The organism is Pantoea sp. K16 (genome assembly GCF_048452805.1).
Lineage (GTDB): Bacteria > Pseudomonadota > Gammaproteobacteria > Enterobacterales > Enterobacteriaceae > Pantoea > Pantoea agglomerans.
In genome coordinates, this window is record NZ_JBLWNV010000001.1 from 118,570 (window position 1) to 346,570 (window position 228,001).

A 228,001-nucleotide genomic window follows, 5' to 3' on the forward strand; every position below is an offset into this window, starting at 1 on the left:
CATCACCACCATCACCACCATCACCACCATCACCACCATCACCACCATCACCACCGGATGAGTTGTTCCCGCTTCCTCCGTTGCCACCATCCCCTCCATCGGCTCCGTTAGTGCCGCCATTTCCGCCATCTCCGCCATTTGAGTTGGAGCCTGTACCAGCATTACCGCCGTTACCGCCATCCCCTCCGTTTTCGCCCGGACCACCGTCCCCGCCGTTTCCACCATCAGAAATCAGTGATAAGGAATCAGGAAAAGGAATCGGGGAGGCCGGAGAGGCATAACCGTAGTGTGTAAAAATCACCAGTATCAGAGTGGAGCACCTTAGTAGGGTACGGTATCGTTTACAGATGTTCTGACTGGTCATTGTTACCTCCATCACCGCCAGAACCTCCGGGCGCATTATCAGTTGAACCACCATCACCCCCGTTGCCACCATTGGCGCTACCCTGTCCATTTTTATGATGTTTGTGGTGTTTATGGTAGGGTTCAGTCGCGGCGCCTGCCCCATTTCCCCCATTTCCGCCGTTACCACCTGTAGCAGAACCGTTACCGCCGTTACCTCCGTTCAGACAGCCTGTACCGGGCACGCCGTCTTTACCACTTTCTCCATCAGGCGAACTGCCGTTCCCATCTTGTCCGTTCAGGCTCTCACAGGCAGACAGCTGAATAGTGTCCTGCGGGAGTGTCTGACTGAATACCGGCAGGGAAAGGAGCAGCCCTGCAGATAGTGGAAAAAAAATCAGCGTGTTGTGTAGCTTTGACATAGAAGTTTCATCCTTTAATTAATGGCCGCCTTCATGAGGCGACCATTTTTAGTTAGATTCTGCAGCCTGATTACGCACCGCCGCCATCACCACCACCACCATCGCCACCGCTATCACCACCATCACCGCCGCCGTCACCGTCTCCGGAACCATTACCGTTAGCGGAGCCGTTGCCAGTGCCGTTATCATTACCGCTGCCATTCCCGTTACCGCTGGCGCTGTTATTTCCTCCATCGCCGCCAGGGCCACCAGGAGAATTAGAACCAGAACCCCCGCTGCCGCCGTCACCTCCATTAGCATCGCCGACAAGTAAGAAGGTCTGTGGGGAGTGATTCGTAAACGGTTGGTTATGTAACGGTGCAGCGACTGCAAGTCGCGCTGCAGAGAGAACAAAAACAGCCAAAGCAAGCGTTAATTTTTTATGTCTCATAATCCATCCTTAAAGATAATAAATACATGAGATAATCGCTGGCCCACCCCATAGCTAATGAGCTATTTCATTAAAAGTAAATTATCTAAAAAATAAAAACTATGGAGTGTAATGAAACGTTTTTCGTTGTTTTAGAATGTTTTCGTTTAATTTTAAAAAAAATTTTCGGGGATGCTATTTTTTAACTAACTAGTTAATAGCTAATGACATTAAAGGCTAATAATTACCCTACTAACAATTTACTCTTTTCATGAAATAATACATATTGCATTTTTATTAAGGCACTTTTTTCATAAGCAGGGAATGACAATCCTGAACTCAAAAAAAAGCAAAAGCATATATCATTTTCTATAATTCATCTGACTTTTAAGAGGTATGGTAAGGGGACACTGTTTAACCACTCAGAATTAATTTTCCTGAACCTCAGAAATCCGTAATTTCAGGAAGCACTACCCTAACTGCTGCAGGCGGGACCTCGCGGGGCTGAATAAAGGTGAAACCCGTAACGCGCAGATGCATGCGATATTTATGCACCGGCTGGAAGAAATCAGGGCCCGAAATCCGGCAAATCAGAGCTGCATGTTGCGCAGTAAAGTAACTGCCCCGCTTCCCATTGATAAAGACCGCCTGTTTCGATGGTGTGCTGACATGCGGCGGAGCGGGCTAAAGCCGCCCCTGTAAACGCCTGTCGTCAGACATATCCCATCATTTTCAGCAGCGACTGCACCTGATTCATCGCTTCGCTGCGATGGGTGACGCCCAGCTTCTGATAGAGATTGCGGATATGGGTTTTGATGGTGGTGGAGGCCACCGCCAGCTCACCGGCGATTTGATCGTTGCTGTAGCCAGAATAGATTAATCCCAGCACCTGCCATTCACGCTGCGTCAGCGGACTGGTTCGGATCAGCTCCGGCACGTCAGGATGGTTAAGCAACCGGCTGACAAAGCCTTCATCGAAATGGGCGAATTTGTGACGGTGATATTTGTTGATCTCCAGCAGGATGCGCCGGGCACGGTGGCTGTCCAGTTCATTCAGGGTATTCAGCTGAATCAATTGCCGCAACTGCTGCGCCATCATCTCGCCTTCAATCACAAAATGGCTGATAAAACCGGTGCTGCGCGCCAGTTTCAGCGCCTCAATCAGGACACGCTGCGCCTCCGCTTTGCGGTCGGTCTGCCAGTAGATCTGATTCAGCAGCAACAGATTGCGGTTTAAATCGCTCATCAGGCGCAGGGCACGGGCATTCTCATTCAGCTCCTCCAGCACCACTTCCGCCTGGCTCACATCACCCAGCAGGATCTGCGCGCGGGCGATGTTCCGCCATTGTCCCTGCAGAAAATGGTTATTGGCAAAGGCAGGTTTAGGCGTCTGCCGCATCCAGTCACGGGCGTTCTGGCTGTCGCCGGTCAACTGCCAGTAAATGACCCGGACTTTGTCGGCATTGGCTATCCAGTCGCTGTGCCAGTTGCCATTGTTCAGCAGGTTTTCCAGCCGGTTCAGATAGCTGCGGGCGTTATCCAGATTGCCGCGTGCCAGTGAGCACTGCACCAGCAATCCCAGACACTGAATCTGCTGCTGCGGCTGGAAACCGTTCAATACTTTGATGCCTTCCCGGGCCGCCTGCTCCGCCTCTTCCAGCCGTCCCCAGGCCCACAGCAACTGAGCGCGAATGCGCAGCAGAAACTCATGCAGCGGGAACTGCGCCAGATGCTGTTCATCGACCAGCACAAAGGCGCGGCTCTGGATCTCATAGGCTGCCTGCAAAAAGCCCTGAGCAAACAGAATCTCGCTCTGCTGAATCAGGCTCCAGAGGGCGTAGTGCCACACTTCATCGCGCCGCGCCATCTGTTCGGTCTGCCGCATCAGTTTGAGTGAATCATCCAGCTCGCCTTTGCAGTGCATCACTTCACCATGCACTGAGGTTGCCACAATGCGGCTGTAGTGACGGCTGGCTGGCAGAGTGTCGAGCGCCACTTTCGCCAGCCGCTCCGCTTCGTCGGTATTGCCATCGTTAATCGCCACCTGGGCGCGCAACGCATTAAATTCACCACGCAGTGCTGCATCGATCTCGCAGCGGCTGGCCTGTTCAAAACGCGCCAGCAGACTGTCGACTTCGGAGAAGCGATGCTGACTCTGCATCAGCCACGCCTGCAGCAGCACCAGCATTGGATTTTCCAGCATCATCTCCCACGGCAGTGCTTTCAGAGAGTTCTCCAGCAGCGGCAACTCGCTCTGATTAAACAGCGTCCAGGCGTGCTTCAGCAGCACGTCCCGCAGCATAGTGGCGTCGCCAGAGGCGAGCGCATGATGAATCGCCTCGCCGGGAAAGCCCTGCGCCATCCAGCTCTCTGCCGCAGCCCGATGCAGCGCGGGCAGCTCCGCCGCCAGTTCCCACTGGCAGCGCTGACGCAGGAAGTTACCAAACAGCGGATGGTAGCTGAACCAGCAGCCGGAATCGTCCATGCGCTGCAGAAACAGACCCTGACGCTCAATCTCTTCCAGCCGCATCTGGCCGTTCTCTTCGCGGGTGACACAGGCGATCAGTTCATCGTTCATTGAACGCAGCAGCGCGGTTTTCAGTAAGAAATGACGGGTAGGCAGATCGACGTTATCCAGGACTTCTTCAACAAGATAATCGGAGAGGTGGCTGGCATTAATGCCAGAGAGACGCCGGGCGGAATGCTGAGCCGAACTGGCCCCCTGTCGCGCCGACAGTACGATCAGTTGCAGCGCCGTAGCCCAGCCCGCTACATCATCACAGAGTCGGCTGCTCTCTTCGCTTTCCAGCGGGGCCGCCAGTCTGCAGTCAAAAAACTGTCGCGCCTCCTGGTGGGTAAAAGCCAGCTGCTGGCTGCCCAGCTCAATCAGTTGCTCACGCACCCGCAGGTTGGCGATACCGAGTTGCGGCAGGTTACGTGACATCAAAATCAGCGTCAGATTTTCAGGCTGATGGCGCAGGAAAAAGCGCATCGCGTCGTGGATCACCGGATTGGTGATCAGATGGTAGTCATCAACGATCAGCCACAGCGGCTGCTGCCACTCCACCAGCTCGATAAAGAGCTGAGAAAACAGCGCATTGAGATTCACATACTGCCGCTTCTGCGCCAGCAGTTCACTGCGCGGACAGCCACCGTGGGTGGCCTGTTGCAGTGCAGCGATCAGGTAATCGGCAAAGCGCTCCGGCTGATTATCGCCCTCATCTAAAGAAACCCACCCCAGATCGCTTTTCCCTGCCGCCCACTGCGACACCAGTGTGGTTTTACCATAGCCCGCCGGACTGGTGACCAGCACCAGCCGATAGTTACCGGCAGCGGTGAGCTTTTGCAGCAATCTCTCCCGAATCACAGTGCCTTCAAGACGCACCGGGCGGCTGAGTTTAGCGGGTATTAACATGGGCGCGCGTTTCTCCATTTGTCGAGCGCATCATTATTTTACGCTTCGTAATTATTCCTTACACAGGTTCAGCATTTCGTCAGATGAATGCAAGCAAACCCATTAACTAATCTTTACAAAAGCGTGTGCTATCACACTCCTTCAACGATTTCGGATTAGCCTCATCCTCTCCACCCTCCCCATCCTCCTCCGCTAATTCTTTGCAGGAGGATGAGCGAGGGTTTCCGCGCGGGCAGACTGTCGCCACATTGATCCATTTTCCGTTTTACAGGACATCAACCATGACACAGCCCGATTTCAACCCGATTCAGTTCAATGCTGCCCTGACCCGTCAGTGGCAGCGTTTTGGCCTGCGCGATGCGCAGGAGATGACCACGACACAGTGGTGGCAGGCACTCAGCGGTGCGCTGGCCGATATGCTGGCCGCGCAGCCTGCTCCCCCGGCCCCGACAGAACTGCGCCATGTTAACTATCTGTCGATGGAGTTTTTGATCGGTCGCCTGACCGGCAACAACCTGCTGAACCTGGGCTGGTATGACGCGGTCAACGAGGCCCTGGCCGCCTGGGATATCTCACTCACTGACGTGCTGGAAACCGAAACAGATCCGGCGCTGGGTAATGGCGGCCTGGGTCGCCTGGCAGCCTGTTTCCTGGATTCCATGGCGAATGTGGGTCAGCCCGCTACGGGCTACGGTCTGAACTATCAGTACGGTCTGTTCCGCCAGCGCTTCGAACAGGGCGCGCAGATTGAAGGCCCGGATGACTGGCAGCGCGACCGCTATCCGTGGTTTAACCACAACGCCGCGCTTAACGTGCGGGTCGGGCTGGGCGGTAAAGTGGTGACGGTTGCGGGTCAGCCACAGTGGCAACCGGCGTTTGAACTGCTCGGCGAAGCCTGGGATCTGCCGGTGGTGGGTTATCAGAATGGTATCAGCCAGCCACTGCGTCTATGGCAGGCGAAACATGCCCAGCCGTTTAACCTTGATCGCTTCAACGACGGCGACTTTCTGCGCGCTGAACAACAGGGTATTGATGCTGAAAAACTGACTAAAGTGCTCTACCCCAATGACAATCATCAGAACGGTAAAAAACTGCGTCTGATGCAGCAATATTTTCAGTGCGCCTGTGCGCTGGCAGACATTCTGCGTCGCCATCATCGGGCCGGACGCAGCATCGAAACCCTGGCCGATCATGAAGTGATCCAGCTTAATGACACCCATCCGACGCTGGCCATCCCGGAGCTGATGCGTCTGCTGCTGGATGAGCATCAGCTGAGCTGGGATCGCGCCTGGCAGATCACACAGCACACTTTTGCCTACACCAATCACACCCTGATGCCGGAAGCGCTGGAGTGCTGGGATGTGCGTCTGGTGCGCAGCCTGCTGCCGCGCCATATGATGATCATCAATACCCTGAACGCGCAGCTAAAAACGGCTGTCACCGCGCGCTGGCCGGACGATGAAGCGAAGTGGGCCAGACTGGCGCTGGTCCATAATAACCAGCTGCGGATGGCAAACCTCTGCGTGACCAGCGGGTTCGCGGTCAACGGTGTGGCGGCGCTGCACTCGAAACTGGTGGTGCAGGATCTCTTCCCGGAATATCACCAGATGTGGCCGGAGAAATTCCACAACGTGACCAACGGCATTACGCCGCGCCGCTGGATCAATCAGTGCAACCCGGCACTGAGTGCCCTGATCACCCGAACATTGCAAAAACCCTGGCTGAACGATCTCGATGCCTTGCAGGGGCTGGAAGCCTTTGCGGATGACGCCGCCTTCTGCGCGGAATATCGCGCCATCAAGCAGCAGAACAAAGTCGCGCTGGCGCACTGGGTGAAACAGCGGACCGGCATTGAGATTGACCCCACCGCGCTGTTTGACGTACAGATCAAACGACTGCATGAGTACAAACGCCAGCATCTGAGCCTGCTGCACATCATTGCGCTGTGGCAGACGCTGGTCACCGATCCGCAGGCAAACCGGACGCCGCGCGTGGTGCTGTTTGGTGCCAAAGCCGCGCCCGGCTATACACTGGCGAAAAACATCATCTATGCCATCAACAAAGTGGCCGAGGTGATCAATCAGGATCCCCGCATCGGTGACCGTCTGAAAGTCGTGTTTATTCCCGATTACAACGTCTCCGTCGCCGAGCGGCTGATTCCCGCCGCCGACCTTTCCGAGCAGATCTCCACTGCCGGTAAAGAAGCGTCCGGCACCGGAAATATGAAACTGGCGCTGAATGGCGCACTGACCATCGGCACACTGGATGGAGCGAACGTCGAGATCGCTGAGCAGGTTGGCAGCGAGAACATCTTTATCTTCGGGCATACCGTGGAACAGGTGGTGGTTTTAAAAGCAGACGGTTATGCCCCGGCGCAGTGGCGCAAGAAAGATCCGCAGCTCAATCAGGTCTTACTGGCGCTGGAAGATGGCACCTTCAGCCAGGGCGACTGCCACGCCTTTGATGCGATGTTGCAGAGTCTCGGCCCGGAAGGCGGTGATCCCTATCTGGTACTGGCTGACTTCCAGCCCTACCTTGACGCACAGGCGCAGGTAGAAGCGCTGTGGAGCGATCAGGAGGCCTGGACACGTGCCACCATCCTCAATACCGCACGCTGTGGCATGTTCAGCTCCGATCGCGCTATCCGCGATTACCAGCAGCGCATCTGGCAAGCGAAACGCTAAGGAACGCCATGAAAACAGATCCGGTTATGGACGATTTCTCCCGGGCGGGCATCGCCGCTGAGTATATCAATGCACACGGCAAGCCACAGGCGATCCCGACCCTGACCCGCCAGCGTTTGCTGGCGGTGATGCAGCCTTCCCATCCGCTGAGCACGCCGCTGCCACCGGTGGTGATTTTTCGCAGCGGCGATCTTCTGAGCCTGTCGCCACAGCTCGCTGACGATGCCCACTGGCATCTCACCAGTGAAGCGGGTGAAATCAGCTCAGGTCGCTGCCAGCCCGCTCAGCCGCTGCATCTGCCGCCGCTTCCAGAAGGCTATCATCAGCTGACGCTGCAACAGGGCGCGCAGCAGTGGTCGTGCCGGATAATAATTGCCCCGGCCCGCTGTTATGAACCCCCGGCCCTGCTGGCAGGTGAGTCATTATGGGGCGCCTGCGTGCAGCTCTATACCCTGCGCTCGGCGGAGAACTGGGGAATCGGCGACTTTGGCGATCTGCGCCGGATGCTGCCGGAGGTAGCCGCACGCGGCGGCGCGTTTATCGGTCTTAACCCTATCCATGCGCTGTTTCCCTCCAGCCCGGAGAGTGCCAGCCCTTACAGCCCCTCGTCCCGGCGCTGGCTCAATGTGCTCTACATCGATGTGGGCGCAGTCGCTGATTTCCGGCAGAGCACTGCCGCTCAGGCCTGGTGGCAACGTCCGGAAACAGAACAGGCGCTGGAACAGGCTCGTGCAGCAGATTGGGTGGATTATGCGGCGGTGACCCGGCTGAAAATTGACGCGCTGAGACTGGCGTGGCCGCAGTTTACTCAGCGTGACGCCAGCGATCCCGAGGTGCAGGCGTTTAATAGATTTATACGTGAAGGAGGCGAGAGTCTTCAGCATCAGGCGCTGTTTGATGCGCTGCACGCCGATCAGATAGCACAGGATAGTGAGCGCTGGGGCTGGCCGGTGTGGCCGGAGGCGTTGCAGGATCCCGGCAGTCCGGCCGTGCAGGCCTTCCTGCAACAGCACGCCGATCAGGTGCGCTTCTGGCTCTGGCTGCAGTGGCTGGCCGCGAAGCAGTTTGCCGACTGCTGGGACATCTGCCAGCAGCAGCAGATGCCGATTGGACTTTACCGCGATCTGGCGGTGGGTGTTGCGCAGGGTGGCGCAGAGACCTGGAGCGAGCGCGATCTCTACTGCATGGAGGCCAGCATCGGTGCGCCGCCCGATATTCTCGGCCCGCGCGGCCAGGACTGGGGATTGCCGCCCATGGATCCGCAGGTGATGCGTCAGCGCGCCTGGGAGCCGTGGATCGCCCTGCTGCGTGCCAACATGCGCCACTGCGGCGCACTGCGCATTGATCATGTGATGGCGCTAATGCGGCTGTGGTGGATTCCGGCCGGTGATAGCGCGATGCACGGTGCCTATGTGCACTATCCCATCGACGATCTGCTGGCGATTCTGGCGCTGGAAAGTCAGCGTCATCGCTGCATGGTCATTGGCGAAGATCTCGGTACGGTGCCGGAAGCAATTGTCGATAAGCTGCGGGACGGCGGGGTCTACTCCTATAAGGTGCTCTATTTTGAGCAGGAGTCAGCCCACAGTTTTCGTCCGCCCGCCGAATGGCCACGGCAGGCAATGGCGGTCGCCACCACTCACGATCTTCCGACGCTGCGTGGCTGGTGGCAGAGCGATGATTTGACCACCGGCGCACAACTCGGCCTCTATCCCGACAAAGTGGTGCTGGCCGGGCTATATCAGGATCGGCTGCGAGCGAAGCAGGCGCTGCTGCAGAGTCTGCATCGCGTTGGTGCCCTGCCGAAACGTGCCGGACGCGATGCACCTCGCACCGGCATGAGCAAGGCATTAAACCGGGCGATGCAGCGCTATCTGGCTGACAGTCACAGCGCCCTGCTGGGACTGCAACCGGAGGACTGGCTGGATATGGCGGTGCCGGTCAATATTCCGGGCACCAGCGATGAATATCCGAACTGGCGACGCAAGCTCAGCGCCACGCTGGAAACGCTGTTCAGCGATCCTGCCACTGACACGCTGCTGCGTGATCTGACGGCACGCCGGAAGCGACTACTGCGCAATTGAAGGTTAACGCGCGACTCAGACTCGTGTCTGACGCAGCCTGTTTTACATCATTTTCAGTTATTACAGCGTGCGGGCCGGCAACGGCTCGCACTCTGCTACTGTAATCAGCGCCTCTCAACAGTGATAAGATCACCCTGAGCACGAGCGTCTGAAAAAAGCACACCGGATTCTGTTCAGGATTTAATGAACTTAAGAATTTATCTTCGCCCAATCCTGAGATTGCTTTAACAGCAATGCCCAGTCGTCAGATGGATAGCCGTTATGCAACATTCCTGAAAATACTTTATAGGCGTCACGCTTACTGCCATAAGCACATTTGATCTCAGCGTCATTCATCCATGCAAGGATGATGGTTTTATGTTGCTCGCTGAATCTAAAGAACAAACGATACTGCATCAAAAACTTTGCACGGAACCAATGCTTATTTTGTTCTCCCAGCGTATCGCCCTGGCGAAACTTTGCCTGATGTGGATCGGCGCAAATCTCACTATTGATAACTTTAAACACAGCGGCTAAAAGCTTCGTCGTCGCTTTTCGCTGGTAACTTTCAGGATATTTAGCCCTGAGTAACTCCACTTCATTGGTCAGCGCAATCAGTTGCGATTCAAAACAGGGATGAACATAAACGTGCCATCCATTTATAACCGTGCTGTCTTCCATACTTAATTACTCATCGTCCATGAGTGGAGCATCCAAATCAACGTCCATACCTTCGGTCAACGATGTAATGCGAGTTAATAATCCTCGATCCAGCATTTTAATATTTGCAGCCGTGTTGCGCCTGTCAGCAGGAAGAAAACTCAGAAAGCTCGCCTTCACTGGAGCATCATCAGCCACCGTTTCCTGACGGGTAATAAGGACTTTGCCGCCCGGCAGAACAGCGTATTCGATATTCTCACCAGGTTGCAGATTCATCGCATCACGAACTGCGGCAGGGATGGTGGTCTGTCCGCGGGCTGTCAGTTTTGATGAAGCACGCAGAGAGATGTTTGCCTGAGTCAGAGTTCCCATCGTGGATTCTCACTATTATTAACCAGGATAAGTCAGCAGTGATGCAGTAACATTGGTAATGCAAATGCATTGATCGCGATAAGAGCGAATGTTTTGTTACTAAGTCTTCATTAAAAGTTTCTGATTATGCTTTTCCGTATCGACTGAAAAATTGACACCCTGTTTTATTTCCTGCCAGACATCAAACTCTTCGCGACTGATAAGCACAGCAGCAGAACCGCCCCGCCGGGTGATAATCACAGGCTCACCCGCCATCACGATATCCATGATTTCAGCAAGAAATTTTCGGGCCTGGGTTGTCGTGTAACTTCGCATATAGCCTCCAGAAAAGTCATCCCTAAAACAGCTTAGTTAGCCTAAATTCATCAAACGCTATTGCCCACAGCATGACTTACGTAATGCGTAAAACCACGCAAAAAAATCATGCAATCAGGATCTCTGCAACAAAAAAAGGTGCGCCGCAGCGCACCAGATGGAACAACATCAGTATTGTCGGGGCAGCTTCACCCCTTGCCTTTAACACTACTGATAAAGGTCTGCCGTGCAGAGGTGGAACCCAGCCGCTCGGCTTCATCCAGCAGTTTCAGCGCCTTATCGATATTACCGCTGTTCACTGCCTGTCTGATCTTCTGGTTAAAGTAACTCTCGGTGTCGCTCATGATCGGTTCCGCACGGGCTTTTGGCGCGGGCGCTGCGGCGGGTGCAGGCGCCGGTGCTGCGCTGTACGCTGCCGCAGGTGCGGTATTGCCGACGGTCACCGCGCTCGGGCCGGATGAACCAAACAGCGGCCCGACCAGAATGGATGAGCCGGAACTGGTCTGCATCTTCAGCTTGATCGTGCCTTCCCGGCTGTGGCGGGCGACGGGATCGGGGATATCCGGTACCGCATGACCGGTGCCCTGGGCGTAGGCCTTGGCCGGGTCAAGCAGCGTGGTGGTTTGTGTCAGATCGCTGTCGGTGGTAAACACCAGCAGGTAGATTTTTTGCTGACCCAGCGCCGGGGTTAATTTCATCACCCCTTCCAGTCGATCTGCCGCCATCACGCCCGGCTTCTGATAGGTAAAGTAGCGGCTGGGGAACCAGGCCGCGGGACGCAGGTTTTCATCCAGCACCAGCACGTTCGGTGCGAAAACCTGACCGTTCGCCACTTCACTGCTCAGCGTCAGCGTCAGTTCGCCGATATTGGCGGGCAGACTGTAGGCCGCGACCGGACCGGCAATGTGTGGCGCATTCAGCGTCTGTCCGCTGTTAGCAAGTGTTGTGGTCTGTGTCTGAGAAGCAGCCAGCGGTTGCCAGCTCAGGCGTTGCAGTGTTTCGGGTGCCACGACCGGTGCGGACGAGAGATCCTGCGGCACCAGATTGACATCCGCCAGGGCGGGAAGCGCGTGTCCTGTCAGTAACGCCGCACCCAGGCAGAGTGCAGCCAGTTTTTTCATTTTCATTATGTCTACCTTATTGCAGGTCGCGGCGTGAACCAGGCAATGGCACACCGCGACCAAAGAGATCCATCAGGCGCAGGCGCGCCTGTCAGAAAAGGTGCTGGCTTACCACCAGATTTCCATCTGCGCGCCGAAGGTCACTTCATCGTCTTTACCACGGCTGTTAGTCAGGATGCCGTTGCCGCTGGTGTCCGCAGAGGCGAAGGTGGTGAGATCGCCTGAGTTATCTTTGTTGTAGCCCCATTTTTCATCCCATTTGGCGTAGGTCGCGAACAGACGCAGAGCCGGACGTGACCAGATGCTGTCGCCCGCCTGCCACTGCTGCGCCAGCGTCACTTTGTACTGGCCGTTGCGTTCGTTAGCCTGCTGCGATTTGACGTTGTCGTAGCCCAGTTCCAGCAACGTGCTCATAATCGGCGTCCATTTGTACATCGGGCGCACACCCACGGTGTACCACTCGGTGCCGCGGTTATTGTCCAGATCGATATTCTGGTACATGGCGACGTACATCAGATCCCAGCGTTCGGCCAGTGAGATCGCACCGTGGTCGAGGATGCGGTACATGTCACCATTGTTGTTGAGGCTGGTGCCCTGCGGCACGCCTTTGCCCTGAGAGGTCAGCGCATCGGTGGCATACTGCAGTACGAATTTGTTATAGCCCTTCAGCATGCTCTGGGTATGTTCAGCAGTGAACATCCAGCCATCTTTAGAGGCCCCCTCTTCCAGACGGTAGTCGTCACGGGCATTAGCGCGACCGTAGTCGACACCCAGCTCCAGCACGCCGTTGGTGTTGGTTTCCAGACCGGCCAGACGCACATCAAACACGTCGTTGGCAGTACTGGTGGCGAAGTCACGGATACGATCGCTGGAGAAGGTGTAAGAGCCGCCCGCTTCAGATGAACGAGTTGCGGCGAAAGAGAGTTTACCGAAGCCGAGATCGACATCTTCCAGACCGGCACCCGGACCGGAAATATCCCAGTAGTAGAAGTCGATCATATGGACGTCATGACGCTGATAGAAACGCTTACCGGCCCAGATGGTAGAGCCTGGCAGCGCGTCGATCAGGTTTTTACCTTTTACGTTGGCTTCACGGAAGGCGGGCGATGTGGCTTCCCAGTCATTCTGCTGTGCCACGGAGTAAGCCACGTTGGTGTCGAAATAGAAGCTTTTGTCGCCCTCTTTCCACACTTCCTGGCCTAATTTCAGTTCGGCGTAGGTTTCACATTCGTTGCCCAGACGGTATTTACTTTGGGCGCCGGTGGCCTGGAAACATTGCTGTTCACCACCGCTGCCGGTCCAGCCAATGCCGGAACGGGCGTAACCGGTAAAATCAACCGCTATCGTCGGGGCGGAGAGGGTTCCCACCGCGACGGCAACGGCGATGGGAAGTTTGCGCAGAGTTAACATTTTCTATCTCCTGAGGTCATTGCTTTTATTGTTTTTGGCAGGGCTATACACCCGGCTCCTGATACAGCCTGCGGCACGCGCTCCCGTCCTCGCGGAACAGGTGACAACGCTCGGGCGGCAGGCCAATACCGAGGATGGCGCCCTCTTTTACCAGCACGACGTCCTCCTGGCGGTAAACCAGGTTCTGACGGATAGCGGGAATCTCGATGTGGATCTGTGTTTCATGCCCCAGCTGTTCCACCACCTGCACTTCCCCTTCCAGGGTGACGTCGGCGATATCGCTGGAGAGCAGATGTTCCGGGCGAATACCCAGTGACATGTTGCTGCCGACCTGCACACCGGCGCTGTCAACCGGCAGCCAGACCAGCTGCTGATTCGGCAGCCGCACCTGAACCTGATCGATGGCGGTGGCGGTCACTTTGACCGGCAGGAAATTCATTTTTGGTGAGCCGATAAATCCGGCGACAAAACGGTTGGCGGGATAGTGGTACAGCTCAAGCGGCTTACCGACCTGCGCAATGCGTCCGGCGTCCAGCACCACGATTTTGTCGGCCAGCGTCATCGCTTCGATCTGATCGTGGGTTACGTAAATCATGGTGCGCTTCAGGCGCTTATGCAGACGGGAGATCTCAATCCGCATCTGAACGCGCAGCGCCGCGTCAAGGTTCGACAGTGGTTCATCCAGCAGGAAGACGCGCGGTTCCGCCACCAGCGTGCGGCCAATCGCCACGCGCTGACGCTGCCCGCCAGAGAGGGCTTTAGGACGGCGATCGAGCAGATGCGCCAGTTGCAGAATCTCCGCCACCTGATTAACCCGCTGCTGGATCTCCGCTTTTTTCACCCCGGCAAGTTTGAGGCCAAAAGACATGTTCTCCGCCACCGACAGATGGGGATAGAGCGCATAGGACTGAAACACCATGCCGATGCCGCGTTCGGCGGGTGGCACTTCATTCATGCGCCGGTCGCCGATTAACAGCTCGCCGCTGGTGATGGTCTCCAGTCCGGCAATCATGCGCAGCAGCGTCGATTTGCCACAGCCTGATGGGCCGACGAAAACAACAAATTCCCCTTCACGAATAGTGAGATCGATATCTTTCGACACCACCGTATCGCCCCAGGCTTTCGTGACATTGCGTAACACAACGCTCGCCATGATCCCTTCCCTCTTAGCTGCATAGTCGTGTCTGCCCAGCGGCAGACGGGTTCCGGGGCTCACTATGCGAGAGGAAACAGACGGTAACATCCTCCACCGCACTGCATTCCGCTGGGGGAGGAGGCGGGAGGAGGAGAAACGCGGGCTGACGCCGCGGCCCGCACGCTGCCGCGCTTTTTTGTGATCGCTCACGCAGACCCGCAGGAATTTTTGCCGCGTAAGCGCCCGCTTGAGGTGCTTTTTGCCAGCGCGATCACAGCGGCAGGCCGAGGGGCGTAGAGCAGAGGAGGATGAGAAGCCGTGGCGGATAAGCACAATGATGCCGGTACAGCATTCACCACTTCCGCTAACAGGATGGATTTATGACGATGAAAACCGGAGCAAGAATTCTGGCCCTTTCTGCCCTCTCTGCCGTGCTCGTTTCGGCCAGCGCGATGGCAAAAATTGAGGAAGGTAAACTGGTCATCTGGATCAACGGTGACAAGGGCTACAACGGCCTTGCCGAAGTGGGTAAGAAATTTGAGCAGGAGACCGGCATCAAAGTCACGGTCGAACATCCTGACAAAATGGAAGAGAAGTATCCGCAGGTCGCGGCGACCGGCGATGGCCCGGATATTATCTTCTGGGCACATGACCGTTTCGGCGGCTATGCGCAGTCCGGCCTGCTGGCTGAGATCACGCCGGATGCCAGCTTCCGCGAGAAGATTTTCCCGTTCACCTGGGACGCGGTTCGCTTTGACGGCAAGCTGATTGGCTACCCGATTTCCGTTGAGTCGCTGTCACTGATCTACAACAAAAAGCTGCTGCCGAACCCGCCAAAAACCTGGGAAGAGATTGCCGGTCTCGACAACCAACTGCGCGCCAAAGGCAAAAGCGCCATCATGTTTAACCTGCAGGAACCCTACTTCACCTGGCCGCTGCTGGCCGCAGGCGGGGCTTACGCCTTTAAGCTCACCGACGGACATTATGACGTGAAGGATGTCGGCGTCGATAACGCCGGTGCTAAAGCGGGCATGCAGTTCCTGGTCGATCAGGTTAAAGCCAAAACCCTGAATGCGGACACCGATTATTCGATTGCTGAGGCCGCCTTTAACAAAGGCGAAACCGCCATGACCATTAATGGTCCGTGGGCGTGGGGCAACCTCGACAAGAGCGGCATCGACTATGGCGTCACCGAATTGCCAACCCTGAACGGTAAACCGTCGAAGGCTTTTGTTGGCGTGCTGAGTGCCGGGATCAACGCCGCCAGTCCTAACAAAGAGCTGGCGAAAGAGTTCCTGGAGAATTATCTGCTGACTGACACCGGTCTGGATGCGGTCAACAAAGATAAGCCGCTGGGTGCCGTGGCGCTGAAATCTTTCCAGCAGACGCTGGAAAAAGATTCGCGTATCGCCGCCACCATGAACAACGCCCGTCAGGGTGACATCATGCCGAATATCCCGCAGATGGCGGCATTCTGGTATGCGATGCGCACCGCTACCCTGAACGCGCTTGGCGGTCGTCAGAGCGTCGACGCCGCACTGAAAGATGCTCAGGCCCGTCTGAAGAAGTAATTCTCCCCTTGCAGCCGGGGCAACCCGGCTTGAGTGACCGTTAAGGAAAACTGCATCATGTCAGGAAAACCGAAAACGCGCAGTGTGCTGTTGAAAAGCGTTCTCATCGGGATCTGCTGTCTGCTGGTCGGCTATCTGCTGGTGCTGATGTACGCGCAGGGCGAATATCTGTTTGCGCTGCTGACGCTGATCCTCAGTGCGACCGGACTGTGGATTTTTGCTAACCGTCGCGCCTATGCGTGGCGTTATGTCTATCCCGGCGTGGCGGGAATGGCGCTGTTTGTACTGTTTCCCCTTGCCTGCACGATTGCCATTGCCTTTACCAACTACAGCAGTAGCAACCAGCTCACCTTTGAACGGGCGCAGCAGGTTTTGCTGGGCCGCACCTTCCAGTCGGGTGAAGCAGTCAGTTTTTCTCTGTTCCCGGCCGGCGATCGCTGGCAGCTGGTGCTGAATGATGGCAAAGACTATGTTTCGCCGCCGTTTCAGTTTGGCGCTGAACAGACGCTGAAAATGGCCCCTGCCGCACCACCGTCAGGTGAACGGGCGAACTTCAGAGCGATCACGACCCATCGTCAGGCGCTGAGCCAGATCCGGGCTGAACTGCCGGATGGTCGTCAGTTGCGGATGAGTTCGCTGCGCCAGTTCTCCGGCACCCAGCCGCTCTATCGGGTGGGTGCGCAGGATGAGCTGATCAATCAGCAGAGCAACGCGCGCTATCGCGCTAATCCGCAGACCGGTTTCTATCAGGCGATTAACGCCGACGGCAGTTGGGCGAACGAAACCCTGAGCCCCGGCTTTACCGTGAATACCGGCTGGAAAAACTTCGTGCGGGTGTTTACTGACGAAGGGATTCAGAAGCCGTTCCTGGCGATATTTGGCTGGACGCTACTCTTCTCGCTGATCACCGTGGTGCTGACCGTCGCGGTGGGCATGGTGCTGGCCTGTCTGGTGCAGTGGGAGGCGTTGCGCGGCAAAGCGGTCTATCGGGTGATGCTGATTCTGCCCTATGCCGTGCCGGCGTTTATCTCGATCCTGATTTTCAAGGGGTTGTTCAACCAGAGCTTTGGTGAAATCAACGTGATGCTCAGCGCGCTGTTTGGCGTGAAGCCCGCCTGGTTCAGCGACCCGACGCTGGCGCGCACCATGCTGATTATCGTCAATACCTGGCTCGGCTACCCCTACATGATGATCCTCTGCATGGGCCTGCTGAAGGCAATTCCGGACGATCTCTATGAAGCCTCGGCGATGGACGGTGCGGGACCGCTGCAGAACTTCTTCCTGATTACTCTGCCGCTGCTGCTGAAACCACTGACGCCGCTGATGATCGCCAGCTTTGCCTTTAACTTTAATAACTTTGTTCTGGTGCAGTTACTCACCAACGGCGGGCCGGATCGCCTCGGCACCACCACGCCAGCCGGTTACACCGATTTGCTGGTGAACTACACCTGGCGTATCGCCTTTGAAGGCGGCGGCGGGCAGGACTTTGGGCTGGCCGCCGCTATCGCCACGCTGATCTTCCTGCTGGTGGGTGCGCTGGCGGTGATTAACCTGAAAGCTTCGCGGATGAAATTCGACTAAGCGCCTGGCCCGACTGGCGTCATGGTTGCAGGCAGTCCGGACGCGAAGAGCGTGGAACAACCGGAACCTGGGAGGTGAGGATTGTGAGCACTGCCCGGGTTCAGACTGACAAATAAAATAGCCTGAGGGACCAGGCTCTGAGGAGTTGTTATGGCTATGGTACAACCGAAATCGCAACGGCTGCGTCTGTTCACCACGCATCTGCTGCTGCTGTTATTTATCGCGGCGATTCTCTTTCCCCTGCTGATGGTGATTGCGATTTCGCTGCGTGCCGGGAACTTCGCCACCGGCAGCCTGATCCCGGAGCAGATCTCGTGGGAGCACTGGCGTCTGGCGCTGGGTTTCAGCGTGGAACATGCGGATGGCCGGGTGACACCGCCGCCCTTCCCGGTGCTGCTCTGGTTATGGAACTCGATCAAGATTGCGGCAATCAGTGCGCTGGGCATCGTGGCGCTCTCTACCACCTGCGCCTATGCCTTTGCCCGTATGCGCTTTACCGGCCGTGCCAGCCTGCTGAAAGGGATGCTGATATTCCAGATGTTCCCGGCGGTGCTGTCGCTGGTGGCGCTCTATGCTCTGTTTGATCGTCTCGGTCAGTATCTGCCCTTTATCGGGCTGAATACCCACGGTGGGGTGATCTTCGCGTATCTGGGCGGTATCGCGCTGCATGTCTGGACCATCAAAGGCTATTTCGAAACTATCGACGGGTCACTGGAAGAGGCGGCCGCGCTGGATGGCGCAACGCCGTGGCAGGCGTTCCGGCTGGTGCTGCTGCCGCTGTCGGTGCCGATTCTGGCGGTGGTGTTTATTCTGGCGTTTATCGCCGCGGTGACTGAAGTGCCGGTCGCCTCGCTGCTGCTGCGCGATGTGAACAGCTACACCCTGGCGGTCGGGATGCAGCAGTACCTCAATCCGCAGAACTATCTGTGGGGCGATTTCGCCGCTGCGGCGGTGCTCTCCGCGATTCCGATCACCCTGGTTTTCCTGCTGGCGCAGCGCTGGCTGGTGAGCGGTTTAACCGCGGGCGGGGTGAAAGGCTAAAACGATCATCATTGTACGTTGCCACTACTTACACAACGCCTGTTGTGGTTGAAGGATTCGGCGGCCTGGGGGCCGCCTTTTTTATGCTAATCCGATTCCGACGCACGGCTGCCTGCCACCAGCGCCACGACCATGGCAGTGATCGCCTGCTCTCCTTCCGGTTTGCTGACATCGCCGCGTGCCACCGCACCTGCGATGGCATCCGCGCCCCCCAGCAAGCCCCACATGCCTGCTTCCGGAATACCGCTGCTGCCTGCCAGAGGGACAAACCAGCGCTGACAGCGGGCGATAAAGTCGAGCTGATAGTGGCGTTTGACGGCAGCCAGTTCCGGTGAGGTGCTGAGCGCTGACAGCAACTCCGGAATCTCACGCCCCTCCGTCATCACACAATCCACATAACAGGCCGCAAGCACTTCCGCTTTTTGTTGCATCACCATCGGCGCGGCATTCATCGCCGCTTCCATCTTTTCGGTCTGGCGACGATCAAAATCGTCATACAACGCCGCCAGCAATCCATGACGGGTGGTGAAGTGGTCATAAACCACCGGTTTACTGACCCCCGCCGCGTCGCCGACTCTGGCCAGCGTCAGTGCCTCGCTGCCTTCGGTTTGCATTATCTGCCACGCGACGTCTGACAACTGCCTGCGTCGTGCTTCGCGTGACAGACGCTTACGGGGTGTTTTTTCAACGGTCATGTTTTTCCTGATGGGCGAACAGACGCTGGCCCAGTTGATGCGCCAGCTGATAGTGTGACTCAGGATAACCTTCATCGCCGCTAAGCAACAGTTCACTGGTCACCACCGGCGCACCGCAATAGTCAAAGATGCCGTGATCGATCTGATTCCGCATGCTGGCGAAATAGCCGCGCCGCAGAAAGGTTCGGGTGTCAGCCGCGCCAATCGCAACCAGATGCACGGGAAGGTGGCCGAGGCGTTTTACGATATGGCCATCCTGCTCATCAAAGGCCCAGCCCGCGATGAAGACGCGGTCTATCCAGCCTTTAAGCTGTGCCGGAAATGACCACCAGTAGACCGGATAGACCAGCACCAGCGCATCGGCACGATCCAGCCGCTGCTGTTCTGCCAGCACATCGGGCGGCGTCGGTGCCAGACCGTTGAAATGTCTGTGATCGCTGAGCGAAAAACCTGGATCAAACCCTTCTGCCGCCAGATCGGCCTTTTCAGCCGTATGATGGCCTGTCGCGATAATGCCCTGCGCCAGCTGGTCCGCCACGCGATGGGTGTGAGCGTCCTGATTGGGATGGGAAGTCACTATTAAAGCATGCATCGTCGTCACCTTACCTGATTAGTCATTAAGCTACTAAAGGTAAGTTACTATTGGTAGGTTAGCAAGCGGCGACCACTGATCAATTCGCTCACCGCACTTACTGTTTAAACGCAGAAGTCGCCAGCAAGGCCTGCTCCAGCAGAGGGTGATCGAACGTAAAGGGAAGGTGCGCCAGGCTGGCGGAGGGGAAATGGATCTGCTGCGCAATCTCTCTTACCCTGTCCTCGTTAATTGCCGCAGGCAGCGTCAGGGGCGAGTGGAAATGGCGCAGCAGCGCCAGCAGTTCAGGCTCCACCTGCTTACCCTGCTGTTCAATCCAGGATTGTACCAGCAAGCTGAAACCGACCTTTTCACCATGCAGCCAGTTATGCAGCTCTGGCTGGTGAGTCAGGCGATCGTGGATGATATGGGCAAAACCGGGGGTTGCCATCTCATCCTGAATACTGTTAGCCAGCCCCGCCAGCACAATGTTGGCTTCAATCACTTTCTCCAGCGCCGGGGTGACCTGCTGCCTGATGTTATCGGCCACTGCCGTGTCTCCCCAGCGTTTCAGCACCGTCACCGCCTGCCAGGCGGCTGCGACTTTAAGATCCAGCGCCAGCTGGTGCGGCGTCTGTCGCTGATAAGGCTCAAATTCAAACCATTTGGCCAGCGCATCCACGATCCCGGCCCGCAGATAGCGTACCTCGCTGCGGGCGATAACCTCGCTGTCCACCAGAATCCGCTCCGGCATGGCATTAAGCGGCTGGCTGCGCAGATGGCCGCCGCGCTCATCATAGATAATCGCCAGCGGAGACCAGGCGGCACAGGTGGCGGCCAGCGTGGCGAAGTTCACCAGCCGGATATCCGGCAGCGCGTCGTTGACCGCTTTGGCGCAGTCCAGCACCCGCCCGCCGCCGACTGCCAGAATCAGGGTAGCGCCGTGCGTCTGCACCTGCTGTTGCAGGGCAGCAATCGCCGCGTCGGTACACTCACCGGTCAGGGTGTCGAGCTGCCAGCGGATCCCCGCCCGTTCCAGACTTATGCTCATGTCAGGATTCACCGCCTGCCAGGCCCGCGGCGAGGTGAAGATGTGAATATGCGAGGCAAGCGGCCGGATAATTTCTCCCACCCCGGCCCGCAGCCCTGGCCGTTGCAGATAGCCTTTCGGCGACATCACGCGAAACATCGTTCCCCCTTATCGACGATAAGCCAGCGAGCGTACCAGCCGGTCGCCGAGTTTCTGAATAAGCATCACAAGCGCCAGCAGCACCACAATGGTGGCCGCCATGATTTGGTTATCGAAACGCTGATAACCGTAGCGAATCGCCAGATCGCCCAGCCCGCCACCGCCAACCACGCCCGCCATCGCCGAGAAGCCAATCAACATCACAATCGTCAGGGTAACGCCCGCCACCAGCGCGGGAAGCGCTTCCGGCAGCAGCACACGGCTGACGATATGCCACAGGGTACCGCCCATTGATACCACCGCTTCTATGCGGCCGCGGTCGACCTCATCCAGCGCGTTCTCCACGATGCGGGCGAAAAAGGGAAATGCCCCCAGCGTAATCGGCACAATGGCGGCAGTGCTGCCCAGCGTGGTGCCGACCAGCAGACGGGTAAAGGGGATCAGCGCAATCAGCAGCACCACAAACGGCAAGGCGCGTCCGGTATTTACCAGCGTATTCAGCAGCAGTGAAATCGCGCGATTGGGCAGAATGCCTTTTGGCCGGGTCAGAAACAGCAGCACGCCTACCGGCAGCCCTATCGCGACCGTGAAAAGGGCCGCCAGCAACACCATATACAGTGTTTCGCCAGTGGCGTTCAGCAGCAGTTCCTGAAACCGCTCACTACTCATGCTACGCATCGGGTTAACGCCTCGTGCTGATATTTTTCGATAAACGCCCGGTCTGCTTCGCCATCCTTCAGCAGCATTTTGCGCAGGCGTCCCTCTTCACGTCCCATGATCTGGCTCAGGCTGCCGCTCTCAACCAGCTGGCCATTCTCAAGCAGCGCCGCCCCGTCACAAATCCGCTTCACCACCGCCATTTCATGGGTGATCAATACAATGGTGATATTGAGCTGCTGCTGAATATCGGCCAGCAGATCGAGAATCGAAGTGGTGGTTTCGGGATCCAGCGCGCTGGTCGCCTCATCGCACAGCAGATAACGGGGTCGGGCGGCCAGCGCGCGGGCGATGCCGACGCGCTGTTTCTGTCCACCGGAGAGCTGCGACGGCCAGGCCGCCGCAAAGGAGGCCAGCCCTACCAGTTTCAGCAGCGATGCGACCCGCTCGCGGCGTTCAGCCGCAGGCACACCGGCAATCTCCAGCGCCAGATCGACGTTGTCCTGCACGTTGCGCGAATGCAGCAGATTGAAGTGCTGGAAGATCATCCCCATCTGCTGTCGCTGCTGACGCAGTTGCGCCAGGCTCATCGCGGCGAGATCCTGCCCGTCAATTTCAATCAGGCCGCTGGTGGGACTCTCCAGCAGATTGAGGCAGCGCAATAGTGTACTTTTGCCCGCTCCGCTCCGGCCGAGGATGCCAAAGATGGTCCCTTCTTCGATGGTGAGCGAGATGTCGTCTAACGCTGGCGCAGATGCGCCAGGATACTGTTTGCTGAGATGACTGAGTTTAATCATGCTGCTGGTCCGCAACCGGAATCACTGAGCCCTGATAATTTTTACGGATAAACTCCGCTACCTGCGGCGAGCGCAGATCTTTCGCCAGCTGTAACACGCGGGGATCTTTCGCCAGTTCTGGCGTCGTTACCAGCAGGTTGGCGTAGGGGTTATGTGCTGCAGACTCCAGTCCCAGCGCATCTTTCGATGGGGTCAGACCTGCTTCAAGCGCGTAGTTGCCGTTGATAATTGCGGCATCCACATCATCCAGCGAGCGTGGCAGTTGCGGCGACTCAATCTCAACGATCTTAATTTTCTTCGGGTTATCACTGATATCTTTTGGCGTCACCAGCGTCGAACCCGTTTCACCCTGCGCGTTGAGTTTGATCACCCCTTTGTCCTGCAACAGCCAGAGTGCGCGGCTCAGGTTAGTGGTATTGTTCGGTACCGCAATGCTGGCCCCTTCAGGTAGCGCCGCTAAACTTTTCACTTTCCGCGAATAGATACCCAGCGGCTCGATGTGAACACTGGCGGCCACGGCAAAGGTTTTCCCCAGCGCCTTCTCCTGATCTTTCAGGTAAGGCAGATGCTGGAAGTAGTTGGCATCCACATCCCCGGCGGCCAGCAGCTCATTGGCATTCACGCCCCCGCTCAGCTCAACAATTTTGAGATCCAGTTTCGGATCCAGGGTTTTGACATACTCCAGGATTTCCGCATGTGGCAGCGGATCGGCCGCTACGCGAAGCGGCGCGGCCTGTAAACTCTGGGCAATCAGCAGTGAAAGACCGGCAAGGGCCAGAAAGCGCTTTTTAATCATCATCATTTATCTCTTATCGTTATCAGTGGGTGTTGTGTTCGGGGTAGAAACGTTGGGCAACTTCCGGATGCGAACGCAGCCGGCCTTTAAGGTAGTTCCAGCCCACTTCGCGCAGCAGCGGATTAAGCGGATCGCTGCTCGGTCCCTGTGCCAGTTCAGCCAGCTGAGGAGGCAGTTGATAGATCGGCACCACGGCGTCGAGTTGTGCGCCCAGGAAAAAGGCGATTGATAAGCGCTCGCTGCTCTGCGGTGGCGACACCACACGGTGCACCGTTGCGCGAAGATAACCGTTGGTCGCCAGCTCCAGCAGCTCGCCAATGTTCACCACAAACGCGCCCGGCAGTGGTGAGGCATCGATCCAGTTGTCCGGCGTCACTTCCACCTGTAAGCCCGGCTGATCGTCCTGCAGTAACATCGTCAGGAAGCCTGAATCTTTGTGCGCGCCAACACCCTGGCGTGATTCGCCCTCCGTGCGGCCCGGATAACGGATCAGTTTGATATGTTCGTTGGGATAGTCGCCATAGAGGTTATCGAAGGCGTTGCGCGGCAGATTCAGTGCCCCGGCAAAGGCGCGCAGCAGCTCCAGCGCCACCGCTGTCATCTGCTGCTGCCAGCGGGTGACCACCGTTTGCAGTTCAGGTAAAGCTTCAGGCCACTGATTCGGCCCCTGCATCCGTTGCCAGGTGGGTGAATCGGCGGTAACGGGCAGCGCTTCCCGTTCCGCACCAATATCAAACTGCTCGCGATAGTCAGGCTGGCTGCGGGTTATTTCAACCCCCGCCAGGTTATAGCCGCGAAAATGCGGCGAGTTCGCCATCGCCACTGCGGATTTATCCGCCTGTGGCAGGGCAAAAAATTTCCGCGCGACGTGCTGAACCTCATCTAATAGTTCACGGTCGATGCCGTGATTGATTAAATAGAAGAAACCGACATCACGCGCGGCCTGGCTTAATTTTTCCAGGACCTGTTGCTGCTGCTGTTGATTACCTGACAATAATGCGAAATCAATTACCGGCAATTCTGCTGTGGTTAACGCGCTCATGATTGACACTCTGTTGGCATGGAATCGCTTTACACTGCCATTTCATTTATGCGTTAACTACCAACTAATCCTGCTATGTATATGCGACGGATGGGAATATCCCACCACGCCGCGGGCTTTAAACCCGCAGATTACTCTGCGCTCCACGCCACGAATGCCGGCGGTAACCATGCCGTAATCTCAGGCAAAGGCTGTTGATAAAGCGCAATCTCGACAAAACAGGTCTGCGCACTGCACCCCTGGCCGAGTCGTGAACTGCCGCTATCCTGGGTCAGCACATTGGGATTGCCGTGTTTATCCAGCGGCTGGCCCTCCTGCTGATCGAGCGGGTCATACCAGGCGCCGGTCGACATCTGTACGACACCCGGCAGGATATCCTGCGTCAGATGCACGCCCGCCAGCAGCGCGCCGCGTCCGTTAAAGACTTTTACGATGCTGTTCTCCTCAATGCCGCGCGCAGCAGCATCTTCAGGATGCATCCAGAGTGGCTCACGCCCGGCAATTTTGGTGGCCCGGCTGACCCGTCCATGATCGTACTGACTATGCAACCGGGTCCGTGGCTGGCTTGAGAGCAGATGCAACGGCCACTGCTGCTTTTCCTGCTGTTGCGCCTGGTATTCCGGCGCATACCAGCAGGCAAATCCGGGCGCTTCGTCATACCCGAAATCGGCCACCTGCTGAGAAAAAAGCTCGATTTTCCCCGACGGCGTGCTGAGCGGGGCTGACTCCGGGTTATCGCGAAACGCTTTTAGCAGGATCTGCGGCGTCTCTGGCGCGGGATACTCCACCACTCCCTGTGACCAGAACGCCTCAAAGGGCGGCAGTTCGATGCCCTGCGCTGCCGCGCGTGGCCGGGAATCTTCATAGAGTGACTGAAGCCACTGGCGCTCATCACGCCCCTGCGTAAAGGCGTCAGCAAAACCGAGCCGCTGCGACAGAGCGGCAAAAATTGCGTAATCCGATTTTGCAGCTGCAAACGGCGGCAGATGCTGCGGCATGGCGATGATAAAACCGTCGTTGCTGGCGCTGCCAATATCTTCACGCTCCAGCGACGTGGTCGCAGGCAGCACGATGTCGGCAAATTTTGCCTGCGCCGTCCAGAACTGCTCATGCACAATTACAGTGTCCGGCCGCTGCCAGGCGCGTATCAGCTTGTTGATATCCTGATGATGATGAAAGACATTGCCGCCCGCCCAGTAGACCAGCCGGATGTCGGGATAGACCCGCTGTTGCCCATCAAACTCATAGTGCCCTCCGGGATTGAGCAACATGTCGGCGATGCGTGCCACCGGAATCGTCTCCTGAACCGGATTATGACCGGCGGGCAGACGAGGCCCGGAAAACTGTCGCCGGGCGGCACCGGCCAGATTGGTTGAGGCGTAACCAAAGCCCAGCCCGCCGCCGGGCGTGCCTATCTGACCCAGCAGAGCGCTAGTCGCAACGGTGGCCCAGAAAGCCTGCTCGCCCTGCCGCGCCCGCTGCACCGACCAGGCAATATTCACCATCGTTTTATGCGCCGCCATCTGCCGTGCCAACGCACGGATCTCCGCGGCCGCCAGCCCGGTCAGCGGAGCGGCCCATTCTGGCGTTTTAGCTATCCCGTCGTGTTCACCCAGCAGGTAGGCGGCATAGTGGTCAAAGCCCACCGTGTAACGTTCTGTGAATGGCGCGTCATAGAGAGATTCAGTAATTAACACCTGCCCGATTGCCAGTAACAGCGCCGTATCGGAGCCGGGCTGTATCGCCAGCCACTCCGCATCGGCCACCCCAGCAAGATCGTTTCTGACCGGACTGATGTTGATAAACCGGGTGCCATTTTGCTGCAGCGTGGTTAACCAATGAGAAAGCGCATGGTCATTAGCCCCGCCGCCATTGACCTGCGCATTGCGCAGCGGCAAACCCCCGATAGCCACAAACAGTTCGCAATGCTCTGCCAGAACCGGCCAATGGGTATGGTGACGTTGTAACTCATCGAGGTTGCCGATGATGTGCGGCAGCGTGCGTTCACCGGCCGCAATGCTGTAGGTGTTGGTGCTGGCGGTGTAGCCGCCATAGTGGTTAAAGAAACGATGAAGCTGGCTCTGAGCATGATGGAAACGTCCGGCACTCGACCAGCCGTAAGAGCCGGCGTAGATCGCCTGATTGCCGTGCTCTGTTTTTACCCGCCCCAGCTCCTCCGCCACCAGCTGCAACGCAACATCCCAGCTCACCTCCACAAACGGCTCTTTGCCGCGCCCGCTGCGGGATGCGCTTCTGTTCTGGAGATAACCGAGCCTGACGGCCGGATTTTTGACCCGGGTTTCGCTTTGCACCGCGCCCGGTAACGACTGCCCGATCGCAGAGGGATTACGGTCCCACGCCACCGGCCTGACCGACGTCAGCGTGTCCCCTTCGGTGGTGACGTGATACGTGCCCCAGTGCATAACAGCTAAATCATTCTTTTTCATGGCTCACTCGCGTCGGATACGGCGCGAGAGACGCGTACCCAGGGTTTGCAGTAGCTGGACAATGACAATCAGCACCAGCGCAGTCGAAATCGTGGCAAAGGCATCAAAGCGCTGATAGCCGTAAGTGATGGCGAGGTCGCCAATGCCGCCGCCGCCCACCGTGCCCGCCATCGCCGTCGCACCCAGCAGGCCGATAGTGGCGGTGGTCAGGGCTAACACCAGCGACGAGGCGGCTTCCGGTATCATGAAATACCAGATGGTCTGCAGCGTGGTGGCACCCATCGCATTGGCTGACTCCAGAATGCCCTCATCCACCTCCAGCAGGGCATTCTCCACCAGCCGTGAAATATAGGGCGCGATAAATATCACCAGTGGCACAATGGCCCCCGCCGTACCGATGGTGGTGTTCACCAGCAGGCGCGTCAGCGGCAGAATAGTGATCAGCAGAATAATAAACGGCAGTGAACGGATGATATTCACGATCGGGTTCAGCAACTGATGTACCAGTCGATTCGGCTGTATCCCACCCGGACGACAGATCACCAGCACAATGCCAAGCGGCAGGCCCAGCAGCGAACCAAAGCCCAGCGACAGCGCCACCATAATCAGCGTGTCCTGCATCGCCGTCAGGAACTGATCGCCGGTAACGGCGGTTTCAAAGAGTTCTGACATCACTGATTTTCACTCCGGTCGCGATGAGAAACTGGATGGCCGCCTCGCGTCTTGCGGGCTCGCCTTTGATCTGCACAATCATGAAACCCAGAATGGTACGCTGTACTTCCGTCATGCTGGCGAACAGGATATTCACTTCAACCTCATGTTCACGGATCAGGCGATTGATGATCGGCTGTTGTGCCGTGCTGCCGACAAACTCCAGCCGCAACACGTCGACAGCCGGATGCTGGCTTAACAGCGCAAGGGTCTGCTGTGGCAGACGATCGTGGATGACGGACTGCACAAAGCTGGCGCTCACCGACTGTTGCGGTTCAGCAAACAGCGACAGGACATCGCCCTGTTCAACGATACGGCCCTGCTCCATCACCGCCATCCGGTTGCAGATCTTCTGGACCACCGACATCTCATGGGTGATCAGGACAATGGTGATGCCGTAACGCTGATTAATCTCCTGTAACAGCAACAGAATCTGTACCGTGGTCTGGGGATCCAGCGCGGAGGTCGCCTCATCACACAACAGAATCGCGGGATTGGTCGCCAGCGCGCGGGCAATTCCGACGCGCTGTTTTTGACCGCCGGAGAGTTCATCCGGATAGCTGTGGGCTTTGTCGCTGAGGTTAACAAACGCCAGCAGCTCCGCCACGCGGGTGGCGATAAAATCTTTATCCCGGCCCTGCAAAATCAGTGGGATGGCGACGTTGTGAAACACCGTTCGGGCATTGAGCAAATTGAAGTGCTGGAAGATCATGCCAATCTGCTTTTTGACCTGAATTAAGCGCTTTTTGCTGATCCCTTGTAACGCTTCACCCTGCACCTCAACCGAGCCGGTTGTGGGGGTCTCCAAGTGATTAATCAGGCGCAACAGCGTACTTTTTCCGGCTCCACTGGTGCCGATGACGCCAAAGATGTCACCCTGGTTGATACGCAGATTAATCTCCTTCAGAGCCTGCACTTCTGCACCGTTACGCGCAAACGTTTTGCTGACATGGCGAAACGCAATGGCTACCTGACTCATTTGAAATAATCTGGCAGCAGATAGCCCGCATACTGCGCATTACCGGTGATATAGCTTTTAAATTCTGCTGAGTGGTAGCCGGCAATAATGTCACGGGCAAACTGAGCCTGCTTATTTTTACCGGCTACCGTCACCACGTTAATAAACTGGCTGGTTGCCGCTTCCAGTTTCAGTGCCGAATTGAGTTTCATGCCACTGGATACCGCGAAGTTGCCCTGAATGACTCCATAGTCAACATCGGGGAGTGCACGCACCTGCTGAGCGTTATCCATCTCTTTAAGCACGATTTTGTAGGGATTTTCCGTGATATTTTTCTGCGAAAAAGTGGCAGCATCGCTATCGGGGCTGATTTTGAGCCAGCCGATGCTCTGGAGTAACAGCGCCGCCCGGTACTCATTTGAGGGCTGATTGGGCACAGAGACCGTGCTGCCCGGCGCGGGTTGAGTCAGCGTTTTCACGCGCCCAGAGTAGAGCCCCATTGGCGGGGTCGGCACCTGCACAATCCCAACGTTATCAATGCCAAGCCGGTCATTAACCGACTTCAGATAGACGGGATGCTGCATGATATTGGCGTCAATCGTCCCGCGGTGAACGGCATCATTAACCTGAATCCCATCACTGAAATCTTTATACTCCAGGGTATACCCCTGCCTGATTAATAAGGGCGCAACGCCTTTTTCAAACTGCTCTTTATAAGGCCCTGGATTAAATCCAATCCGTATTTTCTTCTGGTCGGCTGCCTGAGCGGCAGAAATAAAAAGGCTGGCGGTGGTAAGTGCCAGAATAATTCCCCGGGATGTGATCTGCATTGTTTGCCCTGATTCATTATTGTGAGAGCGATCGATTTAATCACAGCCATCGCGGAGAGGAACAGGCAAAACCCAGCCCCGACTTTGGCTTATTTATGCTAACGATAGTCACATGCTGGATATTCGAATCCTTGTAAAGAACAGCGTTATTTCTGCTAAAGATTTTAATGTCAGCTATGTCATTCTTCCCCGCTTAACACTGTTTATTGCGGGAGAGATATGGCGGAGTTTGCAGCTTCAAAGATGGTCGCAGGGCTCGAAGAGAACCTCTTCAGCATGCTGGAAAAGCAGGCAGCACAACTGGATGATGCGCTGTTACCGCTGATCGATCTCTCCTCCGGCAGTCCGCGTCAGCCGACGCCGCCCGCGGTAATCGCTTCATTACAGGCTGCGGCAGCGAAACCGGAGAACCATGAGTATCCCTCGTTCTGGGGCAAACCCGCGCTGCGCCGTGCTATCGCAGCCTTTTACCAGCGTCACTACGGCGTCACGCTCGATCCTGAAACTGAAGTGGCGCTGTTCCAGGGCGCACACATTGGCGTCAATGGTTTTCCCCGCGCCCTGCTCAATCCGGGTCAGGTGTTGATCTCTACCGATCCCTGCTATCCGCTCTACCGCTCAGCGGCCCGTCAGGCAGGTGCCGATTTTTATGGCATTCCGCTGGAGGCGCGCAATGCTTTCCTGCCCGATTTCACCCAGGTGCCGGACGATATCGCGGCGCGTGCCGGTCTGCTGCTGCTCAATTATCCCCATAATCCCACTGGCGCACTGGCGACAGCCGCGCTGTTCGCCGACGCGCTGGCCTTCGCCCGCCAGCATCATGTTCCGCTGATTCATGACTTCGCCTATGCCACGCTGGGCAGTGAGTCGGGCGAACAGCCGCTGAGTCTGCTGGCACAGCCCGATGGCAAAGCCTGGGGCGTGGAAATCTACACGCTGTCAAAAAGCGCACTCATGGCAGGCTGGCGGGTGGGATTTGCGGTGGGAAACGCCTCGATGATTGCGGCATTTAAAAAACTTCATACTCATAGCTACAGCACGGTGTATGGCGCGGTGCAGGATGCCGCTATCACCGCGTTGTCGCTGCCCGCTGAACAACTCAGCTTGCTGGCAGAGCATTACCATCAGCGCCGCAGAGTGATTTTAGCCAGGCTGGCAGCGATGCACTGGCCGGTACGCGCCCGTCAGGGCACCTTTTTCCTCTGGCTGGCAGCGCCAGCTGGTTTCACCGGGGAGCAGTTCGCCGCCCTGCTACTGGCCCAATGTCATCTGCTGGTGGCACCGGGTAACGGGTTTGGCGCAGCGGGGCGGGATTATATTCGCATCAGCCTGACAACCGGGACGGAGCAATTACTGCAGGCGCTGGATCGCATCGACGAACTGAAACTATTTAAGTAGCGCATTAGTACCGGGAAAATCAGTTCCAGATATAACCAGAGCACCAGCCGCAAGCTATTACCAAATGTTCAGACCCGTAAGCAGGCGTGAATAAGTTCACTATGCTGGGTTTGTCAGTAAATGCAGTTATTTCGGCTGAAAACTTGCAAAAACTTACAATCGTAGTCTAGAGTTTACCGGCTGCGGTTTCTGCCGCTTCACTTAAAACTTATTCGGCTTCTTATAGCTTTCATTTCCACGGTTTCTTCTGAACATTGTTTGCGGCTGCGAAAGCTATAAGACTCCTTCATTGATGCACCTGAGGAGAATATGGACACCAGAAACTCATCGTCTGAACACCCAAAGAAACATTTCTGGAACAGGAAGCCAAAAGAGCTGACTGTTGACGACATTACCGTAATCGACAACGACATGCTGAAGCGTGCAGTTGGCGCAGCTGCGTTAGGTAATGCGATGGAATGGTTCGACTTTGGCGTATACAGCTATCTCGCCGTGATCATCGGCAAAGTCTTCTTCCCGGATGCCAACAACGCGGTGCAGCTAATCGCCACCTTTGGTACGTTTGCCGCGGCCTTCCTGGTCCGTCCGATTGGCGGCCTGGTGTTTGGCCCGCTGGGTGACCGCATCGGACGGCAGAAAGTGCTGGCAATGACGATGATCATGATGTCGATTGGTACGTTCTGTATCGGTCTGATCCCGGCTTACTCTTCAATAGGCATCATGGCACCGATTCTGCTGCTGGTGGCACGTCTGATCCAGGGCTTCTCAACCGGTGGTGAATATGGTGGCGCAGCGACCTTTATCGCGGAGTACTCTACCGATAAACGCCGGGGCTTTATGGGCAGCTTCCTGGAATTCGGCACCATCGGTGGTTACCTGCTGGGTGCCAGCCTGGTCACGGTGATGACCACCGTGATGTCGAATGAGGCGATGATGTCCTGGGGCTGGCGCGTGCCGTTCTTTATCGCCGCGCCGCTGGGCCTGTTTGGTCTCTACGTGCGACTGAAGCTGGAAGAGACTCCGGCCTTCCAGCAGCACATGGAAAAACAGGAAGCGCTGGAGCAAAGCAAGCCGCGTCTGACGCTGATGCAGATGCTGAGCAAATACCGCGCACCGATGATGAAATGTATCGGTCTGGTGCTGCTGTTTAACGTCTCTAACTACATGCTGACCTCGTACATGCCGAGCTATCTGACCGGCGTGCTGGGTCTGCCAGAGTTAAGTGGCCTGCTGCTGGTGATGGTGGCGATGTTCGTGATGATGCCGCTGACGCTGCTGTGGGGTCGCTGGACCGACCGCATTGGTCGTCGTCCGGTGATTGCCTTTGGTGCGGTGGGTCTGATCCTGCTCGCCATACCGAGCTTTATGCTGATCGGGTCCGGTAATATGTGGGCGGTATTTGGCGGCCTGATGATTCTGGGTGTACTGCACACCTGCTTCAGCGGCACTATGCCTTCGACGCTGCCCGCGCTGTTTACTACCGATATCCGTTACAGTGCGCTGGCCATCGGCTTCAACCTGTCGGTTTCGCTGTTTGGGGGTACGACACCACTGATTACCGCGTGGCTGGTGGATACCACTAAAAACAATATGATGCCGGCTTACTACATGATGGGCGCGGGCGTGATTGGCCTGCTCACCATTCTGACGGTACGTGAAACAGCCCGTCAACCGCTGACCGGTTCATCCCCTGCGGTAGCGACCAAAGCGGAAGCGCATCGCCTGATCGACAAGCTGCGCAAGCGGCACAAGCCATCAGCGACCGCCGCGAAATAACTGTTCTGACACCCTGCTCTGCAGGGTGTTTTTTTATCTGCCGTCCGATCTGTTTACCCAGCTGATTTAACTGCCCTGAAACGCGCCACTTTCGCCCGATTGCCACACAGCGCCATGCTGCACCAGCGGCGGCGATGCGCTTTGGTGCGATCGTAAAACCACAGTGTACAGGCGGGATGTTCACAGCCACGGACTCTGCTGAAGTCCTCCTGCGCCAGCAACATCGCAGCCTGTTCCGCAACCTGTCCCAGCCGTTGCATCACGCTCTGGCCCGCATAGACCCGCCTGATTTTTAAGGTGCCCGGCTCCCCGGTCATTTGCAGATGGCTGGTCGCTTCACCCAGCCAGGCGTTCAGCGCCTGAATGTCAACGCCCTCTCCCGCTTTGTGCTGCTGCACGTTATCACGAATGATCTGACGTAAGTGACGCGCTGCTTCCAACAGCGCACCCGGTTCATGCTGCGGAGCCGGGGCATCTGGTGCCAGTCCGGCCTGGTGTAGCCAGGCTTCAACATCCTGATCGGTTTGCCAGAAGTCGTGCGGCTGGCCTTCCACGATGGCCAGGGTATTGATGAAATCCAGCGCCGGATGATCGGCCAGAAACCACGGTCCCTGGGCGGTGTGTGATTGCGTTTCCGCCATGATATTGCCTCCCTTGTTAACTCTGCTGATGCCACTGTAACCGACAAAGGATTATTTGAATAGTTACACCGCCCTTATTGTAACCGTTATAAATTGATTTGACAGGTTACATTCTGGCTGCATAATGACTCTTAGTAACCCCATAAATACCACTTAACCAGTTACAGGAGTTCAGCATGCGTGATCAATCCATTTCGTACCGTTACCAGCAGGCCGATGGCGTCAATATTTTCTATCGCGAAGCGGGCGATCCTTCCCTGCCGGTACTGCTGCTGTTGCATGGCTTTCCCACCTCTTCACATCAGTTCCGCAATCTGATCCCGCTTCTGGCCGATAAATTTCATCTCATCGCACCCGATATGCCGGGCTTTGGCTTCACTGAAGTGCCTGCTGAGCGCAACTATTCCTGGACCTTCGACGCGCTGGGCCAGACGCTGACCGCCTTTGTCGATGCACTGGGGCTGGAACGTTATGCGATGTATGTTTTCGACTATGGCGCACCTGCCGGTCTGCGACTGGCACTGGCTTACCCCGATCGCGTCAGCGGACTGATATCACAAAACGGTAACGCCTATCTGGAGGGATTAGGAGAGGCCTGGGCGCCGGTCCGCGCCTACTGGGACGATCCCAGCGAAGCAAATGGTCAGGTGATCCGTGACGCCATCCTGACGCTGGAAGGGGTGAAGTGGCAGTATCTGCATGGGGTGAGCGATCCGCTGCAGATCGCCCCGGAAACCTATACCCTGGATACTCTGCTGATGGAGCGCCCCGGTAACAAAGATATTCAGCAGGCCCTGTTTCTCAATTACGCCAGTAATCTGAAACGTTATCCGGAATTTCAGGCGTTCTTTCGCCAGCAGCAGGTGCCAACGCTGGTGATCTGGGGCAAGCACGATCCGTTCTTTATTCCACCGGGCGCAGTGGCCTGGCAGCGGGATAATCCACAGGCGGTGGTCGAGATGCTGGATAGCGGCCACTTCGCGCTGGAGACGCACACCCATCACATTGCGTCGCGCATCCGCGAGATGTTCAGTGGCGACTGACCCGCTGCGCAGAGGCAGGCTGTTCAGCGCTGCCTCTGCAAGCGTGCAGGTCACTCATTGCTAAAGCGGCCAACGGTGCTGGCCGCGCCCAGCGCATGGCCTTTCAGCTGTGCCACCAGCTCTGCCTGGGTTAACCCCGCTTTCAACTGACCTACCGGCAAATCGGTGGCGATCAGCACAAAGTTATAGTGATGCAGCCCACTGCCTGCAGGCGGACAAGGGCCATAATAGTGCAGCGTCCCTGGGGTATTTTTTCCGCCGGTGTAGTCCTTGCCCTTTGTCAGAGCCCCCTGCGCAAATGACGAGCGGCTGGCGGGAATGTTATAGGCCACCATGTGGGTAACGCCGAGCCCTTTGGCCCCGACCGGATCGGTCATCAGAAGAGCCAGACTGCGGGTGCCCGCCGGAATCGCAGACCAGTTCAATTCGGGAGAGATATTCTCACCGGTACAGGAAGGATTACTTTTATTGGCACCGGCAAACTTTTTATCCAGTAGCGCATTATCGCTGAAGTCTTGTGATTGCAGCGTAAATACCGACGCTGCCAGCGTGGTCATTGGCAAAACGGCCAGCACCGTCGCGCAGAGTAATTTTTTCACCAGCCACTCCTTATCAGATTACTCAAGAGATTATGTTCCGTATGGATTGCGTCACTGCCTGATTACTATAACGGCTTTAACGCGATTGACCCGACTGACCGCCTGTTCAGGGGTAAGGAAACGGCAAATCTATGATCTCCGTCGCGCTGGCTGAGAGAGCTGACGCGTTGCCCTGTGACGCATTACCCGATATAAGTTAACGCATCTGGCTGAAGTTTCGCCTGAATCATCGTCACTGTCACCGATAAGTGGACACTATGCAGATTGAAGATCTCCGGATTTACGTTGCGGTAATGCATGCTGGCAACTTTACTGCAGCAGCTGAGCATCTGATGCTATCGAAACAGTATGTCAGCCGCCGTATGGCTGCGCTGGAGGCATCATTAGGGGTACGACTGTTGATCCGTAACACCCGTAAGCTGTCTGTAACGGATGCAGGTTTACTGTTCGCGCAACATGCTCAGCGCATTCTGGATGAGATTCAGGAAGCGCAACTGGCGGTGTCAGAGCAGCAGCAGGCGCTGCGCGGCACCTTCCGAATCAATCTGCCGATGTCCTTTGGCATGAGCCACCTCTCCCCCCTGATTGCCGAGTTTCTAAGCCACCATCCGTCATTGCAGTTTCATATTGAGCTGGCTGACCGCTATGCCGATGTGATTGGCGAAGGCGTTGATATGGCGATTCGCATCGGTACGCTGGCTGATTCCACGCTGATTGCCCGTCCGCTCGGCGAGCTGAAGCGGGTTATCTGCTGCAGCCCCCGCTATCTGGAACGGGCAGGCGTGCCGCAGCAGCCAGAAGCCTTGCTGCAACATGCCTGTCTGCGCTACGGACGTGAAGGTCAGAATGGCTGGGAACTGCAGGTCAATGGTAAACCGAAGTGGCTGGCGGTTCAGGGCCCGATGGTGAGTAACAATGGCGAGGTTCTGCGTGATGCCGCACTGGCAGGCTTAGGACTGGTATTGTTACCCGCCTTTATCGTTGAGACAGCCCTGCAACGCGGTGAGCTGGTGACCGTGCTGGACGACTATCTGCCGCCCCCGCTCTCCCTGAATGCGGTTTACCCGCAGCACCGTCAGCGCAGCGAAGTAAACCGCCAGTTACTGGCCTTTCTCCAAACGCGTTTAGCGTCGTGACAGCACTAAAGTTTTTTTAATGCCGCATAGACCCTGGCGACAGCGACGGCACCCGGATCAGACACGCCGTTGAGGTTAGCACTGTTAAGATAAGATGATCGGCCCGCTTTTGCTTTCCCCATGCTGGCGGTTGCATCACTGCCCTGCTGTGCCGCATCAGCCGCCTCTGCCAGCGATTTACCCGCCACCAACGCCTCGATTGCCGGTTGCAGCGCATCAATCAGCGTGCGATCTCCTGGTTGTGCCCCGCCATACTGCTTCATCTTCTCCAGACCCTGTTGCAGGGCCGCGGGCAGCGCATCGCCTTCGGCCAGCTGCTGCGCAGCAGCAGTGAAAAAGATCGCCATCAGTACGCCGCTGGAGCCGCCCATCACCGTAGCCAGTCGCTCACCCGTCACCGCGAGCAGATCGGGCAAGGCATTTAACGGCAGCTGATTATCTGCACATTCGCGCTGGATCTGGCGTGCGCCAGCAGCAAAGGTCGAACCGGTATCGCCATCACCGACCTGCGCATCCAGTTTGTTCAGCTCGCTTTCGCTGGCGATCAGGGTTTCACAGATGCTGTTAACAAACGCAGCGACGGTCGGGTTATCTGAGGGTTGCGCCGGATGCGCTGTTGCCTCTTTTGTCGCGTTAACCGGCTGCAGCGGCGCGACTTTAACCGCCTGAACCCAGCCGGTGACCTCAACCGGCGCGCAAATCGCCTCCTCGAACAACGGCGTCAGCGTCATGGAGGTGACGGAAAAGCCCTTCATGTCCAGCGCGGTCATCAGCGGAGCCGGGCCAATCAGATAATCACTGCCCCGGCTGAGCGGCGACTCAATCAGGTCACGCGTGACCAGACTCATCTCCAGCGCGGACATGCCGCCAAGATTATTGATTAACAGCGCGCGTGGCTGATCGTTGTCCGGCATCACTTTCTCCAGCAGGTGCTGCACAATCTGCTGACTGTTTTGCGTCTGCATGACGTCAACACCCGGTTCGCCGTGAATCCCCAGCCCCATTTCAACGCTTCCGTCTGGCACCCGCTGGCCGGTCTGTTCATCCGGCAGATGGCAGCTTGAGAGCGCAACGCCCATGGTGGCGATAGCACGACTGGCTGCCTCTGCTGCCTCGGTCACCGCCGTCAGGTCATCACCCCGCTCTGCGACGAAGCCCGCCACTTTATGCACCAGCAACGTGCCCGCGACGCCGCGTGGCTGAGGGTTATCGGGCAACGCAACATCATCACCGACAATCACCATATTGACGCTGAATCCCGCTTTGCGCGCTTTTTCTGCCGCCAGACCGAAGTTGAGGCGATCCCCGGTGTAGTTTTTCACAATCAGCAGACATCCCGCCTCACCGGTAATATTGATGATGGCGTTGTAAACCGCGTCAACGCTGGGGGAAGCAAAAACATCGCCACAGACGGCAGCCGTCAGCATCCCTTTGCCGATAAAGCCGACATGGGCCGGTTCATGGCCTGAACCACCACCGGAAATCAGCGCGACCTGCTGTTTTTGCCAGTCATTACGCATCACGATGCGAATGCGCGGATCGACCTGCAACCGGACCAGATTGCGCCACGGGCTGGCGTAAATCATGCCATCTAACGCGCTGTCGACGAGATCATCCTTTTTATTCATTACGAATCGGGTCATGTCTTCTTTCCTCATAGGCATGCGGGTTTGCTGATGACCCAGTGTTACATACCACTGACGACAGTGAGAAATCCATCAACAGGTCAGTAGCCTGATTTCAGACATACCGCACGAAAACCAGCTGACACAGGCGCAGTGATTTTTACTAATTGATTGATTTTTATCAAATGTCTTTACCTGAAAGTGAGAGGTTCTGCGCAGAACATGAACCGGGGATCACGGATGGTAAAAATTCATTTGTTAACAGAGGATGTTTTAATGACCCAACGTATGATTCTCAATGAAACCGCCTGGTTTGGTGCTGGTGCTTTGCGCCATTTGCCGGAAGAGGTACAACGTCGCGGGATGCGAAAAGCACTGATCGTCACTGACAAAGCACTGGTCGCGGCGGGTGCGCTGAAGCGGGTGACCGATCTGCTGGCGCAACATCAGTTTGACTGGGCGGTGTATGATGAGGTGGTGCCGAATCCTACCATTCGGGTTGTGCAGCAGGGTGTTGCGGTGTTCAGAGAGTCAGGTGCCGACTACCTGATCGCCATTGGCGGCGGCTCACCACAGGATACCAGCAAGGCGATCGGCATTATTATCAATAACCCTGAGTTTGAAGATGTCCGCAGCCTGGAAGGCGTCAGCCCCACCCGCTATCCGTGCGTGCCGATCATCGCTATCCCGACCACGGCAGGCACCGCCGCAGAAGTGACGATTAATTACGTCATTACCGATGAAGAGAATCGCCGTAAGTTTGTCTGTGTCGATCCCCATGACATTCCGAAAGTGGCGATCATTGATGCGGAGATGATGGCGAGCATGCCCGCGTCGCTGAAGGCTGCGACCGGTATTGATGCCCTAACCCATGCCATTGAAGGCTATATCACACGCGGAGCCTGGACCCTGACCGATATGCTACACCTCAAAGCCATTGAGATTATCAGCCAGTCACTGCGTGAATCGGTGGCAGGAAATATTGAGGCAGTTGAGCAGATGGCGCTGGGACAATATGTGGCCGGTATGGGTTTCTCTAATGTCGGCCTTGGTCTGGTGCATGGCATGGCACACCCGCTGGGCGCTTTTTACAATGTCCCGCACGGCGTAGCCAATGCCATTTTGCTGCCGCAGGTGATGGCGTGGAATGCCTCAGGCACTGGCGAAAAATATCGCGACATTGCCCGTGCAATGGGTGTGAAACAGGTTGAGTCATTGTCGCTGGCTCAGGCACGAGAAGCGGCGGTCGCCGCGGTGCGTCAGCTCTGTCGCGATGTGGGTATTCCCCGCTCGCTGCGTGAAGTGGGCTTAAAAGAGGCGGATATCCCTGCACTGGCACAGGCCGCGCTGGATGATGTCTGCACCGGCGGCAACCCACGTACGCCGGACCTGGAGGACGTGATGGCGTTATACCGCCAGAGTTAAAGCGCATATCCTGTAGTGATGCAGTGCCGATAACAGGCCCGTCCTCGCTGGCGGGCTTTTTTTACGTCATGGCAACGCTTAATCCGGGAGCCTTCGCCAGAGGTTGTTCAGTCTGACTTACGGCATCAGCCAAGGTTTTAGCCGCGTTTATCCTGCCTGGTTTCAGCCTGAAATCGCCCGCTGTTACGATGAAGTTCAGCGAGCGAACCAACTGCCCTTACCCATGATTTCTTTAGATGCTAAACCCTGATTCACTTGATCTGGATCACAAAAATCCGCATCATGCGCAGCGAAAACCTTAATGACGCTGCGGAGATATCAATGACACTGTACCAGGGTATGCTAATTTTCTATGCCGTTGTTGCATTGATCGCTACGCTGATCACGTTCTTCATCGCCAAAGATAAGCTGAGCATCAAACTGCTGAGCGCCTTTCTGGTGGGGGCCACCTGGCCGATGAGTTTTCCTGTCGCGCTGATGTTTGCTCTGTTTTAATTGACATTATCCCCTTAGATACCACACTCAGGTAAGACGTCCCTGACCTGCAAACCGCCGATCACCGACGTGGCCTTGTTCATGACGGTTAATAAGGAGCGGATATGCGCGTTATCAGTGTGATGATTCTGGTTTCTCTTCTCAGTGCCTGTAGTGCCCCATGGCACGCTGAAAAACCGGTTCCGGCGGCCGAAACCCGCCAGCAGACCTGCCAGCCAGGCTCCAATCCCAGCCAGAACGACTGCGGTCATTTCCCTGAACCTGAATTCCATTGATCCTGTCACAAGGCGATCGCTGCTGTGAGATCTCAATTACGCTATTTCATCGCATAACAAGGCTTTACACGCTGCTAACCGGTCAGTAAAGTAGCGCCCAGACATCAATTCTGATGCGTAAGCGTTAACGTCAACCAACGCCCCCGCAGCACTGCTGCATGTGATGATCCCTGCCATGATGCCTGTACAACACCCAGCTAAACCTCTCGCTGCGTATTCCAGCGCCACATTTTTTTTGTTCGTCCTGCTGCTGACCGCGGCTAATCTTCGTGCGCCCATTACTGTCATCGGCCCGGTACTACAGGATATCCGCCAGACCTTTGGCCTGAGTGTCGGTGAAGCGGGCCTGTTTAACTTTATTCCACTGATGCTGTTTGCCCTGCTCGCCCCACTGGCCGCCTGGCTGGGAAATCGCGTCGGGCTTGAGCGCAGTTTATGGGGCGCGCTATGCCTGATCACTGCCGGTTCGCTGTTGCGCTGGCAGCCTGCTGAAGCGGCGTTGTGGAGCGGAACGCTGTTGCTCAGCGCAGGTATTGCCGCCGCCAACGTGCTGCTGCCGCCACTGATTAAACGCGATTTCACCGCCCACACCGCTAAATATATTGGCCTTTATGCCGCCACCATGTCGATTACTGCCAGCCTGGCATCTGGCATTGCCGTTCCGCTGAGCCAGCTTTCAGCGGCAGGCTGGCGACTCTCGCTGGTTGTCTGGGCGCTACCGGGGCTGATTGCGCTACTCGTCTGGCTGCCGCTGTTACGTCAACGGCGTTCAACCGTAGCGCCCGCAGATGCGCCCGTTGCATATCGCCATCCGTGGCGAACGGCAGGCGGCTGGCAAATTGCACTGTTTATGGCGCTGCAATCGCTGGCGTTTTATACCCTGATTGACTGGTTTACGCTGTTTGCCCAGGATAATGGCTTCAGTCAGGCCCACGCAGGCTGGCTGCTGTTCTGGTATCAGGCAATTGCGATCGTCGCTAACCTGGGCTGCATGGTGGCGCTGAAGCGCGTAAAAGATGCCCGGCTTACCGCGTTCATTGCTTCATCAGGCATTTTCCTCGGCATGCTGGGCCTATTGTTCAATCCGCAGTGGGCCGTCATCTGGCTGACACTGGCCGGACTGGGCGCAGGCGCATCACTGGTGCTCTGCCTCTCACTGTTTAATCTGCGAGCCACCCATCACCGTCAGGCGTCACAGCTGTCGGGCATGGCACAGTGTGTCGGATATGCGCTGGCGGCACTCGGCCCTTTGTTCTTTGGCGTGCTCCATGAGCAGAGCGGTAACTGGACGCTGCCCTTCAGCGTGCTGGCAATGCTGAGCCTGTTACAGATGCTGCTGGCTCCGCTGGCAGCGCAGTCAAAACCCATTAGCTGAAAATGCGGCGGAGCCGTTAACAATAAATGACTCGCCGATCGCGGATGCTTAGCATCACGGGTCGGCGGGAATCGACGGGAGAATGTGCGTGTCTGAACTGAATAATGCTCTGCTGCAGGAGATCCTGGATCAGGTGCGTCCGCTGATCCATCAGGGAAAGGTGGCTGACTATATCCCTGCGCTGGCGGATGTGGCTGCCGATCATCTGGCAATAGCGGTTTGCCTGCGTGATGGCACCCTCTTTCAGGCGGGCGATGCTGAGACGCGCTTTTCGATTCAGTCGATCTCCAAGGCGCTTTCTCTGACCGTAGCACTGACCCGCTATGAGGACAGCGAAATCTGGCAGCGGGTCGGCAAAGAGCCTTCTGGCCAGCCATTTAATTCATTGGTTCAGCTGGAGCTGGAACAGGGCAAGCCGCGTAATCCGTTTATTAATGCCGGTGCGCTGGTGATTTGCGATCTGCTGGAAACCCGACTGACCGCCCCGCGTCAGCGAATGCTGGAAATTGTGCGCCAGCTGAGTCAGCAGTCCGATATCAATTATGATCGCCACGTTGCCCGCTCTGAGTTCGAACACTCGGCCCGCAATGCAGCGATCGCCTGGCTGATGAAGTCGTTTGGAAATTTCGATAACGATGTCACCAGCGTGATGCAGACCTATTTCCACTACTGTTCGCTGTCGATGAACTGCGTTGAGCTGGCCCGCACGTTTATCTATCTGGCGAATCAGGGCAAAACGCTGGATGGCAGCCAGATGATTACTCCACGTCAGGCGCGGCAGATTAACGCACTGATGATCACCAGCGGGATGTACGACGGCGCTGGCGAATTCGCGTGGAGAGTCGGGATGCCCGCAAAATCGGGCGTGGGTGGCGGGATTATTGCCATCATCCCAGGTGAGATGAGCATTGCCGTCTGGTCGCCTGGGCTGGATAGCGCGGGCAATTCTCTGGCCGGTACCGCTGTGCTGGAATTGCTGACCGAGAAGCTGGGGCGATCGATATTCTGAGTCTGAGCGCGCAAGTCACAGGCTCGCCGTGATGAAATGCGGCGGGATTCCCATGATTTCGGGAAGCTGATTTTGCATTTTCCGTGTAGTCCGCTGGCGATTTGAGTCGTCAGCGATAATCAGAACTCAAAAAACTAATTAGTGCGAAATCTGCGCCAGATCGTCTTCACTCAGACCAGTCATCTGCATAACGGTATTGCGATCCATTCCACTCTCTAGCATGGTTCGGGCAATTCTGAGGCTTGCTCCACGACTACCTTCTGTCCGTCCCTGTTCAATACCTTTTTCAAGCCCTATCTGCTCAAGCTGTTGTGCGATAGTCATAAGTGCGTTCTCGTGTTGGGGCACACGCTGTGCCAGCTCCCGTACAAAGGCTTTGGCGTCCGATGTTTCGCCCGCCTGTACAATGTAGTGTACCAGCGTTATCACCTGTGATGAAGAGTGATAGCCAGCCTGCAAAATGGTTACCAGCCTGTCCATCATTTCAGCCAGATCACGCTGCCGGATATGCTTCTGCAACAGGGTCAGAGCCGCCATGCTGCGATGTTGCATGATCTCATCGTCAGGAATCACCGTGACATCGACCAGCGGAAAACTACGGCTGTAAAGCCTGTCCGCCAGCGCCGGGGCGTCGAACTCATCCAGCCACCGGGTCGAATAGGGATAGGGAGTGCGTCTGCCAGTGTAAAACAGGACGGGAATCACCAGCGGCAACCGCTTATGCCCTGCTTCAAGATGGCGTTGCATGGCAGCCACTGCATAACGCATCAGCCGAAATGCCATATGTTTGTCTGGCATAGATTGATGCTCAATGAGTACATGGATATATCCATCGCCAGCGGTTGTTTTAAGACTGTAAAGCACGTCGCTAAAGTACTGACGGAGGTCATCCTCGACAAACGACCCCGGCTCCAGTTTCAGCGTGCTGAGATCACAGCATATGCGCAGCTCTGGCGGCAAATGCAGCTCCATGAAATCCCGGGCAATATCCGGCTGATTCAGAAATTGCCGGAATGTGGCATCATGAGGCACAGGCGTGCTGTTCTTCTTTTTCACTGGCCAGAATCCTTTCTGTTCCTGAAGCGCTTACATTGGCTGATTCAGCCAGTAAAAGGCGCTAATTCCTGTAGCGCACGAACGTTTAAAGTCCTGATGGAAATAACGAAATTAATACCCTGATGACTAAACCGCGTAAAACGCTTTTCCTGAAATCTACGAGGTTGCTCTGAATATCAACCCATGTCGGGCATTAAAAACTATTCCATCTGACTCAGCTCACCACATTAATTGGCTCGCCCTGAATAAAGGCCACGATATTGGTCATCACGCCAGCCACCAGATTCTCCACGCCGCTGCGACTTGCCCAGGCGATGTGCGGTGTCAGCAGCAGAGTTGGCAGATCCGCCAGCAGCGGATTATCCGGAGCGGGCGGCTCGCTGCTCAGCACATCCAGCGCCGCACCACCAATCAGCCCCTGCTTTAACGCCGCAGCAAGATCGGCCTCGTTAATCAGTCCGCCGCGAGCCGTGTTTATCAGCAGCGCCTGTGGCTTCATTTGACTCAGCGCCTCGCGATCAATCATCTGACAGGTGCTGTCACTCAGCGGGCAGTGCAGCGAAATGATGTCGCTGGTCGCCAGCATCTGCTCAAAGCTGACATAACCGTCACGCACCCTTTCACTGCCTTTTCGCTCGGCGTACTGCACCTGCATTCCCAGCGCCTGGGCCAGCCTGCCGACCGCCTGGCCGATGTCGCCTTTGCCCGCGATGCCCAGCGTGGCACCGCCAATATCCCCTATCGGCTGATGATGCACACAAAAGTGCTTAGCCTGGGGCCAGTCGATGCGGGTATTGCTGGCATAAGCCATCAGCTGACGGCGCAGGGCAAAAATCGCGGCTATCACCGCCTCTGAAACGCTCTGAGTTGAATAGCCTGGAACATTACTGACCACGATGCCGCGTGCGCGGCAGGCATCAAGATCGATACAGTCATAGCCCGTCGCTGCGACACAGATAAAACGCAGTTCAGGCAGTTGTTGCAGTGTGTCAGCCCGCAACGGCACCTTATTGGTGATAGCGACCGTTGCGCCCGCCAGCGAAGACACAATGTCTTCAGCCGGAGTCTGCGCACGAATCTCCCAGTCAGCCTGCTGTTGACCGGTCGGCAGGGGTACCGGCAGCGTGTCACCATCCAGCATTACAATTTTCATTTTTTATTCCTTTATTGGGTTTGGTTAAACCGCAGGCGAATGATTAATGTTATTTGTATGTGCACCGCGAGTAACAACTAAGTTAAATGATGCAGAAATTAAAGTGAAAATGTTCAAAGAGTGCGAATTTTTTCGGAACAGATGCCACTTTATTTAACCCTTTTATTCCCTTCGCGTTACACTGCCGCCCTGAATTCTGACCTCATACGACCGTTGAAATCATGCCGGGATCTTCACTCAGACAACGACTCACCGCCGGTATTGCGATACTGGCCGTGCTGCTGTTGTTTGTTGCACCGATGATCTCAAAGAATCTCGCTGAACATCATGCCAGGATGCAAGGCGCTTCGATCCTGAGCGCAGAGATGCCGATGATGGATCATCACAGCGAGATGTCGATGGCTGATCACGGGATGATGATGGGCCCGGGCTTTGCCTGTGGCTACTGCGATCTGCTGGTGCATGTTCCGCTGATGCTCTGGGTTTTTATCCCGTTTATCTGGTGGATGTGCCTGATCAGCCGCGCCCCGCCGCCAGCGGCTATCAATCCACCCCAATGGCGACGGCTGTTGCGTCTTCATCGACCGCGCGCGCCACCCTTTATCGCGTCACACTCACTGCTTACTAATCCGATTGCGTGACAACGTCACCTGATCGTCTTTGTCTTTTGAAAAGTGTGGAATGCTATGTCCTCTTCTCAGGAAATGTCCCCTGCACCGCGCGGCACGGTGTTTAATCTCTTTCACCGCCTGCATTTTTATATCGGCCTGTTTATTGCGCCGTTTATTTTTGTCGCGGCACTCACCGGCACGCTCTACGTTCTGACGCCGCAACTGGAACAGGCTATCTACCATGATGCCCTGAACACCGACGCGCAGGGTGAGGCCCAACCGTTGTCCGCCCAGATTGCCGCTGCGCGAGCCCGTGCCGGTGAATCAGCACGCATTTACGCTGTGCGTCCGGCACCCGGCCGGCAGGATACGACCCGCGTGCAGTTTGCCGAGCCACAGCTTGGCCCATCGGAATCACGATCGCTGTTTATTGATCCCTACACCCTGCAGGTGAAAGGCGATATGACGGTGTATGGCACCAGCGGTGTGCTGCCGCTGCGCATGTGGCTGGATCAGCTGCATCGCGGCCTGTTGCTGGGTGATTTTGGCCGAAACTACAGTGAACTGGCAGCCTCCTGGCTGTGGGTCGCTGCGCTGGGTGGGATTGTCTTATGGTCCGGCACCCGGCCGCCGCGCACCCGCAGTAAAGCACGGAGCGGCTTCGCGGCAACCCGTCACTGGCATGTCACGCTGGGGCTGCTGCTGGCAATCGGACTGGTGTTCTTTTCAGTAACCGGGCTGACCTGGTCACAGTGGGCGGGCAATAATATTGAAAAGATGCGCAGCGACTTTGGCTGGAAAACGCCGCAGGTTAATACCGCGCTAAACGGTAACGCGCCCGCTGAAGCCGCCGATCCCCATGCTGACCATCGCGGTTCGATGGAAGGGATGACGATGTCCGGAATGACCATGCCAGCGAAAACCGCTGCGCCTGTGATTCTCAATCAGCCGAATGCCAGCTGGGATCAGGCGCTGGCAGCGGCGCGTCAGGCCGGACTGCACGCAGCGAAACTGGAACTACGTCAGCCTAAGAACGCTGAACAGGCGTGGACGGTTTCGGAGATTGACCGCAGCTGGCCAAGCCAGGTCGATGCGGTTTCAATTAATCCGACTGATTTTAGCGTGGTCGACCGCGTTGAGTTTGCCAGCTTCCCGCTGGTGGCGAAACTGACCCGCTGGGGCGTGGATGCGCATATGGGCGTGCTGTTTGGCCTGCCTAATCAGCTGATTCTGGCGCTGTCTGGCTTTGGACTCTGCACAATGATTGTGCTGGGCTACCGCATGTGGTGGATTCGTCGCCCGGCTGTTCCGCAGCTCAACCCCTCGCAGACGCTGTTATCCGCCTGGCTGGCGCTGCCGCGCTATGCGCAGGGCACCAGCCTGATAGTGATGCTGGCGCTGGGATATGCGCTTCCCGTTATGGGTATCAGCCTACTGGTGCTGGTGCTGCTGGATATTCAGCGCTGGCGCAGCGCACAGCGCGCCGCGGTCGTCCGCGTGGATGTCGCTCCGGACAAACAGTCGCCGCTGGCCATCGTCCAGTCGCGTTTTGCCGGGAAGCGCAAAGAGATGCGCTATTTTCTGCGCAGCGTGACGGTGCTGGCGCTGATTGTCATTACGGTGATGGCGAATGCGATGATTGGCGGAGTGATTGATCAGTATCAGATCCCCTTCAGTCACTGGTCGCTGACCATGTATATCACCCAGGCGATGATGATCCTGCTCTACTCCACGGTCTTTACCGGACTGTTGTCGATTCCACTCTGGTATTTCTTCCTCGGTGAGAGCGACGAACAGGGCAAGTAAGCTGGCAAGACACCCTAAACTCTGTTATTCAAAATAACTGACGAAGCCGGGCAAAACTCCCGGCTTCTCATTCTCCGCCTGAGGTCTATGATCGTTGTTATGAGTCACTTTATTTGAGAGCAAATCATGAACATTGTGCGAGCTAATCCTGAACAACTGTTTGAGTACGGTCCTTTTACCGTCCGTCGCCAGCGTCCTGGCGAGACGTTAAGCCCGCTGGTCAGTGTTGATCTGATGTCGCTAAAACTCGATGCCCGGATTCCGATGCAGCAGCATCAGGATGAAGAAGTTTTCACCTACCTGTGGCGTGGTTCGATGCAGCATCAGGACAGTAACGGCGAACGTACCCAGCTCTCTGCAAAACGCGTGATGGTGGTGAACGCGGGTGATGGCGTTCAATACGAAGAGTCGGTGCCGTTATATGAAGCGGAGCTGTTACAGGCGGTTATTCGGCCTTCACAGCAGGGCGGTGAAGCGATGACCCAGGTGCTGGAGCGCGATCAGGGCATTATGACCAATGGCTGGACCGAACTGGCCGGGCCGGAAGAGTCTGATGCGCCGCTGGAACTGCGCCAGGAAGTCTACATCTTCGACACGCTGCTGGAGCGCAACCATACGCTGGACGTGCCGTCGATGCCGGGCTTTGTCGCTTATCTCACCGTGCTTGAAGGGATTATTCGCGTCGGCGATCTGCGACTGAGTCGCGGTGATGCCGTCAGCGGGCTGGATTCAAGCATTGAGATCGTGGGCGATCGGGATGCTAATCTGGTCTGCTTCCTGATAAAGCCCGATAATTTTGCATAAAAAAGCGCGGGAACTTCCCGCGCTCACGTCTTGTTTAACGCAGATTAAAGCGTGCTCCGTTGCTGCATCGCCTGAACCCGTTTATAGGCATGATCGAACTGACGTACATCATCGCGAAGCCAGTGGCGTTGCGTCAGCGGAGCATCATCCAGCGCCTGCGGCAGCGGCACACCCGCCAGCGATCCCCGGCAGCAAAAGGCACGCGCCAGCGTTGGGGTGGCAATGCCGATATAACGGGCAAATTCAGGTAATGTCATCAATGCTGTACTCATTTCCCACCTCCTGTAAACACAATCTCCCCTGCATTTTCAGGCCAAATCCTGAATGCTTTTATTGATCTGAAACATAAATGTGGTACTAATCTTCTGCCTGCTAATGAGAGCGTTCACCGCGTCTGACGCAAACCGAGAAAGAAGTGAGGAACCCGTGCGCCATTATGGATTGATGATTGCCCTGCTGTTTTCCGGCTTTGCCACCGCTCACACCCTGACCCCTGGTCAGCCTGTACCACCTGTCTTCGTTGCCGATAAAGGCGAAATGGTGCTGAATCAGGGCGACATAAATTATCAGCGCTGGAACAGTCAGACGCTGACCGGAAAAGTGCGTCTGGTGATTCATGTGGCGGGTCGTCTCTCAGCGAAGGATCAGAGTGCACGATTAATCGAAGCCATTCAGCAGGCCAGCCTGCCGCGTGACCGTTTTCAGACCACCACCATCGTGAATACTGACGATGCGCTGCCTGGCAGTGCCATTTTTGTGGTGCGCAGCATCGCTTCCAGTAAAAAAGCGGCACCGTGGCAGCAATTCATTATCGACAGCAGTGGCGTAACCGCGCACAGCTGGCATCTTAAGCCGGAAAGCGCGTCCGTGGTGGTGATTGATCCGGCAGGCATTGTGCGCTTTGCTAAAGATGGCGCATTATCTGCGGAGGATGTCGCCAGCGTGATGAAACAGCTGCGCGCATTACTGGGTTAATTCACGCATAATGCCCGTCCGGCTATCGCCGCAAAACGCGGAAGGCTGCTGAATTCTCCGACATTTTTATTATCGTGAACTACTCTTAGTTGTAATGGATTAACCCGCCGTTCTTTGAAAACCTGCCAACTATGCTATGGCAGTCGGGGACGATTATTGAAGATGGCATCGAATCATTCGACCTGCTGTGACTTCCTCTGTAGATAAGGACAGCCATGATGACGGTCTGTGCAGAACAACACGTCAATTTCATACAAAGCGATGCAGCCAGCCTGTTGAACGACATTGAGCAACGGCTCGATCAGCTTTTACCGGTTGAAAGCGAACGTGACTTAGTGGGCGCTGCCATGCGCGACGGTGCGCTGGCACCAGGAAAGCGTATCCGTCCACTGCTGTTGTTGCTGGCAGCGCGCGATCTGGGCTGCAACGCCACGCCTGCCGGCCTGCTTGATCTCGCCTGCGCGGTAGAGATGGTGCATGCCGCATCACTGATTCTGGATGACATGCCCTGCATGGATGATGCGCAACTGCGTCGCGGACGTCCGACCATTCATTGCCAGTATGGTGAACATGTCGCGATTCTGGCCGCGGTGGCCCTGCTGAGTAAGGCATTCGGCGTGGTCGCTGCGGCAGAAGGCTTAACGGCAACCGCCAGAGCCGACGCTGTGGCAGAATTATCCCACGCAGTCGGCATGCAGGGGCTGGTGCAGGGGCAGTTTAAGGATCTCTCCGAAGGTGACAAGCCACGCAGCGCTGACGCCATTCTGATGACCAATCACTATAAAACCAGCACCCTGTTCTGCGCCTCCATGCAGATGGCCTCTATCGTGGCTGAAGCCTCAGGTGAAGCCCGCGAACAGCTGCACCGTTTTTCGCTTAATCTTGGTCAGGCTTTCCAGCTACTGGACGATCTCACTGACGGCATGGCCGACACAGGTAAAGATGCCCATCAGGATGACGGGAAATCGACGCTGGTGAATCTGCTGGGACCACAGGCGGTTGAAACGCGACTGCGCGATCATCTGCGCTGCGCCAGCGAGCATCTGTTATCGGCCTGCCAGGACGGTTATGCCACACACCATTTTGTTCAGGCCTGGTTTGAGAAAAAACTCGCTGCCGTCAGTTAAGGATGCTGCATGAGCCACTTTGCGGTCATTGCACCGCCCTTCTATAGCCATGTGCAGGCGCTTCAGCACCTTAGCCAGGCCTTAATCGCACGCGGACACCAGATCACTTTCATCCAGCAGACGGACGTTAGCGCGCTACTCACCGATAGCCGTATCGGCTTTTTCCCGCTGGGTTTAGCCTCGCATCCGGCAGGCAGTCTGGCACACACCCTGCAACTGGCGGCGCATCCTCTCGGCCCCTCAATGCTGAAACTGATCAATGAGATGGCCCGCAGCACCGATATGCTCTGTCGTGAACTGCCCGTGGTGCTGAGCACGCTGGCGATTGATGGCGTGATCGTCGATCAGATGGAGCCTGCCGGTGCACTGGCGGCAGAAGCGCTGAACCTGCCTTATGTTTCGGTTGCCTGTGCGCTGCCACTTAACCGTGAAGCGGATTTCCCGCTGGCCGTGATGCCGTTTGACTATGCCAGAACCGATCAGGCGCGCGAACGCTATCGCACCAGTGAAAAAATCTATGACTGGCTGATGCGACGTCACGATCGGGTGATCGCCCGCAACGCTCATGCGATGGGATTAGCACCACGGGAAAAACTGCATCACTGTTTTTCACCGCTGGCGCAGATCAGCCAGCTGATTCCGGAACTGGATTTTCCCCGCCAGGCGTTGCCCGATCATTTCCATTCGGTTGGCCCGCTGCGTACCACTGAACCGGCACCCGCCGCGTCGCAGCCTCGCTACTTCCCGCATGATGACAAACCGCGCATTTTTGCTTCCCTCGGCACGCTGCAGGGACATCGCTACGGCCTGTTTAAAACCATCGTCCGCGCCTGCCAGGAGCTCGATGCTCAGTTATTGCTGGCGCACTGCGGTCGGTTGTCACCTTTCCAGGCGGAGAAACTGGCGCAGGCCAGCCATGTTCAGGTGGTCGATTTTGCCGACCAGGCGGCTGCACTGGCGCAGGCCGATCTTGCCATTACGCACGGCGGCATGAATACGGTGCTGGATGGGATTAACCATCTGACGCCGCTGCTGACGATCCCGCTGGCCTTTGATCAGCCGGGTGTGGCTGCCAGAGTGGTCTGGCACGGTATCGGACGTCGCGCCTCACGCTTTACCACCAGCCACTCCATGGCACGTCAGCTCCAGACCTTACTGGCTGATGAAAGCTACGTTCAGCAGATGAAAACGCTGCGTAGCGCACTTCGTCAGGCGGGCGGAACCACCCTGGCGGCGGACATCGTCGAACAGGCGATGCTGACCCGCCAGCCGGTGCTCATCAGGAGAGACTATGCCGCGGTATGATCTGATTCTGGTGGGCGCGGGGCTGGCCAACGGGCTGATCGCCCTGCGCCTGAGACAGCAGCGGCCCTCCCTGCGCATTCTGCTGATTGACGCCGAACGTGAACCGGGTGCCAATCACACCTGGTCGTTTCATGCGGAAGATCTCACCGAAACGCAGCATCGCTGGATCGCTCCGCTGGTAGTACATCACTGGCCTGGCTATGAGGTCCGCTTTCCCCAACGCAGTCGCAGTCTGAACAGTGGCTATTTTTGCGTGACTGCGGAGCGCTTCGCGCAGGTCATCCGCGACAGGTTTGCGCCGGATCTGCTGCTGAATACCCGGGTTGCGAGCATCGCTTCACGCACGGTTACGCTGGACGATGGCCGGGTGCTGGAGAGTGACGCAGTGATTGATGGCCGTGGCTACCAGCCCGATGCCGCGCTGCGCATGGGCTTCCAGTCGTTTGTCGGACAGGAGTGGCAGCTCAGCGAGCCACATGGACTGACCGCGCCGATCATCATGGATGCCACGGTAGATCAGCAGGCAGGATATCGCTTTGTCTACAGCCTGCCCTTTTCTGCAGACACCCTGCTGATTGAAGATACCCACTACATTGATAACGCCACGCTGGAAGGCGATCGCGCCCGTCAGAATATCCGCGACTATGCCGCGCAGCAGGGGTGGCGATTAGACCGGCTGCTACGCGAAGAGCAAGGCGCGTTGCCCATTACGCTGACCGGCGACGTGGCCGCCTTCTGGCAGAAACGCGATTTGCCCTGCAGCGGTTTGCGTGCCGGGTTATTCCATCCGACTACCGGCTATTCTCTGCCGCTGGCGGTCGCGCTGGCTGACCGGCTGGCGCAGATGCAGACGTTTACCTCTGAGACCCTGCACGCCACCATTCAGCAATTCGCCAGTCAGGCCTGGCAGCAACAGCGCTTCTTCCGCATGCTGAACCGTATGCTGTTTCTGGCGGGTCCGGCTGACCAGCGCTGGCAGGTTATGCAACGTTTTTACGGCCTTCCCGAAGGTCTGATCGCCCGTTTTTATGCGGGAAAACTCACTTTGCCTGATCGGCTGCGCATCTTAAGCGGCAAGCCCCCGGTCCCCGTTCTGGCGGCGTTACAGGCTATTATGACTCCTCACCGTCAACAGGCGATGCAATGAATAGAACTACAGTAATTGGCGCAGGCTTTGGTGGTCTGGCCCTGGCCATTCGCCTTCAGGCGTCAGGCGTTCCCACCCGACTGCTGGAGCAGCGTGACAAGCCGGGCGGCCGGGCTTATGTCTATCAGGATCAGGGCTTCACGTTTGATGCCGGCCCCACGGTAATCACCGATCCCAGCGCCATTGAAGAGCTGTTCACCCTGGCGGGTAAAAAGCTCTCGGACTATGTCGAGCTGATGCCGGTGAAGCCGTTTTATCGCCTCTGCTGGGAGTCCGGCAAGGTGTTCAGTTATGACAACGATCAGCCCGCGCTGGAAGCGCAGATTGCCGCGTTTAATCCGCGTGACGTTGAAGGATATCGGCGCTTTCTGGCCTATTCCCGAGCGGTGTTTGCTGAAGGCTATCTGAAACTTGGCACCGTGCCGTTTCTGTCATTCCGCGACATGCTGCGGGCCGCGCCTCAGCTGGCAAAACTTCAGGCGTGGCGTAGCGTTTACAGCAAAGTGGCGAGCTACATTGAAGATGAGCATCTGCGTCAGGCCTTCTCTTTCCACTCACTGCTGGTGGGCGGAAATCCGTTTGCCACTTCCTCAATCTATACCCTGATTCATGCGCTGGAACGTGAATGGGGCGTCTGGTTCCCGCGCGGTGGCACGGGCGCGCTGGTGCAGGGCATGGTGAAACTGTTTGAAGATCTGGGCGGCGAAGTGGAGCTCAATGCCAGCGTTGCCCGGCTGGAGACCCAGGAAAACAGGATTACCGCGGTACACCTGAAAGATGGCCGGGTCTTCCCAACCCGCGCGGTTGCCTCCAACGCAGATGTGGTTCACACCTACCGCGAACTGCTGAGCCAGCATCCCGCTTCGCAGGCGCAGGGACGGTCACTGCAGAACAAACGCATGAGCAACTCGCTGTTTGTGATCTATTTTGGCCTGAATCATCATCACGATCAGCTGGCGCACCACACGGTCTGCTTTGGTCCGCGCTATCGTGAGTTGATTGATGAAATCTTTAACAAAGATGGCCTGGCAGAGGACTTCTCGCTCTATCTGCATGCGCCCTGCGTGACCGATCCCTCACTGGCACCGGAAGGCTGCGGCAGCTACTACGTGCTGGCGCCGGTACCGCACCTCGGCACCGCCGATATCGACTGGGCCGTTGAAGGTCCGCGCCTGTGCGATCGCATTTTCGACTATCTGGAACAGCATTACATGCCGGGCCTGCGTAGCCAGTTGGTCACGCATCGCATCTTCACGCCGTTTGATTTCCGCGATGAGCTGAATGCGTATCAGGGCTCGGCCTTCTCGGTGGAGCCGATCCTGACGCAAAGCGCCTGGTTCCGGCCTCACAACCGCGATAAAAATATTAATAATCTCTATCTGGTCGGTGCTGGTACCCATCCTGGCGCGGGTATTCCAGGGGTGATTGGCTCGGCCAAGGCTACCGCAGGATTGATGCTGGAGGATCTGGCTTGAATAGTCCGTCACTGCTCGATCATGCCGTAGACACCATGGAGGTGGGATCGAAAAGCTTTGCCACCGCGTCAAAACTGTTTGATGCCAAAACCCGACGCAGCGTGCTGATGCTCTACGCCTGGTGCCGTCACTGTGATGATGTGATTGACGATCAGGTACTGGGATTCAGCAACGATACGCCATCGCTGCAATCTGCCGAACAGCGCCTGGCGCAGCTGGAGATGAAAACGCGTCAGGCCTATGCCGGATCCCAGATGCATGAGCCCGCCTTTGCGGCCTTTCAGGAGGTGGCAATGGCACACGATATTCTGCCTGCTTACGCTTTTGATCATCTGGCGGGCTTTGCGATGGACGTGCATGAGACACGCTATCAGACGCTGGATGATACGCTGCGTTACTGTTACCACGTCGCGGGCGTGGTTGGCCTGATGATGGCGCAGATTATGGGCGTACGCGACAACGCCACGCTGGATCGCGCCTGCGATCTCGGTCTGGCGTTTCAGCTGACCAATATTGCGCGCGATATCGTTGAAGATGCTGAAGCGGGACGCTGCTATCTGCCCGCTGCGTGGCTGGCTGAAGAGGGGCTGACCCGAGAGAATCTGGCCGATCCCCAAAATCGCCAGGCACTCAGCCGCGTCGCCCGTCGGCTGGTGGAAACGGCAGAGCCCTATTATCGATCGGCGTCGGCTGGCCTGCCGGGTTTACCGCTGCGTTCAGCGTGGGCGATTGCTACCGCGCAGCAGGTCTATCGTAAAATCGGTATGAAGGTAGTTCAGGCGGGTTCACAGGCGTGGGATCAACGCCAGTCCACCAGCACGCCAGAGAAACTGGCACTGCTGGTGGCGGCATCGGGTCAGGCGGTTACTTCCCGGGTGGCGCGTCACGCTCCACGCTCCGCTGATCTCTGGCAGCGCCCCGTTTAACGCCATGACGTTCTCGCAGCGTCGCCTGCAGTTTTGACAGCGGCGGCGCGTAAAGAAAGCCAAACGAGACACAGCCCTCTTTGCCTCGTACCGCATGATGCATGCGGTGCGCCATATAAAGCCTGCGTAAATAACCCCGGCGCGGAACATAGCGGAATGGCCAGCGCTGATGCACCAGGCCGTCATGCACAATAAAATAGAGCAGGCCGTAGAGCGTCATACCCGCGCCGATCCACTGCAAGGGCCAGACACCCGTGCTGCCCAGATAAATGAGCAAAATCGACAGAGCGGCGAACACTACGGCATAGAGGTCATTAACCTCAAACCAGCCTTTATGCGGTTCATGATGTGACAGATGCCAGCCCCAACCCCAGCCATGCATAATGTATCTGTGCGCCAGTGCAGCCGTTATCTCCATTCCGATAACAGTGACCAGAACAATCAGGGCATTCCAAATCCACAACATAGTTTCTCCCGAACATGCATCCTGCAAAATGGCGCAGAGGTACAATTTTAACAGAGATTGGGGAAAACAGTGTTCAGGAGAAAAATAAGGGAACACGCTGTTGAAGCTTGAGTGAGGACCATCCTGATATTTGTGTAGGACGCAGCCTTTAAAGCAGATCGTGATTCAGCGGGGTGCGAAAAGCGTGGCGTGCCGCGGTCATTAACTGACTGGCGGTGACGGTCGTGGGTAATCGCATCAGAATTTTGCTGGCCTGCCAGTAACAGAGCAGCATAACCTCATCCTCCTCTTTTTCAGCCAGTTCATGCAGGCGGGCGCGCAGTGATAACACATCAATGGTCTGCTGCTCGTCAAGCATGTCAGAGATCGTCTGATTGATGACGTGATGGAGAGTTTTCCAGGTGAGATCGGTATGCAAAATTAACCTCTTCTAACGCTTATCAGCTCCGGGCAAACAAACAACAGTGAAGCAGCTTAAATGGCTGCATCCTGCAAAAGATTGCACACTGCTGACAACTATAGCTGTTCGTGGGCGGCTACGCCGTGCCAGCAGTTGAAAATGCCAAAGTTGGCAATTCTAACGACTAATGGACCTGCCTGTCGCGTATTACACGCGACTCATCAGCTGATTGCTGTTTTTTGTAACAATTGCAGCTGATTCTTAACTGGCTGATGTCAGAGGGATTTGCCAGGGTAAACAGGTTTCCCGTCTCGTTAATGTTCAAGGAGTTGTCGATGAGTCAGCACGCTAATGTACTGGTATGGGGCCACGGCCCTGAGATATTTGAAGTCTTTCTGGAACCCACCTGTCCTTTTTCGGTGCGCGCCTTCAATAAATTCGACGCGTTACTGGCGCACGCGGGTGAAGAGAACATCACCCTGAAGATCCGTCTGCAATCACAGCCGTGGCACCTCTATTCCGGGCTGATAGTGCGCTATATCCTTGCCGCCGCCTGCGAAAGTAAAGAGGCCGCGAAAAAGGTGATGCAGGCGGTGGCCGATCACCGTGAAGAGTTTGAGTTCACCGATCACTGTACCGGTCCGAACCGCGATGCCACGCCGAATCAAATCCTCGCCCGCCTGAAAGAGGTCAGCGGCGTAGATGCCAGCGCCGCGTTTGATCAGCCCGACCTGCAGAACGCCATTAAATGGCACTGCAAGTATGCCCGTCAGAACGGCATTCACGTTTCACCGACCTTTATGGTTAACGGTCTGGTACAGCCCGAAATCAGCAGCGGTGACGATATAGCGCACTGGGCAAGCTTTCTGATTCGTTAATCTTAGTGCGCGGCTGTGCCTGGCCGCGCCAGACTGAGTCTCTCCTTTGCGACCCTACTCACGCGCAAACTCAATATCCTGATAATTAAGCCTGTTTTCCCATGTGGAGGCCGGGTAAGCTGTACCGCTATCAGCAGCAGACGGTGGGATTAAAGCCGCTGCTGTTGTTCATCTTAACGGCACCGCTGGCCTGCATGGCGATAACCTGACGTTACGCCGGGCCCGCACGCCTAATTCATTGAGGATTTGCTGATGACGATGACGCTGCAACAACTGCAGGACAAATATCCGGGTGCCTTCACAGATGCATTTGGTGACTCCCCGGAATTAGCCAGCGAGCTCGCAACGCTGATTATTGCCGGTAAGAAAGTGGCCACCTGCGGGTCGTTGCGGAGCTGGCAGGATCAGGAAGTATTGCCTCAACCCGGCGGTTACAGCATTGTTCTCAACGGCGAACAGCAGCCCGTCTGCGTGATCCGCACCACCGGATTGTTTCTGACGCGCTTTGATCGCGTCACGCCAGAGATGGCGATGCTGGAGGGTGAAGGCGATCTTAGCCTCGACCACTGGCGTCAGGAACATCAGCGCTACTTCGAGCGTGAAGGCTATTTTCACAGCGAAATGGAGCTGATCTTCGAGACGTTCCAGCTGGTCGAGGTAGTCTAAATCGGCACGCTACAGGGTGTTTGCCGCCACCAGCGCAAGCCGCGCAATCCCCCGCGCGGCAAGGTTATCAGCCGCCTGGGCTGCGCGCATGCCACTGGCACACACCAGTACCACACGCTGATTGACCGGCGGTTGCCAGGCCGCTATCTGCTGCGGCAGAATTCGCACCACCCGCTCGGCCACACTGACCGGTGCCTCTTCCAGGCTGCGCAACTCCACTATGCAATCATCCTCCATCAGCATGGCCCGATCGATAAAGGGCGTGCCGGGCGCGTCAGGTTCAGGTGCGTCATCAAAACGAAACTGCCTGATATGCCAGTCAACAAAGTCACAGTGGATCATGCAGCCGAGCGGCGATGGCGTCAGTTTTAACAATACGCTCAGCGCCATCTGTGCCTGCATTGCGCCCAGCGTCGCTACCGCCGGTCCCATTACGCCTGCCGTATTGCAGTTACCCGAGGCCGTGGGCAGCTGCGGGAACAGCGCGCGATAGCCAGGCGCACCGCCACAGAATCCGCCAACATAGCCTTTGCGTCCCAGCACCGAAGCGCAGATCAGCGGCAGGCCTGCCGGATAACAGGCGTCGGAGAGCTGATAAGTAATAGCGAAGTTATCCGCCGCATCCACCACCAGATCGATTCCCTCCAGCGCCTGCGGCAGTTGACTGGCGCTTAGCGCGTGTGGATGCGCCTCAACGTGGCAGTCAGGATTGCGCTGCGCCAGCGCACGCTGAGCGCAAAATACTTTCTGCTGGCCCACATCGTCGACGCCAAACAGCGTCTGCCGGTGGAGGTTGTGCAGTTCAACCCGATCGCCATCGTAAAGACGGATAAATCCCACACCCGCGCCTGCCAGTAACGGCAGCAGCGTCGCACTAAGCCCGCCCGCCCCCACCACCAGCACCTTTGCCCTGCTCAGCCGCTGCTGCCCCGCTTCACCAATCTCTGGCAACATCGTCTGTCGCTGATAACGCTCCATCGCTGCTCCTTAACTGAATTGTGCCAGACCAAAAATGGGCGTAGAGGCAGACGCCATGTCGCGCTGCTCCATCAATCCCGCCTGAAACGCCTCGTGTCCGCCGTGGATCGCAGCAGCAAAGGCACCGGCCATGCGCACCGGATCGCGCGCTTTTGCCACCGCCGTGTTGAGCAGCACGCCATCAAAACCCATCTCCATCGCCTGAGCCGCCTGACCAGGCGCGCCAATGCCCGCATCAATAATCAGCGGCACATCTTTAAACCACGCACGCATAGCGCGCAGCCCCTCGATATTACGCAGCCCCTGGCCGGAGCCGATCGGCGCGCCCCAGGGCATCAGCACTTCACAGCCCGCTTCCAGCAATTTTTCGCCGACAATCAGATCTTCCGTAGTGTAGGGAAACACCTGGAACCCGTCAGCGCAGAGAATCCGCGCGGCCTCAACCAGGGCAAAAGGATCGGGCTGCAGCGTGTCGGCATGGCCAATCACCTCCAGCTTGATCCACGGTGTGTCGAACAGTTCACGCGCCATCTGCGCCGTCGTCACCGCCTCTTTCACCGTGTGGCAGCCTGCCGTATTCGGCAGAATACGTTTGTTGAGCTGTTGCAGCAGCGTGCGGAAAGCGCCGCCTTCACTGCCTTCCCGTCGCAGGCTGACGGTAATAATCTCCGCGCCTGACGCGTTGATCGCCTGATGCAGAATGTCCGGTGACGGATAACCGGCCGTGCCGAGCAGAAATCGGGATTGCGGAGTAAATTGATAGAACATGGTTAACCTCCCTGCATCGGTGACAGGATTTCGAGCTGGTTGCCCGCCTCAAGTTGCTGGCTGGCATAGCGGCTACGCGGTACAAACTCCCCGTTCAGCGCGGTGGCGACGGTCCGCGGATCGATCTGCTGCTCCGCCATAAGCTCCGCCAGCGTCGTTGCGCTGGTTTCAATCGTGCGTCCATTCAGTTCAACGCGCATGAGTCATCTCCTGAGTCAGTTGCAGCATAAGTTTTTCAGCCATGACCGGGGCCAGCAAAAAGCCGTGGCGATAAAGTCCATTGAGTGAGAAACGGCCATTTTCGTAGCGCACTTCCGGCAGGTTCTGACGATAAGCAGGACGCAGACCGGTGCCGCTCTCCACGATCCGCGCTTCGGCCAGCGCCGGATGCAGGCTGTAAGCGGCGCTGAGCAATTCCATCATCGCCCGGGCACTGATCGGGCTGCTGTCGTGGCTTTCCACCATGGTGGCACCCAGCATGAAGTGGCCCCCGGCGCGGGGTACCAGATAGCAGGGAAAGCGCGGGTGCAGCAGCCGGACAGGTCGGGAGAGTTGTACGTCGGATGTTTGCAGGATCACCATTTCGCCCCGCACGGCGCGCAGGGCGGGCTGCCGATCGGTGGCGTGGATGCCACGGCAGTCGATGATTTTGCCGCCGGGTTTACCGCTGTGAAAGGGGACGCCAGCCTGTTGCAGTTTGTCGCGCAGTTGCTGCAAGGCGCGGCGCGGATCGAGATGCGCCTCTGCGGCGAAAAACAGGCCGCGGGCAAAGCGGTTTTCCAGCGCGGGTTCGATGTCACCGGGAGAGACCCACTGATGCTGCTGCGTCATGCTGGCGAAGCGCGTCAGTTCACGGCTGTCACGCGGCGGAGCAACCACCAGCGTGCCCTGCTGTTCCACGCCATCAACGCGTTTCGCCCACCAGCTGGCCGCGTGCTGGCCCCATTCGATCACCTGTGGCGGTGCGCTTTCTGCTTCACACCAGGGCGCGAGCATGCCGCCCGCCCAGTGCGAGGCCGCACGGCAGTCAGGCTGGGTAATAACTTCGACCGTTTCTCCCCGCTCCAGCAGCAGCGTGGCGACACAAAGCCCGGCAACGCCGCTGCCGAGCACCGACCAGCGGCTCATGGTGTCCACCGGACAGGAAAAGAAAGATTCAGGATGAGATTTTTCAATTTGGCCTCGTTATCCGTTAACGAAGACCCGTGATACAGAGGGAAAAGGCAGGAACGTTGCGAATGCGCCCCTGCGGCAAGTATCTGATGAGATACCCGTCTTCCTACGCCAGTATCAACTGGGTCAGGTTCTAAGGGTCGCTAAGCCGCGCGGTGCGCTATTAGCCTCTCAGTCTCTCTGGCGAGACTCCCCTGACGGGTTTAGTTGTAAGTTAAGCAGACAGCTTCGTCAAGCAGACTGCATGGAACCGGGTCAGAAAATCGGACTTAACCGGCAGAACCGAAATGCCAGTCAGTTGCGGTTGCCAGCGTCAAAAAGGGGCCCGCCAGCGTCTGGTTGTGATGCGCAATAATCTTCTCCGCAGAGAGGTGGGGATTATCGACGGTGGTGTGCGCATCGGAAATCAGTACGACGTTAAAACCCAGCTCCGGGGCTGCCCGACAGGTAGTATCAATACAGAACTCCGTTTTCATCCCCGCAATCACCAGTTGCTTAATGCCCTTTTGCCTCAGCTGAAGCTGCAGGCCAGTATCCCTGAAACAGCTGGGATATCTTTTGGTGAAGACGACATCACTCTGCGGGTTAACCTGCAATTCCGGGATCAGGCGCGTCAGCGGGCTTTGCTCGTTAAAAGGGGAATCATCCGGGCCGATATGGCGTGCGAAAAAGAGGGGGACGGCAGAAGCCCGGGCTTTAGTAATGAGAAGTGAGATGTTCGACAAGATCGAATTTGCGGCGAAGGGAGCCTCCGGACCATTAAAAAGGCCCTGCTGCATGTCGATAATTAAAAGTGCACTTTCAGATGTAACCATGACCTGTCTCCATTCAGTTTTAAGAACGGAGAACAGCTCCCCGTCCGGTTCGGCGGGGAGTGAGAATCTGTTGTGTCAGGTGCCAGTCACAGAGTCGCTCACGCCGCCGCCAGAGGCGGTGGTGGTGGTGGTGGTGACGGTTGTGAAAGACAGAACTGACATAAACATTTTCTGACCCTGAGTTAATGCGTTCGGTGAAGTCACCCTCAGAAGGATGGTGCTGACATCTACATTACCCTGTACGCCGTCGCTTTTAAAGCGCCTGCAGCGATTGGGTTACCGCATCGGTTATTTCACGAATGCGCGGTTCGGCGCGGCGATAGTAAGTCCATTTTCCGACTTTGCTGGCTTCAACCAGCCCCGCATTGTGAAGTGCTTTCAGGCATAACGAGGTGGCGGGCTGTGATAAGCCCGCCTTGTCCTGTATGAGGCTGGCACAGACGCCATACTGATCGAAGGGATAGAGCTGGGTATAGCCCGCAAACGCTTCGTCAGGATTTTTAAGCCACTTCAGCACTGCCACTCTGGTCGGGTTGGACAGTAACTTCAGGGCATTTTCGGGGGACATGCCGCCTCACAGAATATCAGGATGGATAAAATGGATAGTCAGTATAGCCTTTCTCAGTGCCGCCATACAGGGAGGCGTGATCGACCTCATTCAGCGGATATCCTGATTTAATCCGCGCGGGCAGATCGGGATTAGCGATAAATGAGCGGCCAAAACCAAACAGATCGCCCCAGCCTTTTTCCAGCACATGCTGCGCTTTTTCAGCCGTGTAGCGACCCGAATAGATGATCGGAGAGCGGAATGTTTCCCGCAGCGCGACACGGAAGCTCTCTGGCATCTCCGGACTGTTGTCCCAGTCGGCTTCAGCAATGGAGAGATAGCCAACTTCCAGCTCGTTCAGCAGTGCTGCTGCGCGGATGTAGGTCGCGTGTGGATCACTTTCAACCAGGCCGAGATAGACGCGCTCTTCGTCGGTACTGGTAAACAGAGGCGCAAATCTGACGCCAACGCGGTGGCTGCCAAATACCGAGCTGACCGCCTCAACGACTTCTCGCAGGAAGCGCAGACGATTCTCAGCAGATCCGCCATATTCATCCGTACGGAAGTTGGTATGCTCAGAAATAAACTGGTTAATCAGATACCCGTTGGCGGAATGCAGTTCCACACCGTCGAAACCGGCCGCTTTGGCATTCTCCGCCGCGCGTCGGTAAAGCTCTACAATCTCTTTAACTTCCGATGTAGTCAGTGCGCGTGGCTCGCTGGGTGCGGTCAATATGCCGGCGCCAGGCCCGGTTTCAATAAATACCCGGACGTTATCGGCTGCAATGGCTGAAGGGGCAACGGGTGCCTGCTTGCCCGGCTGAAGTTCATTATGCGACACGCGGCCAACATGCCAGAGCTGGCAGAAAATCGTGGCCCCTTGCTGATGTACTGCCTCTGTAACCTTTTTCCAGCCGGCGATCTGCGCTTCGCTGTGGATCCCCGGCGTCCATGCATAGCCCTGCCCGCGAGGCTCAATCTGGGTGCCTTCGGTGATCATCAGTCCCGCGCTGGAACGCTGGCGGTAGTACTCCACCATCATCTCGCCGGGAATGTTGCCCGGTTGTTCACTGCGGCAGCGCGTCAGTGGCGGCAGTACAATGCGGTTACGAAGCTGAAGGTCGCCCAGACTCAAGGGGGTAAAAAGTGACGGCATGACAAAAAATCCTCTGATGAGTGAAGAGGCGACATTATATTTACACATTTAAATTTGTAAATGTGTAATCTGTGCTTTTTGTCCGGAGCGGTATCTGCGGTTTCTGGCAGAGGGTCACTATCTGGATGGAGTGCTGACAGCGCGTGGGATTAACAGTCTCACATCGCAGCGCCTGACTGCGTAAAGTCAGGAGGTGATCCTGCAGACGCCGCTTTCAGGCAAATTGCTTCGCCGGGACGGAGGTGCTGCCTGCAGGATCATAAGAACATTAAGAAGCGTATTTTTCAGTGAACGCCTGCCACTGCTGGCGATAAACCTCCAGTTGACTGAGTGCGCCATCAATGGAGGGCTGTGCTTTGTTGTCAGGATTCGGCGTGGCACGAATCAAATCGGCAAAGGTGCTGAAGACAGATTCCATATCACGGCCCGACTTCATGGCTTCCATCATCCCTGCCAGCTCCGCCTGTGGCCGTGCGGTTGCGCTCTTAACCTGGCTTAGATAGTCACGTGCGCTCTCCTGCATGTCGCGTGTTCCATGACGTATGGCTAACGCCAGCGTATCCTGTGCTCCCAGCAACGTCTGACGTTCACGAATGGCAACTTTGACGCTTATCATCTCATCAGCAATCTCATTCGCCTGCTTCTGGTTATCGCCGGAGACATATTTTTCTATCAGTTTATGGAGCTTAGACTGCGTCAGGGTCAGCGCCATGGCTTCCGAGGTATCCGAATTATCGTACTGATTACGGCCCACCTGGCCTTCAGCCAGCACCTCATGGAGTGCAGCGGCAAACTCATCCATAGCGGTCTGCGTATTGGCAGCCGTCATACTCAGAAGCGGAGTAAATGTTCTGGCGTCCCAGCTGGTGTAGGGATCGTTGAATAACGCATATCCGAGGTTAACGGACGGTCCCTGACCGGATGACTTTGTCTTTGCCAGTTCCTCTGAATTTTTGGCCTGCTGCTCTGCCGTAATGGGCTCAGCGATAGCCTGCACCAGGCGCGCTCTTGCCTCGGGCGAGATCACCACCACACTGGCAGGTAATTCTTTTCCGGTAATAGTTTCTTTAGTCGTGTTCTCAGATCTGTTTGTTACGGTGAGCGTGGCTAAATATCCTCTTGCCACCTCTGTTGTCACGCCATTGATTAACCCCATAATGCCCTCTACGGTTTGATTGGTTGAACAATTTATCGGCAAAATGTAACCAATCTTTACCGAAATCTTATTGCTGCCTGGGTTAAGACGTCTCAGGGCAAGTCTGGCTATCATCGCCGCTGCGGCCTGACTTTGATCCAGAAAAGGTTCAGAATCCCCAGGCTGACCAGCCAACGGCTCCCGGCAGCGTTTAAGACTTTGCGGGGTGCACAGGAAAGTTTCAGAGCAGTACGCATTTATCCATTTTCAGACAGGGTTAATTCAGAGGAGACGTTGTGAATAGTGCACTTCCATTGGACGCGCTTGGGCCACGCATTTGTATTATGGGTCCCTCGAACAGCGGAAAATCGACCTTAGCTGAGGCCATTGCTCGCAAAACAGATCTACCAGCAGTTCATCTGGATCAGCTTCACCATATTCCGGACAGTCAATGGGTGCCCAGAGCACCGGCAGAATTTCTCCGTTTGCATGCTGAAGCGGTGAGCCAGGAAAGATGGGTGATGGAGGGTAATTACACCAAATGCATTGAAGAACGATTCGCTCGTGCCACAGGCTTAATTCTGCTGGATGTAAAAGTGACAGTGGCACTGCTGCGGTACATTCGCAGATGTTACTCATCCACGTCGCGTATTGGCGGTCTGGGGATGGGCAGAGAGCAGATGAACCTGGAGATGCTGAAATATATTATCCGTATTGCCCCGCAGAATCGAAAGCGCCATAAAAAGCTTTACGACCAGGTCAGACTGCCAAAACTTCTGCTTCCTTCTCCTCGCGATGTTAAAGCCTGTTCTGACTACTGGGGATTACAGCTAACGAAAAATGATCGATGAACACAGGCTGCAGGAATAACGTCTGTTTTCCGTTAATGGGGTCGTTCTGACTCAGTGACTTTTTGAATAACAAAGAAGCACCACTGCCATCAATCAAAAAGCATTAAGCTCGTCAGAAGAGAGTCCAGCGATTCTACCGGCCCGGCATGATTTGTCTCGGAACGAATTGTGTCCCAGGGCATGGCGTCATCAGTACAATAATCACCTGTGCACTGCATATCGGCAGGCTCACTGAGTAAACCAACCGGAAGCCAGATATAAGGTCTGCCACGCAACGGGTTAGGCACTGTGGAGCCACAGCTGGCGCAAAAATCGTTGCGATAACCGGTGAGTTTGCGCCATGACGCGATCTGGCTCTCACCGGAAACCCAGCTGAAGTCACTCTCTTTTACGATCGTTGCCAGGTTATAGCCGGTTCCGCTCTGTTTTCTGCACAAAGAACAGTGACAACGGTAATAGCGCGTGGGGGTTACTGATATTTCGAAAGCAACGGTTTCACACAGACATGCGCCTTTCATTTCATCATCCTGTTCACTCAGATTGCTGGTTTGTCTGACTACTTGCCTGATCATAGTGGTGTTTAAGTAAGGGGCTGCAGTAGCGCTACCGGAATCCTGTCATTTTAATGCCGCTCCGGCTCATTGCATGATCTTTTGCGGATTTGAGCCAGAAGCGGATACCCCCTCGTACACCTTCATCAGTATTAACTGCGGCTGAATACCAGTTTCAGCCCTGCCAGCGCAAAGCAGCAGGCTAATAGCGCATCGAGTCCGCGACGAATGCGACGGTAAAATGCACCCATCATGGCGGTTGAGAACAGCAGAGCATACCCGCCGAACACAACCACGCAAATCACCGCACAGCCGCAGATGATTATCGGCAGCGTGGCGGCGACCACATCCGGCTTCAGTGCAAACGACATAATGGCCACCCAGGTAAGAATCGCTTTGGGGTTGCCGATATGCATAAGTATCCCCTGACGGAACAGTCTGCCATACGCGACACGCTCATCGCTGGCTTTAAAATCGCTGGCCTCAGTGCGGCGTAACGCAGATTTGCCGGCTTTAAACGCCAGCCATAACAGATATAACCCTCCGCCAATTTTTAACACGATCAGCAACTGTGCGAAGGTGGCCAGCACAGTCAGCACACCGCAGGCGGCCAGCAGCGCCCAGAGCATCGAACCACTCACAACACCCGCAGCCAGCGCCAGTGCGGCCCCCCTGCCCTTTTTCATTGCCGTTCCCATTATCGCCATATTACTTGGCCCGGGACTGGCTGTAGCGACAAAGTAGGTGGTGAAGATCAGGATTAATTCGTGCGAAAGCGCCATGATGTCCTCTGCGATGGATTGTTATTAATCTGTTATATCGGCTGACGTGCAAATTTGCTATCTCCTGGTTCGCTGCGGCTTCGTTTCTCGGTTTAAACGATCTGCGCAATCAAACATTTTCCAGACATAGCTTTCTTCTGCGGGGATCGGCATCCTGCCGGAAGCATCATCAAAGGATTCGCTTTAAGGGACAACTCAGGGTCGTTTACGGTCATCCAGACGCAACTGCAAAAATGTCAAATCCAGCCAGCGTCCAAACTTAGTTCCAACCTCCGTCATTCTGCCAGACTCAATAAATCCCAGTTTTTTATGCAGGGCAATGAATGCCGCGTTTTCCGATTCAATCGCCGCCACCATAACGTGCTTCCCGGCTTCGCGAGCAAGCTGGATAAGCCCCTGCATCAGGGCGGCACCCGCGCCTTTACCTCGTGCATCTTTATGAACATAAACCGAATGCTCAACCGTATGACGATATCCGTCCCAGGGACGCCAGTCACCATAAGAGGCATATCCCAGCACGGTATCATCATTATCGTCTGTCGCCACAATCACAGGAAAACCGGCCTGCTGGCGGCTGTTTATCCACGTGATGCGGTTAGCCACATCAATACGATTTTCATTCCAGATGGCTGTGGTGTTAAGCACCGCATCGTTATAAATCTCTGCGATGATTTCAGCATCGCTTTCTACAGCCGCACGGATAATCATGGTGGACACCCCTTTGCTCACTCACTAAAGTAGATGAATTGTTCACTATGATAGTTATCCATTATGTTAGATAAAAAGTCCAGCAAAGAAGACAGCCTGAACATCCGCATCGGTCAGAAGGTAAAAGAGGAAAGGGAAAAACGCGGCTGGTCACTTACCGAGCTGGCTGATAACTCAGGCGTTTCACGGGCAATGATCCATAAGATTGAGCGTGGGGAGAGCAGCCCGACGGCGGTTTTGTTAGCGCGCCTCTCAGGCTCGTTTGATATGACTATCTCACAGCTGCTTGCTCAGACTGAAGTGCAAACCGGGACGCTGGTCAGGCATGAAAATCAGCCGGTGTGGCAGGATCCGGAAACCGGCTATCTGCGTCGCCACGTTTCACCGGGCGAGATGCCGGTCAATCTGGTCAGTGTCGAACTGCCGGCAAATACCGCTGTGCCGATGCCGGCAATCTCCTATGTTTCAAGACGCCAGCTGATATGGGTAATTGAAGGAACTCTTACTTTTGAAGCAGGTTCCAGCACCTATGAGATGGCTGCTGGCGACTGTCTGGAACTGGGCGATCCGGCTGACTGCGTGTTCAGAAATAAAACGACTCAGGGCTGTCGATATGCCGTTATCGTACTCCGGCCTGCCTGATTAACCAGTGACGTACACAAACAAGTGATACGTAAAAAATGACTCGATTGGAGGAAGAACATAATGGCTGATAACTTTTTTAAAAGCAGCGATTACCGGTATCAGCAGGGCTATATTTAAAAATAAGAGTTGCTGATGAAAAATGAAATAGTTGTGACTCCATAAATATCGTCCAGGGGATAATTAATGAAGCTTTTGACCCATGGAATTACGCAGGTCTTTACAGTCGATGGTGGGTAAAATACACTGAAGTTCTTAAGTTCGCTATGGCACATATTCAATATAATCGGTTAAACAGAGAAGGTAAAAAAACCGGGACAGAGGCCCCGGCAAAACACAACAATACTCATGGAATCTTTCATATTCGCTGTCGTCTGATATTTTCCTGTCTTATCTGTTATCAGGCGAATTCCTTATAAATATGAGGCAGGAAGCGTCCCAGCGACGTAAATTCTGTCATATCATGCACTGCCATTTCATATGCAAATATCTCTAACGATTCCGCGTTCATACCTGCCCTGGTAATGTATTCTTCAGAAAGCTTTGCTCCGTTTGGAAAATTTGAAAAGCGATTCCACGACGGATGTGTCCCTATCCAGTAACGGTTTATCATTTGCATACCAGCTGGAGTATCGCGCCCAAGATGAATCATCATGACCAGTGGTGTTAAGGGATGATCATAAGGGGTAATTATGCCACTCGCGTTAAAGGTGAAATTGTTTCGTCTCAGTAGTTCACTATCTAAACCCAGGCTTTCCGGAGCGTCAAAATTAATAATTCCATCGAGATAGTTCTCACCGATATATTCAATTATGTGATTAGGGTTTCCGTATAGGCGCTTGTCATAACTCAGACTGCTATCAGCTAATCGCTTAGGATCTGCAACAGAATTATGAATATGTGCATGAGGGAACCACAGATAATAACGCTCACTTTCAACTGGATGCCAGGTAAACCACCACCTGAACATATCCGTTGTTACTCCAGGAAAGAGATGCTGGCTTTGCGCATAAGCACATGGCCCATCTTCAACTACACCGTATCCGGATGGTGGATATTTATCGAAATCTTCTAATAAAACCTTTAGCCCCTCAATTGTCGGAGGCAGGATGTGATTTTTTGCTAATGGGCCCTTTTCCAGAGAAGTAACCATTTCGAGTGGAGCATCAAGTCTGCTGTTAAAGAAGTGCGAATAGGGCTTTCCCTGTATCTCTTTTTCATTGACCCTCAAACGTTTTTGCATAGGCACCTGAAAGTAGGTTATGAGAGTTTTGTTTAATGAAGCCCCTGCATTAAATAAATTTTCAGTTACTGATGAGTTGTTATAAACAGACGAACCGCTCGTAGCATAAACATTATTAAGTAACGAATGTGATAAAAAAGCGCTACCCGTCAGTAAAGGAATACTTCTTAGTAATTTACGGCGTGAGAGTTTTAACTTCATGTTGTAGCCTTTTAAGAATGCGAATAGATAAAATTGCATAAAAACCGAAATTATCACTACAGCCTAATAAGTTAGTATATTTTAGGAGTGCCCGGTTTTTTCAGAGTCATGAATTGCTTCATAAGAGACCCATCAGGATTAGCTAAATCATCTAATATGGTGAAATGGGTTGCCATGGGAAGAGTAAACATTTTCACTGATTTATCAATCCTGACTAATTCGTCTGCATAACAGCTTGACTGCCTTATAAGTTCAGGTAACTCATCGCCACCAACCGAAACCAGCGTTGGAGCACCTTTTTCCAGATGAAAAAGTGGGCTATATAATTTTATTTCTACAGGCGTTAACTTTAATTTATCTTGCAACCAACACATACTTATCGGATTAAGATCCACGAGTGCACTGATCATATGTACCCTGGATATAGCATGATGTGAGCGGTAAAGTGCGGCAAGATGTCCACCTGCGGAATGACCAGCCAGGTATAGCGGACTATCGCGGACCCCTAGAAAATCCTGATCGTCTTTGATTTTCTTAATCAGGTGCCCGATTTCATTAACGATTTCTGTCATTGTTGCATCAGGTGCAAGAGTATATTCAGCCAGAATGACATTCATGCCGTTTGCGTGAGGTCCCTGCGCAATAAAGGCAAAATCTTCTTTATTACAATTTGTCCAATACCCACCGTGTATAAAAATATAAGTAGGCGAGTTTTTTATACCAGATGACAGAAAGTCGTAGCGTTGCCGGGGCTTACGGCCATAAGACCGATCACGGATCCAGTGATACTTTTTGTAGAGCGCACGACTTCTCGCTTGTAGTTTTTTTAATAATCCATCGAAGTCTTTGACAATTGCAGTATTGTTGTAAGCTTCATCCAGTTCTGTTTCAGTCATACCATGATAAAGATTATTTTGCATTACAACCTCCGAGTGTTGCCTTATTAATTGCATTTTATTTAAGAGAATCATAAAGTGAAGTGATTTTTTTAGTATGCATATCAGAGAAGCCACTATCACCTATAACTTCATAATTTATTTTATCTTGTGTTATTTCTCTTTCTGTCTGGATTGACGCTTCAGCAAGCGGAGCGATCATGATTTTATTTATTTTTTTGAACCCAGGAATACTGACATTCAAGGATGCATACCATGCGGTAGGGTTGACAACCCTTAACTCAGCTCCTCTTTTTAAAAACTTCAACTTTTGCATATCATCAAATGAAGGTGATCCTAAATGAGCAGGACGGACAAAAACTTTCAACCTCAAACGCAACGGGAAAAAGATCTTATTCATATCTCTGTCTTTTGACTTAATAATTGATGGTATTTGATAAATATTTAACCAATAAAGAGATTCACGATCTGACGTCAACTCTTTCCTGGCCGTCAGTATGACACGCAAAGAACGTTTTTCATTAGGTAGTATCTTCAATACTGGCGGCAACACGATCACCGGTGTTTTGCTTTCATCAGGAGAAACATTGATATCCTGATCATCAGTCCATAGTTGAACAACAGCAGGACTTGAACTATTGTTATATAGATTAATAGTTTGAGTCATATCTGAAGAATTAAAAATCAGACGTGTTTTATCAACATTAACCGCTGCAAAAGATTCTAAGCTTAAAATAAAAGTAGCGGCTATAAAAACATTACTGAAAACTGATAACAACTTGTAATTGCGCATTGACTGTACCTGACGAAACATTCTGCCCGCTGATAGCTTCAAGTGATGCAGTAAAGTCACCACTATAAATTTCTGCATAATCAGAAGATACTAATGAGGTAAGATCTTTATAGGCATACCAGCCTCGGATATTACCGGAACCTTTACTACCTTGCTCAGGCAGAAGATTGATAGGTGTACCAGTTTTATCATAAATTTTTATTCCAACCCCTGACGCGACACCTCCACTACCATAATTAGTGTCAAGAAGCCAGGTCAGACCCCCACCGCTATTTACCAGTCCAAGATTATTAGCCTGACGAACTGCACTTGCCTGATTAACTAAAAAACCCATTGCTACGTTTGCTGAAGTACTTGTTGAGTTGTTCGTATCAGAAACCGCTCCGGCATCACATTGCAGACTAATGTTGAATGGGGTCTGACTACTTCCGCCACCACGTAATGCACCAACACTAATCGGGGGTAATATAACCAGTGAAGGATAATCTAAAACCTCACAAAGCGCCCCACGGATGTAAGTAACATCTTTATAAGTACTCCACGCAGCTGGCCATATATCATAGAATCCTGGGAAGTTACTGGCGCTATCCTGACCAGGAGAAAGGTTGTTAGTCGCGAGACCTGGTCCCTTAAAAGCTATGTAGCCACGCGGCTGTGTCATAAGATCGACATATCTGCTGGCACCATTCATATAATAATTAGTCGCATCGATTTTAAACATTTCGTATAAGACATCACTGAAAGCACTTGCAGGTACATAGATATATTTTTCATCAGAATACCAGCTATCAGCATTGAGTCTTCTGGCTTTCCAGAACCGGCTGTAATACTCACCCGTCGCCACATTTGTCATGCGCACAGCGACATTTTTAGCCACATCGAAATACGCGCCGTCTAATTCTGATGCAGCATTTCTGCCAGCATATGTGCTATCACCATTTGTAGCATACATTTCATAGAGACTATCACTGTCATTAAGTTCACATCTGAAAAGAATCTGGTTTGGGCTGTAACTTTTATTGCTTGCTGAGTTAATAAAGCTAGCAACAGAACTCGCCAGAAGAGTACCTGATGGCTGGAAAGAACCACTGCTAAGGCTGACTACTGAAGGTAAACCTAAATTCCCAGAGCAAGTATCGCACGCCCCAGTCCATGGCGATGCGGTATATCCTGCTGATATCGCCTGAGCAGAAAGAGATGATGTACTTGTTACTTTTATGCAATTAGACAAAGCAGGAAAACTAAAACCAAAAAAAGAACATAATAATGAAATAATCATTTTTTCTTTTTTCATAATCTACGCCTTTTTACACGTGCGATTGAGATGAATAATTGACTCATTCATGGATCTATCAAGCTGATAACTGACCAGACAACGTTTCTTTTCATTATCTTCCCAGTCAACTCTTAATGTTCCTGAATTATTCGGTACCCTTGCATAAAGCTGCCCACCTTGCCCTATGACACCTATTAAATTACTTTCTGCATCATGAACTTCAGCACCCATAGGAGGCGTATCGCCTGCTTCAGTAACAAGGCTAATAAGGAGTGCTTTTCCCCTTATAGTGGAGAAGTTAACTTTGGCAATAGCACCCGCATAGGGAACGACTCGCTTGCTTCCGCCGCTTAATTCTGCATCAGAATTCATTTTCAAAGTATTCAAACTTACATCGTTTGTGCGATATGGCGTTAGTGAAGGTAAAATTGCGTATCCGTAACTATCTACCACAGCACCTTGACCATTTTGAACCTCTGCGCCTTCCGCACCTTCTGCATGAATCAGAGCGAAAGTATCATTAGTGTAAGGCCCTGCCGTGATGCCACCTTTATGAATCAACACTGTTCCACTCATTCCTAAGCCAGCCTGTCGGTAGTGATCACCTTGACCATAATTTGCACGTAAGCTACCTATGCGGCTATTCTGTTGCATATTGGCACCAAATGTTGTTGTATCTTCATCTGATGAACTACGCGCATGATCTGTGCCTGCATATACTGAGTATGAAAGTTCCCTGTTTTCACCAAGCGATCCTGTAGTAGAAACAATGGATGAGCGGGTTTCCTTTGATTGATTATAATTATATGAAACAGAGGAAAGGCTTCTACCCCAGTCCAGCGGTACAGAAACATTAAAAGAAAACGTATTTTCGGTGTATTTTTCACGTCGACTGTCATCCTGATTTTTATCAAAATCGAGACGACTTCTGCTATAGTTCCAGGATGTTCTTTGTCGTCCGAAATTTAAGCCATAACTGATTTTTTTCCAGTTATTGTTGTAGCCTAATTGTAACTGAGTGATGCGTGATTGATTATTATAGTAGTCAGAAGTACTCGCACTCAGGCTAAGTAAACCAAGATTATCCATGGACTGACTAACTGTGGCAGACAGACGATTCCGCTGATGCAACGTATCGGAATAGTAATCAATATTCGAGTGACTCTGACGTCTTACACCAAGTACATCCTGTAGATCCCTGAATCCGCTGGTAGAGTAACGATAGGCAGCAAGAACTAAATTGGTCTTAGTCTGGAATGTTTTGCTGTAGCTAACTTCTCCTCGCCACCCTCTCAGAGTCTCATCATTTTCGACTTTTGCATTTGAAAAAGTACTATTAACGCCAATTGCTCCCGCGCTGGTTGACCAGACTCCCCCAACCAGCCATGCCTGATAGTCCTTAGCCAGTCTGGAGCCAGCCGTTCCGGTAATGCTGTTGCTTAAGCCTCTCTGCAAAATCCCCTCAAAAAATTCATTTTCAACTGAATAAAATTGTCTTACGCGGCCTAATGAAACCGAATAATGCCAGGTGCCTGGACGAACAGAATCAGGGACTGAAGAATACGGGACAATGAATGTAGAACTTTTACCATTTGCCTCGATAACTTCAACTTTAAGGTCACCCTGGCTGCGCGTGTTATATAAATCATCAATAATGAATGGGCCGGGTGGAACATTTACTTCGTAAACTACCTTGTCAAGCTGCTTAACAACCACACGGGCGTTTGATAATGCAACACCATGCACTTCAGGGGCATAACCGCGCTTACCCTGCGGCCACATTCTTTCGTCGGTGGCCAGTTTAATCCCATTAAAAGATAAACTGCCAAACAGAGAATTATCAGTGTAATTGTCACCAATGGAAATCTGACTATTAAAATTTTCAAGTGGACGCTGTATCCATGTTCTAACAGAGTTATAATCATATGCACTGCTGCCCGTGCTGGCATCAATATAACGAAAATTTCCTTGATGACGCAGTTGCCATTTGCCTAAGTTAGTGCCTGCTGTAATGCCACTCCAAAGGTACTTATATTCAAAATCAGAATCAGTATTATTGGTCCATGTAAAGTTAGTATTATGTCTAAAAAATAACGCTGTAATTCCTTTATCCCACTCTGATGGAGGTATGTAACCTCGGGGTTTTCTATTTAACTCCGTCATGGGGATCGTGAGTTGTAAACGAAGTGAGGCTTGATCAAACTCCCAGCCTCCCTTTTCAGACCATTTTACCAGGCTCCTGCACGCATGAGTGGCTATGTCTTTATCAGTGATTTTTAACTGAAGTTTCTGCATTTGTTGTGGTGTCAGGCAGGGCTGTGCACCTTTACTATCGTGACTTTCAGTAAAATTAACTTTTTCCTGGGATGAAACAAGATTCCCGTTCAGATAGATGTCAACAATATAATTACCTGAAGGCGTTGTATCATGGTTAAATTGGTCAATATTTTTCCCATAGGCAGTACCTTTGAACATAGATGAATCAAAAAAATAATCATCGCAATGACCTACTTTGGAAGTGCAGAAAGTAAAAATAAATGAGAATATAGCAAGTTTTTTATTATTTGTGATTAATGTTATATCTTTCACTTAATCTTGCTCCTTGATCATTAATCGCTGCTACGATTACTTCGCCACTGTCGTTAGGACGCAATTTTGAAGAGTTGAACCAAAACGTTTTTTTTGAAAACGGTGGAATCATCTCAGCATCACTTTTATAGGTTCCACTATTAATATTTGCTTTAATATCAACGATTGATGCATGCCATGGCTGTGGATTTTCAATTTCAACGCCACCTCCTTTTTTTAAATCGTACACATAAGTTAACTTCAGGTTTTTGAGAATATTCCCGGGGTTACCGATAGCAGCAGGCCTGTAAAATGTTTTTATTCGATTTCGAACTATAACTAACATAGCGTTTTTATTTTTCGAATCATCCAGATTTGAAGGTGGTATCTGTAGCATATTGAACCACCCAAGCGTCTCCCTGTCGGTTGCTAATTTTCTACTGGATGAAAAGATCACTCTGATGATTTGACCTGAGCGTGGCTGAATACGAAATACAGGAGGTGATGAAATAAAAATCGCATTATTTTGTTTTTGCGGTTGAGAATCAGTATCTCCATCATCAAACCAGGTCTGAATGACATAAGGAATATCGTCATTGTTTTTTAACAGTACATCCACCGAACCAGATTTTTCTGGATAAATTATCCTACTTCCTAAAATAGTAACACTGCCGTATGCATGACTGGTTAATAACGATAAAATTAAAAATATCGCACGAGCACAATAATTAGTAGGATTGAGTTTTTTCATTCTTTTTTCTCAGTGCAAAAACGATGCGCATTATATAATGCGCATCATAATTAATTACTGGTAAGTCACTGCATATTGGAGCGAAGCCGCAACAGTACCTGCGGTAGTACCACCTGTAGAATAATATTGTGCACTATAATCTGCTGAAGTTTCAGTAACACCAGGTTCAAGAGTCAAATCGCCGCTACCATTAAAACCACTTGTAAGATCGATGACGGCATCCTTAGTGTCCAGCAGCTGAACTTCAACATTTTGCGCTGTACCACTATTAATCAGATTGCCAGAGGAACTTACATTATTACCAATGAAGACTGTAGAAATCTTGGTAGATGCGGTGCTATCACCCGTGCAACCGCTAAGTCCTACTGTAAATGCTGTAAGTCCCGCAGTAGCGCCACTTGTTGTAAGATCAGATTTACTCACTGTCGGCATTAAAACTACAGGCGATGCTGCATTGCCGTTAACTGTAACGGAGCAGGTTTCATCAGATACTTCTCCCTGGAAATTGATTGTGTTATCTGAAGCAGAATAAGCTGATCCGGCGGACAGCGCTCCACAAATAAACAGGGAAAGGCATGCTTTATTTAATTTAATTTTCATTTCTTTATTACCTTTAAAAGTCTATTAGATGCAAATGAGCTGATGAAGATCAGCGCCCATTTTGCGGTGGATAGATTGCTTTATGTTGTAAACTTTCTTTTTGCCAAGGGACATTACCTTGGGCATGGCTGAAAGCGCACAACCTTGAAATGTCAGATCGAGAAATTTCATTTCATTTTCATTTAGCGAAACAATTCTTTTATTTTCACCTCCCTCCGTGTGGATACGATTACTGCAAATGACCTCATTGATATTATCGATGTTACTCCCCCGGTGAAGCATTTTATTTACAGACATATCGTTCTCGGACCAGAAATTAGCAAGTGATATCATTTTATCATCACAAACAAGGATGATTACCAACCCGGTTTTCTTCAGGTTCTCCAGCCAATAACTGTTAGTGAAATATCGCAAGTTATAGATAGAGAAATCCACAAAAACGATATTTCGCAGTAGAGTGCTTTCTTTTTTCTGTGGGAATGAAGATTTCAACCCCTCAATTAAATAATTATTATTACCCGGCCATACAGTGAACTTCTGAATTTCACATCTACCTATGAGTACATCTGTGTACGGTGTAATAAGGCATTTGCGCGAACAGCGTATGCAACACAGATTTGGTTTTATTAAATGTTTCATTAACTGCTCCATTCAGAGGTTTTGCAGATGAATCTATGTCTCTCAGAAGGTGCAATCATCCTAACGCAAATCACTGATTTTAGTGATTTATATTATTAATAAAGATAAATAAAGAACATTACTCTGATATGACAGGTTGATTCTGAACTGAAAAGTACTTTATATGCTGGGAAGGCGTAACACAGGTTTTCGCATTGTCTCTGTATTGCATTTGGTTAAAGGGAAGATAAGGAAGTGCCTTAGAACGGTTCCGGGAAAGGTTGGTTTTGTTATGCCTGCTGTAGATTCTCCTTGATTTAACACTCAGGAGTTTATTCAACCCTGAGTATTATTGTGCTATAAATTGCAGAAGCATTTTAGTCGGCATAGGGAGTGTTAAAGATAGTGCAGGAAAATAACTAATACGAACAGGAAACCAGTAATCAGATTGTATAGTTCCTATGAATCAACAATCTGATTACTGTAATAGAGCTTTTCTGATTTAAAAACTATATTTCAGGCCTAACATAGCCTGCGACTCAGAATACCCCTTACCTCCCATTTTCTGTGATACATAGCCGGTCAGGTTAAGTTCCGGAGCAATTCGTCCCTCAACGCCAAGTTTTAGCTCCCCAATATTTCGGGTGCCAGCCTGACTAACAGTAACGCCATCCATGGTGATGCCACGTAATTCTGTATTATGTATCCATGATGTTTCAACAAATGGCTTAAAATTGCGCTGTTTTCCTTCATCCAGATTACTATGACCTTTAAGGAAAGACTTCAATGCTAGCCGGGTAGTGATATTGTCATTTCCATCACCTCGTATTTCTGTGCCGTTAGATTCGTGGTGTGTATCGCTACGAATACCAGACCATGTAGCACTGATCAGCGGCTGAACGTACCAGTTCAATTCTTCATGACGACCTAAGTTACCCATAGCAATTACATAACCCGTCTCGAAGGTGGTGTTCAGGCCTTTAGAATCATATTTCTCAGCACTGAGTCCTTCACCATTAATTGTGTTATTAAACCAGCTGTATTGCAGCAAAGCATCAAAGTAAGGACCATGTTCGCTTGAACCATCACCGAACCAGGTAGAGTAAAGACCAAGCGTGTACCCCTTAACGATGCCTCGCGCGCTATAACCTGACAATATGGAACCGGAACGTATATGGCTGTAGCCATATCCTGCCAGCGCACCGATGCGTAACGAGGAGCCATTATCTGAATTAAATCTTGCCATATCCCCCCCCATTAATAGCGTGTAACTATTGGATCGGGTTTTCAGCTGTCCTGATTTATCGGTATAACGGGAATGACTACCCCTGTTTTTAATCCATAGACTGGTGCTTTTATCTTCGCCTGTAATGTTATCTGTATATTCCGTTTCCCCAAGCCTGTCGCTCAGGTTTGAGCGGAACATAGTGTCAGCGGCGATCAAACTGGCTGAATAAACGCCCCCCTCCGGGCGAAGAAGCTGGATTTTATTAGCATCAATCCCTGCATTGTCTTCACCGCTCTCAGTGACTCCGCCGTCGATATTCCCTTCGTGGCTTCCGCTATCTGAGTCGCCATTTTGACCTTCGTTACTGCCGCTGCCTGCACTACCGACGCCATCTTCATTGTTACCTGAATCTATACCGTTTCCTTCGTTGCCTCCGCCAGACCCGCTACCAGCTTCATTGCTACCTGAATCTATACCGTTTCCTTCGTTGTCTCCACCAGACCCGCTACCACCGACATCATCTTTATAGTTAGATAAATACCAGTTTGATGTTTCGTCGTTCTTCCCTCGGGTCAGATGATATTCAAATGCTCCAGCAACGATTCGGCCTTGCTGGACAAATTTCCCTGATGACTTGCCGCCTACAGTGATCAGTTCGATTCCATTGAGGGTTTGCGCTCCGTTTCCACCGAGATTAGTTACAGCAACGCGGGAAGTGCCGGTGGTATCTCCTGATATAAGGAGCCGATCGGAAATTGAATCATCACCTCCCAGCGCTGTACCTAAAACGAGTAAGCCGTTATTGCCAATATAATTGCCATTTACTTTCAAGGTTGTTCCAGGCTGATTAGCCGACACGATTACTTTGCCGGCATTTGTCAGGCTGCCAATCGTTTGGTTATAGCCATTGAGATTTAATGTGCCAGAGGATCCCACATCGTAAGTAGCATTAGGGCTGAAGGTATTTTCTGTGCCCGCCTGCAGAATACCACCTGAAATTTTAGTAGCACCCTCCCACGTATTTGGTGCTGTGAGTACAGTCGTACCATTATTATTTTCAACAGTACCTTTACCCTGAATGAGATTTGCAAACAGGTATTCACTTTCAGTATGGTTAAAATTTAGCCTGCCTTCACCCTCTCCAAAGCTGATCGTAGCATCAGGATTTAGCTTGCCCGCAGAAACAGCAGATAGCCTTGCAGGAGCACCAATATCAAACACGCCCGTTGAACCACTCTGCTGAGCAATCACTATACCAGCACTTTCTAATTCTCCTTCCTTTTGAAGGATAAGGTTTCCTCTGCCAGCTTTGCCTATAATCGTCTTCTCATTTACAGCATATATCCCCGAATTTAAACCTGTGATATGTACTTTTCCTGTTGCACCAGCAGCACCTCCAATAATAAGAGATCCTCCTTCAGGCGAAGGAGGGTATGATGCAATAAATAGCTTTCCGCCATTCTCAACAGCAACCAGGCCGGTACCATTATCTTCGGCACCAACTGTCATAAACCTGTGGCTTAAGAAACTAGAACCGGCATCTGAAACATTAATAATACCGCCCCCCCCTTCCCCTCCAATTTTCGTATATTTATTAGTTACTGTTCCCCCATTGAATACATTCAGCTCAGCTATGCCATTAACTCCGACATAGGCATAACCTATTGAATCAGATCCCCAGACTTTAAGTGCACCGCCGTCGACATTGATAATGCCTTTAGAACCACTTCTATTAGCGACTCGAAGCGTTAGTGTCGTCACTTCACTGCCAGGGCTGATATAGAGTCTGCCTGTTCCGTTCTCGCCTACAACTAATGTTCCCGAAGGTATTCTCCATACTGAGTTAAGTCCTGCAACATGTACGATACCTGTAGAGCCAGCCCCGCCGCCAATGCTTGAGCCCGATCCAGAAGCCATAATCCCGGCTCCATCCAGAATGTTCATTTCACCATATGATCCCTTCCCGTTAGCAACTCTGAAACTGTTCTGTACATTTATCCATGCCTCTTTGATAGTAAATCTGCCACTGGACGCTTCCCCCTTACCAATATAAAGGCTCTGACTACCGTAAACCTCGGATGCATTATCGATTTTCAAAGTGCCTGAGGGGAACATGTGGTCTCCCGAAGTATCTTTATCACCAACGATTATGTCCCCCTCATAGGATGAAAATGATTCACTACTACTTTTTTGATTAACATCCCCGTCGAATATAACATCTGCCCCAACAGGGGGAGACATAGAGGCGACAATAAAAAATATTGCTTTTTTTCTTTTCAATGAATTTTGCATGGCTGTAATCACCTGATGAAGTTATTAGCGACTTATTGAGCTACTTAATTACGGGCGGGCATTGATTGAATAATACTTTCGTTATATCTCTACCCAACTTTCGGCTTATCATCGGCTTGAGCTGATAAACCTTTTTAATTGGTAAGTACAGTGCTTTAGAAATACACATCGGATCTAACCCCTTCAATGAGAGATTAATATATTTTATTTCAACTTTATCCAATCTGTTAATTTTCTTATCTGAAGGAATATGTGAAATATAATGAGCCGCATTAAAAACTCCGATTGTTTTTTCCAGAGAAAAATCACTGTAAATCACAGCGCTAATCTTTCTCTCACGGATTCTCCAGTATTCAGCTAAAGGCTCCAGTACGCTGTCACAGATGAGTATTATTTTTCTTTTAGCTTTCTTTAGCAGGATAATCCATTTATCATTAATAAAGCATCTGATATTGAGACATGAAAAATCAACAAACAAGTACTCTTTCCTGACGCCTTTATTTATACATAATGATTCAAGGGCACAAAGACCTGTTTTAAGGTAAAAGTTTGAGTCTGGCCATAAAATCAATTCATTCATAAACTCCATTTTGAGTGCTCCTTATCTTTTAACAGGCTTAATAATTTGTACCGAATATCTATTAGAAGAAGAGACTTCCCCTTTATTAAATAGCTATGTCGTGCTTATACATTTCAGATAGTGAAAACAGTCGAATAGAGGATGGTTTAAAACTTGGTCCTGGTTAACCCTTCTCCACTACAATCTTCAGCATCATTTTCTCGGCACTTTGAGTGAGATAATTCTCACTTTTTTAAGCTTGATTGGGTATTTGTTTCACTAAAAGGCAATAATAAAGACAAAAATTCCGCATAAATGATATTTAAAAGATTATTCGAATATCCGGGGGTGTTTTTAGCATAAGAAAAAGATAGTATTAATGCATCTGTAAAGGCACATTCCCGGATGACTGACTTGTCCCAGAAGATATGTATCAGTGATTTCAGCGAGTTGAGTGAATTCACAAGGAGTATTTATGTATTTTATTTTGAATAAAAGTATAAAGTTTATACCCGCAACCAATGAGTTATGCCTGGTTTTACATGATGGGAATAGCATACTTATATCGAATGCAGCTTCCCGATTACTTGATGAGCTGATACGTAATGTTAACGAAATTTCCACGCGTGATGAGCTTCTTCAAAAAGTATGGGAGGATTATGGCTATACCTCTTCTTATAACAATGTTTACATGGCAGTCAGCGAACTGAGAAAAGCAATTGCTACTCTTGGCCACAGCAAGAATATAATTATTACCGTGCCAAAAATAGGCATTAAACTTGTCGCAGATGTTGATATATTTGAGTTGAATCGCGGCCAAAATAATAGATTACCTGGCCCGACACTTTCAGGCTCCGAGTCAACTTTAAATTCCCCTGAATACATTGTGCCTGATTTACAGAGTGAGAAAGCTTCAGATGGAAGTCCGGGTATGCATGTTGTTGTGGAGGAAAACAGAGCTGATAGAACTTTTCATAATTATCGCTGGTTAATCCTGCCTTTCATACTCCTTATAGGAATGGGGAGCCTTTACCTTCAGCATGTACAGGAATTCAGCATACAAAAACTAAGCCTTTATGATTCTTTCGATTTTCAAGCCTGCCGGATTTACATTATTAACAGGAGTGCTGGATATGACATCGCACAACTCAGAGATAAGGCCTTGCATGTTATTGATGTAAATAAAATTAATTGCAAAAACGGTAATAAAAGCATTTATTTTCAGGGTAACTTTCTTCGCTCTGGGCTACTCGCAGAATATACACTTGGCATCTGCTCTCGTAATGAGAAAAAAAACTCCTGTGAGACTATTAAACATCTGGCGGGCTAAGAAATGTTGAAATCAAATAAATTTTTCGTTTGGTCAGTTTGTGCATCGGTTATTTTCTCGGCGAGCATTAATTATGCATATTTTAAAAGCACCAAGCTCATTTACACGTGCTCGTCTGAGCTAACCCTGGCATATCCGGATGGATATAGAATTTACGCCTCCTTCATTGGCTTCAACTATAGCGATGGAAGTGGTTTATCAACATATCGTGGAACCGTTATAAACGGCGATAAAGAATACATCCTTAATTCCGACATGCCTTATAGAATTCAGGGAGCTAAAGTGAAATCTATCACCTACGGTCAGACCGTTAAGAAAAATAACGATACGGTGCCAGAAGATATTACGTTTAAAAAAATGCTCAGTAAAGACTCAACTTACTACCTCTCTTTTTATGCATCGCCAGATGGTGATGTCATTGTTAAAGATAGAGGTTCTGTAACCTATATATGTTCTCATTAATATAGTTATATTTTTCTGATTATCTCATTATTACTTACTAAGTAGTAGATTGTTAAAATACCAAAAATTAGCTAACTCTGGTTAGCCTATACTTTTTATGATAATCTGCTTGAAGCGTGTTCAGCTGATTTATTATTAGCTGGGGATTTTGATCGACTTTCAATAAATAAAATTTTTTTATTGAGCAGCATCTTTTTCTGCAACGGAAAATTTTAATTTTCCCATCTAAACTCTGAATCAGACGCAGACAGCACGGTAAACGCCTTGCAGAAAGCAAATGAATGTCGGCTTATCCCGATTATTGGTAGCGCGCCATACTGATGGTATTAGTTAACGTTCATAGTATGACCGTGTGACTGCTATATAAAATCAAGTTTTCGGATTTCCGGCACCGGGAACATCATGTGCAGCAGTAAAAGTCGTCAGGCGATGACTATTCGTTTATTACTATGTAGTTAATATATCTGCTTAAGTCTTAATGAGAGGATAAACCTTTTCTGAAATAATATCCTGCTATCCTGCTATCCTGCATCGCATCAGGAAAAGCGGGTCATTTTGAAAATTCGATTTGGTGACGTCACCTAGCCTGCGGCTCTTTTCTGGCAGCTCGTCAATCAATGGACCTGAGAGGGAAAACAGCCACAGCGCCAGTCTTCCATGAGCAGCCTTCATTTTCTGAAAAGATTTACCGAAAACAGGGTGTCGATACACAAACGCTTTAGGGATATGTATTTAAGAAATGATAGATAAATATAAAGATGCTCGTGATCAGAGATGGGAGCGGATGGTGATAATAGTAATCCGTTTTGCAGAAAACTCTTTTGACCACCGCTTTAGAAAGTACAAATTCGGATGAGATCAGTCCGGAAAATTCCCGAAAACTGGCCGCATGATGCGGTCCGGACTGAGCCTGTGAAGTGTGCAGGAGTGAGGACTATTTCCCCAGAATCTCTCTGCGGACAATCTCAGCGCCCGCACTTAACGCATGCAGTTTGCCATTGGCAACCTGACGCGGCAGTGGAATCATGCCGCAGTTGGTTGAAGGATAGAGATTTTCAGCATCCACAAACTGCAGCGCTTTGCGCAGCGTATTCGCCACTTCTTCAGGTGTCTCGATGGTATGGGTTGCCACATCGATGGCACCGACCATCACCTTCTTACCGCGAATCAGCTCGATCAGATCCATCGGAACCCGCGAGTTCTGACACTCCAGTGAGACAATATCGATAGCTGAACGCTGTAATTTAGGGAAGACCTCTTCGTACTGACGCCACTCTGTACCCAGAGTTTTCTTCCAGTCTGTATTCGCTTTAATGCCGTAGCCGTAGCAGATATGAACCGCGGTTTCACACTTCAGACCTTCGATGGCGCGCTCTAACGCGGCGATGCCCCAGTCATTCACTTCGTCGAAAAAGACGTTAAACGCAGGTTCATCAAACTGAATAATATCCACGCCAGCGGCTTCTAATTCTTTGGCTTCCTGATTCAGAATCTTTGCGAATTCCCAGGCCAGCTTTTCGCGACTTTTATAGTGATTGTCATAAAGGGTATCGATCATCGTCATCGGACCCGGCAACGCCCACTTAATAGGACGATCGGTCAGCTTACGCAGGATTTTCGCATCTTCAACAAATACGGGTTTCTGACGTGAGACTTCACCCACCACGGTCGGGACGCTCGCATCATAGCGATTACGGATTCGCACCACTTCACGCTTTTCAAAATCCACACCGCTGAGGTGTTCAATAAACGTCGTCACGAAGTGCTGACGGGTCTGCTCGCCATCACTGACGATATCAATACCGGCCCGAACCTGATCGTCCAGACACAGACGCAACGCATCTCTTTTGCCGTCGACTAACTCTTCATCCTGCAGTTTCCAGGGTGACCAGAGCACCTCTGGCTGCGCAATCCAGGAGGGTTTAGGCAAGCTGCCAGCAGTAGATGTCGGTAATAAGGTTTTCATAGCAGGTGACCTTCTATATTTAATTAATCAAAGAACGAATTCAGCAGACCATTGCGCGAGAAGTGTCTGATTCGGCTTAATAAAATGCGTCTCAGTAAACTTACCCTGTTCGACAGCCAGGCGGCTGCGTTCTTCGCGATCGTAAACAATCCGGGTTAACGAATAATCCTGATGCTGCAGCGTGGGTTGATAGCACTGTCCCGCAGCAGAATTCGCGTTGTAAATTTCAGGGCGATAGATCTTCTGGAAAGTTTCCATGGTGCTGATGGTGCTGATCAGCTCGAGATTGGTGTAATCGCTGAGCAGGTCACCGTGGAAATAGAAAGCCAGCGGCGCAACACTGCCCTGCGGCATGAAGAAACGCACTTTCAGACCCATTTTTCCGAAATAGAAGTCAGTCAGGGAAGGTTCATCCTGCTGATATTCAATGCCCAATACCGGATGCTGATTACCGGTGCGCACGTAGGTGTTTTTGCTCGATACACTCAGGCAGATAACCGGCGATTTACTGAAGTTCTCTTTATAGACCGCTGAGTTCACGAAACTTTTGAAAATATTGCCATGCAGCTGACCAAAATCATCCGGCAGGCTGAATTCAGTCTGACCTTTGTTATGTTCTGACAGAACCACGCTGAAATCATAATCACGCACATAGGAAGAGAAGTTATTGCCGACAATCCCCTCGGTGCGCTGAACGGTTTTATGATCCACGATATGCGTTTTTAAAATCTCAATCGCCGGGAACGTTTCGTCGCTGCTTCCGGGACGAAGATTCAGCTCAGCAGAAATAATCTCAAGTTCAACTGAGTAGCGGTCGCCCTTTGGATTGTCCCAGTGCGCCAGAGAGTTGAAACGATTGTCGATCATCACCAGGGCGTTGTGCAGGTTTTCCTGACGTTTTTCGCCGCGCGCTAAATTAGCGAAGTTAGTCGTCGCCCGCGTATTTTTCGAAGGATTATAGTTTTCGTCGAAACGAATGCGCTTGAGGGTAAAGGCTAAGTTGTTCATCGCTATCGGGTATCCTGGTCGCTGATATGCGTTGTTGCTTTTAAGGGTTATCCAGCGTGGCTATCCCTTTACAACTATTCATATGACTCAAAGTTATTAACAATTCTTACTTTATGCCTCAACACCCGGTTGAAAAAAAGTGATTAAATTTCAACGAACATGAAGGAAATTCATGTTGTGGCAGTAAAGCGGGGAAATTTTCATGAGGCTGCGAGTCTTTTAACACCTGATGTAAAATCCGGGTGTAAAAAGCCTCGCACAAAGAGGGCTTAGCAAGAGATGTCAGAGGTGGAGTGATCTTTCGCCTCAACTTAAGGCGCGGAGGCTTTCATGATCCCATAATCAGGCACGCCAGCGTGCTGTTAGTCATTTAGCGATACTCCATCGGTTCCCGCCCGCAAACCGTAAAACGCAGCACGGATGCGGCAACTGAAACGTTCCGGTCACAGCAAAGCAAGACGACTAAATTTTATAAACGTTATCACACATCACTTTATGTGCGCCTGATTTTACCGAAAGCCTGCATGCTGCCTCTTTCATCAGTTTTCCCATCTCACTGTCGCGCATCGACTGCGTCAGGCGTGAAGCCGGACCGGTTAATGCCAGCGCCGCGAGCAGTTTGTTACCTTCACCAAACACCGGTACGGAGAATGCCGCGATATGCGGATCGCGGATACCTGACGTGAACAGCGGGAGTTCAGGTACAGAGTCAAACAGAGGTTCATTCAGCCCCCAGTAACGAAGCACCTGCCCGATGGCCGAATTATCCAGCGGCAGATAAGTGCCGGGAAGACGTGTTTCACGCAATCCTTCAGAGGGCTCCGCTCTGAAAAGACAGAGTCGTTGACCGTTTTCAATCACATACCATGTGGCGCTTTCGCCTGTCGCAGTCGCCAGTGCATGAAGTTCAGGCTGAACGATACTGGCCAGATGAAAGGATTGTTCATAGAGCTTGCCCAGATAAAGCAGTCTTGGCCCCAGGGTATAAACGCCATTGTCGCGACGAATGACATAGTTCATGCGCTCAAGTGAGTTCATCAGACGATAAACTGTCGTTTTATGGTACCCCGAAAGCTGCGCCAGCGCGGTCAGCGTCAGTGATTCCTCACCAGGCCTGAAACAATCCAGCAGCGCCAGCGCTTTTTCTACGGCAATTACGCCTTCATTCCCCATCGGTACGTCCTCCTGTTTGCGACGGCAGGCAGTTTACCGCGCAATTTGTGATTCACATCGTATTTACATCACAAATGAATGCTTAACACTGGTGCGAACTCAATTAACATCGATATAGTAGTTTTATATTGTACAACTTAGTTGTGCCTGGTAAAACAAAGAGGATAAATCTATGCCCCATGCAGAGAATACCTTCATCAATCGCGACATTATCCGTATCGCACCAGAGCGCGTAAAACAGGCTGCTCAGTTTCAGGCGGCGATCCTTGCTGATGTTGCCGGACGACGCGGAACGCTGCACGGTCGCGTAAAACCTGTGTCCCCCACAATGAAAGTCGCCGGACCGGCTATCACTGTCGAGGTGAGACCGGGCGACAACCTGGCGATCCACGCCGCGCTGGCGATTGCCCAGCCGGGCGATGTCATTGTGGTCGATGGCAAAGGCGATATCAGCTGTGCATTAATCGGTGAGATAATGTCCACCCAGGCAGAAGCCTCCGGCATCGCCGGAATTATTATTGATGGTGCGGTGCGTGACGCCGATGCACTGAGCGCGAACGGCTTTCCGGTTTTCTCTGCGGGCCTGAATCCCTGCGGCCCGACCAAGTCCATTGCGGGACGGGTCAACTACCCTGTTTCTGTGGCGGGCGCAGCCATTCAGCCAGGCGATCTCGTCATCGGGGATATTGATGGCGTGGTGGTTCTGCCGCGTGAAGACGTTCCTGCGTTGCTCGAACTGGCACAGAAAAAACTCGATTTCGAGACCAGCCGTATTGCAGCCATTCGTGATGGCGACCTTCGCGCGCCGTGGTTAGAAAAAGCCCTGCAAACCGCTGGCATGCTGGACGATGGGGAGACGCTCTGATGACAACCTCTTCTCCCGTAATCCTGGTGACGGGTAATGACCTGGCACCGCAGGCAGTAAACCTGCTTAGTGACTTCAGCATTGTTTATGCCGGCAAACAGCCCAGCGAAGATAGCCTGTTCCAGCTCTGCCAGCAGCATAATCCTGTGGCGATTATCGTCCGATACGGAAAAATCAACGCCCGCATTATGGATGCCGCGCCTGACCTGCGGGTTATTTCCAAACACGGCAGCGGCATTGACGTTATCGACCAAAAGGCGGCGGCTGAACGTCATATCAGTGTTCAGTCAGCCCCGGGGGCCAACGCAGCGGCCGTGGCCGAGCATACCTGGGCGTTAATTTTAGCCTGTGCAAAATCGGTGATACCGCTTGATCAGCGCATGCGCCAGGGACACTGGGACAAATCGACCCATAAGTCGGTGGAGCTGGAGGGCAGAACGCTGGGTCTGGTAGGGCTTGGTGCCATAGGCGGTCGTGTTGCCCGCATTGGCCGTGCTTTTGGCATGAAGGTGCTCGCTTATGATCCTTTTGCCAGAACCTTTCCCGATGAGTGTGAATCCTCCTCACTTGACGACCTGCTGCAACAGGCAGATGTCATTTCGCTGCACTGCCCGTTAACCGAACAGACGCGCCAGATGATTAACGCTGAGAAACTGGCTCTGTTTAAAAAAGGCGCCATCCTGGTGAACACGGCGCGCGGTGGTCTCATTGATGAAGAAGCGCTGTTAGCCGCGCTGGATAATGGCACTGTCGCCTGGGCCGCACTGGACAGTTTTGCCACAGAACCCCTGACTGCGCCGCATATCTGGCAGAGTGTTGGAAATGTGATTCTGTCGCCACACATCGGCGGCGTCAGCGATAACTCCTACGTGAAGATGGGTACCGTCGCGGCCAGTAACATATTAAATGTACTGGCAGAACCACTGAAAAACGAAAGTCCGGTAGTCTGAACCGCCCTCTCCAGCCGACCAGACAGGTAACAGCGCTTTCTGGTCGGCTGGTTAATAGGTAAATCTGCTGCATTAGAGCGTAATGCTTAGCTGTCAGGGTTTCCGATACGAATCTTATTCTGTTCTATGCCGTCCTGGCTTACTTGCCTTCGCCCACATTAATAGGTTTATTACCCTTCAATCGTTAACGACTCTTCCCGCGTATTGAATAAGGTGGCTGCCTGCAGCGGTTTCTTTGAAGTGTTCATTGTAGGTCATGTGTTATGAAGGATATGTCCGCTATGAGCGAGGAGCGGATGACTAGTTTGCAGCAAGACGGGAGCAGGATTTATTGGGGTTATATCCACTGTTTTTTTGGATTATAACGCGATATTCGATGATTTCAGCAAATGTCCTTCCGTTGATTTTTAAGTATAATGATAATGTTTATCAACAAAAGGATATTGTTATGTATGGGTTTATGATGATTCTGGCTGTTCTTGTACTCAATGCATGTACTACTTATTCACCTGTTAAAGTTGAACAACCCAAGCCCCTTCGACAAGATCGACCCGTTTACCCATACTATGCGGCTAAGAACCGGATAGAAGGTATGGTTAAGTTTAACTTTGACGTTGATGCAGAAGGCAGGGTAAGTCAGATGAGAATTATCGAGTCTACACCAGACCACTTGTTCGATGATGCTGTAATAACAGCCGTTTCAAAATGGCGTTTTGAAAAGGGCAAACCTGCCAGGAATCTTCCCATGACTGTAAAATTAAAAGTGCAAAAATAGATTTGATTTTAAGGCTGCATAAATGAAAATTAATGACTGTAATTCAGGAGGTTATTATGGCTGAATGTTCTTCTTCTAAATATTAACATAAATTATTATCCGATGTCCGCTTCTGGCACAAAGCGGACTAAATGCAGGCCAAGATTCGGTATGAGCGAGGAGCAGAAATTTTGACATGAGCTACCCACTTGCCTTATAAAATTGTTTTCACAACAAAGGGATATTGAAATGAAGATCTATACTTACCCCAAAAGCCGATCATTAAGAGTACTCTGGGCTCTTGAAGAAATGGGAGTGAATTACGAGTCTATCAGAGTCGATCTTTTGAACCCTGCTTCTGAGGTTAAATCACCCCATCCATTGGGAAAAGTTCCTTTTTTGACCGATGGTGAAGTGTCAATCAGTGAAACCTTAGCGATCTGTATTTACCTGTGTGAACAACATAAAAACATCTCTATTTATCCCGCAACTGCTGAAGAAAAATCCTCCGTTAATTCGTGGTTAAGCTTCACGCTATCCGATCTGGAAGCCCCCGTCTGGAGTCTGCTCAAACATGTTGTCTTCACTCCCGAAAATCAACGTTCCCCAGATTTAATGAATTACCTCAGTAAGGAAGCAGATAAAGTTATCTCTCAGATTAGGTTTAACCCAACTCAAACATGGATTGCGAGTAACAACTTTACACTGGCCGATATTTTTCTTTCTCATACGTTGTTATGGGCAAAACTGTGCGGATTGGAAATCACCGAAGAGCTTGATAGCTACATATCAAGAGCAACGAGTCGCCCCGCTTTCTTAAAGGCTCAGGAAATAAATAATCGCTAATCAGGTTTTGTCATCTCTTAAGGATGCATTGATGTCCGCTTCTGGCACAAAGCGGACTGACGGCAGGCCAGGGTCCGCTATGAGCGAAAAGCGGACGCTGGCGTTCTTTGTAAAAATCCGGTTTGTGTTGGGTTGCATTAGTTTAGGGACGAAAAATATTGTGTCGGCGATTTACCCAGCGCTTTCCTGAACATTGTAATAAACGCGCTGACCGAATCATATCCCAGCGTTCCGGCTACGTGCTGCACGGATTGGCCTTCTGCCAGATGGCTCAGCGCAACCATTAAATGCAGTTGCTGACGCCAGCGACCAAAGCTCATTCCTGTCGCATCTTTTATCAGCCTGGCCAGAGATCGTTCGCTGGTAGCCAGATGCGCAGCCAACTGCTTTAGCGTTCTCCGGTCATCAGGATCATTAAAAAGTGCCTCAGCCATATTCCGGATTTTAGGATGGTCGGATACAGGCAGGTGGAGCGCTTTAACCGGCACATCCGGTATATGTTCCAGCAGCACCGCTGCCAGCCTCGCGGTTTTACTGTCAGGCGAATAAGCATGTTCCTGCTCTGCCAGAAAAAGAACCAGCTCGCGGACCAGAGGAGTAATAGCAAGGGTACAGCAGGTTTCCGGCATCGCTGCCGCGCCGGGCTCAATAAATAAAAAGCAGGTGTCTGCATTCTTCGTGACCCGACAACTGTGGGGGATTTTTCCCGGAACCCAGACAGCATGTCCCGGTGGAACAAGCCACAGCGCATCCTGAACCTTACAGCTCACTGCACCGCGCAAAGAGAGAATAAGTTGTCCCTTACGGTGAGCGTGCGGACTCTGACCTGCATACTCGCCTGACGATGATACATGCAGCGCGATAGCAGCCTGACTGAAAGCATCGGCATTAAACTCATCCGGTGAGGTCACCGGTTTTTTATTAACTGGCATGATTTAGTTATATGTTGTCAGGTTATCTATATTGTGTAACTCATGCGTCCTTTAAAGTCTTTCTTTTTACCAGAGAACGCAAAATTTATGTCCTACACTACGAACAGGTGGTCTTCAATCATACTTGCGACCGGCATCCTTTTTATTGCCATTAACCTGCGAGTTCCATTTACCGCTATCGCACCCGTTTTAGAGTCCGTTCGCCATGATTTTGGGCTAAGTATCACTGCCGTTGGGTTGCTTAACTCACTGCCTTTACTGGCATTTGCCGCATTTTCTCCCCTGAGTGCATCAATTTCCCGGAAGTACGGTCTGGAGCGCACCCTTTTTGGTGCCCTGGCCGTGATTTCGGGGGGTATCCTGCTTCGCTCCACAGGCAGTGTCTGGGCGCTTTATGGCGGAACCATATTGATAGGTATCGGGATTGCTCTGGGCAATGTCCTGCTGCCTGGCCTTATAAAGCGTGACTTTTCTGGCAACGTGGCTTCCGTAACAGGGGCATATTCCATCACCATGGGCGCCGCTGGCGCCATTGGCTCTGCCATTGTCATTCCTCTGACGCAGATCTGGGGCTGGAACATCGCGTTAGCCATGCTGGTTTTAGCACCGCTGCTTGCGTTGCTTTTATGGTTGCCCCAGTTAAAGAAGAAGCATCAGCTGCCAGTAGCGGGTGAGAAAAAAGCGGCGACCGTCGCGGTGTGGCGCTCGCCTCTGGCATGGCAGGTCACCTTGTTTATGGGCCTGAATGCGATGCCGTTTTATGTTGCTGTCGGCTGGCTGCCAGCCATTCTTACGGACAGTGGACTCTCTTCAGCTCAGGCTGGTGAGGTACATGGCATCCTTCAGCTTACCACCGCCATTCCCGGCCTGATTCTGGCAGCCACGCTGCGTCGTCTTAACGATCAGAAATTAGCTGCTGCTGGCGTCAGCCTGTTAACCGGGGTGTCATTTATCGGCATCCTGTATTTGCCGAATCTGGCGATGCTTTGGGCTGCGCTTCTCGGCTTTGGCTCAGGTGCCAGCATGATGCTGGGTCTGACCTTCATCGGGCTGCGTACTAAAAACGCCGGTGATGCTGCCGCGTTGTCAGGCATGGCGCAGAGTGTCGGTTATCTGATGGCGGCGATGGGTCCGCTGTTGCTGGGCAAAGTACAGGAGTTGTCCGGAGGCTGGACGGTACCATTACTGATAACCGCAGCAATCGCAGTCGCAGGTGCCTGCACCGGAATGGCTGCCGGACGAAACGCTCACCTGGAACCTGTACAGCAGCCGGGGTGAATTAGCTGACACAGCAGGGGAAACGATCGGTTTCTCTGCTGAGGATGCTATTAATTGTCGTTCTGAAGCGTTTACCTGTTACCGGAGCCGTCTTTTACCGGGAAGACCGTTTCTCACCTGCTCCTTCGTTGAAAAGTCCGGCAACCCAGTCAGCAAAAGCACGCACGGCAGGAGAGAGAAAACGCTGATGCGGATAGAGCATCGTCACCGGCACGGAGGGTGGCTGCCAGTCCGCCAGAACTTCGATCAGTTTGCCTTGTTGCAGATTCTCCGAAATCACATTCTCAGCAAGCTGTGCCAGCCCAAAACCTTCAAGACACAGTCTGATGTAGAGTCCCGTTTCGTTAACGGCTGCATCCCCCTCAACCTGAACAGAGAAGGGCTCAGTGCCTCGTGTGAAACGCAGTTCATTAGTGCGCCTTACCGAACCGGAAAAGTAATGAATCGCCCGATGCTGCGACAACGCTTCCGGCGTCTCAGGGACACCATACTCCCTGAGATAGTCCGGAGAGGCGCAGGTTACCCAGCGAAACCGGCCAAGCGGACGGGCAACCAGTGTGGAGTCAGTTAATTCCCCGGTTCGGATGACGCAATCCACTCCTTCCTGAACAAGATCGACCTGCCGGTCGCTGACACCAATCATCAGGTAAATATCCGGATAATGCCGGTAAAAGTCTTTCAGATTGGGCATGACGATGAAATGGGCAATTCCACCAGGCATATCAACCCGCAGCCGCCCCTGAGGGCGTCTGATGGATTCAGTCAGGCTGGATTCACTATGTTCAATTAGCGACAGGATCTCCCGGCATTGCGCCAGATACTGCAGGCCTTCAGGAGTAAGGCTGACCCGCCTTGTCGTGCGGTTCAGCAGACGCACCTGCAGGTATTTCTCCAGGTTTTTAATCGTGCTGGTGACGGTGGAAGAAGGCAGCGACAGGGTTTCTGCCGCGCGTACAAAACTCCCGGCTTCAGCAACCCGCGTGAAAACCTGCATAGCCTGAATCCGATCCATCGTCCTGCTCCTGGGTAAAAGTGAGTCTGATTATTCGCTAATTATGAATTATGAAAACGCTTTAAGCATCTTTTTCAGGGTAATTACGTGACGTATCGTTTCCCCATTAATCAGGAAAGAGGCAGGTTTAATGACCGACTACATCAGAAATATTGTTAACAATCAGAATGTCACTTTACAGGCTACGTTGATTCGTGGCGCGACGATACTGAGCATGGACGAGAACGTCGGTAACATTGAGCGTGGCGATATTCTCATCAACGGCTCAACGATTACCGCCGTTGGCCAGAACCTTGATGTACCGGGTGCGCATGTCATTGATGCCACTAACATGATCGCCATGCCGGGAATGGTCGATTCTCATCGTCACGCATGGGAAGGACAGCTGCGCCGCATTAACCCAAACGCTACCTGCCTGGACGACTACAGCAATGCCACACACTTCTCGTTCGCTAAATATTACCGTCCTGCCGATATCTATGTTGGCAACCTGCTGACGGCGCTTGGCGCTATTGACGCGGGCATCACCACGATGATCGATAACTCGCACAACAGCCGAACCGCAGCGCATTCCGATGCCGCCGTCGAGGCCCTGCTTGATACCGGCATTCGTGCCATTCATGCTTCCGGCGCACCGGTAGCTGGCGAATGGGATAAAGCGCACTGGCCGGGAAACTGGCAGCGTCTGCAGGACAAGTATTTCAACGACAACCCTGAAAGCCTGGTCTCTCTCGCCGTCATGGCGCAGCTGGAGCCGGAGTTGTGGGCCGAGGCCCGCAGACTGGGATTGTCGATTGTCACTGAGTTCTTTGGTGCGGAGATGGGAGCTGAACTTAAATCACTGCATCAGCAGGGGCTGCTGGGTCCGGACAATATTTTTAATCACTGCACGGCGCTGCCTGACGAGGGATGGAAAATTCTGCGCGAAGCCGGTGTCCGGGTGAACGTCTGCCCGCGCTCAGATTCGCACTATGGCATCGAAAGCGGAATGTTCGCCATTGAGGCCGCGCAGCGTCATGGCATCAATCCTGGCCTGAGCGTAGACAATGAAACGTCGTACAGCACCGACATGTTTATGGAGATGCGCGTCGCCTTTTACCTGCAGCGCGTGATGGGCATGCATCAGCAGCAGTGCTGCGATTCTGAACATGCGCTGAAAACGCTTCCGGCGGCGCAGCTCCTTAAAGCCGCGACTCTTGATGGCGCGGCCTGTGCAGGGATGCAGGACAAAGTGGGCAGCCTGACGCCAGGCAAACAGGCTGACCTGGTGCTGATTAATACCAGTGATATCAATCTTTACCCGTCCGGCAATGCCTTTGGTACGGTGGTTCATGCCGCCGAGCGCAGCAATATCGACACCGTCATGATCGGCGGACGCATCGTTAAGCAGAACGGTAAGGTGCTGGGCGTGGACAGCACGCGACTGCGGGCGGCGATTGATGAGTCACGTGAGCACCTGTTTGCCGCCTCTGGCTACCAGCCCGACAATTTTGCTGACACCTTCCTGCCGCTGGAGCAGGCAGACTGAAAGGAATGAAAAGCATGATCTATTACGTAATCGCTTTTGCCGCAGGTCTGGGGATCACTCTGCAGACGACCCTGAACAGCCAGCTGGCAAAGGGACTGGGCGGCGACCCGGTCACTGCGGCGCTGTTTTCCTTTACGGCGGGCGCGTTAAGTCTGGGGGTTTACGCGCTGCTGAGGGGAGGATTGATGACATCGCTGGCGGCGATCCCGTCGCAACCCCTCTGGAGTCTGACGGGTGGAATGATAGGCGCATGTGCCCTGTTCAGCTATGTCGTGCTTGCGCCGAAAATCGGGTTTTCAGCTCTGCTCGGGCTGGCGATTGTCGGACAGTTACTTTCCTCGCAGATGATTGACCACTATGGGTTGCTGGGTGCTATGCGGCGACCGGTTTCGTTACTCAGGCTGGGGGGGATGGTTGTCATGCTGATCGGACTTGCCGTCATGCTTTTCGGCGATCGGCTCTCTGCACGTTTTCTGCAGTAACTGCGTTATCCACTTTTGCCATCGTGCAGTTCGACCTTTTATATCCGGAGGATTAACATGTTTTCAATTGCAGCTGAAGTCAGGAATACGCTTGGAGAGTGCCCGCTTTGGTGTGAGAGAACCCGCAGACTCTACTGGACTGACATTGAAGCCAGTGAACTGCTCGCCATAGAAGAAGGCAATGATGCAGTGATGCGCTGGTCGCTGCCTGAACGCCTTGGCTCCTTTGCACTGACCGAAAAGAGTAACATTCTGCTGATGGGATTCGCGTCAGGGCTGGCTTTCTATGATCTCAACAGCAGTTTAATTACCCCAGTGGCCGCTTCACCGGGAGACATCGGGACCCGCATAGGTGATGGACGATGTGACCGTGCCGGTAATTTTGTCTTCGGGACGATGGATGACGGTTATCCCGTTAAAGTCATCGGTAAGTTTCATCGACTCAACGCGGCAACGCTGACTGTTGAGACGCTTGCACTGCCCGATGTCGCTATACCGAACAGCATCTGTTTCAGCCCCGATGGTGGTACGCTCTATTACTGTGACTCGATGCAGGGTCGGATAATGTGCTGTGATTACCCCTTGCTGCAGAACCAGCGCGTGTTCGCCGAAATCGAAGGCAGCGGCGCGCCTGACGGCTCCTGCGTGGATGACATGGGCTATCTATGGAATGCTGAATGGGGAGGAAACCGTGTTGTCCGTTACCGCCCGGTTGGGACCACAGACGCTATTCTGACGTCACCTGGAATCCAGAGCACCTGTCCGACACTCGGCGGTGAGGGTTTTACCCGTCTCTATTGCACCACGGCTACAGTGGGACTCACTGCGCTGTCTGAATATGACGGTGCATTGCTGAAAGCTGAATCTGATGTCAGCCCCGGCTTACCTGAAAATCGCTTTGCGGCACACACAGTTTAACGGTTTTGATTCTGACAGAATTTTGCCAGTTCAGGCTCAAAGAAAATGTCCGCTTCTGGCACAAAGCGGACATTCTTAAGAGTCAATACGGAAAAGGAGAGAGGCTGCGCTCTGCAGGACGCAGCCAGATATCAGAAGGTCGTCCAGTTTCCGTCTGTATCAGCAGGCGCATCTTTCTTCACTACGGCTGGTACAGATACAATTGCATGCCGGGTGGCTGCAGGATGAGAGACTGCAGCAAGCGTGAACACCGACACCGACTGCAGCAGCAGGGATGCCTGTTCGCGCAGGCTCTGCGAGGCTGAAGCTGATTCCTCGACCAGTGACGCATTCTGCTGCGTCACACCATCCATCTCCGTTACGGCGATGCCGACCTGCTCAATACCGCGGGCCTGTTCGGCACTTGCAGCAGTAATTTCCTCAACGGTATCACTTAACTGACCGACCGATGACACTATATCCGCCATCGTGGTCACAGACCGGCTCGCCAGGGTGCTGCCTGCACTTACGCTTGCAGAGTTTGCCTCAATCAGCTGACGGATCTCACCGGCTGCTGTGGCGCTGCGGCTAGCCAGCGTGCGCACCTCACCGGCGACGACGGCAAAACCACGCCCCTGCTCACCCGCACGCGCCGCCTCTACCGCCGCATTAAGGGCCAGTATGTTGGTCTGGAAGGCAATGCTGTCAATCACCGATGTGATGTCCGCAATCCGGCCAGAACTTTCGCCGATAGATTTCATGGTTCCGAAAATGTCGGAAGTCACCTCGCTGCCCTGACGGGCGACCTCTCTCACGTTAACAGCAAGCTGTGCCGCCTGACGGGCATTGTCGGCATTGTTTTTGACTGTGACGCTGAGCTCGCTCATGGTAGCAGCGGTCTGCTCCAGTGCACTGGCCTGCTCCTCGGTGCGCTGAGACAGGTCTGTGTTCCCCTGCGCAATCTGCAGGCTGGCTGCGGCAACGCTCTCGGCATTCCGGCGTACTGTGCTGACCGTCTGCGCCAGCGAGTCCTGCATCTCAGCAACTGCGGTGAGCAGCATACCGGTTTCATCCCGTCCGCTGACAGGGACGGCCTGACTCAGGTCTCCGCGTGCGATGCGTTGTGCGGCGGCAAGCGTTATGCTCAGTGGGCGGGTAATGCTGCGGGTGATGAGCCAGGCTGCGGCGACGGCAAGCAGAATGGCGGCAGCACTCAGCGAAGTCAGCAGAATGGTGGCCGCATGTTGTTCATCTTCAGCAGCACTACGCGCCGTTTGCATCTGTTGTTCCTGAAAAGATACCAGGTCTGCAATAGTTTTCAGATAGTCAACCTGGGTCTGGTAGCGCGGACCAAGAAGAAGTTGTGCGGCCTCGTCCCGCTTGCCTGCCATTCCCAGCGCGACAACGTCATCAGAAAAGGCAAGATACTGACTGCCGGTGCTCCTGATTTGCGCAATCAGCTCCCGGCTTTTGGGTGCCTTCAGCAGGGCATCAACCTGATCAACCGTAGCGGTAATTTTATCATGTACCCTGTCATAATCTTTTTTAAAGACGGCCTTCCGGTCAGGTGCATCCGCCAGGACAACGTTACGGACCAGCCGGCTAAGGTCAGTTGAATAGTAACGCAGATTGGTTGCAGTCGAGGCCTTCTGATAGCGGCTGCCTGCAAGCGTATCCGCCGTCTCTCCCAGAGACTGAATGCGGGTAAATCCGGTAAACGCAACGATAACCAGAAGAAGAAGGATGAAGGCAAACGCAGCGCCAAGCCGCGTGCCGATTCTGATGTTGTTCATAAGGTTCCTAGCTGAAATAACGTTTAATTAATAGAGCTTTACATGTGGATTAATGCTTATCTTATCTTTTATTTTTGTAGGGTCATTCAGAGGCAGTTGGGGGTTATTGCTGTATGCGGCTTGCGCAAAATGTTGGACTACAGGGAATGCATATCGATGCACTTACCTATTCATGCTGTGATGATTTTTTGAAGATTAAACCGGTGTTTCTCCGGCAGGTCTGGTGACAGAAATAAAAAATCCCGGCACAGGGGAAGCAAAGCCGGGAACCACTTCTAAAAGCACAAACGCTGTCAGTGACAGAGGCAATCATACCGACAGGCATAGCTTTTATCGGTTCGCTTATCAGAAACTTTATTTCTTATGAAAGATTACGCCTGAGTGAGTGTATGCATCTCCATTGGGAAAGGATGAGTGCTTCTGCCAGTTCCGTGATATGCAACTCTATTGATGTTCGCTTTGAGCGAAAAGCGGACTACCAAGGGGTATGTCAGGCAGCATGGTGTGGAAAATATAATAAGGATTTGCTTCCAATGAAAATGAGTAATTTTTAGACTTGTGGCCAGCCGATGAGTACAGCACCAGAAACACTGAGTTTAGAATACCTTGTGCAGCAGACCGAGTATCATCTGCACTATGTACACTAAAAAATGGCATTGTTCAGACCCCATATCTGCAGCTGACTAAAGTGAAAATAAAATGAACAAAAGCAGTCTTAAAGCCTTTTCCGTGCTACGTGTTCTGACGTTGACGTGCGTGCCAATACTTTTACTGGGTTGCGCCAGTGCACTTTGCCCTTTTGGCAGCACTGAAGGCACGGTTCCGGACTTTAAAAATAGTTACTGGATATCCACTGAAAAAAAACCGGCTAAGACCAATGAACAAGTTCTGGAGGAATGCACTCATGCTGCCGATGCTGAAGAGCAACGCCTTTCGCAGGCCTATTTGCAGCTGTGTAAAACCGGCCATATAACCGGTGAAAACCAACGCTTTGCACAGAAATTACTGGGCAATCCACTCTTTTCTGTCTCTACAACAGCAAAAGCGGCACCTCAGCATCGGTCAGATGAATCAGCTGAAGCTCAGCTGAGATGGTCGGTGACTTATAGCGATAATCCCCAGAACTTTAAGGAATTTTGTGGCTATTACGTTGAAAAAAACGCAGCGGAACGGTCCGGCACCATGCTGGGTTTACAGGTGGGACGTTACAAAGAGCAAGTTTTTAAACAGTGCATGGCAGAAAACCATATGGCGCTCATTGTTCCAAATACTGAATTCAGTAAGTGCGATGCGATATCGTGGTAAGCAACCGTGTAAGCCGTGAAAGCAAGCGTCCGATTCTGGCACAAAGCGGACTGACGGCAGGCCAGGGTCCGCTATGAGCGAAGAGCGGATATATTTATAGATAAGAACAGACCTGCATTTTCTGGAGCAATCATACCCATTTCAGCTACGCGTGGGAACGATGTTATCCAGACCTGCATTACGCCATATACGGAGTAAGCTATGCCGGGAATGAGGATATCCTTCCTGCAGGTGCTGAAGAGATTTTAATCGCGTTACGTCGAAATGACGAAAGTCGTTACGTTTTTCACACCATGCAGCAAGCACAATAGCGCCGGAGAAGTAACCCAGCGCGAAAGGCCATATCGTTCTTTCACTCATATTACCGAGTCTGTCTGTATAACCTGCACGGATTTTACGCCTCCACCTGATGGCGCTTCGAACAACGCCCAGGTTTTCAAAGTAGTGATGAGCTTCCTGTCTCTTTCCCACCAATAATGTCGAGTCATCAAACAGTGTCTGTAACTGTGGCGGAAGACCGTGGCGGACTTTCCCCGTTACCTCTGAAGCCGCTTTAGCAATGCCCTTATCACCATATGTGGCTACCCAGCGTAAACCGAGCGCCAGTGCATCGAGCTGTTCGGGGGTAAACATCACCGGCGGTAAATGATGGCTCCGGGAAAGGATATATCCTGTGCCAGCCTCACCCTGAATGTCGGCACCCTGAGCGCGTAGTGCGCCAATATCACGGTAAAGTGTACGAAGACTGATTGAAAGTTCTTCAGCCAGACTGTGGCCGCTTATCGGATAGCGATGCTGATAAAAAATCTGCAGAAGATTGAGAAGGCGTTCTGCTCGTTTCGGTCCTGATGCTGACATGTTCTGTCAATGCTCCCTGCAATAGTGAAGTCTCATTCTTTTTGGCGTGAGAGACTCATGATACCTAACCTGATCATTCTTTATGTTGATAATCCGATTGTCAGCAGTGGTTTTTACCAGAAGCTATTCAATACAGAACCAGACGTGATGCTTCCGACGTGGGTGGCTTTTTCCTTTAATAACGGCCTGAACCTTGGACTATGGTCAACGACAGCGAGTGACTTTGTATCCTGCGGTGTAGGTAGCCGAACTGAATTAAGTTTTATGGTGAAAGATATTCAGGAGGTTGATGTGCTTTATCAGCAATGGTCAGAGAGCGGTGTGCAGATAGAACAGGAGCCCAAACATGCTGTTTTTGGCAAGACGTTCGTTGCGCTTGATCCTGACGGGCACCGTATCCGGGTATGTATCCCGGACGAATAAGTTAAAACGCTTACCTCCCATTTTTGAACCTGACGCATTCGCTTCTGGCACAGGGCTGCTGTTGCAGCCCTCACAGTCTAGACTTCAATTGACTCCGATATTTCCAGAGCATCATCTACTTCAATGCCAAGGTAACGTACTGTGCTTTCAAGTTTTTTGTGCCCCAAAAGTAACTGGATTACCCGAAGGTTCTTCGTTTTTTTATAGATAAGATATGGCTTGGTTCTGCGCATTGAGTGCGTACTGTAGAGCGTCTCATCAAGACCCAGTTTCCCAATCCATCCATGAAAAATGCGGTTATATTGTCTGGTTGAGATGTGTCTTGAAGAACCAACGCGGGACTGGAAGAGATAGTCGCTATTACTTAGTTGAGCCATTTTGATCCACGCGGCTACAGCCTCTCTGGTTCCCTTAGTCAGTTCAAACTGAACAGTGCTGCCCGTTTTCTGCTGCAGCACTGTCGATCTGCCCGAAACAGAGTGCCCATAGGCTATATCAGAAACTTTTAGCTTAACCAAATCACAGCCCCGAAGTTTACTATCCAGAGCCATGTTAAAAAGAGCCAGATCACGAACTTTTCCTTCCAGCTCAAGACGGATACGAATTCCCCAGATATGAGAGATCTGAAGAGGCCGTTTCTGGCCGATAATGCGGCTTTTGTTCCAGGGGGATGTTGTCATGTTCAATCTCCATTGGGTCAGGAGATGTGATTATGAGTGTCCCGTATGAGCGAAGAGCGGACCTTTTTTGGCAAAGATTTATATATTCCAATTGCTTTAAATATCACTTTCTGGCGAAGCGCCTTAATGGAAATCAAGTAGAGCATCAATTAATATCCAAAACCTATGGAAATAAATCTTTATGGCTTTATGCCAGCACTACTCCCTGTTGCACTGTCCCCCGGAGCAAGCTTCACTCTTGTTATGAATGGAGCTCTGGCTGGCGGTTACAAAGGACTATTCAGAACGCTTGCCGGAACAGCCTTGGGTATATACACACATGCGGTTCTCATAGGGCTAGGTATAACCGCTGTGATCATCTCGTCTCCAGCAACTTTTGCGGTGTTGAAAGTTTTCGGAACCGCCTATCTGCTCTGGTTAGGAGCAATGCTCATCCGCAGCGGGATAAGGTCAAATGCCAGCGGGCTTGCTGTTACGAAACATTCGGTGACTTTAAGAGAGGCCTGGATAGCTAATATTTTGAATCCTAAAGCCATCATTTTTTATCTGACAGTCGTTTCGCAGTTCGCAGGGATACAGGGAGGCGTCTACAACTATCTGACATTGGCAACAGTACATGTCGTGGTCATGAGCGTTTGGCTTTTCGCTGTCAGTCAAACACTTATATTTTCAGTAAAAAAAACAAATCCATTAATGCTCAAAAAATACGTCAACATTGCCGGCGGGGTGTTGCTCATTGCTTTTACTCTGCACAGCCTGACCCAGTAACTCATCACCTTTAGCAAAAATGTCCGCTTCTGGCACAAAGCGGACCATCGTCCAGGCTTATGCCTGCTATGAGCGAAGAGCGATTACTCACAGATCCGAGGCTTGATAATAAAGCACTCTCGATTTTAATAAGATTTTTATTTACCCATCCATAAGCCCTCTCTCGTTACAGGCGTCATATTTGAAGAGTTCCCCCTTCATTTTTCCCTGCCATCGGTTGATAAACTCTACCGTGTCGGTTTTTATAAGATGGGCATTGAGCGCGTCCTGATCCACCCATCGTTCTGATATAAGCAAACTTCCGGTCTGATAGTCCTCCACGGCAGCTTTATATGAAATGTTTCCATCACGTTGTCGAACGGCATTTGCCAATAAGTTAAGTTCTCCCATAAATTTTTCCAGGACAGAAGGATCAATGTACATATAACCGGAAATGATAAGCATCTTATTTTTCCTTTAACTGACTACTATTCGCCCTCAGAAAATGGCTGATCAGGGATGGGGTAATCAGAAGTTAGTCAGCACAATTTTGCCCTGGATACTTCCTGACGAAGCGCGCTGATGTGCGGCTGATGCCATGGCTAACGGATAGGAGCTGTCAATCACGACGTTGATAATGCCTTTTTCCAGTAAAAGCCCCGCTTCGGATAGCTGCAGACCACTTGAACGCACTTGCGTTGTTGACACAGTAATCCCTTTTTGAGCGGCCTCAGTCTGCCCGGTAAAACTCAAAGGATTCACCAGAAATAGTGCTCCGCCCTGTCTGATGCAGCTTAAAAAGCGCTCTATATGCTTTCCGCCAACAGCATCAATAACCAGATCGACGTTTTTCACTACATTCTCAGCGGCTACTTTGGTGTAGTCGATAAAATCATCTGCGCCCAGTTCGCGCATAAGCACTTCATGACGGGAAGAAGCGACGGCAATGACTCTCGCACCCTTCCACTTCGCGATCTGAACAGCAATGTGCCCTACGCCTCCTCCTGCACCGTTAACCATCACCGTCTGGCCTTCAAGCAGAACCGGTTTATGGTTGAAAGATTGAAACGGATTGGGCGCATCATGGCCGACGTCGACAAGAAATTGCCACGCGGTGAGCAGTGACATCGGGGCACCCGCTGCCTGGATATGGTCTATTCCATGAGGTTTTAACGCCACCTCTGATGCAGGAACGCTTACATAGTCGGCATAAGCTCCACTACCGGCCATTACCCCATCAGGAAAACGCACCATTGAATAGACTTCATCTCCGGTGCTGAATGCGGAAACATTTTCGCCCACGGCTTCGATAACACCTGAAACATCCGTTCCCAGGATTAAGGGAAAGTGGGGTTCGGGCCGCCACTCAGCCGGAAGCGGCCGATAACCATCACGCAGATACAAGTCTGGTGGGTTCAGACTTGCGGCATGCACGCGCACAAGGACTTCGTCAGCCCCGATAGTTGGGCGGGGTGCATCTTCATACCTGAGATTCTCCGGGCCACCAAACGCATGTAGCTGTACTGCTTTCATCATTTCAGTCATGGTAATTTCACTCCAACACAGATTCAGGTGCCAGAATATGACCAATTGTGATGATTGATAATGGGGCTGTATTTCGCTTTAATATTGCCATGAAGGAACAAATAATCTTTGAAAGACTAACAGGTCTGATTGCATTCGCTCGTGCGGGATCGCTCGGCAGCTTTACCGCTGCCGCTCGCTCGCTGGCAGTATCCCCTTCCGCGATAAGTAAAAGTATCCAGAGACTGGAGCAGCGTCTTGGCATCACATTGTTCACCCGAACCACCCGTTCGCTGGTGCTGACTGCTGAGGGTCGTGAACTGCACGAGCGCACGCTGCAGTTATTACGCGATGCGGAGGAGCTTGAGCAGGTCGCCATGCGATCGCGAGAGGAGCCAGCGGGAACATTACGCATTGCGGCATCGTTTCCGATTGGTGTTCATGTGATCGCGCCTCTCCTTCCGCAATTCTGTGCACTTCATCCTAAAGTGACAATCGACTTAAAGCTGAGTGATCGCATAATAAGCATTGTTGACGAGAGTATTGATATAGCCATTCGGATCGGCGACCTCGCAGATTCAAATCTTCTGTCGCGTCGCCTGTCGCCCTATCAGATAGGTTGTTATGCTTCGCCAGATTATTTGACCCGATGCCCGGAACCCGAACACCCCAATGATCTTATCGGGCATAAAACGGTTAATTTGCGATATCAAAATACGGGGCAGATTTTTCGCTGGCCGTTCCGGGTTGGCGAGCGGGAGATTGAAATTGTGCCATCATCTGCTGTCATCGTCGATGCAAGCGAGGCCGTTATCGCGGCTGTGGCGGCCGGTGCCGGAATAGGCATGGTGTCGAGTTTTATGGCTGCTTCCTGGGTTAAGCGCGGGGAGTTAGTGCCCCTTCTCACTGATTTTTCAGTAGAGCGGCATAATATTTCTGCGGTATGGCATGCGAGCAGGCGTTCAAATCCTGCTGTACGCGCCTTTATTGATCTCATGCTTAACAGTTCTGAACGCTCTTAAACTGGGTATTGTCAGTAAATCCCCAAAGGTAAGTTCTTTCCGCATCTGACACATAACAGACATCAACAACCAGCAGACTGATTCAGTTAATGACAGGATGTGGAATTTTTATATGGCAGAGATAAAGCCGGAAGAACCCGCCTGCAGAGGCGCTGCTAAGCGTCTGCAGGCGGGATTACTTTATTTACTGACTGACGAAGCGCTATTTTCAACGTCGATGGTTAACTCTTTTTTGCGGCCCATGACCAGCACGGCAATGCCCCCGATGCCACAGAGGATAGCCAGTGGCACCATAGCCAGCGTATGGCTGCCGGTCGCCTGATTGATAATGCCATAAACGTTGACCATCACCCCACCGCCGATCAGGTTCGCCATCGCACCGATAGCCGCCAGACCCGCTGCGGCCGTTGTGGATGACATCCATCCCGATGCCAGCGCCCAGAAAGGTCCTTTCATTGAGTAGGCCCCGATTAATACCAGCGACAGGATCACCACACTGCCGGTCAGACTATTGGTGATAAAGGCTGACAGCAGGCCACCTGCAATTAAGAACAGCGTTAACGCAGTGTGCCAGCGACGCTCTCCGCTGCGGTCAGAACTTCTGCCCCAAATAATCATCAGAATGGAGGCCAGGCCGTAGGGAATCGCATTGACTAAACCGGTGGTAAAGTTATCCAGTCCAAACGATTTAAGCAGTTGCGGAGACCACACGCTCAGCGTTGAGCCCGCCGCAGACGCGCCTGCATAAATCAGCGCCATCACCCAGATATGTTTGTGACGCAGCAACTGCCACAAAGAGATATGACCTATCGCCTTCTTCTTCGCATTTTCGGCTTCGAGTGTGCTGTTCAGCCACGCTTTTTGTTCCTGATTTAACCAGCTGGCATTAGTGGGACGATTGCTCAGTAAAAAGAAGGCTGCAATTCCCAGAATGACCGCCGGAATACCTTCCAGGATAAATAACCAGTGCCAGCCACGCATACCGTACCAGCCATCCAGTGACAAAATCAGACCAGAAATGGGCGATCCAATAAAGTTTGCCGCAGGAATGGCCACCATAAAGGTAGCAATCACGCGTGCACGGTACTTTCCGGGGATCCAGTAAGTCAGATAAAGAATGACGCCAGGGAAAAATCCGGCCTCAGCGGCACCCAGTAAAAAGCGTAATATATAGAGTGTATTGGCACTTTCAACAAAGGCGGTACAGACAGAGATGATACCCCACGACACCATGATGCGAGAGATCCAAATCTTTGCGCCAATTTTCTGCATGGCCAGATTGCTGGGTACTTCAAACAGGAAGTAACCGACAAAAAACAGACTGCTCGCAAAACCAAATACCGCTTTCGACAACCCTAAATCTTCGTTCATCTGCAACGAAGCCATCCCAATGTTGCCGCGATCGATAATGGCAATCAGATAACAAACAATCAGGAAGGGCAAAATGCGCCAGACCACCTTTTTAACGGTCTGCTGCTCAATATCGGCAGAGAAAGTCGGGATGTGCTGTTTTTCAGACATGATGATCCTCACAATTTTGTCATCGCTTTACGTGCAATCCGCAAAGCGCTTTGTTTTACTCTGTAAAACTGTAATGTACTGAGTAAAACCATTATCACGATAAAAATTCTTTCCCGCCGGAAGATGTAATGAGGTTGTGTTATTTGTCACAAAAAAGTATTCGTCAACCTTAGTTTATGTGACGAGTATGTCGTTACCGGGTGGAGTTCAGCGATCTTTTTAATAAAGTGACGACAGGAGAACGGGAAAGAGTGAGGGGGAACAGAGTAATTTGAGTGCAGCGGTCGGGAAGTAAGGCCTTAGCACTTGTGTGAAGGTATCAGCCAGCGTCTGAGAAGTTTGCAACTGATGAAGCACTCGCCTGCCACTGTCGAACGGCCACTTCATAAAATTCCCTGACCGATAACGGCGAGTTTCTCCTCACAGTATTCGATAACGTCATTATTCGCGGTGTTACGATGAAAAGAGAGGGATACTATGAAATATAAAATTTCCGGCCTGAACGCCGGGCAATTTGCTCATCTTTTTGGACAGAGCGATGAATATCTGAAAAAACACCATGCAGTACGACAAACGGTAGAGTGCTATCCGGGTTATCCCGACAGAATCTCATTGTGCGATATCCCCGTTGGAGAAAGCGCCCTCCTGATTAATCACATCTATCAGCCTGCCGACACGCCCTATTTTGGTACTCATGCAATCTATATATGGGAGGGATGCACCCGGCAAGGCATTTACATCAATGAATTACCTGAAGTCCTGCTAAGCAGAACGCTGTCATTAAGGGCCTATGACGGAAAGCATTTTTTAAAAGAGGCGGATATAGCTGAGGGGAAATTTGCTGAAAATCTCATCGGCCATTTTTTTGCCGATCCTCAGATTAGTTATATCCAGATACATAATGCGAAACGGGGATGCTATTCCTGCTGTGCAGAACGTTTTGAATGACGGTTTGTATTGATAAGCCCTATCCGCAACAGGAAATTATTCGTTGCCAGGGTTCCTTGGTGTCATCCCCCTGTTCTGAAGAGGGTGCTAAGAATTATGTCAGTAATCCTGCCCTATCCAATAGGGTAAAAGGAGTGCCTGTTTCTGGAGGGTCAGACGTCATGAAGCGCGATACCCTTTTTAATACTGGCAATAAAATTATCACGGATTATATCCTCGTGGTTCGCGTTCCAGGCAATGCCAACTTTCCAGCTTATTGACTCACCGGTTAACGGAATAATAACCAGCTCCGGCGGTGCAATATGCATAACACTGTATGGCACAAGGGCAACACCCGTGCCCGCGATGACCAGCGCGACAATAGTTTGTATATCATCACTCAATTGAGTGGATGATATAAAAAGCGCGTTGTCATGAAGAAAGCGGTCAATTTGCGCATTTAAACCCCGTCCTCGCTTGGCATGAAGTCGCAATAGAGGGCGTTTCCTCAGCCAGTCAGCAGCAGGCAATGACGGTGAACTTGCAGGCGCAATCAAAACCAATCGATCGGTAAACAATGGCAGGTAATCCAGCGCTACGGGAGGCGGAACTCTGACAAAACCGATCTGGAGCTCATCATTTTGCAAAAGTTCGTACTGCTGGAAGGAAGGAAGATCCGTCAATGACATCTCTATCCCCGGACACTCCAGACGAAATTCTGCCATACAGCGTGGTGCAAGGTAAAAACTTGAGAGACCGAACCCCACGGCTAAATGCCCTTCAATCCCTTTTGAAACCCGCTCTGCATGATGCATAAATAATCGGGTTTGCCTGACCACTTTTTCAGCCTCTGGCAGCAGACATCTGCCACCGCTCGTGAGTGTGGCTCCATGACGCCCCCGCGTAAACAGTGACGTTTCCACCAGGGACTCAAGGAGATTAATCTGCTTGGTCAATGCAGGTTGCGAAATAAACAACGCCCGTGCCGCGTCAGCATAATTTCTTTTTTCAGCCAGCATCAAAAAGGCCTTAAGCAAGCGGATGTTCATTTTTACATTCCAAAAGGTTATCGAAACCGGAAATGTTTTGATTATACAGTTATCAGCAATGGTTATGTAATTCAGTTTCGATTACTACCGGAGAAGTACCATGAGCAAACATACATCCTTAAAAGCTGCCACAGTGCAATTTCAGCATCAGGCAAATAACAAAAATTATAATCTGCTGATAATGGAGAAATTTATTGAACAGGCAGCGATTGAGCAGGTGAAAATCCTCACATTCCCGGAAATGTGTATTACCGGCTACTGGCATGTACCCAAACTCACCTCGGCTGAGGTAACTGCTCTCGCCGAGCCGATCGAGGGGAGTCCTTCCCTTACGTTGATTCGTTCCCTGGCGATGAAACATCAAATGCTGATTGGCGCCGGGCTTATCGAAAGAGCCGATGATGGCCGCCTCTATAATGCGTATGTTGCCTGTATGCCCGACGGCTCAATGCACACTCATCGCAAACTCCACGCTTTTGAACATCCGTCAATCAGCAGCGGTGACCGCTTTACCGTTTTTGAAACGCCCTGGGGAGTAAAAGTAGGTATCCTCATTTGCTGGGACAATAATCTGGTAGAAAATGTGCGTGCAACGGCATTGCTGGGTGCAGATATTCTTCTCGCGCCACATCAGACAGGCGGTACCGATTCCCGCAGTCCTTATGCGATGAAACCCATTCCGATGACGCTCTGGGCGGAGCGGGAAACGCGAAGGGAGGAAATTACTGCTGCATTCAAAGGGGCAAATGGTCGGGAATGGCTGATGAGATGGCTGCCCGCTCGTGCGCATGACAACGGATTATTTATTCTCTTCAGTAACGGCGTAGGTGCAGATGATGATGAGGTGCGCACAGGTAATGCAATGATCCTGGATCCTTATGGAAGAATCATTAATGAAACCTGGGCAGCGGAAGATTTTATGGTGAGCGCTGACCTTGATTTGAGTCTGCTTGCAATGAGTACCGGACGTCGCTGGATCCATGGTCGCCGTCCTGATTTATACCATATTCTGACACAACCGCAGGGTTACGAACGTGATGCGATTAGCGCCCGATTTTCTGATGAGACGCCTTAAATAGGCTCGGCGACTGAAATCATCCAGTCGCAAGAAAGATTGTCAGGGCGCGGCATCGTGAAAACCCCGCCCTGACATTAAAGCTTAAACTACGCCGGCAAATCCCGGTACAACGGTTATCGTCACGGTAAAGCATGGACTTTATGGCTGGGGGAAGATTGATGGCATAATTTCATGTAAATAAGCGTCTCTTTTTAAGCTGACAGAGGCTGAAGAGAGGCTATGAATTAAAGTTTAAGCTGCTGGCTGCTCCGGTTTGAAAGGCACTATTGGTCGTTATCAACAATCAAGTCATCACAAATACTCGTGTTGTTAAAGCAGAAAAATGAGGAGAGTCAGCACGCTCGCTAACGCTATGCCACTATTAACTTGTGTAAGATCATGCCGGATAACAGTTTTGTGCGCTGAATCACGCAGGTAGCGTGCCTGATCATTAAATCCGCTCTATGCGGAATTGATAATCAGTCACTGGGCATCCCGGCAGCGATAGACTACTCAGAGATTTTCTTAATAGGATAACTAACGAGTGGTTTGATCTCTTTAAGCACAAACATACTCTGCATTTCTTTAATTCCTGGCAATCTGCGTACCACTGACATTGCAAAATCAGCATAGGAGTCCAGATCTGAAGCCACAACCTGTAGCAGAAAGTCAGCATCCCCACCGATGCTATAACAGGCAACCACATCCTCCAGGGCGGTCACTTCCTCTTCAAACTTTCTGGCCTCCGCTTCGCTATGGCTGTCAATGACGACCCGAATGAAAACCATTACTCCCAGCCCAATTTTCTTGCGGTCAAGAACAGCACGATAGCCCTGAATCACTTTATCTTCCTCGAGCTTACGAACTTTGCGCCAGCAGGGAGATGCTGAAATGTTTATCTTCTCCGCCAGCACCTGGTTAGTTACCCGGGCATCGTCCTGTAAAATTTCGAGAATTTTCATATCTGTCGAGCTAAGCATCATAAGGGGAAATTCCTTTCGTTATGGAGGCGGTTTAGGGTTACTTTTACCTAAAAACAGGCATTAAGTAAAAAATATAGGTAACAATTTTCCGCTTTCCTGCTGCATAATATATTTACTTTTCCAGGCTGTTATTACAAACAATATAAGGGAAAACTGAACCCTGATTTAATGCATATGGTTCAATTTAATTTAAAGAATGCAGGAATCTGATCATCTCTTGAAGAGAGGATCGGATAAAGCACTGCGCGCACATGAAAATTAAACTTGTCATCTGCGTAGTTAAATCAATGCAGTAATATCCGCCATGCAATAATTGAACATCCACTTTCAACGTTAAACCAACTGATAAAAAGGATGCATATCTTTAACCCTTAATTAAGCTTTTTATATGACAACCATCGCTCAGAACCAGGCATTTTTGAACAAATAACTCTGTTCCCTTTTACCGAAGTGCGTTTCAACAGGAATAACTATGTCAGGAACTACTGAAATACTATCTTATATTACTGCGCTCGGTTTAGCTGCTGCAATTCCGGGTCCGGGGATGACTGCATTAGTCGCTCGCAGCGTGAGTGGGGGCGCAATAACAGGCTTTACGATGCTGGCCGGTCTCATTCTCGGAGATTTGATTTATTTATCTGTGGCGGTATTTGGTCTGGCGGTGATCGCTCATACCTATACCTCTCTCTTTACACTGATTAACTGGGCTGCCTCACTCTTTCTATGCCTGCTGGCATGGCATTTCTGGTGCCACCAGCCTCAGGCAATAAATATCGATCAAAAAGCGACAAAACGAGAACTGGCATCAGCCTGGTTTTCAGGACTGACCATAACGCTGGGAAACCCTAAAACCATCGCTTTCTATCTGGCTATACTGCCTCTGGTTATCTCTCTCGATAATGTATCTTTTCAGATGTGGGGAGGACTGCTTGTTCCGCTTACCGTGTTAGTCCTTTTGAGTGTGGGAGCCGTTTTTATTTTTGCAGCCCTCAGGATACGCCACCTCCTGACCAGCGCTAAAGCGCAACGACTCCTTTTCCGTTCAGCCGGTACCATCATGATGCTGGCCGCGGCTGGAATGGTGGTAAAGACTCTTTAGCTTTCATTACCACCTCCTCTGCCTCAGGAAAATGGGGCCGGTCTCGTGGTCTCGATAGAAAATGATCAAGCTCTGGCCTGGTTATCAGGCAATAAGCAATAAATAGTAAAAGGGATTCCAGCCAGAAAAGCCTGAGCGTCAAAAGCAGCTATCTTCTGATAGCTGCTTTTTTGCCTTTCAGATATCCCATTTTTTACTGCTTATGTTCCTGCTTCAACGTTTCCTGGCTATCCACCAGGACCGCATTAGCGGCTAACCCTGTACTTCACATCTATAATTCAGTGACTCAGGCCCATGCGCCCGATCCGGCTAGCCGATTAATCAGTTTGGGGGTGGCTGGACATCGTAGTGTCAGCTATACATCGATATTCACTCCCCTGATGATGCCGGCCGGATTTAAGACGCTCATCATTTACAGAAATAAGGATGCCTCATGATCTTTTCTCTCAAAAATCAGGTTGCGCTGGTTACCGGTGCCAGCTCGGGTCTCGGCTATGCCTGCGCAGAAGCACTCGCTAAAGAAGGTGCCTGTGTAGTGATTAACTACCATAGCCAGGCGGAACCGGCCGAGGAGCTGGCTGAGAAAATCCGCGCCGATGGAGGCCGTGCAATTGCTGTAAAAGGAGACGTGTCTAAAGAGGCGGATGTAGAGAATCTTTTTGACCAGACGATCAGGGAATTTGGCAGGCTGGATATCCTGGTGGCGAACTCAGGACTGCAGAAAGATGCCCCGTCCATTGAGATGACGCTAGAGGACTGGAATACCGTTCTGGACGTGAACCTGACTGGCCAGTTCCTCTGCGCGCGTGCTGCGCTGCGGCAGTTCAAGCGTCAGGAGCATCGCAAGGACATCAGCAAAGCTGTCGGTAAGATTATTCATATGAGCTCGGTTCACCAGCTCATTCCCTGGGCCGGACACGTCAACTATGCCGCATCAAAAGGCGGCGTTGACATGCTGATGAAAAGTCTGGCTCAGGAAGTGGGTGAAGAACGTATTCGTGTCAATGCAGTGGCACCCGGCGCTATCGCTACCGCTATCAACGAGGAAAGCACCCAGGGTGAAGCGGGCAAAGCGCTGTTAAAGCTCATCCCTTACGGGCGTATCGGTGCGGCTGAAGATGTGGCGAATGCCGTCGTCTGGCTTGCCAGTGATCTCTCTGATTACGTTCATGGCACCACGCTTTTTATCGATGGTGGAATGAGCCTTTATCCCGGATTCCGCGACAACGGCTGAGTGATGCGTCACTGTCCCAGGTGGATGGCCGACTGATCGATAGCCCGTTGATGGGAATAGTATCCGGAACGGGAAGTCCGGATTACGCATTCCCGCCGTTCATAATAAAACGCCAGCGGGCTGGTGCGTTCAGTCCAGGCCGCAACGATTTTAGCAAGGTTGAACGGCAAGAGCATCGATTCAATCTTTACAGGCATCCGGGCTGATCAGACGCGTACGGCAGACCTCCAGAATTTCATCAGCAAGCCCGGAATTATCCGGGCAGGCACGCGAAAGCATCAGGGCACCCACAAGCTGCGCGAGCGTATTGATCAGATCCGCACGCGTGACCTGTTCCGTTTCTAAAACGGCAAGCTGTCGTTCAATTCCGGCCGCAAAGGTCTCGCGGATGGATTCAGACTGACGCGCTGCATCGGTACCCAGGGCCGACATGACACACCCCTTTGCCATATCATCGCGATGCTGGCGGGAAAGGTAATATTCAACGAACTTTTCCCGACTCACACCCTGAGTTTTTTCCGCCGATTGCGCGAAGCCGCAGTTCATCGCTTCGGCTAACAAATCGGCTTTCGACCCAAAGTGCTTATAGAACCCGCCATGCGTTAACCCTGCGGCTGACATCAGTTCAGCGACGCCTACCCCATCGTAACCCCGCTCACGAAAAAGTTCTGACGCCGTTTCAACGATTCGGTTCCTGTTTTCGCGAACCTGCTCTTTTGACACTTTCATCTTTTCCTCCTGAAACTGAGCTTAAGTATACATTGATGATGATCATAATCAAACCAGTTGACTTTAATGATTACGATCATCATCATTAAATCAATTAACTGACCCGCTAATCCGCAAAGGAATAACCATGACGAATCAATCCTTATTTCAGCCCTATGAACTGGGATCTGTCACGCTTGCGAATCGCATCGTGATGGCCCCGCTTACGCGTAACCGGGCAGGCGCAGGCCTGGTGCCAGGTGAACTGGCAGCGACTTACTACGCTCAGCGTGCCACAGCAGGGTTACTGATTACCGAAGCTACGCAGATTTCAGCAGAGGCGCAGGGCTATCAGGATACGCCGGGCATCTACACGCAGGCCCAGATTGAGGGCTGGCGTAAAGTAACAGACGCGGTACATGACAAAGGCGGACGGATATTTGTGCAGTTGTGGCACACAGGTCGAATTTCACATGTCGATTTACAGCCAGAAGGTGCCGCACCAGGCGCGCCGTCAGCTATCCGTGCTGAAACCAAAACCTTCGTGAACAACCATTTTGTTGATGTTTCAGAACCCAGAGCGCTTGAGCTGAAGGAAATAAAAGGCATTGTTGCCGATTTCAGAAAGGCATCAGCCAATGCTATTACCGCAGGTTTTGATGGTGTAGAGATACACGGTGCGAATGGCTATCTGCTTGAGCAGTTCCTGAAAGATGGTGCCAATCAGCGCACCGATGAATATGGCGGTTCAGTTGAGAATCGTGCGCGTGTGCTATTAGAGGTCGTGGAGGCCGTGAAAGATGAGATTGGCGCAGCGCGGACGGGCGTTCGCATCTCACCGGTCTCACCTGCTAATGCGATTTCATGCAGCGATCCGCAGCCACAATATGACTACCTGGCAGAGCAACTTGATGCTTCAGGTATCGTTTATCTGCATGTTGTTGAAGGCGCGACGGGAGGTCCCCGTGATGCCTCACCGTTTGATTACGCTTCGCTGCGTCGCCGCTTTAAAAACACCTACATCGGTAACAATGGCTATGACCTGGCGCTGGCGTCTGACCATCTTGCACAGGACAAAGCCGATTTGTTCGCATTCGGTCGCCCCTTCATTTCTAACCCCGATTTTGTCGAAAGACTTAAGTCGGGAGCACCTCTGGCCCCGCTTAATCCTGAAACACTGTATGGCGGAGGTGCGGAGGGCTACACCGACTATCCATCGCTTAGCGGTAACAGTTAGTCACTCTTCAGGTATCACGGTTAACCCTGCATCGCTAACAGCGATTTTTATCAAACAAATGAAGAAGATAAAACTATGACTCGTACTTCAGTCCTCATTACAGGCGCATCAACGGGTATTGGTGCTGTTTACGCTGAGCGCTTTGCACGTCGTGGACATGACCTTGTTCTGGTTGCTCGCGACAAATTGAAATTAGAGGCGCTTGCTGAACGGCTGCGACAGGAAAATCATATTTCCGTCGATGTGCTGCCTGCCGACCTCACGCTGGCGAGTGATTTAGCTGCTGTTGAAGCACGCCTCCGGGAAGACACGCGGATAGGTATTCTTATCAATAACGCAGGTATCGCTCAGTCCGGCACGTTTACCGAGCAGACGCCTGATTCCATTGAACGCCTTATCGCGCTTAACGTCACTGCCCTGACGAGACTGGCCACTGCTGCAGCACGCCGGTTCGCAGAAGCCGGAGAAGGTTCGATCGTCAATATCAGTTCCGTAGTCGGACTCGCCCCGGAATTTGCAATGACGGTTTACGGCGCAACAAAAGCCTTTGTTCTTTTCCTCTCTCAGGGAATGAACGTTGAGCTCTCTTCAAAAGGCATTTATATCCAGGCGGTGCTCCCTGCAGGTACGTACACCGAAATCTGGGATCGTGCCGGTATCGACATCAGTAACGCCTCAAAAATGATGGAAGTGGGCGAACTGGTTGACGCCGCTCTGGCGGGTTTTGACCGCCGCGAACACGTGACGATTCCGCCATTACATAAAGCTGATCGCTGGGATGTTCTTGATGCCTCCCGTCAGGGTCTGCTCTCGGACATCAGACAGGAAGAGGCCGCAGAGCGATACAAAACCCTTTAGCCAAGCCCTGCTCAGCAGAACCTTTTACGGGTTCTGCTGAGCGGTAAATCGACCATGAATGTCTTAATGGTGGCATGAGCAGATTAACCGGCAAAACCTTATTCCATTATTTATTACGTTGCTCCCGGGAGCCGATTTTTTGCTCAGCAACAGAGGCACCTGAAAGTACGTCAGTGCTAAATATCAGAGGATAAACACCAAATGAAAACCAGGACGATGCGAGCCTTTACGTTTAAGCGCTACGGGAAATCACCTGAGCTGGGATTTGAAAATGTAGATTACCCTTCCCCCGGTGCCGATGAAATCCTGGTAAAAGTCTATGCCGTTGGTCTCAATCCCATTGATAACATGATCCCCGGCGGAATTTTCAAACCGATTATGCATTTTAAAATTCCGGCAACGCTGGGCAGTGATTTGTCAGGCGTGGTGATTGCAACAGGAAGTCGGGTGACACGTTTCAAGCCGGGCGATGAAGTCTTCGCCAGCATTTTCGACAGGGGAACAGGTTCACTCGCCGATTTTGCATGCGTTCCTGAACGTCTCGCGGCTATTAAGCCTGAAAATCTGGATTTCATTGAGGCTGCTTCGTTGCCGATGGTTAGCCTCACCGCCTGGCAGGCGTTTACAGAGAGAGCACATCTGCGGGCAGGACAAAAAGTGTTTATTCCGGCAGGTTCGGGAGGAATTGGCACTATTGCGATTCAGCTGGCGAAACATCTTGGCGCCAGGGTAGCGACGACGACCAGTTCAGCCAACGTGGAGTGGGTGAGTCGGCTGGGCGCAGATGAAGTGGTTGACTATAAAAAGCAGGAATTTGAAACCGTGCTGAGCGGCTACGATCTTGTACTCGGCACGCTGCGGGGGGATTCAATTGAAAAATCCATGCAGATTCTTAAACCTGGTGGAAAGATTGTTTCTCTGGTTGGTCCATTAGACGTTAATTTCGCGCGAGCCCGGCAGCTGAATATCTTGCTGCGGATGATTTTTGCCCTGATGAGTCGCAAAATTATGCGCCTTTCAAAAAAGCGCGGTCTGGATTATTCATTTCTCTTTGTTCGTCCTGATGGCGATCAACTCACCCAAATCGGCAAACTTATTGAAGCAGGACATATCAAACCGGTAATCGACAGGGTGTTCCCATTTGCAGACACAAAAGATGCCCTGGCTTACCTTGAACAGGGACATGCAAAGGGTAAAGTCGTGGTTGAAATTCATCAGGAATAACAACCAGATCTGAAGTGAGAAATAATCATTAAGCCTTGTGGTAGCGCCTGAAGCCAGGATGCTTGACCTGCTAACTAAGCATCTGCTTCCCAGACCCCGCTGTCGTTATGCACTCTGTGGTAATGTTAACGTCACACGGTTTTTGCTCTGAGGATTGCGACATGTCTCCCTTTTATCAACTCACTGCCACCAGTCTGAATGGCCAGCTTATCCCGATGACCGACTACGCTGACAAGGTGGTTCTGGTGGTTAATACCGCCAGCCATTGTGGATTCACGCCACAATACGCAGGTCTTGAATCGCTCTATAAAAAGTACGCCGCGCAGGGGCTGGTGGTGCTGGGTTTTCCCTGCAACCAGTTCGGAAAGCAGGAACCCGGCGGTGCCGAAGAAATCGCGCAGACATGCCACATCAACTATGGTGTGAGTTTTCCGATGTTCGGGAAAGTTGAGGTCAATGGCACCTCAACGCACCCGATTTTCCGTTACCTGAAAGATGAATTACCCGGCGTGCTGGGTGGTCGTATTAAGTGGAACTTCACTAAGTTCCTGATCGGGCGCGACGGAAAACCGATCAAACGCTTTGCCCCGACCACCACCCCGGAGAAAATGGAATCCGCCATTCTTGCTGCTCTTTAAGTGAGGTGTTTTACCATCTCACTGTCAATGACGGGATTACCAGTAAACTGTTTCTTCCCGCCCCATCTGGCAGCGCCTGTAACTCATCGACGTCTGTTCAGGGCCAGAAGCGGACGTTGTTCACTGTGAGAAGCAGAACGCATAGCAGCGCTATGCCCGGTTTTGTCAGTCAGTCCGGATATAACCGCCAGAATCAGCGCTATAACCGAGAGTATCGCGCCTGCCCAGTCAGGCGACTGAAGACCAAAGCCGGCCGCTATAACTGCCCCTCCCAGCCATGCACCCAGGGCATTACCGAGATTGAAGAGGCCTATGTTAACGGCTGCAGCCAGCGTCGGAGCCCCTGCCGCCCGCGCTTTGTCCATCACCAGTTTCTGGATGGGGGACACGGTCGCAAACCCAAACGCAGCCATCAGAAAAATACAGACCGCTGACATGACCTGGTTGTGGGCAGTAAAGTTAAATACCAGCAGGACTAGGGCCTGAGCAGCCAGGGTGACGTAAAGCATCGGCATAAGCGCGCGATCGGCATATCTGCCGCCCAACTGATTACCGACAAATAGCCCCAGACCGAACAGCAGCATCAGCCATGCCAGGCTGCTTTCGCTGTATCCGGCCAGCCCGATCATCATGGGTGCGATATAGGTAATGGAGGTAAAAAATGCACCCGGCCCAAAGACCGTTATGCCCATCGCCAGCAGAACATTGACGTTGCGGAAGGCATTAAACTCGTGTGCGAAATTATGGTTCACCGGACGGGGCTGATGCGGGATAAGCATACCGACGCTGATAACCGTAACAACTCCAATTGCGGCAATAACCATAAAAGCATCCCGCCAGGAAAGATGCTGCCCGATCCAGGTACCGACGGGAACACCAATAAGATTTGCTACGGTCAGTCCCATGAACATGAATGCAATCGCCCTTACCCGCTTAGATGGCGCAACCATATCGGCAGCAATGATCGAACCAATACCGAAGAAGGCGCCGTGAGTCAGAGACGTGATGATCCTGCCCAGAATGGCAATGCCCAGCGTGGGCGCAAAGGCCGTAACGAGGTTACCCGCCACAAACAGCAGCATCAGAAAAACCAGCATGGCTTTTCGGGGCACTTTTGAGCCCAGAATAATCAGGGCCGGCGCGCCGACAAAAACACCCAGCGCATAAGCCGTTGCCAGATTTCCGGCTACGGGAATAGTAACGTTGAAATCAGCGGCAATAACGGGAAGCAGGCCGGCAATGATGAATTCAGTCGTACCGATACCGAATGCACCAATCGCCAGCGCCCAGAGAGCAAGTGGCATAACAAATATCCTGTCAGTTAACCTATTTTTTTGTCTGAGCTGCGCATAACACGTGCCGGCTTTCGTTTAGAGAACCGGCACATGACACGGTGATGGCAGCAGGACAGACAGGATATAAGCTTGCTTAGAGTTGATAAACAGCCCTGAAATCGCCTGAGTGGTGATAAAAATTCTACTTAAGAGTGCCAAAGTATCCTTTTTCGGCCTTACTCAGCAGTTCATCGACAATAAGCCTGACCTTGGGGATCAGATGCCTTGTCCGGGGCCAGACAACGTTCAGCCCGACGGGTACGGGCATATGATCGGGCATAACAGCAACAAGCCTGCCCTCATCAATATGGCTGTTCACCATCGATTCCGGAAACTGGGCAATACCTGCTCCTGCCAGGCAGGCCTGAAGCATGGCGTCTCCGTCGCTTATCTGGTGTGCCGAGGCCGAGATAAACTTTATTTCCCGCTCCCCGGCTGGCCGCAGCCGCCAGGCAAGCGGTGCCCCCCGCCGGTACCCCATAATGCAGCAGTGTTTTTTTAGCGCATCGACATCAAAGGGCTGACCATGCCGCTCAACATAAGCGGGAGATGCGCAGAGCATGAGGCGCTGCCGGCTCAGACGACGCGCAATCAGCTCATCGGTACTCTGCAGTTCGCCCAGGCGCAGTACCAGGTCAACGCCCTCCTCAACCGGATCAATCAGACGATCGTTAAAGGTCAACACCAGACGCAGGGCTGGATAAAGATTCATCACTTCTAGCAGCACCGGCATCATCAGATTGCGTCCGAATGATGCTGGCATGTCTATACGCACCTTTCCGGCAGGATTGTCCTGCCGCCGGCTGAGCGTATTTTCAGCCGAGTCCAGAATTTCCAGCGCAGAGAGGCAACTGGTGAGATAGGCCTCTCCGTCACTGGTCAGGCTTAGCTTACGGGTTGAGCGGTGAAACAGCCGCGTTCCCAGCCTCTCCTCAAGCCGCGCCACGCTTTTTCCGACGGCAGATTTTGTAATGCCCAACTGCTCCGCAGCTTCAGTAAAGCTGCTGGACCTGGCCGTTGTGACAAAAGTCGTGATTCCTCGCAAGGATTCGGCTGTAAACCCGGTAGACATAAAGTTGACTCTCTGGCGACTCATAGCGTGTTTATCGATGTGTAATTCTATACCAGGCTTAAGTCAGTTCGAAAACAAAGTGCCGGCACCTGTCGGCGTATCCATATTAAAAACACAGGGAGCAGTCATGTCACAGACAAGACCTTTGAAATTTGTCTCACTGCTGGGCAGTCTTCGCGCGGATTCTTTTAACGCCGTCGTAGTCCGCAATCTTAGCCTGCTAGCGCCGGCAGGCGTGGATGTCAGCGCGCTCAGCTCTGTCGGGGAAATACCGCATTACGACGCTGACCTGCAGGCTCAGGGGTTTCCTGAATCGGTTGTGGAAATGGGACAAGCGATAGCGGCAGCAGACGGCCTGATTATTGTCACACCTGAATATAACTATTCTGTGCCGGGCGCCCTGAAAAATGCGCTGGACTGGCTTTCACGTCTTCCGGATACCCCTGTCGCCGGTAAGCCCGTCGCCATAATCACTGCGTCACCCGGTGCCATAGGTGGCGCAAGAGCGCAGTATCACCTGCGCCAGATTCTGGTCTTTCTTGACGGCAGAGTGCTTAACAAGCCAGAAGTCATGATTGGACAGGCCTCTTCCCGGCTTGACCCGAAATCCGGCCGCATAACGGATGCGGACACCCGTGACCATATTTCGGCTCAGCTTAGTGCGCTCGCAACAATGGCGGCCCGCCAGGGCTGATTAATAACATTACTCACATCTGAACAATCACAGGGAGAAAACTATGTCTACCAACGTTATTCGCGGTATGGACCACGTCGGCATTACCGTTTCTGATATTGATGAGGCTACCCGCTTCTTTTCTGACGCCTTTGGTGCAGAAGTTATTTATGACTCCGTCTCGCCTTCAGACGACGACGTAAAAGGCGAAGAAACGGAAAATATTCTGAACCTGTACCCGGGAACGAAAATTACCACGGTCAGAATGATGAAGCTGAAGCACGGCCCGGGACTGGAACTTTTTGAAATGAAGGGGCCAGAGCAAAGTCAGCCCGTGCGACCCAGCGATTATGGCCTGCAGCATTTTGCTGTTTACGTTGATGACATCAACGAGGCTATCAGCCTGTTCGAGCAGGCTGGTGGGAAAATGTTTACTTCTCCTCAGCCCCTGATGTTTCCAACTGAGGTGGGAGAGAATAACTTTTTCTGCTACGGCCGCACGCCGTGGGGTAGCGTCATTGAACTAATTTCTTTACCTTCAAAGCTGCCGTATGAAGACCATACCTCTCTGCGCCGCTGGAAGCCCTGAGTGTAACCGGGTGCGCCAGCGCAGGCGTACCCGTAAATACTAAACGTCCGCTCCTCGCTCATAGCTAACTTGCCCACGAATAATCTCCGACTCATACCCTCGTACAAGACAGTTGCTTGCAGCTGGAGTAGCGGGTTTCCAGGCGGCCCCTATAACGCCGCCCCGGCACGTATCACATACATGTCCGGGAGGGCCCACTTCTGGTTTCACTATGAATGTTGACACCTGCAACATCCGCTCACAAGAGTGTGAAAATCATCCCTGAAACCGATTAAGGTTCACAAGTTGTCGCAGCATCTCGATATGAATCGGTTTATCATTAAGCGCCGGTATGTAAGTAAACGATGTACCACCCGCATGCATAAAAATCTCCCTGTTCTGCTCATCAAGCTCCTCAAGCGTTTCTAAACAGTCTGATGCAAACCCCGGGCTGATTACCTGCAGGCTTTTTATTCCTTCATTCGGTAGATTTTTAATTGTCTCATCAGTAAAAGGCGTTAACCATGGCTCTCTGCCGAATCTTGACTGGAACGTCATCAATATTTTCAGTGACGGCATATTGATTGCTTCAATGAGTAATTTTGTCGTTAACTCACATCTTTCCTGGTATCGGTCCCCTTCTTTGACAAACCTTACCGGTATACCATGATATGAAATTAACAATGCATCTGGAACGCCGTTAGCTTCGAAAGATGCCTGAACGGATGCTCTTAACGCTTCAATGTAGGCAGGGTGATCGGCATAGTCATTGATGAAATTTATGGAGGGTGTATACCGGTTCTTCATTATCTGCAGGTGACGGCTCACGCTATCCCAAACAGAAGAAACGGTCGAAGATGAAAACTGGGGATACAAAGGAATGACGATAATTTTATCGACGCCTTTTTCCAGTAGCCTGTCAATTGCACTACCTATACTGGGCTCGCCATAACTCATCCCCAGCTCGACGGGCATACCTGTCACTTCTTCAAGCGCACGGGCTTGCCTGACGCTGTAAACCATGAGAGGGGAGCCTTCCTCCATCCAAATCGAAGAATATAATTTCGCCACTCGCCTTGCACGTAATGGGATAATCACGCCATGTAGAATGGGGCACCAGATGATTCTTGGTAAGTCGACCACTCTGTAGTCATGCAGAAATTTAGATAAAAATTTCTTTACTGCAACAGGCGTTGGTTCTTTTGGTGTTCCAAGGTTAACAATCAAAACACCCTGTTTATTCGTCATCAGGTGGGATCCTCAAGGCCATTGTCACTAACTCACTCATGCCAGTCACTCCGTAGCAGCTTGTCTTAAAGGCCTCAATTTGACCTCATTTTGTAGAAATAATTGAAATGCAGATTGACTGTTTCACGGCTTATGATGCTATGAGTCTGATTGCAGCCATCGTTTTTACTCAATGATCATGATTTTAGGACAAATCATCAGTGAAAACATTACTTTCTCTATCGTCAGATTTAACCGGTGCGGGGCTACGCGACGTCATTATTGAAGTCGGCGTGTGGAGGAGTTAGCTGGAGGAGGTGAGAAAACCGCATCTGGATGCCCGCGCAGATGCATGCCTTAGGCTTGATCTTTTTATGCGTATAAGTGATGAAGGCGACTTACCTGCTCCCTGTCAATTCTTACAGAACGCTTTTAGCAATGTCCGTTACTCGCTCAAAGCGGCCTGACACGCATCAACAGCTTACCACTGCTTTTACCAGGCTGGACGACGTTGCCTGAACTCGTTTCGGATATCGTCGTCAGCAGGCGAGCCGCGCAGCGGTGCGAGAGCAGAATTTAATAGTTACAATATACTAATGCGATTTAATAACAGGCGCAGGATTAGGCCGGCGAACCGGCCTGAGGCATTATCAGATGGCGCAATAAACGCGCGCTTCACGTGGCGTGTAGATACCAAATGTCACCACGCTCAGTAAGCCATTAACAAACGTCTGCTGCACTTCAACCCGGTTAACTTTTTCCTGGCCGCCGCACACCTGCGCCGCATCAATGCTCTTACGCTGACCGATACCTGAAACAAAGAACGGCTGGCTGGTGGTTTTCGTCGCCGCGCCAACTTGATTCTGTTTCATTACGAAAGTCTGCTGCGCACAGCCGGTTAAACTCAGAGCCAAAAACGCCGCAACACAAAGCTTGTTCATAAATATCCTTATCGCCTGAAATGAAAAAAATGCTGAGTGAAATCATCACTCAACCAGCAATCAGGTTATCGACAACGAAAGCGGAAACATGAGAAAAATTTTTAAGTACCCCCTAACGGATACGTTTTGCTGAATAGTACAGCAATAAAAAAAGCCCCTGCACAGCAGGAGCTTTTTATGTTTACCGCAGCGTTTCCGCTTAGCGAGTCAAATCGTCGAAGAACTTTTTGACGCCATCGAGAAAGCTTTTTGAATGCGGACTATTCTTCTCGCCCGCCGCACCACCAAAGCTCTATTCCGGCTTACGCAGCAGCGACTTATGCTTCTCGCTCATAGTGGACCCTGGCCTGCCGTCAGTACGCTTTGTGCCAGAAGCGGATGTTTCACATGCACTCCTATGTAAAATACTGAAGGCCGTCATAGATGGAACATTATGTTAGATTCAGTAGTTAAAACTGAATCCAGGATAGCGAATGTTCAGCATTTCAGAAGTAGATAAAAGTGATTCTGACCTACTGTGGCTGGTAAGCGAACTCGATGCCTTTCAGAACGCACTATATCCTGCAGAAAGTAATCACTGCCTGGATCTTTCAACAGTTACTGATGAGCAGCTCCGGTGCATTATCGTACGTGATGAAGGTGGCTTACCTGCAGGTTGTGGTGCTTTGCTATTTCATGAAAATGGCTCAGCTGAGATTAAGCGGGTTTATATTCGACCGGAATATCGGCGTAGGAAGCTCGGAGAACAGATAGTCAGCGCAATCGAGACGATTGCTTCAGAAAAGAATTTGAGCCTATTGCAGCTTGAAACAGGGATTCACCAGCAAGCGGCTATAGCACTTTATCGTAGATGCGGTTATGAGATATGCAATTCATTCCCACCTTATGCAACAGATCCGTTGAGTGTTTTTATGTGCAAAAAACTTCCTTAACTTCATGTTTTTATGTTGCTAAAGGGTGTAGATGCAAAGTTATAATGTCCGCACCACCACCTATGAACAGGCTATCTGGTTTTATCGGAGAGGCTTTTTCATTGAAGGTGATGTGTGAGCCACAAAGCCATTCCGTTCATAAAACGGTATCGCCTGCTGTCGGGCATCAAGGAACACGAAGTTCATATCCCTGCTTTCTGATTCAGTGGTGGCAAAATCCAGCAATTTTTTCCCTATCCCTGTGCTTCTTAAAGCCTCATCTACGATCAAATCATCAATATGGAGATGTGATCCTCTGGCCAGAGTATGAACGGGACGGAAACCCATCAAGCCAAGCATTTTTTCATTGCCAAATGCGCCAACAAGTTCATAACCGTTCAACGTCTGAATTCTGACGCTTTCGATAAATTTTTCTTTGGAAATGTTCCGTAGCTGTGAAATCAGACTGTAAGCATGATCCCATTCTAGCGGCAGTAACTTTCTGATTGAAATGTTCATAGTGCCTTCATTTCCATATAGGTTTCTGATTTTATAAGCTTATGAGCAATGATCCGCAACAGTGAAGTTATGTTTAACGTATTAGAACATTCAGTTGCCATAAGTGAAACGTCTGCTCCTCGCTCATAGCGGACCTTCCGGAGCGTAGGTCCGCTTTGTGCCTGAAGCCTGCTCTCTCCGCATCATGATATGTTGATCAATTGCGGCAGTTCACCTGCACCTTTCTGAGTGACCTCCCGCATGTTCATTCCGTTCGTCAGTAATTTTGCAGGCAACTTAGCTATAATTTGTTAAGCGGAAAGAAGATCTTAAAAGGAGGCACTGACAATGACTGTTTCTATAGGTGTGCTTGCAGGAATGGGACCCCGCTCCACAGCCCCCTTCGTTGATATGCTGGTGACAGAGTGTCACATCGGGTACGGAGCGAAATATGATATGGATTTTCCTAAAATGCATATTATCTCGTTGCCGACACCTTTCTGGCCTGGCAAGAAAGTTGATGATAATGCGATGATCGCAACCCTGCAGCAGGGTATTGCCGAACTCGTCAGGGCCAAAGTGAGTCTGATAGCTGTTCCCTGTAATCTTGCGCACTGCTACTTTGCCGAAATGAAGGCGGTGAGCTTCGCTATTCCACTTCTGCATATCGCAGACAGTGCACTTGAGTCACTGCCTGCAGAAGCAACCAGGATTGCTGTACTGGCTACGGAACCTACACTGGAAGCGAGTTTTTATCAGGAGCGGATAGAAGCTTCTGGCAAAGAGATTATTGATTCACCTCTGCTTCGTGAGATGACCACATCGCTAATTGGACGGGTTAAAAAGAAAGGTTTTCATGACTCTGGTGTACAGTCAGAGTGGATGAATTTAATGTCTGTAGTGGCAATTCTTAAGGTGGAGGCTCTCCTTATTGCCTGTACAGATCTTAGTCCCCTGATAACAGAAAACACTTTCAGCTTTGTTATCGTGGATACGGCTGCAAGCCTTTCCAGTGCGACCATTAAAAACTACAGACGTCTGTCCGGGAAAATTACAAGCGACACCCATAATACCGGCTAACCTGATGTCCGCTCTTCGCTCAAAGCTGCCAGTCAGTTCCTTTGATTTCCTGAAGAAGTTTAAGCCGCCGTTCTGCATGCCTGGTCAGAAACGCAGTGTGTCCAGAGCGGCGCGGATTTACCTGTAATTGCTCTGATTTGCCTGAAAGTGGTTTGGTTATGTCAGTGCTGTATCTCGGCAGGCGTTCCTGAAAAGTGGTTCAGTGGACAGAAAATGCGGTCTATCCATGACGTGACTATATCAACGCGCTGGGTCTCTGAGGCATAGATGGTGCGTGACTTTTTCTATGCCCGTCAAAGCAACAAAGCCAGCTCGTTCATAGAAAGTGAATGCCGATTGAGGAGCGTTTGTGTTGATAAAATCAAACCAGTGGCCAGAATTCTTAAGTGTCTCTCTGAGCAGAGCGCTGCCAACCTGCCTTTTTCTCCATCCTGAGTCTACATAGAGATGTCGCAGACGTCCGATGCCAGTTTTTAGTGTAAACGGGTCGATGTTGAGTCCACACACGCCAATGATTAATCCATCTACAGAAGCCCCAATTAGTTTTTCTCCGGGTCTGTCAAAGCGGTTATGTCCGCTAAGCCAGTTGTCTTCCAGTCGGCGTAACATGTTAAACCCTTCAGCCATGCTCTGCGATCTTAACTCAGTAAATCCTGGGCTGTCCGGGGTGACGCTTGTGAGTTGGATATTCATGATTCTTCCAGTGATTTCAATCTGCATAGTCAGGACAGAATTATGATTGTGTCCAGTATGACAATGGCACTCTCATACTTCCTACTGCCATCAATGCTCGCTTTGTGCCAAAAGCGGACAAAAATTATTGGGAGATTATGGACGCTGGTTCAGCCGGCGCATTGAGATGAACATCACACTGAGGGCCAAAGCATTGTATCTGCTGGCAGTCAGGCTTACCGCTGAGGCAATTGTGATAAACGTGTATGTTATGCAGTCTGACATTAAAGACGGTGTCCATATGGATACCGTAATCGGCATTGTCATGCACCTCCAGATCGCTCATATAAACGTTGATCAGGTGCGAACCCCGAATGCCGTGCCCGCGTGGGCTGGCATAATAACCTCCGCTGTTTTTTCCGGTCTGGATTAGACGAACATCTGCGACGCGGCGAAGGTAGATGTTGTGAAAATAGTCCTTGTCAGTGTTGCCATTGTTATGCAACTTCAGATCCGTCGCCATGACATGACTGGCGCCTTTGATATGGATCCCATCGCTGCTGTTCTCCACCTCAACGTTCTGAAGAGTAATATCATTACAGCCGGTTTTTTCATCGGCGGTCGGGTCTCCGCTGCAGTTAAAAAAGAGACCAATCTGATTATTCCTCAGATCCTGACTGTCAGCCCGTTGGTCAATAGTGCCGACCAGTTTCACATCCTTTATCGTGACGTGGCTGGCGGCAGTGGTATAGAGCAGCGGCGCATTAATGGTGCTCCTCACCGCAGGACTCCAGGTGATAACCGTACCCGGCCCCGTGCCTTGAAGTGCCACATTGCTGCTCAGCAACAGGCTGCTGGCCTGAAACCAGGTACCTTTACCGAGCAGTACCGTGCCGCCACCGGCGACCTGCTTAATGCATTCAGACAGTTTTTGTGAAGATGAACACGCCACCGTGCCAGCAGCAACTGCAGCGGGGAGGTAACATGCCAGCATGAAACCAGCGATAAAACTGACATTGCGTAAAAGGGCTTTCAAAGTAATTTTGCTCACAGTTAACTTAAGAACAGAGGGAGAGGTCAACACTGACAGAGATCATCTCAGAAGGAGCCGGATCCCCAGATACCCCATCACCAGCCCACTCGCTTTATCCAGCCGGGATTTGTATTTCATATAGGTGAGACGTGGCTTTTCAGCCGATAACAGCCATGCCACCAGGCCATACCAGACTGCATCAATGAAGAACGCCATACCGGGCAACAAAAGATAAAGATAGGGCGAGATATGCTGACTGAGCAGCGCAGCAAAAATACTGCCAAATACAATTGCTGTATTCGGATTACTGAGCTGAGTCGCCATACCGGTAAGAAACGCGCGGCCCGGACGGTGTGCGTTTTCGCCTCCCAGGCTCAGATCCAGGCTGTTGCCCGTTCTGAAAAGCATGCCACAGCCAAGCCAGAGAAGGTAAACCCCACCGGCGGTTTTAAGCGCGGCATACAGCCAGGGAACCAGCTCCAGCAGAGAGTGCAGCCCGGCCAGCGCAATGACTGAGAAAATCATGCATCCCACGCCCATGCCTGCGGCGGCGGACAGCGCACTGAGGCGAGATGAGACTACGGCAGTACGTACTATCATGATGAAGCTTGGCCCGGGACTCATGGCGCCTACCAGGATAGCGCCGGCTATCGTCAGAAGGGCGGCTGGCGATTCAGTCATAGTGTTACCTGCACTGTTAGTTTCAGAATTGCCTCTTTTGAGCAGGATAATCTGCGCAAAAGACGATCATTGATGGCTCTGGTTGTAACGCCCGGCCAGTTTGTCCAGGAATGTGAACAGAGCCTGGTTCATCTCCCGGTAATCATGTGCACGCAGTTGTGCAGGCGTATGGACAAAGCGGTATTCACCCGCCCGGCCCAGATCCTTTTCGGAGTGGGCAATAAGCAGTTCGACTACTTCCGGTGTCAGCTCCATGTGGCACTGGAAACCGAACACCAGATCGCTGTAGGCGACGATCTGACGCGGGCACCCTTCACTGTGGGCGATGACCGTGGCATCAGGCGTCAGCCCAGGCATATCGTTATGCCAGTGACCGACCTCAAGCGTGTGTCCGAAATGTGAAAACAGCTCATGCTGTTGCCCTGCCTGCGTCAGAGAGACAGGAAACTTGCCGATCTCTTTTTCCGGGCTGTGTGCAAAAGAAGCACCGAGCGCCTCACCAATGAGCTGGGAACCCAGGCAGATGCCAATAACGGCTTTACCTGCGCGCACAGCGGATGCGATGACCGCCTGCTCAGCCTTTGCATCAAAATGCGGGCACTCTTCAGGGGTGGTTGCCGGGTCCTGTGGACCGCCCATAACAATCAAAAAATCGATGTCATCCACGCTGGACGGTAGAGCCTCACCTTCATAAACTCGTGAATAGGTGACGTGATTACCTTTGCCTATGGCCCAGGACTCATAAGCGCCGGGAGCCTCAAAACTTTCATGGATGATGAAATGCACGTGCATTTAAATATGCTCCTGTAATGCTTATGTTAACCTTAATTTTTCAAGTTTCACCCTGTCGGGATGTTATGAATCGGGTGAGTCCAACTAAGATAACTGCAGGAACTAAATTTGAAATGCCAGGTAGCATAGATAAAGCGCCAAGACATGATCAAGCGACGGGATGGTCTAGCACCGCCATCAGCTATCAACGCGGAGAGACCGATCCTCCTCATCATCATATTGAAGGACAGCTGTTATTTGCTACCAGGGGCGTTATGTTGGTCGAAACAGAGGGCAATCGTTGGGTGATCCCCCCTCAGCGGGCATTATGGCTACCGCCTCTGCAGATTCACAGCTACAATCTGCTATCCCACACCGACTTACGGGCCATTTATTTCTGTAGCAGTCTTATCGAAGAATGCCTGAATTTTACTAAGAGTCGCCAGGTGCATGTGATTACAGCCACCGCACTGGTGAAAGAGCTGATAGCCGGGCTTTTCAATGCCGACTACACTGGACCGAGCCAGCGTAAAATGGCGCTGTTAATTTTAGAAATTCTCAGTGAGGCAAAGCCTTTGACCGCGGAGCTACCTATGCCGCATGATGAGCGCTTAAACAGGGCAACCAAAGAGTTACTGGTCAGTCACCGCTGGGAAGCGTCTCTAAGCGATCTGGCCCATATTGCCAATATGTCTGAACGCACCTTCTCGCGAATGTTTATTAAGGATACGGGCTTCAGCTTCAGAACCTGGAAGCAAAGAGCAAGAATTTGTGCGTCATTAGATCTCCTCGCCAATGGCATCTCAATTAAGCAGGTCTCCTACCAACTGGGCTTCTCATGTCCGGCTGCATTTACCGCTGCATTTCGTTCCATTCTGGAATTAACACCACGCAATTTTCTTCTTTAGCACATGGCCAATGTCCGCTTTTCGCTCAAAGCAGCCAGTCGATGCGATAACATCACGTTTTCAATCAGTCACCGTTTACTGCGCTGGCGAACGTGTGCGTAACCCCCGCGATGTCTGTTCCTCTGGGCTTCCTTTCTTCCCGTAATCTGCCGATTGGCATGCAGTTCTGTGCAGGGTTTAATCAGGAGCATTTATTGCTGGCACTGGCGGGTCAGCTTGAAAGCGCTTATCCGTGGCAGACAAGAAAACCAGCGGGGAGAGGCGACCGGCTCATAAAGTCACCTGGAAAACTTTAGCTCACTGCTCACGGTTGACATGACTCTCCGTAACAGGCATACCACTTTGTCAGTTTTGCCGTTAGCGAACAGGTGAACAACCGGGAACTTACGCTATCGAACAATCTGATGTTGTGAGTATTTGTGCTCGTCGTCAGAAGCGGAATAATATCGATTTCGGTGGTTTTAAACTTTTGAAGTAACAACCCAGGGCTGAAAGAGCAGGAGATTAATATGCAATCAGTTCACCTCATGGGTGACGGATACGAACCTCATGTGACACAGGAGGAAGGTAAACTGACCTACTCATTGCCTGTCGATTCTGGTTTTGTCAGCTATGAATTTGCTTTTGAGATCAGCCGGCACGATCTGGATATTCTGCTTTCCGATGATTACAGACGTGCCGTGCTCGAAATTACTGCGCATACCTTGCTCCAGCGTTCGACGCTAAAAGGCTATGACCGCTTTACCCAGAAAGACTTCAATAAACTGGTCACGAACACCCTTCACTCCACACCCGATTTCCTGCAAACATTCATTTCACAGATAAGCCATGAACATCACATTGTTATTGAGCATTACGTGAAAGAAATCATGGACCGACGTTCTGCCTCACAATGAATACAATGAGTACAATGAGTACTAAATTTTGGTCTCCTGAAAGTGAAAAACCAACAGAAATAATGAACTGACGCAATATAATTTTACGCTACGAAGTTACTTCTGAGTCTGAACAATAAAGGGGGACCAGAACAAATCCAGGAATAAAATACCAGTCTTAGAAATGTTCTTAGCTGGAATAGCAGGGAGAGAGCTTCTCAATGAGTCAAAAGCCTCCCCGCCATGCCATCGAGCAACCCCGCAACGTCCGCCGCTAATCCCCTATGCAGTCATGCCGCCATCAATCACCAGTTCGGTGCCGCTGACGTAACTGCTTTCATCGGAGGCCAGAAACAGGGCCGCAGCCGCGACTTCATCAGGATTACCCAGCCGCTTTGCCGGGATTCGTTCGCTGAGTGTCTGCCTGACTTCATCGCTGGCCTGGCTAAACATCGGTGTATCAGTTGGGCCAGGACTGAGTGTATTGACTCTGATGCCACGCGGTGCCAGCTCGCTGTTCCAGGTGCGGGCATAGGATCGCACCGCTGCCTTGCTGGCGGAATAGGCAGCATAGCCAGGATTAGCAATGCTTCCCGCGATCGACCCCACCAGCACGATGCTGCTGCCCTCCCCCATGAGCCGTACCGCGTGCTGCACCGTCAACACCATGGCACGCACATTCAGATCAAAGATGCGATCAAGGTGCTCCTCCGTGGTCTCTTCCAGGCTCGCAGGTTCTGACACGCCAGACGAGTTGACGAGGATATCAAGTCTGCCAGCCCTGGCATTGAGGGTTTCAAACAGACGCTCAAGGTCGCTTGTGTGGGTGATGTCACCCGCAATCGCCTCGACCTCACCGCCAATCCGCGCTACAGCCTCTGCCAGCTGTGCTTCACGTCGACCCGTTATAAAAACCCGTGCGCCTTCCTGAACAAAACGGCGAGCAACAGCGAGGCCAATACCGCTACTACCACCGGTGACCAGGGCGATCTTTCCACTTAGTTTCATCATTACGACTCCGGATAGGGGTTAGACACCTGATGGTATATTTATTATATTTAGTGTCAATTACGCACCTGATGTACACCAGATATCCTCAAGGAAACCAAATGACCACTGATATCACCGTAGTGCTGGCCGAGATCAACAGCACGCGCCCTATCCTGGAACAGGTGGCAAACAAGTGGTCAGTACTGATCCTGACCGTGTTGTGCTCCCAGCCCTCACGTTTTAACGCCATCAAGCGCAGGCTCGACCCCATCACACATAAGTCTCTGACGGAGGCATTACGACGATTGGAACGCAACGGATTAGTGAGCCGCCACGTGATTGCCTCCTCCCCTGTGGCGGTGGAATATGCGATTACGCCGCTGGGCCGAACGTTGCAGGATCCTTTTATCGCGCTGGTGAGCTGGGCAAAGCAACATGGGGGAGCGATGGAACAGGCGCAGACGGTTTATGATTATGGACGGGATATCGATGAGTCTGTATGAACTCCGCCAGGGTGGCGTTCCTGCCTGTCGATAGCGTCAGGTTAATGAGAAGATGAGTTCAGCAGGAACAATGAATTGCCGTACGCGGAGTTCCGCGAAGTCACTCAGGCCAGTCCATCACAGACGTTTGAGGGAATTCAGTAGCCTGTCTCGCACATAGATGCTGGTCATCAGCAACAGACTTCTTTTTGTGCCTGAAACAGAAAATATTTCTGCCGTGGCACGCGGTTTCAGAATATAAGACGGGTTAATCAGGCGTTCAGGAAATGTGTCCTTGCGGGAACAGGCGGCAAAGCGTTAAACGTAAGATCCATTACCGTTAAATCCGGAAGGTCATACCAGCAATCATTTGCATCGACTAAGGCTCTTCTGACTCAAAAAACTGATACGACCCATCACGTCGGGCTTTGGCCTGGTACATCGCTTTATCCGCGTTTTCGAATAATATTTTGGCCGATGCCGTCCCGAAGCGGGCAAGGCTGATACCGATAGCCGCGCCTATGCGCACGTCCATATTATCAATGGCGAATGGCGCGTGCAGACTTTCAATAATACGCAGGGCAATGGCAGCGGCTGTGTCGCGATTTCTGCACTTTGCCGCCACAACAAATTCATCTCCGCCCAGTCGCGCCAGTGAGTCGCCCGGACGCATACAGCGTTGCAGCCGTTCACTGACCTGCTGCAGCAAGGCATCCCCTGTCGCGTGGCCCATCAAATCGTTCACCGCCTTAAAGCCATTCAGATCGATAAACATCACCGTCGTATAGGCCTCATCATCCACCTTCGCCAGCATGCGCCCGACCTGGTCGTTGATCCAGGTACGATTATGCAGCCCGGTCAGCGTATCCAGCGTTGCCAGCTTCTCCAGATTGCGCATCCTCTCTTTGTCTCGCGTAATGTCGCGCGACACCAGAACCGCACCGATATTTTTGCCGGTAGAGGGATTGATGACGCCACAGGCTTTGGTGCCCAGAATGATGTAGTGGCCGTCACGATGCAGCTTGCGCACCTCAACGACGTCCGGCAGTACTCCCCCGTTGAAGATGCAGGCGAGTGCTTCAGAAGCGGGGCCGCGGTCATCGGGATGCAGGAAATCCACCACCAGTTGACCGACAACTTCTTCGGCTGTCCAGCCAATCATTTCGCTATAAGAGGGCGAGATTGAAACGTACCGGCCATCCGCGTCGCAATGGGCAATCAGATCGGTGCTGTTTTCAATTAACAGACGATATTCTGCCGCCGTGCGCAGCGCATCTTCCAGCGCTTTACGCTGTCCGGTCACATCAAGAATGAAGCCGTTATACTGCAGACGGGACGTGCCAGGCTGGCGATCCGGCAGGCCAGATACAATAACCCGACGCGTCTTGCCATCCAGACAGTTGATCGGCACTTCAATATGAAAAGGCGTCAGGAAATCAAGCGCAGCGGTCAGTTGCAGCGCGATCTTTGCATCGTCGTCGGCCTGTGCCAGTCTCAGCCATGAACTCAGCGTCACACCCTTCAGTTCAGGCATCAGACCAGCAGGGCTTTCCTGACTGGCGACGCAGATACCCTGGGCGTCTGTAGACCAGACAGCGGTAAAAGAGGGTTTGATCATTGTGTTCATGGCGGCCGACTCCGACGTCGCTGACGATATTAAACAGGCTCAATACTCGTCGCTACAGACCTGATTATAACCGTTAATGTCCGCCTGTAGCTGAAGGAGGATCCGGAGACAGGTTCATCATTGCGAGAATACCCGCCATTGACGGCGGCTGACGCTGCGCTTATCCGTCTGCAGCTGCTGAGGTGCCGCCCTGCCCGCACAAAAGTGAGCGAACCCGGGATTCAGTGTCAGAAGTATGAGCCAGTGTTTATCGGCCGATCGGGCCAGAATCTTTAATGATGCCACCTCTGCCAAAAGCGCTGGGGTATGATTATGTTGATTAATAGCAACCGGATAATCAGGCGTAAAATCACCTTACTGTTTTATTCGTCTCAATACTTTTTTGCAGCCCGCAGCAAACGCAGGCTGCAACGGTCAGCTGACCAGACCTGGATCAGTCTGCCGTATGTGTGTGATAGATCTTGCTGACCACGGTCCAGCGATCGTTCACTTTCAGCAGGTTAAAAAAATCAGTGAAACGGAAACCAGAAATGTCGTCAGTGTCGATGCGGGCACTGGCGGCAGACCCAACAATATCTAGGCGCACGATAGCCGCTTTTGCTTCGGGTGAAGGACGGAATGCGGTGTCGATGGTGTCAAACAATCCCTGAATTGGACCGCCGCTGAGGTTGCCGTCACTGTCGAGACCAAAAATGGTCGCCCTGTCGCTGAAAGCGGGCTTCATGAGCTCACTTTTCGCCTGCTTTCCTCCCTCGTTATACTGATTCAGCACTGCCACGATGGCGTTATAGTCCTGCACATAGGTCGTGTTATTCATCTGTTTTCTCTCCGTTCTGATTAACAAGGTATCCCTTCAGACACCCCGCTTTTGGGTGATATTTTCTGACACAGACACGTACCGACTCAGCGCGACATCAGCCTGCCGGGGAAGAGCAGGCGGGATAAAAGGCGAGCCACTGTGTCGATTTAATTCTGTAGTGAACACTACGTAATAGTATTATTGTATAGTGATCACTATGTAATATGTCAAGAGAATGATTGAGGCCGTCTATGAAAATACCTGACCAGCCTGCTGCCACTGAAAAGCCGAAAGGCCGGCCACGAAGCTTTGACCGTGATAAAGCGTTGCTGAAGGCGCTGGATCTGTTCTGGCGCAAAGGTTTTGAGCCGGCATCGGTTGCCGAACTTTGCGCCGCCATGGAAATCAACCCACCCAGCCTCTATTCCGCCTTTGGCAACAAGGCAAAACTTTTTCTGGAGGCCGTGAACTACTACGAAACGAAGTACTGGAAAGCGACCTGGCTGCGGCTTGAGGAGACGCAGGATATTGGTGAAGCGATTGACGGTTTCTTTAGCGAAGCAGCCGATATTCTGCTCTCCCCTTCAGCGCCCTGCGGCTGCATGGTGGTGCTGGCAGCCATCAATGTTTCAGCAGAATCGACGGATGTTGTCAGGGCGGTTAGCGTTCTCAGGCAGGAAGGAAAAGATCTGTTTGAAAAAAGGCTGGTCAGAGCGGTTCAGGAGAAGCAACTGCCCGCAGATACCAACACCGTCGCGCTGGCTACCGTTCTGAATACGCTGCTGGAAGGCATGTCGATAGAGGCGAAAGACGGTACGACGCTTCAGAGCCTGAAATTGATCGGCCAGCACGCCACCCGACTGCTTCACCCGCTCACAATCAGAAACAGATAGCATGAAACAGGTTAAAAGTTACTAGACGACCGGTCAGTTTTTCACTAGAGTGTGCACATTATGAAAAGAAACGTGACAGATATGCGGCAGCACATCATTGATGTGGCCAGGGCGATCATTACTCATAAGGGCTACAGCGCCGTCGGGATTTCCGAGATTGTAAAAGCGGCGGATATCCCAAAAGGCTCGTTCTATTACTACTTTCCGTCGAAGGAAGCGTTTGCAGAGGCGCTGCTGGAGCACTACTTCAGCCACTATTTGCTGGAAGTAGAGCATCAGCTAGGCGGAACAGGAACGGCGAGAGAGCGACTGCTGCGCTATTTTACCTTCTGGAAAACCACCCAGGGCGCAGACCTGCCTGAAAGTAAATGTCTCGTGGTCAAGCTGGGGGCGGAAGTCTGCGACCAGTACGATAACATGCGGCATGTGCTGGCAACGGGCACCCACGAAATTGTGCTCAAAATTGCCGCCTGCCTCCGGCTCGGTCAGGAAGATGGCTCCCTGCCCGCCGTAACGGATGCCACTGAACTGGCAGAAGAACTCTATCAGCTCTGGCTGGGGGCTTCCCTGATGGCGAAAATCCACGATCCTGACAAAGCGTTCAGTCAGGCAATGAACGCAACAACACGGCTACTTGGGTAGCCGGTTTTTTTTATCCATTTACTAGACGACCGGTCAACTATTAAGAGGTTTATATGACTGACAACAGTACCCGTACCGATTTATTCTCACCTGTTTCGATGGGCAGCCTTCAGCTGTCAAACCGCATTGTCATGGCACCGGTCACGCGTAGCCGTTACGGTGAAGAGGGTGTGCCTGATGAACTCCATGCTACCTACTATGCACAGCGTGCCGGGGCTGGCCTGATTATTTCTGAAGCCACCAACATCTCTCCGCAGGGACGCGGCTATGCCGCTACGCCGGGGATATGGAGCGAAGAGCAGGTGGCTGGATGGAAAAAAGTCACTGATGCGGTTCACGCTAAAGGCGGCAAAATCGTCTGCCAGTTATGGCACGTGGGCCGTTTTTCAAGCGTGGAACTGCAGCCTGAGGGCCAGCGTCCGGTTGCACCTTCTGCTATTAAAGCTGATGGACAGACTTACACCGTAAACGGTTTTGTGCCGGTATCGACGCCGCGGGCGCTGGAAACAGAAGAAATCCCCGGCATTATTGAGCAATATAAACGTGCAGCTGAAAATGCCCTGCGTGCCGGTTTTGACGGCGTTGAGGTGCACTCCGCCAACAGTTACCTGCTCGATCAGTTCCTGCGTGATTCCACCAATCACCGTACTGACGCCTACGGTGGCTCTATTGAAAACCGCGCCCGCCTGACGCTGGAAGTGACAGAAGCCATCATCAACATCTGGGGCAATGACAAAGTCGGTATCCGCCTCTCTCCGGTCACGCCTGATGCCGGTAACACCCCGCCAGACAGCAATGTTATGGCGATGTACGGCTACCTCATTCAGCAACTTAACCGGTTCAACCTGGCTTATCTGCACTTCGTTGAAGGCGCGACGGCCACCTCTCGTGATGTGCCTGCCGATGTGGACATGGACGCGCTGAGCGCCCAGTTCAACGGTCCGTTTATTGGCAATAACAACTATGACCTTGAGATGGCCATCAGCCGCCGCAACGCCGGAATTATTGATGCGGTTGCCTTTGGACGCCTGTTCATCTCCAACCCGGATCTGGTTAAGCGTCTGCGTTACGGTGCCGCGCTGACCATCGCGCCGAAAGAAGCCTATTACGGCGGTGGTGCAGAGGGTTATACCGACTGGCCGGAAGCCAGCTGCTGATAACGGTTTATGGCGGGTGACTACCCGCCCCTTTCACCAGAAGGAGAATTAAAAATGAATTACCTGCAACAGAAAACAGCCATTATTACGGGTGCATCCTCCGGGATTGGTGCGGCTACCGCGCGGGAACTTGCGCGTCATGGCGTGAATATTGTGGCGGCAGCACTGGACCAGGATGGCCTCGATACGCTGGTACGTCAGATTGAAGCTGAAGGGGGACGCGCTGTCGGCCTGGTAACCGATGTTACGCGTCTGGAAGAAACCCAGGCGCTGGTGAAGTTCGCCAGTGACACCTTCGGCTCCATAGACATACTGATTAACAATGCGGGCCTGATGCTTTTCTCAAGCTGGAGTGACGTTGCATGGGAAGAGTGGAACAAAATGGTCGACGTCAATATCAAAGGCTATCTGAACGCCATTGCCTCTGTGTTACCCGTTATGCTGAAGAAAAATGAGGGACAGATCCTGAATATGGCATCGGTTGCAGGTCATCAGGTGGATGCGGGTGCAGGGGTTTACAGTGCAACAAAATTCTTCGTCCATGCCATGACAGAATCGATGCGCAAAGACTTAGGGGTTAATAACGGGATACGCGTCAATACCATCAGCCCTGGCGTAATCAATACCGGCTGGGCCGATAAAGTCGGCGATCCTCAGGGCCGTAAAGTGGCTCAGGAACTCAATAAATTAGCCATCAGCCCACAGGATGTGGCTAATGCGGTGGTGTATGCACTTAATCAGCCGCAGAACGTTACCGTCAACGACCTGATCGTTTCTCCCACCAGACAAAACTGGTGATATCCGGATAACAGCGTCGGGGTTGCTATGCCATCCACCCTGCCCTGATGCTGATTATCAGGGCAATACTGCCCCGGCATGGCTCGCACGCCCTGATGCTACTTTCCTTCAATTTTCGCCTGATTAAGCCGCCGGGCTATCACTCTTTGCATCGCCTGAAAATTAAGAAGAAAACAGAGTAACTCAGAATTAATTCTTATATTTTAACAAAGAAAATAGCCCGACCACCGCACTCAGACTGGGCAAATATTACATTAAATCAAAGGGTAAATGCCGGCTTAGTGAGTGACAAGCTGTGATCAAAATTCCTGTCATAGTTTTCTTTAGCTTAACCTTTTCTTAAGATTAATCTTATAACATCGTCTCTGTATTAGCCCATGTTGGGCTGTTCCGGAGTATCACCCTATGCAAAATAACAACACAGCTTCTCACTCTCTCAGTAAAGTTCCGGCCGTTACAGCGGCTTTCTGGTTAACCAAAATCGCTGCGACTACCCTGGGTGAAACCGGCGGCGATGCGGTGACCATGTCGATGAATCTCGGTTACCTGACCGGGACATTGATTTTCGCCATCATCTTTCTTGTCGCGGTGGTGGTACAGATAAATCGCCACAGTTTCAACAAATGGATTTACTGGTTCACCGTGGTGGCCACAACCACCGTCGGCACGACGATGGCAGATTTTGCCGATCGCTCACTGGGCATAGGATATTTAGGTGGCACCGTGCTGCTGAGCACCCTGCTTATCCTCTCGCTTTTCCTGTGGAAAATCACCTGCGGTACAGTCGCGGTCAGTTCGGTGAGCAACGGCGTCACAGAGAGTTTTTACTGGGTCACTATTATGTTTTCACAAACCCTGGGCACGGCCTTAGGTGACTGGACGGCAGACACTGAAGGGCTGGGCTACGATGGCGGGATCCTGCTGTTTGTTGGCGCGCTGGCAATCATCTGGGCGGCCAGTCGCTTCACATCACTTTCGCGTACGGGGCTCTTCTGGGCGGCCTTTATCCTGACCCGACCACTGGGTGCCGTGGTCGGCGACTTTCTGGACAAACCCCTTGCCTCAGGCGGACTCGCGCTAAGCCGCTACGGTGCCTCACTGACGCTGGCGCTAATCATCATCGCTCTTCTGATGATACTGCCCCAGCGTCCGGCAATGAAGACCGCCACGGCGAGTTAAAAGACGTTACTGGCAGATTTACAGATAACGCATCGACTTAAACGTAATCAAGGCCGCCAGCGATGGCGGCTTTTTTTTATAATCTGATGCGTAACAGGCTATATCAGACAGAGCGCTCAAAGGAGACGATTTGACCATCGGGTGCAGCAGCGAGTACCGGCAGACTCTCTGCTGGCTCCTGCATTTTCACCCGAAACGCCGTGTTGCTGGCATCAAGGAAAACGGTTCTCAGATGACGGTTACAGATGAACCATATTTCATCGCGGTCATTTGAAAGAATGTAGTAAGCATCTGATGTTTCAGAGGGGTTAAAACAGCCCAGCGCGCGATAAGCCGTCTGCGGGGTAAAACCGCTGGAAAGCGGCAGTGGCCTGGGGCCATGCGCTAACTCTTCAATCCTGAGGTAAAGCCCCTGTTCAAGCCACAGCATAATGTCACTCCCTGAGAGTAGAGAAACCGGGCTGAACGTGTCGGCTGCATTACCGCGAAGCAGAATGCCCGTTCACTGACCGATTTAGTGATCGGATAATTTTTCCGACGTGCAGAATCGTTATCCTGATCTGAGCATAGCAGCGGCGCGTTCTTATGCTTTTTTTATCTGCTTGCGGTGCTCTGCTACTCAAGACGACTGGCGAGCAGCCGCAGCTGCTCAGCAATCTGCTTCAGATCACGCTGCTGCTGACCGGCGATACCCGTCGAGCTGCGTACCACCAGTTTTGCCGGAAGGATAGAAGAGGAACGCTGCTCATCCTGCTCACTGGCTAACAACAGACGCGCGACCGCCTCTTTGCCCTGTAAATCAAGATCGAGCGACACCGTGGTCAGCGCCGGATGGAAGAAGGCACTTTCATAGGTGTCATCGTAGCCAATCACCGAAATCTGCCCCGGCACCGCTACACCGCGCTGATGCAGCGCGCTCAGCACACCCAGTGCCATCTGATCGTTTCCCACCAGCAGCGCGCTGAACTCCGGCGCTTCACGCAGCAGCTGCAGCACGCCGTTGTAACCACTTTGCGCATCCCAGTTACCGTGGCTGACGCTGACCGGCTTCAGACGATAGCTCTCCAGCGTATCCAGCCAGCTCTTTAACCGCAGATTGGCAGAAACGGACTCCTCTGGCCCGGCCAGCAGAGCAAATTCCCGATGCCCCTGCTCATAGAGATATTTGACACTGGCACGGGTGCCGTCAGCCGGGTTAAACGAAACGTTAAACACCGCGCTGTAGGGATCAACATCAAGAAACAGGCACAGGATATCTTCGTTCTCCTGCACGATCTGCTCCGCATCACTGCTCTCCAGCGGAACGTTGATAATCACCTTATCCACGCGCTGCGACTTCAGCTCATTGATACAGTTCTGCAGACTTTGATTGACGTTCTCATCAATCATGGCGATCAGCACCTGATAGTCAGCGGCATTGGCATATCGTTTAACCGCAGCGGCCACCTGCGAGGGAGCATGCAACGCCAGCGATGTGGTCACCAGACCCAGCGTTGTGCTCTGCTTACCCACCAGCTGTTGCGCGAGTCTGTTTGGCACGTAGCGCAGGGTCTCAATAGAGTGCTCCACCTTGCGCCGCGTTGATTCTGAGACGTTTGCCGACTTATTCAAAACCCGCGAAACCGTCTGATAAGAGACGCCAGCATGGCGGGCGACATCCTCTAAAGTGGCATTTTTTGATTTCATAATTCGCATCCCTGATTACCGATGGCGGAATGGTATCACAGCAGCCGAATAAGCCAGGTTACCGCAATCACATTGCGAAAATAAAAAGTAAAAGTCATACCTTCACATCAAGAGATTTGGTGATCTGATTCACTAATCGTTACAAATACCGCCACTTTATTTGCACTGCATCACACATTATCGCGATTTTGTTTGTCACTCATCTGACAAAAAGCGTTAACTGCCGCTGTTATGTGAACGTATTACAAATAAAATTGAGGATAACATGGAAACAAGGTTACGTACTGCTGCTGTGGCGCTTGCTGCGGCCCTGACCTCCCCGACGCTCTATGCTGCTATCGACAACATTGATTTCCATGGCTATCTGCGTGGTGGCGTTGGCGTATCGCAGGATGGCGGTATTGAAGAGTATCAAAAGAACAAGATTGGCCGTCTCGGCAATGAAGCCGACACCTACGGCGAGGTTGAGCTGGGCAGCGAAGTCTACAAAAAGGATGACGTCAGTTTTTACGTCGACACCATGGTCAGCATGTTCTCCGACGGTTCTAACGATAACGAAACCACCTTCGGTGACGATGCGCAGTTTGGTTTGCGTCAGCTTAATCTGCAGATCAAAGGGCTGGTGCCGGGTGACAAGAATGCGGTGATCTGGGGCGGTAAACGTTACTACCAGCGTCACGATTTGCACATCATTGATACCAAATACTGGAATATCTCCGGCTCCGGTGCGGGTATCGAAAATTACACTCTGGGCCCGGGCGCGATCTCCTTTGCCTGGATCCGTGGCGATGCTAATGACGTCGATTACCGGGTCGATGGCGATAACGACGTCAACATTAACTACCTGGATCTTCGGTATGCTGGCTGGAAACCGTGGAGCGGTGCCTGGACCGAGTTTGGTATTGATTACGCCATGCCGAACACCACTAAAAAGCAGGAAGAGTATGGTGGCCTGTATGATGCTGAAAACGGCGTTATGCTCACCAGTGAAATCAGTCAGGATATGTGGGGCGGCTATCAGAAACTGGTATTCCAGTACGCCAATAAAGGCCTGGCACAAAACATGATTTCACAGGGCGGTGGCTGGTATGACATGTGGAACGATACCCGCGATGCCACCGGCTACCGCGTAATCAATACCGGCCTGCTGCCGATCACCGACAAGTTCTCCCTGAATCAGGTCTTTACCTGGGGTTCCGCGGATGACGTCACCGCGCAGACCAGCAAAAGCACCCTGCTGTCGCTGGTGGGTCGTGGTCAGTATCAGTTCACACAGTATGTCCGCGGCATCGGCGAAGTGGGTAGTTTCTGGCAGAAAGATGAGAACAAAGTGGGCAGCGACTACAAACAGGCGGGTCAGAAATATACGCTGGCGCTGGGTCTCGCAGCCGGTCCCGAATTTATGTCACGCCCGGAACTGCGTCTGTTTGCCTCTTATCTGAATGACTCAGAAGACGGACACAGTTTCCAGGACAACACCAGTAACAACACCTGGAACTTCGGCGTACAGGTCGAAGCCTGGTGGTAACCAAGCAGTCTCCTCATTGTGATCATTGTTAAGCTCTTATGCAGGGGCTTATTTGGATAACCGGCGACGGTTATCCATTTTTTTTACTCCGGCTGAAGCGGCTTGAAGAATCGGGCTTCCAGCAACTGACGCAGCTGGTCGGATTGCGTACCAAAGATGGCATGAACTTCCTGCCCCAGAATCACCACGCCAATCGCCCCCGCCTTCTGTAATCCTGCCGTATCTACCGCCCTCAGCGATGTCACTTTCACCCGCAGCCGGGTTAAACAGGCGTCCACCTGCTGAATATTTTCACGCCCGCCAAAGCACTCTACAAGACGCTCCAGCAGCGCACTGTCAATCTCAACCTCTTCCGCCGTCAGCGGCTGCCGACTGAAATATTGCTTAAACGATTTCAGACTCACCATGTTGTTCTCCTCCAGATAATAAAAAGGCGGGCTGCTGCCCGCCACTCACGACTGATAAACGAAAACGAGGGGGAATGGCTTCAGGGCACTCACAGAAAATACACTCTTCCTGCCCTCAAACCCTATTCCTCCGCCACAAAGTCCGCAATTAAAGCCGGTCCAAAACTTCCAACAGACAACTCCCATGCGCAAAGCGATGGGGGCCAGTACCTGTAGCAAAGCATCACGGGCCACGGACAAAAACGCCGGGAGCGTTTTTGAACAACGCAACGCGTTGGCCCGGGAACGGGCGCACCTCAGGGATGAGGTGCGTAATTGCCCGTGTTGAGCTGGCAGGGATGCCATCTTTTGCGTCTTTGCGGAAGGTACTGGCCCCCTGAGCCGATGCTAAACCTGCCAGCAAACGGCATTAAACTAACGTCAAAGGCTTGCGCCTTCAGTTAGCATCACACTCAGAACGCGACATCCCCACGGCGCCAGCACCAGCGATTCCCCCACAACCGAGCCATCGATCAAATCGCTGAGCCCAGCAGGCAACGACAGCTGCTGCACCTGACCGGTAAAATTCTGCACAAAAAGAAACGCCTGTTCGCCATCAGTGCGCCGCTGAACGACCACACCCGGTGGCAGATCAATCGCCAGCGCGCGCGGCAACGCCAGCTGCTTAATCAACGCACCATAAAAATCCCGCTGGAAAGACAGATCATTACGCGATGCGATATACCAGGCTTTGCCCTGACCCACGCGATTCACCGTCACCGCCGGGGTACCGGCATAAAAATCGCTCTCATAGCTGGCCAGCGCCGTTGCCCCTTCCAGATGAATATGCTCGCAAAGCTCTCGCGCCTGATAAGGCCCGCTCAGACCCAGCTCATTGCCGCGCACCCCGCGTACACCATTAAACTCCTCATCAGTCAGACTATCGATCTCTTCTGACCAGATGCCAAGCAACGGCCGCAACGGCCCCGGGAAGCCACCGGGATAACACAGATCGCTCTCATTCACGATGCCGCTCCAGTAGCTGGCAACGAAATGCCCGCCCCGCTCAAGATGCTGCTCCACCCGCGCCGCAAAACCATCCCGCACCATATACAGCATCGGCGCAATCACCAGATCGTAACCACTGAGATCGCAGTCGCCGTTAATCACATCCACCGCCACGCCCTGCTCCCAGAAAGCACGATAGTGCTCGTTCACTGTGCGCTCATAATGCAGTCCGAGATTGCGCGGCCCCTGCGCATTATCCATCGCCCAGCGACTCTCCCAGTCGAAAATAATCGCCACCCGCGCCTCAACCCGGCTGCCCATCACCGGCGTCATCGCGGCCAGCATCCGGCCCAGCTCACTCACCTCACGACCGGTGCGCGTATCAAGATGACCCACATGATCGACCACCGCGCCATGAAACTTCTCGACCGAACCACGGCTCTTGCGCCACTGGAAATATTGCACCGCGTCCGCACCATGGGCCACCGCCTGCAGTGACGACAGAATATGCATCCCCGGCTTCTTCAGCTTGCTGGTCGGCTGCCAGTTGGTGGCGCTCGGCGTCGACTCCATCAACACGAAGGGCTTTCCCTGCTTCAGGGTGCGCATCAAATCGTGGTACATCGCGGTATAACAGGCGAGCGTGGTCTCATCCTTCTCGTTATGCCACATCGGGTAGCTATCCCAGGAGATAAAATCGAGCGCCGGTGCCAGCTTCCAGTAATCGTAGTCGTAGAAATATTCCATAAAATTGGTGGTCGCAGGCAGATCGGGATTGGCCTGCTTCAGCGGTTTAATCTCCTCACGACAGAAGTCAGTAACCTGATCGGTCATAAACCGCCGCCAGTCCAGATTCAGACCGTGAATCGACATCTCACCCTGTGGCGCTGGCGACACAATCTGTGACCAGTCGCTGTAGGTATGGCTCCAGAAATCACTCCACCAGGCGAGATTCAGGTTCTCCAGCGTCTCATAACGGCGCTGCAACCAGCTGCGAAACGCCTGCTGACAGCGATCACAATGACATTCTCCGCCATACTCATTGGAAATATGCCAGCCGAGCACCGCCGGATGATGCGCATAACGCGCCGCCAGCCGGCTGTTCATCGCCTGCACTTTCTGGCGATACACCGGCGAGGTCATGCAGTGGTTATGACGACCACCATGCAGAGCCGGCACGCGATCGCGCCCCACACGCAGCACCTCCGGATACGCCTGCGACATCCAGGCTGGTCTGGCCCCGCTCGGGGTAGCAAGAAACACGGATATCCCCTGCAGCCAGAGCGTATCAATCACCTCATCCAGCCAGCCAAATTCATAGCGCCCCTCTTCCGGCTCCAGCTTCGCCCAGCTGAAAATACCCACCGACATAACGTTACAGTTCGCCTGCTTCATCATCATGACGTCGTCATCAATAATGCCCGGCTGGTGCGCCCACTGTTCGGGATTGTAGTCAGCACCATGCAGCAGCCGGTTAACCCGTGCGCTGAGCGGGGGAAATTTATTCATACCTGTTCCTCAGAGGTAGACATCAGCATTTGCGCTAATGGTTAATGAAAAACCTGCAGCGAAGGCAGCGCCTTGCCGTGACAGTCAAACAGCGCCTGGTTTTCGCGGGCGTTACCCTGTTTCCATTCGTCGTGGATATATTTCATGCCAGCGGGCGTCGCCCAGGTATTGCCGGGCGCAGGGATCCACGCCGGTTCCCAGTAGACCACGCCCTTGCCGCGATGGTCCGGCACCGCCAGCACCGCTTTGATCAGATCGTGCAGATAAGCCGCCTGGCCTGCTACGCTGCCGGGATAGCCGCCCGCCTGCTCCTCTTTGGCCTGGAAACTGTTCTCCGCGCTATCGCAGTTTTCCAGCGTGTAGCCGTAGGCCGCTTCCACCACCATCACGTCTTTGTCATAGCGCCGGGAGATATCATCCATGTTGGCTTTCAGGGCGCTGATGGGGCCGTTCCAGTAGGTGTACATCGACAGGCCAATCACATCGAATGGCACATCACGCTTAACGATCTCGTCGAACCACCAGCGGAACATGTCGTTCTTTGTGCCCTCAGCCAGGTGCAGCATGATCTTCACCTGATGCGGGTCGCTGAGATTCTCACGCACCCCGCTGATCCCGGCTTTCAGCAGACCGGCCAGCCGATCAAACTCACCGCCGTTCTGGCCCCAGCTTTTGCCTTCCGGCCAGAGCATGCCACCGTTAAGTTCATTGCCAATCTGCACGATATCCGGCATCACACCGTCCGCTTTGAAACGGGCGATGGTGTCGCGGGTATAGTCATGAACCTGGGTTTCCAGCTGCGGAAAAGGCAGCGACTGCCAGGCTTTGGGCTTGAACTGCTTGCCTGGGTCTGTCCAGAAGTCGCTGTAGTGGATATCCAGCAGTAGCTTCAGGCCCGCCGCTTTTACGCGCTTCGCCAGCGCCAGCGTGGTCGTCAGATCGTTGCCGCCACCACCGTAGGTCTGACCGCTGCCGTCGCGGGGATCCACCCACAGCCGCAGCCGTATGGTGTTGATGCCGCTGGCTTTCAGGATGGCGATGGCATCCTGCTGCTGGTTATCTGCGTTGTAGAATTTCGCACCCTGCTTCTCCAGTTCAGCCAGCGATGAGATATCCGCACCTTTGATAAAATCGGCTGGCCACGGCCCGGCAGAGCCGATGACAGGCTGATCGGCGGCGAGCAGCGGTGTCGCCCAGGCCAGTGCCAGGGCGAGAATCAATGTTTTTGGCGTCATGATTTATCCTTTAGTACTGCCTGAGGCCAGGCCAGAAACGAAGTATTTCTGCAGGGCCAGATAGAACACCGCCACCGGCACGGCGATCAGCACAGCACCGGCGGCATATGTGGTGTAGCTGGCGCCCATTTTTTGCGACACCAGGTTATAGAGGCCAATCGGCAGCGTGAACTGCTCTGGCGTTCGCAGAATGGTGCTGGAGAGGATGAAATCACCCAGCGGGCCGGTGAAGGAGAACAGCGCCACTACCGCCAGGATCGGCTTCGACAGCGGCATAATGATCTCAACAAAGATGCGGAAGTTGCCTGCACCGTCCATGCGCGCTGACTCATCCAGATCTTTGGGAATCGAGTCGAGATAACCCTTCATCAGCCAGGTGTTCATCGGGATCATCCCGCCAACGTAGATCAGCACCAGCGCCAGATGGCTGTTGATCAACCCCAGCAGCTGCGACAGCACGAAAATCGCGATCAGCGCCGAAAACTGCGGGATCATCTGTAACAACAGAAACAGCATTAGTCCGTTCTGCCGCCCCTTGAACCGAAAACGGGAAAAAGCGTAGGCGGTACAGCTGACACTGATCAACGTCAGCACCATGGTCAGGAAACTGATTTTCATCGAATTCCAGTACCACGTCAGGTAAGGCACCGTGCCATTGAACAGGTCGCGGTAGTGCTGCAGCGACGCATTCTCCGGAATGATCGAACTGCTGAGCAGGCTGTTACCTGCATTCAGTGATGCTCCTACTGTCCAGACCAGCGGATAGATAATGATGGCCGAGACGGCCAGCACCACCAGCCAGGTCAGCGACAGGCGTATCCACCTTTCGCGTTTAATACTGCCGGACTTCGCCATAACTGATTCCTTACGCCATCTCATCTTGTTTAAACGACCGGGTCGCGCGGAACTGCCACAGCGCCAGACCTACCACGAAAATCGACAGCAAAATGGTGATAGTGGCGGCGATAGCATATTGCGACGACGACATGGTGAGCTTGTAGATCCACGACACCAGGATATCGGTTCCTCCGGCATTCGACCCCGCCACCGCCGGACCGCCGTTGTTAAACAGATAGATGATGTTGAAATTATTAAAGTTGAAGGTGTATTGCGTGATGATGATCGGCGCAATGGCGTAGAGCACCAGCGGCAGCGTGATGGTTTTCAGCCGCGTCCAGGCACTGGCACCGTCCATGATCGCCGCCTCATAGAGATCGTCAGGGATCGCCTGCAGGACGCCGGTAGTCATCGCAAACACAAACGGGAAACCGAGCCAGGTCTGCATCATAATCAGCGCGGTTTTGGTCCAGAAGGGATCGGTCATCCACGCTTTAGGTGCAATGCCAAAGAAGTCGAGAATAGCGTTGTTGATCACCCCAAAGCTGTCGTTGAACATTCCGGCGAAGACCAGAATGGTGACGAAGCCCGGCACCGCCCACGGCAGGATAAAGATGGTGCGGATCAGCGGCTTAAAGCGCAGGTCCTTCTGATTGACCAGAATCGCCAGCATGACGCCCACGGTGCACTGCAGCGTGGTAGCGAGCAGTGTCCAGACAACCGTCCATTGCAGCACATCAAAGAAGGTGGAGCGCCAGATCGACAGAGTAAAAATGTTGATGAAGTTTTTGAACCCCACCCAGTCCACCAGCTTCGCCGGAGGCGTGTGATAGAGGTTGTAGTTGGTGAAGGCGATGGCGAAACCGAACAGAATCGGAAACACCACTACAAACACCAGCAGAATAAAGCCTGGCGAAATCATCAGATAGGGGAAGCCATCGCGCAGCAGTAACTGATACTGCTGGCGCACGCTGTTCAGCTTCTGGCCCTTGTCGCGCCTGACGCCATTGACCCAGGCGTCGCGCATTGACACTCCCCAGACCGCCACGCCGAAGGCGGCAATCAGTACGCTGATAATGCCCTCTGCCAGCAGAAAAATGGAGTTATCACGCGGCACCGATTCGCCCAGCGTATAGAGCCCCCAGAATCCCTCACGCAGAAAATCGTGGAAGACGCCGGTAAAACTGCTGAGCAAAATCAGAAAACAGAGCCCTTTAGCCCACTGGCGGTGGTAAAACTGGCCGAAGCCAGGCAGCAGTGCCAACAGCGCACCGGTGGTCGCATGACGACGCGGACGCTTAGCCGTCACCAGATTTTCATCGGAAGATATAGCCACACCCTGATCCTTATCCTGTACGGTTATCCCGTGAACCTGCATTACTGGTTGCTGGCCTGCATCGCTTCAATCTGCATGGTGATCTGCTTCACTGCATTATCCAGTGCCGCTTTTGGCTCCTGCTTGCCGGATACGCTCAGCTCCAGCGCAGCATTGGCTGGCCCCCACACTTCCTGCATTTCCGGCACGCCAGGCATCGCTGACGCACGCGCCGCCTGCACCGCGACCGCGTTGGCCTTCTCATCATCTTTGATAATCGGATCGTTCATCAGCGCGGTGACCGGTGGGATCTCCTGGGTTTTCTGATAACGCTCTTTCACGTACTGCGGCTGGTTGATGAAGGTGAGGAACTTCTGCGCCAGCGCCTGATCTTTACTCCAGGTAGAGACCACATAGCCTTTGACGCCCAGGAAGGAGCTCATCGGCTTGCCGTTAGGCAGCAGCGGCAGCGGTGCCACGCCATAGTTGATTCCGGCAGCCTGATAAGGCTGGAATGCCCACGGCCCATTGATCACCGCCGCCGCTTTTTTCTCGGTAAACAGCGAGTCGATGGCGTTGAGGCCGTTGTCGCCCATGATGCCACCTGGCAGCAATCCTTCACTGAAGAAGCGCTTGAGATATGTCACCGCTTCCACGCTGCCCGGGGTGTTCAGACCGATATCCTGAATGTTAATGGCGCCTTTGGCGTCTTTGCCAAAGATGTAAGAGCCCATCGGAGCCATCACACCCCAGCTGTAATAAATCTGGTCAAACTTAGCGAGCAGGCCATACTGCTTCGCCTCACGCTGCTTCTGGGAGAAGGCACGGTATTCCTCCAGCGTTTTCAGTGGCGACGGCAGCAGATCTTTGTTGTAGATCAGCACCAGCGTTTCCACCGCTTTGGGTACGCCGTAGACCACACTGTTCTGTGTGAAAGCCGCCATTGCTGAGGGGGTGTAAGCGCTCTGCTCTGCCGCATCAATTTTCAGCGGTGCCAGTAATCCCTGTACGACCGCGCTGCCGAGCTGGTCATTAGGGATCACCAGGACATCCGGGCCAATACCCGCCGGGCCATCAAGACGCAGCTTCTCAATCTGCTGTGCAAACGGCATCTCCTGAACTTTCACTTCAACGCCGAACTGTTTCTGAAAATCGGCGATCGCCGTTTTGATGCCGTCTGATTTTTTAATGTCTTCCCAGACGGTAAGTTGCTGAGCGGCCCAGGCGGATTGATTAAGCATCAATGCGGAAAGAAGTAGCGTAACGCTGATTTTGATTTTCATTACTGGCCTCGTGTGAAGGTATGACATTTTAAGCTGTCATTTGCTGATGTTCTTTTTTGACGCACATGCTGAACAAGGAATTATTGAGCATATGAAGTGTGGATAACGTATCGCATTTGAGCCATAAGCTACGCGGAATGCGTACCGCGCTCCAGCCCGTTCGCATCAATGTGTGATCGCTATTACAGAAATCAAAATCAGCGGTAGGGCGCACTCTGGCGGAACGATATAGTCAGCGCAGGCACCATCAGGGCTGACGTGTAAAAAGACAAACTGTTATACGTCGTACATTTTAGCCGCCAAATCCCTTGCCATGAGGATCAGCATGTCCAGCATCAGATTGAGAAACGTCACCAAACGCTTTGGTAAAACAGAAACGCTGAAAAATATCGCGCTTGATATTGAGGCCGGTGAGTTTGCGGTCTTCGTCGGTCCGTCAGGCTGCGGTAAATCCACACTGCTGCGGCTGATCGCCGGGCTGGAAGAGATCAGTGACGGTGAGATTTTGATTGGTGATGAGATCATGAATGATGTCGCACCCTCGCACCGCGGAGTGGCAATGGTGTTTCAGTCTTATGCGCTTTACCCGCATATGACGGTGGCGGAAAATATCGGTTACGGACTGAAGGTGAACGGCGTGCCGAAAGCGCAGATTCAGCATCAGGTAGAGATGGTGGCGAAGACGCTACAGCTTGCGCATCTGCTGGATCGTAAACCAAAGCAGCTTTCCGGCGGTCAGCGTCAGCGTGTCGCCATTGGTCGCGCAATCGTGCGTAATCCCCGGGTGTTTATGTTTGATGAGCCCTTATCGAACCTGGATGCGGAGCTGCGTGTCGATATGCGGCTGCACATTGCGAAGCTGCACCAGGAGCTGAAAACCACCATGGTCTATGTGACGCACGATCAGACGGAAGCAATGACGCTGGCCGATAAGATTGTGGTCATGAACTACGGCAAGGTTGAACAGGTGGGTTCACCGATGGCGCTCTATTACAACCCGATTAACCGCTTTGTCGCCGGTTTTATCGGCTCACCTAAGATGAACTTCCTGCCTGCGCGCGTGGAGCAGTGCGGCCCTGCTGGCCTTGTCGCCCTGATCAATGACGGCGAACATCGGCTGCAGCTCCCCTCGCCCATCCGCCAGTTGCAGCCTGGTGATGAGATCACGCTGGGTATCCGGCCGGAGCAGTTGCAGATCAACGGCGATGCGCCACTGAATATCAACTTCCACTGCGAAGTGGTTGAGCGACTTGGCAACAACACCTATCTGTTTGGTCAGAGCCACGGCCACGACGGCTTCAAGATGCTGCTGCCCGGCGATGTGCATTTCCGTCCTTATCAGACGCTGCGCCCAACCTTCCATCCGCACCATTGCATGGTATTTGATGCTGAAGGTGCTCGTATCAGCGCGGATATAGCGATGCCGCAGGTTCGCGCAGCCTGAAGTAGATGTTTGCATAAAGTTAACGAGAGGCCGGAGACGGCCTTTTCTGTTTTCAGGCCTGGCATAACGCCTGAAGAAAGAGGTCAGGAAAGGGGTTTGCGGGCAAGCCGTGATGACGCGCAGACGCGTCAGCCTGAGCATTGTTCAGACAAGGCATTGCAGGTGAGTTCTGAGTAAACTCATGAACCCCACCGGCAACCCCTTATCCGGGTCGATCAGCTAACCGGGCTTATCGACTGAGGCCTTACTTACCGAGGATATTGTTTACTGCTTTCAGGTGGCCAGCCTTGTCTTTGTGGTTTGAAATCACCTGAATAACGGTGAATTTCTTGTTGGCGACCGCCAGCAGCGTCGCCTGTTGCACATCGTTGCCACCCATTTTGTCGGTGGCTTCAATATGATAGACCGGCAAACCGTTGGTATTTTCAGTTTTCTCACTGATCACCGTATAAGAAGGTGAAGCCTGCTTCTGCTTGTCTTTGATAGACTTCCCGCCTTCAAGAAAATCAGCGTCACTGCCACCGCGCGCAATCAATGGGATCTCTTCTTCGCCAATGATCAATACGCGTTTTTCCTGCTTGTTCACATACATGGTGCCTGGTCCGCCGCCCGGCACAGGCTGCTTTTCATAGCCCTGCAGTTTGAACGTCTGTTTGCCATCCAGCAAAGAGATCGTCTGAGTCTGCGTGTTTGCAGCTGGTGCTGTCTCAGCTGCTGATGCCATCAGAGAAGTACCGCCGATGGCAGTTGCCAGGCAGATCGCACCCATAATGTTTAATGATTTTCTTAATTTCACCATGAACTCCTTCGTATTGATGATATTTCCATTTCGCTGATACAGCATCAGTATGGCCTGTATCAGTGATGTGAGGTGTTATCGGGTCAGGTCGTAAATACAGATCCCTGAGCCGAGCAGAAACAGAATAATCGGCCAGTAGAGAACGGGAATAAAAAAGAAGTTGTGGGTTTTTTCGGGGGCCATCATTGGCTGGCTTTTCGTTGCTTGTGCAAGGGAGTCCAGCCATTTTTCCTGCCGAAGCACCCAGACAAAGGCCGCACAAAAAAGGGCAGAAACGATCAGCGTAGCCCCTGTCGCCCATAGATGGGAGACAAAGAAACCGTCGTAGTAATAAATATCTAACAGCCATTTACACAGGAGGTAGGCGGCAGAAATTAATACTGCGACGAAAAAACCCACTCCGCTCCATGCGATCATCTTTATATCCTTCTAAGGTGTGAGGAACGAGGAATATTTTTTTTGAAAATTAACATATTTTTATCATTGTGGCGATATTTTCTTTGGTGCTAATATCAATTACATCCAGCCCAGGAGATGTCCGGCCTGTGCAATTTTCACATTACTGATTCTGATGGATTTATTTTCAAATATTGTTGTTTAACCTGAATTCGGCACCCGTGCAGCTAATAGCGCACCCAGGGTGTAGCATGGCTATTTGTACCGTACCGATATTATTTTCGTGCAAATTAACACGGCTACCCTGTTTTTAAAATTCGTATGCGCTGTTCTGGCGGTCGATAAGCACCATTCATGCGGCTGTCATCCGTCTGAAACAGTGTCGGTCTCTGTAGTTTTCTGCGCAGGATATTGAGGCAACCATGAATCAACCTATTGAAAATCATAATAAAGTAAACGCAACTAAAGAGTACAGTGCGAAATGGCAGACCCGCTTTGATTTTTTCGACCTTCATGGTGCTCCCAGTACACCAGGCTTCAGACAGGCATTGAAACAACTGCCTTTCAGGCAAAAATTAAAAGTGAACATGAATTTAATTGCCTTTCTTTTCGGCCCGATTTATCTGTTCGTACTCGGCCTGTGGAAGAAGAACATCATGCTGATTTTAATTATGGTAGTTGTTTATACTATTTTGATCATCGCCTTAGCGATAGCGGGCATGGAATTTCCACGGTATCTTCAGATCGGCCTGGGCTATGGTTTTAATGCCCTGTACGGCATGAGCACCAATTACAGTTATTACCTGAAAGAGAAAAAAGCCGATAACGGCTGGAATCCCTTCAAAGGGATGCGCTGGTAATTTTTTCGCACCGCTCTGATGGTAAAATATAGGATTATGGTGTATCGGATGCAGACAGATGGCGGGGATTAGCCCTCGGTCAGGAGATCGGACAGAATAAGTGATGAGCACTAACTCAAATTAGTGCTGTCGTGGCAGAACCACCGGAAGCCGCCAGAAAAATAACCTGACGGAAAAGGAAAAAATCGCCGAAAATATCCGTCTATACCTTTTCAAAACGGGTTCAGGCTGACTTATAATCGCTCTGCAATAATTATAATATCGTGAAGCTCGCATAAATGTTTCCGCACCGTTTAACCGGGGCCAGGATATTCTTTTCGGAATTTCCTGATAGCAGCAGCTTCTCCCTTTCATAGACATGCAGGAAGTTATTATTTTGAATACATTAACGGAATTGAAAAAGGGTTATCTAAAGGTATTTTTCTGGCTGCTGTTCACACTGTTTCTCGTTCCTGTCATTACCCTGTTTTTTGCTGAATATGGCAACAAACAACTTGATCAGCAATACACGCAGTTCTTCATGGACGATGCGCGGGAACAACATCAGGATACGGACAAACTACAGGCGTTTCTGCAGCAGAACCCGCCTTCCAGTGTCTGCGGCCCGGTAGATGAAAATCTGCAGGATTACAAAAACGCCGTCTGCGAACCGCAATCCGAACTGTGGCAGTTCTACATGATGGATAAAGTGGCATTCTGGACGCTGATCGGCAGCGGCGCTGTCCTGCTGATGGTGCTGTTGTTCAGTGCGCTGGCCTTTAAAAGCCGCCAGGGACAGGTTATCAGTCTGGCGCTGGCCCGCAAGTTCCTGATGCTGGCCTGTTCGCTGGAAGTCATGGTACAGGGCGGCATGCTGGTATGGCTCTCATTCTGGGGCACCGCCTTCTTCACACAAACCTATTATCCAAAACTGGTGATGGCAGTAGGACTGCTGGTGCTGGCCGGCATGTATTACATGATTAAAGGCATCTTCAAAAAACTCCCACCGGAAGAGAGTATTGAAGGCGAAGTCGTGACCCGCGAAGCGGCACCGGCACTCTGGTCACAGATTGATATGCTCGCCGCCAGAGTGGGCACCACGCCACCCGATCATATTGTTGCGGGTATCGACACCAACTTCTACGTGACCGAAGCTCCGCTGAACGTGAATGGGAATCCGCTCACCGGCCGTAAGCTCTATGTCAGTATTCCGCTCCTGCGTCAGCTCACCGTTGCGCAGGCTGATGGCGTGATGGTCCATGAGCTGACCCACCTGCATGAAGGCGACACCGCCTCCGGCGCATTACTGGGACCGAAACTGCATCGGTTTGATCTCTATATGCAGCTGATGGGTCAGAATGTGGCCACGCTGATCGTCTTCTATCCGCTCTATCTTTATCGCATGCTGTTTGAACTGGCGTGGCAGCGTAACAGCCGTGAACGTGAGTTTGTCGCGGATCGCAATGCATCAACGCTGGTCTCCCCTGCCGCGATTATCGAATCACTGATCAAAGTATCTGCGTATGCCAGCTACCGGAATGAAGTTGAACGAAACTTCTTTAATAATCAGACGCTGCACGAAAATGAACTGGGGATCAGTAAAGCTATTGCTGCCGGTCTGCCAGAACATGTCGCCTCTCCGGACTTTATCAGCGTCATCCGTGAGCAGAATGTGCCGCACCCGTTTGATTCACACCCGCCTCTGGCGGAAAGGATGCGTAACGTAGGGTATGAGATTAACGAAGCTGACTATGCAGCGATCGCCGCCGATTTCCCGGCCCAGAGCTGGGTCGATCTGATGCCGGTTGCCAACGAGATTGAACAGCAGTTATGGCAGAAATATGAGCGCGACTTCTCTTCTGTGCATGAAGAGAGCCTGGCCTGGCGCTATCAGCCTGACGGTGAAATGGAAACCGCGCTGGTGCTGAAGCATTTCCCCAATGTTCCTTATACCCTGAAAGATGGCTCGCAGATCGTCATCACCTGGCAGGGCATCGTGTCGCCGAAAACCGGCGAAGTGCTGGAGTGGGATAACGTTAAAAACATCAACGTCATTCGTAGCTTCGGCCGGGATAAGCTCTACGTGCAACATGTGCAGCCAAACTCGCAGGGAAAAAAACGCAGTGAGATCCCTCTGCCGGGCCTGAAAAAGGAGATTGAAGCCTTTAAAAACACCCTCGGCTATTACTGGCATCGTCATCAGACAGTCAGGGCGTTGCTGAAAGAAGAAACGGCGGCAGCGACGCAAAGCGCATAACCCGTTTGTCATCGGCTCCCTCCTCGCAGCTGAAAAGGGAGCCAATGCGAACATTTATTTTCAATCTCTATTTCTGACCACATAAATAAAGGAACGATTGTGTTTAAAAGAGCAAGCAGGGCCATGATACCCGGGATGCTGTTGACTGCCCTTGTGCTGCCGCTGGCAGCATGTGACAACAGTGACAAAGCGGATGCAAAACCCGCCCCGCAGAGTCAACCCCAGGCTGTTGCGGAGGATAGCGCTGCGCAACTCACCACAAAATTAAACGCCTATGTGGGTTGCTTTAACACTACGGATGGATCGGTTCGCGATAGTGCCCTGCGCTATGTGAGCTGGATGGCAAATGCTGAAAAGGGGCCAACCGGCAAAGAGCGCAGCGTTAACGTACTGGGCGAGGTTACGCCTTATGAACTGGAAAGCTGCACTAAAGCCATCAATCAGGCATCAAAGGCTAAACCGACGTTACCGGCGCTGGATGCTGCAGCAACACAGTATCTGGCGGATTTAACGACATTGCAGCCGCTGGTTTCGCAGGCTCATCTTTACTACAGTCAGGAAGATTACAAGGATGATGGCTTCGCGAAAGCCAAACAAATGCATCCGCCGCTCATGAAGGCGTTTAACAGCTTTATGAAATCCAGCGACCAGTTCGGTGCCGAAGTTGAAAAAGAGAACAATGAGGTCGTTGCTGCGCAACTCGTTGAGATTGAAAAGTCTGAGGGCCGTCATAGTCGCTACTACCGCCTGGCATTAGTCACACAGGCCAAACCGCTGGCGACCCTGTTTACCTCTTCCGCTCCCGACGTGACAGAGATGACAAAAGCGATTGATGCTTACAGTACGCTGCTGAGTGAGGCAGAAAAGGCAACGGCCAGCGAAGCGGGCAAGCCATTAACCTGGTCCATCTTCCAGGATAATGCCGGAACCTTCCTGAAAGACTGCAAGGATCGCATGCGTCGGATTCGCGATAAAACACCTTACAGCACGGGTGAGCAGAGTCTGCTGAAAGGAAGCGGCAATTCAGGCTGGATGGTATCGGGTTCACCGATGCGTGTTTTAAAATCCTATAACGAACTGGTTGAGGCCGGTAACCGCCTGTAAGCTGAATACCTGCCCCGCATGCCTCCGGGCAGGCTTCGTCAGTCGGGCTGCTGCGTGCAACCCGACTGACGCTGTCACCTGCCGCGAAAAAAAATAAAAATGTTCACGCGCCAGCATTTCGTTAAAACGTTATGCCAGGCTAGTGTGCTGGATGGATCTAAGATCCGTGGCAAAGCGCACCCCTGAGCAGGATGCGCGCCGCATCAGATTTTCTGACTGTAAAATTTTTGACTGAGAGGAGTGAGAGTGCAAGCAAAGGTCGGCGATATCTACAGCGTGTATTCCCCGCAGTTGCAGCAGTACGTCGCCTGTCAGGTGACACACCTCCAGCAGCCTGCTAGTGCCAGAGGCAAAGTCCTTGCAGCCATACTCCAGCTCGACTGGGCAGGTGATCATTTGCCTGACAGGGCGGAAGCCAGCCGTATGCAGCCTTTGCGCTGTAGCTACTATTTTGTCAAAGACAGCTTCGATCACGGTTATGTCTCCGCCAATGTCCCACCGGGACATGTATTAATTGCCAACCTGCCGCCGCTGGCAGATCAGGAAGTAAACGCCTACAAGTTCGGCTGGGACGTGGGAGACAGTCTTGTTCGTCAGCGAAACTGGGAGAAGATCGACCCGGCCAGCCGTGCGCGGTTCAAGGCAGCTTCAGGCGCGCCCAACGTGGTTGTCGGCGGCCAGACACTTCGCCAGGACACCACCCGTATCAATGACCACCTCCTGCAAACCCTGACCGATCTCTCTGAACTGGATCGCCTGCCCTGCCTGATGACCATCGAAACCCGCCATGGCACCCCGGAACTGATGGCCTATATACAGCAGCATGACTTCATTAATGAGTTGCACTGGCAATCCGCTGTCGTCAGCGAAATCGATGTCGGGGCGACCCGTCTGTCGCGTTTTATTCTGCACCCGGCAGGCGTCAGCTGCGTGCGGCTGAATCCTGATCTCTCCCTGCTGTCACTCACCGCAACGCCTTCTTCAGGCTTTCAGGTAGAGGCTGATCAGGAAGGGCGCAACCTGTGTCTGCAATGTTCGCAGACTTTGCCTGTGCTGCAGGGTATTGACCGGCTCAGGGCATTGTCACTAACAGGCGTTAAAGAGATTGACCTGGCGCCAGTCGTTGAACGCTTTACCTGTTTGACTGAGCTGCGCATCTGGGGAAATCCCGGCGTAGCCAGCAATATGCATCGTATTGCCGCACTGCCACAGTTGCAGATGCTGACCTTCTTCGACCTGTTTGGCTTCAGCGCGGCTGATTTTCCCTCACCAGAAGCGTTGCCCAATCTCTCATGCCTGTGGATGACCAGCGTCCCGCTTGACGTAATCAGCTCTGTCAGAACCGCTTATAAAAAGGCGACAACTCAGGGGTTGGATCTCTCGCTGAGTAAAGCGCGCAAGCCGGAATGGCTGGCTGAGAATCTGCACAATCCTTTCCGGGACTGGGATGGACGCGAACATATTTCGGCCACTTATGCCAAAAAAGCGTCGCTGGCTTACAAAAACCTGCGGGCTGCCACGATCAACATCGATAGCAGCATGGATGTGGCGAGCCTGTTAACCGCCGCTGTAACCGCCTACACCGAAGCCTTTAATCTCATCGACCGGCGTTCAAAGGCGATTGAGACGGTCGAGCGTGAGGAGATCTACAGTGTGCTGTGCGATGTTCTGAATCCGCTGGAGCAGAAACTGGGCGAGCAAGGCGCCACGCTTGTGGATCAGCCGCGGTTGTATCAGCTGTTCGACCAGTTACGCGAATTCTGAGCCATCCCGATGATTCAGGCGTGTTCCGCCACGCCATAAAACCGTTATTCGCCCCGATCACCTTATGCGGCAAAGCGTTAAGACGCGAGTTGAGAAAGGATCGCGGTCGGGAGAGTCTGCCGATCTCTCTTTCCCGGCCAGCCATTCTGCTGTTTATGATCGGGTAACGGCGGATAAAGTCAGCGGTGCAGTGGGATTATCCGGAGATATTACCCTGCCCTTTACGCAGTCCGTTCAGGAGTGCCTGCGTCGCGCCAGAAGCTTTTCCGGAAGGCGAACAGACCAGCCCGAATTCACGGTACAGAGGCGGGATGACCGGCATCACTGACAGGCCGCGCCGTTCCGCTGGCAGGGCTGATTCCGGCACCAGCGCGACACCCATGCCTTCACGTACCAGCATGCAGGCGCTGATCCAGTCGCGGACTTTTACGCGCACGTCAGAGAGGTGGGATCCTGACTGTTCCATCAGGCTTTTGCCATTAACGACGCATCCGCCTGTTGCAAGCACAAAGGGCTGGTCTGCCAGTTCCTGCAGGGTTATACCGTTCGCGCCTGACTGACCGATGTGCGGAGCGCTGGCTGGCATGACGGCGACCCATGCGTCCTGTCCCAGTATCACATCAGCACGTCCGGGTGTGGGGTTCATTACCACCCCCAGTTCAACGGTGTCCGCTGCAAGCCACTCCTCAACTTCTTCATCCGTCCCTTCCAGCACCACCACCTCCATGCCCGGATGCAGACGCCGGAAGTTACGCAACAGCCCAGGCAGGAGTGTGGACGTCACAGAGGGAAAGCTGGCAAGCCGAATGCGTCCGCCTTTTAAACCCCGGCTCTCATCAGCCAGCACGCGGATCGCGCTGAGCTGCGACAGCATAATCCTGGCATGTTCAATGACCTGCTCTCCCAGCGCGGTAACACCGATGTGCCGGCGCTCACGCACGAATACCGCGAACCCGAGTGACGACTCTAACTGGGTGATAGCCTGGCTGGCACCGGACTGTGTCATGCCTGTCGTTTCAGCAGCACGCGAAATATTGCTGGCATCGGCCACCGCCACCAGCAAGCGCCAGTGCAGAAGATTCATCATGGTTATCAGTAGCCCAGCTAATAGTTAATTATTGGAGCATTAATTTTACAGAATCCTCTGCGTTAAGCACAGTCTGTTACGTAACGACAAAGAGAATCTCACATCGCTTTCAATGTTAACGGAGAAGACATGAAACTTTATTACGCCCCGGATACCTGTTCGCTGTCACCCCATATCGTGCTGCGTGAACTCGCACTGGAGTTTGAGCTGGTTAAAGTGGATAACAGGAGCAAGCTCACCTCTGACGGACGCGACTTTCGCCTTATCAACCCCAAGGGCTATGTTGCTGCGCTGGAACTGGACGACGGGCAGATACTGACTGAAGGGCCGGCGATTGTGCAGTACCTCGCCGACCTGAGGCCGGAAAGCGGGCTGGCACCGCCAGCAGGCAGCTGGGCGCGTGTTCGACTGCAGGAGTGGCTGAACTTCATTACCAGTGAAATCCACGCGGGTTCCGCTCTGTTGTTTAACCAGGCACTGCCCGACGCTGTCCTGTCACTGTTTCGTGAAAAGCTCTTCCGGCGGTTCGACTTTCTGCAGGATACGCTCGCCGAAAAAGCGTTTCTGATGGGGCCATCATTCAGCATTGCTGACGCCTACCTTTTCACCGTACTGGGCTGGTGTAAGTTCTTCAGCATTGAACTGGATCGCTGGCCTGCGCTGGTGGCGTACAGAGCAAATATCAGCGCGCGCCCTGCTGTACAGGCGGCATTATGGGCAGAGGCGACGCAGTAAGCGCGGACAGATTGGTGGCCTGATGCCAGAGTATGAATAACCGATCCTTGATCTGCTGCTGGCGCCTTGCGTAACGGTAGTCTGGAGCCAGAAGCAGACGGAAATTTATCGTTTCACCGGGAACGGGTTAGTATCTCCAGACTGACCTTTTAGCGGGGAGTCGGCTTTATGATTAACAATACCAGGGCGGAAACCTCTGTCATCAGGCATGCCGACAGGAATTTTGACGTCACGTTATTGAAGGTGAATGAGGCCAGCCAGTGTATCCTTTTTGCAGCAGGTGCTGGCGGAATTCCATTGCGTCATCTTGAGCTTCTGCAGACCTTTAGCCGCAATGGTATTTCAGTGGTAGCGCCCCATTTCGAACGGTTAACCTCTTCCACGCCCTCAAAGGCTGACTTACTGGAACGCAGCCAAAGACTTGTCCTCGCCCGCGATGCGTTTTGTCAACATTATGCCTCGATTACCGGCGTCGGGCACTCACTCGGCACCGTGATTCTGTTGATGCACGCCGGGGCGACGGCCTGGACTCGCACCAGAGAGAAGGTGACATATGCAGGCAGACAGGATTTGAATCAACTGGTGCTGTTAGCGCCACCTGCGGATTTTTTCAGAGCACCCTCAGCCCTCGCCTCCGTGAAAGTGCCTGTCAGGATCTGGACTGGCGAGAAGGACACCCTGACACCGCCATCGCAAGCGCTGTTCATCAAAGAAGAATTAGATAATAGAACTGAGACAAAACTTTGCGTGGTTAAAGATGCCGGGCATTTCACCTTCATGAACATCCTGCCGCCGCATATCACTGACACCCACCCATCACGCGACGCCTTTCTTATCAATCTGGGAGAAGAGATTGCCCGTTTTGTCACTGGCTTGTTGGCTCAGCCAGATAATGAATCACAACTTAATTAAACCGATCCCTCTTTTTCAATCACCAGCACGCGGGCGACGCCCTGTGGACGCGCAATATGCTCTGTCCCTTCACTGGCATAAAAAATATCACCAGCGTTGAGTACCCGGCTTTTAACTTCGCCCTGCTCTTTATATTGCATTTCAACACATCCATCCATGACAGCAAAAACCTCCTGACCATCGTTGATGTGCCACTTATAAGGCTGATCGGTCCAGTGAAGTTTCACGCTGACATTATCGAAGCTGGCAATATGCTGTGAGTCCCAGGCCTTCGAACCGGTAAATTCCTTACTGCAATAAAAATTCATTTTAGCTCTCTCAACAGGAGTGATTTAACGCCATCGACATCATCAATATCAGAGAGAGTTGATCGATTCTATACGTCAGGCATCTGTTGTCCTGATCTGTCCTCTGGTTGTCCGTTTAGGGGCAGAGCGGGGGTTGTGACGATCAGTTTGACCTGCCGTCTTTTACTGAATCGGCCAGACAGGCGCGATATTCTGATAAAACGTAACGCGGCCAACGCGCTGGCGATCTCAATCACATGAGTTTCGCTTTGGGTCGGTTTTCGGTGTCATGTGAATGGCCTCTGTATAAGTGTGAAAGCCACGATCATTTGAAATAAATCCTGATAGTTCATCCTTTAACGTGTTATCCGAAGCAACATATCTTCAACTGTAACGACGGTTTACACCTGTAAATAATGGGGTATTATCGGCGATATTATGTACAGGGAGAAGATAAATGGATGTAGCATTGCTTGATATGATGCGCTCAGGCAGAAGTAAAAACTGGGCGGAAACAATGATTAACCTTGAGGCCAGAAAGCTAATTAATACAGCTAATCATGTGTCCTCAGTCCATCTTTCGAATGGCATGACTCAGGTGAAGTTTGTTCAGGAGATCAGAGATCTGGTTGAGCAGCAGTTTGCGTCTGCCCGACGTGCAAAATCAGACGAAGAATGCATAGCCTGTATTAAAAATCTGAGGGAAGAAACGGAAAACCTTCAGGAGCAGGACAGAATGCTGCGCATGAAAACGGCGAAACTTTATGCCAAAGTGGAGTTCGTCAGGGAAAATAATAAAATTGTCGGGTATGTCATTTCGGCTGTAAATGTAGTTTTGTCGGGGGCTGAAATAGCTGCTGGCCTGACCCTTATAGGAACTATGACACCATTGGGCGTTCTGGCCGGTGCAGTTTTAGTTACTGATGGTGCGAACGGCATAAGCAAAGAAATTGCGCACTATGTAATGGATAACAAACAGTCTGAAGGATTGGTTGCTGATGCCGCTATGTCCACTGCTGCATTCATGGGGTTCAGCCCTGATAGCGGGCTGGGAATCTATAAATCAATCTCGCTTGTTGCAAATGCCTATAGCGTATTCGGTCTGTTCAGACGCCCTGGAACCTGGCGTCTGTTCAGATATCTGCCCGCGGATTATTTCAGGAAAGTCAGCACTATGAGCCGTCCAAAACTCACAATGAATATAGTCGGTTATGGTGTTAAAGCTAAGGTCATATTTGACCTTATGTCTGTCACTGATGCTGCTCTGAATGAGCCGTGATTCTGCGATAGCGCCATGACTTGTATGCAAGCTTTGCTGGGGCTAAATACCATATAAAAGGCAATACAATCGCAAGTGTGGCCGCCAGCGTGATGCTGGTATCTACGGATGCCAGCATCAGCGTAAGAGCAAGTATGATAAAGGCAATAATAGTAATCCACTTCGAGGCGTTAAAGCGGTTAGCAAGATCATGGATCATGGAATCCAGTGAGCCACCATAATTAGCCATATTGTTTTTCAGTTTTAGTAGATCTGCATGACTAAAGCCGGATTCCAGTAGTGCTTTTTCACTCACTTTCATAGATTTTCATCCTTAAAAATTACCTGAATAGCTTAAGCAAGTTTACCTGAAAACGGCACTAAAAAACCCGTGAAGTGCAGGCTTTCTGTCGCGTGATACTTGTAACCGTCCATTATCCACAGAGCGGGTGGTTAGCTGGGATCAGCATGATTTACCAGTGCGCTTTTCCTTATCTATCAGATAGTGCCCCTTGTGGATGTACTCCTGGCCGCGAAACAGCTGCGGCTAATCGGGATTTCCAGATACTGTTGGCATTTACTGAGAGATTGCCAACTCATCAGCCAGCCCTGACCCGTCATCCTGACCATGAATAACCATGTAATACAATCGTTTAAATCTGTTCGCTAACTGGTCATCAGTGGCCACTGTACGGGTAGACTGCGTTCGCCATCTCCTGTGACCTGGACGAATCGACGCAACGCTATCCTTAAAGATGTGCGAGACGTTGAACATATGGTGATATGTTTGCGATCAGCAAAGGGGATATGCCTGATAAGTTATGGGCAGTAATAACAACTCACTTCTCAAATCCTTATTATCCCTTAAAAATTAATCGAATAGCCTAAAATACCAGACAGAAATACTATTAATGACGAATCGCCTCTGTTCATACCAATGCCAAAGGTCTGTAATGAGATCGATAAATCTGGAAAACTTGTATCGCTCTGCCAACGAGAACACCTTCTCCATATGGTCGGAAAATGCAGGAATCGGAGCAATTAAAGAGGGAAATTACTACGATCCTTTAAGGCTGGCTCTTGCAGCAGGCATTCAGCCGCCGGTGACCTTTGATGTCTCACGTCTTATTTGTGAATTACAGCAGCTCACAAAGGATGATCCCCTTACCGATATTCTGCCCACACAGGGTTTCCATTTTACCTTCCTGCCCCTGACTCTGCCGCTCTATAACGAAAACGAGCCATTGCCCGAAAAAATCGATGAATTGACGAATATCTGGAGCGGATTTGATGCGATAAAAATTGTTATCAGAGATCTGCGGTTAGTTGCATTGCCCAGTCAGTTATTGCTTGCGGGGATCCCTGATAGTTCGGCAATAGCCATGCGCCACTCATTCTGCGAAAAAGTTCTGGATTCGCACTGGAAAAATGAGTTGCTGATGCGTCATACCGGCAGCCCATTACCGGCACCCTTCTGGCACAGCACGATTCTGCGCTACGGCGCTGATTTTTTACCTGCACCCGTGCGTGAGTTTATTTTTGAACGTCAGCCCATTAATTTTGGGGATGTAGATGGAGAATTAAAACTGGCGAGGGTTAACTACAACTGGACAAAATGTTATTCGTTGGCGGATTAATTAAGACGAAGAAATTACATGATAAATAAGATACTGCCTGCCCTCGCGTAAACGTTTCAGAAGTGGGTAATACGCCCCTTTTTTCGCTCATAACAGTCATTAACCCGCACACATTCCGCTCTATACCTGACAACCCCCTCCGGCTGAAAAAACAGGGCCTGCGCGCAACACTTTCTGCCTATTACAACCCTGATGTCGTTAGCTCTAGGGTGTCTCATTCACATCATGTCACTTTTTACACGAGTAAAAACCTCAGGAAATTTAAAAAACCGCCGCGAGCTGCCGATAACCTCAGGTATCGAAACTCTGTACGCAGGAAACAACATCCATGTCACCATCCGACACCCATAGTAAGCATCAGGAAATTGGCGAAATTACGGCGCGTGCTGGCTTCATCCTGCGGCAGCTTCGCGACAGTCTGCAACAGCTGGGGCTTGATAAAACCATCGCCGATGTGGCGGGAAGCATCCCAAACGCCCGTGAAAGGCTGGGTTATGTCGTCACAATGACCCGCGAAGCAGCAGAGGGCGTAATCAACAGCGTGGAAATCACGCAGCCTCTGCAAACCGATCTGGGAGAAAAAGCTGAGAAACTCTCGCAACGCTGGGATGCCACTTCCGGTACTCTGTCAGACAAAGAACAGACCCAGGCATTAGCGGCAGATACCGTTGCCTTGCTGAATGATGTCCCCCGCGTCACGGGTCTGACGCAACAGCAGTTACACGCGATTATGATGTCACAGGGCTTCCAGGACCTCACAGGACAGATTGTGCAGGCTATGATGGCCGTGCTGAATCAGGCTGAGCAGCAGCTGATACAGGTCATCCGCGATAATACCGGCTCACACAGCACCGCCGAGCGCACTGCGCCGTCTAAACCTTCCTCCGCACCAGAGACTCCTGCCAGTCAGGATGATGTGGACGACCTGCTGGCCAGTCTGGGAATGTAAGCCGACGTAATAAAATCGCTCTGAGAACGGACGATTAATGATTAAAGCGTTTTCGCCAGGCCACCCAATCGGTCTTGCTGACAGCAAAGATGTTATTTTGGCTAAACGTCCGCTTTGTGCCAGAGGCAGACGTTTATGAAAATGACAGTAGATTACACGCTGCGATATTTCTCCAGTTTGATATCGGTATCGTTAATCTCTTTTTTATTGCCCCAGCCGAGCTGCATGTAAAATTTCGCCGCGCGACTATTTTTATCGGTTTCCAGCCAGGCAATCTCATGATGTTTGAATAATTCCTGCTCGGCGAGAAAAACCAGCCTGCGACCTATCCCCTGGCCTTCATATTCCGGGAGAACAAAGGCCGCAAAAAGACAGCCTTCATCCGGTAAAATCATTGAAAAGCCGACTATTTTTTCGCTTTCAGCCGCAACCCAGGCGCATAAATTCTTTTCAATCATATCCGCCACGACGCTTTCGGTGATCCCCATCTGACGCATTTCTTCACGACTCAAATAATTCTCGAGCACTGAGGTTCTGACTTCGAAAATACTGTCAACATCAGAAGCCCGGGCTGTTCTTATATTTATATTCATTAGTCTTACTCCTTGTATGACAAAAATATTTTTTGATGATGCCTGACATTCCCTTAAACGAACCATAGAATTTTAAGCGAAAAGGCTGTTAAACGGCAGGCCGTCAAAGGCGGCACTACCTCAAAGCCTGCGTAATGAATGAAGCCGTTATAATAAGAACGTTGTGCAATATGAGCTCAGCCGACCTTAACTCCGCTCTGTTTCTTCATAGTGACGCCTCATTAACTAATTTGAGATAGCGGGAACCCGATATGTTTCTACCGCTCACCACACAGACAACTTTACGCCCGCTCAGTTCTTTTGCATAACGGATGGCTGCCGCAACTGCGGGTACGCCTGAAGGCTCTACAACATGGCTGTGCAGATTAAGCATTAACAGCATCGCTGCTTTAATTTCGGCTTCTGAAACCAGAAGAACACGATCGACGCGATCGCGTATGAGTGGCCAGGTCATCGCTTCAGGCTCTATATAGCCACTTATGCCTTCGGCGATTGACGACGATATTTCCACTGGGATCGCCTTACCAGCTTCTTTCCAGCGCGCAAACGTCGGGCTTGCTTCACTCTGCACTGCCCACACTTCGGCTGCAGGGTTTATGCCCTTGATGGCTGTTGCGATACCGGAGGCCAGCCCGCCGCCGCCAATGTTCACGAGAATAACGTCAGCGTCTGGCCAGTCTTCCATGATTTCCAGACCGACGGTGCCGCCTCCGGCAATCATCTGCTGATTATTATAGGCTGAGACGAACGTTGCGCCGGACTGTTGCGCTGCGACAATGGCTTCCTGCCTTGCGTCTTCAATGTCGTCAAAAAACGTAACCTGCGCACCATAACTTTTCATTGCAGAAACCTTAATCGGGTCTGCTGAAAACGGTAAGAATATGGATACGGGTATGCCTGCCGCATGTCCCGCACAGGCAAGCCCTAAACCATGATTCCCTGCCGTCGGGGCGATGACGCCGGCACGTCGCTGGTCTGCATTAAGACTGGCAAGAACGTTTGCAGCACCTCTCAGCTTAAAGCTACCCGTATGCTGAAGATTTTCCATCTTAAGCCTGACCTCCGTCCCGACAAGAGCAGACAGCGAGTGGGAAGGCTCCAGTGGAGTTTTGCATACTGTTGATTTAATTCGCCCGGAAGCGGCATAAATATCTTTCAGCGTGACACTGTCTGTTAGCCTTTGTCTGTGGTTTGTCATAGTATGCCCCTAAAGTTATATAAGAAAATGACTATATAGGCGATTGGCTATATGCACAACTCAAAGACATTAATGGCCGATATTTTTCGTGCCCTTGGTAATGAGCATCGGCTCGTGATTGTTGAATGGCTGTCCGATCCAGAGTCACATTTTCCGGTGCAGCAGGACGGCGATCTGGTTAAGGATGGTGTGTGTGTCGGATTTATCACCGAAAAAATTGGTCTGAGTCAGCCCACCGTGACAGGCCATCTGCAAATTCTTGCTAAGGCTGGGATTGTGACATCGAAACGTATCAAGAACTGGGTGTTCTATAAACTTGATCGACAACGGATGGATGAAGCTACGGCAATGTTGTCTGGATATGGGAAGCAGGCGACTGATTCACCTGAACAGCCATAATTGGTCAGTATGTGTATTTACAGGGCAGTAAATCCAGTGTGTGTGTATCTCGCTCGTGGCGTGACCGCATTTCAGATAAATTTATTCGGTCATCGTTATCTGTTGTCATCTTTTGCAAAACTGCCGTTTAACTTTAGAAACTACCCCGGCTGATGACCAGCCTGTAGGTCTGGGTCCACTTTTCATTCAAAGCGGACCTTATGACCTAACTTTCTGTACGATCCGTGCCTGAGGCGGCCATTAATTACATTCAGATGCGCTAAGAAACATTGAGCCGCTTATTTTCCTTCAGGATGATTCGGACATATTTGAGAACCGACTGCGCACGACACGCCAGGCATTCTGCCGCATCCCGTCAACCAACCTGCCCCATCCAGGCAGGTGGAATGCTTTTATTAGACGAGATTCACCAGGGTGCACGCTCTCCATCCAAAAAGAATCTTGCGGTGATTGTCTGGGATACTTCAGCAGCGAGCCAGACGATCCCCCTGGCCGCCTGGGATACAGTTCGATAACCGGTATGTCCGTTAAAATCGGTGGCCGTATATCCCGGGTCAACTGCGTTTACGCTGATGCCATACTCAGACAGTGAATTGGCAAATGCCACCGTAACGCCATTTAATGCTGTTTTTGAACTGGTATAGCCCAGTGCCGCTACCTGAGAGTAGGGATGCGCTTTGTCAGATACCCATTCCAGCGATCCCAACCCGCTGCTGACCATGATAATCCGGGGTTCCTCGCCCAGTTTGAGCAGCGGCAGAAAAGCCTGCGTTACTCTGATGACGACGAAAACGTTGGTGTTATACACCGTCATAATATCGCTGATGCTCTGCGACTCAGGCGCGATGGGCCAGGTTCCGGGAATACCCGCATTGTTGATCAGCACATCTAGTTTTCCATCTTCTGACTTTATCTGCCCGACGGCCGCATCAACACTTTTCTGGTCTTTCACGTCAATGATAGCCAGCCGCGCTTTAATGCCTTCCGACAGCAACCGGCTGTCGCCGTCTTTGAAAACTGGCTGCAGCCCTGCTTTACGACGGGTGAACTGCTGCATCTGCTTCCGGAGTGGTGGCCCGAATTTGAAGGTCCCTGGCTCTACTTTCCCAGCCGCTTTATTTCAGCACCTCTGCGCGCTTTTGTGGATTTCCTGAAAAAGGTCCAGTCAATGCCTGAACCGCTCGATTGACTGCAGTAGCAGGCCCGCCAGTCGATATTGAGCTCGGCTAACAAGCGCACCTCTGTTTTGACGGGTTGTGGCAGGTTAAAACGCACTGGAGGCATGGGGCCGCGTTTCAGACCGCTTTTTTCCCGGAGCAGACCTTGAGAAATTTCAGCTTCCCTGACTAAAGTGGAGTACTAATTTTTATTTAAAACCACTCATTACAGGAACTGGAAAAATGGAAACTGATTGGCATAGCTCCTCACTAACACGTTCGACCATCATTGATAAAAATTACAAAAACACACAAAACGTTCGCCGTTTTATGATCAAAGAGTGTGGAGAGAATTTCCGATTCAATCGTGAATTTATGATCTGGATAAGTAATGCTACCCCTAAGAATTTGGGTGATGTCGTAGATGAGTGGAAACGGCGATATAAACGTTAAAATATGGATGTCAGCCTCTCACTTATAGCGAACCTTGTGCGTTCTGGCACAGGTTAACACCTCGAATTTTATCTCGGCGACAAAGCTGTTTCGTAAGAAAGCTTAGTTTCTGTGGTACTCAACCCAGTTAAAATCAGGTTTTTTATGGAAAAAATAATTCTTGTCCCGTCTGGTCTTGGTCTCAACCCTCTTTATGAAGGGCACATACCGGGCACATTCCGTGCGCCAGCAGTTCTCATGCACCACGGACTCGATAAAATGTTTCCCTCTTGTAACTTTGTTACTGTTCCCTGCCCTGAATACAGTCCTGAATGTGAGCCAGGTACTGATATCCTGAACGGTCACAAGCTCAGACAACTTAATCTACGATTGGCTGATGAAGTAGAGGCGGCGCATCATCGCAACTTAAAGCCCGTTGTTATCGGAGGCGACTGCGCCATCCTGCCCGGAGCCTTGCTGGGCAGCAGGCGTCAGTTAGGGCAACTTGCACTTGTGCATATTGACGGCCACAGCGATTTCCGTCATCCCGGCAACTGGAAGCGAGAACCAGGAGCACGACCAGGCGCTGCGGCCGGAATGGATTTGGCACTCGTTACCGGTCGGGGAGAGCCATTACTGACTGCATGGCCCGGTATCGAAGGATCCCTGGTTCAGGATGACACAGTGATTCAGCTGGGAGAGCGTGAGTCGCTCCTTGAAGATTATGAATGGCCTGACATTGTTGGCACTGATATCCGGCGTATAACTATTTTTGACGCGCTTAAGTTGCCTGATCATGATCTCATCAATGTGATATTCGAGCGGCTCAACCTTTTTCCTGAAATGCCCTACTGGATTCATCTTGATATGGATGTCCTGGACAGTTCTGAAATGTCTGCAGTTGATTGTCCCGGCAATCCCGGTTTGTCTTCTGAAACACTTGTAAATCTCTGTCGCGAACTTTTCAGAAATATGCGCTGCTGTGGCATCACAGTGACCATTTATGATCCTGATTTAGATCATGAAGGGACAGCAGCAAAGCTCATTTTGGACATGCTCAGAAGCATAACTAACAATACCTGACCCACTTACAATCAATGCGGTTACTACGTCCGCTTCTCGCTAATAACGGACCTAAGCCTGCAGTAAAAGTCCGCTGTGTGCCAGAAGCGGACATTAGTGATCATTGGTCGGCCACTTGCTGAGCAGCAACATAACATGCCATATATGTCTGTTAGTATCCGCACATTACTAATGTTTATGGCTAAGACTGACATGTCTCAAATAACCATCCATATTCTGAATGCTCAGGAAAAACTCACTGTTCACAGTGAATGGCTGCGAACTAAACTGACCGATACCTACGTACAAGTCACAAGGTTGATGCCGACTCCTTCAGTAGATGTCGTAGTTAAGGCCGGGAAGTTTGTTATCCCTGAAAAAGGGCATGCTGGTTTTTGTCCTGAAGCTGGTGTTATCTATATAACCGTCGATCCTGAAAACCCTGCATTCTGCAAAAACGTTGCGCACTCTATTGAGCGTATGTTTGCTCATGAACTTCACCATGCTGCAAGGTGGGCAGGACCGGGATACGGCTCAACGCTGGGAGAAGCACTAGTCTCTGAAGGACTAGCAGGGCATTTTTCTCTTGAGCTTTTGGGTGGTGAATTTGAGCCTTGGGAAAGCCTCAAGTCCGATATTGTTAAGCCCTACTATCCACTCATGCTTGAAAACTGGCATCGCGCTGATTACGACCATAATGCCTGGTTTTTCGGAACAGGAGATTTACCAAGGTGGCTGGGTTATACGGCAGGTTTCAACTTGATATCCAAGTATCTCGCATCATCTCCAAACTTGAAAGCATCAATGCTGGCGAACATAAATGTTGAGGAGTTAAAGGCTTTTATATGAAATACATATTTTTTATTTCTCTTAAGCTTTTATTCAACTTATAAGCGAAAGTCGCATGGTCCGCTTTTCGCTCATAGCGTACATATCTGAATTCCTTAATTGTGAGTGTTAACATCTGAAAAGCGCAGGATTGACCAAGTTGTACGCTATAAGACACGATTGAAACGACGCTTCTGGTGTGTCGGCAGATTTAATCCAAGAATCGGGCTGAATTGTTAATGGCTGCAATGATACTAAATCCTACCTCAGCTGTAGCGTTTTGTTAGCTAAAAGGAGTAAACATGGAAGTAAGGGTAGAACTGTGTCCGCCAGATGAATGGGAATCCATGGTGAAAATTTTTACCGAAATGGAAGAACACTATTATGGTAAGGGCATCATTCAGGAACCACTGTTGAAGAATTACCTCCGCAATCGACTGTTCAGTCAGCTCTCCGGTACTCTGGTGCTCAGGGCTCGCTACGACGCTCATATCGTTGGGCTGGCGTGTTGCAGTATTCTCTACCCTTCTCCCCGGTACAGTGGCCAGCTGCATATCAAAGAGCTTTATGTCTCCCAGAGTGAGAGAGGTAAAGGCATAGGGGAATCCATAATGCGTTTTATGGCGAAACTCGCTCTTGAACATGAGTGTCGTAGCCTCAGCTGGAATGCCGAGAAATCAAACGCCGGAGCAAACCGTTTTTATCAGTCTTTAGGGGGCACAATAAATGACGGTATTGTGAATTATTATCTTCATGGTGAACTCCTGCGTAAACTAGCTTCCGACAGTTCGGCAGAGCCTAGCGGCTGTACTGGTTAAGCTATCGCACTGATTTGGCTTGCCAGGGAGGCAGAGGAAATCTGCAGAATGTTGATGCCGTGTCCGCTCTGTGCCAGAAGCGGACATTATTGCCATAGGCATCTATAAAAATATGCTACAAAACTCGTGTTAAGTTGAGCTTTTAGTGGAAGCAAAAAATTTACGGCGGGAGAGAGCCTGAAGTGAAAGCATTTACGGTGCGTCGCATCCAGGAGAGCGATTTGGAAGATTTCAGAAGAGTAAGACTGGAAGCGTTGCTCATTCATCCGGACGCTTTTGGCGCGTCGTACGAAGACTGGAGCCAGAAGCCAGCAAGATTCTTTGCTGAAAAATTGCGAACCAATCATATTTTTGGCGGATTCGACCTTCACAACACCTTACAGGGCCTGATTGGTTTGAGCTTCAGTACCTCGCCAAAGCTGAGTCATGTCGCTACTATCTGGGGGATGTATGTCAGTGCCGGGATGAGGGGATCGGGACTATCATCAGGGCTAATGGAGGCTGCGCTTGAAGCTGCAAGCTCAGTAAGAACTATAAAGCTTTCCGTCGTCACAACGAATCATGCCGCATATGCACTTTATCAGTCGTACGGTTTCACTAACTGGGCCACTGATACTGCTGCGCTTTACGTTAATGGTCTTTTTTATGACGAATATCTTATGAGGCGAGACTCGGAAAACGACTCATAGCAAAGCTAAATAGTACGGCAATATAAAAAGCTTTTTGAATGCGGACTTTTCTTCTCGCCCTCCGCACCACCAAAGCTCTATTCCCGCTCACGCAGCAGCGACTTATGCTTTTCGCTCATAGCGGACCCTGGCCTGCCGTTAGTCCGCTCTGTGCCATAAGCTGACATTACTGACATCAAGATGTACTCATATGCAGGGAGCAATCTACAGCCATATCATTTTCTGAGTGGGTATAGTTAAGCTTATGTCCGAGACTGTTCTCAAAAAGTAAGTAGTCGGCATTATCCTTGTGACCGTCTTTACTCCGAGTCTTAATCCATCACCGTGGCGGAGGCAGGCAACTCGCTCTATCGCATGCTCGCTTCATTGTAGGTACGACACTGGGCTTATTCTTATTAATACGGTACATCCCGCTTTTTTTACGTCGCCTGGTTGCCCGATAGATTCCCTCAATCGCGGTGCATGTTCACCAGCACCTGTCGGGACGTTCAGGCGCAGATGTGCCATCGGGGAATAGGGATTGCCGCCATGCTGCCAGGGACTCATGGCGACGCCATCGCCGGATTGCAGAGTATTCAAATGCCGCCGAGGGATGTCACTATTATCTCCGGCATATCGATCGCTGCGGTCCATACTGGATATCGCCGATGCATTGCTGGCGAATTCCGCAACACCAGCAAGGTAGGCATGTTCTTCGGCGCGCGCGCTTTTGCTGTTGCGCCAGCGGAGGTGAACAGATGTTATACATGTTCGGGGCTGAAGCTTTAGGTTTTGCAATCTGTTGCGTACTGCCCCGTTAGCTGAAAAGAGGGTGGATTAGAAAGCGTGTTTATTGGCAGAGAAGAGCCATAAGCTGGCGGGAAACACACATTGAATAACGATCAGAAGTGGTATGTCACCAGCAGGCTTCCTGTGGGTGATATTTCTCGTTGCACAATCGGGCTATTGCGCGCATCTCCCGTTAACTGCGTAACGCCTGCTGCGGCAATCACGCTCCAGTCCTCATTGAACTTGTGTGTCCAGTCAAGATTCATCGACCAGGCATAAATTCCCGATCCGGCATCATATCGGATAAACCTTGATGCAGCCGATTGAGATGCACTGACTCCGTAGTAAGTCTGCATGTATTTGTCCGTCCCCCAGCTGCCGGTCAGCGCCAGCGTTACTGTATTATTCGGTGAGGTATAGAGCGGGCTATTAATGCCAAAATGCAATGCCGTGCCATTGTTTTGCTCAGAAAATGGCACTTCAGCCTGCAATTGCAAATTAAGCCAGTCGGTCACCCCGTATCCCAAGCCAAATACACCGAGAGCCGAGCCTTTGACATCCCCCATACCTCGCAAATAGTCGCTGCCATCGCTTAGGGAGTCACTGTCCACGTCACGATCCTTACGGCCTGCGCGATAGCTCACCGCAGCGTTGTAATCGAATTTGCCGATGTTATTGCCATAACCGATGCCCCGCGTGGAGCTGACGAAGAAACCATTTTCCATGGTGTAATCAAGCACCAGGGAAGTCGTGACGCGGCTTTTGTCCGAACCAGAATAACGTGGCGTCACGTTCGCGCCGCCTCCCACCGTCAACGCGTTGCCCTGATTCTGTGCTGCCGCCAGTATCGGGGTGGTCAGTAACGCCAGGACTGCGCCCGACAACATTTTTTTCAGGCTGTACCCCGTGAGTGAAAGGGGGAACTTATGACGCAGTGTGTTATTTCTCATTAAAGAAGTCCTTATGCATTCAAATGATTACGATGCAAGCGGGTTGTAAACGCCAGAACGTTCATTTTGAATGCGCCCGCTAAAGTTCTCATGAGCCAAAAATGAAGAAAGGGTGAAGCAACCACAGATGCTGCAAAGCTGATAGATTTCCTGATACCGTTTTTTTCTTCAGACGTTCTTCATTCACTGCTGATACCGTAACCATTGTGAAAATACTCCTGATTGAAGACGACCTGGATCTCGGTAACGGCATACGTATTGCCCTTGCAGATCAAGGATTTGATGTTATATGGGTTCGCCGCAAAGAGGATGCGCTGCATCAGCTTGATGTCTGCGTGCCTGAACTTGTGTTGCTCGACCTCGGATTACCCGACGGCGATGGCATGAGTCTGATGGTGGGCCTGCGTCAGCAGCACAAGGGCATTCCCGTGATCATCCTGACGGCGCGAGGCACACTGCACGATCGCCTTTCCGGGCTGGACGCGGGTGCAGACGACTATCTCGTCAAACCGTTTGTTCTCGCCGAGTTGCTGGCGAGGGTGAGAGCGCTTGCGCGCCGCAGTTATGGTTTTCAGAACGAGGCGATAGAACTTCGGGGATTATCACTTTTTGTGCCCACACGACGCGTGACCGTGAATGCACGGCATATTGAGTTGACGGCAAGTGAATACGCGCTGCTTGAAACGTTGATGTTACGCACTGACCGCGTGCTTACTCGCAGTTTTCTGGAAGAAAGGATCTTCGGCGCAAAAGAAAATATGAGTAATGCGCTTGATGTGCATATGGGGAATTTGCGTCGCAAAATCGGCGAAGGCTATGTACGAACGGTGAGGGGCGTTGGATATGTCATTGATACCGTACCCATTCAGAAGGGAGCAGGTTGATGCGAAATGTCTGGCGCCATCTGAGAACCCCAACGTTCGTGCGGCGAATTATGGTAGCGCAGATGCTATTGCTCACTCTGCTCTGGTGTCTTTTTCTGACTTACGTTTTGTGGGAGGACTTACGTAGTCCGGCGATATTAACGGGCAGCAAGACGTACGAAACCATTTTTACTGTGGTTAAGAGTATGGACGATCGCCCGCAGGAGCGAACGCATGTGCTGGCTGCATTAAGTAAGGCAGTACGGGAAAATTATGGCGGCGGTGAAGATCCAGCACTCTCAATCAGCCTTATCGTACGCGAGAATAAAGAGATAATTTATGCCTCTGATGGTGCGCCAGTCGGAGTGATAAACAGCCGTTATGGAAAAATTGAGCGCGTGGAGAGTGATGGTCGCGCCTGGAACAGCCGTACCTTAAAGTCCGGGAACGCCGACACAGAGGTCACGCTTATCACCCCTGCTGGAGGCTGGAATTTCTTTATCTATCTGAACTCGCGTGGCTACTACGTGATGCCGCTGCTGGTATGCATTCCTTTTCTTTTGTTCCCTGCCTGGCTGTCGATCCGCATTGCAATGCGCCCATGGAATAAAGTGGTAAATGAAGTGTCCTTACGCACGCCGGACGATCTCTCGCCCTTAAAAGCAGTGCCAAAGCACAGGGAGCTTCGCCAGATGGTTGACGCGGTTAATGGATTTCTTGCCAGGGTGCGGGAAAGCACTGAACGGGAACGCGTTTTCATTGCCGATGCCGCTCACGAGTTGCGTACCCCCCTGGCGGCGATGCGAATCAATGTTGAGGCGCTGGAATCTTATGTGATCAGTGACAGCCAAAAAGAGTTGCTTGCGGGCATTGTTCGCAGCAACAGCCGTGCGGCTCGTCTGGTCAATCAGTTGCTGCTGCTGATGCACAGCGAAGCGCGCATTGACATGGTTATGGAGCCTTTGCCGCTGACAACGCTCATACAAGAACGTATGGCCGGGCTGGCACCGCTCGCGGCGGAACGCAGGATTGAACTTGAATTTTACGCCGAAGAGGAAATCTGGGTGACTGGCGTCAGGGAACGGTTAATGTCGCTTATCGATAACGTAGTCGAAAATGCCGTGAAGTATAGCCCCTGGGGCGGGAGGATTGAGGTGGAATTACGATCCTTAAATCAATCCACGCAGTTACGTGTTTCAGATGCAGGGCCTGGCATTCCCGTTGAATTGAGGGAGCGCGTGTTTGACAGATTTTTTCGTGATCCTAACCAGCTGCAAAGCGGGAGTGGGCTGGGGCTTGCCATCGTTAAAGCCGTTGCGCAGCAACACAACAGCAGCGTAAGCCTCAGTACGTCGGCAGAAGGTGGGCTGATGGTTTCGGTTGATTTCCCAAATCACAAGTCCGCCTGAAAGCAAGGACAACGTTGATCCGCCCCGGCGAATGGCCGTTACCTGAATGATGGAGTTAAACGTGAAATACGTTGTTCTTGCAAGCCTGTTAATTTCGCTCTCACTAAGCGGGTGCGCTATTACGGTCAGTGAACTAAAAAGCAGCCAATCCTCTTTTGACGGCAGTTTCGTGAGCAAGGCAGGCTCATCTGATACTTATCGAACCCTAAGGTACATGGCAAGACAGTGCCTCGAATATGAGGCATATTCAGGAAATCCGGTCATCGTACTGAGCGAATTTGATGGTGAACGCAAAGCAGGGGAGATTAATCAAAAGTTCCTTTCACAGGGATTGTTGATAAATAACACGCTAATTGAGATCGAAAGTCGGCATGGTGACAACGCACAGGTCTCCCTTTATACAACCAAGAACGTCTTGAGCACGGGAATCCGGTCACCAAAGATAATTGATATCAAGCGCTGGGCTGACGGCGATAAAACGTGCTAGCGCGACACCGCGAAGCATTCCAGTTATATGACTTGCGCCACATTGATTAACACCGCAATTCTAAGTAATACCTTCATCAGAGGTGAGAGCCACTTCAAACTTCCGCTATTCGCTCAAAGCTGCCAGTCAGTTCCTTTGATTTCCTGAAGATGTTTAAGCCGCCGTTCTGAATGCCTGGTCAGAAACGCAGTGTGTCCAGGGCGGTGCGGATTTAACTGTAATGGCTCTGATTTCCCTGAAATTGGTTCGGTTTGGTTAAGTCAGGGCTGTATCTCGGCAGGCGTTCCTGAAAAGTGGTTCAGTGGACAGAAAATGCGGTCTATCCATGACGTGACTATATCAACGCGCTGGGTCTCTGAGGCATAGATGGTGCGTGACTTTTTCTATGCCCGTCAAAGCAACAAAGCCAGCTCGTTCATAGAAAGTGAATGCCGATTGAGGAGCGTTTGTGTTGATAAAATCAAACCAGTGGCCAGAATCCTTAAGTATCTCACTGAGCAGGGCGCTGCCAACCTGCCTTTTCCTCCATCCTGAGTCTACGTAGAGATGTCGCAGACGTCCGATGCCATTTTTTAGCGTAAACGGGTCGATGTTGAGTCCACCAACGCCAACGATTACTCCATCTACTGAAGCCCCAATTAGTTTTTCTCCGGGTCTATCAAAGCGGTTCTGTCCGCTAAGCCAGTTATCTTCCAGTCGGCGTAACATGTTAAATCCTTCAGCCATGCTCTGCGATCTTAACTCAGCAAATCCTGGGCTGTCCGGGGTGACGCTTATGAGTTGGATATCCATGATTTTTCCAGTGATTTCAATCTGCATAGTCTGGACAGAATTATGATTGTGTCCAGTATGACAATGGCACTCTCATACTTCCCATGCGCCACATTAACGGTAATAGAAAAGAAATTTTGGTTAGTAAAACTCATCTTTATGCTGATATCTGTATTCTTGCGTTATTCCTGTGTATCCATATGAAGCAGCTTTACAATCAATAAGATGCACATTTGACTGAGGATGTAGGTTACCAATAGCTTGTTCCATAGCGTTGTAAATTGCTTTCTGATACGCTCCTTTCTGATCTTTGCTACAAGTTTCATCCACGACAGTAACTTCAAGTCTAAACGAATTTTTCCCCCATTCAGCCAGACTCTTGCCATCAATAAACCAGTCATCATCGTCCACATGTCTTACTATGACCATGGTTTCAAAGCTGTTTTTCTTCAATATCTCGCATGTGATTTGAGTAGCTAAAAGCACACAATCCTTGGTTAATTTTTGATCATTGCAACCAGACAATGTGAGCGTTATTCCAGGCATAATGATTCCTTAAATGTGTCATTACTTAGCTTGATTATTAAAAGTGTTGCCACATTTTTTGAACGATACGAGATGACTAAGATGGCATAATCAAAAACGTGAGGGCAACTTTCGTCCCCTTCTCGCTCAAAGCGGACCTTGCAGCACGTATGTCCGCTTTGTGCCAAAGTTACGTAAGGAAGGAATTAAGCCATCCCGTAGGATGGCTTATGAGATACTGTTACTGAGATGACAGACCTCAGAAATGCGCCGACAGCACGCCGTTTACAGACATATAAAAGAAGCACTTAACGGAAATTTTAACCAGCGTTTGTGCGGAACACGCTAACAGCGTCCCTCAGATTAGCGGCTCGACTTGCAAGTTCATCAGCAGACGATGCTGACTCTTCAACGAGCACGGCATTCTGCTGTGTGACCTGATCCATCTGAGTAACGGCAATATTTATCTGCGATACGCCTGCACTTTGCTCTTCTGAAGAAGATGAAATTTCTCTCACCAGCTGTGCTGTCTGTTCAATCGCATCCATACTCTCCTTCACTTTTTCACCTGCATCCCGGGCCATCGAAATGCCCTGCTCAGCATTCTCCACAGACTTTTCGATCAGTCCTTTAATTTCTTTCGCCGCGCCAGCCGAGCGCTGTGCCAGCGACCTGACTTCCGCCGCAACAACGGCAAAGCCTTTACCGTGCTCACCGGCCCGGGCAGCTTCAACAGCCGCGTTTAACGCGAGAATATTCGTCTGAAACGCAATCCCATCAATGACAGAAATGATTTCCTTAATCTGCCCTGCACTGCTGCTGATTTTCTCCATGGAACCCAGCACTGATTCCATTGCCTGACCGCCACGCAATGCCGCGCTGGTAGCCGAGCTGGCCATTTCTGCAGCATGGCGGGTGTTTTCAGCATTGTTGCCGATGATCGAAGAGAGCTGTTCCATACTGGCGGCTGTTTCAGCCAGTGATGCAGCCTGTTCTTCCGTCCTCGCAGAAAGATCGCCGTTACCGCGGGCAATCTCCTCAGATGAGGTAGCAATGGTGACGGCATTAGATTTAATGTTTTCTACCGTCACCGTCAGGCGCTGACTCATCTGCAGTAATGCCTTAAGCAGACCGGCTGTTTCATTGCGTCCTGTCACGGAAAAAGTTGCTGTCAGATCGCCTTCTGCTACTTCAAGCGCAAGCTTTGACGCGGCACCGATAGGTCGTGTAACAGAACGGATAATGATCAATGCGAAAAAGACAGAAAGCAGGACCATAAAGAGAAGAACGCTCAGCAAACCATACTGTGCATTCCGGTGGTCCGTAATCTGCTGGTTCAGCATGTCATTCAGTTCATTACCGCCCGCAATCGCGTAGGTGCTGAATCTGTTAATCGCGCTGGTAAAAATTGCGGCATAGTCCTGAGGATTCTGATTCGTCATACTGCGGCTAATAAATAACGCCCCTGCAGTTTTCAGGGCATTTTGGGCTTCCTGCACGGCCGCGTCTGCATCGGCACTGAATTTCTGCTTCAGCCCTGTATCAGACGAAAAAAGCTTCTCTGAGTCCTGAGCAAACATATCCAGATTATAGGCACCCGTGCTGATTAATGATTCCATACGGACAGAGTCAGCCTCACTAACGGCTTCTTTCCTGGCAAGCAGTGAAGTCCCGAACGCACGAATTTTACCCAGACTTTCGGTAAGCTCAGGCAATGATGAGAAATTGCTGATAATCAGGCGGTACGTACTGATATCTGAATCAAGCGACAAACCGTAAAAATCCAGCACGTCGCGGTTTGTGTTAAGAAGTTTGCGGATGAGTTGCGCATGTGCGTCAAGACTGGTCGTTTGATTCAGTTTCGAAGCATCAATGTCCTGCTGCAGCGCGTCCCACTGTGCACGCACCCCATTGATTTTTTCGATTAAACCCGCACTGCCTTCTGTCTGCGCCATCTCTTTCTTGATGGCATCGGTGATAGTAACAATGTCATCTCTAACACTTAGACGCGATGAGGTGGCAGGATTTTTTTGCGCAATAGCGAGGGCTGTTTCAGCGCGATGGCGCTGTATCAGATTCAACAGGGCAAGGATTTTGTTTTCAGCAGGCACTCCTGTTACTTCTTTCTGCTTGTCCTGAATATATTTATTACCTTCTGACACAAAAAGCACGGTAGGAACTGAAAAAAGAACAAGGCAAAACAAGCCCAGAATTGCAAACTTAGCGGTAAGATTAATATTGTTAAGAATATTACTCATTTTTACACCCTGCTGAATTAATTTTTATAAGAACACAAATAATGCAGATTAAAAGCATCTTAATCATCATTATCGGTTAACTATTCATTAACTTTATAGCAGGCGTAAGAAAGAGAATATTTAGGTTGAATCGCAACAAGGTCTAACCTGTTACCCAGTAATTAGACAATACTGATGTTAACAATTACCTCATAAGAGGTAGGAAAGATTGTTAATATCAACTTCTCTCTTAACGAATTTTATACATGATTCATGTCCACTTTGTGCCAGAAGCGGACGTTCAAGATATCATGACGCAGTTAACGTCGAAGATCCGGCCGACTTGTTTTCAAGTATGTTAATGATTAAGTCGCGTGGAAAAATTGTCTCATTGGTGTGTATGAGCTCTTCTATTGTCCACCAATGATGATCGCGAATGAGTTCCTTTTCATTGCTACTCCATCCTGAACGATCGAGATCTACTGTATTTGCATTAATCATAAAGAAACGCTCATCAGCAAGTACTGTCTCCCCACTTGGTAGCATCATTGTGAAGGTTCGGGACGCTACTGCTGGTCCTGTTAATGTTTCTTTCAATCCCGTTTCTTCAAATAATTCGCGTATAGCGGCCTGCTCGAAAGATTCATTTTTTTCAAGCCCTCCTCCCGGAGTTGCCCAGTATGTTTTTCCCCTTAGAGCATCATCTTTATGACAGAACCTAAAGAGCAGGACATGATTTTCAGGCGAAAGAATGATCAATCGAGATGATGGTCTAATGCGCATATATCCCCCTTAAAAAGCTTAAATACTGATTCTCAATATTTATATAAACATAAATTGCAGCCTGAATCGCCCTATAGGTCTGTAATTTCTTACAGCTTTAATCTCACTCAACGTCCGCTTTTCGCTCATAGCGGTCATCCGCGCTTTTCAGCGCGGCAGTTTTGTACCAGAAGCGGAACTTGCTTACATTGCTATGTCAGTTTGCTGGGAGCAGGTCAGATAGGGTTTTTATGACCTTTTCAGACAGGGTCGTATCAGGATTAATTTCTGATACTGACAGGCGTGGTTTTTTACATCATTGAACGTCAGACTCCATCAACCAGGGGGGATGAATCCTCTCTTTTTTATTACGTCAGCTGCACCCAGTGGCACGCCACCTGATGGCCGGGGCGCATTTCGCGAAGTTCCGGAATTTCTGTGCGGCAGCGTACTGTTGCCTGCGGGCAGCGAGAAGAGAAGCGACAGCCAGAGGGTGGGCGCGAAGGATCCGGAATTTCCCCCTGCACCACCGGCACGGATAAGCTTCCAGGGGCAAGCGTCGGCACCGCCGCCAGCAGCGCCTGGGTGTAGGGGTGAAGCGGCTGGCTGAACAGTGCATCGCGGCTGGCAGTTTCCACCAGTTTCCCCAGATACATAACTGCCACGTCATCACACAAATGCTCCACGACACCGAGATCGTGAGAGATGAACAGGAAGGTGACGCCATGGTCATCACGCAAATCGGAAAACAGGTTAATGATTTGCGCCTGAATAGAGACATCCAGCGCCGAGATGGGTTCGTCGGCAATAATAAAATCCGGGTTGAGAATCAGCGCTCTGGCGATGCCGATACGCTGGCGCTGGCCGCCGGAAAACTCATGGGGAAAGCGATTGTAATGCTGCGGCGCCAGTCCACAGATTTTCATTACCTCCAGCACTTTGTCGCGCAGTTCTTCTTTGCTGCACAGCGTGTGTTCCAGCATTGCTTCCCCAATTGCATCACCTATTCGAATGCGTGGATTCAGCGAGCTGTAAGGATCCTGAAATACCAACTGGATTTTCGGGCGCAGCGCGCGCATCTGTTTCGGCGTCAGATCCTGCAACTCCTGACCACGATACTTCACGCTACCTGCCGTTTTGTCATAAAGCCCCAGCAGCGTGCGTCCTACGGTGGTTTTACCGCTACCGGATTCGCCCACCAGTCCAAAAATAGTGCCAGGTCGAATGTTAAAACTGACGCCGTCCACAGCGCGTAGCTGTCCTGTTTCCTGACCAAAAAGCCCGTCGCGTAGCGAGAAATGCTTTTTCAACTCGTCCACTTCAATAACATATTGCTGGCTCATGCGATCGGCTCCGCTAACTCACTGTGAATACATGCGGCTTGCCGCGTATGCCCGATCAGCGGCGGAATGACCGCGTGGCACTGCGCGGTTCTGCGTTCGCAGCGATCATAGAACGCGCAGTACGGCGGCAGTTCGGCCAGGTCAGGCACCTGTCCGGGAATGGAGTAGAGGCGGCGTCGGCGCTCGCCCGGAACAGGGCGCGATGCGATAAGCCCTTTGGTATAAGGGTGCAGTGGGTTGTGTAGCACATCGGCAGTCGGGCCTTGCTCAACGATGCGCCCGGCGTACATCACCACGACATGTTCCGCCATCTGCGCGATAACCCCCAAATCGTGAGTGATCAGCATCAGCGCCATCTGCTGCGCCCGCGCCTGGTCGCGCAGTAAGCGTAGGATTTGCGCCTGCACGGTGACATCCAGCGCCGTGGTTGGCTCGTCGGCAATCAGCAGCTTCGGCTGGCAGCTTAACGCCATGGCAATCATGATGCGCTGCAACATGCCGCCGGAAAGCTGATGCGGATAGCAACCCATCAGACTCTCCGCACGCCCGAGTCCGACATCGGTGATCAGTTGCGTGGCGTGCGTCCAGGCCGCTTTTGGTGTTTCGCCGCGATGGCGTATCAGCGGTTCACAAAGCTGCTCGCCAATGGTCAGCACCGGATTGAGCGCTGTCATCGGCTCCTGAAAGATCATCGCTAATTGATTACCACGCAGATCGGCCATTTTCGACGGCTTCAGAGCAAGCAGATCGGTGCCCTCAAAGCGGATTTCTCCGCCGTCGATACGCGCAACCTGCGGCGGTAACAGTCCCATCAGCGACATGGCGGTAACGCTTTTGCCGCAGCCAGATTCACCAACAACGCCAATGGTTTGCCCTGCCTGAATGGTAAAGGAGACATCCTGTACAGCGCGCACACGCCCCTGCTCGCTGGCGAAGGAGATGGATAAGTTATTAAAGGTAATTAGCGGCTCGCTCATTTCAGGCTCCGTTTCATCTTCGGATCCAGCGCATCGCGCAGGCCATCGCCCAGCACATTAATGGCGATGACGGTCAGAAAAATGGCAATGCCCGGCGGCATCCACAGCCATGGGCGACGCTGAAAGTCGATCAGGCTGTTGGCCGCGTCCATCATATTGCCCCATGAGGGCGTTGGCGGTACGACGCCAAGGCCGAGGTAGCTAAGCGCGGATTCCATCAGGATGGCGTTGGCCACCGCCATGGTCGCCATCACCACCAGAATGGGTATGGTGTTCGGCAACAGATGACCGAACAGGCGGCGGCGCGAAGAGAGGCCCAGGACCTGCGTCGCCAGCATAAAATCACGTTCGCGCAGTGACAGGATTTGCCCGCGCACCAGCCGCGCCAGCTTCGGCCACTCCAGCAAGCTAAGCATCACTACTACCATGTAGATGCGCGAATCAGACGAAAAATCCAGCTCAGACAACATCGCTCCGGCAACAATCAGCAGCGGCAGGCTGGGGATCGTCATCACCAGATCCGCCATGCGCATAATCAGTTTGTCCGTCCAGCCGCCGGCATAGCCGGATACCGCACCCAGCAGGTAGCCCAGAGCCACCGAAAGTAGCATGGTCATCAGGCCAATAATCAGCGAGATACGACCGGCAAGCAGCAGGCGGGTATAAATATCGCGGCCAAGAAAATCGGTGCCCAGCCAGTGTTCTGCGCCAGGCGGTTTGTTGATCATCAGCGCATCGGTGGCGTCATCTTTCCACGGCGACCACACCGGGCCCAGCACGCACCAGATGGTCATGATTACCAGCAGAACCAGGCACAGCATCGACAGATGATTGTGGCGCAGCGCTTTCCACGCCTGGTGCCACGGAGAAGGTGTGGCCTGCGCCATCGCCGGAATTTCCGCCTTGCGTAAGCGGCGATTCGTAGAGAAAAGGGAACCGAACATCACGACCTCACGCGAATGCGCGGGTCGGCCCACGCGTACAATATATCGGCAATCAGGTTGCCCACAATGGTCAATACCGCAAGAAACAGGGTGAACCCCATCAGCACCGGATAATCGCGGGCGGCCAGAGAATCAATATGAATATGCCCTGCGCCCGGCCAGTTAAACACCTTTTCGGTGATGATCGCGCCGGAAAACAACCCCGGCAGCTCAAAACCTAACAGGGTGATGATTGGCAGCAACGCATTGCGCAGCGCGTGTTTAAGGATCACTGTACGTTCGCGCAACCCTTTAGCACGCGCGGTGCGGATAAAATCCATCTTGACTACGTCAAGCATGCTGGCACGGAAATAGCGCGTCAGGCTGCCCGCCTGCAACATCACCAGCGCCATGACCGGTAACACCAGATGCGCCGCAACCTGCATCACCCACACCCAGCCGTTATCGTCGCTGCCGGTGTTGGTCATGCCGCCCACTGGCAACCAGTGCAGATCGACTGCGAACCACTTAATAAGCAACAGGCAGAGAAAGAAGGTTGGGAAAGACATGGCGGCGAACACCGACACGCTCACCAGATGATCGAACAGCGAATTGGGTTTCAGCGCCGAGGCAATGCCCACCGCAAGCCCGATGCTCCAGTAAAACACCAGCGCAACGCTTGCCAGCAGGAACGAGTTCCAGATGTACTGGTTAAGTAGCTGACTCACCGGAATTTGGTATTGCAGCGAGAACCCCAAATCGCCGCGCAGCAACTGGCCGAGCCAATGCAGATAGCGGGTAAGGATCGGTTGATCGAGTCCATAAATAGCTTTCAGTTCGGCGGCGCGGGCAGCGGTGAGGGTAATGTTACCGTCGATAAAGTCGCCTGGCGTTTTCGCGAAAAGCATAAAAATAATCAGTGATGCGAGCAGCAGCATTGGCAGGGTTTGCAGCAGTCGCCTGAGGATAAAATTTCGCATAGCTTTCTCATGACAACTGCCGGGAGACCCGGCAGTTGTTACTGTTATTTAATGATTTTCACATCCGGCAGGCTACCGGTCAGCCCGTTGTAGATATCTGGTTTAAAGCCGGTGACGCGGGCACTACTGGCCGATAAAATCTCGCGGTTACCCAGCAGAATCACCGGCGGATCGTCCGCCAGCACTTTATACAGCTGGTGATAAATTGGTTTGCGTTTTTCCACATCCAGCACAGCATTACCTTCGTTGATCAGCTTATCAACCTGCGGATTGTTATAGCCGGACTCTTTCGCTTCCGTGCTGTAGTAATCCCACACGCCATCATGTGGATCGTTGAGTGTGCTGGTGCTGAAAGAGGCCAGGTCATAGTTACCGGCTTTACGCTGTGCCATGAGGGCGTTGAAATCCACCACCTGCGGCTTCAACAGTACGCCAATCTGCTGCCAGTTCTCTTTGGCGATGGGGATCAGCGCATCATTCAGCACTTTCTTGCTCACCAGCAGCGTCAACTGCAGACGTTTACCGTCCTTCACGCGGATGCCATCAGGCCCCGGTTTCCAGCCCGCTTCATCAAGAAGTTTCTTCGCCTGTGCCGGGTCAAATTTGTATGGATTCACGCCATCTGTGTTATACGCCCATGAAATCGGGGCAATAGGTTCAATTGCCACTTTTCCATAGCCCTGATAAACCACATCAATCAACTTCTGGCGGTCGAGACCATAAATCAGCGCCTGTCGCACTTTCACGTCCTGCAACGCCGGGCGACGTACGTTGAATTCCACTTTGCTGTAGTCACTGGAGCCAAACAGGTTGATATTGGCGAAGCCCAGCATTTTCAGTTGTTCGATATCATCAGGGCGAGAAGTAAACGAGTCGTAATCGGTTTCGCCGGTCTGGAACAACTGGAAGTTAGTGGACGGGTTGGTTACGCGGTAGATAAAGCGCGGCGTCGGTGGTGTGCCACGGTAAAAATGGGTATTGGCGTGGAAACGAATCTCCTGGCCCGGAATATATTTGTCATAGACATACGGTCCGTTGCCCAGCGGTTTACCGTGCAACATGCGCAGATAGTCGAGATTGCCGCGCTGATACCCTTTCCCATAATACGCTTTCGACAACACCGGGCCGCCAATTTTCGCCAGCGTTGTCGCGCCAGGCTGCCCGGTGGTGACCTGTAATGTCAGCGGGTCGATCACTTTCAGGCCACTGACGCTATCAGCTTTTCCGGCTTTATACTCCGCGCCGCCCACAATGTTGGCGAGGGTGATGTCAGTATCGCCATCATATTTCGGGTCATGCAGCACGGTCAGGGTAAACGCCACATCTTCGGCGGTGAGGGGCGAGCCGTCGCTGAAAGTCAGGTGTGGGCGCAGCTTAATGGTATAGACATTGTTATCCTGACTAACGCTCCAGCTTTCGGCCAGGCCTGGCACCAGCTTACCGTGGCTATCCCAGTCAATCAGACGTGAGAAAATAACGTTGGTGACGTTTTCGTCCCAGCCGTTAACAAAGAAATAAGGGTTAAAAATACCCTGCGGTTCAGAGATACCAGCCACCACAGTGTCTTTACGCAGCTTAGCCACTGCCGGAATCTGGCTGGCATCGGTGGCTGGTGTAATGCCCTCTTTTAAGGGTACATCGGCGAAAGAGGCTGAAGAGAAAGCCACCATACTGCTGAGTAACGCGATTTTAAGCGCCAGAGTAAAACGCGTGGGTTTTGTTTTTATGCTTTTCAGTAGGATGGACAAAATGGCTCCCTCATCAAATGTTTGTATGGAATTTACAAATCATGACGAAAGATAAAAGCCGCACCGCCCCCTGTCTAACAACGAAACAATCTGGCTTATAGCAAATTATCATTAGTAGATTTATAAGAAAGCAATGCTTAATTTCATCTAAAGAAGATGAGACATTACGCGGGGCAGTCGAAGAGTTCTGATATCGTAAGGGGTTTGACAATCAATAATGTGAAAAACCACGCCAGTCAGTATCAGAAATTAATTCTGACAAGACCTTTTCTCAAAATGACCATACAAACCTATCTGATTTGCTCCCCGTTGATACTTATATCCGGCGGTTAGGAATGTTCGCTTTTTGCCAGAGGCAGACCCTGAAACACTACGACCGTATCACTCTGCATATCAGACTGACCCGATAAAATTTTGCTAAAAAAATGGTCGTCTGATTTTCGGTTGTGCCGTTTTTGCTGAATGCTTAGATTCATTTTCAATCTAATTGAGAGGATATGGATATGAACTTCGCAGAACTCCACAACCAGCATGAGCCCCTTCTTATCGCTAACGTCTGGGATGTCGTCAGTACTGTCGCAGCGCAAAAAGCTGGCTATCAGGCTCTGGGAACGTCCAGCGCAGCAATAGCGGCCACATTGGGATATGAAGACGGCCAGGGCATGCCGTTTGATGAATTATTTTTTATTGTCACTCGTATCCGGGCAGTTAGCAGCCTGCCATTAAGTGTTGATATGGAAGCAGGATATGGTGATTCAGCCGAAGAGATAATAGTCAATCTCAAGCGCCTTGCTCAGATAGGTGTATCAGGCGTTAACCTTGAAGACAGCAGAGTCATTAATCGGGTTCGACAGCTTGATGATGTGTCTGAATTTTCGCGTAATCTGAGAGCAGTATGCGATGCGCTGAGAAGTGATGGTTATAACCTGTTTCTGAACGTCCGGACTGATGCTTACCTGCTCGGGCATGTAAGAGCGTTAGAGGAGACATTATTACGGGGTCAATATTATAGAGCTGCAGGTGCTGACGGCCTGTTTGTTCCCTGTCTGACCTCAGAGAAAGATATCAGCCTTATTGCAAATGCTATTGATCTGCCTCTGAATGTCATGTGTATGCCCGATCTTCCCTTGTTCGATAGACTGAAACTGGCCGGGGTAAGCCGCATTTCTATGGGTAATTTTGTTCATTCGGCCATTCAGTCAAAGCTGACTGATTTAATGCATGCGATCCGGTTGCATCAGACATTTGAAGGACTTTTTGTTAATGAAGGTTATCGATAAGAATCTTTGTGACGTCTGGTATCAGGCATTACTTGAACGCGCTTCAGAATATACGGGTGTGTTTTTTGCTGGCGTCAGAACGACTGGCGTATTCTGCATTTCGATATGCCGGGCGCGAAAGCCCAAACGTGAAAATGTAGAGTTTTATAAAGATGCCAAATCTGCCCTGGCGGCCGGCTTTCGCCCCTGTAAAGTCTGCAGACCTGCTGAAAACGCGCACAGCGCGCCATTATTTGTCGAACAGGCGCTTGCGCTTGTCAGGCACGATATTAAATCCCGTGTATCCGACGCGGATCTTCGTCAGCATGGAATCAGCCCGGAGCGAGTGCGGCGATGGTTCCTGCAACATCACGGCATCACTTTTCAGGCCTTCCAGCGAATGCAGCGGGTAAATATTGCCCTGCAGGAGCTGAAAAGCGGACGTGCGGCGACTGACGTAGCACTGGACAATGGCTACGAATCCCTGAGCGGCTTTGGTTACATCTACAAGCGGCTCACTGGCGCAGCTCCGACTCGAACCACTCAGGTAATAGTCATTCACCGGTTTACTACTGCGCTGGGACCTATGTTTGTCTGCGCCACAGAGCAGGGAGTCTGCCTGCTGGAGTTTACCGATCGCCGGATGTTAGAAACTGAATTTCGCGACATTCAGCGTTTACTTAACGCCAGGATTGTCACAGGAGAAAACAGTCATACCCGGCAGACAGTAAAAGAAATCAGCGAATATTTTGCCGGAACACGTCGTCACTTTGATCTCTTACTGGACGCCCCGGGCAGTAATTTTCAAAAGTCCGTCTGGGATGCACTACGTACTGTTCCTTATGGGGAGACCTCACACTATCAGGATATTTCGCTGCGACTGAATAAAACTGGCGCTGTACGAGCAGTTGCCGCTGCGAATGGTGCCAACCGGATTGCGATTGTGATTCCGTGCCACAGAATTATCGGTAAAAATAGCCAAATGACCGGATATGGTGGAGTCAAATCGCGTAAAGAGTGGCTTATCGAACATGAAAGAAATCAGAGTTAAGTGAGTCAATACAGAATGCTTGCTGTATGAAACAGTCTTTTTCCGATCCTGTTACTTTTTACATGCAGTTTTAAGGTATTTGAAATCCCCACGTCCGCTTTTCGCTCACAGCGGCCGCTCATTTTTGTGACCAGTGATGATGCCGACACCAGTCGGCTTCATGGGCTGATCTAACCGCTACTACCTCACCCCGTGGCCCTTGCGCTTCCGGACTATCAGCCGGCTCTTCCTGTTGGCCAGCAACCAGTCGGCAGCAATTGCCAATATGTAACTCACCTGAAACCCGTTTGAATCCAGCCTCTCCACTCATTTGCATTTTTCAACCCTCCGGCGTCATTATCCCCCTCCTTCAGCTATGCCTCCGCTGAAATATCGTATCAAGCATGAAGGTCACCAAAAAATTAAACTAACAAGCGTTAGACCGGGGTTGACGTGTGTTGATTTGCCCGCTAATGTTTGCCTACCTAACGTTAGTTAGATACTTAACCATCAACCTGTAGGATCGACCATGACTGCTAAACTTCAGCTTTTCACATCACCTTCGGCCTTTCCTAATCCACAGCGCCTGCGGCTTTTCATGCATGAAAAGGGCATCGCTGACCAGTTTGCCGAGACCATCTATGACATGTCCCCTGGAGGAGAGCAGCGTGGCTGGCGACATTTGAATATGAATCCGTGGGGCGAAACACCTACCCTTGAACTGGCTGACGGGAGTTATATTTCTGAAACGGCTGCCATCGTTCGCTATCTTGATCAGGAGTATCCGGGCCGCAAGATTATGGGAGAAACAGCACTGGAACAGGGGCTGGATAATATGTGGGATAACCGGGTGTGGGTGCATATCCTGTACCGCATCGTTACAGCGTTCCACGTGTTGCACACCGGCCTCGGCTTCAGGCTGGAATTGACCAAAAATGAGGCCTGGGGTGAACACTGCCGTAAAGAAGCTTTGGCTCACGCCGCGCTGGTTAATCGCCATCTTTCAGACGGCCGCGAATGGCTGCTCGGCGGCGATGCCCCGACCTTCTCGGATATTACTCTGGCGACCGCGATCGCCTTCTCGAAATTCCCGGTCAATGCCACTCCACTGGACGAGCGTTTTGAGTTCTTAGATGCGTACTGGCAGCGCTGGACAAAACGTCCTGCCTTCCAGGCGGCCTACGCCGATCGCAACAGCGGCATTCCTGAGCTGGATTCGCCAGCCCGGTAATAGCGCCACTCGATGTAAACTCCGGTACGCCGGGTTCGTTATCTACTGACTTTCCCGGTGACCAGAGTGCTTATGATAGCGTCGGCTGTCGATGTTACTTGCTAAACCATGATGCAATGACGTCTGCCTGAGCACCCTGGATGCATTGAACTTACTGTTTTACATGGCAATCGCCCTGTCACCCGGTAAGCGTTTGCTGTAAATTAGCGTTCTCTATTTAAGAGATCATCCCAATACCAAAGGCATCAAGATGAGCGTCAACACCAGGGAATCCATTTTGCAGGCGGCCAGGAAAATTGCCCAATCTCAGGGCTATAACGGTTTGAATTTCCGCGACCTCGCGCAGGATGTGGGTATCAAAGCGGCGAGTATTTACTACTATTTTCCAGGCAAAGCCGAGTTGGGTATTGCCGTTGCCAGACGATACTGGGAGGACGGTGCGCTCGCACTCGAGATGATCGAATCAGAAAGCCCATCACCCATTGACGCGCTGCGTCGCTTTCCTGAAATCTTCCGAAGATCACTTGAGGCCGAAAATCGTCTCTGCCTGGGCAGTTTCATGGGCGCTGAAAAAGATACCTTACCTCCTGAAATGAATGCAGAAATACAGAAGTTTGCTGATGTGAACATTGCATGGCTGAACAAACTGCTGGTGGCTGCGAAGGTGTGCGATTCAGGTGAGAGTGAATCCAGAGCACGTGCAATTTTCACGGCCATTGCTGGTGCCCAGCTTATCGCCAGAAGTCGCTCAGATATCTCGCTTTTTGATTCACTGGTGGATTCATACCGCGCCTTTGGACCTCTGCCAGCATAGCAACTGCCCGCAATCCGATTCAGCGAATGGGCGGTTTTCTGCACGCTCGCCCAATACGGCGCGGCGTCCGGTAGCGTATGCGCTTTTCCACTCAGGAACTCACCCCTTTGAATCAATGCGCGACGGGCCAGGGTAAAAGTATTACGCCGTGTCTCATCATCACCTGCGATAAAGGGGTGAAACCTCGGTTCAGGAAATCGTTTATTTCAGCGGTTCAGGCAGCTAACAATCCATAATTTGCTGTCCGACTCCGGTTTCTTTAGCGGCTTCAGGTCAATAGTTGTGGCAACCAGCTTATCATCAACCGTAAGCGTCCCCTGCTCGGTCACCCGTTAATCTTTACGCTTCTTACCTTTCAGCAATGCGGGTGATGCGGTACCCCTGAGAGTACAGCAGTAAAGCCTGCCTGCGGGGATCGCGTTCGTCGGGGGCGGATGTCATGTTCACGCAGCCCAAATACGGCCGCGACACTATTTGATCATAGGAATGCGGCAGATTTCGCAGAGTTCCCCCCTCGCCTTTGATTTACGCTGTTATATCCAGGAAAAGATGTTTACATTTGTTCAGCAAAATTATCGGCCGCTCAGCAGAGCGTCACTGACCGACACGCGGATTGATCGCAGGGAAGAACAGCCGTTAACTTCATCATCAAAGTCATACCGCAAACAGAGGCAGGGAAAGAATGAGGGAGCTTGCACCCGATGGCATCACCGGGATGCCGTCACGGACGGCAGAGTATCTTTGTCGCCAGATCGCACGCCTGCTGAAAGGAGGAAGCCTGACCCCGGAGACCTGCCAGCGTATCTTTGCTTTCTGTGGAATCAGACCGTCAGATGCTCAGTGGCGTCAGTTTCTTATCCCGGTTCTTTCCTGTCTGGGATTACTGTCTCTGGTTGCCGGAGCGGTGTTCTTTATTGCCTGGAACTGGGCCTGGCTGCCGAAAATGGCGAAATTTGCCCTGGCCGAGCTGTTGATCGTCGCGCTAGCGGTGATTGTCTGGTGGCGCTGGTACAGCACGCTGGCACGCAACGCATTACTGGCGACAGGGTTAAGCTTCGGTGCCCTTTTTGCGCTGTATGGACAGATTTATCAGACCGGTGCTGACAGCTGGGAGCTATTCCGGGCCTGGTTATACGTTCTTCTGCCGCTGGCGCTGATTGCCCGGCAAAACAGCCTGTGGTTTTGCAGCTGGCTGGTCGCTAACCTGGCGTTCCAGCTCTATTACAACACCCTGCCGTCGTCACTGCTGGATCTCGCCGCGTCTGACAGTTTAACCAGGCTCCCGACCGCTGTGCTCTACGGATATCTGGCGTTGCTGGCAGCCTGCCTGATTGTCAGGGAAGCGCTGGCGTGGCGCGCGATAACGCATCAGCCCGAGAGCTGGCTGGCAAGCCGCTGGTTCTCGCGAGTCATGGCGGGATTTTTACTGCTTCAGCTGACCGCCATTGTGGCCGGAAACCTATCTGACTGGGGCGGCGGTGACCACCATCCTTATATCACCGGCGGTTGGGTGATCATCCTGCTGGCAGGTTATTACCTGTACCGTTACCGCTATCCGGATCTCTGCATGCTGACGCTGGGCATCGCCAGCCTGACCGTGGTTGGCTGTGCGCTAATCATGCAGTTATTTCTTTTAGCCTACGATACGGGTGATCTGTTTTTGACTGGCATCCTGTTGGCATTCTGGGTGGCGGTAAATGGTTCAATTCTGCTGAAGTGGCAACGCAAACTGGTTGAAAAGGGGCCAATCGATCTGGTTCCGGCCAGGCTGACGTTACTGACAGACACTTTGCGTCAGCAGGGTTTGCTGAGCGCCTCGCAGGTTGAGGAAATTAAGCAGCGCGGTCACGCATCCCACCTGCCCTGGTATCTGAGGCTGGCGCTAAGCGTCGGAGGCTGGGTGGCAGCGATCATCATTCTGTTACTGATGATACTGATGCTCTATGCCACTGATCTGCTGGAAGACCCGAATGCTGCCACCCTTATTATTCCTTCGCTGCTGCTTGCCGCCATTGCGCGTGGCCTGTTAAGCAGTCAGCGTGACGGTAAACATCACCTCGGGCTGGCATGGGCGATTGCGGCAACATGCGGGCTGATAACCGGCGTTCTGCTGCAAATTCAGAGCAATGACGTCAGCTTTATTATGCTGAGTTCACTGACTGCCTTGCCGATCCTGGCCGCAATGGCGATGGCGATGCCCGACCGCACTTATCGGTTTATGGCCATCACTGCCCTGACCTTTTTCCTAGTGCTGGCGGGCTACTCTCTGGCCCGGTTCTGCCTGTCTCCGATGGCTGCACGACTTGCTGTGTCCGTACTGGTGGCGGCGGTTATATTTTTGTGGATGTGGACTGTCAGTCATCAGTTGAGGTTACAGGCAGGGCCGTATGCTGACGCGGTACATCCTCTGCTGTATGGCATCCCGTGTGGTCTGATGTTGCTGAGTTTCCTTGGGATAAACGCGGCGTATCTCACGGATTTCCTCTGGTCAGCATCGCAATTTTCCACGCTTCAGTCTGCGACTGGCCCAGGGATAGCGGCTGGCTTAGTGCTGAGTGCGCTCAGTCAGAAAAGACACAGCAAGCCGCTGTTTTCGATTATCACTCTGCCCGCTGCACTTATCTGCGGGGCTGCCGCCCTCTATGCACCGGGTATAGGGCTGGGATTGTGGTTAATTCTGATGGCACGTTATCAGGGAAGTCTGGGGTTGCTGGTAGTGAGTGGCGGTTTCATGGTGCTGTATGTCATTGGCTGGTATTACTTCCTGGAGGTAATTCTGCTGCAGAAATCCCTGCTGCTGCTGGTCAGCGGTCTGGTTTTACTGGGGCTGGCATGGGGAGTCAAAAAAGTATTACCTGCACAAATCGGAGGTGCCAGTGAGAATGCATAAACAGAGCCGATGGCTGGCTGGCGCTGTGATAGCGCTGGCGCTGATAGCCGTCAATGTCAGCATCTGGCAAAAAGAGCAGTTGCTGAAGCAAGGCGCGGTCATGATTTTACCTCTTGCCCCGGTTGACCCGCGATCCCTGATGCAGGGTGATTACATGGCGCTGAATTATGCCCTCACCCGCCCACTGGAACTGACGTTGTATCAACAGGCTGAGTCCTGTAGCGCGACCCTGTCAGCGCCATGCCTGCCCACCAGCGGAACCCTGATTGTTGACCTCGATGCGCAGCGTCACGCGACTCAGGCCCGTTTTGATCAGGGTGAACCTCTGCAGCCGAATCAGCTACGGGTAAAATACCATCAACATTATGGCTCGCTGACCGTCGGTACTAACGCTTATTTCTTTCAGGAAGGTCATGCCGACAGATTCGCGCAGGCACGTTATGGGGCATTTCGGGTGGGAAGCGATGGAACGGCTCTCCTGACGGATCTGCTTGATGAGCAGGGTAAAGCGATTCAGCCTTAAGGATGCGAGACGCTCACTGGCCTGGCGCTAAATACCCTGACAGGCGGCCTTAATGTCCTTATTGCCGGATGCCCGTCACAGGTCAGCAAAAGGATGCTGTGCCGGAAGCCTGTTTTGCGATCAAGCCTCGTGCCGAAAATTTAAGCGAGTAAGCTGCATCAATATAGCTGCTCAGACATAGAGAAAATTATGCCGAACATTATTGACGACAACTGGATTAGGGTATCTGTGATATCAGCAATATTTAGTAGTGTCGTGGGTTCATTACTGGTTTTAACCTATCTTTCCTTGGGAAAAAGCAGTACACCCGTAATGGGTTTAATTTTTACTTATTTTTTCATCGTTATGGTGAGTATTATTGGCACCACGATGGGCTCAATGATAATCGGCATGCCATTAGCGATGATTTCAAAGCGATTTTATCCTGACGCTGCCCTGAAGGGGAGCTTTTTTATCGTGTGCTCTGCGCTCTTCATGTGGCTGGTTGTACTGGCATGGCCTGTTATCAGGATATGTGAAACGCCTTATTCGGATATTTTGCTTTTAAGCCCCTATGCCTTCTGTTCAGCTGCCGCACTTGCTTATCTGGTTTACTGGGATTGATGAGTATTATATCAATCAGGATCGGGGCAGTAGGACCGTTAATGAAAAGAGCTAATGGTATCATTTTTCAGCCAGACATATAGAAACAGGTGAGTCCAGAGTGTCGGAATTCGGATGTTCCCCCCCCCTGAGAGCAGTTTTAATTACAGACTCACCTGGATGTTAATTAGATAATGTTTACGTGACAGCACGTGATCACATTTTGCCTGCCAGATAATCATGGATTCTACTCGAAATACTGTTTATCCATCTCGACAAGTTTCTTTTGTAATCCTGCCTCCCCTTCAACCACTTCGTAAAATTTACTGTGAGTATAAAGATAAATACGCTCGGATGACGCAAACATAAACATGTCTGGTGAAGCCATATTTGAAAAGCGACTGATCACTTCAGGCTGTAAAAAGATGACATCATTCCCGATGTGACCAATCACTCCGCGCCCCCAGTTTCCCGCACGAAAAAAGGTATCTGGATTGCTATATCCCGTGCATCTGGTGAGCCCATGCTCCGGACAGGAGACAACAGAAAGAAGATGAAATTTACTCAGATCTAAATCACCAACATTATAGCCACCGACATAGGTTGAGCCATTACTTTTGAAGACATTGTAAATACGCCATTTATCATCCTTTCCAAATGGAAAAATAACCTGGAAATCTTCCGGGTTAACCTCTTTTATCTTCTCGCTCCGGAAATATACAGACGATTCATCTTGCGCGTAGCTCGCTAATTGTTCCGATTGCCAGTATGGCCGGGTAGTCTTAACGTAATTAACCGGTCGAAACGTAGAGGAGTATTTAGCCACTAAATAAAGATCGCGCTTTTCTATTTTATTGACCTGCATGGGCTTTGCTGTTAAGCAACCCCAGGAAGTGATGTTATAAATTAAACCTGAAGTATCGCCCGTCCCAGTAATGCAGGGAGAGTGTTCGTAATTAATTTTACTCACCCAGTAAATATTGTTCTTAATGGATACATAGTTACTGAAAACAGGCCGTATATCATTTGAACATTGCTGACTTACCTGAAATAAGTTATCTCTCTCACCATTCTGGTTAAATTTACCATGAACAGATTCGCTACAGACATTAAGGACAGGCCTGCCACGCACATCGCTTTGCATTGGCCGACTTGCATCGAAAATATATTTTAAGAAAATAAAAATCAGAAACACTCCAATAATTAACCCTATCCTGACAAAGATACTATGGTTTGACTTCATGTGTTATTCCCTTTAACCGCTATCCTGGTATCACATCAGATAGTGCAGACCGAAGGTAAACGGCAAGCGCGCCGCCTGGCATGAACGCTATTCAACATAATTAATGCTTTTCCGGGATCATGCATTCTGCAGCATAGCCCGCATTTAATTTTATATCTGCCCACATAACACTGTTTCTTTGGGGTACGGAGCGTAAATCTTCAGTGTAATCATTTTCTCATCTTCCCATGCTTACTTGTCTGGTGGCGCAGGTTTAAAAACCCCGGTGTGCTGGGCACGGCTAATGAACCCGGTTTACAGACATAAATAGATGATGAGTTTTAGCGGACACATTATATTTTGCCTGGTTTAGAGGTCAGGCCTGTGGTTGCTTACCACCCTATCGACTTGCATTGACTGAATTCAGTCCTTGGTACAATGAGCGCCATATGGTTTTCTGCCATGCACTGTTTAAAAACCTGCTCTTTGTAACGGCCCGCCTGTAAACCCAGCATGGTGCTGGACCGTTCCGCTGCGTTATTTTCAATGTAAGAGCCACAATTTTCTTTGAACTCCTGAGGATTATCGCTATAAGACATCGACCATTTCAGCTGAGCTTTAACTGAATCATCTGATTGATGCTGGGGGACGGCTTTTGCTGGTTCCAGGCCAGAATAGAGTGGATTGCCCAGTAATCTCTGTGCAAAGCGTTGATTTTCTGCAGTTAAACGTCCGGATTTACACATCTGCAGATAGATCTGCGAAAGGCGTTGCTCCTCAGCATCGGCAGCATGGGTGCATTCCTCCAGGACTTGTTCATTAGTCTTAGCCGGTTTTTTATCTGTGGATCTCCAGTAACTATTTTTAAAGTCCGGTACCGTGCCTTCAGTGGTGCCAAAAGGGCAAAGTGCACTGGCGCAACCCAGTAAAAACATGGGCACACACGTCAACGTCAGAACACGTAACAGGGAAAACGCTTTAAGACTGCTTTTGTTCATTTTATTTTCACTTTAGTCAGCTGCGGAAATGGGGTCTGAGCAATGTCATTATTTTTAATGTTCCGCGTTTCGCTCATAGCGGACCTACCGAAACGCAGGTCAGGTTTGTGCCTGAAGCAGGCGTTGCAAATACTCAGTTAAGTTAACACCTGGCGCGCAGTCCTTACCTTAAGACAAGCCATTGCGGTGTTCATAATTCGTCAGCAGGATGAAGGAAGGTCAGAACGATCTCCTCGCGTCGTTGGGTGCGAAATTACAATAAACTCTACAGGAAACTCAGTGTCGTTTCTGGCTTGATGTTTTGACCCCGGTGGAATTTCTAGCCCCTGCAGGGCTTTAATATTATGCATCTTACCCTCCAGTTCCATTGAAAGAACACCATCGAGAACAAAGAAAAATTGTCTGGAAACGGAGTGAAAGTGTCGCTTTTCAGAAGTGCCGGCAGGCATTTTCTCATGAATAACCAGCATATCCTGACGGTTTACCAGATACCAACCATCGCAATTGTCGCCCCAGAAATAATGCTCTGCATTTTCCTTTGAAATCATCATCCTTCTCCTGTTTACACGCGCCCATCTATCAACATCTTAAGAAAGTGATACCGAGATGTAGTATAGATTCTCAACAGGTTATGCTTTTGATTATTTACCTAAAGATCTGAACTGCATCGTTCAATATATCTGGTAGTTATCAATGTATTGGGAAAGCAGAATTTTATCTGCCTATAATGTCCGCTTTTCGCTCATAGCGGAAATTAGCCTGACGTCAGTCTTCCCTATACCGGCAGCGTAGGTTCGCACGCCATTAGAGAATAGCTACGCTGGGCACTCGTATGCGCTTCACTGGCAATCTTAATTGCGGAAAATGGCCAGGGAAGAAAATCCGCCCCGGCCATCTGATTTAAGCCAGTTGTAAGTGAAGATTATGTTGCATCAGGATATCAGCCAGCGAACCTTCATGGCTGGCAGAGGCATTGTGATACAGGTCGTACTGCTGACCGTTACTAATACGCTGCCCATCCTCGCTCCAGACGCCGCCTTCAATGTTACTTAGCGTAACCACATTGCCGTCCGCGTCTTTTATCGTCGGCGCCTCACTCGCATTGTCGTTCATTGGCAACGGCTCTTTTTGCCCCAGATTGACGCTATTACTGCTGAAAGCGCCCAGATTAATGACCTCAGCGTTGCCTGATCTCAGCCCAAGCGTGGCAAAATCAAACGCCTCATGCGCACCATTCAGCTGAAACGAATCGTCATCGGCAGCACCGTTCAGGCTGGTGTGCAGATTTGAATATAAAAGCGAGAGCGTTTCACTGTTTACTGTTCCAGAGAGATGGAGATTGTCAGCCATATCAGGATGAAGAGACGCGTGCTCCAGTGTGATAGCACTATGGCTTTCCGAATTGCTGCCATCTTCTGTGTTGCTGCTGTTCACAGTTGTGGCATTGATCAGGTTGTCCTGCGCTGCGGTTGCAATACTCAGCTTCGGCTGCGGCTCGGCCATATAAAGCTCGACGTTTTGCGAAACGTGGTTAACGTTTCCGGCAGCATCACGAATAGTTGCGGTAATCCTGTGCTCGCCCGGTTCAGGCGTGAGTGCGTCCAGCGTTTCAAGCTGCACGGCCCACGTGCCTTTGCTGGTCACACTGGTTTGCCACTGGTGGTCGCCAAGCCTGACAGTAACAATATCACCGGCTTCACCCGTACCTGATACATGCTGATCATGGCTGGAGGCAAGGTTGATTTGCTGCCCCTCTGTGAGGTGAGTAAAAGCGATTTTGGGTGCGCAGACATCCACCTGATAGCTGGTCGTTATCGTAGCCGTATGGCCAGCCGCGTCGCTAGCAGTCACGACAATGTCATGCTGCCCCTTGCCGAAACCTGTTTTCATCGTCCCCGGCGCCAGTGGCAGGCTCCAGTGACCATCGTCGCTTACTGCCGCATTGTGATGTTTACCACCAATAATCACCGATACCGTCTGACCGCTGCCGGTGACGCCCGTTGTGCCGGTCAGCATCGAGCCCTCTTTTTTCTCCGCACGGTTCAGCCAGCCGTCACCAAATGGCGTATCAATTTCAGGTGCAGGCTGACCTGGAATATCGACCACTGGCGTAGTATTGCTTCCATCGGTGGGATTATCGGGGGTGACCGGTGGCAACGGATCGCCGCTGTTATCACTGACCGGAGAAGTCAGATCCGCTGTGACGTAACCACTCTGTTCAAACCAGTTTCCGGCGCCATCCAGCACGCCAAACGACAGGAAGTTGCCGCCCTGGGAAAGCTCCGACGCGCTGATTTCCGCGCGCCAGCTGCCATCTGCCTCTACCACGGCATAATTCCAGTGGAAAGTATCAGAAACCTGCACCGCAAAAGTCTTAAGCGGCAGCGGCGCTTCAAGCATGCCGCTGATAACGTACCAGGTCTGACCGTCATGCTGTACCGCATCCTCCAGTGTGATGTCGTTAACGGTGACTTTCGGGTTGCTGCTGTTGTAGTGGGTAATCAGCAGCAGATTCTGGCTGAGGCTGGTACTGTTTCCATTCAGATCCGTTGCGCTGACCTGAATGGTGTGGTTGCCATCCTTGATAGTTTTCACGTCGCTGTCAGAGAGCTGAACCTGCCACTGATTCTGATAGATACTGCCCTGCCAGGTTCTGCCGTCAAGGGTCAGTTCAACCGGCGTGCCGGAGGGAAGATGGGCGGCAGTGCCGGTGAAGATAATGCCGTATATCCCCTCCTGGTAACTGACCGCATTGTCGCCGGTGATCGGATCAAGGGTCAGCTGCGGCAACGCCTCAGTAGCGAAGATTTGCACGCCTGCTGAGGCATAACCTTTGTTGCCCGCTTCGTCGGTTGTTTCAGCAATGGCACGGTAGCTCCCTTCCTCCATTCCCTGCAGCGTTTCCGCGGGAACTGAGAACTGCCACTGGCCATTTTGATCGACGATGCCGCTCCAGTGGGAGGCCCCAAAACTAACCTCAATCGTGCTGCCGGCTTCGCCTCTGCCGGAGATCACCAGCGGGCTGCTGATTTCATGACTGTCGATCACCCCGTCCCCTGCTAGTGTATTAATCGTGACAAGAGGATCCTGCGTATCGGTAATAAACGTCGTCTCCGTGATACCGGACTGGCCCCAGCGATCGGTAGCGGTCAGCGTAACGGAATGACTCCCCTCGGCTAAATCTGCTTCCATCAGCTGCCCGGTGGAGAGTGAGACAAGCCAGTTGCCCAGACTGTCCACAGCGCCCGCATAGTGAACACCATCTACGGTCAGATCGATCTTCTGGCCCGCCCCGGTCACACCAGTGGAGCCGCTCAGCGTAACAGGCTCGAAGCGTTCATGTGCGTTCATAAACCCGTCGACAAACGGCGTGTCTATAGTCGGCTGTGGCGGGATAGCGTCTGATGGCGGTGCTGACGCCTCTACGGTAATGACTTTGTTTGCGGTGGTAGTACCGCCAACGCTGTTTTCAAAGGTTACGCTGATGTGGTTAGATCCTACCGGCAGCACCTGCAGATCGGCAGACGGCAGGGTAACACTCCAGCTGCCGTCAGCGGCCGGCGTTGTGGTATAGGTCTGACCGTTCAGCATTATGGTCAGCGTGCTCTCTGCGGCGAGGTTCGCTGTGGTGCCGCTGAACGTCTGTGGGGAGAGCTTCTCCTCAGCGCTTAACACGCCGTCACCAGTAAAACTGTTAATGGTTAAAGAAGGGGGCGTGCTGACAGGCGGAATCGGCGTGCCACCATCGGCGGGTGGCGTATTGCCACCATCCGTTGGATTGTCATCGATAACCGGCGGAACCCCATTGCCGCCTTCAACGGGCGTAATAAGGTCGGCTGTGACATTGCCACTCTGCTCAAACCAGTTTCCGGCACCATCCAGCACGCCAAACGACAGGAAGTTGCCGCCCTGGGAAAGCTCCGACGCGCTGATTTCCGCGCGCCAGCTGCCATCTGCCTCTACCACGGCATAATTCCAGTGGAAAGTATCAGAAACCTGCACCGCAAAAGTCTTAAGCGGCAGCGGCGCTTCAAGCATGCCGCTGATAACGTACCAGGTCTGACCGTCATGCTGTACCGCATCCTCCAGTGTGATGTCGTTAACGGTGACTTTCGGGTTGCTGCTGTTGTAGTGGGTAATCAGCAGCAGATTCTGGCTGAGGCTGGTACTGTTTCCATTCAGATCCGTTGCGCTGACCTGAATGGTGTGGTTGCCATCCTTGATAGTTTTCACGTCGCTGTCAGAGAGCTGAACCTGCCACTGATTCTGATAGATACTGCCCTGCCAGGTTCTGCCGTCAAGGGTCAGTTCAACCGGCGTGCCGGAGGGAAGATGGGCGGCAGTGCCGGTGAAGATAATGCCGTATATCCCCTCCTGGTAACTGACCGCATTGTCGCCGGTAACCGGATCAAGAGTCAGCGCCGGTAATGGAATGGCGCTGGCCTTCATAGCGTCGGAGGTGGCGGGGGCATCTGAAGCTGTTGCTGACTCAACCTGGGGCGTAAGCGTTAAGGTTGAATCAGCTTCGCTGGTCGTCGCCCTCAGGGCGACAGCTGCTCCGTTTAACGGCGTGCCTGACGGGATCAGAATCTGGCTTTGGGTAGACTCTACGATTGATAACGCGGGATCTGACTCTGGACTGGCAGGGAATGGCATTGGAGTTGTTGCAGAAGCTGGAGATTGCCAGACAGGTGTCAGCGTGGTGACAGTCTGAGCATCGCCGGAAACGTCTGTGCTGAACTGTGCCTCCTGAAATAAACTTCCCTGCTGGAAAAGCATTTTACTCTGCTGGCCTGCAACCTCAGTAAAGAAATTCTGATAGCGAAGCGTATCGCTCTCGTGCAGGTTAAGAATGAGATCGTCACCCTGTTTCTGAAAAGAAGAAATCTGAGAAGGTGAGCTTTGCAGCGTGATAAGAGCGGGTTCGCTCAGAATAGATTGTGATTTTCCTTCAGTGGACTGAGACAATGGGTGACCGCTTTTCAGCGATATGACCGTGGCGCGGCCCGTTCCTGAAAATGCCATGGAAATCTCCTTATATACCAGTTATTAAGTAGGCAATGCCGTTGGAAATAAAGCGACGCTTTACTTATTTCAGGCACGCAACGGCCAGCGCCAATAAAGGTGCTGAGGCAGAGCCGGCACTCAACGCATTAAACGCAATTCGTAGCAACAATAAAGGGCATAACCACAGCCAGATTAAATATTCGGTTTTGAAAACAGATTATTTCTGCTGGCAAAATAAAAAGTACCATTCTTTGCAAGAGTCCGGGCATCGGCTCAATTAACCTTTACTGACTTCAACGACGTATTGTCAGGAAAAAGTGAATAGTTGATGCTGGATAGACATAAGCTAAACTTCGTTTTCATGTCTGGCTACCAGGTAAAATCTGGAAATGTCCCCTGTTAATAGCAGATGCTTCCTGATGATTTAACTGCCCTGCTGTCTCAGTTTAGTAACAACTTCCCCATCCCTGTAAGAGCAATGATGATGCTATTGCACCATTTTAAGTGGCAGGTGGGATATTGCATTACCGATATAAGTGTCCGCTTTATGCGAAAAGCGGACACTTTAATTTAAACAGGAATAAGTCAGCGTCAATCCTTATTAATCAGGTAACGACTGAGCCAGTTACTTCACCACCGGGTTCTTTTTAAGTGAAAGCATGTTCATAAACTCTTCATCCAGATGCAGGTGTTGCCGGACAAGTTCAGGTGGTGTACTGGCGAGCCACTGGTTAAGCGAAATATCGGCATAGTAATCACTTTTAAAAAGCTCAAGAAAACGCAGTGGTCCCTTACCGGTGTTTTCGATGTAGTGTCCCATAGCGAAAGGAACATATCCCACATCGCCGGCGCGGTAGTCAAAAGTCCTTGCCTGACCGGATGATGCAAAGACCCCCATCCGTCCCTCTCCTTCAAGGTAATACTGCCATTCATCATTGTTAGGATGCCAGTGCAGCTCGCGCAGTCCGCCTGGCTCAATTTCCACCAGTGCGGCAGCAATCGTTTTTGAAACCGGAAAATTGGATGAATCCGTAATCCTGACGGTTCCTCCCGGCGCGCGTACCGGATCCTGAGCCAGCATCTTGTGGGTAAAGCGGATTTTCGACTTCACCCCGCCTTTTATACTGTCTGATTCCAGGCTGCCCGGAACGTTGCCGGCAAAAATGTACTCATCATCAGGTGAAGGCAGGTGAGAAAATGAAGATACCGGAACCCTGAAGTTTTTGGCGAGAATTTCCGGGGGAATATGCCTGAACCAGTCTGACAGCAGAAAAGTGCTATCCTCATCAAAATTTCCGTCGTCAAAAGCCAGTAAAAATTCACAGCCGTCGGGACCGAGACCCTGAATCGAATGGGGAATACCGGGCGGAAAATACCATAGGTCACCTGCAGCGATATCATCAACAAACCATCCTCCGCTGGCGTCAAAAGCGGTAATCCGCGCGTTGCCATAAGTCATGTAAGCCCACTCCCCCTCTTTATGCCAGTGCAGTTCGCGAATACCTCCGGCATTGAGGCGCATGTCCACACCCGCAATCGTCGTAGATATGCCCAGCTCCCGCTGCGTCACCTGACGCGTCCAGCCACCGCTTCCCTTGCGTACGTGCGCATCACTGAAAGAAAAGTGAAGGTTTGGCAGCGTTCCGCTGTCGGTAACGGGCGGATTTACGATGTCCGGACTTTCAGCCTCACGAATAGGATCATGTGGTCCGGGATCTCGTCCTCTGCTCCCTGCCGGAAACGTCTTTACGCCGTTGTCATGTGCCATGGCCTGACCCGCCGCAAGCGCGACCGTTCCTCCTGCAGCAAAAGCCATAAAATGTCTTCTTGTCAGTGTTTTCATATTCATCCCTCTTAAGAATCTTTTATAAACGGTATTATTTTTGTTACCGCCATAAAGTTATAAACGGGCTGAATGCGGAGGGAAAAACAACTTTGTAACACTGTGGAAAGAGTGCAATTTTCACGCAAATAGTAAAGATTCTTGAATGTATTAAGAAAGATTAATGTTGTTTAATCAACGTATAGTTATAAAGGGATTATCCTGTGCTTAAGCGCACTAATCGTCAATTAATGTGGGTCTTTTTGATTTTCATTTACCCGGTGATCGGTAACTGCTGATAAGAATTTTTACGAATTGAGGGGGTTTAACGAGGCCTGAGCCTTTGATGCGTGAGCTTTCACGCACGTACTCAGATAGACGAGGCGCATGTGCAGGGCCGCTCTGTTACGCCTGATTAAGCCCGAAGCATAAAGTCCCCTTCTCACTCATAGCGGACATAGATAAATCCGCCCTGGATCACGTATTTCAGTCACTATCACTGGCACTGTTGAAACCGGAGATCAAAGTCACCCCCGATTTACTACGCTGGTTACAAGACAACATTCAGAAGCCGTTCAGCGCTCAGCGTCCAAACATGCCCTTTAGTTTTTGCTTCATGCTCCGAACATAGAATGGCGTAAACTGCGACCTGATATGTGAGTCCAGACCTTTGTCGTTCTGGCCAAGGCGCATCAGATCCACCGCCTGCCCATCCGGAGAGGTATCCGCTGCGACAAGACCCGCACCACGCATCACCTCTTGCACATCACCGCTCATTTCCACCCCCACCAGATAATGCGGTTTATCATCGACTGACGGGTCGTGCATTAAAACCAGGAATGCACGGCTGACCCCGGGACATTTTGCAAACCAGGCTGATAACTCTTTCAGAAGCCTGTCCGGAACAACGGCAGGTACTCCCACTAATACCTGTGTTTCTTCCTCAACCACCCTTGTCTGCGGCAGGCGACCCGTTCCTTCCGCCAGCATGGCTTCAATTTCTTCCGGCACAAACTCCTTTCCGTAATCCGACCTGGGATTAAGAAACACACCCTCTCCCCGCGTCATTTCAAAAAAGGCTCTGGCAGGCAACTTCATGTATTTACTTTCCTGGCTGATGGCGCGCTGCAGGGTGGCAAGCGAGCTGAATACCGGAATGACAGGCGTTCCATCCGGTTTTTCCCAGTGCTGAATCGAGATATTCTCACCCGCCTTTAGTTCGACCTCACCATCACCCGTTGCCCCTCCGGAACTACCCAGGACGTAAAGCGATGAATCTAACAGTACCCGGTAAAACTCAGGTCGTTCTGCTGGATGATCGGCCGCCAGTTTTAAAGCAGTCTCCAGTTTGATTTCCCTTTCGTCAGACATTTAACCACCTTAGGCAGGATTGGATTAGGATCAATTTAACAAGGGCTTATGAGCATAATATAGATAATTTCTACTCGCCAGATTCCTGCACGTACCGGAGGATTGCCTTTGAGGGCTCGTTATTGCGATTAAGGACATGCGTTTGAATGGGTAAATGGCAGAACAGGCACGATCTTTTCCGTTTTCCAGACGCTTCCCTTAAACTACACCGCACAGGCCTCAACTATTAAGCTTATCTGACTAACATCCTGTTCTATAAACTCGTGAGTCAGAACCGTTACCAGCGTGTTTATCAGTGTTTGTTTAAAATCATGCTCAAGCTGACATGCCATACTGCTACAGAGAACGATGTAACTTCAGCTATTAAACCAGGAAAATAAGATGTTTTTACCGGATGCACGATTCACAAAAATCTTTCCTCACTTCTCATTCCAGGCATGAGTCGTCAGCTTTTTGTTTCTCTGGATGGGCCCAAGGGAACCGGTAAAACCACTCTGCTGGAGTCCATTACGCAAGTGCTAAGAGCAGATAACAGGAAGGTGATCCGACTTAGCGAGCAAAAAAGCGATCCCTTCAGGGCGGAAACAATGGCGCTGGTTAACAGGCTCGCCAGAAATCCCTCCGTTGATCTTGAACAGGATATTTGTGAACGCTTTGCCGTTAGCCGTGCCTGGATTTCACACAACGTACTCACTAAACAGCCCGGGAACTGCATTATCCTGATGGATCGCTGGTATCCGTCTGATGCCGCGTTTCGGCGGATGATGCCCTTTGCAGAGATTTTGCAGCGAAATATTGAACTCAATGTGCGAGCGCCAGATCTGCATGTCGGGGTGGTCACGGCACCTGAAGTTTCATGGGAACGAGCCGCGGCACGATCGCGTGGGCTGGGGAGTACAGTCATTCACAAACTGGAAGAGCATGTCGCTTGCACCAGAGCATTCGAGCAGGAGATGACTAACCACGGCTGGTTTTTATGTCGCAATGAAGGAACCGTAGAAGAGGCAACGATGCAGGTCATTGCTGAAATCTATAAAACGCTTTGATGCCCTACAGTTATCCGTTTCAGGGGCGGATTCTCACTCGAAATTGCCAGTTAATAGCGCGACCTGTTCCATTTCGCTCTCACCTCATGAATATATCGCCTCTGCAGATCGCTTTTTTCAGTCTTTGACATCAGAAAATAAACCCCATAACAGTCGCGTTATCATCCCTTCTTCGACAATTCGCACAACCTTTGGTTGTTAACTCAAGAATCATCCACCTGAATTTTACTTGTCTGAAATCAACATTAGTCAGATTACCGCTGGCACAGATATCCTGCTTTCACTTATAAAATTGCTTTATTTTTTAGATAAGGGCACAGGGAATTGCGCTACGCATCGATACCATTTAATCACAATCAACTGGGCTGGCCTGCGGGTGAGCATTGTTTTCCGCCGCAGCCCATGCTGCGAGAGGATATGACTGCCGACTGGGTTATCGTCGGCGCGGGATTTGCAGGTGTTGCCTTTGCGCGCCGCCTGGCTGAAATTAATCCTGGCCTCAAAATTGTCATTGTCGACGCGTACAGCACTCGGGAAAGCGCATCGGCACGTAATTCCGGATTTGTTATCGGTCTGCCTCATAATATTGGCAGTTCCACCGCTGAATTAAAAAAGGCCAACCCTTACCGTAACCTGCTTCAGGAAGGCATTCGTCAACTGGAGCAGGTTATTTCTCAGCATCATCTTCAGTGCGACTGGCAACAGGTCGGTAAATATCACTGCCAGGCTGAGCGTGGCAACGATCGTATTTTAAAAGAGTACGCCAGCCACCTCGATTTAATGGATGAGCCGTGGCAGATGTCAGACAGCGAGGAGCTTTACTTAAAACTCGGCACGCGCTTTTACAGCAAAGGGATATATACACCTGGCTGTGTGCTGGTTAATCCAGCGCAGTTGATCGCCGGGCTAAACCACTCTTTACCTGAAAATGTTCAACGCTTCGATAACACGCCAGTGCTGGGGATTCGCTACGGCAGCATGGCTGAAGTGCTGACACCGTTTGGCATCATCAAAACGCCAAAGGTGATGCTGGCCACCAACGCATTATCGCCAGAGTTGCGACCAGGACTTTCGCGTCAGGCAGCAATGGCGACCTTCGCCAGCATTACCGATCCGCTGACGGATGAACAACTGGCCACCCTGCCCCCCATGCAGAGCTGGGGGCTTACGCCGGTTAATGCGATTGCCGGTGCAACCTTCCGTTTTACCTCAGACCGCCGTTTCCTGATTCGCCAGCACGTGATACCCGCACTCAGCGGTCAGGTAAATGCCGCAGAGACCTGGCAGGCAACCCAGCTGCATCAGCGCTTATTTCATAAAGTCTATCCGACCCTCAGCAGCGTAAAGATAACCCACACCTGGTCCGGCACCATCAGCGTTACGCGAAACGGCGCGCCTGAATGGGGCATGCTGAACAAATTTATCTGTACGGCGGGTGGCTGTAACGGCGCAGGTGTTTCAAAACAGACCGTAGCGGGCAGTCTGCTGGCAGATTACATGATGAAACAGGACAACCCGCATATCGCGGATATGCTGTCGCTGGGCAAGGCCAGTTTCATGCCGCCATCGCCGGCGCTGGATATCGGCATAAAACTGTCACTGATGAAAGAGCGTTATCTGGGCCGTAAAGAGGTCTGATCCTCCTTTTGGTATGGGCGGGAAGCGGCATAGGCTGTTTGACGTTAATCCCCTGAACCCTGCGGCTCAGGTCACGAACCAGCCCGCAGGATAGTGTTCACAGATAAATTCCACGAAAACCTTAACCCTGATGCTCTGGAGATGGCGGGAAGTGTGCAGCACCCAGAGCTCAGTAAGATTTTCCTCCTCTCCCCAGCAGACAAGCTCTCCCTCTTCCAGCTGTTTGCTGACGAGGGATTGCGGAAGCATCGCCGCACCAGCACCCGCCAGAACGGCGTCCCGGAGCGTCAGAATGGATGACAGACGCATCAGAGGCTGTGGCGTAAAACATCGCTCTCCGTCCTGTACGGCCCAGAGCTCACCAGGCTGAAACGTTGACATCACAACTGCCGGTATTTCCGGCGGGTTATGCGGATCGCCTGTTGGCATGACAAGCGCGGGAAGCGCCACCAGCACCTGCTTATCACGGGCAAAACACCGGCCGACCAGCGAACTGTTTTTCTGTGGATTAATACGAATAGCAACGTCAAATTGCTCATCCACCAGATCGCTCATGCGATCTTCTGAAATAGCTTCAATCAGGATGTCAGGATAGCGTCGCTGAAACGCAGCCAGCAGGCCGCCAAGCGCCAGTTGCGAAAACAGCAGCGGTGCGGCGATACGCAGGGTGCCCGCAGGCTTTGTCCGCTCGTCGCGTGCTGATCGCGCGGCTTCATCAATCTCCTGTATTGGCCCGGCGGTGCGTGCCAGCAAACGTTCGCCAGCATCGGTGACCCGCAGTCGCTGGCCGCCCCGCTCAATCAGCCGCACACCAACCGCCTCTTCAAGTTCAGCCAGCCTGCGTGATAGCGTGGCTTTGGGCCTTCCGCTGGCGCGACTGGCAGCACCCAACCCTCCCCAGGCGGCAATCAGATGAAAATCTTTTAGCGCGTTAATATCCACAGGCTGTCTCATTTATGGAACAACTCGTCTCAATATTAGCGTCTATTCGTGGGAAATGGATCGGCTTATTGTTTGCTCACACCCACCCAGACATTATGGAATAAACATCATGACGATTCTTGTTACCGGCGCCACTGGCCGTGTTGGCCGCCACCTTGTCGATCAGCTTATCCACCGCGGTGCTGATTTCCGTGTTCTGACACGCGATCCGGCAAAAGCGGGCTTTGCGGACAATGTCGACGTTGTTAAAGGCGATCTGCTGGATATCGACGCCCTGCGCGCCGCCTTCAGCGGCATCAAAACGCTTTTTTTACTGAACGCGGTCGCTGCAGATGAATATACGCAGACAATCATCACGCTCAATATTGCCAGAGAGTGCGGCATTAAGCGTGTCGTCTACCTGTCGGTTTTTGGCGCAGACATTTCGGTTAACGTGCCGCATTTTGCCGTCAAATATGGTGCCGAGCGCATGCTGAAAGAGATGGGGTTTAGCGCTACTATTCTGCGCCCCACCTACTTCATCGATAATGAGGTGATGATCAAAGATGTGATCATCAACCACGGCGTTTACCCGATGCCGATCGGCATGACTGGCCTGGCAATGGTCGATACACGGGATATTGCTGAAGTGGCGGCAATTGAACTGATAAGGCGCGACCAGGCCAGCGAAGAATTACCGGTCGAAACGCTCAATCTCGTGGGGCCGGATACGCTCAACGGAGAAGAGGCAGCAGCAGCCTGGCAACAGCTTCTGGGCCGTCCGGTAATTTATGGAGGAGATAATCCGGATGTATTCGAAGCCAATATGGCGGAGTTTATGCCGCGCTGGATGGCGTATGAAATGCGGCTGATGGCTGAACGTTACGTCAGTGATGGGATGATTCCACAAGAGGGCGACCGGGAACGTCTGGTCACCCTGCTTGGCCGCCCACTGCATACCTATCGTGACTTTATTACCGCACTCGCCGGAGAGTAATCTGGATCTCTCAGGCTTAAGGACAAGCCTGTAGAGCAATGCTGCGCATGCTAACTATTACGATGCACCACTTTCAGTTGGGGAATTCAGCGGCTCATAGATTGTACTGAGCAGTATCAACAGGTACTGACACAATTTATTCTGTGAGTGCCTGTTCTTATCTTCGGCGACAGCTGCTCTCTGGCGTCTCAATTATCTCACGCCCCTATCTTATCCTTTTCAGCATCTTCACCGTAAAAGTGTGAACCCGACCACATAATAGAAAAGTTAACCGCACAAACTGTAGCAAAAGGTTAATTTTTACTTAACATTCACAATTATGAACCCTTTCTTTCCCAGGCACCTGTCATGCTCAGACCATCATCAAGTGAATGTTTTACAGTGGTAATTTCTATGATCATAGTCATTAGCTTCTTCTACCTGTGGTTCACAGCACATGAATTTTATTAATTATCACTAATCAATTCAGAAATAATCTGTATTGGCTCAATTTTTTCAAGGTTACGGAATACCTTTATGCCACGATTCACAATCAGTCAGCCCGTGATGCACCGCGTTACGTTTATTATATTATTCTCAATTTATATCTCGGTTTTTCTCAATCTCGCCTTTTACCGGCAGGCATATTCACTTATACCGCTAAATGAGCTTAAAAATATTCTTTTTTTGTTCTCCATGCCCCTTGTGGCTTTTAGCGTCATCAATATTGTGGTGACTATTGCCTCATTTCTCTGGCTGGACAGGATAACCATTGCACTATTTATCTTTGTCTCTGCCACGGCTCAGTACTTTATTCAGCACTATGGCATCATTCTTGACCGTTCAATGATCACCAACATGGTGGATACCACGCCAGCAGAAAGCATGGCGCTGCTGACGCCTAAGATGATAGTGGTAATATTTTTTACCGGCATTTTTATGGCTGTACTTGCCTTCTGGCCCGCGTTTAAAAAGTCGGTTCCGGTGTGGAAAGGAGTGCTTGAGCGCGCTTTAAGTCTGGTGATTTCTGTTGTGTTGATAGCCGTGATAGCCATGTTGTTTTATAAGGATTACGCCTCACTGTTTCGTAATAATCACGAGCTGGTGAAATCCCTGAGTCCGTCTAATTTTATTGCCGCCTCGCTCTCTTACTATAATCACCGCGAGCGGGCGAATCTTCCCCTGGTGAAAATAGGCGAAGATGCGCATCAACTCCCCCACATGCTGAACGGCCCTAAAAAAAACCTGACGATTCTGGTTGTGGGTGAAACGTCACGCGCCGCCAATTTTTCTCTGGGAGGTTATTCACGGCCAACCAATCCACTGCTGGCGGAAGATGACGTCGTCTATTTTCCTGACGTCTCCTCCTGTGGCACATCCACGGCGGTCTCCGTTCCCTGCATGTTTTCGAACATGCCGCGCAAGCACTACGATGATGCCCTGGCCAGTCATCAGGAGGGGCTACTGGATATTATTCAGCGTGCAGGGCTGAGTGTTTTATGGAATGAGAACGATGCGGGATGCAAAGGGGCCTGCGATCGGGTCCCTAATCAGGATATGACAGCCCTGAATCTTCCGGGAATGTGTATTAAAGGCGAGTGCTATGATGAGGTGCTTTTCCATGGTCTGGAGGAGTATATCAAACAGCTTCAGGGCAATGGTCTTATCGTTCTGCATACTATTGGCAGCCACGGGCCAACCTACAACCATCGTTACCCCCCGGCGTTCCGAAAATTCACGCCCACCTGTGAAACCAAACAGATTCAGGAATGTTCTCAGGCCCAGCTGATTAATACTTATGACAATACCATCCTGTATGCGGACTATATCGTCGACAAAGCGATTGAATTACTCAAAGCCCATCAGGAGGAGTTTACGACCAGTCTGGTTTATCTTTCCGATCATGGTGAGTCGCTGGGAGAGAAAGGTGTCTATCTGCATGGCCTGCCCTATGCTATCGCGCCTGAAGCCCAGACTCGCGTGCCGCTGCTTATCTGGCTTTCACCCGATTACCAGCAGCGTTATGCCGTGGACTACAAATGCCTGAGCCAGCAAGCCACCACGCAAAAATATTCTCAGGACAACCTTTTCTCAACCATGCTGGGCATTACAGGTGTTCAGACTCGGGAATATGTCAGTTCTGACGATATAGTGGCGACATGCAGAAATAAGTCGGGTCAAAAATGAGAGTGATAAAGCCCCGGAACGGGGCTTTAATCTGACAGGACGATATCTGAATAATCAGAAGGGCCGGGGGATAAACCATTGGCCGTCGATTATCACAGTCAGGTTTGCTCAGAGATTTCTCTCACCTGAACGACACAGTGTGGCTATCTGATATTGATTAAAGCGAACCCGACGCGAGCCTCAACGGCATCATGATTATGGCAGTGCCGATAAAGAATACGAAATCAGTGAATTATTAAGTCACCTTAGCCAGATCATCAACGCAGACAGATTATTCTTCCCAGGAAATTCAAACCGGCCAGTTTATGGCACGGTTGTTTTCGATAATATCCTGATGAGAGGGCGCATCACCCAGCGTCGCGAAACTGGCATAAAGCTGTGGCAACCGAGCCTGACCTTCTCCCTTTCTGGCCAACGCCAGAGCTCGCAGCATCACGGGCGCTTCCCAGTCACAGCAGTAACAAGGCGTGCAGGGCTGCTGACGCCATGATTCAGCGATAGTCCCAGAGAACACAGGATCAAAACCGGTGTCGTTAACCAGTGACATGGCCGTCTGCACAGCATCAGGATGATCTCCCGCTACGGCAACTGCCAGACGACCCCGACTTCCCTGTGGCTGGCCCAGATCGGCGAGCGAGTCGGCAAGGATGTTATTAAAAGCTTTAACCAAAGGGTGCCCGATTTGCTCCTGAACCCATTCGCTTTCGGTCTGCCCATTATCCAGTGCAGTAATCGGTGCATCGCGCAGGCCAGGATAGTAGTTGCTGGTGTCGATCACCGGGACATGGGTTGGAAGGTGATCGAAAAGCCCATCAGGCAGGCTGCTAAGTGCCGGCAGCGGAATGGAGAGAATTACGGCTTCGACGTCTGTAACCGCTCCCCTGATGTCTGTGGGTTCTGCATTAATTTCACCCGCGAAATCACGCACGCCATCAATTCCGCGTGAGTTAGCGATTTTTACCTTGTGCCCCGCTTCACTGAGCTTACGTGCCAGGGTTCCACCGATATTACCTGTGCCAATTACGCCGATTTTCATATTTCGCTCCTGATTCTGTGATTAAGTGAGATACCCTATATATTCACTGAATAAACAACAAGAACCGACAAAATAGTGGGTTACTAACCTGAAGGTAAGTATGGAAAGAGACTGGCGTTGTGATATTCCGGAGCAGCGACTGGTGTGGGCTCAGGCTACCACCGAAGCGCTGAAGATTATTGAAGGAAAATGGAAGACAATTATTATCTGTCAGCTTTTCGCCGCTAAAGGCCCGCTGCGCTTTTCAGAGCTGGAGCGCCGGATTGAGGGCGTAAATCAAAAAATGCTGATCCAGCAGCTTAAGCAACTGGAACAGGATGGCATCGTGACTCGCACGGTTTATCCCGAAGTCCCTCCGCGTGTTGAGTACTCACTTACCGATCTGGGTAAAGCGCTTGGGCCATCAATGACTGCTCTGATTGACTGGGCCTTCCTGCGTCGTGAAACGCTGGGGCTTGATGGCGCCTGAAGCTCGCATTTCAACCCAGTTATACCGATGTGGCTGAGCGCAGGGCATGGCTGTTCAGGCCAAGACTGGCGTAACGAGAAAGAAATTCCAGCCGATGGTGGATTATGTCGTTTCTGGCTGGTCCCGATGATCCCGTAACAGCGCTTGCGGATAATTCGGAACCGGCCAGCCCGGTTACATCGCCATGTGCTGGGCGGATTTCAGATGCTGTTCTACAACAGGGGTATGCGCGTCGGCCAGCGCTTTCACATCCGGATCCTTTATCTTCGTCGCGTCACTCTTCAGCGTCGACAGCACCATCTTATGATCCATTATTCCGGCATTTTCCATATACATTTTGTCAAAGGCAGCGCCGCTCTGCTTTTCCAGCTTGTCGGCCATGGCCTTATGTTTAGCGTCTGGCGCAGTCGGTAATGTCACCTCTTTTTGCTTAGCAACCGCCTGAACTTTTGTCAGAGCACTGCCATGATCTTCGACCATCTTCTGTGCAAAGGTTTTAACTTCTGCGCTTTGTGTTTTGTTCAGCGCAATTTTGGCGGCGGCAATTTCATTGATATTGGCCTGCGCCATATCCTTCAGTGCTTTTTCATCACCAGGGCTGAGCTTGTCATTCTTTACGGTCTGCGGTGTATTCCCGCCCTGCGGGGCGCTTGTCTGCGTCTCAGCCTGTACGGTGGCAGTGCTGCACAGAGCGACGACGGCTGATATAGCCAGCCATCCTTTATAGCTTTTATTATTTTTCATTTTGTAATCCTGAATATTATGGGAAGACCGATATCAGAAAAGTTCTCCTCAAAATTACCTGCTCCGTCTCATGAGTCGACATGGTTTCTGTCTCGCTTAAGGTACCTTACGTAGCAGAGTTATTAAGCGTTGTAGTAATGTCAGGTAATCGCAAGTATAAACAATGCATTGCAGCAGCATAAAAATAACGAAAATGTATTCCGCCTCGCTTAAAGCCGAAAATTTATCTATTGTTAGCAAGGGCTTCAGCATAAAGTTTATACGAAATATCAAAACATCGTACAGCTTTTCTTTGATTAGTTTGAGATAATTCTTAAGGTTGCTATGTGGTTGTCGGCCGTTTAATGCTGGGTAATAACTAACAGGTGACATAATAATGTGAAGAGGTTGAGCTCATGTTACCTCCTTACATCGCTTTATATTTTCTGGTTCAGATTACTGAATAATATTAAGGAAAGATTACATGCTCAAATCTCGCGCTTTAAAAGCCGCATTTGCGGTGGTGATATCTTGTACCGTGCTTGCTGCGCCCGTTTTCGCAAATCCGGGCAACGGCAACGGTGGTGGCGGTCAGGGTAATGGTAATAGCGGAAACCCGGGTAATAACGGCAAAAGCGGAGAGCACGGAAACAAGGGGCATGGTAATGCGGGTCCGAAAGAAAAACATGGAAATCGTAAGAACGCAGGACGACCCGATCACGTCGAGTCAGATATCAACTACTCTCTTGCACGTAAACTTGCCGTCAATTATGGCCTTGTCGGCTATCAGTCTTTGCCGCCAGGAATAGCTAAAAAAGTTGCGCGTGGTAAACCTTTGCCTCCGGGTATCGCCAAAAAAAGTTTGCCAGCATCAATGCTAAATGAGCTGCCCTATTACCCTGGTTACGAATGGCGATCTGTCGGAGATAATCTTGTGCTGATAGCCCTGAGCACCGCTGTCGTGACCGCCGTAATTAATGGGGTTTTCGATTAACCTTCAAAACTTTTTCGAATGGGTTAACTTTCCTGGTGAAGCGCCAGTAACACGCTTAAATGCTTTTCTGAAGGCGCTCTCCGACTCATATCCCAGTGCGGCAGAAACGCCTGAAATCGTCTCGTCTGAATTTTGCAGATGATTGCTGGCGAGCGGCATCCTCCATTGCGTCAGATATTCTATGGGAGTAATTCCAACCGTCTGACCAAAATGTTTTGCAAATGCAGCGCGGGACATCCCTGTATGTGATGCCAGCTTATTTAACGTCCGGCATGTCATCGCAGCGCCCGTCTCCGGTGTAAAGTACCTGACAGGCAGATTGCCACTCATGCTTTATGCACTCTGTGACAGGCTCCGTTGGTCCCGTTGATCGGGAATGCGCGCAATCACCTTAATTTCAAAATCAAATCCCGCCAGCCACGTCACACCCACCGCTGTCCAGTTAGGATAAGGAGGCTGCGGAAAAACGCGCTGCTTTATCTGCATGATGGTTTCGAACTGATGCTCCGGATCGGTGTGAAATGTGGTGACATCGATCAGATCGTCAAAGGTACACCCTGCCGCAGCGAGCGTGGCTGCCAGATTCTCAAATGCCCGTTCTACCTGAGCAGCAAAATCGGGCTCCGGCGTGCCGTCGGCACGGCTGCCCACCTGACCAGAGACAAACAGCAGATCGCCTGAGCGGATAGCCGCTGAATAACCATGTTGCTCATAGAGAGCGTGACGATTAGCAGGAAAAATGGGTTCGCGGGTGATCATAGAATTTCCTCAATAGCCTTTAGCGGATTGCAGGATGCAGCGCACACGAGTTTGATTTAATATACGCGGCGTATGTCACATTAATCACACATACGCCGAGTATGTCAATTAATATACCTCGCGTATGTGAAAGGAGAGTGTATGGCCGTTAAACGTCGCGCTGAAACAATGGAAGAGAACCGGGCAAAACTGATTGCAGCAGCACGCAAAGCCTTTGCCGAAAAAGGCTTTGCCGCTGCGTCAATGGATGAACTGACGGCCAGCGTAGGTCTGACACGCGGGGCGCTCTACCACAATTTTGGTGATAAAAAGGGGCTGCTTGCGGCGGTCGTCGCACAGGTTGATGGCGACATGGCCCAGCAGGCTAAAGCGGCAGCGTCTGGGGTGAGCGATGCGTGGGAGAAGCTGGTGGCGGAAGGCATCGCCTACATCCGCATGGCAATGGATGCCGAAGTGCAACGCATTGTGCTGCGCGATGGCCCGGCTTTTCTGGGAGATCCTTCGCAATGGCCCAGCCAGAACAGCTGCCTGGAAGCCACGCGTGAAACGATTACCCGTCTTATCGACAGCGGGATAATGAAGCCGGTCGACGCCGATGCCGCCGCTCATCTGCTGAACAGCGCGGCGCTGAATGCCGCACTGTGGGTCGCTTCCAGCAGCGAGCCGGAAAAGGCGCTGCCAAACATGATCGACGTGTTCACACAACTGGCAGGCGGCTTGCGCCATAGTGCGATTTAACCCTGAATGCTCACTGCTGCTTTCACTGATAGCCCTGAAGCTCTGAGTGCTGACGCCTGCATCTCTTTCAGGCGCGGTGTCGTTTTAATTCAGTGTGACAGCGGAATCAGGCCGCTCTCCTGATAGGTCGCAATCAGGTTATCAAAAATGGTTATATCCTGGCGCGTGCGGGCTATTAACTGCGCGCCAGCAACTGCGGTGTAAATTGCCAGCGCACGCTGCGCATTTTTCTCCGCGTTATCGGGCGACTTTTCGCAAAGGACCTCTGTCAGCCACTCGACGTTCGCATCGACAAAACACTGAACCTCACGCTTCACTTCCTCGGGCAGATCTTCATATTCCGCCGCCATAAAGCTGGAGAGACAGAGCCGGTTGGCATCTTCAAGCGACTTGCGGAAAATCTGCGGATAGCGCTGCAACGCTTCATCCGGTGAGGCACTTTGCTCGCGTATAGTCTTTAAATCCTCAGCCGTATCCTGCCAGTATCGGTTGGCAACCGCGGCTCCCAGATTGGCCTTACTGGCGAAGTGATAATAGATACTGGCATTCTTGATGCCTACCTCGTCAGCGATGCTGCGAAAATTAATCCCGTTATAGCCATGATTCTGGGCAGCACTTTTTGCTGCGGCCAGAATGGCTTCACGCGCGTTCAGGCTCATAACTCAGTTTTCCTTCAGGAGGTGGAGACGCATTATAAGGGGAAAATATTTACCTGCCAACTGGTAGACAGGGATTGACAGGAGAAAAGTTCGGCATCACAATCCACCTACCAATTGACAGGTAGGTAACTCAATCATGACTGATATCCACAATGCATCTGCAGTTCCGTCACTCCCCGCGATGAAGATTTATGACTGGTATGATGGCCCTTATCCTGCACGGGTCAGGATTGCCCTGGCGGAAAAGGGATTACTTTCTGAGGTCGAATTTATTCCGGTCAACCTGTGGAAAGGTGAGCATAAAAAACCTGAATTTTTAGCGATCAATTATTCAGGAACACTGCCGGTTCTAGCGCTGAATGACGGAACGCTGATCGCTGAATGCACCGCCATTACGCAATATCTCGATGTGCTGGATGAGAATCCGGTTCTGACTGGCGTCACGCCGGCAGAAAAAGGCGTTATCCATATGATGACCAAACGGGCTGAGATCGAATTTCTTGATGCGGTCAGCGTCTATTTCCATCATGCCACAGCAGGACTGGGGCCGGAGGTGGAGCTCTTTCAGAATCCGGAATGGGGTGCGAAGATGCGTGAAAAGGCCATCAGAGGGATGCACTACTTTGACGGCGTTTTACGCTCACAACCTTATGTCGCGGGCAATACATTTTCGATGGCGGATATCGCCGTAACCGGCGGAATGATTTTCGCGGCTTTGGTGAATCTTGCTGTTCCTGACGAGTGTCGCGCCCTGAAAGCGTGGTATGCAAAAATCCAGAGCCGCCCCAGCTATCAGCAATGGCAGGCAATGGTTGAAGCGGGCCGCCCTGCTGCTGCTGCATCGTCTCAGGACCGGGCGTAAGATCGCGCTGATCGTTCTGGATAACGTGGTCTGGCGGCTATTAAAAAAACCCCGGGAAATCTTCCGGGGTTTTGTGATCTCAAAACATGAAATTTCCGCGCGTCAGCCTTATCAGAATGCCGCTTCAGCCTGCATTGCGCTCAAAGTGGCTATTTACAAAGGCGCGGCAGCGTGGCGAGATCGGATCGAGAAACACCTGCTCCGGTGAACCGGACTCCTCAATCATGCCCTGGTGCAGAAACACCGCTTTGTTCGACACGTCACGTGCAAAGCCCATTTCATGGGTGACGATAATCATGGTACGTCCCTCTTCCGCCAGACTGCGGATCACCCGCAATACTTCGCCCACCAGCTCCGGATCCAGCGCTGAAGTTGGCTCATCGAACAGTATCGCTTTCGGCTGCTGCGCCAGCGCCCGTGCAATCGCCACACGCTGCTGCTGTCCGCCGGAAAGCTGCGACGGCCAGGCGTCGCGTTTTGCATAGAGTCCCACTTTATGGAGCAGCGCTTCTGCTTCTTCAATCGCCTCTTTATGGCTGCGCTTCTGCACATGAACCGGCGCTTCAATGATGTTCTGCATCACCGTTTTATGCGGCCACAGGTTGAAGCTCTGAAATACAAAGCCGAGTTGCATTCGCATCAGCTTGATGCGACGGCGCTGCTCGCGGCTCAGTTTTTCGTCGGCGTTATCCAGCGTGACGTTCACCTCGCCTACCGCAATTTCGCCTGCCTGCGGCACTTCAAGAAACGGAATGCAGCGTAGCAGCGTACTTTTCCCCGACCCACTGGCTCCAATCAGCGATATCACATCGCCATCCTGCGCGGTCAGGCTGATGTCGTGCAGCACTTCGTGTCCCGCATAACTCTTTCTGAGATGACTCAGCATGATGGTAGGTGCGGTCATGAGCGTGCTCCAAAATAGTAAGGTGATAAGCGTCGTTCCAGCATCGATACGCCTTTGCTGACCAGCATGGTAAGTATCAGGTAGATCACCGCCGCGCTCAGGAACACCTCCAGCGCCCGGAAAGTGGAAGAGACTATCGAGTCGGCAATGCCGGTCATCTCCATCAGGCTGATAGTGCTGACCAGCGACGTTGCTTTGATCATCGAGATGATCTCATTGCTGTAGGCCGGCAATGCCTGTCGAATCGCAATCGGTAAGGTGATACGGGTAAAGATTTTATACGACGACATGCCTGAGACTTTAGCGGCCTCCAGCGACTGCTGACTGACGGCACGCAGCCCGCCGCGCAGGATCTCCGAGGTATAGGCGGCATCATTGAGAATCAGCGCCAGTAAGCCGCACCAGTAGGGATCGCGCAGCAGCGGCCAGAACAAGCTTTCCCGCACCGCCGGTAAACTGCCCAGGCCGTAATAGACCATAAAGATCTGGATCAGCAGTGGCGTACCGCGAAATAGCCAGACGTAGAAGCGACAGAAAACGCTGCCAACACGCGTCATGCGCAGCAGGTTAAGCAGCAGCGCCAGCACGCCGCCGCCAAAGAGTGAGAGCAGCGCCAGGTTGATGGTCAGCGGCAATCCTTTCAGCAGCGCCAGCAGCGTCTGCTGTAAAAACATGATATCCACGTGGACTCCTTACCCCTTCACGCGCTGTTGACCGCGCATCGCAAACTTTTCCACGTAGCGGAAAACCATATCGGAACAGGTGGTGATAATCAGGTAGATCACCGCACCCACGCTGTAGAAGAAAAAGGACATCTGGGTGGAGTTGGCTGCGGTGGAGACCTGGTTCATGGTTTCCACCAGCCCGGTTACCGAGACCAGCGCCGACTCTTTGATCACCGATTGCCACTGGTTGCCCATGCCGGGCAGCGCTGTGTGTAACGCCTGCGGCACGATGATGCGGCGAAACATCATCAGCCGTCCCATGCCGGTCACGGTCGCCGCTTCCAGCGTTCCGCCGGGAATGGCGTAGAAGGCGCCACGGAATACCCCGCTCTGATAGGCTCCAGAGATCAGCCCGATGGCAATCGCGCCCGCCACAAAACCGTTCACATCAAACGGTCCCTGGAAGCCCAGCGCGGTGCCCACGGTGGAGACCACCTGTCGTCCACCGAAATAGAAGAGGTAGATCACCAGCAGTTCCGGCACGCCGCGAAACAGTGTGATATAGCCTGCCGCCAGTCGCTGCTGCCAGCGTGAACCGGCAATCTGCATCCAGCAGAGCACGCTGCCCAGCAACGCCCCCAGCAGCCAGGCGCAGAGTGACACGCTAACGGTGACGGCGGCGGCGTTAAGCAGCACGCCACCCCAGCCCTCATCTCCGAAGCCCAGTATCTGCCAGTCAATATTCATCAGCATCAGCGGTTACGCTTTCGGCGCGACATCTTCGCCAAACCATTTGATCGACAGTTTGCTCAGCGTCCCATCTTTGATCATGGAGTCCAGCGCCTGATTCAGCACCTGCTGCAGCTCACTGTTGCCTTTACGCAGACCAATCGCCGAGCCTGCGCCGAGCACGCCACCGGAGAAGCCATAGCCGCTGCTGCTGATCGCCTCAGCATGTTTTTTCACAAAGGCGTTGAGATTGGTACGAGACGCCATGACGGCATCCACCCGGCCATTCATCAGGTCGGCGAAGGTTTCAGGACCCGCCTGATAGGTGCGGATAGTGGCAACGTCGCCCAGGTATTTCTGCAGGAAATCCGCCTGAATGGTGGCGACCTGCACCGCGATGGTTTTCCCTTTGAAGGTGGTTTTCAGATCGTCGATCGCTTTTTTCATGCCGGCGTCATCATCCGCCGTCACAATCGTGCCGCTGCCTGGCAGCGTGGCCAGCGGGCTTTTTTTCGCAGTCACAAAGCTGGAGACACTGACGGTGTACTGATGGGTAAAATCGATCGCTTCAGCACGTTTTGGCGTTACGGTCACCGCATCGATCACCGCATCATATTTACCGTCGATAAGACCCGGGATCATGCCCGACCATTTCTGGGCGATAATTTCATATTTAAAGCCAGCACGTTTAGCCAGCTCCGCCACCATATCCGGCTCATAGCCGACGATTTTTCCGCTCGGTGTGGTCTGGTTGAACGGAGGATAAGCCGCTTCAGTCGCAAACTTCAGGGTGCCGAAATCTTTCGCATGGCTGAACGCGGAAGTGGCGAGCAGTGCCACGGTCAGAGAAGCCGTGAACAGGCGGTTACGCATCATCATATAAACCTCATTTATTTATTATTAAGAGAGTAAATCAATTGCAAGGCGGGTCAGCGCCTGCGTCCCGGCGGTAATGCTGCGTTCGTCCGGCTGATAGTCGGAGTTATGCAGGTGATCGTCACGGCCCGGCGTGGCCGATCCAATATGAATCTGGCAGCCCGGTACCCGTTCCGTGAACAGTGAAAAATCTTCGGCTCCAAAGCTGGCGCTGGGCTGCGCGATGATAGGCTTATCAAACTGATGCGACAGAATCTGTTCCAGTGAATCGATCAGGCGATCGTCATTCATCAGAGGCGGCACGCCGCGATGGAAGTTAACCTCCACCCGCACGTTTTGCGCCAGCGCCACCCCTTCGCACATCCGTTTAAACGAGGTTTCCATAGCAGCGCGTACTTCCGGCGACTTAGTACGGATGGTGCCCTGAAACAGGCAGCTATCGGGAATGATATTGTGGGTGGTACCACCCTGAATGTGCCCGATGGTCAATACGGCGGAGTGAGCGGGATCGCGTTCACGCGAGATGAGGGTCTGTAGCTGGCTGATGAGATGCACGGTCGCGATGATCGGATCGGTGCCCATGTGCGGACGTGCCGCGTGGGTCGATACGCCATGCACCGTAATGTCAAATTCATCGCTGGAGGCAGTGCTGGCCCCGCGCGTCAGGGCGACTTCCCCCGCAGCCAGTTCAGGCTTGTTATGCAGGGTCACGGCCCAGTCGATGCCATCTGCCGCGCCGTCCGCGATCATCGCCTCAGCGCCACTTTCTGGCGTCTCCTCCGCGGGCTGGAATATCAGCCGGACCCGGCCTTTGAGCTGCTGACGATAGTGCGGCAGGATCGTTGCGACACCCAGCATCGTTGCGGTGTGAATATCATGCCCACAGGCGTGCATTTTTCCGGGATAGCGGCTGGCAAACGGTAAACCGGTCTGCTCATGTATCGGCAACGCGTCCATGTCGGCGCGCAACAGCAGCGTCTTACCCGGCTCTGCGCCGTCGATATCCACCACAACACCGCTGCGGCCAACGCCGGTGCGGGGATTAAGTCCCAGCGCCTGCAGATACTCTGTGACCAGACTGGCGGTGCGCAGCGTATCAAAGCCTAATTCCGGATGCGCATGGATATCACGTCGAATCGCCACTAACTGCGATTCAAGTTCATTAACTCTGGCTTTTATTTCCCCGGCCAGTCGTGCTTTTTCCTGATTCATAGCAGCCCCGGCAATATGCGATCGGCACTCTGCTGCCGACCGCTATTTTAATCTCATCCTGATGGCGGACGTTGATGACCGTTTATTTATTCACAGCACGCGACAGAAAGCAACGCGCAACAGCCTGCTCTACATACTTAAAAATCAATAAGATAGTGTTATTTATTGGAAACCTGTATGAGATAACAGCGGATCAGCAATAATATTAATAATCCGCCACACGACATTACTTTCCCTACTGTCACTGAGGTGATATTTCGCTTTTATCCGGAGAGGTAATAAAGAAGTCTGCCAGTATTTCCGCTAATTTCTCGGGTTGTTCGTCGGGAATAAAATGACCGCAGTTGAGAACAGTTTCAATGCTTACCTGATGCGCTACGGTGCGCAGCGGGGTGGCCATATCGGGTATCGATCCCTGGTCGGCACTGACAGCCAGCAGCGGTAAAGCCAGTTTGCCTTTTAACGCGCGCTGTCGATTCTGCTCTGCCGACTGTGCAAAAGCGCGGTAAAAAGCCAGTCCGGCCCGCAGGGCCCCGGGCTGCTGAAAAACGCGCAGATATTCATGACGGGCCGCCGCATCTATGCGATGTGGATTGGCTGACTTACGGTTAAAAAACCAGTCCAGGTAGATCGCCTCTCTGCCAGTGATCAGCGCTTCCGGTAAATCATCCACACAGTGAAATCCAAAATGCCAGGTTTTCCAGGCGCTATCACCCACCATTGGCAGTAAGTCAGGCAGCGTGATACCGGGAATGCCGCCATCCAGCAGCGCGAGACGGTTGACCTTTTCGGGATGGCCTGCCGCCAGTGACCAGGCGACCCACGCCCCGATATCATGCCCGGCCAGATGAAAGCGTTCGATACCCAGCTGGTTCAGCAGCGCCAGTATGCGCTCTGCCACGCTGTCAGTGTCGTAACCACTGGCTGGAAAGTCAGAATCACCCTGCCCTGGCAGGTCGGGTGCGATCACATGAAAGCGGCTGGCAAGCAAGGGAATAACCTCCCGCCAGGCATAACTGCTTTGCGGGAAACCCGCGAGCAAAACCACAGCCTCAGCGTGTTCACTGCCTGCGCTGAGGTAGTGCAGCCGCTGCGAGTCAATGTTAATAAAGTGGTGCTGGTAGAGTGGATATTCGTGCATAAAACCTCCGGATAATAAGGAAACGATCGATTCCTTAATGTGTAAAAAATTTAGTCGAGTAACTTCAGCGCCAGGGGGACGATGCTGGCATCGGGCCGGGTCGCAGCAACTTTACCGGCGACCCGCATCCCCAGAACAATGCAAAGCATTAGCGAAGCGGTGGCGTCTCTGTCCAGTGCAGGATTGACCGAACCATCCTGCTGACCCAGGCTGATTATCTGCTGCAGATTCTGCTGGTTGCGTATCAGCGCCGCGCTGACGGCTCCGGCAAGTTCCTCATCCAGAGTTTGCAGCTCCACGGCGCTGACAGCCACCAGACAGCCGCGCTCACCTTCGACATCGCGCACTGAATCCACATAAAAATTGAGTAGCGCCGCCAGTTGCTCACGGCCATTTTCACATTGCGCCAGCCGCGCGGCTAAACTGCTGTTGCGCATTGAGAGATAACGAGCGAAGACGTTTGCAAACAGCGTGCGCTTGTCGGTAAAAGCTTTATAGATGCTGCCGGTAGTGAGCTGCATAGCCTGGCCCAAATCGCCGATCGAGGTGGCGTGATAGCCCTTTTGCCGGAATACCAGCATTGCGCTGTCCAGTGCCGCATCGGTATCAAACGCCCGCGGTCGTCCCCGCTCTTTATAACGGTTATCGTTCATCGCTAACACCATTAGAGAATGATCATTTCCTTAAAGATAGACTGATTTGTCCGCCAGATAAAGGCTTTCTTATGCCTGGGGCTCGCCTGGAAATGGAACCCGCCCCTCACCATGACCTTCTCAGATAAAACTCCGTATCGACGGCGTGTGAAAGGCATAGGCCCAGACATGTTCGGCACGTCAGGCACGCCGTTTTAATCTCGCGTTATCTAATCAGGCCCATCTGAGCCACGTATTGCCGATCTTGAGCAGGAGCTGGGAACTCTGGTTCAACTCAATGGAATGCCCTCTGGCAATATCCGCTTTTCCGCAGGGGAGCATGCAGCTCGAACTCTCGTATGACCGAAATTAAAACCTTTATCACGGGGAGTTTGAGAAGGAAGGAAAATCGTTACGTGTCAGAGTTGAAGAACAGATCACGTTTAATTTTCTGTCAGAAAGAATCGATGCCGTATTATCGGGTTTTGGTATTGCCTGTGTTCCTGAAGATACGATCAGGGAGCATGTAAAATCCGGAAAGCTAATTCAGATTCTGCAGGATTGGTGCCCTGCATTTCCCGGTTATTATCTCTGTTACCCGAGCCGTAAACAGCATCCGCCCGCTTTTGCGCTGATGATAGATGCGCTTCGGTACCCGGAATAGCGGGTCTGCAATTCGATGCAGACCCGCATGAATCTTAACGGCCCACACGAGCCTGATGTTCAGGGGAGTAACGTTCGCCGACGATTTCTATCGTTTCAAGCGTCTCTTGTATCTGCCGCACGTCGTCCTGTGAAAGCGTGATGTCGGCAGCACTCAGGTTTTCATCCAGCCGCTGCACTTTAGTGGTGCCGGGGATGGGAACAATCCACGGTTTTTGTGCCAGCAACCATGCCAGTGCTATTTGTGCAGACGTAACCCCTTTTCCGGCAGCCAGTTCACCCAGTAATGTGACCAGCTTTTCGTTAGCTTCAATTGCTTCAGCGGCAAAACGCGGCACCTTACTACGGAAATCGTCCCTGCCAAATGTCGTTCCTGACTTAATCGCGCCCGTCAGAAATCCTTTGCCTAATGGACTGAATGGCACAAAACCAATCCCCAACTCCTCCAGCAATGGCAGGATCTCCTGCTCAGGCTCGCGCCACCACATTGAGTATTCGCTTTGCAGTGCAGTAACAGGTTGTACGGCATGTGCACGACGAATGGTTTGTGCACCCGCTTCAGAAAGGCCGAAATGTTTGACCTTACCTTCTGAAATCAGGTCTTTCACGGTTCCCGCAACATCTTCGATAGGGACTTCCGGATCGACGCGGTGCTGATACAGCAAATCAATCACATCGGTTTTCAGACGACGCAACGAGCCTTCAACAGCTTTGCGAATATGTTCCGGGCGGCTGTTTAAAATCTGCTGTTTATTGTCCTCACCAAAGGTAAAACCAAATTTGGTAGCGATAACCACCCGGTCGCGTAAGGGTTGTAACGCTTCACCCACCACGTCTTCATTAAGATATGGGCCATAAACTTCGGCTGTGTCGAAAAATGTCACCCCACGTTCAACCGCGGCGCGAATCAGCTCAACAGCCTGACGGGTGTCGGTCGCCGGACCATAGCCATGACTCAGGCCCATACAGCCCAAACCGAGTGCTGACACTTCAAGCCCTGATTTTCCGAGATAGCGTTTTTGCATTATTGAAAGCCTCTTCTGTTGCGTTTTAAACGTCAGGTTTGCGGCCAGTCAGCCACTCCACCATCGCCGGATAGGGATGAGAGAAGAATGCGCTGGTTGCGGAATCAAGCGCCGCAATTTGCAACATATCCTCAGAACTGCGTTCAAAAACGAGGATATTGATGTTCTCTACCATTTCTGAGTTTTACAGTTGGCATGGCGTTATCCTTCAGCCGTTGTGTGTGAAAAGCATAACGTAAAGTGATTAATTGGATTAAGTAGGGTAATTAGCTAGGGCTTATTACTTTTATTCATCAATGATGATTAATCCTGATCTTTGTCTGCCCGCTATTGCAGATTTCGCTCTTTAAGAAACTGGCTCATGAGATCGACAATCTGCACATTATTCAGATCAATAACGTGATATGAATGAAACTCATGAATATGTGTGAGTCGCGACTTGATCTGACACATGCCCCTGAAAGGTTCAGAGTGACCGGTTTTCTTGATTTATCAGATCCTGAAATTTGCTCCCCTCCCACCAAATGGTTATAGTTAAATGACCAATTGGAGGTGACAGATGAAAACATTCAGCTTTTCTGCGAACAAAACCAAGGCGCCACGCTTATGGCAGGCCGCAGGCCTGAACAACGCTGATGGTGTCGCCCTGCTGGGCCAGATTAATGAAGGCCTTGATGGCAACGTAGCTCACCTGATCGTCAACTGGGCGAAGATTACGCAAAATGACCTGCGCAAAATGTCCGGTATTCCCTCCACGACATTCAGCCGAAGCGTGAAAGCGAAATTCAGCGCTGAACAAAGTGAACGACTGGTGCGTATTATCCGTGTCATTGATCGCGCAGTTGAACTGTTCGAAGGTGATAAGGATGAAGCGCAAAAATGGTTGAATGAGCCTAACAGGGCACTGAGCTGGAAAATGCCCGCAGAACTGATGGCGTCTGAAACCGGGGCTTACGAGGTCATGAAATTAATCACGCGCCTGGAGCACGGAGTTTACTCTTGATTCTCTACAGGCTGACCAAGACAAAGTATCTTTCGACAGCCTGGACGGGATTTGGCGCAAAAGAGGCGGGCGGCCGCTGGAACAGCATCGGCATATCCATGGTTTATGTTTCTGAAACAGCATCGCTGACTTTGCTGGAAACACTGGTCCATCTGCACTCAGCACACATCCTGGATGCTTTCACACTTCTGCGCATCGATGTTCCCGATGTGCTGATTCAGACCGCTGATATCACTGAGTTGCCTGCAAACTGGGCTGATGAAGATGCACCGGCAGAACTGGCTGACTATGGAGACGCCTGGTGCTCTGCCTGCGATGCGGTTGCGTTGCGTGTTCCCAGTGCCCTCTCCCCTGTAGAATATAACTATCTGTTAAATCCTGAACATCCCGAGTTCTTCCGGATAGTTCAACAGGCTGAGGCCATTCCGTTCCGGTTTGATCGTCGGCTGAAACCGGATCGTAAATAAACTATCCGGATAGCTTTTGGTCGCGCATTCGTGCGTTGAACAAGGGTCAGGAGCCACCGATGATCGTCTCTTAAGCCCTGAGAGAAGCCTTTCCCCCTCTGACCTGACGCAAAGCACTGAAGCTTAAGCCTCATCTATACTGCAGCTTATCTTTGCTGAAGGAGCCCAATCATGGGACTGAGCTGGTTTACCCTCTGGCCGCCAATGGCACGCGTGCTGTTTATCCTCGCCTGTCTGACCATTATTCTGACCGGCCTTTATCTGGCAGCACCGCTGATCAACCAGGTACTGCTGGCAATGTTACTGGCCATCATGCTTGATCCCCTGATTACCCGGCTGGAAAACAACCGCATACCGCGCATCGTCTCGTCACTTCTGGTGATTATGCTGATGCTGTTGATCATGGTGGTCACTATCCTCAAGTTAACCGTGCTGACGCCCGATTTAATGCAGCTCAGCCGCCAGGCGCCCGTGCTGCTGGCGGCCCGGCTTGAACAGCTGACGCTGGCCTTTGCCCGGCTTGATATCGGTATGACGCCCGACCAGTTGCTGACCTTTGTGGATGCAGGTGCGATAGTGCGCATCGTCACCGCGTTTCTGACGCAAATCCCTGGC

222 protein-coding genes, 3 pseudogenes and 1 riboswitch (1 of these 226 cut by a window edge) are annotated in these 228,001 nt (G+C 51.9%); of the genes and pseudogenes, 100 read left to right on the top strand and 125 right to left on the bottom strand.

Annotated features, from left to right (window positions below):
* From ACK13D_RS00550 to malT, 4 genes are all read right to left on the bottom strand, one after another.
* On the bottom strand, positions 1–225 hold a 225-nt coding region (locus ACK13D_RS00550; protein WP_418795388.1), incomplete at its 3' end, for a hypothetical protein.
* A 116-nt stretch (positions 226–341) separates the two neighbouring features.
* On the bottom strand, positions 342–764 hold the full coding sequence (locus tag ACK13D_RS00555; RefSeq protein WP_132498997.1) for a hypothetical protein: 423 nt from the start codon (positions 762–764) through the stop codon (positions 342–344).
* Between the two features lie 48 nt (positions 765–812).
* Positions 813–965 carry a hypothetical protein gene (locus ACK13D_RS00560; RefSeq protein ID WP_232526453.1) on the bottom strand — a complete coding sequence of 51 codons (153 nt, stop codon included), beginning with the start codon at positions 963–965 and terminating at the stop codon, positions 813–815.
* Between the two features lie 920 nt (positions 966–1,885).
* Positions 1,886–4,588, bottom strand: coding sequence for an HTH-type transcriptional regulator MalT (malT, locus tag ACK13D_RS00565; RefSeq protein WP_033760251.1), 2,703 nt, complete (start codon positions 4,586–4,588; stop codon positions 1,886–1,888).
* Between the two features lie 281 nt (positions 4,589–4,869).
* Between malT and malP the strand changes: the two genes are divergently transcribed.
* Positions 4,870–7,272: a maltodextrin phosphorylase gene (malP, locus tag ACK13D_RS00570; protein WP_418795391.1), complete on the top strand. Its 2,403-nt coding sequence runs from the start codon at positions 4,870–4,872 to the stop codon at positions 7,270–7,272.
* 8 nt (positions 7,273–7,280) lie between these two features.
* Entirely contained in the window at positions 7,281–9,356 is a 2,076-nt protein-coding gene (gene malQ, locus ACK13D_RS00575) for a 4-alpha-glucanotransferase (protein WP_418795393.1), read from the top strand.
* 189 nt (positions 9,357–9,545) lie between these two features.
* On the opposite strand, the gene ACK13D_RS00580 is transcribed toward malQ, so the two are convergent.
* The 6 genes from ACK13D_RS00580 to malK all read right to left on the bottom strand — a co-directional run bounded on the left by ACK13D_RS00580 (position 9,546) and on the right by malK (position 14,366).
* A complete protein-coding gene (locus ACK13D_RS00580) occupies positions 9,546–10,016 on the bottom strand; it encodes a type II toxin-antitoxin system YhaV family toxin (protein WP_122889337.1) in 471 nt (156 codons plus the stop codon).
* 6 nt (positions 10,017–10,022) lie between these two features.
* Positions 10,023–10,367, bottom strand: coding sequence for a type II toxin-antitoxin system PrlF family antitoxin (locus tag ACK13D_RS00585; RefSeq protein WP_158132276.1), 345 nt, complete (start codon positions 10,365–10,367; stop codon positions 10,023–10,025).
* A 99-nt stretch (positions 10,368–10,466) separates the two neighbouring features.
* Entirely contained in the window at positions 10,467–10,682 is a 216-nt protein-coding gene (locus tag ACK13D_RS00590; RefSeq protein WP_301248341.1) for a type II toxin-antitoxin system Phd/YefM family antitoxin, read from the bottom strand.
* Positions 10,683–10,870: 188 nt separating this feature from the next.
* Positions 10,871–11,809, bottom strand: a complete 939-nt coding sequence (gene malM / locus ACK13D_RS00595; RefSeq protein ID WP_418795395.1) for a maltose operon protein MalM — start codon at positions 11,807–11,809, stop codon at positions 10,871–10,873.
* A 102-nt stretch (positions 11,810–11,911) separates the two neighbouring features.
* Entirely contained in the window at positions 11,912–13,213 is a 1,302-nt protein-coding gene (locus ACK13D_RS00600) for a maltoporin (RefSeq protein ID WP_346465753.1), read from the bottom strand.
* 43 nt (positions 13,214–13,256) lie between these two features.
* A complete protein-coding gene (malK, locus tag ACK13D_RS00605) occupies positions 13,257–14,366 on the bottom strand; it encodes a maltose/maltodextrin ABC transporter ATP-binding protein MalK (protein WP_010247360.1) in 1,110 nt (369 codons plus the stop codon).
* A gap of 362 nt (positions 14,367–14,728) precedes the next feature.
* Between malK and malE the strand changes: the two genes are divergently transcribed.
* From malE to malG, 3 genes are all read left to right on the top strand, one after another.
* The gene (malE, locus tag ACK13D_RS00610; RefSeq protein ID WP_346465751.1) at positions 14,729–15,919 is read left to right on the top strand and encodes a maltose/maltodextrin ABC transporter substrate-binding protein MalE; all 1,191 of its coding nucleotides are present in this window, start codon (positions 14,729–14,731) and stop codon (positions 15,917–15,919) included.
* A 57-nt stretch (positions 15,920–15,976) separates the two neighbouring features.
* Positions 15,977–17,500, top strand: coding sequence for a maltose ABC transporter permease MalF (gene malF / locus ACK13D_RS00615; protein WP_346465749.1), 1,524 nt, complete (start codon positions 15,977–15,979; stop codon positions 17,498–17,500).
* Positions 17,501–17,650: 150 nt separating this feature from the next.
* Positions 17,651–18,541, top strand: coding sequence for a maltose ABC transporter permease MalG (gene malG / locus ACK13D_RS00620; RefSeq protein ID WP_010247369.1), 891 nt, complete (start codon positions 17,651–17,653; stop codon positions 18,539–18,541).
* Between the two features lie 86 nt (positions 18,542–18,627).
* Here the strand turns inward: malG and ACK13D_RS00625 are convergent, their stop codons facing one another.
* The 11 genes from ACK13D_RS00625 to ACK13D_RS00675 all read right to left on the bottom strand — a co-directional run bounded on the left by ACK13D_RS00625 (position 18,628) and on the right by ACK13D_RS00675 (position 29,234).
* Positions 18,628–19,236, bottom strand: a complete 609-nt coding sequence (locus ACK13D_RS00625) for a TetR/AcrR family transcriptional regulator (RefSeq protein WP_346465747.1) — start codon at positions 19,234–19,236, stop codon at positions 18,628–18,630.
* On the bottom strand, positions 19,226–19,828 hold the full coding sequence (locus tag ACK13D_RS00630) for an NAD(P)H-dependent oxidoreductase (RefSeq protein ID WP_010247375.1): 603 nt from the start codon (positions 19,826–19,828) through the stop codon (positions 19,226–19,228). Before ACK13D_RS00630 ends, ACK13D_RS00625 begins: the two co-directional genes overlap by 11 nt.
* A gap of 97 nt (positions 19,829–19,925) precedes the next feature.
* Entirely contained in the window at positions 19,926–20,996 is a 1,071-nt protein-coding gene (locus ACK13D_RS00635) for an iron-containing alcohol dehydrogenase family protein (protein ID WP_346465745.1), read from the bottom strand.
* 9 nt (positions 20,997–21,005) lie between these two features.
* Positions 21,006–21,674, bottom strand: coding sequence for a methionine ABC transporter permease (locus ACK13D_RS00640; protein WP_022624728.1), 669 nt, complete (start codon positions 21,672–21,674; stop codon positions 21,006–21,008).
* Entirely contained in the window at positions 21,662–22,450 is a 789-nt protein-coding gene (locus tag ACK13D_RS00645; RefSeq protein ID WP_346465743.1) for a methionine ABC transporter ATP-binding protein, read from the bottom strand. The genes ACK13D_RS00640 and ACK13D_RS00645 overlap by 13 nt, the downstream gene beginning before the upstream one ends.
* Complete coding sequence (locus tag ACK13D_RS00650) at positions 22,443–23,246, bottom strand: MetQ/NlpA family ABC transporter substrate-binding protein (protein ID WP_033780393.1); 804 nt, start codon at positions 23,244–23,246, stop codon at positions 22,443–22,445. The genes ACK13D_RS00645 and ACK13D_RS00650 overlap by 8 nt, the downstream gene beginning before the upstream one ends.
* A gap of 22 nt (positions 23,247–23,268) precedes the next feature.
* The gene (locus ACK13D_RS00655) at positions 23,269–24,288 is read right to left on the bottom strand and encodes an isopenicillin N synthase family dioxygenase (RefSeq protein ID WP_010670745.1); all 1,020 of its coding nucleotides are present in this window, start codon (positions 24,286–24,288) and stop codon (positions 23,269–23,271) included.
* 131 nt (positions 24,289–24,419) lie between these two features.
* Entirely contained in the window at positions 24,420–26,735 is a 2,316-nt protein-coding gene (locus tag ACK13D_RS00660) for a molybdopterin-dependent oxidoreductase (RefSeq protein WP_346462406.1), read from the bottom strand.
* A 3-nt stretch (positions 26,736–26,738) separates the two neighbouring features.
* A complete protein-coding gene (locus tag ACK13D_RS00665) occupies positions 26,739–27,407 on the bottom strand; it encodes a methionine ABC transporter permease (protein WP_010670743.1) in 669 nt (222 codons plus the stop codon).
* Positions 27,391–28,425 carry a methionine ABC transporter ATP-binding protein gene (locus ACK13D_RS00670; protein WP_010670742.1) on the bottom strand — a complete coding sequence of 345 codons (1,035 nt, stop codon included), beginning with the start codon at positions 28,423–28,425 and terminating at the stop codon, positions 27,391–27,393. Before ACK13D_RS00670 ends, ACK13D_RS00665 begins: the two co-directional genes overlap by 17 nt.
* Positions 28,422–29,234, bottom strand: coding sequence for a MetQ/NlpA family ABC transporter substrate-binding protein (locus ACK13D_RS00675; protein WP_010247400.1), 813 nt, complete (start codon positions 29,232–29,234; stop codon positions 28,422–28,424). The genes ACK13D_RS00670 and ACK13D_RS00675 overlap by 4 nt, the downstream gene beginning before the upstream one ends.
* A gap of 219 nt (positions 29,235–29,453) precedes the next feature.
* Here ACK13D_RS00675 and ACK13D_RS00680 point away from each other — a divergent pair, with 219 nt between their 5' ends.
* Both ACK13D_RS00680 and proP read left to right on the top strand, forming a co-directional pair.
* Positions 29,454–30,632 (top strand): aminotransferase class I/II-fold pyridoxal phosphate-dependent enzyme, encoded by a 1,179-nt coding sequence (locus ACK13D_RS00680; protein ID WP_346465741.1) that lies wholly within the window; start codon positions 29,454–29,456, stop codon positions 30,630–30,632.
* A 309-nt stretch (positions 30,633–30,941) separates the two neighbouring features.
* On the top strand, positions 30,942–32,408 hold the full coding sequence (gene proP, locus ACK13D_RS00685; RefSeq protein ID WP_022624723.1) for a glycine betaine/L-proline transporter ProP: 1,467 nt from the start codon (positions 30,942–30,944) through the stop codon (positions 32,406–32,408).
* A 53-nt stretch (positions 32,409–32,461) separates the two neighbouring features.
* Here proP and ACK13D_RS00690 read toward each other — a convergent pair whose 3' ends face one another.
* Positions 32,462–33,049 carry a CGNR zinc finger domain-containing protein gene (locus ACK13D_RS00690; protein WP_346465739.1) on the bottom strand — a complete coding sequence of 196 codons (588 nt, stop codon included), beginning with the start codon at positions 33,047–33,049 and terminating at the stop codon, positions 32,462–32,464.
* 176 nt (positions 33,050–33,225) lie between these two features.
* Between ACK13D_RS00690 and ACK13D_RS00695 the strand changes: the two genes are divergently transcribed.
* Positions 33,226–34,092, top strand: a complete 867-nt coding sequence (locus tag ACK13D_RS00695) for an alpha/beta fold hydrolase (protein WP_111534365.1) — start codon at positions 33,226–33,228, stop codon at positions 34,090–34,092.
* A 50-nt stretch (positions 34,093–34,142) separates the two neighbouring features.
* Here ACK13D_RS00695 and ACK13D_RS00700 read toward each other — a convergent pair whose 3' ends face one another.
* Positions 34,143–34,691: a YbhB/YbcL family Raf kinase inhibitor-like protein gene (locus tag ACK13D_RS00700; protein WP_010247409.1), complete on the bottom strand. Its 549-nt coding sequence runs from the start codon at positions 34,689–34,691 to the stop codon at positions 34,143–34,145.
* Positions 34,692–34,948: 257 nt separating this feature from the next.
* On the opposite strand from ACK13D_RS00700, the gene ACK13D_RS00705 reads away from it, so the two are divergent.
* Positions 34,949–35,827, top strand: a complete 879-nt coding sequence (locus ACK13D_RS00705; protein WP_010247411.1) for a LysR family transcriptional regulator — start codon at positions 34,949–34,951, stop codon at positions 35,825–35,827.
* Between the two features lie 5 nt (positions 35,828–35,832).
* Here ACK13D_RS00705 and ACK13D_RS00710 read toward each other — a convergent pair whose 3' ends face one another.
* Positions 35,833–37,470, bottom strand: coding sequence for a dihydroxyacetone kinase subunit DhaK (locus ACK13D_RS00710; RefSeq protein WP_418795404.1), 1,638 nt, complete (start codon positions 37,468–37,470; stop codon positions 35,833–35,835).
* Between the two features lie 258 nt (positions 37,471–37,728).
* Between ACK13D_RS00710 and fucO the strand changes: the two genes are divergently transcribed.
* From fucO to glsB, 5 genes are all read left to right on the top strand, one after another.
* The gene (gene fucO, locus ACK13D_RS00715) at positions 37,729–38,877 is read left to right on the top strand and encodes a lactaldehyde reductase (RefSeq protein ID WP_266093753.1); all 1,149 of its coding nucleotides are present in this window, start codon (positions 37,729–37,731) and stop codon (positions 38,875–38,877) included.
* Between the two features lie 321 nt (positions 38,878–39,198).
* On the top strand, positions 39,199–39,372 hold the full coding sequence (locus ACK13D_RS00720; RefSeq protein WP_010247416.1) for a GhoT/OrtT family toxin: 174 nt from the start codon (positions 39,199–39,201) through the stop codon (positions 39,370–39,372).
* Positions 39,373–39,476: 104 nt separating this feature from the next.
* Positions 39,477–39,647, top strand: coding sequence for a hypothetical protein (locus tag ACK13D_RS00725; protein WP_010247418.1), 171 nt, complete (start codon positions 39,477–39,479; stop codon positions 39,645–39,647).
* A 175-nt stretch (positions 39,648–39,822) separates the two neighbouring features.
* Entirely contained in the window at positions 39,823–41,022 is a 1,200-nt protein-coding gene (locus ACK13D_RS00730) for a CynX/NimT family MFS transporter (RefSeq protein WP_159226760.1), read from the top strand.
* 82 nt (positions 41,023–41,104) lie between these two features.
* The gene (gene glsB, locus ACK13D_RS00735; protein WP_010247422.1) at positions 41,105–42,031 is read left to right on the top strand and encodes a glutaminase B; all 927 of its coding nucleotides are present in this window, start codon (positions 41,105–41,107) and stop codon (positions 42,029–42,031) included.
* A gap of 138 nt (positions 42,032–42,169) precedes the next feature.
* Here the strand turns inward: glsB and ACK13D_RS00740 are convergent, their stop codons facing one another.
* Both ACK13D_RS00740 and ACK13D_RS00745 read right to left on the bottom strand, forming a co-directional pair.
* A complete protein-coding gene (locus tag ACK13D_RS00740; RefSeq protein ID WP_346465734.1) occupies positions 42,170–43,087 on the bottom strand; it encodes an Rpn family recombination-promoting nuclease/putative transposase in 918 nt (305 codons plus the stop codon).
* A 214-nt stretch (positions 43,088–43,301) separates the two neighbouring features.
* A complete protein-coding gene (locus tag ACK13D_RS00745; RefSeq protein WP_418795407.1) occupies positions 43,302–44,240 on the bottom strand; it encodes a D-2-hydroxyacid dehydrogenase in 939 nt (312 codons plus the stop codon).
* Positions 44,241–44,461: 221 nt separating this feature from the next.
* Between ACK13D_RS00745 and ACK13D_RS00750 the strand changes: the two genes are divergently transcribed.
* From ACK13D_RS00750 to ACK13D_RS00760, 3 genes are all read left to right on the top strand, one after another.
* Entirely contained in the window at positions 44,462–44,881 is a 420-nt protein-coding gene (locus tag ACK13D_RS00750; protein ID WP_061902245.1) for a DUF2946 domain-containing protein, read from the top strand.
* Between the two features lie 45 nt (positions 44,882–44,926).
* Positions 44,927–46,657, top strand: a complete 1,731-nt coding sequence (locus ACK13D_RS00755) for a DUF2534 family protein (protein WP_418795409.1) — start codon at positions 44,927–44,929, stop codon at positions 46,655–46,657.
* 126 nt (positions 46,658–46,783) lie between these two features.
* Entirely contained in the window at positions 46,784–47,461 is a 678-nt protein-coding gene (locus ACK13D_RS00760; RefSeq protein ID WP_418795411.1) for a pirin family protein, read from the top strand.
* A gap of 44 nt (positions 47,462–47,505) precedes the next feature.
* Here ACK13D_RS00760 and ACK13D_RS00765 read toward each other — a convergent pair whose 3' ends face one another.
* On the bottom strand, positions 47,506–47,733 hold the full coding sequence (locus ACK13D_RS00765; RefSeq protein ID WP_010247439.1) for a hypothetical protein: 228 nt from the start codon (positions 47,731–47,733) through the stop codon (positions 47,506–47,508).
* A 172-nt stretch (positions 47,734–47,905) separates the two neighbouring features.
* Here ACK13D_RS00765 and ACK13D_RS00770 point away from each other — a divergent pair, with 172 nt between their 5' ends.
* The 6 genes from ACK13D_RS00770 (at position 47,906) to crtB (ending at position 54,416) form a co-directional block, all read left to right on the top strand.
* Positions 47,906–48,436, top strand: a complete 531-nt coding sequence (locus ACK13D_RS00770) for a YtfJ family protein (protein ID WP_010247442.1) — start codon at positions 47,906–47,908, stop codon at positions 48,434–48,436.
* A 218-nt stretch (positions 48,437–48,654) separates the two neighbouring features.
* Positions 48,655–49,563 (top strand): polyprenyl synthetase family protein, encoded by a 909-nt coding sequence (locus ACK13D_RS00775; RefSeq protein ID WP_163852311.1) that lies wholly within the window; start codon positions 48,655–48,657, stop codon positions 49,561–49,563.
* Positions 49,564–49,572: 9 nt separating this feature from the next.
* Positions 49,573–50,868: a glycosyltransferase gene (locus ACK13D_RS00780; protein WP_418795413.1), complete on the top strand. Its 1,296-nt coding sequence runs from the start codon at positions 49,573–49,575 to the stop codon at positions 50,866–50,868.
* Positions 50,855–52,015, top strand: a complete 1,161-nt coding sequence (crtY, locus tag ACK13D_RS00785) for a lycopene beta-cyclase CrtY (RefSeq protein WP_163851924.1) — start codon at positions 50,855–50,857, stop codon at positions 52,013–52,015. The genes ACK13D_RS00780 and crtY overlap by 14 nt, the downstream gene beginning before the upstream one ends.
* Complete coding sequence (locus ACK13D_RS00790; protein WP_124890518.1) at positions 52,012–53,490, top strand: phytoene desaturase; 1,479 nt, start codon at positions 52,012–52,014, stop codon at positions 53,488–53,490. Before crtY ends, ACK13D_RS00790 begins: the two co-directional genes overlap by 4 nt.
* Entirely contained in the window at positions 53,487–54,416 is a 930-nt protein-coding gene (gene crtB / locus ACK13D_RS00795) for a 15-cis-phytoene synthase CrtB (protein ID WP_122459864.1), read from the top strand. The genes ACK13D_RS00790 and crtB overlap by 4 nt, the downstream gene beginning before the upstream one ends.
* On the opposite strand, the gene ACK13D_RS00800 is transcribed toward crtB, so the two are convergent.
* Both ACK13D_RS00800 and ACK13D_RS00805 read right to left on the bottom strand, forming a co-directional pair.
* Positions 54,355–54,882, bottom strand: coding sequence for a sterol desaturase family protein (locus tag ACK13D_RS00800; RefSeq protein ID WP_010247467.1), 528 nt, complete (start codon positions 54,880–54,882; stop codon positions 54,355–54,357). The genes crtB and ACK13D_RS00800 overlap by 62 nt on opposite strands.
* Positions 54,883–55,030: 148 nt before the next feature.
* Positions 55,031–55,300 (bottom strand): hypothetical protein, encoded by a 270-nt coding sequence (locus ACK13D_RS00805; protein ID WP_010247470.1) that lies wholly within the window; start codon positions 55,298–55,300, stop codon positions 55,031–55,033.
* Between the two features lie 317 nt (positions 55,301–55,617).
* Here ACK13D_RS00805 and ACK13D_RS00810 point away from each other — a divergent pair, with 317 nt between their 5' ends.
* Together ACK13D_RS00810 and ACK13D_RS00815 are read left to right on the top strand one after the other, a co-directional pair.
* Positions 55,618–56,160: a DsbA family protein gene (locus ACK13D_RS00810; RefSeq protein WP_163851921.1), complete on the top strand. Its 543-nt coding sequence runs from the start codon at positions 55,618–55,620 to the stop codon at positions 56,158–56,160.
* 252 nt (positions 56,161–56,412) lie between these two features.
* A complete protein-coding gene (locus tag ACK13D_RS00815; protein ID WP_033768582.1) occupies positions 56,413–56,826 on the top strand; it encodes an ASCH domain-containing protein in 414 nt (137 codons plus the stop codon).
* A gap of 9 nt (positions 56,827–56,835) precedes the next feature.
* Here the strand turns inward: ACK13D_RS00815 and ACK13D_RS00820 are convergent, their stop codons facing one another.
* The 8 genes from ACK13D_RS00820 to ACK13D_RS00855 all read right to left on the bottom strand — a co-directional run bounded on the left by ACK13D_RS00820 (position 56,836) and on the right by ACK13D_RS00855 (position 63,419).
* Positions 56,836–57,804 carry a HesA/MoeB/ThiF family protein gene (locus ACK13D_RS00820; protein WP_033773798.1) on the bottom strand — a complete coding sequence of 323 codons (969 nt, stop codon included), beginning with the start codon at positions 57,802–57,804 and terminating at the stop codon, positions 56,836–56,838.
* A gap of 9 nt (positions 57,805–57,813) precedes the next feature.
* Positions 57,814–58,572 carry a thiazole synthase gene (locus ACK13D_RS00825; protein ID WP_010247482.1) on the bottom strand — a complete coding sequence of 253 codons (759 nt, stop codon included), beginning with the start codon at positions 58,570–58,572 and terminating at the stop codon, positions 57,814–57,816.
* A gap of 2 nt (positions 58,573–58,574) precedes the next feature.
* On the bottom strand, positions 58,575–58,772 hold the full coding sequence (thiS, locus tag ACK13D_RS00830; protein WP_033760164.1) for a sulfur carrier protein ThiS: 198 nt from the start codon (positions 58,770–58,772) through the stop codon (positions 58,575–58,577).
* Positions 58,762–59,700, bottom strand: coding sequence for an FAD-dependent oxidoreductase (locus ACK13D_RS00835; protein ID WP_409390955.1), 939 nt, complete (start codon positions 59,698–59,700; stop codon positions 58,762–58,764). The genes thiS and ACK13D_RS00835 overlap by 11 nt, the downstream gene beginning before the upstream one ends.
* 131 nt (positions 59,701–59,831) lie before the next feature.
* A riboswitch (TPP riboswitch) is annotated at positions 59,832–59,951 on the bottom strand.
* Between the two features lie 63 nt (positions 59,952–60,014).
* The gene (locus ACK13D_RS00840; RefSeq protein WP_061703397.1) at positions 60,015–60,560 is read right to left on the bottom strand and encodes a cysteine hydrolase family protein; all 546 of its coding nucleotides are present in this window, start codon (positions 60,558–60,560) and stop codon (positions 60,015–60,017) included.
* 253 nt (positions 60,561–60,813) lie between these two features.
* A complete protein-coding gene (locus tag ACK13D_RS00845; RefSeq protein WP_010247494.1) occupies positions 60,814–61,128 on the bottom strand; it encodes an ArsR/SmtB family transcription factor in 315 nt (104 codons plus the stop codon).
* Positions 61,129–61,144: 16 nt separating this feature from the next.
* Positions 61,145–62,263 carry an alkene reductase gene (locus ACK13D_RS00850; RefSeq protein WP_033760155.1) on the bottom strand — a complete coding sequence of 373 codons (1,119 nt, stop codon included), beginning with the start codon at positions 62,261–62,263 and terminating at the stop codon, positions 61,145–61,147.
* 268 nt (positions 62,264–62,531) lie between these two features.
* On the bottom strand, positions 62,532–63,419 hold the full coding sequence (locus ACK13D_RS00855; protein WP_232526469.1) for a hypothetical protein: 888 nt from the start codon (positions 63,417–63,419) through the stop codon (positions 62,532–62,534).
* A gap of 275 nt (positions 63,420–63,694) precedes the next feature.
* On the opposite strand from ACK13D_RS00855, the gene ACK13D_RS00860 reads away from it, so the two are divergent.
* Positions 63,695–64,249 carry an AAA family ATPase gene (locus ACK13D_RS00860; RefSeq protein WP_249654780.1) on the top strand — a complete coding sequence of 185 codons (555 nt, stop codon included), beginning with the start codon at positions 63,695–63,697 and terminating at the stop codon, positions 64,247–64,249.
* A gap of 89 nt (positions 64,250–64,338) precedes the next feature.
* Here the strand turns inward: ACK13D_RS00860 and ACK13D_RS00865 are convergent, their stop codons facing one another.
* The 3 genes from ACK13D_RS00865 to ACK13D_RS00875 form a co-directional block, all read right to left on the bottom strand.
* Entirely contained in the window at positions 64,339–64,767 is a 429-nt protein-coding gene (locus tag ACK13D_RS00865; RefSeq protein ID WP_071998028.1) for a GFA family protein, read from the bottom strand.
* A 185-nt stretch (positions 64,768–64,952) separates the two neighbouring features.
* Positions 64,953–65,582 carry a LysE family translocator gene (locus ACK13D_RS00870; RefSeq protein WP_010247507.1) on the bottom strand — a complete coding sequence of 210 codons (630 nt, stop codon included), beginning with the start codon at positions 65,580–65,582 and terminating at the stop codon, positions 64,953–64,955.
* Between the two features lie 195 nt (positions 65,583–65,777).
* Positions 65,778–66,290 carry a GNAT family N-acetyltransferase gene (locus ACK13D_RS00875; RefSeq protein WP_192073129.1) on the bottom strand — a complete coding sequence of 171 codons (513 nt, stop codon included), beginning with the start codon at positions 66,288–66,290 and terminating at the stop codon, positions 65,778–65,780.
* Between the two features lie 63 nt (positions 66,291–66,353).
* Between ACK13D_RS00875 and ACK13D_RS00880 the strand changes: the two genes are divergently transcribed.
* On the top strand, positions 66,354–66,932 hold the full coding sequence (locus ACK13D_RS00880; RefSeq protein ID WP_192073130.1) for a helix-turn-helix domain-containing protein: 579 nt from the start codon (positions 66,354–66,356) through the stop codon (positions 66,930–66,932).
* A 400-nt stretch (positions 66,933–67,332) separates the two neighbouring features.
* Here ACK13D_RS00880 and ACK13D_RS00885 read toward each other — a convergent pair whose 3' ends face one another.
* The 10 genes from ACK13D_RS00885 to ACK13D_RS00930 all read right to left on the bottom strand — a co-directional run bounded on the left by ACK13D_RS00885 (position 67,333) and on the right by ACK13D_RS00930 (position 79,987).
* Positions 67,333–68,376, bottom strand: a complete 1,044-nt coding sequence (locus ACK13D_RS00885; RefSeq protein ID WP_192073131.1) for a DAPG hydrolase family protein — start codon at positions 68,374–68,376, stop codon at positions 67,333–67,335.
* 71 nt (positions 68,377–68,447) lie between these two features.
* Positions 68,448–69,296 (bottom strand): alpha/beta hydrolase, encoded by an 849-nt coding sequence (locus tag ACK13D_RS00890; protein WP_192073132.1) that lies wholly within the window; start codon positions 69,294–69,296, stop codon positions 68,448–68,450.
* A 34-nt stretch (positions 69,297–69,330) separates the two neighbouring features.
* On the bottom strand, positions 69,331–70,065 hold the full coding sequence (locus tag ACK13D_RS00895; protein WP_418795424.1) for a fimbrial assembly chaperone: 735 nt from the start codon (positions 70,063–70,065) through the stop codon (positions 69,331–69,333).
* The gene (gene stbD / locus ACK13D_RS00900) at positions 70,031–71,344 is read right to left on the bottom strand and encodes a fimbrial usher protein StbD (protein WP_233267966.1); all 1,314 of its coding nucleotides are present in this window, start codon (positions 71,342–71,344) and stop codon (positions 70,031–70,033) included. Before stbD ends, ACK13D_RS00895 begins: the two co-directional genes overlap by 35 nt.
* An 18-nt stretch (positions 71,345–71,362) precedes the next feature.
* Positions 71,363–73,930, bottom strand: coding sequence for a fimbrial outer membrane usher protein (locus ACK13D_RS00905; protein ID WP_413787408.1), 2,568 nt, complete (start codon positions 73,928–73,930; stop codon positions 71,363–71,365).
* Positions 73,902–74,660: a fimbria/pilus periplasmic chaperone gene (locus tag ACK13D_RS00910; protein WP_033778249.1), complete on the bottom strand. Its 759-nt coding sequence runs from the start codon at positions 74,658–74,660 to the stop codon at positions 73,902–73,904. The genes ACK13D_RS00905 and ACK13D_RS00910 overlap by 29 nt, the downstream gene beginning before the upstream one ends.
* A gap of 54 nt (positions 74,661–74,714) precedes the next feature.
* Positions 74,715–75,260: a fimbrial protein gene (locus ACK13D_RS00915; protein WP_010670706.1), complete on the bottom strand. Its 546-nt coding sequence runs from the start codon at positions 75,258–75,260 to the stop codon at positions 74,715–74,717.
* 24 nt (positions 75,261–75,284) lie between these two features.
* The gene (locus ACK13D_RS00920; protein WP_010670705.1) at positions 75,285–75,899 is read right to left on the bottom strand and encodes a hypothetical protein; all 615 of its coding nucleotides are present in this window, start codon (positions 75,897–75,899) and stop codon (positions 75,285–75,287) included.
* A gap of 481 nt (positions 75,900–76,380) precedes the next feature.
* Positions 76,381–79,398 carry an autotransporter outer membrane beta-barrel domain-containing protein gene (locus ACK13D_RS00925; RefSeq protein ID WP_010670704.1) on the bottom strand — a complete coding sequence of 1,006 codons (3,018 nt, stop codon included), beginning with the start codon at positions 79,396–79,398 and terminating at the stop codon, positions 76,381–76,383.
* Positions 79,399–79,438: 40 nt separating this feature from the next.
* Positions 79,439–79,987: a hypothetical protein gene (locus tag ACK13D_RS00930; RefSeq protein ID WP_010670703.1), complete on the bottom strand. Its 549-nt coding sequence runs from the start codon at positions 79,985–79,987 to the stop codon at positions 79,439–79,441.
* 445 nt (positions 79,988–80,432) lie between these two features.
* Between ACK13D_RS00930 and ACK13D_RS00935 the strand changes: the two genes are divergently transcribed.
* Positions 80,433–81,287 (top strand): transcriptional regulator, encoded by an 855-nt coding sequence (locus tag ACK13D_RS00935; RefSeq protein WP_192073134.1) that lies wholly within the window; start codon positions 80,433–80,435, stop codon positions 81,285–81,287.
* Between the two features lie 3 nt (positions 81,288–81,290).
* A complete protein-coding gene (locus ACK13D_RS00940; RefSeq protein WP_138919670.1) occupies positions 81,291–81,749 on the top strand; it encodes a hypothetical protein in 459 nt (152 codons plus the stop codon).
* 934 nt (positions 81,750–82,683) lie between these two features.
* Here ACK13D_RS00940 and ACK13D_RS00945 read toward each other — a convergent pair.
* From ACK13D_RS00945 to ACK13D_RS00955, 3 genes are all read right to left on the bottom strand, one after another.
* A complete protein-coding gene (locus ACK13D_RS00945; protein ID WP_010670701.1) occupies positions 82,684–83,715 on the bottom strand; it encodes a methionine synthase in 1,032 nt (343 codons plus the stop codon).
* A gap of 27 nt (positions 83,716–83,742) precedes the next feature.
* Positions 83,743–84,723: a DUF1852 domain-containing protein gene (locus ACK13D_RS00950; protein ID WP_010670700.1), complete on the bottom strand. Its 981-nt coding sequence runs from the start codon at positions 84,721–84,723 to the stop codon at positions 83,743–83,745.
* 462 nt (positions 84,724–85,185) lie between these two features.
* Positions 85,186–85,896: an IclR family transcriptional regulator gene (locus ACK13D_RS00955; RefSeq protein WP_010247520.1), complete on the bottom strand. Its 711-nt coding sequence runs from the start codon at positions 85,894–85,896 to the stop codon at positions 85,186–85,188.
* A 172-nt stretch (positions 85,897–86,068) separates the two neighbouring features.
* On the opposite strand from ACK13D_RS00955, the gene ACK13D_RS00960 reads away from it, so the two are divergent.
* The 4 genes from ACK13D_RS00960 to ACK13D_RS00975 all read left to right on the top strand — a co-directional run bounded on the left by ACK13D_RS00960 (position 86,069) and on the right by ACK13D_RS00975 (position 89,311).
* Complete coding sequence (locus ACK13D_RS00960) at positions 86,069–86,761, top strand: RraA family protein (RefSeq protein ID WP_010247523.1); 693 nt, start codon at positions 86,069–86,071, stop codon at positions 86,759–86,761.
* On the top strand, positions 86,761–87,711 hold the full coding sequence (locus tag ACK13D_RS00965; protein ID WP_010247525.1) for a hydroxyacid dehydrogenase: 951 nt from the start codon (positions 86,761–86,763) through the stop codon (positions 87,709–87,711). Before ACK13D_RS00960 ends, ACK13D_RS00965 begins: the two co-directional genes overlap by 1 nt.
* Positions 87,712–88,087: 376 nt before the next feature.
* Entirely contained in the window at positions 88,088–88,486 is a 399-nt protein-coding gene (locus tag ACK13D_RS00970; protein WP_346532476.1) for a TonB family protein, read from the top strand.
* A gap of 228 nt (positions 88,487–88,714) precedes the next feature.
* Entirely contained in the window at positions 88,715–89,311 is a 597-nt protein-coding gene (locus tag ACK13D_RS00975) for a glutathione S-transferase family protein (RefSeq protein ID WP_010261183.1), read from the top strand.
* A gap of 137 nt (positions 89,312–89,448) precedes the next feature.
* Here the strand turns inward: ACK13D_RS00975 and ACK13D_RS00980 are convergent, their stop codons facing one another.
* Positions 89,449–90,243 carry an AraC family transcriptional regulator gene (locus ACK13D_RS00980; protein WP_418795432.1) on the bottom strand — a complete coding sequence of 265 codons (795 nt, stop codon included), beginning with the start codon at positions 90,241–90,243 and terminating at the stop codon, positions 89,449–89,451.
* Between the two features lie 87 nt (positions 90,244–90,330).
* Between ACK13D_RS00980 and ACK13D_RS00985 the strand changes: the two genes are divergently transcribed.
* Positions 90,331–91,521 carry an MFS transporter gene (locus ACK13D_RS00985; RefSeq protein WP_029519302.1) on the top strand — a complete coding sequence of 397 codons (1,191 nt, stop codon included), beginning with the start codon at positions 90,331–90,333 and terminating at the stop codon, positions 91,519–91,521.
* Between the two features lie 94 nt (positions 91,522–91,615).
* Here ACK13D_RS00985 and ACK13D_RS00990 read toward each other — a convergent pair whose 3' ends face one another.
* On the bottom strand, positions 91,616–92,533 hold the full coding sequence (locus tag ACK13D_RS00990; protein WP_010259086.1) for a LysR family transcriptional regulator: 918 nt from the start codon (positions 92,531–92,533) through the stop codon (positions 91,616–91,618).
* Between the two features lie 130 nt (positions 92,534–92,663).
* On the opposite strand from ACK13D_RS00990, the gene ACK13D_RS00995 reads away from it, so the two are divergent.
* The 3 genes from ACK13D_RS00995 to ACK13D_RS01005 are packed head-to-tail and all read left to right on the top strand — an operon-like array spanning position 92,664 to position 95,461.
* Positions 92,664–94,061, top strand: a complete 1,398-nt coding sequence (locus tag ACK13D_RS00995) for an amidohydrolase family protein (RefSeq protein WP_010259087.1) — start codon at positions 92,664–92,666, stop codon at positions 94,059–94,061.
* 14 nt (positions 94,062–94,075) lie between these two features.
* A complete protein-coding gene (locus ACK13D_RS01000) occupies positions 94,076–94,543 on the top strand; it encodes a DMT family transporter (protein ID WP_010259088.1) in 468 nt (155 codons plus the stop codon).
* Between the two features lie 57 nt (positions 94,544–94,600).
* Complete coding sequence (locus ACK13D_RS01005) at positions 94,601–95,461, top strand: SMP-30/gluconolactonase/LRE family protein (RefSeq protein ID WP_010259089.1); 861 nt, start codon at positions 94,601–94,603, stop codon at positions 95,459–95,461.
* A 131-nt stretch (positions 95,462–95,592) separates the two neighbouring features.
* Here the strand turns inward: ACK13D_RS01005 and ACK13D_RS01010 are convergent, their stop codons facing one another.
* The gene (locus ACK13D_RS01010) at positions 95,593–97,233 is read right to left on the bottom strand and encodes a methyl-accepting chemotaxis protein (protein WP_033773742.1); all 1,641 of its coding nucleotides are present in this window, start codon (positions 97,231–97,233) and stop codon (positions 95,593–95,595) included.
* A gap of 699 nt (positions 97,234–97,932) precedes the next feature.
* Here ACK13D_RS01010 and ACK13D_RS01015 point away from each other — a divergent pair.
* Positions 97,933–98,538 carry a hypothetical protein gene (locus tag ACK13D_RS01015; protein WP_010670695.1) on the top strand — a complete coding sequence of 202 codons (606 nt, stop codon included), beginning with the start codon at positions 97,933–97,935 and terminating at the stop codon, positions 98,536–98,538.
* Positions 98,539–98,679: 141 nt separating this feature from the next.
* Here the strand turns inward: ACK13D_RS01015 and ACK13D_RS01020 are convergent, their stop codons facing one another.
* Positions 98,680–99,396: a helix-turn-helix transcriptional regulator gene (locus tag ACK13D_RS01020; protein WP_010670694.1), complete on the bottom strand. Its 717-nt coding sequence runs from the start codon at positions 99,394–99,396 to the stop codon at positions 98,680–98,682.
* Positions 99,397–99,453: 57 nt separating this feature from the next.
* Between ACK13D_RS01020 and ACK13D_RS01025 the strand changes: the two genes are divergently transcribed.
* Positions 99,454–99,819 carry a VOC family protein gene (locus ACK13D_RS01025; protein WP_029519300.1) on the top strand — a complete coding sequence of 122 codons (366 nt, stop codon included), beginning with the start codon at positions 99,454–99,456 and terminating at the stop codon, positions 99,817–99,819.
* A gap of 77 nt (positions 99,820–99,896) precedes the next feature.
* Here the strand turns inward: ACK13D_RS01025 and ACK13D_RS01030 are convergent, their stop codons facing one another.
* The gene (locus ACK13D_RS01030; RefSeq protein WP_010670692.1) at positions 99,897–100,499 is read right to left on the bottom strand and encodes a site-specific integrase; all 603 of its coding nucleotides are present in this window, start codon (positions 100,497–100,499) and stop codon (positions 99,897–99,899) included.
* Positions 100,500–100,664: 165 nt separating this feature from the next.
* On the opposite strand from ACK13D_RS01030, the gene ACK13D_RS01035 reads away from it, so the two are divergent.
* Entirely contained in the window at positions 100,665–101,267 is a 603-nt protein-coding gene (locus tag ACK13D_RS01035; protein ID WP_029519298.1) for a LysE family translocator, read from the top strand.
* A gap of 141 nt (positions 101,268–101,408) precedes the next feature.
* On the opposite strand, the gene ACK13D_RS01040 is transcribed toward ACK13D_RS01035, so the two are convergent.
* Both ACK13D_RS01040 and ACK13D_RS01045 read right to left on the bottom strand, forming a co-directional pair.
* Complete coding sequence (locus ACK13D_RS01040) at positions 101,409–101,711, bottom strand: putative quinol monooxygenase (protein ID WP_010670690.1); 303 nt, start codon at positions 101,709–101,711, stop codon at positions 101,409–101,411.
* Positions 101,712–101,774: 63 nt separating this feature from the next.
* The gene (locus tag ACK13D_RS01045; protein ID WP_010259091.1) at positions 101,775–102,791 is read right to left on the bottom strand and encodes an NADP-dependent oxidoreductase; all 1,017 of its coding nucleotides are present in this window, start codon (positions 102,789–102,791) and stop codon (positions 101,775–101,777) included.
* Positions 102,792–102,880: 89 nt separating this feature from the next.
* On the opposite strand from ACK13D_RS01045, the gene ACK13D_RS01050 reads away from it, so the two are divergent.
* Complete coding sequence (locus ACK13D_RS01050) at positions 102,881–103,792, top strand: LysR family transcriptional regulator (protein ID WP_029519295.1); 912 nt, start codon at positions 102,881–102,883, stop codon at positions 103,790–103,792.
* 180 nt (positions 103,793–103,972) lie between these two features.
* Here ACK13D_RS01050 and ACK13D_RS01055 read toward each other — a convergent pair whose 3' ends face one another.
* The gene (locus ACK13D_RS01055) at positions 103,973–105,313 is read right to left on the bottom strand and encodes an MFS transporter (RefSeq protein WP_010259093.1); all 1,341 of its coding nucleotides are present in this window, start codon (positions 105,311–105,313) and stop codon (positions 103,973–103,975) included.
* A gap of 477 nt (positions 105,314–105,790) precedes the next feature.
* Between ACK13D_RS01055 and ACK13D_RS01060 the strand changes: the two genes are divergently transcribed.
* Entirely contained in the window at positions 105,791–106,261 is a 471-nt protein-coding gene (locus tag ACK13D_RS01060; protein WP_010670689.1) for a DUF1203 domain-containing protein, read from the top strand.
* 152 nt (positions 106,262–106,413) lie between these two features.
* Here ACK13D_RS01060 and ACK13D_RS01065 read toward each other — a convergent pair whose 3' ends face one another.
* On the bottom strand, positions 106,414–107,289 hold the full coding sequence (locus tag ACK13D_RS01065; RefSeq protein ID WP_010670688.1) for a LysR family transcriptional regulator: 876 nt from the start codon (positions 107,287–107,289) through the stop codon (positions 106,414–106,416).
* A gap of 100 nt (positions 107,290–107,389) precedes the next feature.
* On the opposite strand from ACK13D_RS01065, the gene ACK13D_RS01070 reads away from it, so the two are divergent.
* Positions 107,390–108,364 (top strand): nitrilase family protein, encoded by a 975-nt coding sequence (locus ACK13D_RS01070; RefSeq protein WP_132498950.1) that lies wholly within the window; start codon positions 107,390–107,392, stop codon positions 108,362–108,364.
* Between the two features lie 491 nt (positions 108,365–108,855).
* Here the strand turns inward: ACK13D_RS01070 and ACK13D_RS01075 are convergent, their stop codons facing one another.
* Positions 108,856–109,329 carry an Lrp/AsnC family transcriptional regulator gene (locus ACK13D_RS01075; RefSeq protein ID WP_033768618.1) on the bottom strand — a complete coding sequence of 158 codons (474 nt, stop codon included), beginning with the start codon at positions 109,327–109,329 and terminating at the stop codon, positions 108,856–108,858.
* A 472-nt stretch (positions 109,330–109,801) separates the two neighbouring features.
* Between ACK13D_RS01075 and ACK13D_RS01080 the strand changes: the two genes are divergently transcribed.
* Both ACK13D_RS01080 and ACK13D_RS01085 read left to right on the top strand, forming a co-directional pair.
* Positions 109,802–110,428: a LysE family translocator gene (locus tag ACK13D_RS01080; RefSeq protein ID WP_418795439.1), complete on the top strand. Its 627-nt coding sequence runs from the start codon at positions 109,802–109,804 to the stop codon at positions 110,426–110,428.
* A 433-nt stretch (positions 110,429–110,861) separates the two neighbouring features.
* Positions 110,862–111,662, top strand: coding sequence for an SDR family oxidoreductase (locus ACK13D_RS01085; protein WP_010670685.1), 801 nt, complete (start codon positions 110,862–110,864; stop codon positions 111,660–111,662).
* Positions 111,663–111,842: 180 nt separating this feature from the next.
* On the opposite strand, the gene ACK13D_RS01090 is transcribed toward ACK13D_RS01085, so the two are convergent.
* Complete coding sequence (locus ACK13D_RS01090) at positions 111,843–112,391, bottom strand: TetR/AcrR family transcriptional regulator (RefSeq protein WP_010670684.1); 549 nt, start codon at positions 112,389–112,391, stop codon at positions 111,843–111,845.
* A gap of 127 nt (positions 112,392–112,518) precedes the next feature.
* Here ACK13D_RS01090 and ACK13D_RS01095 point away from each other — a divergent pair, with 127 nt between their 5' ends.
* From ACK13D_RS01095 to ACK13D_RS01110, 4 genes are all read left to right on the top strand, one after another.
* A complete protein-coding gene (locus ACK13D_RS01095; protein ID WP_249654799.1) occupies positions 112,519–113,607 on the top strand; it encodes an alkene reductase in 1,089 nt (362 codons plus the stop codon).
* A gap of 75 nt (positions 113,608–113,682) precedes the next feature.
* Positions 113,683–114,465 carry an SDR family NAD(P)-dependent oxidoreductase gene (locus tag ACK13D_RS01100; RefSeq protein WP_010670682.1) on the top strand — a complete coding sequence of 261 codons (783 nt, stop codon included), beginning with the start codon at positions 113,683–113,685 and terminating at the stop codon, positions 114,463–114,465.
* Positions 114,466–114,666: 201 nt separating this feature from the next.
* Positions 114,667–115,689, top strand: a complete 1,023-nt coding sequence (locus ACK13D_RS01105) for an NADP-dependent oxidoreductase (protein WP_029519292.1) — start codon at positions 114,667–114,669, stop codon at positions 115,687–115,689.
* A 161-nt stretch (positions 115,690–115,850) separates the two neighbouring features.
* Complete coding sequence (locus tag ACK13D_RS01110; protein ID WP_010259108.1) at positions 115,851–116,327, top strand: glutathione peroxidase; 477 nt, start codon at positions 115,851–115,853, stop codon at positions 116,325–116,327.
* A gap of 83 nt (positions 116,328–116,410) precedes the next feature.
* Here the strand turns inward: ACK13D_RS01110 and ACK13D_RS01115 are convergent, their stop codons facing one another.
* Both ACK13D_RS01115 and ACK13D_RS01120 read right to left on the bottom strand, forming a co-directional pair.
* Entirely contained in the window at positions 116,411–117,631 is a 1,221-nt protein-coding gene (locus ACK13D_RS01115) for an MFS transporter (RefSeq protein ID WP_010670679.1), read from the bottom strand.
* Positions 117,632–117,803: 172 nt separating this feature from the next.
* The gene (locus ACK13D_RS01120; protein WP_187496129.1) at positions 117,804–118,733 is read right to left on the bottom strand and encodes a LysR family transcriptional regulator; all 930 of its coding nucleotides are present in this window, start codon (positions 118,731–118,733) and stop codon (positions 117,804–117,806) included.
* Positions 118,734–118,860: 127 nt separating this feature from the next.
* Here ACK13D_RS01120 and ACK13D_RS01125 point away from each other — a divergent pair, with 127 nt between their 5' ends.
* Together ACK13D_RS01125 and ACK13D_RS01130 are read left to right on the top strand one after the other, a co-directional pair.
* On the top strand, positions 118,861–119,427 hold the full coding sequence (locus ACK13D_RS01125; RefSeq protein WP_033768632.1) for an NADPH-dependent FMN reductase: 567 nt from the start codon (positions 118,861–118,863) through the stop codon (positions 119,425–119,427).
* Positions 119,428–119,470: 43 nt separating this feature from the next.
* On the top strand, positions 119,471–119,995 hold the full coding sequence (locus ACK13D_RS01130) for a VOC family protein (protein WP_187496130.1): 525 nt from the start codon (positions 119,471–119,473) through the stop codon (positions 119,993–119,995).
* Between the two features lie 255 nt (positions 119,996–120,250).
* On the opposite strand, the gene hemH is transcribed toward ACK13D_RS01130, so the two are convergent.
* The 3 genes and pseudogenes from hemH to ACK13D_RS01145 all read right to left on the bottom strand — a co-directional run.
* The gene (hemH, locus tag ACK13D_RS01135) at positions 120,251–121,222 is read right to left on the bottom strand and encodes a ferrochelatase (protein ID WP_052271242.1); all 972 of its coding nucleotides are present in this window, start codon (positions 121,220–121,222) and stop codon (positions 120,251–120,253) included.
* A gap of 629 nt (positions 121,223–121,851) precedes the next feature.
* Positions 121,852–122,142 carry a Bor family protein gene (locus ACK13D_RS01140; RefSeq protein WP_033760039.1) on the bottom strand — a complete coding sequence of 97 codons (291 nt, stop codon included), beginning with the start codon at positions 122,140–122,142 and terminating at the stop codon, positions 121,852–121,854.
* A gap of 199 nt (positions 122,143–122,341) precedes the next feature.
* Positions 122,342–122,476 (bottom strand): annotated as a pseudogene (locus tag ACK13D_RS01145) (molecular chaperone DnaJ); the annotation flags it as partial.
* A 139-nt stretch (positions 122,477–122,615) separates the two neighbouring features.
* On the opposite strand from ACK13D_RS01145, the gene ACK13D_RS01150 reads away from it, so the two are divergent.
* Positions 122,616–123,074 carry a GNAT family N-acetyltransferase gene (locus ACK13D_RS01150; RefSeq protein WP_071998026.1) on the top strand — a complete coding sequence of 153 codons (459 nt, stop codon included), beginning with the start codon at positions 122,616–122,618 and terminating at the stop codon, positions 123,072–123,074.
* Positions 123,075–123,155: 81 nt separating this feature from the next.
* Here the strand turns inward: ACK13D_RS01150 and ACK13D_RS01155 are convergent, their stop codons facing one another.
* Complete coding sequence (locus ACK13D_RS01155; protein WP_033786822.1) at positions 123,156–123,572, bottom strand: GNAT family N-acetyltransferase; 417 nt, start codon at positions 123,570–123,572, stop codon at positions 123,156–123,158.
* Between the two features lie 327 nt (positions 123,573–123,899).
* On the opposite strand from ACK13D_RS01155, the gene ACK13D_RS01160 reads away from it, so the two are divergent.
* Positions 123,900–124,631 (top strand): aspartate/glutamate racemase family protein, encoded by a 732-nt coding sequence (locus tag ACK13D_RS01160; protein ID WP_033780081.1) that lies wholly within the window; start codon positions 123,900–123,902, stop codon positions 124,629–124,631.
* A gap of 240 nt (positions 124,632–124,871) precedes the next feature.
* Here the strand turns inward: ACK13D_RS01160 and ACK13D_RS01165 are convergent, their stop codons facing one another.
* From ACK13D_RS01165 to ACK13D_RS01180, 4 genes are all read right to left on the bottom strand, one after another.
* The gene (locus tag ACK13D_RS01165) at positions 124,872–125,324 is read right to left on the bottom strand and encodes a GNAT family N-acetyltransferase (RefSeq protein WP_187500415.1); all 453 of its coding nucleotides are present in this window, start codon (positions 125,322–125,324) and stop codon (positions 124,872–124,874) included.
* 124 nt (positions 125,325–125,448) lie between these two features.
* Positions 125,449–126,354 carry a right-handed parallel beta-helix repeat-containing protein gene (locus tag ACK13D_RS01170; protein WP_192073142.1) on the bottom strand — a complete coding sequence of 302 codons (906 nt, stop codon included), beginning with the start codon at positions 126,352–126,354 and terminating at the stop codon, positions 125,449–125,451.
* A 42-nt stretch (positions 126,355–126,396) separates the two neighbouring features.
* Positions 126,397–127,017: a LysE family translocator gene (locus ACK13D_RS01175; protein ID WP_033780078.1), complete on the bottom strand. Its 621-nt coding sequence runs from the start codon at positions 127,015–127,017 to the stop codon at positions 126,397–126,399.
* A gap of 66 nt (positions 127,018–127,083) precedes the next feature.
* The gene (locus ACK13D_RS01180; protein ID WP_010259124.1) at positions 127,084–127,809 is read right to left on the bottom strand and encodes a type 1 glutamine amidotransferase; all 726 of its coding nucleotides are present in this window, start codon (positions 127,807–127,809) and stop codon (positions 127,084–127,086) included.
* A 113-nt stretch (positions 127,810–127,922) separates the two neighbouring features.
* Between ACK13D_RS01180 and ACK13D_RS01185 the strand changes: the two genes are divergently transcribed.
* Positions 127,923–128,696, top strand: coding sequence for an AraC family transcriptional regulator (locus ACK13D_RS01185; RefSeq protein WP_192073168.1), 774 nt, complete (start codon positions 127,923–127,925; stop codon positions 128,694–128,696).
* 509 nt (positions 128,697–129,205) lie between these two features.
* A complete protein-coding gene (locus ACK13D_RS01190; RefSeq protein WP_192073144.1) occupies positions 129,206–129,592 on the top strand; it encodes a hypothetical protein in 387 nt (128 codons plus the stop codon).
* 261 nt (positions 129,593–129,853) lie between these two features.
* Here ACK13D_RS01190 and ACK13D_RS01195 read toward each other — a convergent pair whose 3' ends face one another.
* Entirely contained in the window at positions 129,854–130,582 is a 729-nt protein-coding gene (locus tag ACK13D_RS01195; RefSeq protein ID WP_033761031.1) for an SDR family NAD(P)-dependent oxidoreductase, read from the bottom strand.
* A gap of 98 nt (positions 130,583–130,680) precedes the next feature.
* Between ACK13D_RS01195 and ACK13D_RS01200 the strand changes: the two genes are divergently transcribed.
* Positions 130,681–131,064, top strand: coding sequence for a winged helix-turn-helix transcriptional regulator (locus ACK13D_RS01200; protein WP_033761030.1), 384 nt, complete (start codon positions 130,681–130,683; stop codon positions 131,062–131,064).
* A 358-nt stretch (positions 131,065–131,422) separates the two neighbouring features.
* Here ACK13D_RS01200 and ACK13D_RS01205 read toward each other — a convergent pair whose 3' ends face one another.
* Together ACK13D_RS01205 and ACK13D_RS01210 are read right to left on the bottom strand one after the other, a co-directional pair.
* A complete protein-coding gene (locus ACK13D_RS01205; protein WP_033780070.1) occupies positions 131,423–132,670 on the bottom strand; it encodes a sensor domain-containing diguanylate cyclase in 1,248 nt (415 codons plus the stop codon).
* Between the two features lie 433 nt (positions 132,671–133,103).
* Positions 133,104–133,487, bottom strand: coding sequence for a nuclear transport factor 2 family protein (locus tag ACK13D_RS01210; RefSeq protein WP_187496136.1), 384 nt, complete (start codon positions 133,485–133,487; stop codon positions 133,104–133,106).
* A 233-nt stretch (positions 133,488–133,720) separates the two neighbouring features.
* On the opposite strand from ACK13D_RS01210, the gene ACK13D_RS01215 reads away from it, so the two are divergent.
* The 5 genes from ACK13D_RS01215 to ACK13D_RS01235 all read left to right on the top strand — a co-directional run bounded on the left by ACK13D_RS01215 (position 133,721) and on the right by ACK13D_RS01235 (position 138,138).
* On the top strand, positions 133,721–134,362 hold the full coding sequence (locus ACK13D_RS01215) for a TetR/AcrR family transcriptional regulator (protein WP_163800036.1): 642 nt from the start codon (positions 133,721–133,723) through the stop codon (positions 134,360–134,362).
* A gap of 60 nt (positions 134,363–134,422) precedes the next feature.
* A complete protein-coding gene (locus ACK13D_RS01220; RefSeq protein ID WP_029519282.1) occupies positions 134,423–135,004 on the top strand; it encodes a TetR/AcrR family transcriptional regulator in 582 nt (193 codons plus the stop codon).
* A gap of 53 nt (positions 135,005–135,057) precedes the next feature.
* Complete coding sequence (locus ACK13D_RS01225) at positions 135,058–136,161, top strand: alkene reductase (protein WP_010259137.1); 1,104 nt, start codon at positions 135,058–135,060, stop codon at positions 136,159–136,161.
* A gap of 54 nt (positions 136,162–136,215) precedes the next feature.
* Positions 136,216–136,959, top strand: a complete 744-nt coding sequence (locus ACK13D_RS01230; RefSeq protein WP_033761021.1) for an SDR family oxidoreductase — start codon at positions 136,216–136,218, stop codon at positions 136,957–136,959.
* A gap of 405 nt (positions 136,960–137,364) precedes the next feature.
* On the top strand, positions 137,365–138,138 hold the full coding sequence (locus tag ACK13D_RS01235) for a COG4705 family protein (protein WP_418795448.1): 774 nt from the start codon (positions 137,365–137,367) through the stop codon (positions 138,136–138,138).
* Positions 138,139–138,241: 103 nt separating this feature from the next.
* On the opposite strand, the gene ACK13D_RS01240 is transcribed toward ACK13D_RS01235, so the two are convergent.
* Positions 138,242–138,568, bottom strand: coding sequence for a hypothetical protein (locus tag ACK13D_RS01240; protein WP_010670656.1), 327 nt, complete (start codon positions 138,566–138,568; stop codon positions 138,242–138,244).
* A 185-nt stretch (positions 138,569–138,753) separates the two neighbouring features.
* Positions 138,754–139,824, bottom strand: coding sequence for a LacI family DNA-binding transcriptional regulator (locus ACK13D_RS01245; protein ID WP_418795451.1), 1,071 nt, complete (start codon positions 139,822–139,824; stop codon positions 138,754–138,756).
* Positions 139,825–140,089: 265 nt separating this feature from the next.
* Here ACK13D_RS01245 and ACK13D_RS01250 point away from each other — a divergent pair, with 265 nt between their 5' ends.
* Positions 140,090–141,352 (top strand): maltoporin, encoded by a 1,263-nt coding sequence (locus ACK13D_RS01250; protein ID WP_022624645.1) that lies wholly within the window; start codon positions 140,090–140,092, stop codon positions 141,350–141,352.
* Between the two features lie 83 nt (positions 141,353–141,435).
* Here the strand turns inward: ACK13D_RS01250 and ACK13D_RS01255 are convergent, their stop codons facing one another.
* The 6 genes from ACK13D_RS01255 to ACK13D_RS01280 all read right to left on the bottom strand — a co-directional run bounded on the left by ACK13D_RS01255 (position 141,436) and on the right by ACK13D_RS01280 (position 148,925).
* Positions 141,436–141,759, bottom strand: a complete 324-nt coding sequence (locus ACK13D_RS01255; protein ID WP_010259145.1) for a glucose PTS transporter subunit EIIB — start codon at positions 141,757–141,759, stop codon at positions 141,436–141,438.
* A gap of 420 nt (positions 141,760–142,179) precedes the next feature.
* A complete protein-coding gene (locus ACK13D_RS01260) occupies positions 142,180–144,255 on the bottom strand; it encodes a beta-galactosidase (RefSeq protein WP_418795454.1) in 2,076 nt (691 codons plus the stop codon).
* A 41-nt stretch (positions 144,256–144,296) separates the two neighbouring features.
* Positions 144,297–145,490: a glycoside hydrolase family 53 protein gene (locus ACK13D_RS01265; protein WP_031594603.1), complete on the bottom strand. Its 1,194-nt coding sequence runs from the start codon at positions 145,488–145,490 to the stop codon at positions 144,297–144,299.
* Positions 145,491–145,493: 3 nt separating this feature from the next.
* Positions 145,494–146,345: a sugar ABC transporter permease gene (locus ACK13D_RS01270; RefSeq protein ID WP_010259151.1), complete on the bottom strand. Its 852-nt coding sequence runs from the start codon at positions 146,343–146,345 to the stop codon at positions 145,494–145,496.
* Between the two features lie 10 nt (positions 146,346–146,355).
* The gene (locus tag ACK13D_RS01275) at positions 146,356–147,663 is read right to left on the bottom strand and encodes a carbohydrate ABC transporter permease (RefSeq protein WP_029519279.1); all 1,308 of its coding nucleotides are present in this window, start codon (positions 147,661–147,663) and stop codon (positions 146,356–146,358) included.
* Positions 147,664–147,704: 41 nt separating this feature from the next.
* Positions 147,705–148,925 (bottom strand): extracellular solute-binding protein, encoded by a 1,221-nt coding sequence (locus ACK13D_RS01280; RefSeq protein ID WP_061902282.1) that lies wholly within the window; start codon positions 148,923–148,925, stop codon positions 147,705–147,707.
* Positions 148,926–149,250: 325 nt separating this feature from the next.
* Here ACK13D_RS01280 and ACK13D_RS01285 point away from each other — a divergent pair, with 325 nt between their 5' ends.
* On the top strand, positions 149,251–150,369 hold the full coding sequence (locus tag ACK13D_RS01285; RefSeq protein WP_010259154.1) for an ABC transporter ATP-binding protein: 1,119 nt from the start codon (positions 149,251–149,253) through the stop codon (positions 150,367–150,369).
* 244 nt (positions 150,370–150,613) lie between these two features.
* On the opposite strand, the gene ACK13D_RS01290 is transcribed toward ACK13D_RS01285, so the two are convergent.
* Both ACK13D_RS01290 and ACK13D_RS01295 read right to left on the bottom strand, forming a co-directional pair.
* The gene (locus ACK13D_RS01290; RefSeq protein ID WP_033760995.1) at positions 150,614–151,213 is read right to left on the bottom strand and encodes a hypothetical protein; all 600 of its coding nucleotides are present in this window, start codon (positions 151,211–151,213) and stop codon (positions 150,614–150,616) included.
* Between the two features lie 30 nt (positions 151,214–151,243).
* Positions 151,244–151,585 carry a hypothetical protein gene (locus ACK13D_RS01295; RefSeq protein ID WP_010670649.1) on the bottom strand — a complete coding sequence of 114 codons (342 nt, stop codon included), beginning with the start codon at positions 151,583–151,585 and terminating at the stop codon, positions 151,244–151,246.
* A 401-nt stretch (positions 151,586–151,986) separates the two neighbouring features.
* Between ACK13D_RS01295 and ACK13D_RS01300 the strand changes: the two genes are divergently transcribed.
* The 4 genes from ACK13D_RS01300 (at position 151,987) to ACK13D_RS01315 (ending at position 157,528) form a co-directional block, all read left to right on the top strand.
* Positions 151,987–152,424, top strand: a complete 438-nt coding sequence (locus tag ACK13D_RS01300) for a DUF2628 domain-containing protein (protein WP_033760988.1) — start codon at positions 151,987–151,989, stop codon at positions 152,422–152,424.
* A gap of 358 nt (positions 152,425–152,782) precedes the next feature.
* Entirely contained in the window at positions 152,783–154,660 is a 1,878-nt protein-coding gene (locus ACK13D_RS01305) for a M48 family metallopeptidase (RefSeq protein WP_050680000.1), read from the top strand.
* Positions 154,661–154,795: 135 nt separating this feature from the next.
* A complete protein-coding gene (locus ACK13D_RS01310) occupies positions 154,796–155,764 on the top strand; it encodes a YiiG family protein (RefSeq protein WP_062759322.1) in 969 nt (322 codons plus the stop codon).
* A 246-nt stretch (positions 155,765–156,010) separates the two neighbouring features.
* A complete protein-coding gene (locus ACK13D_RS01315; RefSeq protein WP_418795460.1) occupies positions 156,011–157,528 on the top strand; it encodes a hypothetical protein in 1,518 nt (505 codons plus the stop codon).
* Between the two features lie 196 nt (positions 157,529–157,724).
* On the opposite strand, the gene ACK13D_RS01320 is transcribed toward ACK13D_RS01315, so the two are convergent.
* Entirely contained in the window at positions 157,725–158,615 is an 891-nt protein-coding gene (locus ACK13D_RS01320) for a LysR family transcriptional regulator (RefSeq protein WP_418795462.1), read from the bottom strand.
* A gap of 129 nt (positions 158,616–158,744) precedes the next feature.
* Here ACK13D_RS01320 and gstA point away from each other — a divergent pair, with 129 nt between their 5' ends.
* Together gstA and ACK13D_RS01330 are read left to right on the top strand one after the other, a co-directional pair.
* On the top strand, positions 158,745–159,350 hold the full coding sequence (gstA, locus tag ACK13D_RS01325) for a glutathione transferase GstA (protein ID WP_418795464.1): 606 nt from the start codon (positions 158,745–158,747) through the stop codon (positions 159,348–159,350).
* Between the two features lie 168 nt (positions 159,351–159,518).
* Positions 159,519–160,262 (top strand): alpha/beta hydrolase, encoded by a 744-nt coding sequence (locus ACK13D_RS01330; RefSeq protein WP_418795466.1) that lies wholly within the window; start codon positions 159,519–159,521, stop codon positions 160,260–160,262.
* On the opposite strand, the gene ACK13D_RS01335 is transcribed toward ACK13D_RS01330, so the two are convergent.
* The gene (locus ACK13D_RS01335; protein WP_010259799.1) at positions 160,259–160,570 is read right to left on the bottom strand and encodes a cupin; all 312 of its coding nucleotides are present in this window, start codon (positions 160,568–160,570) and stop codon (positions 160,259–160,261) included. The genes ACK13D_RS01330 and ACK13D_RS01335 overlap by 4 nt on opposite strands.
* Before the next feature lie 436 nt (positions 160,571–161,006).
* Here ACK13D_RS01335 and ACK13D_RS01340 point away from each other — a divergent pair, with 436 nt between their 5' ends.
* Positions 161,007–161,828: a DUF4225 domain-containing protein gene (locus tag ACK13D_RS01340; protein WP_033786796.1), complete on the top strand. Its 822-nt coding sequence runs from the start codon at positions 161,007–161,009 to the stop codon at positions 161,826–161,828.
* Here ACK13D_RS01340 and ACK13D_RS01345 read toward each other — a convergent pair.
* A complete protein-coding gene (locus tag ACK13D_RS01345) occupies positions 161,800–162,129 on the bottom strand; it encodes a hypothetical protein (protein WP_022624631.1) in 330 nt (109 codons plus the stop codon). The genes ACK13D_RS01340 and ACK13D_RS01345 overlap by 29 nt on opposite strands.
* A gap of 631 nt (positions 162,130–162,760) precedes the next feature.
* On the opposite strand from ACK13D_RS01345, the gene ACK13D_RS01350 reads away from it, so the two are divergent.
* Entirely contained in the window at positions 162,761–163,444 is a 684-nt protein-coding gene (locus tag ACK13D_RS01350) for a hypothetical protein (RefSeq protein ID WP_418795468.1), read from the top strand.
* A 328-nt stretch (positions 163,445–163,772) separates the two neighbouring features.
* Positions 163,773–164,393 (top strand): protein phosphatase CheZ, encoded by a 621-nt coding sequence (locus tag ACK13D_RS01355; protein ID WP_010259809.1) that lies wholly within the window; start codon positions 163,773–163,775, stop codon positions 164,391–164,393.
* A gap of 152 nt (positions 164,394–164,545) precedes the next feature.
* Here the strand turns inward: ACK13D_RS01355 and ACK13D_RS01360 are convergent, their stop codons facing one another.
* The gene (locus ACK13D_RS01360) at positions 164,546–164,986 is read right to left on the bottom strand and encodes a GNAT family N-acetyltransferase (RefSeq protein WP_033773716.1); all 441 of its coding nucleotides are present in this window, start codon (positions 164,984–164,986) and stop codon (positions 164,546–164,548) included.
* A 205-nt stretch (positions 164,987–165,191) separates the two neighbouring features.
* Positions 165,192–166,184, bottom strand: coding sequence for a threonine ammonia-lyase (locus ACK13D_RS01365; RefSeq protein WP_418795470.1), 993 nt, complete (start codon positions 166,182–166,184; stop codon positions 165,192–165,194).
* 51 nt (positions 166,185–166,235) lie between these two features.
* Here ACK13D_RS01365 and ACK13D_RS01370 point away from each other — a divergent pair, with 51 nt between their 5' ends.
* Positions 166,236–166,583 carry an ArsR/SmtB family transcription factor gene (locus tag ACK13D_RS01370; protein ID WP_022624627.1) on the top strand — a complete coding sequence of 116 codons (348 nt, stop codon included), beginning with the start codon at positions 166,236–166,238 and terminating at the stop codon, positions 166,581–166,583.
* 406 nt (positions 166,584–166,989) lie between these two features.
* Here ACK13D_RS01370 and ACK13D_RS01375 read toward each other — a convergent pair whose 3' ends face one another.
* Positions 166,990–167,640 (bottom strand): SDR family NAD(P)-dependent oxidoreductase, encoded by a 651-nt coding sequence (locus ACK13D_RS01375; RefSeq protein WP_418795472.1) that lies wholly within the window; start codon positions 167,638–167,640, stop codon positions 166,990–166,992.
* Between the two features lie 343 nt (positions 167,641–167,983).
* Between ACK13D_RS01375 and ACK13D_RS01380 the strand changes: the two genes are divergently transcribed.
* From ACK13D_RS01380 to ACK13D_RS01400, 5 genes are all read left to right on the top strand, one after another.
* Positions 167,984–168,193 carry a DUF6434 domain-containing protein gene (locus tag ACK13D_RS01380; RefSeq protein ID WP_045139936.1) on the top strand — a complete coding sequence of 70 codons (210 nt, stop codon included), beginning with the start codon at positions 167,984–167,986 and terminating at the stop codon, positions 168,191–168,193.
* 144 nt (positions 168,194–168,337) lie between these two features.
* Positions 168,338–169,255, top strand: coding sequence for an arginase family protein (locus ACK13D_RS01385; RefSeq protein WP_045139937.1), 918 nt, complete (start codon positions 168,338–168,340; stop codon positions 169,253–169,255).
* 192 nt (positions 169,256–169,447) lie between these two features.
* Positions 169,448–170,083, top strand: a complete 636-nt coding sequence (locus tag ACK13D_RS01390) for a DUF2268 domain-containing putative Zn-dependent protease (protein ID WP_029519731.1) — start codon at positions 169,448–169,450, stop codon at positions 170,081–170,083.
* 392 nt (positions 170,084–170,475) lie between these two features.
* Positions 170,476–170,880 carry a GNAT family N-acetyltransferase gene (locus tag ACK13D_RS01395; protein ID WP_045140192.1) on the top strand — a complete coding sequence of 135 codons (405 nt, stop codon included), beginning with the start codon at positions 170,476–170,478 and terminating at the stop codon, positions 170,878–170,880.
* 182 nt (positions 170,881–171,062) lie between these two features.
* Positions 171,063–171,569, top strand: coding sequence for a GNAT family N-acetyltransferase (locus ACK13D_RS01400; protein WP_045139938.1), 507 nt, complete (start codon positions 171,063–171,065; stop codon positions 171,567–171,569).
* Positions 171,570–172,450: 881 nt separating this feature from the next.
* Here ACK13D_RS01400 and ACK13D_RS01405 read toward each other — a convergent pair.
* A complete protein-coding gene (locus ACK13D_RS01405) occupies positions 172,451–173,287 on the bottom strand; it encodes a MipA/OmpV family protein (RefSeq protein WP_010259842.1) in 837 nt (278 codons plus the stop codon).
* A gap of 206 nt (positions 173,288–173,493) precedes the next feature.
* Here ACK13D_RS01405 and ACK13D_RS01410 point away from each other — a divergent pair, with 206 nt between their 5' ends.
* From ACK13D_RS01410 to ACK13D_RS01420, 3 genes are read left to right on the top strand one after another with little or no spacing between them, the layout of a single operon-like run.
* Positions 173,494–174,171: a response regulator gene (locus ACK13D_RS01410; protein WP_010259845.1), complete on the top strand. Its 678-nt coding sequence runs from the start codon at positions 173,494–173,496 to the stop codon at positions 174,169–174,171.
* On the top strand, positions 174,171–175,559 hold the full coding sequence (locus ACK13D_RS01415) for a sensor histidine kinase (RefSeq protein ID WP_418795476.1): 1,389 nt from the start codon (positions 174,171–174,173) through the stop codon (positions 175,557–175,559). The genes ACK13D_RS01410 and ACK13D_RS01415 overlap by 1 nt, the downstream gene beginning before the upstream one ends.
* 49 nt (positions 175,560–175,608) lie before the next feature.
* A complete protein-coding gene (locus tag ACK13D_RS01420) occupies positions 175,609–176,046 on the top strand; it encodes a hypothetical protein (RefSeq protein ID WP_364109860.1) in 438 nt (145 codons plus the stop codon).
* 339 nt (positions 176,047–176,385) lie between these two features.
* Here ACK13D_RS01420 and ACK13D_RS01425 read toward each other — a convergent pair whose 3' ends face one another.
* The 9 genes from ACK13D_RS01425 to ACK13D_RS01465 all read right to left on the bottom strand — a co-directional run bounded on the left by ACK13D_RS01425 (position 176,386) and on the right by ACK13D_RS01465 (position 186,234).
* The gene (locus ACK13D_RS01425; RefSeq protein ID WP_033760123.1) at positions 176,386–176,838 is read right to left on the bottom strand and encodes a GNAT family N-acetyltransferase; all 453 of its coding nucleotides are present in this window, start codon (positions 176,836–176,838) and stop codon (positions 176,386–176,388) included.
* 120 nt (positions 176,839–176,958) lie between these two features.
* Positions 176,959–177,363 carry a tautomerase family protein gene (locus ACK13D_RS01430; RefSeq protein ID WP_418795478.1) on the bottom strand — a complete coding sequence of 135 codons (405 nt, stop codon included), beginning with the start codon at positions 177,361–177,363 and terminating at the stop codon, positions 176,959–176,961.
* Positions 177,364–177,662: 299 nt separating this feature from the next.
* Complete coding sequence (locus ACK13D_RS01435; protein ID WP_418795480.1) at positions 177,663–179,600, bottom strand: methyl-accepting chemotaxis protein; 1,938 nt, start codon at positions 179,598–179,600, stop codon at positions 177,663–177,665.
* A gap of 288 nt (positions 179,601–179,888) precedes the next feature.
* Positions 179,889–180,362 carry an NUDIX hydrolase gene (locus tag ACK13D_RS01440; RefSeq protein WP_052272245.1) on the bottom strand — a complete coding sequence of 158 codons (474 nt, stop codon included), beginning with the start codon at positions 180,360–180,362 and terminating at the stop codon, positions 179,889–179,891.
* Positions 180,363–180,709: 347 nt separating this feature from the next.
* A complete protein-coding gene (locus ACK13D_RS01445; protein WP_033773706.1) occupies positions 180,710–181,684 on the bottom strand; it encodes an ABC transporter ATP-binding protein in 975 nt (324 codons plus the stop codon).
* Positions 181,681–182,661 (bottom strand): ABC transporter ATP-binding protein, encoded by a 981-nt coding sequence (locus ACK13D_RS01450; RefSeq protein WP_122890147.1) that lies wholly within the window; start codon positions 182,659–182,661, stop codon positions 181,681–181,683. Before ACK13D_RS01450 ends, ACK13D_RS01445 begins: the two co-directional genes overlap by 4 nt.
* Positions 182,658–183,605, bottom strand: coding sequence for an oligopeptide ABC transporter permease (gene opp4C / locus ACK13D_RS01455; protein WP_033760940.1), 948 nt, complete (start codon positions 183,603–183,605; stop codon positions 182,658–182,660). The genes ACK13D_RS01450 and opp4C overlap by 4 nt, the downstream gene beginning before the upstream one ends.
* Positions 183,605–184,564, bottom strand: a complete 960-nt coding sequence (locus ACK13D_RS01460) for an ABC transporter permease (RefSeq protein ID WP_033760938.1) — start codon at positions 184,562–184,564, stop codon at positions 183,605–183,607. The genes opp4C and ACK13D_RS01460 overlap by 1 nt, the downstream gene beginning before the upstream one ends.
* Before the next feature lie 44 nt (positions 184,565–184,608).
* Positions 184,609–186,234 (bottom strand): ABC transporter substrate-binding protein, encoded by a 1,626-nt coding sequence (locus ACK13D_RS01465; protein WP_418795620.1) that lies wholly within the window; start codon positions 186,232–186,234, stop codon positions 184,609–184,611.
* Positions 186,235–186,815: 581 nt separating this feature from the next.
* Here ACK13D_RS01465 and ACK13D_RS01470 point away from each other — a divergent pair.
* The 4 genes from ACK13D_RS01470 to ACK13D_RS01485 all read left to right on the top strand — a co-directional run bounded on the left by ACK13D_RS01470 (position 186,816) and on the right by ACK13D_RS01485 (position 190,646).
* Complete coding sequence (locus ACK13D_RS01470) at positions 186,816–187,592, top strand: isocitrate lyase/PEP mutase family protein (protein ID WP_418795622.1); 777 nt, start codon at positions 186,816–186,818, stop codon at positions 187,590–187,592.
* On the top strand, positions 187,576–188,622 hold the full coding sequence (locus ACK13D_RS01475) for a bifunctional transcriptional activator/DNA repair enzyme AdaA (protein ID WP_191924114.1): 1,047 nt from the start codon (positions 187,576–187,578) through the stop codon (positions 188,620–188,622). The genes ACK13D_RS01470 and ACK13D_RS01475 overlap by 17 nt, the downstream gene beginning before the upstream one ends.
* 508 nt (positions 188,623–189,130) lie before the next feature.
* Positions 189,131–189,832 (top strand): glutathione S-transferase family protein, encoded by a 702-nt coding sequence (locus ACK13D_RS01480; RefSeq protein ID WP_031292479.1) that lies wholly within the window; start codon positions 189,131–189,133, stop codon positions 189,830–189,832.
* A gap of 250 nt (positions 189,833–190,082) precedes the next feature.
* Complete coding sequence (locus ACK13D_RS01485) at positions 190,083–190,646, top strand: TetR/AcrR family transcriptional regulator (protein WP_187491802.1); 564 nt, start codon at positions 190,083–190,085, stop codon at positions 190,644–190,646.
* Between the two features lie 348 nt (positions 190,647–190,994).
* On the opposite strand, the gene ACK13D_RS01490 is transcribed toward ACK13D_RS01485, so the two are convergent.
* A complete protein-coding gene (locus tag ACK13D_RS01490; RefSeq protein WP_072044066.1) occupies positions 190,995–191,087 on the bottom strand; it encodes a terminase gpP N-terminus-related DNA-binding protein in 93 nt (30 codons plus the stop codon).
* Between the two features lie 241 nt (positions 191,088–191,328).
* On the opposite strand from ACK13D_RS01490, the gene ACK13D_RS01495 reads away from it, so the two are divergent.
* The 3 genes from ACK13D_RS01495 (at position 191,329) to ACK13D_RS01505 (ending at position 194,662) form a co-directional block, all read left to right on the top strand.
* Positions 191,329–193,536, top strand: coding sequence for a DUF4401 domain-containing protein (locus ACK13D_RS01495; protein ID WP_418795485.1), 2,208 nt, complete (start codon positions 191,329–191,331; stop codon positions 193,534–193,536).
* Positions 193,529–194,059 (top strand): GDYXXLXY domain-containing protein, encoded by a 531-nt coding sequence (locus ACK13D_RS01500; protein WP_010246729.1) that lies wholly within the window; start codon positions 193,529–193,531, stop codon positions 194,057–194,059. The genes ACK13D_RS01495 and ACK13D_RS01500 overlap by 8 nt, the downstream gene beginning before the upstream one ends.
* Positions 194,060–194,248: 189 nt before the next feature.
* Positions 194,249–194,662 (top strand): hypothetical protein, encoded by a 414-nt coding sequence (locus tag ACK13D_RS01505; protein WP_167433548.1) that lies wholly within the window; start codon positions 194,249–194,251, stop codon positions 194,660–194,662.
* A gap of 226 nt (positions 194,663–194,888) precedes the next feature.
* Here ACK13D_RS01505 and ACK13D_RS01510 read toward each other — a convergent pair whose 3' ends face one another.
* From ACK13D_RS01510 to ACK13D_RS01535, 6 genes are all read right to left on the bottom strand, one after another.
* Complete coding sequence (locus tag ACK13D_RS01510; protein WP_266093792.1) at positions 194,889–195,884, bottom strand: DKNYY domain-containing protein; 996 nt, start codon at positions 195,882–195,884, stop codon at positions 194,889–194,891.
* Between the two features lie 371 nt (positions 195,885–196,255).
* Entirely contained in the window at positions 196,256–196,861 is a 606-nt protein-coding gene (locus tag ACK13D_RS01515) for a hypothetical protein (RefSeq protein ID WP_354438694.1), read from the bottom strand.
* Positions 196,862–197,061: 200 nt separating this feature from the next.
* Positions 197,062–197,409, bottom strand: a complete 348-nt coding sequence (locus ACK13D_RS01520) for a cupin domain-containing protein (RefSeq protein WP_033761129.1) — start codon at positions 197,407–197,409, stop codon at positions 197,062–197,064.
* 352 nt (positions 197,410–197,761) lie between these two features.
* Positions 197,762–201,886, bottom strand: coding sequence for a BapA prefix-like domain-containing protein (locus tag ACK13D_RS01525; protein ID WP_418795487.1), 4,125 nt, complete (start codon positions 201,884–201,886; stop codon positions 197,762–197,764).
* Between the two features lie 607 nt (positions 201,887–202,493).
* On the bottom strand, positions 202,494–203,711 hold the full coding sequence (locus tag ACK13D_RS01530; RefSeq protein ID WP_418795489.1) for a cupin domain-containing protein: 1,218 nt from the start codon (positions 203,709–203,711) through the stop codon (positions 202,494–202,496).
* Between the two features lie 561 nt (positions 203,712–204,272).
* Positions 204,273–205,061 carry an enhanced serine sensitivity protein SseB C-terminal domain-containing protein gene (locus ACK13D_RS01535; protein ID WP_010246741.1) on the bottom strand — a complete coding sequence of 263 codons (789 nt, stop codon included), beginning with the start codon at positions 205,059–205,061 and terminating at the stop codon, positions 204,273–204,275.
* A 437-nt stretch (positions 205,062–205,498) separates the two neighbouring features.
* On the opposite strand from ACK13D_RS01535, the gene ACK13D_RS01540 reads away from it, so the two are divergent.
* Together ACK13D_RS01540 and ACK13D_RS01545 are read left to right on the top strand one after the other, a co-directional pair.
* Positions 205,499–206,107 (top strand): dTMP kinase, encoded by a 609-nt coding sequence (locus ACK13D_RS01540; RefSeq protein WP_061703336.1) that lies wholly within the window; start codon positions 205,499–205,501, stop codon positions 206,105–206,107.
* 324 nt (positions 206,108–206,431) lie between these two features.
* Positions 206,432–207,745 carry an NAD(P)/FAD-dependent oxidoreductase gene (locus ACK13D_RS01545; protein WP_418795492.1) on the top strand — a complete coding sequence of 438 codons (1,314 nt, stop codon included), beginning with the start codon at positions 206,432–206,434 and terminating at the stop codon, positions 207,743–207,745.
* 66 nt (positions 207,746–207,811) lie between these two features.
* Here ACK13D_RS01545 and ACK13D_RS01550 read toward each other — a convergent pair whose 3' ends face one another.
* Complete coding sequence (locus tag ACK13D_RS01550; RefSeq protein WP_061902305.1) at positions 207,812–208,687, bottom strand: LysR family transcriptional regulator; 876 nt, start codon at positions 208,685–208,687, stop codon at positions 207,812–207,814.
* A gap of 109 nt (positions 208,688–208,796) precedes the next feature.
* On the opposite strand from ACK13D_RS01550, the gene ACK13D_RS01555 reads away from it, so the two are divergent.
* Both ACK13D_RS01555 and eptA read left to right on the top strand, forming a co-directional pair.
* Positions 208,797–209,663: an SDR family oxidoreductase gene (locus ACK13D_RS01555; protein WP_010246749.1), complete on the top strand. Its 867-nt coding sequence runs from the start codon at positions 208,797–208,799 to the stop codon at positions 209,661–209,663.
* 516 nt (positions 209,664–210,179) lie between these two features.
* Positions 210,180–211,829, top strand: a complete 1,650-nt coding sequence (gene eptA / locus ACK13D_RS01560; protein WP_418795494.1) for a phosphoethanolamine transferase EptA — start codon at positions 210,180–210,182, stop codon at positions 211,827–211,829.
* Positions 211,830–212,118: 289 nt separating this feature from the next.
* Here the strand turns inward: eptA and ACK13D_RS01565 are convergent, their stop codons facing one another.
* The gene (locus ACK13D_RS01565; RefSeq protein ID WP_418795496.1) at positions 212,119–212,865 is read right to left on the bottom strand and encodes an NADPH-dependent F420 reductase; all 747 of its coding nucleotides are present in this window, start codon (positions 212,863–212,865) and stop codon (positions 212,119–212,121) included.
* 100 nt (positions 212,866–212,965) lie between these two features.
* Here ACK13D_RS01565 and ACK13D_RS01570 point away from each other — a divergent pair, with 100 nt between their 5' ends.
* A complete protein-coding gene (locus ACK13D_RS01570) occupies positions 212,966–213,334 on the top strand; it encodes a winged helix-turn-helix transcriptional regulator (protein WP_163800087.1) in 369 nt (122 codons plus the stop codon).
* A gap of 174 nt (positions 213,335–213,508) precedes the next feature.
* On the opposite strand, the gene ACK13D_RS01575 is transcribed toward ACK13D_RS01570, so the two are convergent.
* Positions 213,509–214,078 (bottom strand): DUF4142 domain-containing protein, encoded by a 570-nt coding sequence (locus ACK13D_RS01575; protein WP_022624601.1) that lies wholly within the window; start codon positions 214,076–214,078, stop codon positions 213,509–213,511.
* Positions 214,079–214,541: 463 nt separating this feature from the next.
* Between ACK13D_RS01575 and ACK13D_RS01580 the strand changes: the two genes are divergently transcribed.
* Entirely contained in the window at positions 214,542–215,051 is a 510-nt protein-coding gene (locus tag ACK13D_RS01580; RefSeq protein WP_163800089.1) for an anti-virulence regulator CigR family protein, read from the top strand.
* A 3-nt stretch (positions 215,052–215,054) separates the two neighbouring features.
* Here ACK13D_RS01580 and ACK13D_RS01585 read toward each other — a convergent pair whose 3' ends face one another.
* Together ACK13D_RS01585 and ACK13D_RS01590 are read right to left on the bottom strand one after the other, a co-directional pair.
* A complete protein-coding gene (locus tag ACK13D_RS01585; protein ID WP_163800091.1) occupies positions 215,055–215,381 on the bottom strand; it encodes a helix-turn-helix domain-containing protein in 327 nt (108 codons plus the stop codon).
* A 3-nt stretch (positions 215,382–215,384) separates the two neighbouring features.
* Positions 215,385–215,810, bottom strand: coding sequence for a RidA family protein (locus ACK13D_RS01590; RefSeq protein ID WP_033768711.1), 426 nt, complete (start codon positions 215,808–215,810; stop codon positions 215,385–215,387).
* 141 nt (positions 215,811–215,951) lie between these two features.
* Between ACK13D_RS01590 and ACK13D_RS01595 the strand changes: the two genes are divergently transcribed.
* Positions 215,952–216,548, top strand: coding sequence for a TetR/AcrR family transcriptional regulator (locus tag ACK13D_RS01595; RefSeq protein WP_163800093.1), 597 nt, complete (start codon positions 215,952–215,954; stop codon positions 216,546–216,548).
* A gap of 89 nt (positions 216,549–216,637) precedes the next feature.
* Here the strand turns inward: ACK13D_RS01595 and ACK13D_RS01600 are convergent, their stop codons facing one another.
* Positions 216,638–217,207: a TetR/AcrR family transcriptional regulator gene (locus tag ACK13D_RS01600; protein ID WP_033787231.1), complete on the bottom strand. Its 570-nt coding sequence runs from the start codon at positions 217,205–217,207 to the stop codon at positions 216,638–216,640.
* 136 nt (positions 217,208–217,343) lie between these two features.
* Here ACK13D_RS01600 and ACK13D_RS01605 point away from each other — a divergent pair, with 136 nt between their 5' ends.
* Entirely contained in the window at positions 217,344–218,069 is a 726-nt protein-coding gene (locus tag ACK13D_RS01605; RefSeq protein ID WP_158132408.1) for a glutathione S-transferase, read from the top strand.
* A 124-nt stretch (positions 218,070–218,193) separates the two neighbouring features.
* On the opposite strand, the gene ACK13D_RS01610 is transcribed toward ACK13D_RS01605, so the two are convergent.
* The 7 genes from ACK13D_RS01610 to ACK13D_RS01640 all read right to left on the bottom strand — a co-directional run bounded on the left by ACK13D_RS01610 (position 218,194) and on the right by ACK13D_RS01640 (position 224,261).
* Positions 218,194–218,973 carry an ABC transporter ATP-binding protein gene (locus ACK13D_RS01610; RefSeq protein ID WP_010246775.1) on the bottom strand — a complete coding sequence of 260 codons (780 nt, stop codon included), beginning with the start codon at positions 218,971–218,973 and terminating at the stop codon, positions 218,194–218,196.
* Positions 218,970–219,656 carry an ABC transporter permease gene (locus ACK13D_RS01615; protein ID WP_010246777.1) on the bottom strand — a complete coding sequence of 229 codons (687 nt, stop codon included), beginning with the start codon at positions 219,654–219,656 and terminating at the stop codon, positions 218,970–218,972. Before ACK13D_RS01615 ends, ACK13D_RS01610 begins: the two co-directional genes overlap by 4 nt.
* A 9-nt stretch (positions 219,657–219,665) precedes the next feature.
* Complete coding sequence (locus ACK13D_RS01620; protein ID WP_418795501.1) at positions 219,666–220,391, bottom strand: ABC transporter permease; 726 nt, start codon at positions 220,389–220,391, stop codon at positions 219,666–219,668.
* A 6-nt stretch (positions 220,392–220,397) separates the two neighbouring features.
* Entirely contained in the window at positions 220,398–221,246 is an 849-nt protein-coding gene (locus ACK13D_RS01625; RefSeq protein WP_187661376.1) for an ABC transporter substrate-binding protein, read from the bottom strand.
* 21 nt (positions 221,247–221,267) lie between these two features.
* Positions 221,268–222,455: a M20 metallopeptidase family protein gene (locus ACK13D_RS01630; RefSeq protein WP_418795503.1), complete on the bottom strand. Its 1,188-nt coding sequence runs from the start codon at positions 222,453–222,455 to the stop codon at positions 221,268–221,270.
* A gap of 241 nt (positions 222,456–222,696) precedes the next feature.
* The gene (locus ACK13D_RS01635) at positions 222,697–223,596 is read right to left on the bottom strand and encodes an alpha/beta fold hydrolase (protein ID WP_418795505.1); all 900 of its coding nucleotides are present in this window, start codon (positions 223,594–223,596) and stop codon (positions 222,697–222,699) included.
* A 50-nt stretch (positions 223,597–223,646) separates the two neighbouring features.
* On the bottom strand, positions 223,647–224,261 hold the full coding sequence (locus ACK13D_RS01640) for a TetR/AcrR family transcriptional regulator (protein ID WP_346446735.1): 615 nt from the start codon (positions 224,259–224,261) through the stop codon (positions 223,647–223,649).
* A gap of 213 nt (positions 224,262–224,474) precedes the next feature.
* On the opposite strand from ACK13D_RS01640, the pseudogene ACK13D_RS01645 reads away from it, so the two are divergent.
* Positions 224,475–224,892 (top strand): annotated as a pseudogene (locus ACK13D_RS01645) (LysR substrate-binding domain-containing protein); the annotation flags it as partial.
* Between the two features lie 34 nt (positions 224,893–224,926).
* On the opposite strand, the gene ACK13D_RS01650 reads toward ACK13D_RS01645, so the two are convergent.
* On the bottom strand, positions 224,927–225,916 hold the full coding sequence (locus ACK13D_RS01650) for an aldo/keto reductase (RefSeq protein ID WP_158132404.1): 990 nt from the start codon (positions 225,914–225,916) through the stop codon (positions 224,927–224,929).
* Between the two features lie 25 nt (positions 225,917–225,941).
* Positions 225,942–226,091: pseudogene (locus ACK13D_RS01655) on the bottom strand (aldo/keto reductase); the annotation flags it as partial.
* A gap of 384 nt (positions 226,092–226,475) precedes the next feature.
* Here ACK13D_RS01655 and parS point away from each other — a divergent pair.
* From parS to ACK13D_RS01670, 3 genes are all read left to right on the top strand, one after another.
* The gene (gene parS / locus ACK13D_RS01660; RefSeq protein WP_060678866.1) at positions 226,476–226,919 is read left to right on the top strand and encodes a type II RES/Xre toxin-antitoxin system antitoxin; all 444 of its coding nucleotides are present in this window, start codon (positions 226,476–226,478) and stop codon (positions 226,917–226,919) included.
* Positions 226,916–227,386, top strand: coding sequence for an RES family NAD+ phosphorylase (locus ACK13D_RS01665; RefSeq protein ID WP_045139959.1), 471 nt, complete (start codon positions 226,916–226,918; stop codon positions 227,384–227,386). The genes parS and ACK13D_RS01665 overlap by 4 nt, the downstream gene beginning before the upstream one ends.
* A gap of 171 nt (positions 227,387–227,557) precedes the next feature.
* Positions 227,558–228,001: the 5' end (the start) of an AI-2E family transporter gene (locus tag ACK13D_RS01670; RefSeq protein ID WP_124890727.1), read on the top strand. The gene runs 588 nt beyond the window's last position; only the first 444 of its 1,032 coding nucleotides appear in the window; it begins with the start codon at positions 227,558–227,560; its stop codon lies off the right edge, out of view.

What these genes read in the sequence shown, in the direction of transcription:
- ACK13D_RS00555 (WP_132498997.1), bottom strand. Translation starts at nt 764, where the DNA reads ATGTCAAAGCTACACAACACGCTGATTTTTTTTCCACTATCTGCAGGG.
- ACK13D_RS00560 (WP_232526453.1), bottom strand. Translation starts at nt 965, where the DNA reads ATGGCAGCGGTAATGATAACGGCACTGGCAACGGCTCCGCTAACGGTA.
- malT (WP_033760251.1), bottom strand. Translation starts at nt 4,588, where the DNA reads ATGTTAATACCCGCTAAACTCAGCCGCCCGGTGCGTCTTGAAGGCACT.
- malP (WP_418795391.1), top strand. Translation starts at nt 4,870, where the DNA reads ATGACACAGCCCGATTTCAACCCGATTCAGTTCAATGCTGCCCTGACC.
- malQ (WP_418795393.1), top strand. Translation starts at nt 7,281, where the DNA reads ATGAAAACAGATCCGGTTATGGACGATTTCTCCCGGGCGGGCATCGCC.
- ACK13D_RS00580 (WP_122889337.1), bottom strand. Translation starts at nt 10,016, where the DNA reads ATGGAAGACAGCACGGTTATAAATGGATGGCACGTTTATGTTCATCCC.
- ACK13D_RS00585 (WP_158132276.1), bottom strand. Translation starts at nt 10,367, where the DNA reads ATGGGAACTCTGACTCAGGCAAACATCTCTCTGCGTGCTTCATCAAAA.
- ACK13D_RS00590 (WP_301248341.1), bottom strand. Translation starts at nt 10,682, where the DNA reads ATGCGAAGTTACACGACAACCCAGGCCCGAAAATTTCTTGCTGAAATC.
- malM (WP_418795395.1), bottom strand. Translation starts at nt 11,809, where the DNA reads ATGAAAATGAAAAAACTGGCTGCACTCTGCCTGGGTGCGGCGTTACTG.
- ACK13D_RS00600 (WP_346465753.1), bottom strand. Translation starts at nt 13,213, where the DNA reads ATGTTAACTCTGCGCAAACTTCCCATCGCCGTTGCCGTCGCGGTGGGA.
- malK (WP_010247360.1), bottom strand. Translation starts at nt 14,366, where the DNA reads ATGGCGAGCGTTGTGTTACGCAATGTCACGAAAGCCTGGGGCGATACG.
- malE (WP_346465751.1), top strand. Translation starts at nt 14,729, where the DNA reads ATGACGATGAAAACCGGAGCAAGAATTCTGGCCCTTTCTGCCCTCTCT.
- malF (WP_346465749.1), top strand. Translation starts at nt 15,977, where the DNA reads ATGTCAGGAAAACCGAAAACGCGCAGTGTGCTGTTGAAAAGCGTTCTC.
- malG (WP_010247369.1), top strand. Translation starts at nt 17,651, where the DNA reads ATGGCTATGGTACAACCGAAATCGCAACGGCTGCGTCTGTTCACCACG.
- ACK13D_RS00625 (WP_346465747.1), bottom strand. Translation starts at nt 19,236, where the DNA reads ATGACCGTTGAAAAAACACCCCGTAAGCGTCTGTCACGCGAAGCACGA.
- ACK13D_RS00630 (WP_010247375.1), bottom strand. Translation starts at nt 19,828, where the DNA reads ATGCATGCTTTAATAGTGACTTCCCATCCCAATCAGGACGCTCACACC.
- ACK13D_RS00635 (WP_346465745.1), bottom strand. Translation starts at nt 20,996, where the DNA reads ATGTTTCGCGTGATGTCGCCGAAAGGCTATCTGCAACGGCCAGGGCTG.
- ACK13D_RS00640 (WP_022624728.1), bottom strand. Translation starts at nt 21,674, where the DNA reads ATGCGTAGCATGAGTAGTGAGCGGTTTCAGGAACTGCTGCTGAACGCC.
- ACK13D_RS00645 (WP_346465743.1), bottom strand. Translation starts at nt 22,450, where the DNA reads ATGATTAAACTCAGTCATCTCAGCAAACAGTATCCTGGCGCATCTGCG.
- ACK13D_RS00650 (WP_033780393.1), bottom strand. Translation starts at nt 23,246, where the DNA reads ATGATTAAAAAGCGCTTTCTGGCCCTTGCCGGTCTTTCACTGCTGATT.
- ACK13D_RS00655 (WP_010670745.1), bottom strand. Translation starts at nt 24,288, where the DNA reads ATGAGCGCGTTAACCACAGCAGAATTGCCGGTAATTGATTTCGCATTA.
- ACK13D_RS00660 (WP_346462406.1), bottom strand. Translation starts at nt 26,735, where the DNA reads ATGAAAAAGAATGATTTAGCTGTTATGCACTGGGGCACGTATCACGTC.
- ACK13D_RS00665 (WP_010670743.1), bottom strand. Translation starts at nt 27,407, where the DNA reads ATGTCAGAACTCTTTGAAACCGCCGTTACCGGCGATCAGTTCCTGACG.
- ACK13D_RS00670 (WP_010670742.1), bottom strand. Translation starts at nt 28,425, where the DNA reads ATGAGTCAGGTAGCCATTGCGTTTCGCCATGTCAGCAAAACGTTTGCG.
- ACK13D_RS00675 (WP_010247400.1), bottom strand. Translation starts at nt 29,234, where the DNA reads ATGCAGATCACATCCCGGGGAATTATTCTGGCACTTACCACCGCCAGC.
- ACK13D_RS00680 (WP_346465741.1), top strand. Translation starts at nt 29,454, where the DNA reads ATGGCGGAGTTTGCAGCTTCAAAGATGGTCGCAGGGCTCGAAGAGAAC.
- proP (WP_022624723.1), top strand. Translation starts at nt 30,942, where the DNA reads ATGGACACCAGAAACTCATCGTCTGAACACCCAAAGAAACATTTCTGG.
- ACK13D_RS00690 (WP_346465739.1), bottom strand. Translation starts at nt 33,049, where the DNA reads ATGGCGGAAACGCAATCACACACCGCCCAGGGACCGTGGTTTCTGGCC.
- ACK13D_RS00695 (WP_111534365.1), top strand. Translation starts at nt 33,226, where the DNA reads ATGCGTGATCAATCCATTTCGTACCGTTACCAGCAGGCCGATGGCGTC.
- ACK13D_RS00705 (WP_010247411.1), top strand. Translation starts at nt 34,949, where the DNA reads ATGCAGATTGAAGATCTCCGGATTTACGTTGCGGTAATGCATGCTGGC.
- ACK13D_RS00710 (WP_418795404.1), bottom strand. Translation starts at nt 37,470, where the DNA reads ATGACCCGATTCGTAATGAATAAAAAGGATGATCTCGTCGACAGCGCG.
- fucO (WP_266093753.1), top strand. Translation starts at nt 37,729, where the DNA reads ATGACCCAACGTATGATTCTCAATGAAACCGCCTGGTTTGGTGCTGGT.
- ACK13D_RS00720 (WP_010247416.1), top strand. Translation starts at nt 39,199, where the DNA reads ATGACACTGTACCAGGGTATGCTAATTTTCTATGCCGTTGTTGCATTG.
- ACK13D_RS00725 (WP_010247418.1), top strand. Translation starts at nt 39,477, where the DNA reads ATGCGCGTTATCAGTGTGATGATTCTGGTTTCTCTTCTCAGTGCCTGT.
- ACK13D_RS00730 (WP_159226760.1), top strand. Translation starts at nt 39,823, where the DNA reads ATGATGCCTGTACAACACCCAGCTAAACCTCTCGCTGCGTATTCCAGC.
- glsB (WP_010247422.1), top strand. Translation starts at nt 41,105, where the DNA reads ATGTGCGTGTCTGAACTGAATAATGCTCTGCTGCAGGAGATCCTGGAT.
- ACK13D_RS00745 (WP_418795407.1), bottom strand. Translation starts at nt 44,240, where the DNA reads ATGAAAATTGTAATGCTGGATGGTGACACGCTGCCGGTACCCCTGCCG.
- ACK13D_RS00750 (WP_061902245.1), top strand. Translation starts at nt 44,462, where the DNA reads ATGCCGGGATCTTCACTCAGACAACGACTCACCGCCGGTATTGCGATA.
- ACK13D_RS00755 (WP_418795409.1), top strand. Translation starts at nt 44,927, where the DNA reads ATGTCCTCTTCTCAGGAAATGTCCCCTGCACCGCGCGGCACGGTGTTT.
- ACK13D_RS00760 (WP_418795411.1), top strand. Translation starts at nt 46,784, where the DNA reads ATGAACATTGTGCGAGCTAATCCTGAACAACTGTTTGAGTACGGTCCT.
- ACK13D_RS00765 (WP_010247439.1), bottom strand. Translation starts at nt 47,733, where the DNA reads ATGAGTACAGCATTGATGACATTACCTGAATTTGCCCGTTATATCGGC.
- ACK13D_RS00770 (WP_010247442.1), top strand. Translation starts at nt 47,906, where the DNA reads ATGATTGCCCTGCTGTTTTCCGGCTTTGCCACCGCTCACACCCTGACC.
- ACK13D_RS00775 (WP_163852311.1), top strand. Translation starts at nt 48,655, where the DNA reads ATGACGGTCTGTGCAGAACAACACGTCAATTTCATACAAAGCGATGCA.
- ACK13D_RS00780 (WP_418795413.1), top strand. Translation starts at nt 49,573, where the DNA reads ATGAGCCACTTTGCGGTCATTGCACCGCCCTTCTATAGCCATGTGCAG.
- crtY (WP_163851924.1), top strand. Translation starts at nt 50,855, where the DNA reads ATGCCGCGGTATGATCTGATTCTGGTGGGCGCGGGGCTGGCCAACGGG.
- ACK13D_RS00790 (WP_124890518.1), top strand. Translation starts at nt 52,012, where the DNA reads ATGAATAGAACTACAGTAATTGGCGCAGGCTTTGGTGGTCTGGCCCTG.
- ACK13D_RS00800 (WP_010247467.1), bottom strand. Translation starts at nt 54,882, where the DNA reads ATGTTGTGGATTTGGAATGCCCTGATTGTTCTGGTCACTGTTATCGGA.
- ACK13D_RS00810 (WP_163851921.1), top strand. Translation starts at nt 55,618, where the DNA reads ATGAGTCAGCACGCTAATGTACTGGTATGGGGCCACGGCCCTGAGATA.
- ACK13D_RS00815 (WP_033768582.1), top strand. Translation starts at nt 56,413, where the DNA reads ATGACGATGACGCTGCAACAACTGCAGGACAAATATCCGGGTGCCTTC.
- ACK13D_RS00820 (WP_033773798.1), bottom strand. Translation starts at nt 57,804, where the DNA reads ATGGAGCGTTATCAGCGACAGACGATGTTGCCAGAGATTGGTGAAGCG.
- ACK13D_RS00825 (WP_010247482.1), bottom strand. Translation starts at nt 58,572, where the DNA reads ATGTTCTATCAATTTACTCCGCAATCCCGATTTCTGCTCGGCACGGCC.
- thiS (WP_033760164.1), bottom strand. Translation starts at nt 58,772, where the DNA reads ATGCGCGTTGAACTGAATGGACGCACGATTGAAACCAGCGCAACGACG.
- ACK13D_RS00835 (WP_409390955.1), bottom strand. Translation starts at nt 59,700, where the DNA reads ATGAGCCGCTGGTCGGTGCTCGGCAGCGGCGTTGCCGGGCTTTGTGTC.
- ACK13D_RS00840 (WP_061703397.1), bottom strand. Translation starts at nt 60,560, where the DNA reads ATGGTTACATCTGAAAGTGCACTTTTAATTATCGACATGCAGCAGGGC.
- ACK13D_RS00845 (WP_010247494.1), bottom strand. Translation starts at nt 61,128, where the DNA reads ATGTCCCCCGAAAATGCCCTGAAGTTACTGTCCAACCCGACCAGAGTG.
- ACK13D_RS00850 (WP_033760155.1), bottom strand. Translation starts at nt 62,263, where the DNA reads ATGCCGTCACTTTTTACCCCCTTGAGTCTGGGCGACCTTCAGCTTCGT.
- ACK13D_RS00855 (WP_232526469.1), bottom strand. Translation starts at nt 63,419, where the DNA reads ATGGGGTTAATCAATGGCGTGACAACAGAGGTGGCAAGAGGATATTTA.
- ACK13D_RS00865 (WP_071998028.1), bottom strand. Translation starts at nt 64,767, where the DNA reads ATGAAAGGCGCATGTCTGTGTGAAACCGTTGCTTTCGAAATATCAGTA.
- ACK13D_RS00870 (WP_010247507.1), bottom strand. Translation starts at nt 65,582, where the DNA reads ATGGCGCTTTCGCACGAATTAATCCTGATCTTCACCACCTACTTTGTC.
- ACK13D_RS00875 (WP_192073129.1), bottom strand. Translation starts at nt 66,290, where the DNA reads ATGATTATCCGTGCGGCTGTAGAAAGCGATGCTGAAATCATCGCAGAG.
- ACK13D_RS00880 (WP_192073130.1), top strand. Translation starts at nt 66,354, where the DNA reads ATGTTAGATAAAAAGTCCAGCAAAGAAGACAGCCTGAACATCCGCATC.
- ACK13D_RS00885 (WP_192073131.1), bottom strand. Translation starts at nt 68,376, where the DNA reads ATGAAGTTAAAACTCTCACGCCGTAAATTACTAAGAAGTATTCCTTTA.
- ACK13D_RS00890 (WP_192073132.1), bottom strand. Translation starts at nt 69,296, where the DNA reads ATGCAAAATAATCTTTATCATGGTATGACTGAAACAGAACTGGATGAA.
- ACK13D_RS00895 (WP_418795424.1), bottom strand. Translation starts at nt 70,065, where the DNA reads ATGCGCAATTACAAGTTGTTATCAGTTTTCAGTAATGTTTTTATAGCC.
- stbD (WP_233267966.1), bottom strand. Translation starts at nt 71,344, where the DNA reads ATGATTATTTCATTATTATGTTCTTTTTTTGGTTTTAGTTTTCCTGCT.
- ACK13D_RS00910 (WP_033778249.1), bottom strand. Translation starts at nt 74,660, where the DNA reads ATGAAAAAACTCAATCCTACTAATTATTGTGCTCGTGCGATATTTTTA.
- ACK13D_RS00915 (WP_010670706.1), bottom strand. Translation starts at nt 75,260, where the DNA reads ATGAAAATTAAATTAAATAAAGCATGCCTTTCCCTGTTTATTTGTGGA.
- ACK13D_RS00920 (WP_010670705.1), bottom strand. Translation starts at nt 75,899, where the DNA reads ATGAAACATTTAATAAAACCAAATCTGTGTTGCATACGCTGTTCGCGC.
- ACK13D_RS00925 (WP_010670704.1), bottom strand. Translation starts at nt 79,398, where the DNA reads ATGCAAAATTCATTGAAAAGAAAAAAAGCAATATTTTTTATTGTCGCC.
- ACK13D_RS00930 (WP_010670703.1), bottom strand. Translation starts at nt 79,987, where the DNA reads ATGGAGTTTATGAATGAATTGATTTTATGGCCAGACTCAAACTTTTAC.
- ACK13D_RS00935 (WP_192073134.1), top strand. Translation starts at nt 80,433, where the DNA reads ATGTATTTTATTTTGAATAAAAGTATAAAGTTTATACCCGCAACCAAT.
- ACK13D_RS00940 (WP_138919670.1), top strand. Translation starts at nt 81,291, where the DNA reads ATGTTGAAATCAAATAAATTTTTCGTTTGGTCAGTTTGTGCATCGGTT.
- ACK13D_RS00945 (WP_010670701.1), bottom strand. Translation starts at nt 83,715, where the DNA reads ATGAAAACCTTATTACCGACATCTACTGCTGGCAGCTTGCCTAAACCC.
- ACK13D_RS00950 (WP_010670700.1), bottom strand. Translation starts at nt 84,723, where the DNA reads ATGAACAACTTAGCCTTTACCCTCAAGCGCATTCGTTTCGACGAAAAC.
- ACK13D_RS00955 (WP_010247520.1), bottom strand. Translation starts at nt 85,896, where the DNA reads ATGGGGAATGAAGGCGTAATTGCCGTAGAAAAAGCGCTGGCGCTGCTG.
- ACK13D_RS00960 (WP_010247523.1), top strand. Translation starts at nt 86,069, where the DNA reads ATGCCCCATGCAGAGAATACCTTCATCAATCGCGACATTATCCGTATC.
- ACK13D_RS00965 (WP_010247525.1), top strand. Translation starts at nt 86,761, where the DNA reads ATGACAACCTCTTCTCCCGTAATCCTGGTGACGGGTAATGACCTGGCA.
- ACK13D_RS00970 (WP_346532476.1), top strand. Translation starts at nt 88,088, where the DNA reads ATGATTTCAGCAAATGTCCTTCCGTTGATTTTTAAGTATAATGATAAT.
- ACK13D_RS00975 (WP_010261183.1), top strand. Translation starts at nt 88,715, where the DNA reads ATGAAGATCTATACTTACCCCAAAAGCCGATCATTAAGAGTACTCTGG.
- ACK13D_RS00980 (WP_418795432.1), bottom strand. Translation starts at nt 90,243, where the DNA reads ATGCCAGTTAATAAAAAACCGGTGACCTCACCGGATGAGTTTAATGCC.
- ACK13D_RS00985 (WP_029519302.1), top strand. Translation starts at nt 90,331, where the DNA reads ATGTCCTACACTACGAACAGGTGGTCTTCAATCATACTTGCGACCGGC.
- ACK13D_RS00990 (WP_010259086.1), bottom strand. Translation starts at nt 92,533, where the DNA reads ATGGATCGGATTCAGGCTATGCAGGTTTTCACGCGGGTTGCTGAAGCC.
- ACK13D_RS00995 (WP_010259087.1), top strand. Translation starts at nt 92,664, where the DNA reads ATGACCGACTACATCAGAAATATTGTTAACAATCAGAATGTCACTTTA.
- ACK13D_RS01000 (WP_010259088.1), top strand. Translation starts at nt 94,076, where the DNA reads ATGATCTATTACGTAATCGCTTTTGCCGCAGGTCTGGGGATCACTCTG.
- ACK13D_RS01005 (WP_010259089.1), top strand. Translation starts at nt 94,601, where the DNA reads ATGTTTTCAATTGCAGCTGAAGTCAGGAATACGCTTGGAGAGTGCCCG.
- ACK13D_RS01010 (WP_033773742.1), bottom strand. Translation starts at nt 97,233, where the DNA reads ATGAACAACATCAGAATCGGCACGCGGCTTGGCGCTGCGTTTGCCTTC.
- ACK13D_RS01015 (WP_010670695.1), top strand. Translation starts at nt 97,933, where the DNA reads ATGAACAAAAGCAGTCTTAAAGCCTTTTCCGTGCTACGTGTTCTGACG.
- ACK13D_RS01020 (WP_010670694.1), bottom strand. Translation starts at nt 99,396, where the DNA reads ATGTCAGCATCAGGACCGAAACGAGCAGAACGCCTTCTCAATCTTCTG.
- ACK13D_RS01025 (WP_029519300.1), top strand. Translation starts at nt 99,454, where the DNA reads ATGATACCTAACCTGATCATTCTTTATGTTGATAATCCGATTGTCAGC.
- ACK13D_RS01030 (WP_010670692.1), bottom strand. Translation starts at nt 100,499, where the DNA reads ATGACAACATCCCCCTGGAACAAAAGCCGCATTATCGGCCAGAAACGG.
- ACK13D_RS01035 (WP_029519298.1), top strand. Translation starts at nt 100,665, where the DNA reads ATGGAAATAAATCTTTATGGCTTTATGCCAGCACTACTCCCTGTTGCA.
- ACK13D_RS01040 (WP_010670690.1), bottom strand. Translation starts at nt 101,711, where the DNA reads ATGCTTATCATTTCCGGTTATATGTACATTGATCCTTCTGTCCTGGAA.
- ACK13D_RS01045 (WP_010259091.1), bottom strand. Translation starts at nt 102,791, where the DNA reads ATGACTGAAATGATGAAAGCAGTACAGCTACATGCGTTTGGTGGCCCG.
- ACK13D_RS01050 (WP_029519295.1), top strand. Translation starts at nt 102,881, where the DNA reads ATGAAGGAACAAATAATCTTTGAAAGACTAACAGGTCTGATTGCATTC.
- ACK13D_RS01055 (WP_010259093.1), bottom strand. Translation starts at nt 105,313, where the DNA reads ATGTCTGAAAAACAGCACATCCCGACTTTCTCTGCCGATATTGAGCAG.
- ACK13D_RS01060 (WP_010670689.1), top strand. Translation starts at nt 105,791, where the DNA reads ATGAAATATAAAATTTCCGGCCTGAACGCCGGGCAATTTGCTCATCTT.
- ACK13D_RS01065 (WP_010670688.1), bottom strand. Translation starts at nt 107,289, where the DNA reads ATGAACATCCGCTTGCTTAAGGCCTTTTTGATGCTGGCTGAAAAAAGA.
- ACK13D_RS01070 (WP_132498950.1), top strand. Translation starts at nt 107,390, where the DNA reads ATGAGCAAACATACATCCTTAAAAGCTGCCACAGTGCAATTTCAGCAT.
- ACK13D_RS01075 (WP_033768618.1), bottom strand. Translation starts at nt 109,329, where the DNA reads ATGATGCTTAGCTCGACAGATATGAAAATTCTCGAAATTTTACAGGAC.
- ACK13D_RS01080 (WP_418795439.1), top strand. Translation starts at nt 109,802, where the DNA reads ATGTCAGGAACTACTGAAATACTATCTTATATTACTGCGCTCGGTTTA.
- ACK13D_RS01085 (WP_010670685.1), top strand. Translation starts at nt 110,862, where the DNA reads ATGATCTTTTCTCTCAAAAATCAGGTTGCGCTGGTTACCGGTGCCAGC.
- ACK13D_RS01090 (WP_010670684.1), bottom strand. Translation starts at nt 112,391, where the DNA reads ATGAAAGTGTCAAAAGAGCAGGTTCGCGAAAACAGGAACCGAATCGTT.
- ACK13D_RS01095 (WP_249654799.1), top strand. Translation starts at nt 112,519, where the DNA reads ATGACGAATCAATCCTTATTTCAGCCCTATGAACTGGGATCTGTCACG.
- ACK13D_RS01100 (WP_010670682.1), top strand. Translation starts at nt 113,683, where the DNA reads ATGACTCGTACTTCAGTCCTCATTACAGGCGCATCAACGGGTATTGGT.
- ACK13D_RS01105 (WP_029519292.1), top strand. Translation starts at nt 114,667, where the DNA reads ATGAAAACCAGGACGATGCGAGCCTTTACGTTTAAGCGCTACGGGAAA.
- ACK13D_RS01110 (WP_010259108.1), top strand. Translation starts at nt 115,851, where the DNA reads ATGTCTCCCTTTTATCAACTCACTGCCACCAGTCTGAATGGCCAGCTT.
- ACK13D_RS01115 (WP_010670679.1), bottom strand. Translation starts at nt 117,631, where the DNA reads ATGCCACTTGCTCTCTGGGCGCTGGCGATTGGTGCATTCGGTATCGGT.
- ACK13D_RS01120 (WP_187496129.1), bottom strand. Translation starts at nt 118,733, where the DNA reads ATGTCTACCGGGTTTACAGCCGAATCCTTGCGAGGAATCACGACTTTT.
- ACK13D_RS01125 (WP_033768632.1), top strand. Translation starts at nt 118,861, where the DNA reads ATGTCACAGACAAGACCTTTGAAATTTGTCTCACTGCTGGGCAGTCTT.
- ACK13D_RS01130 (WP_187496130.1), top strand. Translation starts at nt 119,471, where the DNA reads ATGTCTACCAACGTTATTCGCGGTATGGACCACGTCGGCATTACCGTT.
- hemH (WP_052271242.1), bottom strand. Translation starts at nt 121,222, where the DNA reads ATGACGAATAAACAGGGTGTTTTGATTGTTAACCTTGGAACACCAAAA.
- ACK13D_RS01140 (WP_033760039.1), bottom strand. Translation starts at nt 122,142, where the DNA reads ATGAACAAGCTTTGTGTTGCGGCGTTTTTGGCTCTGAGTTTAACCGGC.
- ACK13D_RS01150 (WP_071998026.1), top strand. Translation starts at nt 122,616, where the DNA reads ATGTTCAGCATTTCAGAAGTAGATAAAAGTGATTCTGACCTACTGTGG.
- ACK13D_RS01155 (WP_033786822.1), bottom strand. Translation starts at nt 123,572, where the DNA reads ATGAACATTTCAATCAGAAAGTTACTGCCGCTAGAATGGGATCATGCT.
- ACK13D_RS01160 (WP_033780081.1), top strand. Translation starts at nt 123,900, where the DNA reads ATGACTGTTTCTATAGGTGTGCTTGCAGGAATGGGACCCCGCTCCACA.
- ACK13D_RS01165 (WP_187500415.1), bottom strand. Translation starts at nt 125,324, where the DNA reads ATGAATATCCAACTCACAAGCGTCACCCCGGACAGCCCAGGATTTACT.
- ACK13D_RS01175 (WP_033780078.1), bottom strand. Translation starts at nt 127,017, where the DNA reads ATGACTGAATCGCCAGCCGCCCTTCTGACGATAGCCGGCGCTATCCTG.
- ACK13D_RS01180 (WP_010259124.1), bottom strand. Translation starts at nt 127,809, where the DNA reads ATGCACGTGCATTTCATCATCCATGAAAGTTTTGAGGCTCCCGGCGCT.
- ACK13D_RS01185 (WP_192073168.1), top strand. Translation starts at nt 127,923, where the DNA reads ATGCCAGGTAGCATAGATAAAGCGCCAAGACATGATCAAGCGACGGGA.
- ACK13D_RS01190 (WP_192073144.1), top strand. Translation starts at nt 129,206, where the DNA reads ATGCAATCAGTTCACCTCATGGGTGACGGATACGAACCTCATGTGACA.
- ACK13D_RS01195 (WP_033761031.1), bottom strand. Translation starts at nt 130,582, where the DNA reads ATGATGAAACTAAGTGGAAAGATCGCCCTGGTCACCGGTGGTAGTAGC.
- ACK13D_RS01200 (WP_033761030.1), top strand. Translation starts at nt 130,681, where the DNA reads ATGACCACTGATATCACCGTAGTGCTGGCCGAGATCAACAGCACGCGC.
- ACK13D_RS01205 (WP_033780070.1), bottom strand. Translation starts at nt 132,670, where the DNA reads ATGAACACAATGATCAAACCCTCTTTTACCGCTGTCTGGTCTACAGAC.
- ACK13D_RS01210 (WP_187496136.1), bottom strand. Translation starts at nt 133,487, where the DNA reads ATGAATAACACGACCTATGTGCAGGACTATAACGCCATCGTGGCAGTG.
- ACK13D_RS01215 (WP_163800036.1), top strand. Translation starts at nt 133,721, where the DNA reads ATGAAAATACCTGACCAGCCTGCTGCCACTGAAAAGCCGAAAGGCCGG.
- ACK13D_RS01220 (WP_029519282.1), top strand. Translation starts at nt 134,423, where the DNA reads ATGAAAAGAAACGTGACAGATATGCGGCAGCACATCATTGATGTGGCC.
- ACK13D_RS01225 (WP_010259137.1), top strand. Translation starts at nt 135,058, where the DNA reads ATGACTGACAACAGTACCCGTACCGATTTATTCTCACCTGTTTCGATG.
- ACK13D_RS01230 (WP_033761021.1), top strand. Translation starts at nt 136,216, where the DNA reads ATGAATTACCTGCAACAGAAAACAGCCATTATTACGGGTGCATCCTCC.
- ACK13D_RS01235 (WP_418795448.1), top strand. Translation starts at nt 137,365, where the DNA reads ATGCAAAATAACAACACAGCTTCTCACTCTCTCAGTAAAGTTCCGGCC.
- ACK13D_RS01240 (WP_010670656.1), bottom strand. Translation starts at nt 138,568, where the DNA reads ATGCTGTGGCTTGAACAGGGGCTTTACCTCAGGATTGAAGAGTTAGCG.
- ACK13D_RS01245 (WP_418795451.1), bottom strand. Translation starts at nt 139,824, where the DNA reads ATGAAATCAAAAAATGCCACTTTAGAGGATGTCGCCCGCCATGCTGGC.
- ACK13D_RS01250 (WP_022624645.1), top strand. Translation starts at nt 140,090, where the DNA reads ATGGAAACAAGGTTACGTACTGCTGCTGTGGCGCTTGCTGCGGCCCTG.
- ACK13D_RS01255 (WP_010259145.1), bottom strand. Translation starts at nt 141,759, where the DNA reads ATGGTGAGTCTGAAATCGTTTAAGCAATATTTCAGTCGGCAGCCGCTG.
- ACK13D_RS01260 (WP_418795454.1), bottom strand. Translation starts at nt 144,255, where the DNA reads ATGAATAAATTTCCCCCGCTCAGCGCACGGGTTAACCGGCTGCTGCAT.
- ACK13D_RS01265 (WP_031594603.1), bottom strand. Translation starts at nt 145,490, where the DNA reads ATGACGCCAAAAACATTGATTCTCGCCCTGGCACTGGCCTGGGCGACA.
- ACK13D_RS01270 (WP_010259151.1), bottom strand. Translation starts at nt 146,345, where the DNA reads ATGGCGAAGTCCGGCAGTATTAAACGCGAAAGGTGGATACGCCTGTCG.
- ACK13D_RS01280 (WP_061902282.1), bottom strand. Translation starts at nt 148,925, where the DNA reads ATGAAAATCAAAATCAGCGTTACGCTACTTCTTTCCGCATTGATGCTT.
- ACK13D_RS01285 (WP_010259154.1), top strand. Translation starts at nt 149,251, where the DNA reads ATGTCCAGCATCAGATTGAGAAACGTCACCAAACGCTTTGGTAAAACA.
- ACK13D_RS01290 (WP_033760995.1), bottom strand. Translation starts at nt 151,213, where the DNA reads ATGCTGTATCAGCGAAATGGAAATATCATCAATACGAAGGAGTTCATG.
- ACK13D_RS01295 (WP_010670649.1), bottom strand. Translation starts at nt 151,585, where the DNA reads ATGATCGCATGGAGCGGAGTGGGTTTTTTCGTCGCAGTATTAATTTCT.
- ACK13D_RS01300 (WP_033760988.1), top strand. Translation starts at nt 151,987, where the DNA reads ATGAATCAACCTATTGAAAATCATAATAAAGTAAACGCAACTAAAGAG.
- ACK13D_RS01305 (WP_050680000.1), top strand. Translation starts at nt 152,783, where the DNA reads ATGCAGGAAGTTATTATTTTGAATACATTAACGGAATTGAAAAAGGGT.
- ACK13D_RS01310 (WP_062759322.1), top strand. Translation starts at nt 154,796, where the DNA reads ATGCTGTTGACTGCCCTTGTGCTGCCGCTGGCAGCATGTGACAACAGT.
- ACK13D_RS01320 (WP_418795462.1), bottom strand. Translation starts at nt 158,615, where the DNA reads ATGATGAATCTTCTGCACTGGCGCTTGCTGGTGGCGGTGGCCGATGCC.
- gstA (WP_418795464.1), top strand. Translation starts at nt 158,745, where the DNA reads ATGAAACTTTATTACGCCCCGGATACCTGTTCGCTGTCACCCCATATC.
- ACK13D_RS01330 (WP_418795466.1), top strand. Translation starts at nt 159,519, where the DNA reads ATGATTAACAATACCAGGGCGGAAACCTCTGTCATCAGGCATGCCGAC.
- ACK13D_RS01335 (WP_010259799.1), bottom strand. Translation starts at nt 160,570, where the DNA reads ATGAATTTTTATTGCAGTAAGGAATTTACCGGTTCGAAGGCCTGGGAC.
- ACK13D_RS01340 (WP_033786796.1), top strand. Translation starts at nt 161,007, where the DNA reads ATGGATGTAGCATTGCTTGATATGATGCGCTCAGGCAGAAGTAAAAAC.
- ACK13D_RS01345 (WP_022624631.1), bottom strand. Translation starts at nt 162,129, where the DNA reads ATGAAAGTGAGTGAAAAAGCACTACTGGAATCCGGCTTTAGTCATGCA.
- ACK13D_RS01350 (WP_418795468.1), top strand. Translation starts at nt 162,761, where the DNA reads ATGAGATCGATAAATCTGGAAAACTTGTATCGCTCTGCCAACGAGAAC.
- ACK13D_RS01355 (WP_010259809.1), top strand. Translation starts at nt 163,773, where the DNA reads ATGTCACCATCCGACACCCATAGTAAGCATCAGGAAATTGGCGAAATT.
- ACK13D_RS01360 (WP_033773716.1), bottom strand. Translation starts at nt 164,986, where the DNA reads ATGAATATAAATATAAGAACAGCCCGGGCTTCTGATGTTGACAGTATT.
- ACK13D_RS01365 (WP_418795470.1), bottom strand. Translation starts at nt 166,184, where the DNA reads ATGACAAACCACAGACAAAGGCTAACAGACAGTGTCACGCTGAAAGAT.
- ACK13D_RS01370 (WP_022624627.1), top strand. Translation starts at nt 166,236, where the DNA reads ATGCACAACTCAAAGACATTAATGGCCGATATTTTTCGTGCCCTTGGT.
- ACK13D_RS01375 (WP_418795472.1), bottom strand. Translation starts at nt 167,640, where the DNA reads ATGCAGCAGTTCACCCGTCGTAAAGCAGGGCTGCAGCCAGTTTTCAAA.
- ACK13D_RS01380 (WP_045139936.1), top strand. Translation starts at nt 167,984, where the DNA reads ATGGAAACTGATTGGCATAGCTCCTCACTAACACGTTCGACCATCATT.
- ACK13D_RS01385 (WP_045139937.1), top strand. Translation starts at nt 168,338, where the DNA reads ATGGAAAAAATAATTCTTGTCCCGTCTGGTCTTGGTCTCAACCCTCTT.
- ACK13D_RS01390 (WP_029519731.1), top strand. Translation starts at nt 169,448, where the DNA reads ATGTCTCAAATAACCATCCATATTCTGAATGCTCAGGAAAAACTCACT.
- ACK13D_RS01405 (WP_010259842.1), bottom strand. Translation starts at nt 173,287, where the DNA reads ATGAGAAATAACACACTGCGTCATAAGTTCCCCCTTTCACTCACGGGG.
- ACK13D_RS01415 (WP_418795476.1), top strand. Translation starts at nt 174,171, where the DNA reads ATGCGAAATGTCTGGCGCCATCTGAGAACCCCAACGTTCGTGCGGCGA.
- ACK13D_RS01420 (WP_364109860.1), top strand. Translation starts at nt 175,609, where the DNA reads ATGGAGTTAAACGTGAAATACGTTGTTCTTGCAAGCCTGTTAATTTCG.
- ACK13D_RS01425 (WP_033760123.1), bottom strand. Translation starts at nt 176,838, where the DNA reads ATGGATATCCAACTCATAAGCGTCACCCCGGACAGCCCAGGATTTGCT.
- ACK13D_RS01430 (WP_418795478.1), bottom strand. Translation starts at nt 177,363, where the DNA reads ATGCCTGGAATAACGCTCACATTGTCTGGTTGCAATGATCAAAAATTA.
- ACK13D_RS01435 (WP_418795480.1), bottom strand. Translation starts at nt 179,600, where the DNA reads ATGAGTAATATTCTTAACAATATTAATCTTACCGCTAAGTTTGCAATT.
- ACK13D_RS01440 (WP_052272245.1), bottom strand. Translation starts at nt 180,362, where the DNA reads ATGCGCATTAGACCATCATCTCGATTGATCATTCTTTCGCCTGAAAAT.
- ACK13D_RS01445 (WP_033773706.1), bottom strand. Translation starts at nt 181,684, where the DNA reads ATGAGCCAGCAATATGTTATTGAAGTGGACGAGTTGAAAAAGCATTTC.
- ACK13D_RS01450 (WP_122890147.1), bottom strand. Translation starts at nt 182,661, where the DNA reads ATGAGCGAGCCGCTAATTACCTTTAATAACTTATCCATCTCCTTCGCC.
- opp4C (WP_033760940.1), bottom strand. Translation starts at nt 183,605, where the DNA reads ATGTTCGGTTCCCTTTTCTCTACGAATCGCCGCTTACGCAAGGCGGAA.
- ACK13D_RS01460 (WP_033760938.1), bottom strand. Translation starts at nt 184,564, where the DNA reads ATGCGAAATTTTATCCTCAGGCGACTGCTGCAAACCCTGCCAATGCTG.
- ACK13D_RS01465 (WP_418795620.1), bottom strand. Translation starts at nt 186,234, where the DNA reads ATGGTGGCTTTCTCTTCAGCCTCTTTCGCCGATGTACCCTTAAAAGAG.
- ACK13D_RS01470 (WP_418795622.1), top strand. Translation starts at nt 186,816, where the DNA reads ATGAACTTCGCAGAACTCCACAACCAGCATGAGCCCCTTCTTATCGCT.
- ACK13D_RS01475 (WP_191924114.1), top strand. Translation starts at nt 187,576, where the DNA reads ATGAAGGTTATCGATAAGAATCTTTGTGACGTCTGGTATCAGGCATTA.
- ACK13D_RS01480 (WP_031292479.1), top strand. Translation starts at nt 189,131, where the DNA reads ATGACTGCTAAACTTCAGCTTTTCACATCACCTTCGGCCTTTCCTAAT.
- ACK13D_RS01485 (WP_187491802.1), top strand. Translation starts at nt 190,083, where the DNA reads ATGAGCGTCAACACCAGGGAATCCATTTTGCAGGCGGCCAGGAAAATT.
- ACK13D_RS01490 (WP_072044066.1), bottom strand. Translation starts at nt 191,087, where the DNA reads ATGACATCCGCCCCCGACGAACGCGATCCCCGCAGGCAGGCTTTACTG.
- ACK13D_RS01495 (WP_418795485.1), top strand. Translation starts at nt 191,329, where the DNA reads ATGAGGGAGCTTGCACCCGATGGCATCACCGGGATGCCGTCACGGACG.
- ACK13D_RS01500 (WP_010246729.1), top strand. Translation starts at nt 193,529, where the DNA reads ATGCATAAACAGAGCCGATGGCTGGCTGGCGCTGTGATAGCGCTGGCG.
- ACK13D_RS01505 (WP_167433548.1), top strand. Translation starts at nt 194,249, where the DNA reads ATGCCGAACATTATTGACGACAACTGGATTAGGGTATCTGTGATATCA.
- ACK13D_RS01510 (WP_266093792.1), bottom strand. Translation starts at nt 195,884, where the DNA reads ATGAAGTCAAACCATAGTATCTTTGTCAGGATAGGGTTAATTATTGGA.
- ACK13D_RS01515 (WP_354438694.1), bottom strand. Translation starts at nt 196,861, where the DNA reads ATGAACAAAAGCAGTCTTAAAGCGTTTTCCCTGTTACGTGTTCTGACG.
- ACK13D_RS01520 (WP_033761129.1), bottom strand. Translation starts at nt 197,409, where the DNA reads ATGATTTCAAAGGAAAATGCAGAGCATTATTTCTGGGGCGACAATTGC.
- ACK13D_RS01525 (WP_418795487.1), bottom strand. Translation starts at nt 201,886, where the DNA reads ATGGCATTTTCAGGAACGGGCCGCGCCACGGTCATATCGCTGAAAAGC.
- ACK13D_RS01530 (WP_418795489.1), bottom strand. Translation starts at nt 203,711, where the DNA reads ATGAAAACACTGACAAGAAGACATTTTATGGCTTTTGCTGCAGGAGGA.
- ACK13D_RS01535 (WP_010246741.1), bottom strand. Translation starts at nt 205,061, where the DNA reads ATGTCTGACGAAAGGGAAATCAAACTGGAGACTGCTTTAAAACTGGCG.
- ACK13D_RS01540 (WP_061703336.1), top strand. Translation starts at nt 205,499, where the DNA reads ATGAGTCGTCAGCTTTTTGTTTCTCTGGATGGGCCCAAGGGAACCGGT.
- ACK13D_RS01555 (WP_010246749.1), top strand. Translation starts at nt 208,797, where the DNA reads ATGACGATTCTTGTTACCGGCGCCACTGGCCGTGTTGGCCGCCACCTT.
- eptA (WP_418795494.1), top strand. Translation starts at nt 210,180, where the DNA reads ATGCCACGATTCACAATCAGTCAGCCCGTGATGCACCGCGTTACGTTT.
- ACK13D_RS01565 (WP_418795496.1), bottom strand. Translation starts at nt 212,865, where the DNA reads ATGAAAATCGGCGTAATTGGCACAGGTAATATCGGTGGAACCCTGGCA.
- ACK13D_RS01570 (WP_163800087.1), top strand. Translation starts at nt 212,966, where the DNA reads ATGGAAAGAGACTGGCGTTGTGATATTCCGGAGCAGCGACTGGTGTGG.
- ACK13D_RS01575 (WP_022624601.1), bottom strand. Translation starts at nt 214,078, where the DNA reads ATGAAAAATAATAAAAGCTATAAAGGATGGCTGGCTATATCAGCCGTC.
- ACK13D_RS01580 (WP_163800089.1), top strand. Translation starts at nt 214,542, where the DNA reads ATGCTCAAATCTCGCGCTTTAAAAGCCGCATTTGCGGTGGTGATATCT.
- ACK13D_RS01585 (WP_163800091.1), bottom strand. Translation starts at nt 215,381, where the DNA reads ATGAGTGGCAATCTGCCTGTCAGGTACTTTACACCGGAGACGGGCGCT.
- ACK13D_RS01590 (WP_033768711.1), bottom strand. Translation starts at nt 215,810, where the DNA reads ATGATCACCCGCGAACCCATTTTTCCTGCTAATCGTCACGCTCTCTAT.
- ACK13D_RS01595 (WP_163800093.1), top strand. Translation starts at nt 215,952, where the DNA reads ATGGCCGTTAAACGTCGCGCTGAAACAATGGAAGAGAACCGGGCAAAA.
- ACK13D_RS01600 (WP_033787231.1), bottom strand. Translation starts at nt 217,207, where the DNA reads ATGAGCCTGAACGCGCGTGAAGCCATTCTGGCCGCAGCAAAAAGTGCT.
- ACK13D_RS01605 (WP_158132408.1), top strand. Translation starts at nt 217,344, where the DNA reads ATGACTGATATCCACAATGCATCTGCAGTTCCGTCACTCCCCGCGATG.
- ACK13D_RS01610 (WP_010246775.1), bottom strand. Translation starts at nt 218,973, where the DNA reads ATGACCGCACCTACCATCATGCTGAGTCATCTCAGAAAGAGTTATGCG.
- ACK13D_RS01620 (WP_418795501.1), bottom strand. Translation starts at nt 220,391, where the DNA reads ATGCTGATGAATATTGACTGGCAGATACTGGGCTTCGGAGATGAGGGC.
- ACK13D_RS01625 (WP_187661376.1), bottom strand. Translation starts at nt 221,246, where the DNA reads ATGATGATGCGTAACCGCCTGTTCACGGCTTCTCTGACCGTGGCACTG.
- ACK13D_RS01630 (WP_418795503.1), bottom strand. Translation starts at nt 222,455, where the DNA reads ATGAATCAGGAAAAAGCACGACTGGCCGGGGAAATAAAAGCCAGAGTT.
- ACK13D_RS01635 (WP_418795505.1), bottom strand. Translation starts at nt 223,596, where the DNA reads ATGCACGAATATCCACTCTACCAGCACCACTTTATTAACATTGACTCG.
- ACK13D_RS01640 (WP_346446735.1), bottom strand. Translation starts at nt 224,261, where the DNA reads ATGGTGTTAGCGATGAACGATAACCGTTATAAAGAGCGGGGACGACCG.
- ACK13D_RS01650 (WP_158132404.1), bottom strand. Translation starts at nt 225,916, where the DNA reads ATGCAAAAACGCTATCTCGGAAAATCAGGGCTTGAAGTGTCAGCACTC.
- parS (WP_060678866.1), top strand. Translation starts at nt 226,476, where the DNA reads ATGAAAACATTCAGCTTTTCTGCGAACAAAACCAAGGCGCCACGCTTA.